The sequence below is a fragment of the Bradyrhizobium sp. USDA 4510 genome (genome assembly GCF_054059095.1).
In genome coordinates, this window is record NZ_JBSSBT010000001.1 from 392,744 (window position 1) to 623,429 (window position 230,686).

The 230,686-nt window shown below is 59.5% G+C and carries 164 protein-coding genes, 34 pseudogenes and 1 riboswitch (2 of these 199 cut by a window edge); of the genes and pseudogenes, 126 read left to right on the forward strand and 72 right to left on the reverse strand.

The genetic code is table 11. The features are described from left to right. The 8 genes and pseudogenes from nifE to ACVMDN_RS01870 all read left to right on the forward strand — a co-directional run. Positions 1-494: the final stretch of a nitrogenase iron-molybdenum cofactor biosynthesis protein NifE gene (nifE, locus tag ACVMDN_RS01835; protein WP_069277637.1), read on the forward strand. Its footprint begins 1,153 nt before the window's first position; the window shows 494 of its 1,647 coding nt (coding positions 1,154-1,647); its start codon lies beyond the left edge, outside the window; its stop codon occupies positions 492-494. 9 nt (positions 495-503) lie between these two features. Beyond that, the gene (gene nifN / locus ACVMDN_RS01840) at positions 504-1,913 is read left to right on the forward strand and encodes a nitrogenase iron-molybdenum cofactor biosynthesis protein NifN (RefSeq protein ID WP_069277618.1); all 1,410 of its coding nucleotides are present in this window, start codon (positions 504-506) and stop codon (positions 1,911-1,913) included. Continuing rightward, positions 1,910-2,305, forward strand: coding sequence for a nitrogen fixation protein NifX (gene nifX, locus ACVMDN_RS01845; protein ID WP_057018197.1), 396 nt, complete (start codon positions 1,910-1,912; stop codon positions 2,303-2,305). The genes nifN and nifX overlap by 4 nt, the downstream gene beginning before the upstream one ends. Positions 2,306-2,311: 6 nt before the next feature. Further along, positions 2,312-2,783 (forward strand): annotated as a pseudogene (locus ACVMDN_RS01850) (NifX-associated nitrogen fixation protein). Between the two features lie 8 nt (positions 2,784-2,791). Beyond that, entirely contained in the window at positions 2,792-2,992 is a 201-nt protein-coding gene (locus ACVMDN_RS01855; RefSeq protein ID WP_069277620.1) for a CCE_0567 family metalloprotein, read from the forward strand. 13 nt (positions 2,993-3,005) lie between these two features. Beyond that, on the forward strand, positions 3,006-3,305 hold the full coding sequence (gene fdxB / locus ACVMDN_RS01860) for a ferredoxin III, nif-specific (RefSeq protein ID WP_069277621.1): 300 nt from the start codon (positions 3,006-3,008) through the stop codon (positions 3,303-3,305). Positions 3,306-3,934: 629 nt separating this feature from the next. Then, on the forward strand, positions 3,935-4,774 hold the full coding sequence (locus tag ACVMDN_RS01865; protein ID WP_245313879.1) for a host specificity protein: 840 nt from the start codon (positions 3,935-3,937) through the stop codon (positions 4,772-4,774). Between the two features lie 664 nt (positions 4,775-5,438). After that, positions 5,439-5,833, forward strand: a pseudogene (locus ACVMDN_RS01870) (Rieske (2Fe-2S) protein). 7 nt (positions 5,834-5,840) lie between these two features. On the opposite strand, the gene ACVMDN_RS01875 reads toward ACVMDN_RS01870, so the two are convergent. Continuing rightward, positions 5,841-6,431: a hypothetical protein gene (locus ACVMDN_RS01875; RefSeq protein WP_456813717.1), complete on the reverse strand. Its 591-nt coding sequence runs from the start codon at positions 6,429-6,431 to the stop codon at positions 5,841-5,843. A 272-nt stretch (positions 6,432-6,703) separates the two neighbouring features. On the opposite strand from ACVMDN_RS01875, the gene ACVMDN_RS01880 reads away from it, so the two are divergent. The 15 genes from ACVMDN_RS01880 to ACVMDN_RS01950 all read left to right on the forward strand — a co-directional run bounded on the left by ACVMDN_RS01880 (position 6,704) and on the right by ACVMDN_RS01950 (position 16,987). Beyond that, the gene (locus ACVMDN_RS01880) at positions 6,704-7,024 is read left to right on the forward strand and encodes a HesB/IscA family protein (protein WP_069277623.1); all 321 of its coding nucleotides are present in this window, start codon (positions 6,704-6,706) and stop codon (positions 7,022-7,024) included. 319 nt (positions 7,025-7,343) lie between these two features. Beyond that, positions 7,344-8,537, forward strand: a complete 1,194-nt coding sequence (gene nifS, locus ACVMDN_RS01885; protein ID WP_069277624.1) for a cysteine desulfurase NifS — start codon at positions 7,344-7,346, stop codon at positions 8,535-8,537. Then, positions 8,534-8,758 carry a putative nitrogen fixation protein NifT gene (gene nifT, locus ACVMDN_RS01890; protein WP_069277625.1) on the forward strand — a complete coding sequence of 75 codons (225 nt, stop codon included), beginning with the start codon at positions 8,534-8,536 and terminating at the stop codon, positions 8,756-8,758. Before nifS ends, nifT begins: the two co-directional genes overlap by 4 nt. Next, the gene (locus ACVMDN_RS01895; protein WP_069277626.1) at positions 8,755-9,618 is read left to right on the forward strand and encodes an SIR2 family NAD-dependent protein deacylase; all 864 of its coding nucleotides are present in this window, start codon (positions 8,755-8,757) and stop codon (positions 9,616-9,618) included. Before nifT ends, ACVMDN_RS01895 begins: the two co-directional genes overlap by 4 nt. A 345-nt stretch (positions 9,619-9,963) precedes the next feature. Then, the gene (gene nifB / locus ACVMDN_RS01900) at positions 9,964-11,523 is read left to right on the forward strand and encodes a nitrogenase cofactor biosynthesis protein NifB (protein WP_069277627.1); all 1,560 of its coding nucleotides are present in this window, start codon (positions 9,964-9,966) and stop codon (positions 11,521-11,523) included. 9 nt (positions 11,524-11,532) lie between these two features. Beyond that, positions 11,533-11,757 (forward strand): 4Fe-4S binding protein, encoded by a 225-nt coding sequence (locus ACVMDN_RS01905; protein WP_081334786.1) that lies wholly within the window; start codon positions 11,533-11,535, stop codon positions 11,755-11,757. Between the two features lie 158 nt (positions 11,758-11,915). Then, entirely contained in the window at positions 11,916-12,299 is a 384-nt protein-coding gene (locus ACVMDN_RS01910) for a hypothetical protein (RefSeq protein ID WP_141713432.1), read from the forward strand. Then, positions 12,292-12,615 (forward strand): nitrogen fixation protein NifZ, encoded by a 324-nt coding sequence (locus ACVMDN_RS01915; protein WP_057018208.1) that lies wholly within the window; start codon positions 12,292-12,294, stop codon positions 12,613-12,615. Before ACVMDN_RS01910 ends, ACVMDN_RS01915 begins: the two co-directional genes overlap by 8 nt. After that, positions 12,608-12,847 (forward strand): nitrogen fixation protein NifZ, encoded by a 240-nt coding sequence (locus tag ACVMDN_RS01920; RefSeq protein WP_057018209.1) that lies wholly within the window; start codon positions 12,608-12,610, stop codon positions 12,845-12,847. The genes ACVMDN_RS01915 and ACVMDN_RS01920 overlap by 8 nt, the downstream gene beginning before the upstream one ends. Before the next feature lie 13 nt (positions 12,848-12,860). Further along, positions 12,861-13,220: a DUF3024 domain-containing protein gene (locus ACVMDN_RS01925; protein WP_057018210.1), complete on the forward strand. Its 360-nt coding sequence runs from the start codon at positions 12,861-12,863 to the stop codon at positions 13,218-13,220. 34 nt (positions 13,221-13,254) lie between these two features. Next, a complete protein-coding gene (locus tag ACVMDN_RS01930) occupies positions 13,255-13,524 on the forward strand; it encodes a hypothetical protein (protein WP_057018211.1) in 270 nt (89 codons plus the stop codon). Between the two features lie 5 nt (positions 13,525-13,529). Next, the gene (locus tag ACVMDN_RS01935) at positions 13,530-14,723 is read left to right on the forward strand and encodes a DegT/DnrJ/EryC1/StrS family aminotransferase (RefSeq protein ID WP_057018302.1); all 1,194 of its coding nucleotides are present in this window, start codon (positions 13,530-13,532) and stop codon (positions 14,721-14,723) included. 259 nt (positions 14,724-14,982) lie between these two features. Continuing rightward, on the forward strand, positions 14,983-15,204 hold the full coding sequence (locus ACVMDN_RS01940) for a hypothetical protein (protein ID WP_057018212.1): 222 nt from the start codon (positions 14,983-14,985) through the stop codon (positions 15,202-15,204). Next, entirely contained in the window at positions 15,201-15,674 is a 474-nt protein-coding gene (locus ACVMDN_RS01945; RefSeq protein WP_245311575.1) for a Rieske (2Fe-2S) protein, read from the forward strand. Before ACVMDN_RS01940 ends, ACVMDN_RS01945 begins: the two co-directional genes overlap by 4 nt. 965 nt (positions 15,675-16,639) lie before the next feature. Further along, the gene (locus ACVMDN_RS01950; RefSeq protein ID WP_057018214.1) at positions 16,640-16,987 is read left to right on the forward strand and encodes a (2Fe-2S) ferredoxin domain-containing protein; all 348 of its coding nucleotides are present in this window, start codon (positions 16,640-16,642) and stop codon (positions 16,985-16,987) included. A gap of 564 nt (positions 16,988-17,551) precedes the next feature. Here the strand turns inward: ACVMDN_RS01950 and ACVMDN_RS01955 are convergent. Then, entirely contained in the window at positions 17,552-18,283 is a 732-nt protein-coding gene (locus tag ACVMDN_RS01955) for an OmpW/AlkL family protein (protein WP_245311576.1), read from the reverse strand. A gap of 473 nt (positions 18,284-18,756) precedes the next feature. After that, positions 18,757-19,170: an ArsC/Spx/MgsR family protein gene (locus ACVMDN_RS01960; protein WP_069277639.1), complete on the reverse strand. Its 414-nt coding sequence runs from the start codon at positions 19,168-19,170 to the stop codon at positions 18,757-18,759. A gap of 842 nt (positions 19,171-20,012) precedes the next feature. Here ACVMDN_RS01960 and nifH point away from each other — a divergent pair. The 7 genes from nifH to ACVMDN_RS01995 all read left to right on the forward strand — a co-directional run bounded on the left by nifH (position 20,013) and on the right by ACVMDN_RS01995 (position 27,546). Beyond that, positions 20,013-20,897: a nitrogenase iron protein gene (nifH, locus tag ACVMDN_RS01965; RefSeq protein ID WP_057018216.1), complete on the forward strand. Its 885-nt coding sequence runs from the start codon at positions 20,013-20,015 to the stop codon at positions 20,895-20,897. A 141-nt stretch (positions 20,898-21,038) separates the two neighbouring features. Continuing rightward, positions 21,039-21,755, forward strand: coding sequence for a nitrogen fixation protein NifQ (locus tag ACVMDN_RS01970; RefSeq protein WP_176731333.1), 717 nt, complete (start codon positions 21,039-21,041; stop codon positions 21,753-21,755). Positions 21,756-22,131: 376 nt separating this feature from the next. Then, positions 22,132-23,319 (forward strand): homocitrate synthase, encoded by a 1,188-nt coding sequence (nifV, locus tag ACVMDN_RS01975; RefSeq protein ID WP_069277629.1) that lies wholly within the window; start codon positions 22,132-22,134, stop codon positions 23,317-23,319. Positions 23,320-23,479: 160 nt separating this feature from the next. After that, entirely contained in the window at positions 23,480-23,821 is a 342-nt protein-coding gene (gene nifW / locus ACVMDN_RS01980) for a nitrogenase stabilizing/protective protein NifW (protein ID WP_069277630.1), read from the forward strand. A 958-nt stretch (positions 23,822-24,779) separates the two neighbouring features. Further along, the gene (locus ACVMDN_RS01985) at positions 24,780-25,889 is read left to right on the forward strand and encodes an electron transfer flavoprotein subunit alpha/FixB family protein (RefSeq protein WP_057018220.1); all 1,110 of its coding nucleotides are present in this window, start codon (positions 24,780-24,782) and stop codon (positions 25,887-25,889) included. A 13-nt stretch (positions 25,890-25,902) separates the two neighbouring features. Next, on the forward strand, positions 25,903-27,210 hold the full coding sequence (locus tag ACVMDN_RS01990; protein WP_456835775.1) for an FAD-dependent oxidoreductase: 1,308 nt from the start codon (positions 25,903-25,905) through the stop codon (positions 27,208-27,210). A 39-nt stretch (positions 27,211-27,249) separates the two neighbouring features. Beyond that, positions 27,250-27,546, forward strand: a complete 297-nt coding sequence (locus tag ACVMDN_RS01995) for a ferredoxin family protein (protein WP_069277631.1) — start codon at positions 27,250-27,252, stop codon at positions 27,544-27,546. Between the two features lie 225 nt (positions 27,547-27,771). On the opposite strand, the gene ACVMDN_RS02000 is transcribed toward ACVMDN_RS01995, so the two are convergent. The 6 genes from ACVMDN_RS02000 to ACVMDN_RS02025 all read right to left on the reverse strand — a co-directional run bounded on the left by ACVMDN_RS02000 (position 27,772) and on the right by ACVMDN_RS02025 (position 33,065). After that, on the reverse strand, positions 27,772-28,320 hold the full coding sequence (locus tag ACVMDN_RS02000; RefSeq protein ID WP_069277632.1) for a carboxymuconolactone decarboxylase family protein: 549 nt from the start codon (positions 28,318-28,320) through the stop codon (positions 27,772-27,774). Positions 28,321-28,326: 6 nt separating this feature from the next. Beyond that, positions 28,327-28,881 carry a peroxiredoxin gene (locus ACVMDN_RS02005; protein ID WP_069277633.1) on the reverse strand — a complete coding sequence of 185 codons (555 nt, stop codon included), beginning with the start codon at positions 28,879-28,881 and terminating at the stop codon, positions 28,327-28,329. A 343-nt stretch (positions 28,882-29,224) separates the two neighbouring features. Next, on the reverse strand, positions 29,225-29,902 hold the full coding sequence (locus ACVMDN_RS02010) for a DUF2478 domain-containing protein (protein WP_069277634.1): 678 nt from the start codon (positions 29,900-29,902) through the stop codon (positions 29,225-29,227). A 10-nt stretch (positions 29,903-29,912) separates the two neighbouring features. Continuing rightward, complete coding sequence (gene modC, locus ACVMDN_RS02015; protein ID WP_245313880.1) at positions 29,913-31,082, reverse strand: molybdenum ABC transporter ATP-binding protein; 1,170 nt, start codon at positions 31,080-31,082, stop codon at positions 29,913-29,915. A gap of 28 nt (positions 31,083-31,110) precedes the next feature. Then, positions 31,111-31,593 carry a type 2 periplasmic-binding domain-containing protein gene (locus ACVMDN_RS02020; protein WP_141713433.1) on the reverse strand — a complete coding sequence of 161 codons (483 nt, stop codon included), beginning with the start codon at positions 31,591-31,593 and terminating at the stop codon, positions 31,111-31,113. A gap of 350 nt (positions 31,594-31,943) precedes the next feature. Next, the gene (locus ACVMDN_RS02025) at positions 31,944-33,065 is read right to left on the reverse strand and encodes an IS630 family transposase (protein WP_069280104.1); all 1,122 of its coding nucleotides are present in this window, start codon (positions 33,063-33,065) and stop codon (positions 31,944-31,946) included. Positions 33,066-33,108: 43 nt separating this feature from the next. Between ACVMDN_RS02025 and ACVMDN_RS02030 the strand changes: the two genes are divergently transcribed. Further along, positions 33,109-33,366, forward strand: coding sequence for a LexA family protein (locus ACVMDN_RS02030; RefSeq protein ID WP_253587780.1), 258 nt, complete (start codon positions 33,109-33,111; stop codon positions 33,364-33,366). A 39-nt stretch (positions 33,367-33,405) separates the two neighbouring features. Here ACVMDN_RS02030 and ACVMDN_RS02035 read toward each other — a convergent pair whose 3' ends face one another. After that, positions 33,406-34,371 (reverse strand): IS481 family transposase, encoded by a 966-nt coding sequence (locus ACVMDN_RS02035; protein WP_456835774.1) that lies wholly within the window; start codon positions 34,369-34,371, stop codon positions 33,406-33,408. 88 nt (positions 34,372-34,459) lie between these two features. Between ACVMDN_RS02035 and ACVMDN_RS02040 the strand changes: the two genes are divergently transcribed. After that, the gene (locus ACVMDN_RS02040) at positions 34,460-35,845 is read left to right on the forward strand and encodes a shikimate kinase (RefSeq protein WP_456835773.1); all 1,386 of its coding nucleotides are present in this window, start codon (positions 34,460-34,462) and stop codon (positions 35,843-35,845) included. Between the two features lie 190 nt (positions 35,846-36,035). Continuing rightward, positions 36,036-36,422 carry a transposase gene (locus ACVMDN_RS02045; protein ID WP_253588048.1) on the forward strand — a complete coding sequence of 129 codons (387 nt, stop codon included), beginning with the start codon at positions 36,036-36,038 and terminating at the stop codon, positions 36,420-36,422. 49 nt (positions 36,423-36,471) lie between these two features. Here ACVMDN_RS02045 and ACVMDN_RS02050 read toward each other — a convergent pair. Further along, a pseudogene (locus ACVMDN_RS02050) lies at positions 36,472-37,073 on the reverse strand (transposase); the annotation flags it as partial. A gap of 225 nt (positions 37,074-37,298) precedes the next feature. Here ACVMDN_RS02050 and ACVMDN_RS02055 point away from each other — a divergent pair. The 3 genes and pseudogenes from ACVMDN_RS02055 to ACVMDN_RS02065 form a co-directional block, all read left to right on the forward strand. Then, positions 37,299-37,430, forward strand: a pseudogene (locus ACVMDN_RS02055) (IS630 family transposase); the annotation flags it as partial. Between the two features lie 221 nt (positions 37,431-37,651). Beyond that, positions 37,652-37,828, forward strand: a complete 177-nt coding sequence (locus ACVMDN_RS02060) for a hypothetical protein (RefSeq protein WP_245314117.1) — start codon at positions 37,652-37,654, stop codon at positions 37,826-37,828. 9 nt (positions 37,829-37,837) lie between these two features. Then, entirely contained in the window at positions 37,838-38,284 is a 447-nt protein-coding gene (locus ACVMDN_RS02065) for an IS110 family transposase (protein ID WP_456813722.1), read from the forward strand. Here ACVMDN_RS02065 and ACVMDN_RS02070 read toward each other — a convergent pair. Continuing rightward, a complete protein-coding gene (locus ACVMDN_RS02070; RefSeq protein ID WP_309144994.1) occupies positions 38,211-38,513 on the reverse strand; it encodes a LexA family protein in 303 nt (100 codons plus the stop codon). The two genes, ACVMDN_RS02065 and ACVMDN_RS02070, sit on opposite strands and share 74 nt — an antisense overlap. On the opposite strand from ACVMDN_RS02070, the gene ACVMDN_RS02075 reads away from it, so the two are divergent. The 4 genes and pseudogenes from ACVMDN_RS02075 (at position 38,512) to tnpB (ending at position 40,986) form a co-directional block, all read left to right on the forward strand. Beyond that, a complete protein-coding gene (locus tag ACVMDN_RS02075; RefSeq protein WP_069280104.1) occupies positions 38,512-39,633 on the forward strand; it encodes an IS630 family transposase in 1,122 nt (373 codons plus the stop codon). The two genes, ACVMDN_RS02070 and ACVMDN_RS02075, sit on opposite strands and share 2 nt — an antisense overlap. A gap of 16 nt (positions 39,634-39,649) precedes the next feature. Next, positions 39,650-40,159, forward strand: a pseudogene (locus ACVMDN_RS02080) (transposase); the annotation flags it as partial. A 334-nt stretch (positions 40,160-40,493) separates the two neighbouring features. Beyond that, positions 40,494-40,787 carry a hypothetical protein gene (locus ACVMDN_RS02085; RefSeq protein WP_245314114.1) on the forward strand — a complete coding sequence of 98 codons (294 nt, stop codon included), beginning with the start codon at positions 40,494-40,496 and terminating at the stop codon, positions 40,785-40,787. A gap of 28 nt (positions 40,788-40,815) precedes the next feature. After that, on the forward strand, positions 40,816-40,986 hold the full coding sequence (gene tnpB / locus ACVMDN_RS02090) for an IS66 family insertion sequence element accessory protein TnpB (RefSeq protein ID WP_375167301.1): 171 nt from the start codon (positions 40,816-40,818) through the stop codon (positions 40,984-40,986). Here the strand turns inward: tnpB and ACVMDN_RS02095 are convergent. Further along, the gene (locus ACVMDN_RS02095; protein ID WP_069280102.1) at positions 40,959-43,046 is read right to left on the reverse strand and encodes a recombinase family protein; all 2,088 of its coding nucleotides are present in this window, start codon (positions 43,044-43,046) and stop codon (positions 40,959-40,961) included. The genes tnpB and ACVMDN_RS02095 overlap by 28 nt on opposite strands. Before the next feature lie 504 nt (positions 43,047-43,550). On the opposite strand from ACVMDN_RS02095, the gene tnpC reads away from it, so the two are divergent. The 5 genes and pseudogenes from tnpC (at position 43,551) to ACVMDN_RS02120 (ending at position 48,795) form a co-directional block, all read left to right on the forward strand. Continuing rightward, complete coding sequence (gene tnpC / locus ACVMDN_RS02100; protein WP_253609788.1) at positions 43,551-45,110, forward strand: IS66 family transposase; 1,560 nt, start codon at positions 43,551-43,553, stop codon at positions 45,108-45,110. Positions 45,111-45,139: 29 nt separating this feature from the next. Further along, positions 45,140-45,730 carry a UPF0149 family protein gene (locus ACVMDN_RS02105; RefSeq protein WP_456813723.1) on the forward strand — a complete coding sequence of 197 codons (591 nt, stop codon included), beginning with the start codon at positions 45,140-45,142 and terminating at the stop codon, positions 45,728-45,730. 34 nt (positions 45,731-45,764) lie between these two features. After that, the gene (locus ACVMDN_RS02110) at positions 45,765-46,031 is read left to right on the forward strand and encodes a hypothetical protein (protein WP_069280605.1); all 267 of its coding nucleotides are present in this window, start codon (positions 45,765-45,767) and stop codon (positions 46,029-46,031) included. Positions 46,032-46,151: 120 nt separating this feature from the next. Next, positions 46,152-46,589, forward strand: a complete 438-nt coding sequence (locus tag ACVMDN_RS02115) for a hypothetical protein (protein WP_141713708.1) — start codon at positions 46,152-46,154, stop codon at positions 46,587-46,589. Positions 46,590-47,447: 858 nt separating this feature from the next. Further along, positions 47,448-48,795 (forward strand): annotated as a pseudogene (locus tag ACVMDN_RS02120) (IS5 family transposase). Between the two features lie 143 nt (positions 48,796-48,938). Here ACVMDN_RS02120 and ACVMDN_RS02125 read toward each other — a convergent pair. Then, positions 48,939-50,213, reverse strand: a complete 1,275-nt coding sequence (locus ACVMDN_RS02125) for an IS256 family transposase (RefSeq protein WP_456813726.1) — start codon at positions 50,211-50,213, stop codon at positions 48,939-48,941. A 461-nt stretch (positions 50,214-50,674) separates the two neighbouring features. After that, the gene (locus ACVMDN_RS02130; RefSeq protein ID WP_069280586.1) at positions 50,675-52,021 is read right to left on the reverse strand and encodes an IS5 family transposase; all 1,347 of its coding nucleotides are present in this window, start codon (positions 52,019-52,021) and stop codon (positions 50,675-50,677) included. Between the two features lie 935 nt (positions 52,022-52,956). Here ACVMDN_RS02130 and ACVMDN_RS02135 point away from each other — a divergent pair. After that, positions 52,957-59,691 carry a shikimate kinase gene (locus ACVMDN_RS02135; RefSeq protein WP_456835771.1) on the forward strand — a complete coding sequence of 2,245 codons (6,735 nt, stop codon included), beginning with the start codon at positions 52,957-52,959 and terminating at the stop codon, positions 59,689-59,691. A gap of 146 nt (positions 59,692-59,837) precedes the next feature. After that, positions 59,838-60,272: pseudogene (locus ACVMDN_RS02140) on the forward strand (transposase); the annotation flags it as partial. Here ACVMDN_RS02140 and ACVMDN_RS02145 read toward each other — a convergent pair. Continuing rightward, a pseudogene (locus ACVMDN_RS02145) lies at positions 60,269-60,683 on the reverse strand (IS66 family transposase); the annotation flags it as partial. The pseudogenes ACVMDN_RS02140 and ACVMDN_RS02145 sit on opposite strands and share 4 nt — an antisense overlap. On the opposite strand from ACVMDN_RS02145, the pseudogene ACVMDN_RS02150 reads away from it, so the two are divergent. Then, positions 60,682-61,281, forward strand: a pseudogene (locus ACVMDN_RS02150) (IS66 family transposase); the annotation flags it as partial. The pseudogenes ACVMDN_RS02145 and ACVMDN_RS02150 sit on opposite strands and share 2 nt — an antisense overlap. Here the strand turns inward: ACVMDN_RS02150 and ACVMDN_RS02155 are convergent. Genes ACVMDN_RS02155 through ACVMDN_RS02170 form a run of 4 tightly spaced genes read right to left on the reverse strand, consistent with a single transcriptional unit; the run spans position 61,172 to position 63,629 of the window. Continuing rightward, on the reverse strand, positions 61,172-61,909 hold the full coding sequence (locus ACVMDN_RS02155; protein ID WP_245314177.1) for a helix-turn-helix domain-containing protein: 738 nt from the start codon (positions 61,907-61,909) through the stop codon (positions 61,172-61,174). The pseudogene ACVMDN_RS02150 and the gene ACVMDN_RS02155 sit on opposite strands and share 110 nt — an antisense overlap. 19 nt (positions 61,910-61,928) lie before the next feature. Then, positions 61,929-63,236 carry a recombinase family protein gene (locus ACVMDN_RS02160; protein ID WP_069280573.1) on the reverse strand — a complete coding sequence of 436 codons (1,308 nt, stop codon included), beginning with the start codon at positions 63,234-63,236 and terminating at the stop codon, positions 61,929-61,931. Continuing rightward, positions 63,229-63,408 carry a hypothetical protein gene (locus ACVMDN_RS02165; protein WP_069280574.1) on the reverse strand — a complete coding sequence of 60 codons (180 nt, stop codon included), beginning with the start codon at positions 63,406-63,408 and terminating at the stop codon, positions 63,229-63,231. Before ACVMDN_RS02165 ends, ACVMDN_RS02160 begins: the two co-directional genes overlap by 8 nt. Then, entirely contained in the window at positions 63,405-63,629 is a 225-nt protein-coding gene (locus ACVMDN_RS02170; protein WP_456835929.1) for a hypothetical protein, read from the reverse strand. The genes ACVMDN_RS02165 and ACVMDN_RS02170 overlap by 4 nt, the downstream gene beginning before the upstream one ends. Positions 63,630-63,685: 56 nt before the next feature. On the opposite strand from ACVMDN_RS02170, the pseudogene ACVMDN_RS02175 reads away from it, so the two are divergent. Beyond that, positions 63,686-63,898: pseudogene (locus tag ACVMDN_RS02175) on the forward strand (transposase domain-containing protein); the annotation flags it as partial. Between the two features lie 9 nt (positions 63,899-63,907). On the opposite strand, the gene ACVMDN_RS02180 reads toward ACVMDN_RS02175, so the two are convergent. Together ACVMDN_RS02180 and ACVMDN_RS02185 are read right to left on the reverse strand one after the other, a co-directional pair. Next, a complete protein-coding gene (locus ACVMDN_RS02180; RefSeq protein WP_420866017.1) occupies positions 63,908-64,750 on the reverse strand; it encodes a cytochrome-c peroxidase in 843 nt (280 codons plus the stop codon). A 62-nt stretch (positions 64,751-64,812) separates the two neighbouring features. Then, positions 64,813-65,755, reverse strand: a protein-coding gene (locus ACVMDN_RS02185) for an IS630 family transposase (protein WP_141343507.1) whose coding sequence is annotated in 2 segments (ribosomal slippage) — positions 64,813-65,415 and positions 65,417-65,755 — 942 coding nt in all. Because the reading frame shifts where the segments join, the coding sequence is not laid out codon by codon here. A 2,823-nt stretch (positions 65,756-68,578) separates the two neighbouring features. On the opposite strand from ACVMDN_RS02185, the gene ACVMDN_RS02190 reads away from it, so the two are divergent. The 5 genes and pseudogenes from ACVMDN_RS02190 to ACVMDN_RS02210 all read left to right on the forward strand — a co-directional run. Then, the gene (locus ACVMDN_RS02190) at positions 68,579-70,240 is read left to right on the forward strand and encodes a hypothetical protein (protein WP_456835770.1); all 1,662 of its coding nucleotides are present in this window, start codon (positions 68,579-68,581) and stop codon (positions 70,238-70,240) included. A 124-nt stretch (positions 70,241-70,364) separates the two neighbouring features. Further along, positions 70,365-70,610, forward strand: coding sequence for a hypothetical protein (locus tag ACVMDN_RS02195; protein ID WP_245314104.1), 246 nt, complete (start codon positions 70,365-70,367; stop codon positions 70,608-70,610). Between the two features lie 368 nt (positions 70,611-70,978). After that, positions 70,979-71,617, forward strand: a complete 639-nt coding sequence (locus ACVMDN_RS02200; RefSeq protein WP_245314102.1) for a hypothetical protein — start codon at positions 70,979-70,981, stop codon at positions 71,615-71,617. Positions 71,618-71,775: 158 nt separating this feature from the next. Then, on the forward strand, positions 71,776-72,432 hold the full coding sequence (locus ACVMDN_RS02205; RefSeq protein ID WP_456835769.1) for an NEL-type E3 ubiquitin ligase domain-containing protein: 657 nt from the start codon (positions 71,776-71,778) through the stop codon (positions 72,430-72,432). 194 nt (positions 72,433-72,626) lie between these two features. Beyond that, positions 72,627-73,363 (forward strand): annotated as a pseudogene (locus ACVMDN_RS02210) (IS5/IS1182 family transposase); the annotation flags it as partial. 109 nt (positions 73,364-73,472) lie between these two features. Here the strand turns inward: ACVMDN_RS02210 and ACVMDN_RS02215 are convergent. Both ACVMDN_RS02215 and ACVMDN_RS02220 read right to left on the reverse strand, forming a co-directional pair. Then, positions 73,473-74,192 carry a hypothetical protein gene (locus tag ACVMDN_RS02215; RefSeq protein WP_069280069.1) on the reverse strand — a complete coding sequence of 240 codons (720 nt, stop codon included), beginning with the start codon at positions 74,190-74,192 and terminating at the stop codon, positions 73,473-73,475. 60 nt (positions 74,193-74,252) lie between these two features. Then, on the reverse strand, positions 74,253-75,002 hold the full coding sequence (locus ACVMDN_RS02220; RefSeq protein ID WP_057018235.1) for a P-loop NTPase family protein: 750 nt from the start codon (positions 75,000-75,002) through the stop codon (positions 74,253-74,255). Positions 75,003-76,089: 1,087 nt separating this feature from the next. Here ACVMDN_RS02220 and ACVMDN_RS02225 point away from each other — a divergent pair. Next, positions 76,090-76,853, forward strand: a protein-coding gene (locus tag ACVMDN_RS02225) for an IS5 family transposase (protein WP_139481326.1) whose coding sequence is annotated in 2 segments (ribosomal slippage) — positions 76,090-76,425 and positions 76,428-76,853 — 762 coding nt in all. Because the reading frame shifts where the segments join, the coding sequence is not laid out codon by codon here. A gap of 1,005 nt (positions 76,854-77,858) precedes the next feature. Here ACVMDN_RS02225 and ACVMDN_RS02230 read toward each other — a convergent pair. The 4 genes and pseudogenes from ACVMDN_RS02230 to ACVMDN_RS02245 form a co-directional block, all read right to left on the reverse strand. After that, positions 77,859-79,199, reverse strand: a pseudogene (locus tag ACVMDN_RS02230) (M16 family metallopeptidase). Positions 79,200-79,255: 56 nt separating this feature from the next. Beyond that, positions 79,256-80,529: pseudogene (locus ACVMDN_RS02235) on the reverse strand (M16 family metallopeptidase). 518 nt (positions 80,530-81,047) lie between these two features. After that, positions 81,048-81,758, reverse strand: a complete 711-nt coding sequence (locus ACVMDN_RS02240; protein WP_456813733.1) for a hypothetical protein — start codon at positions 81,756-81,758, stop codon at positions 81,048-81,050. A 115-nt stretch (positions 81,759-81,873) separates the two neighbouring features. Then, entirely contained in the window at positions 81,874-82,224 is a 351-nt protein-coding gene (locus ACVMDN_RS02245) for a hypothetical protein (RefSeq protein WP_069280068.1), read from the reverse strand. Positions 82,225-82,537: 313 nt separating this feature from the next. Between ACVMDN_RS02245 and ACVMDN_RS02250 the strand changes: the two genes are divergently transcribed. After that, positions 82,538-82,825 (forward strand): hypothetical protein, encoded by a 288-nt coding sequence (locus ACVMDN_RS02250; protein WP_456843592.1) that lies wholly within the window; start codon positions 82,538-82,540, stop codon positions 82,823-82,825. A gap of 794 nt (positions 82,826-83,619) precedes the next feature. On the opposite strand, the gene ACVMDN_RS02255 is transcribed toward ACVMDN_RS02250, so the two are convergent. From ACVMDN_RS02255 to ACVMDN_RS02280, 6 genes are all read right to left on the reverse strand, one after another. After that, entirely contained in the window at positions 83,620-84,210 is a 591-nt protein-coding gene (locus ACVMDN_RS02255) for a tetratricopeptide repeat protein (protein ID WP_456835768.1), read from the reverse strand. A gap of 29 nt (positions 84,211-84,239) precedes the next feature. Next, positions 84,240-86,357, reverse strand: coding sequence for a type III secretion system export apparatus subunit SctV (gene sctV, locus ACVMDN_RS02260; protein ID WP_069280065.1), 2,118 nt, complete (start codon positions 86,355-86,357; stop codon positions 84,240-84,242). A gap of 8 nt (positions 86,358-86,365) precedes the next feature. Then, entirely contained in the window at positions 86,366-86,791 is a 426-nt protein-coding gene (locus ACVMDN_RS02265) for a tetratricopeptide repeat protein (protein WP_069280064.1), read from the reverse strand. A gap of 2 nt (positions 86,792-86,793) precedes the next feature. Next, positions 86,794-87,333, reverse strand: coding sequence for a hypothetical protein (locus tag ACVMDN_RS02270; protein ID WP_069280063.1), 540 nt, complete (start codon positions 87,331-87,333; stop codon positions 86,794-86,796). Between the two features lie 33 nt (positions 87,334-87,366). Beyond that, positions 87,367-88,257 (reverse strand): SctD/MshK family protein, encoded by an 891-nt coding sequence (locus ACVMDN_RS02275; RefSeq protein ID WP_069280062.1) that lies wholly within the window; start codon positions 88,255-88,257, stop codon positions 87,367-87,369. Positions 88,258-88,373: 116 nt separating this feature from the next. Then, complete coding sequence (locus ACVMDN_RS02280; RefSeq protein ID WP_069280658.1) at positions 88,374-88,607, reverse strand: hypothetical protein; 234 nt, start codon at positions 88,605-88,607, stop codon at positions 88,374-88,376. Between the two features lie 256 nt (positions 88,608-88,863). On the opposite strand from ACVMDN_RS02280, the gene ACVMDN_RS02285 reads away from it, so the two are divergent. Then, positions 88,864-89,235: a hypothetical protein gene (locus tag ACVMDN_RS02285; RefSeq protein ID WP_069280061.1), complete on the forward strand. Its 372-nt coding sequence runs from the start codon at positions 88,864-88,866 to the stop codon at positions 89,233-89,235. 638 nt (positions 89,236-89,873) lie between these two features. Here ACVMDN_RS02285 and ACVMDN_RS02290 read toward each other — a convergent pair. Beyond that, complete coding sequence (locus ACVMDN_RS02290; protein WP_081334768.1) at positions 89,874-91,562, reverse strand: HrpF/NolX family T3SS translocon protein; 1,689 nt, start codon at positions 91,560-91,562, stop codon at positions 89,874-89,876. Positions 91,563-92,284: 722 nt separating this feature from the next. Here ACVMDN_RS02290 and ACVMDN_RS02295 point away from each other — a divergent pair. The 4 genes from ACVMDN_RS02295 to ACVMDN_RS02310 all read left to right on the forward strand — a co-directional run bounded on the left by ACVMDN_RS02295 (position 92,285) and on the right by ACVMDN_RS02310 (position 97,364). Further along, positions 92,285-92,497 (forward strand): nodulation protein NolB, encoded by a 213-nt coding sequence (locus ACVMDN_RS02295; RefSeq protein ID WP_141713661.1) that lies wholly within the window; start codon positions 92,285-92,287, stop codon positions 92,495-92,497. Between the two features lie 177 nt (positions 92,498-92,674). Then, entirely contained in the window at positions 92,675-93,631 is a 957-nt protein-coding gene (locus ACVMDN_RS02300; protein ID WP_176731416.1) for a class I SAM-dependent methyltransferase, read from the forward strand. Positions 93,632-94,033: 402 nt separating this feature from the next. Beyond that, positions 94,034-94,248, forward strand: a riboswitch (cobalamin riboswitch). Between the two features lie 162 nt (positions 94,249-94,410). After that, on the forward strand, positions 94,411-96,300 hold the full coding sequence (locus tag ACVMDN_RS02305; protein ID WP_253603960.1) for a ribonucleoside-diphosphate reductase subunit alpha: 1,890 nt from the start codon (positions 94,411-94,413) through the stop codon (positions 96,298-96,300). Then, a complete protein-coding gene (locus ACVMDN_RS02310) occupies positions 96,291-97,364 on the forward strand; it encodes a ribonucleotide-diphosphate reductase subunit beta (RefSeq protein ID WP_176731415.1) in 1,074 nt (357 codons plus the stop codon). Before ACVMDN_RS02305 ends, ACVMDN_RS02310 begins: the two co-directional genes overlap by 10 nt. A gap of 303 nt (positions 97,365-97,667) precedes the next feature. On the opposite strand, the gene ACVMDN_RS02315 is transcribed toward ACVMDN_RS02310, so the two are convergent. Beyond that, complete coding sequence (locus ACVMDN_RS02315) at positions 97,668-97,943, reverse strand: hypothetical protein (RefSeq protein ID WP_069280059.1); 276 nt, start codon at positions 97,941-97,943, stop codon at positions 97,668-97,670. Between the two features lie 872 nt (positions 97,944-98,815). Next, positions 98,816-99,517, reverse strand: coding sequence for a secretin N-terminal domain-containing protein (locus tag ACVMDN_RS02320; protein WP_375167005.1), 702 nt, complete (start codon positions 99,515-99,517; stop codon positions 98,816-98,818). Positions 99,518-99,708: 191 nt separating this feature from the next. Here ACVMDN_RS02320 and ACVMDN_RS02325 point away from each other — a divergent pair, with 191 nt between their 5' ends. From ACVMDN_RS02325 to ACVMDN_RS02375, 11 genes are all read left to right on the forward strand, one after another. After that, positions 99,709-100,212, forward strand: coding sequence for a nodulation protein NolB (locus tag ACVMDN_RS02325; protein WP_245314107.1), 504 nt, complete (start codon positions 99,709-99,711; stop codon positions 100,210-100,212). A gap of 9 nt (positions 100,213-100,221) precedes the next feature. After that, the gene (gene sctJ / locus ACVMDN_RS02330; RefSeq protein WP_069280074.1) at positions 100,222-101,088 is read left to right on the forward strand and encodes a type III secretion system inner membrane ring lipoprotein SctJ; all 867 of its coding nucleotides are present in this window, start codon (positions 100,222-100,224) and stop codon (positions 101,086-101,088) included. 11 nt (positions 101,089-101,099) lie between these two features. Then, entirely contained in the window at positions 101,100-101,732 is a 633-nt protein-coding gene (locus ACVMDN_RS02335) for a nodulation protein NolU (RefSeq protein WP_081334766.1), read from the forward strand. Continuing rightward, positions 101,729-102,352 (forward strand): type III secretion system stator protein SctL, encoded by a 624-nt coding sequence (sctL, locus tag ACVMDN_RS02340; RefSeq protein ID WP_253588029.1) that lies wholly within the window; start codon positions 101,729-101,731, stop codon positions 102,350-102,352. Before ACVMDN_RS02335 ends, sctL begins: the two co-directional genes overlap by 4 nt. Continuing rightward, entirely contained in the window at positions 102,349-103,704 is a 1,356-nt protein-coding gene (gene sctN / locus ACVMDN_RS02345) for a type III secretion system ATPase SctN (protein ID WP_092087175.1), read from the forward strand. Before sctL ends, sctN begins: the two co-directional genes overlap by 4 nt. Continuing rightward, positions 103,680-104,216 carry a hypothetical protein gene (locus ACVMDN_RS02350; RefSeq protein ID WP_253588028.1) on the forward strand — a complete coding sequence of 179 codons (537 nt, stop codon included), beginning with the start codon at positions 103,680-103,682 and terminating at the stop codon, positions 104,214-104,216. Before sctN ends, ACVMDN_RS02350 begins: the two co-directional genes overlap by 25 nt. A gap of 107 nt (positions 104,217-104,323) precedes the next feature. Further along, complete coding sequence (sctQ, locus tag ACVMDN_RS02355) at positions 104,324-105,325, forward strand: type III secretion system cytoplasmic ring protein SctQ (RefSeq protein ID WP_081334767.1); 1,002 nt, start codon at positions 104,324-104,326, stop codon at positions 105,323-105,325. Continuing rightward, positions 105,318-105,983, forward strand: a complete 666-nt coding sequence (sctR, locus tag ACVMDN_RS02360; RefSeq protein WP_028343882.1) for a type III secretion system export apparatus subunit SctR — start codon at positions 105,318-105,320, stop codon at positions 105,981-105,983. Before sctQ ends, sctR begins: the two co-directional genes overlap by 8 nt. Positions 105,984-105,985: 2 nt before the next feature. Next, positions 105,986-106,261, forward strand: a complete 276-nt coding sequence (locus ACVMDN_RS02365; RefSeq protein ID WP_057018251.1) for an EscS/YscS/HrcS family type III secretion system export apparatus protein — start codon at positions 105,986-105,988, stop codon at positions 106,259-106,261. Between the two features lie 10 nt (positions 106,262-106,271). Then, positions 106,272-107,093: a type III secretion system export apparatus subunit SctT gene (gene sctT / locus ACVMDN_RS02370; protein WP_069280054.1), complete on the forward strand. Its 822-nt coding sequence runs from the start codon at positions 106,272-106,274 to the stop codon at positions 107,091-107,093. Further along, positions 107,090-108,127 (forward strand): EscU/YscU/HrcU family type III secretion system export apparatus switch protein, encoded by a 1,038-nt coding sequence (locus ACVMDN_RS02375; protein ID WP_069280053.1) that lies wholly within the window; start codon positions 107,090-107,092, stop codon positions 108,125-108,127. The genes sctT and ACVMDN_RS02375 overlap by 4 nt, the downstream gene beginning before the upstream one ends. Before the next feature lie 138 nt (positions 108,128-108,265). Here ACVMDN_RS02375 and ACVMDN_RS02380 read toward each other — a convergent pair whose 3' ends face one another. From ACVMDN_RS02380 to ACVMDN_RS02400, 5 genes are all read right to left on the reverse strand, one after another. After that, the gene (locus tag ACVMDN_RS02380; protein WP_069280586.1) at positions 108,266-109,612 is read right to left on the reverse strand and encodes an IS5 family transposase; all 1,347 of its coding nucleotides are present in this window, start codon (positions 109,610-109,612) and stop codon (positions 108,266-108,268) included. Between the two features lie 279 nt (positions 109,613-109,891). Further along, positions 109,892-110,557, reverse strand: a complete 666-nt coding sequence (locus ACVMDN_RS02385) for a CpaD family pilus assembly lipoprotein (RefSeq protein ID WP_069280052.1) — start codon at positions 110,555-110,557, stop codon at positions 109,892-109,894. A gap of 10 nt (positions 110,558-110,567) precedes the next feature. Next, entirely contained in the window at positions 110,568-111,980 is a 1,413-nt protein-coding gene (locus ACVMDN_RS02390; protein ID WP_069280072.1) for a type II and III secretion system protein family protein, read from the reverse strand. Between the two features lie 69 nt (positions 111,981-112,049). Further along, positions 112,050-112,739, reverse strand: a complete 690-nt coding sequence (locus tag ACVMDN_RS02395) for a response regulator (RefSeq protein WP_253588027.1) — start codon at positions 112,737-112,739, stop codon at positions 112,050-112,052. A 2,037-nt stretch (positions 112,740-114,776) separates the two neighbouring features. After that, positions 114,777-115,745: a hypothetical protein gene (locus ACVMDN_RS02400; RefSeq protein WP_253588026.1), complete on the reverse strand. Its 969-nt coding sequence runs from the start codon at positions 115,743-115,745 to the stop codon at positions 114,777-114,779. Positions 115,746-116,407: 662 nt separating this feature from the next. Between ACVMDN_RS02400 and ACVMDN_RS02405 the strand changes: the two genes are divergently transcribed. Further along, positions 116,408-116,848 (forward strand): VirK family protein, encoded by a 441-nt coding sequence (locus ACVMDN_RS02405; RefSeq protein WP_253588025.1) that lies wholly within the window; start codon positions 116,408-116,410, stop codon positions 116,846-116,848. 329 nt (positions 116,849-117,177) lie between these two features. Here ACVMDN_RS02405 and ACVMDN_RS02410 read toward each other — a convergent pair whose 3' ends face one another. Next, positions 117,178-118,344: an acyl-CoA dehydrogenase family protein gene (locus tag ACVMDN_RS02410; protein WP_253588024.1), complete on the reverse strand. Its 1,167-nt coding sequence runs from the start codon at positions 118,342-118,344 to the stop codon at positions 117,178-117,180. A gap of 1,127 nt (positions 118,345-119,471) precedes the next feature. After that, the gene (locus tag ACVMDN_RS02415; RefSeq protein ID WP_069280048.1) at positions 119,472-121,778 is read right to left on the reverse strand and encodes a hypothetical protein; all 2,307 of its coding nucleotides are present in this window, start codon (positions 121,776-121,778) and stop codon (positions 119,472-119,474) included. Between the two features lie 303 nt (positions 121,779-122,081). Here ACVMDN_RS02415 and ACVMDN_RS02420 point away from each other — a divergent pair. Then, positions 122,082-123,448, forward strand: a pseudogene (locus ACVMDN_RS02420) (NAD(P)/FAD-dependent oxidoreductase). A 17-nt stretch (positions 123,449-123,465) separates the two neighbouring features. On the opposite strand, the gene ACVMDN_RS02425 reads toward ACVMDN_RS02420, so the two are convergent. Then, positions 123,466-124,350: a radical SAM/SPASM domain-containing protein gene (locus ACVMDN_RS02425; RefSeq protein ID WP_253603952.1), complete on the reverse strand. Its 885-nt coding sequence runs from the start codon at positions 124,348-124,350 to the stop codon at positions 123,466-123,468. 1,004 nt (positions 124,351-125,354) lie between these two features. Here ACVMDN_RS02425 and ACVMDN_RS02430 point away from each other — a divergent pair. The 3 genes from ACVMDN_RS02430 (at position 125,355) to ACVMDN_RS02440 (ending at position 130,147) form a co-directional block, all read left to right on the forward strand. Next, positions 125,355-126,599, forward strand: a complete 1,245-nt coding sequence (locus ACVMDN_RS02430) for a cytochrome P450 (RefSeq protein WP_253588022.1) — start codon at positions 125,355-125,357, stop codon at positions 126,597-126,599. A 272-nt stretch (positions 126,600-126,871) separates the two neighbouring features. Then, positions 126,872-127,213, forward strand: coding sequence for a hypothetical protein (locus ACVMDN_RS02435; RefSeq protein WP_233443032.1), 342 nt, complete (start codon positions 126,872-126,874; stop codon positions 127,211-127,213). A gap of 660 nt (positions 127,214-127,873) precedes the next feature. Further along, the gene (locus ACVMDN_RS02440) at positions 127,874-130,147 is read left to right on the forward strand and encodes a hypothetical protein (RefSeq protein ID WP_456835767.1); all 2,274 of its coding nucleotides are present in this window, start codon (positions 127,874-127,876) and stop codon (positions 130,145-130,147) included. Positions 130,148-130,917: 770 nt separating this feature from the next. Here the strand turns inward: ACVMDN_RS02440 and ACVMDN_RS02445 are convergent. Then, the gene (locus tag ACVMDN_RS02445; RefSeq protein ID WP_456813737.1) at positions 130,918-131,562 is read right to left on the reverse strand and encodes a hypothetical protein; all 645 of its coding nucleotides are present in this window, start codon (positions 131,560-131,562) and stop codon (positions 130,918-130,920) included. Positions 131,563-132,074: 512 nt separating this feature from the next. On the opposite strand from ACVMDN_RS02445, the pseudogene ACVMDN_RS02450 reads away from it, so the two are divergent. After that, positions 132,075-133,043 (forward strand): annotated as a pseudogene (locus tag ACVMDN_RS02450) (IS5 family transposase); the annotation flags it as partial. Positions 133,044-133,200: 157 nt separating this feature from the next. On the opposite strand, the gene nopM reads toward ACVMDN_RS02450, so the two are convergent. After that, complete coding sequence (gene nopM, locus ACVMDN_RS02455) at positions 133,201-134,910, reverse strand: T3SS effector NEL-type E3 ubiquitin ligase NopM (RefSeq protein ID WP_069279837.1); 1,710 nt, start codon at positions 134,908-134,910, stop codon at positions 133,201-133,203. A 636-nt stretch (positions 134,911-135,546) separates the two neighbouring features. Between nopM and ACVMDN_RS02460 the strand changes: the two genes are divergently transcribed. The 3 genes from ACVMDN_RS02460 to ACVMDN_RS02470 all read left to right on the forward strand — a co-directional run bounded on the left by ACVMDN_RS02460 (position 135,547) and on the right by ACVMDN_RS02470 (position 138,755). Next, positions 135,547-137,373 (forward strand): NEL-type E3 ubiquitin ligase domain-containing protein, encoded by a 1,827-nt coding sequence (locus ACVMDN_RS02460; protein ID WP_456835766.1) that lies wholly within the window; start codon positions 135,547-135,549, stop codon positions 137,371-137,373. A gap of 522 nt (positions 137,374-137,895) precedes the next feature. Beyond that, entirely contained in the window at positions 137,896-138,120 is a 225-nt protein-coding gene (locus tag ACVMDN_RS02465; protein WP_141713624.1) for a cyclic nucleotide-binding domain-containing protein, read from the forward strand. Positions 138,121-138,563: 443 nt separating this feature from the next. Further along, complete coding sequence (locus ACVMDN_RS02470; protein ID WP_069279834.1) at positions 138,564-138,755, forward strand: hypothetical protein; 192 nt, start codon at positions 138,564-138,566, stop codon at positions 138,753-138,755. A 10-nt stretch (positions 138,756-138,765) separates the two neighbouring features. Here the strand turns inward: ACVMDN_RS02470 and ACVMDN_RS02475 are convergent. After that, a pseudogene (locus tag ACVMDN_RS02475) lies at positions 138,766-140,034 on the reverse strand (IS256 family transposase). Positions 140,035-140,318: 284 nt separating this feature from the next. Between ACVMDN_RS02475 and ACVMDN_RS02480 the strand changes: the two are divergent. From ACVMDN_RS02480 to ACVMDN_RS02500, 5 genes and pseudogenes are all read left to right on the forward strand, one after another. Beyond that, positions 140,319-143,456 (forward strand): Ulp1 family isopeptidase, encoded by a 3,138-nt coding sequence (locus ACVMDN_RS02480; RefSeq protein WP_456835765.1) that lies wholly within the window; start codon positions 140,319-140,321, stop codon positions 143,454-143,456. Between the two features lie 224 nt (positions 143,457-143,680). Next, positions 143,681-143,905 (forward strand): reverse transcriptase domain-containing protein, encoded by a 225-nt coding sequence (locus ACVMDN_RS02485; protein ID WP_456843593.1) that lies wholly within the window; start codon positions 143,681-143,683, stop codon positions 143,903-143,905. A 246-nt stretch (positions 143,906-144,151) separates the two neighbouring features. After that, positions 144,152-144,319, forward strand: coding sequence for a hypothetical protein (locus ACVMDN_RS02490; protein WP_456843594.1), 168 nt, complete (start codon positions 144,152-144,154; stop codon positions 144,317-144,319). 93 nt (positions 144,320-144,412) lie between these two features. Then, a pseudogene (locus ACVMDN_RS02495) lies at positions 144,413-144,880 on the forward strand (transposase); the annotation flags it as partial. Between the two features lie 396 nt (positions 144,881-145,276). Continuing rightward, on the forward strand, positions 145,277-146,107 hold the full coding sequence (locus tag ACVMDN_RS02500) for a nodulate formation efficiency C protein (RefSeq protein ID WP_069279838.1): 831 nt from the start codon (positions 145,277-145,279) through the stop codon (positions 146,105-146,107). Between the two features lie 594 nt (positions 146,108-146,701). Here ACVMDN_RS02500 and ACVMDN_RS02505 read toward each other — a convergent pair. After that, positions 146,702-147,031 (reverse strand): annotated as a pseudogene (locus ACVMDN_RS02505) (transposase); the annotation flags it as partial. Positions 147,032-147,974: 943 nt separating this feature from the next. On the opposite strand from ACVMDN_RS02505, the gene ACVMDN_RS02510 reads away from it, so the two are divergent. The 5 genes and pseudogenes from ACVMDN_RS02510 to ACVMDN_RS02530 all read left to right on the forward strand — a co-directional run bounded on the left by ACVMDN_RS02510 (position 147,975) and on the right by ACVMDN_RS02530 (position 158,875). Continuing rightward, positions 147,975-148,541 (forward strand): hypothetical protein, encoded by a 567-nt coding sequence (locus ACVMDN_RS02510; RefSeq protein ID WP_141713704.1) that lies wholly within the window; start codon positions 147,975-147,977, stop codon positions 148,539-148,541. After that, complete coding sequence (locus ACVMDN_RS02515) at positions 148,520-155,500, forward strand: shikimate kinase (RefSeq protein WP_456835764.1); 6,981 nt, start codon at positions 148,520-148,522, stop codon at positions 155,498-155,500. The genes ACVMDN_RS02510 and ACVMDN_RS02515 overlap by 22 nt, the downstream gene beginning before the upstream one ends. A gap of 354 nt (positions 155,501-155,854) precedes the next feature. Next, positions 155,855-156,004: a hypothetical protein gene (locus ACVMDN_RS02520; RefSeq protein ID WP_456835763.1), complete on the forward strand. Its 150-nt coding sequence runs from the start codon at positions 155,855-155,857 to the stop codon at positions 156,002-156,004. Between the two features lie 179 nt (positions 156,005-156,183). Next, positions 156,184-157,528, forward strand: a pseudogene (locus tag ACVMDN_RS02525) (IS5 family transposase). A 147-nt stretch (positions 157,529-157,675) separates the two neighbouring features. Continuing rightward, positions 157,676-158,875: pseudogene (locus ACVMDN_RS02530) on the forward strand (IS256 family transposase). A 287-nt stretch (positions 158,876-159,162) separates the two neighbouring features. Here ACVMDN_RS02530 and ACVMDN_RS02535 read toward each other — a convergent pair. Next, positions 159,163-159,579: a hypothetical protein gene (locus ACVMDN_RS02535; RefSeq protein ID WP_253603940.1), complete on the reverse strand. Its 417-nt coding sequence runs from the start codon at positions 159,577-159,579 to the stop codon at positions 159,163-159,165. 59 nt (positions 159,580-159,638) lie between these two features. Between ACVMDN_RS02535 and ACVMDN_RS02540 the strand changes: the two genes are divergently transcribed. Next, a complete protein-coding gene (locus tag ACVMDN_RS02540) occupies positions 159,639-159,794 on the forward strand; it encodes a hypothetical protein (RefSeq protein ID WP_253603942.1) in 156 nt (51 codons plus the stop codon). Positions 159,795-159,974: 180 nt separating this feature from the next. After that, a protein-coding gene (locus ACVMDN_RS02545) for an IS630 family transposase (protein ID WP_141343507.1) occupies positions 159,975-160,917 on the forward strand; the annotation gives its coding sequence in 2 pieces (ribosomal slippage) (positions 159,975-160,313 and positions 160,315-160,917; 942 coding nt in all). On the opposite strand, the gene ACVMDN_RS02550 is transcribed toward ACVMDN_RS02545, so the two are convergent. Together ACVMDN_RS02550 and ACVMDN_RS02555 are read right to left on the reverse strand one after the other, a co-directional pair. Further along, positions 160,887-161,228, reverse strand: coding sequence for a transposase (locus tag ACVMDN_RS02550; RefSeq protein ID WP_253609782.1), 342 nt, complete (start codon positions 161,226-161,228; stop codon positions 160,887-160,889). The two genes, ACVMDN_RS02545 and ACVMDN_RS02550, sit on opposite strands and share 31 nt — an antisense overlap. Further along, on the reverse strand, positions 161,152-161,625 hold the full coding sequence (locus ACVMDN_RS02555) for a transposase family protein (RefSeq protein WP_309145041.1): 474 nt from the start codon (positions 161,623-161,625) through the stop codon (positions 161,152-161,154). The genes ACVMDN_RS02550 and ACVMDN_RS02555 overlap by 77 nt, the downstream gene beginning before the upstream one ends. Positions 161,626-161,775: 150 nt before the next feature. On the opposite strand from ACVMDN_RS02555, the pseudogene ACVMDN_RS02560 reads away from it, so the two are divergent. Beyond that, positions 161,776-162,799: pseudogene (locus ACVMDN_RS02560) on the forward strand (IS110 family RNA-guided transposase); the annotation flags it as partial. Here the strand turns inward: ACVMDN_RS02560 and ACVMDN_RS02565 are convergent. The 5 genes and pseudogenes from ACVMDN_RS02565 to istA all read right to left on the reverse strand — a co-directional run bounded on the left by ACVMDN_RS02565 (position 162,696) and on the right by istA (position 167,070). Continuing rightward, entirely contained in the window at positions 162,696-163,100 is a 405-nt protein-coding gene (locus ACVMDN_RS02565; RefSeq protein WP_456843683.1) for a transposase, read from the reverse strand. The pseudogene ACVMDN_RS02560 and the gene ACVMDN_RS02565 overlap by 104 nt on opposite strands. Positions 163,101-163,408: 308 nt before the next feature. After that, a pseudogene (locus ACVMDN_RS02570) lies at positions 163,409-163,654 on the reverse strand (ATP-binding protein); the annotation flags it as partial. A gap of 277 nt (positions 163,655-163,931) precedes the next feature. Then, positions 163,932-164,935 (reverse strand): annotated as a pseudogene (locus tag ACVMDN_RS02575) (IS110 family RNA-guided transposase). 49 nt (positions 164,936-164,984) lie between these two features. Further along, the gene (locus ACVMDN_RS02580) at positions 164,985-165,515 is read right to left on the reverse strand and encodes an ATP-binding protein (protein WP_456835762.1); all 531 of its coding nucleotides are present in this window, start codon (positions 165,513-165,515) and stop codon (positions 164,985-164,987) included. A 15-nt stretch (positions 165,516-165,530) separates the two neighbouring features. After that, positions 165,531-167,070 (reverse strand): annotated as a pseudogene (gene istA, locus ACVMDN_RS02585) (IS21 family transposase). Positions 167,071-167,377: 307 nt separating this feature from the next. On the opposite strand from istA, the gene ACVMDN_RS02590 reads away from it, so the two are divergent. Further along, complete coding sequence (locus tag ACVMDN_RS02590; protein WP_225649129.1) at positions 167,378-167,551, forward strand: hypothetical protein; 174 nt, start codon at positions 167,378-167,380, stop codon at positions 167,549-167,551. On the opposite strand, the gene ACVMDN_RS02595 is transcribed toward ACVMDN_RS02590, so the two are convergent. From ACVMDN_RS02595 to ACVMDN_RS02610, 4 genes and pseudogenes are all read right to left on the reverse strand, one after another. Beyond that, the gene (locus tag ACVMDN_RS02595; RefSeq protein WP_253603944.1) at positions 167,546-168,742 is read right to left on the reverse strand and encodes an IS91 family transposase; all 1,197 of its coding nucleotides are present in this window, start codon (positions 168,740-168,742) and stop codon (positions 167,546-167,548) included. The two genes, ACVMDN_RS02590 and ACVMDN_RS02595, sit on opposite strands and share 6 nt — an antisense overlap. Continuing rightward, positions 168,743-169,611, reverse strand: a pseudogene (locus ACVMDN_RS02600) (site-specific integrase). 585 nt (positions 169,612-170,196) lie between these two features. Beyond that, a complete protein-coding gene (locus ACVMDN_RS02605; RefSeq protein WP_456835761.1) occupies positions 170,197-176,571 on the reverse strand; it encodes a shikimate kinase in 6,375 nt (2,124 codons plus the stop codon). Positions 176,572-176,831: 260 nt separating this feature from the next. Beyond that, the gene (locus ACVMDN_RS02610; RefSeq protein ID WP_141713294.1) at positions 176,832-177,065 is read right to left on the reverse strand and encodes a hypothetical protein; all 234 of its coding nucleotides are present in this window, start codon (positions 177,063-177,065) and stop codon (positions 176,832-176,834) included. Between the two features lie 1,575 nt (positions 177,066-178,640). On the opposite strand from ACVMDN_RS02610, the pseudogene ACVMDN_RS02615 reads away from it, so the two are divergent. Both ACVMDN_RS02615 and ACVMDN_RS02620 read left to right on the forward strand, forming a co-directional pair. Beyond that, positions 178,641-179,986 (forward strand): annotated as a pseudogene (locus tag ACVMDN_RS02615) (IS5 family transposase). Between the two features lie 8 nt (positions 179,987-179,994). Continuing rightward, a pseudogene (locus ACVMDN_RS02620) lies at positions 179,995-180,641 on the forward strand (peptidase S10); the annotation flags it as partial. Positions 180,642-181,008: 367 nt separating this feature from the next. Here the strand turns inward: ACVMDN_RS02620 and ACVMDN_RS02625 are convergent. Further along, the gene (locus tag ACVMDN_RS02625; RefSeq protein ID WP_141713299.1) at positions 181,009-181,290 is read right to left on the reverse strand and encodes a hypothetical protein; all 282 of its coding nucleotides are present in this window, start codon (positions 181,288-181,290) and stop codon (positions 181,009-181,011) included. A gap of 541 nt (positions 181,291-181,831) precedes the next feature. Here ACVMDN_RS02625 and sfnG point away from each other — a divergent pair. From sfnG to ACVMDN_RS02665, 8 genes are all read left to right on the forward strand, one after another. Continuing rightward, on the forward strand, positions 181,832-182,932 hold the full coding sequence (sfnG, locus tag ACVMDN_RS02630) for a dimethylsulfone monooxygenase SfnG (protein WP_069276313.1): 1,101 nt from the start codon (positions 181,832-181,834) through the stop codon (positions 182,930-182,932). A gap of 88 nt (positions 182,933-183,020) precedes the next feature. Next, positions 183,021-183,866 carry an ABC transporter ATP-binding protein gene (locus tag ACVMDN_RS02635; RefSeq protein WP_375167114.1) on the forward strand — a complete coding sequence of 282 codons (846 nt, stop codon included), beginning with the start codon at positions 183,021-183,023 and terminating at the stop codon, positions 183,864-183,866. Continuing rightward, positions 183,866-184,756: a branched-chain amino acid ABC transporter permease gene (locus ACVMDN_RS02640; protein WP_253603935.1), complete on the forward strand. Its 891-nt coding sequence runs from the start codon at positions 183,866-183,868 to the stop codon at positions 184,754-184,756. Before ACVMDN_RS02635 ends, ACVMDN_RS02640 begins: the two co-directional genes overlap by 1 nt. A 3-nt stretch (positions 184,757-184,759) precedes the next feature. After that, positions 184,760-185,803 (forward strand): branched-chain amino acid ABC transporter permease, encoded by a 1,044-nt coding sequence (locus ACVMDN_RS02645; RefSeq protein ID WP_069276316.1) that lies wholly within the window; start codon positions 184,760-184,762, stop codon positions 185,801-185,803. Between the two features lie 26 nt (positions 185,804-185,829). Then, positions 185,830-187,161 carry an ABC transporter substrate-binding protein gene (locus ACVMDN_RS02650; RefSeq protein WP_253603934.1) on the forward strand — a complete coding sequence of 444 codons (1,332 nt, stop codon included), beginning with the start codon at positions 185,830-185,832 and terminating at the stop codon, positions 187,159-187,161. A 60-nt stretch (positions 187,162-187,221) separates the two neighbouring features. Continuing rightward, entirely contained in the window at positions 187,222-188,010 is a 789-nt protein-coding gene (locus ACVMDN_RS02655; protein WP_069276460.1) for an ABC transporter ATP-binding protein, read from the forward strand. Positions 188,011-188,032: 22 nt separating this feature from the next. After that, complete coding sequence (locus ACVMDN_RS02660; RefSeq protein ID WP_456835760.1) at positions 188,033-189,226, forward strand: acyl-CoA dehydrogenase family protein; 1,194 nt, start codon at positions 188,033-188,035, stop codon at positions 189,224-189,226. Between the two features lie 218 nt (positions 189,227-189,444). Beyond that, positions 189,445-190,266: a prephenate dehydratase gene (locus ACVMDN_RS02665; RefSeq protein ID WP_253587998.1), complete on the forward strand. Its 822-nt coding sequence runs from the start codon at positions 189,445-189,447 to the stop codon at positions 190,264-190,266. A 72-nt stretch (positions 190,267-190,338) separates the two neighbouring features. Here the strand turns inward: ACVMDN_RS02665 and ACVMDN_RS02670 are convergent, their stop codons facing one another. Next, complete coding sequence (locus ACVMDN_RS02670; protein WP_253603930.1) at positions 190,339-190,509, reverse strand: hypothetical protein; 171 nt, start codon at positions 190,507-190,509, stop codon at positions 190,339-190,341. A gap of 642 nt (positions 190,510-191,151) precedes the next feature. Between ACVMDN_RS02670 and ACVMDN_RS02675 the strand changes: the two genes are divergently transcribed. Then, entirely contained in the window at positions 191,152-191,418 is a 267-nt protein-coding gene (locus tag ACVMDN_RS02675; protein ID WP_141713300.1) for a hypothetical protein, read from the forward strand. Positions 191,419-191,524: 106 nt separating this feature from the next. Further along, positions 191,525-192,328: a glycoside hydrolase family 12 protein gene (locus ACVMDN_RS02680; protein WP_069276462.1), complete on the forward strand. Its 804-nt coding sequence runs from the start codon at positions 191,525-191,527 to the stop codon at positions 192,326-192,328. A gap of 704 nt (positions 192,329-193,032) precedes the next feature. On the opposite strand, the pseudogene ACVMDN_RS02685 reads toward ACVMDN_RS02680, so the two are convergent. Next, positions 193,033-193,983 (reverse strand): annotated as a pseudogene (locus tag ACVMDN_RS02685) (glycine betaine ABC transporter substrate-binding protein); the annotation flags it as partial. A 62-nt stretch (positions 193,984-194,045) separates the two neighbouring features. Here ACVMDN_RS02685 and ACVMDN_RS02690 point away from each other — a divergent pair. Beyond that, positions 194,046-195,396 (forward strand): annotated as a pseudogene (locus ACVMDN_RS02690) (IS701 family transposase). Between the two features lie 36 nt (positions 195,397-195,432). Here the strand turns inward: ACVMDN_RS02690 and ACVMDN_RS02695 are convergent. Both ACVMDN_RS02695 and ACVMDN_RS02700 read right to left on the reverse strand, forming a co-directional pair. Continuing rightward, positions 195,433-196,044, reverse strand: a pseudogene (locus ACVMDN_RS02695) (ABC transporter permease); the annotation flags it as partial. Next, positions 196,041-196,841 (reverse strand): ATP-binding cassette domain-containing protein, encoded by an 801-nt coding sequence (locus tag ACVMDN_RS02700; RefSeq protein ID WP_069276320.1) that lies wholly within the window; start codon positions 196,839-196,841, stop codon positions 196,041-196,043. The gene ACVMDN_RS02700 and the pseudogene ACVMDN_RS02695, both read right to left, overlap by 4 nt. Positions 196,842-197,482: 641 nt before the next feature. Here ACVMDN_RS02700 and ACVMDN_RS02705 point away from each other — a divergent pair. Continuing rightward, on the forward strand, positions 197,483-199,483 hold the full coding sequence (locus tag ACVMDN_RS02705) for a UvrD-helicase domain-containing protein (protein ID WP_253603926.1): 2,001 nt from the start codon (positions 197,483-197,485) through the stop codon (positions 199,481-199,483). A gap of 555 nt (positions 199,484-200,038) precedes the next feature. Beyond that, entirely contained in the window at positions 200,039-200,374 is a 336-nt protein-coding gene (locus ACVMDN_RS02710; protein ID WP_141713301.1) for a hypothetical protein, read from the forward strand. A 524-nt stretch (positions 200,375-200,898) separates the two neighbouring features. On the opposite strand, the pseudogene ACVMDN_RS02715 reads toward ACVMDN_RS02710, so the two are convergent. Continuing rightward, a pseudogene (locus ACVMDN_RS02715) lies at positions 200,899-201,079 on the reverse strand (IS3 family transposase); the annotation flags it as partial. A 988-nt stretch (positions 201,080-202,067) separates the two neighbouring features. Here ACVMDN_RS02715 and ACVMDN_RS02720 point away from each other — a divergent pair. Both ACVMDN_RS02720 and ACVMDN_RS02725 read left to right on the forward strand, forming a co-directional pair. Then, positions 202,068-203,807 (forward strand): NEL-type E3 ubiquitin ligase domain-containing protein, encoded by a 1,740-nt coding sequence (locus ACVMDN_RS02720; protein WP_069276325.1) that lies wholly within the window; start codon positions 202,068-202,070, stop codon positions 203,805-203,807. A gap of 231 nt (positions 203,808-204,038) precedes the next feature. Beyond that, positions 204,039-204,702, forward strand: a pseudogene (locus ACVMDN_RS02725) (ISNCY family transposase); the annotation flags it as partial. A gap of 37 nt (positions 204,703-204,739) precedes the next feature. Here the strand turns inward: ACVMDN_RS02725 and ACVMDN_RS02730 are convergent. The 3 genes and pseudogenes from ACVMDN_RS02730 to ACVMDN_RS02740 all read right to left on the reverse strand — a co-directional run. Then, positions 204,740-204,922 (reverse strand): annotated as a pseudogene (locus tag ACVMDN_RS02730) (transposase); the annotation flags it as partial. Positions 204,923-205,859: 937 nt separating this feature from the next. After that, positions 205,860-206,065 (reverse strand): annotated as a pseudogene (locus ACVMDN_RS02735) (IS5/IS1182 family transposase); the annotation flags it as partial. Between the two features lie 360 nt (positions 206,066-206,425). Continuing rightward, positions 206,426-206,860 (reverse strand): SET domain-containing protein, encoded by a 435-nt coding sequence (locus ACVMDN_RS02740; RefSeq protein ID WP_081334933.1) that lies wholly within the window; start codon positions 206,858-206,860, stop codon positions 206,426-206,428. Positions 206,861-210,027: 3,167 nt separating this feature from the next. Here ACVMDN_RS02740 and ACVMDN_RS02745 point away from each other — a divergent pair. From ACVMDN_RS02745 to ACVMDN_RS02780, 8 genes are all read left to right on the forward strand, one after another. Further along, positions 210,028-210,663, forward strand: a complete 636-nt coding sequence (locus ACVMDN_RS02745; RefSeq protein WP_456835759.1) for a hypothetical protein — start codon at positions 210,028-210,030, stop codon at positions 210,661-210,663. Between the two features lie 380 nt (positions 210,664-211,043). Then, a complete protein-coding gene (locus tag ACVMDN_RS02750) occupies positions 211,044-212,432 on the forward strand; it encodes an extracellular solute-binding protein (RefSeq protein ID WP_456843595.1) in 1,389 nt (462 codons plus the stop codon). 80 nt (positions 212,433-212,512) lie between these two features. Next, a complete protein-coding gene (locus tag ACVMDN_RS02755) occupies positions 212,513-214,318 on the forward strand; it encodes an ABC transporter permease (protein ID WP_253603920.1) in 1,806 nt (601 codons plus the stop codon). After that, positions 214,315-215,256 (forward strand): ribokinase, encoded by a 942-nt coding sequence (locus ACVMDN_RS02760; protein ID WP_253603918.1) that lies wholly within the window; start codon positions 214,315-214,317, stop codon positions 215,254-215,256. The genes ACVMDN_RS02755 and ACVMDN_RS02760 overlap by 4 nt, the downstream gene beginning before the upstream one ends. After that, positions 215,253-216,023, forward strand: a complete 771-nt coding sequence (locus ACVMDN_RS02765) for an SDR family NAD(P)-dependent oxidoreductase (protein ID WP_253603916.1) — start codon at positions 215,253-215,255, stop codon at positions 216,021-216,023. Before ACVMDN_RS02760 ends, ACVMDN_RS02765 begins: the two co-directional genes overlap by 4 nt. Further along, entirely contained in the window at positions 216,016-216,840 is an 825-nt protein-coding gene (locus ACVMDN_RS02770) for an HAD-IIA family hydrolase (protein ID WP_456813750.1), read from the forward strand. The genes ACVMDN_RS02765 and ACVMDN_RS02770 overlap by 8 nt, the downstream gene beginning before the upstream one ends. Next, positions 216,840-217,949 carry an ABC transporter ATP-binding protein gene (locus tag ACVMDN_RS02775; RefSeq protein ID WP_456813751.1) on the forward strand — a complete coding sequence of 370 codons (1,110 nt, stop codon included), beginning with the start codon at positions 216,840-216,842 and terminating at the stop codon, positions 217,947-217,949. Before ACVMDN_RS02770 ends, ACVMDN_RS02775 begins: the two co-directional genes overlap by 1 nt. Before the next feature lie 54 nt (positions 217,950-218,003). Continuing rightward, positions 218,004-219,758, forward strand: a complete 1,755-nt coding sequence (locus ACVMDN_RS02780) for a phosphoenolpyruvate hydrolase family protein (protein WP_456835757.1) — start codon at positions 218,004-218,006, stop codon at positions 219,756-219,758. A 155-nt stretch (positions 219,759-219,913) separates the two neighbouring features. Here ACVMDN_RS02780 and nodU read toward each other — a convergent pair whose 3' ends face one another. Beyond that, positions 219,914-221,623 carry a nodulation protein NodU gene (gene nodU / locus ACVMDN_RS02785; RefSeq protein WP_456835756.1) on the reverse strand — a complete coding sequence of 570 codons (1,710 nt, stop codon included), beginning with the start codon at positions 221,621-221,623 and terminating at the stop codon, positions 219,914-219,916. Positions 221,624-222,955: 1,332 nt separating this feature from the next. On the opposite strand from nodU, the gene ACVMDN_RS02790 reads away from it, so the two are divergent. From ACVMDN_RS02790 to ACVMDN_RS02815, 6 genes are all read left to right on the forward strand, one after another. Next, complete coding sequence (locus ACVMDN_RS02790) at positions 222,956-223,333, forward strand: nuclear transport factor 2 family protein (protein WP_069276333.1); 378 nt, start codon at positions 222,956-222,958, stop codon at positions 223,331-223,333. A gap of 384 nt (positions 223,334-223,717) precedes the next feature. Next, positions 223,718-225,232, forward strand: a complete 1,515-nt coding sequence (locus tag ACVMDN_RS02795) for an amidase (protein ID WP_456813753.1) — start codon at positions 223,718-223,720, stop codon at positions 225,230-225,232. Between the two features lie 207 nt (positions 225,233-225,439). Further along, positions 225,440-226,615, forward strand: coding sequence for a sugar ABC transporter substrate-binding protein (locus ACVMDN_RS02800; RefSeq protein WP_456813754.1), 1,176 nt, complete (start codon positions 225,440-225,442; stop codon positions 226,613-226,615). Between the two features lie 66 nt (positions 226,616-226,681). Beyond that, complete coding sequence (locus ACVMDN_RS02805; protein WP_253587986.1) at positions 226,682-227,644, forward strand: ABC transporter permease; 963 nt, start codon at positions 226,682-226,684, stop codon at positions 227,642-227,644. Continuing rightward, positions 227,641-229,182 carry a sugar ABC transporter ATP-binding protein gene (locus ACVMDN_RS02810; protein ID WP_456813755.1) on the forward strand — a complete coding sequence of 514 codons (1,542 nt, stop codon included), beginning with the start codon at positions 227,641-227,643 and terminating at the stop codon, positions 229,180-229,182. Before ACVMDN_RS02805 ends, ACVMDN_RS02810 begins: the two co-directional genes overlap by 4 nt. Continuing rightward, positions 229,163-230,197, forward strand: a complete 1,035-nt coding sequence (locus ACVMDN_RS02815) for an ABC transporter permease (RefSeq protein ID WP_456813756.1) — start codon at positions 229,163-229,165, stop codon at positions 230,195-230,197. Before ACVMDN_RS02810 ends, ACVMDN_RS02815 begins: the two co-directional genes overlap by 20 nt. Before the next feature lie 471 nt (positions 230,198-230,668). On the opposite strand, the gene ACVMDN_RS02820 is transcribed toward ACVMDN_RS02815, so the two are convergent. Further along, positions 230,669-230,686 carry the 3' portion of a hypothetical protein gene (locus ACVMDN_RS02820; RefSeq protein ID WP_456813757.1) on the reverse strand. It continues 300 nt past the right edge of the window, so the window shows 18 of its 318 coding nt (coding positions 301-318); the start codon falls outside the window, past its right edge; the stop codon is at positions 230,669-230,671.

Here is a 230,686-nt window from a genome sequence, read left to right on the forward strand (position 1 = left end):
GCGAAATGTACAAGATGTTGAAGGAGGCCAAGGCGGACATCATGCTTTCGGGCGGCAAATCGCAGTTCGTTGCGTTGAAGGCGGCGATGCCTTGGCTCGATATCAACCAGGAGCGGTGCCACGCCTATATGGGCTATGTCGGAATGGTCAAGCTGGTGGAGGAGATCGATAAGTCGCTCTTCAACCCGATGTGGGAGCAGCTACGTCGACCAGCGCCATGGCAGGCCTTGGCCAAGGCGATGGTGCAGATGCAGCCGCCGGTGGCCGTGGTCGCCGGCGATCCGGCAGTCACGGAGGGGGCGCGGCGCGCGAGGAAGATCTGCTTCTGCAACACAGTCGATCTCGGCACAATTGAGGATGCGATCTACGCTCATGGCTTAAGCAGCGTCGATGCAGTCAGAGGCCACACCAATGCAGTCGGTGGTTGCTGCAAGCAACGCATCGAGGACGTTCTGTCGTCTTCGCCGCCTGCCGGGCTGCAAGCCGCCGAATAGGGACGTGTCATGGCCATTGCCACGGTGCCGACAAAAGCATGCGCGGTTAACCCGCTGAAGATGAGTCAGCCGATCGGCGCCGCTTTTGCCTTCATGGGGCTAAGTGGAGCGATGCCGCTTCTGCACGGCTCACAAGGTTGCACCTCCTTCGGGCTCACCCTCTTTGTGCGGCATTTCAAGGAAGCTGTACCACTGCAGACCACCGCGATGAGCGAGGTCGCGACCGTGCTGGGCGGCTACGAGAATCTCGAGCAGGCGATACTCAATATCTATAACCGGACCAAGCCAAAAATCATCGGAATCTGCTCGACGGGCGTCACCGAGACCAACGGCGACGATGTGGATGCCTACCTCAAGCTGATCCGCGACAAGCATCCGCAGCTCGCGAAATTACCGCTGGTCTATGTCTCCACGCCTGATTTCAAAGGTGCGTTCCAGGACGGCTGGGAGAAGGCTGTGGCGCGCATTGTGGATTTGCTGGTGGAAAGGCCAAACGTCAGCGGCCTGCGCGATCCATCGAGGGTGAATGTTCTTCCAGGATGTCACCTCACGCCCGGTGACCTTGATGAACTCCGCACGATCCTGGAGGATTTTGGGTTGCGGCCGTCGTTCCTGCCTGATCTGGCGGGGTCGCTCGATGGGCATATTCCCGACGAGTTTACGGCAACGACCATCGGCGGCATAGGCGTCGACGAAATCGCGAGCATGGGGCGTGCCGGATGGACCATCGCGGTCGGCGGGCAAATGCGGCGAGCAGCGGAGGTCATGCAGGCCAAAACTGGCGTGCCCATTCGCTTGTTCGAACGGCTGTGCGGTCTCGATCCGAACGACGACTTGATGACTTTCTTGAGCGAGATCAGCGGTCGCCCCGTCCCGTCGAAGTATCGGCGCCAGCGTGGCCAGCTGGCCGATGCAATGCTGGATACGCACTTCCATATCGGCGGTCGCAAACTTGCGATCGCGGCGGAGCCCGACCTGCTGTTCGACCTGTCCAGTATGCTGCACGACATGGGTGCGGAGGTGGCCGTGGCGGTGACGACTACGCAGTCGGCCGTGATCGAGCGGATCAAGACCGAAGAGGTGCTGATTGGCGATCTCGAGGATCTGGAAGAGCTTGCCAAAACCAGGCGTTGCGACCTGTTGATCACGCATTCGCATGGTAGGCAAGCGGCGGCTCGGCTGAAAATTCCGTTCTATCGAGCCGGCTTTCCGATGTTCGATCGGCTTGGCGCAGGACACCAATTATCCATCGGGTATCGTGGTACGCGCGATCTGATCTTCGACATCGCCAATCTCCTGATCGCGGACCGCGAGGAGAATCATCAGCCCACGCCCGATAGCTGGCGGGGTCGGGCCGCACTGCCAGCGGCGGCCGCCAACCGCAGCTCCGAGGGAGCGACTGAGAGGTCGATTGCATGAAGGTCGCGTTCGCCACACAAGACCTAAGACAGGTCGATGCCCATTTTGGTTGGGCAAAGAATATCGCTATCTACGATGTCGCGCCAAGCGGACACGTGTTTCTCAAGGCGGTTGAGTTTGAGGGAGATCTCAAGGAAGACGGCAACGACGATAAGTTGGCGCCGAAGATCGAAGCGATCAAGGATTGCGCAATCCTGTACGTTGCCGCAATCGGCGGTGCCGGCGCCGCGCGGGTGGTCGCCAACAATATCCATCCCATCAAAGTGAACAAGCCAGAGAACATCCTTGTGCTGCTCGAAAAGCTCGAGCACGTCCTGAAGGGCACGCCGCCGCCTTGGCTCCGCAAGGCCTTGGCGAAGGACCAACGCCGCACATTCGAGTTCGACGAATGAGGTGAGATGACCGAGGCCGTAGAAATGGAGCAGCCGCGTGGCGACCTTGATGCGCCGTTCCTCAAGGAACTCGTCAGGATATGGCGCGCTCAGGATGCCAATGGAGCGTGGGAAGCAAAGAGCGATTTCGACCTGCTCGAACCCTATATCTTGGACAAGGAGAAGCGGCGTGCGCTGCCGATCGTCGGCGATCCTGATCCCGATACGCTGTGGCGGCTGGAGCTGTTCTTCAATGCGGTTGCACTCTCGATTGAGAAGGCCACCGGCGTGATGATCCAGCCGATTCTGAAGATGCATCATGAAGGCTTTGGCCGCATGGTGCTGATCGGAGGTCGGCTGGTCGCGGTGAACAAACAGCTGCGCGATGTGCATCGCTTTGGTTTCGATAATCTCGCAATGCTCGCACAGGAGGGAGACAAATATGGCAGGAGCGGGATCGACTTGATCCGTAAATTTTCCGGACGTGGCGAACTATTGAGGGCACTCATGAGCGATCGTGAAACACTGAAGGCAGAACTAAAGAAACTGTCGGCCAAAGCATTACAAGCCAAAATGGATCTGCACGATCTTTCGGAAGAACTTCCCATCAACTGGACGTCGATCAAGGCGGTGGCAGAGAAGGCGCACGATGCCTATGCCGAACTCGAACGCAAGAGATTGGATTTGAAGGCGCTGGAAAATACCTAGAGGGCTTCGACTCATGTCATTTGCAACGCGCGATGGCCGCGACTGGACGCCAGACTATCTGGTCTCGATCGATGGCAAAAAGTGCATCGGCTGTGGCCGCTGTTTCAAAGTGTGCGGTCGGGACGTCATGACGTTGAAAGGAATCAACGAGGAGGGCGAACTTGTCGATCTCGACGATGACAATGACGATGAGATCGAAAAAAAAGTCATGGTTCTGAGTGATCAGGGCACCTGCATCGGCTGCGGCGCCTGCAGTAGGGTTTGTCCGGCCAACTGCCAAACCCACGTTCCGGCCGAAGCTGAAGCTGTCTGACCCGCCGCCGTATCCCTCCCCCGCAGGGCGTTGCGGTCAAAAATACAGCCATCGTTGAACTTCCTGAGCAGTGACCGCAACAAAGATCGGACCGGAACGTGGCTGTAACGCGAACCGTTTTAGGTCGTAACGAATTGCGAAATGCTATTTCCGATGCAGCGGCACGCTTGTTCGGTTGGGGATCAGGAGGAGTGTACGTTTGGTCATGGTATGACCGTGGACAGATCCCCTTCCCTGATCGTCCCCGACCGAGTCTTGCGCTTTATTTGGTCTCTAGCTTTAGTCCCTAGCTCCGAACCGACGTGATCACGGCCAAAGCCTCGGCCGTTGGTGGCTGACAATATCCCTTGCTAGGAACGGTGCTAGCGGTCGGATCAGACCTGCAGGACGCAGAGAGCCAGCTCAGGCGCGACCAGTCTAGCGCAATAGGAGTGCAGTTCCTCAACAGGAGAAAACATATCGTCGAATCGCAATGCGCTGCTGATGGCTTAGCGTTCGCGTGAAAGTTTCGGACTGGCGCCTTGCCTGTGCGTCAGGTTGTGGTCAGCTGGTCTGGATATCCTCACCCGCAGAGCTTGCGCGGCACGAGCTCAACAACATGCAATTTTGCCGATAGGAGAGCGAAGCTGATGTATGGCAGAATCGTTGGTGCGTCCGATCAGTCGGCAAGCGGTAGCCAGGCCGAATGGGAAGAGGCGGGAGATAGCTCCCGCTTTTCGGAGGCGGTGGCGGGTATGGATCCGGGTGAGTCCTCATCAATGACGCGATACACTCTCACTTCCAGTCCTCCGATCATCGAGATTAACCGATCTTCCTTCATGGATGGAGTAAGAAGATATTTGTGTAGCGACATCATGCAAATCGCAAGTAACCCAGAAGAGTACTCGGATTTCGTATCCGAGAAAGCGGAGCGCGCGGCAACGGTTGCTGGAAGCTATGCCAGCACTTACGATGATCCGAACAAACAGGCAAAATTCTACAGCTATCAACTGGGTGACGAAAGTGTCGGGCTTCTAAGGGCAGGTGGCCCCGCCACGATCAAAGGAGAACGTTTTCTGCGGCAGTTTGGGCGTAGCGACGTCACGTCCGTGGTAGATCTCCGCGTTACTCATCCGCTGGTCGAGAATGCTGGGGATATTTTGCTGGAGCATCAGTTGCGAATGGACGGCAAATATCCGCTGGTCTTGTCACGTCCTGCCGTAGAAGGCATGGAACCACGTCTGGCGGAAATGGGTTTTGTCCACTTCGGCCGCAATTACTGGGTGCTTGATCCTCACGAGCATCCCGAGGTGTGGACGAAGAACGAGAACGATCAGTGGCAGCGAACGGACAAGCCTACAAAGTATCTTTCCAATTCTGATGGTAATGATGTCGGCAATTTCGAGACGGTATCCTCCGACGATGATCCTGCGTTCTATTTGGAGCGCGCCATGGAAAGAATGGGTCTGGCGCAAGACGATTCGGAATGACGAGACTGGCTCGAAAATGACTGGTCCTTCCTCATTGCTAGCGCAAAAGTCTTAACCTCCAGAAGGGAGCGCATGCTCGCTCGCGCTCCCTCTCGTCTGGATCTCGGGCTTGCGGTCCTTGCCGGAAGTAGCCTAGCGTTGTGCTTCGCCGAATCGGCAGGACCTAGATACCCCGGCCGGTGGACCGAAAGGCGCGGGCACCCGCGAGCTGCGATCGTAAGTTGTTGCAACATGCTTGGCGGTCGCAACCGTGAAGTGTGAGCCGGAACAACTCGAATACCACCGGCGACGGCTAAGTGTGGTTTCGCGGTTGCAATCCTGCCCCCAATCGCATCAGCGTGTCTTGGCATAAACACCAAAATCCAGACGCTTCACTCATTCAAAAGTATGCCAAGATCACTTGTCGTGGCATTCACGTGCGCAATCTGGCTTATTCGGTGCTGTCGGAAGGCATTGATGTTCTGCGAGCGACAGTGCGTTTGATGGGCCGGCAAGTAGTTCCAGAACGGTGGCGAAGGCTGTGCCGCGTAGTGATGTCGCAGCGCAAAGCCAAATGTTCGCGTGGATTGGCCTTGACCCGTAGAACCGTGTCAACAAGGATCTTGCACTGCATGGTTGATTGCACAGCGACAGTAAAAGACGTCTAACATTAAGCGAGCAGCGAATGCAGCCAGATGCCGTCTACGCGATTTGCGGCTTTAAAGATATTCCAAGCTGCCGAGCCATGGGATTCCATTTTATGGTCATAAATGACGAGGGTAATCGACGGCCGTGGTCCATCGTTGTGATCCGATGGGGAGGAGCGTGCTTGGCTATGTCAATAAATGCCCGCACAACGGCGTCAATCTGGACTGGGAGCGGAACGAATTCCTCGATCCATACGGCGTTCGACTGATGTGCGGCAAGCACGGATCGACCTTCGGGCTCGGCACCGGCCAATGCGTCGAAGGTCCTTGTAAGGGTGGAATGCTCACGCCGATCGCGTTGATAGTCCTGGATGGAGATATCTGCGCCGTCGGCGTGAGTCTTGTCGAAGACGATGCTTCCCGCAACGGATGAAGCTTGTTCAGACGGGCCGGTTTTCGTTGCGGTTTTTCACAGGGGCCATCTTCTTAAGTCCATCTTCGTACGAGATCTCGTCATCGGACAGATCGAGATCCTTTGCCGCATCGAGCAGGTAATCGAGCTTGCCACCTGAATCGAGTTTCCTGATATCATCCTTGTTGACCCCGACCAGGTCCATCATCTCCTTCCAAACCGTGGATTCATCGCACGGCAGGACGTGAAAGATAACGTCACCAAGCTTGACTCGGTATTTCGCGAGCAGGTCTATGTTGTTGCAGAACATGAAGTAGCTGCCGTCTGGGCTTAACGCGCCGTCCAGCACGCCCGCAACGTCGGCCAGATACGCGAATGAATGCAGATAGCCGGCCAGCACCGGAATGACCCGTTCCCCGCTCTGCGCAATCGTCAAAACCTGCTCGATCGAATAGTCCGGCGGCCGTTTCTCGTCCGCGACCTGGGTCTGGAATTTCAGTGCGATGTCGCCGCGAAAGCCGAACCGGCCAGGCTTGATGGTCCCGCCTTTGAATACGGCATTGAGCAGGCGGCCCTCCCTCTCAAGTCTGCCGAGCGCGGTGTTCTCGATTGTAGTCATTAAAATCGTCCTCGATCTAAGCGTTTCACCGACGCCTTGGCCGGTGCGAGACGCACTGCAAATTGCTTGCCGTCCACGCCAGCAGTCTTCGACGTAGCTTGGAAGGAAAAGGCGTAAATGGGCCCAGGCCGCCTCAAGCAGTCTTGTCGGAAATTCGACGCGAGTGCCAAAGCCAACAGGCACGATCCGAAAAGGCAAACATCATCAATCCTCTGCACGCTGGCACATGACTTGCCATAAGCAAGTGGTCCGAAGCAGATGAAGGATAAGCCATGATCAACCTGACGGATAGCGCGGTGAATGCGGTCAAGAGCGCGATTTCATCATCGGCCCAGCCAGCAAGCGGGCTGCGCATTATGGTCGAGGCAGGCGGCTGCAACGGGTTCAAATACATGATGGGTCTTGAAGAGCAACCGAAGCCCGACGACAAAGTGATCGAGTGCGGCGGCCTGAGGGTGTTTGTCGACAACAAGAGCCATGAGCATCTGGTCGGCACAACCATCGATTTCGTGATGGCGCTGGAGAGCCCAGGCTTCACCTTTCATAACCCGAACGCCACTTCGAGCTGCTCGTGCGGAAAATCGTTCAGCTAACAAAAAAGAGACGTCAAGCATGCTGACCGAATCAGAGCAAATGAGGCAATTACCGGCCGCCACGACCGACCGGCCGAGAACTATCCATTCGTGTCGTAATCGAAGATGTCCGACCCATTCTGCAACGAGGCAGCGACAGTCGGCTGAACCGGATCGATCGCGGCAGTGTCGTGGTCAGCCTTGGTGCCTGCGCGTTCTGCAAGCTTTCAAGGGGGCGCTGGAAGACATTTAGGGGTGGCTTGTCAATAGGCTCTGCGAATTCGTCCGCTTATTCCCGGTAGCTGCCGCAGCCAAGGCGTGAGATTAAGCGAGGGATCAAGTGCCGATTTATCTCGACAACAACGCGACGACGCGGACCGATCCGTCCGTTGTGCAAGCCATGTTGCCATTCTTCACCGAACAATTCGGCAATGCGTCATCCAGCCATACGTTTGGCGGCGAGGTCGCAGTCGCGCTGAAGCAGGCGCGCCGTAGCTTGCAGGATCTGTTGGGCAATGCCCACGATCATGAGATCGTTTTTACCTCCGGTGGGACCGAGGCGAATAATGCCGCCATCCTCTCGGCGCTTGCGATCCAAGAGGACCGCGACGAGATCGTCACCACATCGGTTGAGCACTCCGCCATCCTTTCCCTGGTTGAGCAGTTGGCGACGCGAGGCGTCAAGGCGCATATCGTACCGGTGGATTCCCGCGGCCGGCTCGACATCGAGGCGTTTCGCTGCGCGCTCGGGCCTCGTACGGCGGTGGCCTCGATCATGTGGGCCAACAACGAGACCGGTACGATTTTTCCGGTGGAGTTTCTGGCCGGATTGACCCGTGAGGCAGGCGCCCTGTTCCACACAGATGCGGTCCAGACCGTTGGAAAGGTACGTGTCAACCTAAAGGACAGTGCGATCGACATGTTGTCGCTTTCAGCACATAAACTACATGGCCCAAAAGGGATCGGTGCGCTCTATCTGCGCAAAGGAACAAAATTCCGGCCGCTGATCTGGGGCGGATCACAGGAACGTCGGCGCCGCGGCGGAACTGAGAACATTCCCGGCATCGTCGGTCTTGGAAAAGCGGCAGAACTGGCGCTGGAGCGGCTCGAGCCGGAACGAGTTCGCATTGGTGCGTTGCGAGACCGCCTGGAGCAGGGGATTTTGCATAATGGCGAGTGCGTGGTGCTCGGCGATGTCAGCAACCGGCTAACGAACACGGCTAATATCGCTTTCGATGATCTCGATGGCGAGGCAATCGTCCATCATCTCAATCGCGCCGGCATTGCCGTGTCGCTGGGATCAGCTTGCAACTCCGGCTCAATGGAGCCCTCGCATGTTCTGCGCGCCATGCAGGTACCGGAGCGGAGCATGCGCGGCGCGGTGCGCTTCTCTCTGTCGCGTGAAACCTCCTTCGCCGAGGTCGATGAGGTCGTGTGCGTGCTGTCAGAAATCGTGGCTCGATTGCGCGCCAACTTGCGGGAGTCTGCCAGTCTGGCCAACTATGCGCCGCAATCGAGGGAGTTGAACTCTTGAAGATCATGATCCGCCGCTCTCCGGACGCGGGCCTATCGATCTATGTGCCGAAAAAGGATCTCGAAGAACCGATCGTGGAATCCGAGCACGAAACGCTGTGGGGCGGCTGGATCAAAATAGCGAATGGCTGGGTGCTCGACTTGCCGGAGATGGCAAGCGATACACGATTGCCGGTGACAATCAACGCCAAAAAACGGGGCGAGAACGGTGACGATCCGTGAAGGCGACTCCACAGATCGATTTTGTCAATGGGACCGATGCCAAGGCCATTCTCGCGGACGTCGCTGCCGGGCTCAGGGCCGCGCGCGTCGTTCCTTATCTTGGTCCTGGCCTCGTCGAATTGTCCAGACCCGATGTGCCGACGACACCTGAGGCGTTATCTGAGTTCTTCGCCAGCAAGGTTGCGCTGCCGCGGCGGGCAAAGGGCAATGCATGGGCCGCGGCACAGCACATCGAGATCAGCAAACATCGCTCCACCGTGACGGCATTGATGGCGCAGGCCTTCGCTCGGCCGGTCGAGCCGACCGGGTTGCACGATCATCTTGCGTCTCTGTCGCTGCCCATCATAATCGACACATGGTATGATGGGGCGATGCGCGCGGCGCTGGATAAGCGCGATGGATGGGGCGAAGTGCAGGGTATTAGCCGCGTCGGCATTGGTGAGAATCGCTGGTATCGCTTTTATGACTCGGTTGGCCGAGAGGTCCACAGTGTCGTGGCGGACAGCTGGGCGACGGTATTGTACAAGCCGCACGGCGGCGTGCAGCCGGCAAATAACTTCCTGATTGCCGATGCCGACTATGTCGAGGTGCTGACCGAAATCGACATCCAGACACCGATTCCGGACATCATCAAGGAAAGGCGGATCGGACAGAGCTTTCTCTTCATCGGTTGTCGCTTTAACGATCAGCTGTTGCGTAGCTACGCCCGGCAAGTCATCAAGCGATCGGCCAATACCCATTATGCAATCGTCGATCTGGATGCGATCTCACGCAATGAGCTCCGTTTTCTGCGCGAGCAAGGCCTGATGCCGCTTGCGATTGGTCTGCCTCGCGCGGTCGAGATACTGCTCACCCATTAGCGGCGTTGCGAAGCCGGATTCCCCAGCTCGTATTGCCCGTTGTGAAGTGGCCGCATCGCATTAAGGCCAACAGAGATGGCGCCGGGGAGAGCGTGACCTTGGTGCGTGAATGAGCGCAACAGCCGTGGGGCTCTGCGCCAAAAGCACGACGTACTTGTCGCGCTTCCTACATTCGCGCCATTGCTGGTCCTGCATGCCTGGGCGTTGATGCTCCCCCTAACCCTTTGGGGTATAGCTGCAATGTCATCGTCTCCGCGATGGCATGTGAGTTGCTACTGCTCTTCTTGAGGGTCTCTCGGGGGTACTCCAGGGAGGCCGATGATTGCCTGCAGGGAGAACTGGAAAATGAACGCGGTCGTCGGACGCGGGAAATATGCCGAAGCTGCGGTAGGTGCCGGAAAGATGGTGCAGACGGCCGCCGAGCATAAGGGCTGCCGCACCTCGTCCAACATTGGCCAAGCGCGTTGCGGCTCGCGGGCGGGACAAGGCGATCTGCCGACCGAGATCTGGGAAAAAGTGAAGAACCATCCCTGCTACAGCGAAGAGGCGCATCATCACTACGCCCGCATGCACGTCGCTGTGGCGCCAGCCTGCAACATCCAGTGCAATTACTGCAACCGCAAATACGACTGCGCCAACGAATCGCGCCCGGGCGTAGCGAGCGAGAAGCTCACGCCTGAGCAGGCGGTCAAGAAAGTGCTTGCGGTTGCGGCCACCATTCCTCAGATGACCGTGCTTGGCATCGCCGGTCCGGGCGACCCATTGGCCAATCCAGAGAAGACGTTCAAGACGTTCGAACTCGTCGCCAAAGCGGCTCCGGACATTAAGCTGTGTCTTTCAACCAATGGGCTGAGCCTGCCCGATTATGTTGACATCATCGCCAAGTCCAAGATTGACCATGTCACGATCACCATCAACACGATCGATCCCGAAATCGGCGCCAAGATCTATCCATGGATCTTCTTCGACCACAGGCGCTACACCGGCATCGAAGCGGCAAGGATACTTACTAATCGTCAGCTGCAAGGCCTGGAGATGCTCAGCGAACGGGGGATCCTGTGCAAGGTCAACTCTGTGATGATCCCGCATATCAACGATCATCACCTGGTCGAAGTCAACAAGGCGGTGAAGTCGCGAGGCGCCTTCCTTCACAATATCATGCCGCTGATCTCCGCACCCGAGTACGGAACAGTATTTGGCCTCAACGGTCAGCGCGGGCCGACAGCGCTGGAATTGAGGGCGCTGCAGGATGCTTGTGAAGGGGAGATAAACATGATGCGCCACTGCCGTCAGTGCCGGGCCGATGCTGTGGGTCTGCTCGGAGAGGATCGCAGCGCGGAGTTTACCACTGACAAAGTCATGAAGATGGACGTCGAATATGACCTCGACGTGCGCCAGGCTTATCGCGACCGGGTAGAGGATGAGCGTGCCGCCAAAGGCAAGGCCAACAACGAGGAACTCGGGAAATTGGCTGGGGAGACGAGTGAGATCTCGCTTCTGGTGGCAGTCGCAACCAAAGGTTCGGGGATAATCAACGAGCACTTTGGACATGCAAAGGAATTCCAAATCTACGAACTTTCCACTTCCGGCACAAAATTCGTTGGCCACCGCCGTGTAGACGTCTACTGCCAGGGCGGTTATGGGGAGCAGGATAGGCTGTCCACCATCATCCGCGGCATCAATGACTGCCACGCGGTGTTCGTGGCTAAGATCGGCGGCGGCCCGAAAGGCAATCTGATCAAGGCTGGAATCGAGCCGGTCGATCAATACGCGCATGAGTTCATCGAGAAGTCGGCAATTGCCTGGTTCCGGTCCTATCTCGACCAGGTGAAGAGCGGTGAGATCCAGCACGTGAAGCGCGGCGATGCTTCGATTCGACAGGGAGCTCTGAACTCTGCGGCGTGAGGAGGTTGTGTGCCATTCAAGATCATCGCCTCGCAATGCACGAGCTGCTCAGCCTGCGAGCCATTGTGCCCGAACGTTGCAATCTCGGAGAAGGCTGGGATCTTCGTCATTGAGCCGGCAAAATGCACTGAATGCGTTGGCTATTTCGACGAGCCGCAATGTGTTGCTGCCTGTCCGGTCGAGAATACTTGCGTCATCGACACGTCCTGGCCGCGCTACCACGCGCCAGCCTGAAGGGTGAGCTCCATGAACGGATTCCCGCCGCCGCTGGATGATGTGGACGAAACTGTACCCGGGAACGCGGCGCAAGGCCATGCCCTGTTTCTGCGGCGGCGAAACGAGGGCCATCGCAGCCTTGCCAGCCGAGCTGGAACTCCATTTGATGCGACCGAGTGACGCTGATGCTGGCTGACCATACCTACGAGCTTAGTCGCGCCGTGGCGCACCGCGTCGCGCCGCAGCAGCTCGGCCAATTGATGAGCGACGAGGAGCTCGAGTTCCGCCACATCGTGGCACGCGGTGTCTCCAATGAGCGGCCGCTAGCCACAGCGAACGACCTAGACGCCCCGGTGCGGGTCGAGAACATACGGCGCCTGTTGCCGGAGCCGCTAACTGCTCCACAGCGTGCCCCTGGCCCACACGTCTACCATGCAGTGGCGCGCTGCATTGCCGCGGGTAAATCGGCAGATGGAGATAAGGACGAATTGATGCGGGACCTCGCATGCGCCGGTATGGCGGCGTCCCTGCGTGTCCACGAGGGGGTGGTGCATGAATAAAATCGTTCGGGACAGCGACGTCGTCGAGCTCAGTGGGCCGCCGGTCTTCAGTTTTAGCGAAAAGGTCCGCGCCAATCGCACTATCCGCAACGATGGCACATATCGCGGCAAGGAGATCGGCGAGATTTTGGTCAAGAAGGGAGATGTCGGTTACGTCGTGTCGATCGGCACGTTCTTGCAGCAATTCTACATCTACGGCGTCGAGTTCCTCGAAAGCGGCTGCCGCGTTGGCATGAAGCGCAAGGAGCTTGAGTCGGTGGACGCATGCGAGGAGATCGATGATCTGCCATTGCCGGAAGAGACTGTGTATGACTGAGGTTCGCTTTCCGAAGTATCGGCGGGGCCAGCGCGTCAAAGCTGCAGTTGACCTCATCAACGACGGCTCTTTTCCCGATACCGAGCCTGAGGGTCTTGTGCTCGGCGCCGGAGCAACCGGCGAGATCGTAAGGGTCGCTATCCATACGGAGGCGGACGTACCGATCTATACTGTCGATTTTGGCGAGCGGCGGCTCATTGGCTGTCTTGAAGAGGAAATCACCGCGCTTTGAGGGGGCTTTCGCGATGAATGCCGGGCTGATGAGGAAGGTAAAGACCGGGCTGGTCCCTCACCCGAACGAGCTGGATCGCAAGCGGATCGAGCGCGGCTTGAGCTCGCGCAATCGCTATCTCTATGTCTCGCCGAACGTGACGCCGGTGAAGGGCGGCTATCTGGTCGAAAGTCCATGCTGCTCGCGCAATATCGACAAGGATGGCGGCCTCATTGATGTCGCGCTGATTCTTTATGATGCCGTGAGCGGAATCTGGAAAGTGTTTTGCAAGAACCACGCGCAAGGTATCTGGGAGTTTTACAGCCTTTACCATCGCCTGAGTTCAGCAATCGACGAATTGAACGCGGATCCCGAGCGCTTGTTCTGGCAGTGACGAATTGCCGTTGACGAATCATGGAGAAGTCACGATGGCGCTCACTGCGGAGGAACTGATCGAAATCGAGCGACTGCTTGCGGTCGATGACGCCGACACGAGTCCCTTCGTCGAGCTGCGGCGCCGCTTTCCGCAGCTTGCATGCGTTCGCTGCGATGCGTCGGATGTGACGGATCAGCCGTTTCGGCAATTTCCTAGTTTCGATCTGCATTTGCTCGACGGGTCGGATCACTGCGTGCAGATTACAGCCGATCCGAAGCGGGCGACCGCTATCGTGTTAGCGAAGAGGAATACTGTAGGGTGAACGGAATTGAACTGGCAGAGCATCGGCTTGATGGCCCGGACGGGAAGGAGGCAAATACATCCTTCATTCCACTGTCCGATCCCGATATCAGCTTCGCCGAGCTCTCCGCCGTGGAAGCGCTTCTGTGCTCGCCGCAGATCTCCAATGGGCGGATCACCGAGGCGTTCGAGCAGGCGTTTGCCGTCTATCTTGGCCGCAAATATGCGGTAGCAGTATCGAGCGGCACCATCGGGCTGCTGCTGGCGCTCAAGGCACTCGGCGTCGGGCCAGGACAGGAGGTCATTGCCTCGCCGTATTCCTTTCGCGAGACGGTCCATGCGATCGGTCTTGCAGGTGCGCGGGCGGTATTTGCCGACATCGACTATTGGTCGGGAACATTGCTCCCAGAGAAAGCCGAAGAGCGCATCACGGCCAACACGCGGGCGATTGTCGCCGGTAATCCCAACGGCCATCCCGCGCCGTGGTCAGAACTGCGTGTGATCGCGCGGCGCCATCATCTGGCACTTTTGGAGGATTCCACCGAAGCAATTGGATCGCGGTACAAGGGCGAACTGGTCGGCCGGTTTGGCGATCTGGCGGTTTTCGACTTTGCCCAACCCCTGGCCCTAAGCTGCGGCGAAGGCGCAATGGTGGTAACGGACGATATCGACCTTGCGGTTGGCGTGCGGCGCTATCGCGCCCACCGCCTGGACGAGCGCTCTTCCGTGATCGTCGGCGCCACAGCACCGTACCAGGCCGGCATGAGCGATCTCACGGCAGCCTTGGGGCTGGCGCAGCTCCAGCGTCTCGATGAAATCCTGGAGCGTCGTCGCCTGGTGGAGCAGCTCTACAGCGCGCATATGCAATCATTTGAAGGTATTAAGCCGCCTTACGTAGGCCCTCATGTGACCGAGGTTAACTGGTTGCTCTATCTCGTCCATCTGGGAACGCGCTTCACGCGATCCGGCCGCGACGCTATCGTCGAGGATCTGCGCGCCGCCCAAATTGAATCCGTCGCCTATAGCCATCCTCTGCACTTGCAACGCCATTATTTCGACCTCGGCTATCGCCGTGGCGATTTGCTGATTACGGAAAAGATCGCCGATCGCGCCCTGGCACTGCCGTTTCACACTCATCTTTCGAACGACAAGATCGAGTTTATTGTCGAGACCATGAAAGATGCGTCGATCAACGTGGGCGCGGGTGCAGCGATCTACTGAGATGCGGATAATCCGCCACACGGAAGGACGAGCATTTGAATAGCGATGATCGTAGTTGTGCTTCACCGCGCCAGATGAGCAAGGCGAACGACCAAGGGCGGGCCCGTGAGCACGAAGAAGACCTGCTCGAAGGTAGCGAGGCGCGGTCTGAAATCCACGGCTCGAGGCCACGCGCGAAGCTGCTGGAAACCGAGCTATTCACAATTGAGATCCTCAGTCTCGGCTCGGGTCTTTAAAGTCGGCTAAATAGGGAATTGCAATGGACCCGCAACAAGTCATCATTCACGTCCGCTTCGGCCCGAACGGGAGGGTGATCCAAATCAGCGAGCGTCCGGCGAAGCTCACGCCGGACCAGTGGTTTGATGTGCTCAACACCCGTGTCGGCTCGAATTATCGACCGCTCGCTCGTGGCCGCGGCGCCTTCCGGCTGGCCCGGACTACGGTCGAAGCCTTCAAGCAGGAAACTGCGAGGCCCGGATGAGCAAAGGGATGATTGGCAATCCGATGAGTGACCAGATCGCGGTTTTCGCCGTCTGTCCCGCCGATGCCATCGAGCGAAGTGGCGCCAGGGGCTTCAGCTTGTCGCGAGTCGACGACAGCGGCGAGAGCCGCCCGTTTCCAATTATTGTGGTTCGCACGTTCGGCGACGACTATTTAGGGTACGTCAATCGCTGTCCGCATGACAGCTTATGGCTCAACATCGGCTCCGGCGAGTTTTTCTCCTCTGACCGCTCCTTTCTCAGATGCAGCAGGCACGGTGCCAGATTTGAGATCGACACTGGGCTATGCATCGATGGTCCCTGCAATGGACAAGCGCTTGAACCGGTCGCGCTCGCCATCATCGACGGTGACGTCTGCCTGTGCGGCGTCAGGTTACTGGAGGACGATCGGTTGTACGACTCGTTTGAGGACAGCGACGAAACCATGGATATTACGATCCATCCTGATTAACAGGCGTATCACTTGGCCGCTAATCAAGTCGCTTTAACACGCATCGCCGAATAGAGCCATCGGACTCACGAGTACTGTCCCGGACCCGCGTCAATACGTGTGAACTGAGAGTGAAAGCTGGCGGGTCTTGCAGGAGTCCGAACAGCAACCGCGATCTTGGCGGCACCAACGAAGTTTCTGGCGCTAGCTCACCAAACGGAGCGAGCAAGGCCATTGTTGCCGGTGGATAGAATTTTCGAGAAGGAAATGCCCTCGGCGGCTACAAGTTCGCCGAGGGCACCGTCTGGGCTGTATGAAATGGGGAGGCCCAGACTGACAGGACCGTTTGGTCTGGAGGAATGACGATCCTGTGTCCCGAGTTTCCTATGTTCCGATGTTTTTTGGCCGACCGCTGAAGCGGGCGTAGCAATTGCAATGCCAAGCCTCCGTTCATGCGATGGCCTAGCGGTCGCCGCCATCTCGTCAGCCGACGGCGTCGGCCAAGGTCGATGCATTAACGGGGACATGGGCGCGCTGCGTACGAACTGCGAATGGCTGAGGCGGAAGAGTGTCGAACGCGATGCAACCTTTGTCATGCACGAAACAGAGGCGGGCGACATTGTCGCGAGCTCGGCACAATTGTCGGTTGTCTCAGAGCGAAGAATGAGATTGTTGGAGAAACAAGCGCTGCGCATCTGGTGCGGAACTTGCTTTGGGGGAGTTGGATGGTCGCGTAAGTGATGAGGGAAAAGAAGATCACGACGCTGAAATTGATCATGGCGGGTTGTTTCATATGGCAAGCATCTGTCGCTGATCGGTCAGCGATGATCATCAATATGTCGCCCGCTCATTTCGCCTGCCTTCGCAAGCACGAGTGTAACTTGGTTATGGCCGATACGGCGTTCGAATGAAGAGAAGACGTTTTGGGCGGATGCGCCCGGATCTTGTCTCTTCTCAGATGAACCCGTTGATTGCAGGATAGACGCATGAACGCAGAAACCGAATTCGAGCTTCCTCAACTTTATCGGCATCACGTCTTTGCCTGCCACACGCAGCGTCCGCCCGATCATCCGCACGGCAGCTGCGGCGCTTCTGGGGCGCAGGCCCTCTGGGATCGGATGGGTAAGGCAATCGAAGCCCAAGGCCTCACCGATGTCGGTTTCACCGTGGCGGGCTGCCTTGGCTTTTGTAACTCCGGTCCTTTGATGGTCGTCTATCCAGACGGGGTCTGGTATCGCGCTACCACGCCTGAAGACGTTGATGAAATCGTAGACTCCCATCTCAAGCAGGGCAAACGTGTCGACCGCCTCGTGATGGTGCTGAGGCGAAGCTAAAGGCTCCGCTTTAGCGCCGCTTGCCCGGGCGTCGTCTATATGGGCAGCCTATACGCCCAGCCAGCTGGCATCTCGGCATGTCTCACGATGATCGGGCGCCCTAACGCTTCCAGTACGTGCGCCGCGGCGGACTACTGAACCGTCGTTATGGCCCTGGATCTGGATCATCCGGTGAGAGGGAAGCCTCGACCGGAGTCCTGCTCATGATCGGGGCCGATGAGCCCTGAACTCAAGTCTGTTGCAGGCGCGATCGTTCTCACACGGGGGCGTTCGGGCTTGAATTCTCGGCTCCGATAAGCAGGGTGACCGCTTCTACATCCGCCGAGAAGGAAACACGAGTAGGATTTTATTGACCCGCTATTGGCTCGATCTGTTTGTGCTCCGTCATTTACCGCCACGTCCAAAGCTCACAGCGAGAGTAAGCTGCGAATGGCTCCCGGCCTTCGGCGAGACGACGTGTCGTTTTACACATCATCCCGCTCGCCTTTGTAACTGCACTAACAGCGGGGAGACGCGCCAGACGAGGCGGCGCGTCCGAGAGCTCACTGAAGCGAGTTCTTAGCGTCAGAACTTGTAAGTGATGCCGCCGCTGACGAGCCATGGATCAATATTGGCGCGGCCGGTGACAGCAATTGCATTGTTTACAGTCGCCGAATAATTCGGTCGCAACCACAACTTCTTCACGTCGAAGTTGAGGCCCCAATGACGGTCAAGCATATAGTCGAAGCCGAATTGGACCGCGGCGCCAAACTGATTGCTGATGTGCAAATCCGTCACTGCAGGGCCAGTGAGTGACGTATTGGCTGCGGATTGGTTGAAGAATACGGTGTAGTTGATGCCCGCGCCGATGTAGGGCTTGAACGGGCCGAAATCGGTGAAGTGATATTGCAGAGTCAGGGTTGGCGGCAACAGCCAAGCTTTGCCGACATCTAGACCAGTTAGCGTGCCCGTGCCGCTGATGTGATGACGGGTCACGCCGAGAATGAGTTCGGCGGCAACATTGTTTGTGAAGAAATAGGTGATGTCGAGCTCCGGTACCACTTGGTCGCTGATCGATAGTCCGGAAGCGGGCGAGGACAGCGCCGGCGCCCCGGCAACATTGACGGAGCTGCCGGCGGTATCCGGCAAAACGCCAAGCACGCGCAGGCGGATCATCCACGGATTGAAGGGCTCAATCTGAGGCGCTTTGTAGTAGATCGGGGCCCGCGCCAGGTCCGCGGCCCTTACCGGGATGCTGGCCAGCGGGGTCGCGAGCGCAAGCAGCGATGCCGTTGTCAGAATTGTCGTTGTCCTCATCGAATTCTCCATTCCAAAGTTCGCGCGAAGAGTCGCGCGAGACTTCTGTCACACATGGCAGACGGCGAAGGATTTGATGCTGATCAAATGGCGGCGGACGTAGCGCAATTCTGCAGCCACGTTGCATAAGGATCACGGCCGCGAGCGTCGCGTTCTCTGTCTGGATCGTTATTCCCTTCAATGTTCTGTCTGAGCCGAATCTATTCAATAAACCGCGTCTCGGCGTAAAGCGCCGGCAAATTCAGACTGAAGCCATCATGTGCGATAAGCGCGATCGAGCTGCGGCGGTTTCACACAAGCGGGCGATGGAAAGGTCGTATTCAAGCCGAGCAGCCTGGGCGCTGCTGGTTACGAAGAGCCACGCACGCCGGCATTCTCAGCGAAGTACCGTCAGCCATTCTAAAAATGGACGGGAGTGGGAGGATCGTTGTTCGGATTGGTTGGCGGCAATAGTAGTATGATCGATCGTTTCCTCACAACGATGGACAGTGCGTGTCCTGTTGTTCGTGGGAGCACCCCTCAAGATCATCTTGCGTATCCCGACCAAGAAGCGACAGCACGAGTTCATGATCGAAACCGGCGCATCTTGCACCGTCGGCGTTGATCAGCGGTCGTCTGATCAGGAGCGGATCTGCCAGCATCGCCGCGAGCGCACTCGCGGCGTCGATTGTGTCAGGATTAATGTGCCCCGACTTGATACGAGGCGCGGCTCGGTTGAACCAGGATGCGATCGGCATACTGCCGAAGAAGCGTCGCAAGTCCTCCGCAGTCCATGGCTCCTTCAATATATCCTTGGCTATCAGGTCGTGGCCAGCGGCCTTCAGCGCCAGCATCTGACGCGCATTGGCGACGCAGCCGGGCTTCCGATAAAAAAGGATGGTCGCCATGGTGTACCTCATGTGGCTGCGCCGAGCTGAACGGTCGGCGGCAGTTCCGCTACGTCCGAAAGCGCATTTTGACACCGTTGCGCACCATCGCCCGTCAGTGGCGTAAGCACCGTACCGTGCTTGCGCTGGCGTTAGTGCGATCGACGGCCGTGATCTCCCCGGGTGGCTCGCAAACGAGCAAGATCCGAGCCAGCTAGAAATTGAGCCGCCAACCTATCAACGAGCATCGGCCTTTTATGTCTCATAGCGAATCTCGAAACAGGACCCAGTTAGCTTCGATCCGCAGGCGGCCGCGTGCTTCTTGCTGCCGTAAGGTCATGCGTCAATCTGATCAGCTGGATCGCGAGTTCTGCCGCACAATTGATTTCGTCATCCTCGACCCACGAACACCCTCGCCAGGCCACTTGGAGGTTCCGACTTCGACCTGCATTTCACTCTTCGCAAATTGCCGACCACCGACTTGCAAGAAAGGGAGCAAGTCCCGTTCCATTTAAGGGCATTGGACCAGGTCATGCCAAGCTGCGGCTTTTCGGTTGATGGGTGTTGCCGTTGTTCGTTTCCTGACAGGCGCGAAGATCCTGTCCGTCCAAAACGTCTTGGGGCTACTCAACGGACAGTTGGTTTTTTAGAACCTAATCAGAAGCTTAATGAGCCTGGATAGCGTTGGCATGGCAGTTGCTATTCACCGGCAGCAACACTGAGTGAGGGGCTGGGTGCACGCCGACGCGTAAGACGAGCGATGCGCTCCTTCCCTTGAACCCGTGTGCCCCGTTTCTGAAAGAGAAACAAGCTCGCGTGTAGGAAGCACGCAACTTTTGGCAAATCGGTTGATGGAGAACTAAATGTCTTCACTGAGACAAATCGCGTTCTACGGAAAGGGCGGCATCGGCAAGTCTACCACTTCCCAGAACACGTTGGCGGCACTGGCCGAGATGGGCCAGAAAATCCTGATTGTGGGATGCGATCCTAAGGCGGATTCGACCCGCCTGATCCTGCATGCCAAGGCGCAGGACACGATCTTGAGTCTTGCAGCGAGCGCCGGCAGCGTGGAGGATCTCGAACTCGAGGATGTGATGAAGGTCGGCTACAAGGACATCCGCTGCGTGGAGTCCGGTGGTCCTGAGCCGGGTGTCGGCTGCGCCGGCCGCGGTGTCATCACCTCGATCAATTTCCTGGAGGAGAACGGCGCCTACGAGAACATTGACTATGTCTCCTACGATGTGCTCGGCGACGTCGTTTGCGGGGGCTTCGCGATGCCAATCCGCGAGAACAAGGCGCAGGAAATCTATATCGTCATGTCGGGTGAAATGATGGCGATGTATGCCGCAAACAACATCTCCAAGGGCATCCTGAAATACGCCAACTCGGGTGGCGTGCGGCTGGGTGGCCTGGTCTGTAATGAGCGGCAGACCGATAAGGAGCTGGAGCTGGCGGAGGCGCTGGCGAAGAAGTTAGGCACTCAGCTGATCTACTTCGTGCCGCGCGACAATGTGGTGCAGCATGCTGAGCTGCGGCGCATGACGGTGCTCGAGTATGCGCCCGAGTCGCAGCAGGCCGATCACTATCGCAATCTTGCAACCAAAATTCACAACAATGGCGGCAAGGGCATCATTCCCACCCCGATCTCCATGGACGAGCTCGAGGACATGCTGATGGAGCATGGCATAATGAAGGCCGTCGACGAATCCATCATCGGCAAGACCGCCGCCGAACTCGCGGCCTCATAAGGGTCGCGGGTCGCGGCCTGTTGAAGGCGCGCGACGGATGCCGGTCTCCCTCACCCCCCATCCGGGGAGACCGGCACTCTAACAGCACTCGACCAGCCAGAACGGGGCGGGGCAAAAGTGACTGCTTAGCCCAAAAACATCATGCCCGAAACGCACCTCCTTACGTTTATGGCTGCTTGCGCCGTCGATGCGAGCAGCGATGTGCAGCGAGGAATTGAAACCTACCGAGCGCTTATTGGCGTGTCTCCTGAAGATGCCGACATTGTCACCGACAGCAATTTCGATTGCCATGTCCTGGCGTCGATCCTGGCGGCCGCCTCGATGGATGGTGGTGCGCTTCCCGAGAAGGCCGGCCTGTCCGGCCACGAGCTGGCGGCCCTGCTGGGGCTCTATTTTCCGTCGGTTGAGGTCAAGATCTCGGAGCAGCTGCTGGCGTCTAAGTGCGATGAAAATGACGAAATCTCGATGGTGCGCGATCTCTTACTCAAGCAACGCTCGACTGAAGGGCATATCGGCGGCTGGCTGGCCGCGATGATCGCCCGCCGCTCCATAGAGCCAGATCACCTGTGGGAAGATCTCGGGTTGCGCAATCGTGGCGAACTCTCGCGGCTACTAAGCCGCCACTTCGCGCCCCTCGCCGCGCGCAATATCAACAATATGCGCTGGAAGCGCTTCTTCTACCGCTCGCTATGCGAGGATGAAGGCCTCGTCATGTGCACAACGCCCGTGTGCACACAATGTAACGACTTCAATCTCTGCTTCGGCGAAGAAAGCGGCGAGAGTCGGATGGCCGAGCGCCGGCGCGACCTTCTGTTGCAGGCAGCTCGCCCGGAAGTCAGTGGCGACTGGCCTATTTGAGTTGCCACAAGGTTCCTCGATCTCCCGGTCATCTGATAACGCATCGCGGGCTTTGGCGAACTTCGCAGGAGCTGAAGGGCGAGGCTAACGCCATTCGATGCGGACGCGACTATGAGGTCCAAGGCGATGCCGAGCCAGAGGGGATTCGCAACGTTGTCCGCATCCCATAGTGCAATCGCGTCAACATTCGAGCTCAGCGAGGCAAGAGGCAAGGTGAGGCGTCCGCTTCGTGAACCTGTCGCGTTTGCGACAATCCAATTGCGAAGGTCAGCCGAGGAGAAGAGCCCATTATTTTCAACGGGTTGTCAAGGATGGCGGGCTGGCATGCGGGTTGCTGAAGCGCTCTAGGTCGAAAACAATGAGGAGCCCTTTCGTGATGGCCGCCACCACCACAGCCAAACCGCCTTGGTCCGAGCAGGCGGGCGTCAGGCCGACCGTGCTCAACGACACGACATTACGCGACGGCGAGCAGGCGCCTGGTGTTGCGTTCACCACAGAGGAAAAGCTGGCGATCGCGCAGGCTTTGGCGCGGACCGGCGTGACGGAGATCGAGGCGGGAACGCCCGCGATGGGCAACGAGGAGATCGCCGCCATCCGCGCAATCGTCGAAGCGGAGCTTCCGCTGACCACCATAGGCTGGTGCCGGATGCGGCAAGCGGACATCGATGCCGCGATCGAAGCGAAGGTGTCCATGGTCAATATGTCGATCCCGAGTTCCGATGTGCAGATCGCGGCCAAACTTGGCGGTTGTCGCGACCTGGCGCTGGAGCAAGTGAAGCGAGTAGTAGGTTACGCCCGCGAGCAGGGACTTGAGGTCGCCGTCGGCGGCGAGGACTCCTCCCGCGCCGACATCGATTTTCTCATCAGACTGGTAGCAGCCGCAAAAGAGGCCGGAGCACGGAGATTTCGTATTGCCGATACGCTCAGTGTGCTCGACCCGGATACAACCTTCGCGCTGGTTGGAAATTTGCGTGCGACCACGGATCTCGAACTCGAGTTTCATGGTCACGATGATCTTGGTCTCGCAACCGCCAATACGCTCTCCGCCATCAAGGCCGGCGCGAGCCACGCCTCGGTAACCGTTATCGGCCTCGGCGAGCGGGCCGGAAATGCACCGCTCGAGGAGGTCGCGGTCGCACTCAAGCAGCTCTATAGCCGCGAGACTGGCATCATACTGTCGGAGCTCGAGAACGTCGCTGCGGTGGTTGCAGCCGCAGCCGCACGTGCGATTCCTCTGAACAAGGCCATCGTCGGAGAGCATGTGTTTACGCATGAATCGGGCATTCATGTGGATGGCCTTTTGAAGGATCAGCGCACCTACCAGTCGCTTGACCCGGTTCTGCTTGGGCGCCGCAACCGTTTTGTGATCGGCAAGCATTCCGGGCTGTCGGCGATCACCGCGTTGCTCAAAGAATTACAGCTCGTCGCCAGCACCGATCAGGCGAGACAGATCCTGTCGCAAGCACGCAAACATGCCGTCGAGCACAAGCTGCCGGTCGAGCGCGAAACCTTGGTGGCGATCTGGCGTGATGTGTGCGGATGCTTGGCGACCCACCCGGCGTGACCAGCCCCGCCCAGCAACGTCTGGGATACACTCAAGACCAAGCGCGCGAGGAACACTGGCCTGCCTCCGCATGGTTGCACGAGGGGGCATGCACTACGATGACCAGCCTCTGCCGCCTTTTGGCCGACCGTCCACCCGCTGATTCAAAGGGGATTTTTCGATGAGTAACTCGCACCCAACAGCCGGTATCCTGGATCGGCTCAGCAAGGCTTCGTCGGCGGAAGAGTTTTTTTCAGTGCTGGGCGTCGATTACGATCCTATGATCGTCGATGTCGCGCGCCTTCACATCCTAAAGCGCATGGGACAATATTTTGCCAATGAGCAATTCGCAGGTGTCGCAGAGCCGGACATCAGAGCTCGTTGCAAAGCGATGCTGGAGCAGGCCTATGCCGACTTCGTAGCATCGTCGCCAATCGAGCAGCGGGTGTTCAAGGTTTTGAAGGATGCCGTCGCAGACTGTGGCAAGCCGACGGCCTTTGTCCCATTGAGCGAGCTGAAATGATCTTACGCTGACGGCTCCTCGTGCAGGCTTCGTCTCCTTCCATCAACTCTCTCCGCCAGGACTCGCGCGACGCTGTCGTATTCCCGACCCTTGTCCGAACGGATCGTCTCCTGGGGATTAGCAGCCGTTCCAAGTGCCTCATAAGCCATTGAGTTCGCCCGATTTACTTGGTTCTTGCAACTGGTACGACACTTGCTGTTGTCGTGTCGATCCAGTCATCGATGCAATAAATGGTAGCCGTCCGAAATGAGATCTGAAGGAAAACCTTTCACGTTACGCCTACTGCCTACCGAGCTGTACGGCAACATTTCGTGGCTCACGCTCGCGCAGTGCCAAGCGAGCTGGCTTTTGATGCGATTAAAGCCACTATCGAGCCCGCGAGGGCGGCCAACGGGTAAGCCGCCCGTCCACGCTTCAATTGGGAAGCGTATGCACATCTTCGTCAGCATCAGGCGGGTGCCCGCTTGTGCGCAGATCTACATCTACCCCAGCGCCGATAGCAACATGCGCCAGAAAGAGGGGGCGACGGTGGCCCACGCGAGTCACCAGCGCTGGCGGCCGAGCACTCATCGCATGATAGCGCGGGGGCAAGATCACCCGGGTCGTTACTGCCGATGTGGAGCGCTAGACCGAAAGCGAGGTGCAGCTCTTGCGAAGCAAGCGGACCCGCGTACTCAAGCATGGACAGGGTCAACCAGGGTGATCGCAGCGGCCTGGCCGCCTCGCTGGCGCTTGTCGAACGGGGCCCACAGGAAGCCTGTCTCCAGGCCCTCTCGGAAGCTGGCCCGCTCCGTGCGTTCGCCCCGAGCGACGCCTCTCGTTGCGCGGTCGGGCCGCACCGAGCAGGCGGAACCACCGTGCAGCCGGCCATCTGCTGAGCAAAACTGATCTTCAGCCAACCGAACTGGAAACCAATCCTGTGGCGCGGGCGCGCGCACTATTGAGGGGAATTTAAAACATGAGCAATGTCAGCAAAACGGCTGCGCCGGCGGCGGCCGGCCGCGCGGCGGCCAAAAAGGAACTGCCGGAGCACTTTAAGGCCTACAAGCATGTCTGGGTTTTCGTCGAGCAGGAGCGTGGCCAGGTGCATCCGGTCTCCTGGGAACTCATGGGGGCGGGGCGCAGACTTGCCGACAGGCTGAAGGTGAACCTCGCCGCGGTCGTTATTGGTCCGGAGGGGCAGCCGACGCGCAACGCCGCACTTGAATCCTTTTGCTATGGCGCCGATCTGGCCTATCTCGTGAGCGATAATGTTTTGTCGGATTACCGAAATGAATCCTATACCAAAGCGCTAACTGAACTCGTCAACACCTACAAGCCTGAAATCCTGCTGTTGGGCGCAACGACACTCGGTCGCGATCTTGCAGGTTCGGTGGCAACCACCTTGTCGACGGGGCTCACCGCCGACTGCACCGCGCTCGATGTCGACGCAGATGGGTCCCTTGCAGCGACGCGTCCGACCTTTGGCGGCTCGTTGCTGTGCACGATTTATACCTTGAACTACCGTCCGCAGATGGCAACCGTCCGGCCGCGCGTCATGCCGATGCCCGAGCGTGTCGTCCGCGACGCCGCTCGTATCATCATCCATCCGCTCGGTCTTGTCGAAGACGATATTGTCACGAAAGTGCTGACGTTCATTCCCGATCGCGATTCCGAAACATCAAATCTGGCTTATGCCGATGTCGTCGTCGCCGGCGGCTTGGGACTGGGATCGCCCGAGAACTTTCGGTTGGTGCGAGAGCTAGCAACTCTTCTTGGCGCCGAGTACGGTTGCTCGCGTCCTCTGGTGCAAAAAGGATGGGTGACGTCTGACCGGCAGATCGGCCAGACCGGCAAGACCATCCGGCCAAAGCTCTACATTGCCGCCGGCATTTCCGGCGCAATTCAGCACAGGGTCGGCGTGGAGGGGGCGGACCTGATCGTCGCGATCAATACCGACAAGGACGCACCGATCTTCGATTTCGCTCATGTCGCGATCGTCAGTGATGCCATGCAGTTGCTCCCGTCGCTGACGGCCGCATTTCGCGCCAGGCTCTTGCCGAATTCGCGCGCCCGGCTCGCGGTCTAGAGGAGATGATGTGATGATTGAAGAGAAGTTCGATGCGATCGTAGTCGGAGCCGGTATGGCCGGCAACGCAGCGGCGTTGACCATGGCCAAGCACGGCATGAAGGTGCTGCAGCTCGAGCGCGGCGAATATTCCGGATCGAAGAATGTGCAGGGCGCAATCCTCTATGCCGACATGATGGAAAAGCTGATACCCGAGTTTCGCGAGGAGGCGCCGCTCGAACGCCATCTGGTCGAACAGCGGTTCTGGATGATGGACGATCGCTCCCATGTCGGCGTGCACTACCGCTCGGATGACTTCAACGAGGAGCGGCCGAACCGATACACGATCATACGCGCGCAGTTTGACAAATGGTTCTCCTCGAAGGTGCGGGAGGCCGGCGCGACCGTGCTGTGCGAGACGACAGTCACGGAGCTCGTACGGGACGACCATGAGAGGATCGTCGGAGTTCGTACGGATCGCCGCGACGGCGAAATACACGCCGACGTCGTCGTGCTGGCCGAGGGGGTCAATGGTCTCCTCGGCACGCGGGCGGGCCTGCGCCCGCGGCCGACACCCGATAATGTCGCGCTCGCTGTGAAGGAAATGCACTTTTTGCCTCGCGAGACGATCGAGGCGCGTTTCAATCTTAAGGGCGACGAAGGCGTCGTGATCGAGGCTGCCGGTACCATTTCCCGCGGCATGACCGGAATGGGTTTCATCTATGCCAACAAGGAGTGCATCTCGCTCGGCATCGGCTGCCTCGTCGCCGATTTCCAGCGCACCGGCCAGACACCCTACGGCATGCTCGATCATTTCAAGCAGCATCCCTCCGTGGCGCCGCTGATCGCAGGTTCCGAAGTCAAGGAATATGCGGCACATCTCATTCCTGAAGGCGGGTACAAAGCAATCCCGCAGCTCTACGGTGAGGGTTGGGTGGTGGTGGGGGATGCGGCACAGCTCAACAATGCCATTCATCGCGAAGGCTCCAATCTTGCGATGACCTCAGGCCGCATTGCGGCCGAAGCGATCGCCCAGGTCAAATCGCGCCGCGAGCCGATGACCGCAAAAAATCTGTTGCTCTACAACAAGATGCTGGACGAGTCCTTCGTCATCAAAGACCTCAAGAAGTACAAAGACATGCCGACGCTGATGCACACCCATTCGCAAAACTTCTTTCTTACCTATCCGCAGCTTATCTCCAAGGCGCTTCAGAACTTTGTACGCGTCGACGGTACGCCGAAGGTTGAGAAGGAGAAGGTGACCCTGAAATCCTTCGTCAAGGCGCGGTCATGGACAGGTCTGTTCGGGGATGCGTGCCGTTTTGCCAGGGCCTGGCGCTGACCGGCAACAGTGTGAAATCGAACAATGGAAGGCCAAAGAATGAATGTCGAGCCCTCAGTGCGCGTCGAAGACAAGCTGTACTACAACCGCTATCTTGTCGATGTCGGTCGCCCTCACGTCACCGTGCGCCCGCACACCACGCCGTCGCCGCAGCTACTTGCGCTTTTGAAAGCCTGCCCTGCGCGATGCTACGAACTTAACGACAACGGCCAAGTCGAGATAGCCGTCGACGGCTGCATCGAGTGCGGCACCTGCCGCGTCATCGCTGAACCCTCCGGCGACATCAAATGGAGCCATCCGCGCGGCGGGTACGGCGTGCTGTTCAAGTTTGGCTGAGAGTGCAGCGAAAGGCGGCGGTGAGATCGCCATCACAAGGAGGATCTCGCCGCCTTTGTGGCGCATTCTGGCTCGTCTGCACTTAAGATGAAATTCAAACGAGGCAACCGAGGAGATGCCCGCAAGACTCAGATTGAGGATATCATGCTCGCTTGAATGCCGAGGATTGGTCGTGCCGCAATGGAGTGGCGCCGTAAGCGGTGTCGATCCGACCGCACAAAGGAATCAGCCCGTCGGCTTGGACGGGGCGCGCCCGGCGGCCTCGATCGCAACCGCCACTGATTGCACAATCGCAGCAAAGCGCACGGCAGCCTGGATCACTCCGGAACTGACGCCCTCAGTCCGCAGCGTCTTCTCATGAGCGTCGATGCAGGCACCGCAGCCATTTATGGCCGAGACCGCCAGCGACCACAGCTCAAAATCGGATTTATCCACGCCAGGATTGCCGATCACGTTCATGCGCAATCGTGGCGGCATGGTCTTGTATTCCGGGTTGGACGCGAGGTGAACGAATCGGTAGTAGACATTGTTCATCGCCATCACAGAGGCTGCGGATTTCGCTGCGGCGATCGCCGCGGGCGTCATCACGGCAGCTGCTGCCGCTTCGATCGCGGCAATCAAGTCTGCATTGCGAGTGGCAATCGCGCTCGCCAGCAGCAGGCCGTATTGTCGCTGCGGCGACAGCGTATCATCGGCCAGCAAGGACGCCAGGTTAAGCCTGACGTCCTTGGCGAAATCGGGAATAGTCTCATTCAACTGCTCAATCGACGACATGCTGCCTCACGCAACCTTCAGCGTTTCGCCGCCGACTTCGCGGTTGCAGGGACAGAGTTCGTCGGTCTGCAGCGCGTCCAGAACGCGGAGCGTGTCCTTGGGGCTACGCCCGACGTTCAGATTTGTCGCATAGACGTGTTGGATTATGTTGCCGGGGTCGACGATAAAGGTGTAGCGATAGGCAACGCCCTCAGGTGAACGTACGCCGAGGCCGTCGACTAAGGTTCCTTTTGTGTCGGCAAACTGCCAAATCGGCAAGTTGTGCAGGTCTGCATGCGAGCGCCGCCAGGCGAGCTTGCAGAACTCATTATCAGTCGAGCCGCCCAGTACCACAGCGTCGCGATCGGTGAATTCCTTGGATAGCCGGCCGAACTCAGCAATCTCGGTCGGACAGACGAACGTAAAATCTTTGGGGTAGAAAAAGATGATCTTCCATTTTTCTGGGAAGCTCGTTTCGGTCAGCGTCTCGAACGCGCTGTGTCCTTCTTCTTCCTGCGCCTGAAAGCCGGGCTTCACGCCTGTGATTTCGAACGGCGGCAACTGACTTCCAATTCCGAGCATGCTGACCTCACAAGTGTGCTTTGCGTAAGTGGTGTCGTCATTGCTGAAGCAAGCTATATGCCATCCGTTGTCAAGATCGGATTGTCGCGACTAAGATCACCAGCGGCTTGGGTCTGACGGCCCTCACATCCCACCTCCAATCATGCTGTCTGGACGCGATGCTCGATCGTTTGAAAGGTCATGGACGGGTGCGTACGTGACGATTGGGCTGCCGCAGTCCAAGTTAGCAACCGAATTTCGCGACCAGCGATTGAACCGCTGTTCGAAAACGGCTACTTGCCGACCGAAAATGGACTCACGGCGTCCTCGCAGAGCAGCTTACAGTGTGAAACGGCTGCTGATGCTAAGGCTGTTTTCGTGGGCGGCGAAGGAGCCTCATCGGCGATTCCGGAATCGACGCCGGCGATATTCTCGCAGCCGTCATCAAGCTGTCCGGTATCATCGTCCCCAAATAGCTCCAGCTAGGGCTGAAGGCGCGGCGTCGCCCCGGGCGCGTGGAGACAACGCGCCACCATTCCTCTACGGCTTGACGATCGCAAAGTAGCAGCGTGCCAACATCACCGGTAAAAGCTCTCCAGTCGGCAAGACATTTTCTTGGAACAGCTGTCAGGAGCGGCGTACCCCGAGTGATCGCATCAACAAATTCAGCGCGCAGGCCGCAGCCAACCGCTTCCTGTTTTGCGAATTTGCTGATCACGAGGAGATCGACTTTGTCGCGAAGCGCCTGGGAAACGACAACTGCGGCCTCGGCCAATCCGTTTGTATCGAGTTTACAGGACGCCGCCCCGCTGCCGAGTAGCTGGGAAATCGAGATATCTCGCCCTGTGGCAACGTCGATTGCGAGCATTACGTCCGTGCCGTTTGCATTCCTGAAGGGTCGATGGACGATGCCGCCGACGCGTACGTCATGCCGCGCGAGATCCTGGACGAAATCGGCAAGGAGCTCGTCGGCGTCATCTTCTGGCTGGTAGAGAACCGCCGCCACAGCTGTCGGATCGACGTCATCAAGGTTATCGATCATGGCCGTGATCCTATTTCTGTTCGTTTCGCGTGTTAGCGCTTTTCTGTGGAATATCTCCTACTGGTGTCGCAGGCGTTATGAGCAGCCGCTCGGGGGGTGAGACCGGCAAGGCTCGCGCGACCTCGGCGAATACGTTCATTCCGTTACTGAGCCCCAGCTCATCAAACGAGCGGCGAGTGATGCGCGCCAAAAGGGGAACGCCCGCACGGCCGGTTTCGAGCGCCAGGACCAACGTGACCTCAGCTTCGTCGAACGGCAGAGAGGCTTTGATCCGTGCCGGAAAAACATTGAGGATCGAGCTTGCGCGCGGTGGTTCGCGCCTAATGCTGACATCACCGGCCGCGATGCGCAGCCTTAGCTGCGCGCCTGGTCTGAGCGGTGGCCCAGGTATCAACAGACGCGCACCTTTGAGGCGCAGGATGATCAGCCCATAGCGCCCGTCATAGCCGCCGATTACGGTATCGACGCAGACAGCCGATTCGCCTCGAGCAGCAAGCGCTGGATCGCTCTGGACGGCATGCAGCGGCCCGGCCGCGGTCACAATGCCATCTTTCATCGTGACGAGATGGTCGGCAAAGCGCTCGACGTCAGCCATGTCGTGGCAGATATAGATCATAGGCAACGTGAGCTCTTCACGCATGCGCTCGATAAAGGGCAGAACTTCATGCTTGGCGGGTCGGTCGAGCACAATGAGCGGGTCGTCCAGCAGAAGTAGCCGAGGTTGGGACAACAGCGCGCTGCCCAGCGCAAGTCGCTGTCGCTCGGCACCAGAAAGATGTGAAGGCGCACGGTCAAGCAGCGGCGCCAGGTCGAGCAACTCGATGACGCCATCAAGGTCAATCAGTGACGCTTTCGATTTTGGCGCATTGTACAGAAGGGTGCGCTTGACGGACAAATGAGAGAAAAGAATTGGTCGCTGGAATACATATGCGATCGGACGCAGATGAGGCGGCCGAAACGTCGTTTCGTCCTGCCAGATTTCACCATTGACACCGCAAAATCCAGTCGGCATACGCTGCACGCCGGCAATGCAGCGCGCGAGAGTGGTCTTGCCGCACCCTGGCGGACCGAAAATCGCCGTGACGCCCTTGGCCGGCACGCTGAATTGCGCATCCAAAGGGATGCTTGCGGGGGTGCCGTTGAAGGCGACTTCTATATAGCCCGATTTTGCTTCTCTCACGTGCGCGCGCCTATGCTGCATCTTTTCATCAAATCACGACGAGAATGATTGCAAAGGCGATGAACACCATGCCGCCGACAATCGAGTCTGTTTTGCTCCAGCGCGGCGGTTCCGCCCCGAGGAGGCCAAAAGGTGCCGCGGCAGCATTGCAGATCGACGGCGTTACGACGGCTGGCATCCTGAGCATCTCCCTGTCATCGAGAATCGTCCCAATCGAACGCTGCCGCAAGCGCTTACCGATCACACATGCAAGGCGGGCGTCCAATATCGCGGAATCCTCAGCCAGCTTGGCCGGACTCAGTTCGTCCGCCGGCTGGACTCGCGCGCCTTGCGTCGTTTGGCTGTGGACGCGTCGGCTATCCCCAGAGCTTGACACCGCCTCATGGCCGGCGATCCGCTCGAACGGCGCCATGGCGCTGGTGGCCGATGTCAGGTGTGCGCCGAGGCCTGCATTCATGGCTTCTGCGACTTCAGGTGCAAGCAGCATCAAAGCCAGGTCGAATAGAATCAATCGGAAAAGCCTCATTGGGACTCGGAAGATGGTCCGCACGGCCGCTTTTCTCGCGGCGGCTCCTTGCTCCTCACCCAGCAATCTGCGTGCCGGATAACAGCAGGTGCGCGGGGGCTTCGTCCATGATAAAGCTCGCCAGGCCCCCACCCTGCGTGTGGAATCGCCCCATCGTATGGTCGAGTTTCAGACGTCCGCGTCGTGAACCGGCCATGCAGGAGGGACGTGATATAAGCTGAAGATGATACGATACTGTCGGCCCTTGCGGCGAGAATGGGTTGGAGAGACCATGACCGTGACATTCGCCCCTCAAAGCGGACCCGACGGCGCCGGCTAGTGGCTCTGCACAGTGATTATGACTCTTTGGAAGGCGCGGGATAGGCGCGGCCCATTTTGGTGCGGGCCTTGTCTGTTGTGAACATCCATTTGATGCGAGAGCGGGCGGCATTTCGCTTCCGTTCCCAAGCGGCGATTTCGCGGCGCAACCGCTTGGGGGCGTCGATTCTGCGATTGAGGCACTGGCCCCGCAGGACGCCGATCTCGATCTCGACCATGTTGAGCCAGCTTGCGTGCTTGGGCGTGTAGTGGAACTCGAGCCGTCGCAAAATCCGCCTGGCTTCGGCGGGCGGGAAGGCCTGATACAGGGCGCCGGCGGAGTGGGTCGATAAATTATCCTGGACGACCCGGATGATCTCGGCGTCGGGATAATGGATGTCGACGAGGTCGCGCATGCAGGAGGCATAGTCTTCAGCCGCGCGCCGCTCAGTGACTTTGACCTTGCGCCAGGGACGATGCACGTCGAGGAATACGAAGAGATTGACCGTGCCGTTGCGACGGTACTCGTAATCGTAACGTTCGAGCTGGCCGGGCTCGGCCGGAATCGGTTGACGCGCCTCGCCGATGAGCTGCACCGGGCTTTCGTCGAAGCACACCACCGGCCGCTTGGGATCTGGCGCCTCGGCGTAGAGGTCGAGCACGTCCTCCATACGGGCGACGTATTCGCCGTCGATCTGCGGAATGCACCACATGTCCCTGCGCCAGGGCTTGAGGCCATTTTCGGCCAGGCGCCGCCGAACCGTCTCATGCGACAGGCTCTTGTGTTCGGTGAGCTTGACCATCGCACCTGCCAGCAGCTCAAGCGTCCAGCGGGCCCGGCCTTCTGGCGGACTGGCGCAGGCCGTCGCCACCAACAAGGCTTCTTCCTTGACCGTGAGTTTGCGCTCCGCTCCGGGCCGCGGCTCATCGCTCAGCGCCCGCTCCAGATTGCCTTCCACGAAGCGGCGCTTGGTCCGGTACACGGTCGAGCCGCCCACGCCGACGCTCCGCGCGATCTCCTCATCGCTGCCGCCGGTGTCGGCAGCCAGCAAAATCTGCGCGCGCTTGAGCTTACGGGACGCATGCTTGCCGCCGCTGAGCAGCGCCTTGAGTTCCGTGCGCTCGATTTGGCTGAGGTCGACCCGATAGCGTACATTCATGGCATGCCTCCGTGTTCGAGGCACGCACCAACAACTGAATCGGATGGCCGGCGTGAGTCCTTCGGCAAAACCCTTCACGCCCACACAGGGGCAGTACCTGGCCTTCATCCACCTCTACACGCGCCTGCACCGCAGACCCCCGGCCGAAACCGACATGCGGGAATACTTCCGCGTTAGCCCGCCCTCGGTTCACCAGATGGTGCTGACGCTGGAACGGGAGGGCCTCATCAGACGGCAGCCAAGGACCCCTCGCAGTATCGAGGTCCTCGTTGATCCAAAACACCTGCCGGAGCTACTCTGACCGCCAGACGCAACCCGTCAAAATCGCTGTGCAGAGCCACTAGGTGTTCAGTCCCGAGGTCAAGTGGATGGGATCGATCCTGAAGCGGTTTGGTTCGTCGGCCCATGCTTTGCAGATAGCTTCATAGGGCGTGAGACCACGCAGGGTCTTAAGGCGTCTGGCGAAGTTGTAAGCATCAAGGAAGGCAGCGAGGTGATCTTCCAATTGTTCGTGGGTCTCGTAGTGGTATCGCCGGACGGTTGCCTCCTTGAGCGTGCGGTTCATTCTCTCGACCTGACCGTTAGTCCAAGGATGATTGGGCTTGGTCAGGCGATGCTCGATGCCGTGTCCCAGGCAGGCCCGGTCGAAGGGATGGCCGCGCCAGCTTGCAGTGGCGCCATCACGATTCTTAGGCAGGTCGGCGAACTGGATACCGTTGTCGGTCAGTACAGTGTGGATCCGGAAAGGGACGGCCGCCACCAGTTCTTCGAGGAAGGCCCTGGCTGCTGCACCCGTGGCCTTCTTCACCAGCCGGGCGAAGGCGTATTTGGCGGTCCGGTCCACCGCCACGAAGAGATAGAGTTTGCCTTCCTCGGTGCGGACCTCAGCGATATCGATGTGGAAGTAGCCAATGGCGTAGCGCTTGAAGGGGTGCCTGGCGGGCTTGTCGCCGGCGATCTCGGGTAAGCGGCTGATCCCGTGACGTTGCAGGCAGCGGTGCAAGGACGAGCGCGTGAGATGCGGGATCGTCGCGTGCAGCGCATAGAGACAGTCATCCAAAGGCAGGAGCGTGTGCTTGCGGAAGGCGACGACCATCGCCTCTTCCTCGGCAGAAAGCACGGTCGAGCGCACGGTCTTTGGCCCCATCGGCGCATCGTGGACAAAGGTGCGCTTACGCCACTTGGCGACCGTCTTTTGGTTGAGCCCGTGCTGGGCGGCTAGCTCTTTGAGCGGAGCCTTCGATCGCTGTATTGCCGCTCGGATCGCGTGCGTGGTCGTGGCGCTGCCGTGGAGTATCTGGCCCATAGGTCCTCCCGGAATGAAGGACCAGTTTGGCTGATTCCCCCACACTCCGGGACCAGACACCCTGGAGGATCTGAAGGACAATCCCACATTGGCAGCTTCAATCATGGAGGCCTCTATTCATCTTGCTGCGGAGAAAGGGATTCTGCCTGGCTTTGGCCGACAGCCTGCCGAGGCTTCTGCCATCACGTTGACGCTAACTCGCGAGCAGGCTTCAGAGCGCGCCCAAATCGAGGTCGCGCGCGCCGCAGCCGAAGAGAAGGAGATCACTGTAGCAGCACGTCAGGTTGCCAAGGACCTTGAGCTGTTGGGCATCGATGTGAAGATGCCCCATCTCGACCGTCGGTTAAGATCGGAAAGCTCCCTCAGAGACCAACTCATGGAGGTGAATGATGCCCCCGAAGGCGCCTCACTGCTGATCAGCAGCGCCGTGCGCCATGTCTTCGAAGTGCCCGACAAGGATTTTGCACGTGCCTTCACGAAAGGCATTCTGGCGTTTGAGGAGCAAGGCTACGCCGAAATCAGCACAACCAACTGGTTCAGGATGAGCGCTCCGACGTTTGTCGGCATGAAGACTGTGCTCGCCACGCCGGATGGCTACCGATTCGAGGCGGAGTTCCATACGCCGGGCAGCTACAAGGCCAAAATTGCCAATCACGACACGTACAAGGAACTCCAGCGACAGCGCAGAGGCGATGCACCGGATCCCCGTAAGATGGAGCAGCTCACCCAGCGCGTGCGCGAGGTCTGCAAAGAAGTTGCGATCCCGGAGGGTGTCAGAAACATTGCCCACTTTTCGATCGAAGGGGCGCGGACAGCTGGCGTCGGCGCAACCCTCGGGTTGCGATCTGCCCAACAGACCGCGACGCCCGAGCGATCACCGACTGCAAAGGAAGTTGTCGCTGCCCTCGACGGACGGCCGATCGTGCTCGTCGGCATGCCCGGTTCCGGCAAATCCACCATCGGCCCATTTCTTGCGCGTCGACTGGGGCTGCCCTTCATCGACACCGATAAAAAAATCGAGACGACGGCTCGCATGCCGATTGCGGAGATTTTTGCAACCAAAGGGGAGCAGTATTTCAGGGACCTCGAGGCGAGGTCAATCGCACAGTTTCTCGAGCGGGGGCCGGTGGTGCTGGCCACCGGTGGCGGCGCGTTCATGCGTGAGGAGACGCGGCACCGCGTCGCGGAGAAGGGTGTCTCGATCTGGCTCAATACCGACGAAGGTGAGATCAGGAAACGCCTTAGTCGTGACACCGCCCGCCCGCTGTTGCAGACCGAAGACCGGAAGGACAAGATCACGCAGCTGATCAGCGAGCGCTCGCCGTTCTATCAACTTGCCGATCTCACGATCGTCCCCGGTCAAAAACGTGACAACAAGAACGCAGATCAATGTGTGGCCGCGCTGCGTGCCCACCTTTGCGGCGAAGGGGGCGCGGACCGGACACCGGCCAATGTCATGGGAGCGGCACCATGACCTCGCCGCTCACAAGGTTGATTGTCGATATCGCCCCGAGGGATCGAGCCGAACAGTCTCTTCGCCTCGAGCGGGATGATCGGCGTCGTATCCACGGCTCTAGAGCATGTTGTTTTTTCGCAGAATCGGGATTCCCAGCGGGAGCGATTTCTGATTCAAACTCCGTGCTGGAGAACGGCGGCCAGCATGGATGACGCGACCCTATTCAGAAGACCTTCGTGAACGGGCTCTGGCGCGAGCTGATGCAGGAGAGACAGTTCGTTCGATTGCAGAGGCGCTTCAGATCAGCCCGTCCTGTGTAACGAAGTGGAAGAATCTGAAACGGGAGACTGGGGGCGTTTCGCCCGGCAAGATCGGCGGTCACAAGAAGCCGGTTCTGTCCGGTGCCAATGCTGATTGGCTGCGTAAGCGCGTTCTCTCGGGACCATTCACTTTGCGGAAGCTGACACAGGAACTGGCGGCGCGCGGGATCAAGACCGATGTGCGGGCGGTGTGGACGTTTGTGCATGCCGAAGGGCTGAGCTTCAAAAAAAACGATCCTGCCAGTCGAACAAGATCGCCCCGACATCGCCCGTAAGCGGACACGCTGGAAGGCCCATCAAGGCAAGATTGACGCTTCACGCCTGCCGTGTCCGCAGGAACTTGAGCTGCGGCCGGGCGCGTTTGAACTGGTGGGCGTGGGTATAGCGGCCGGTCATGATGGCGGCGCGCTTGGCCAGGCGCAGATAGCTCTGGCGTAGCGGCACACGGTTGCGCTTGGCGAGCCCGACCAGCTTGATGATTGCTCGATGCAGGAGCCGCGCGTCGGTCGGATGCGCAACCGCCTTGGGCTGCACCGTGGTATCGACCACCACGCGCTCCAGGTCCTTCGGGCCGAGGGCGCCTGTCTTGTGCGCCACCGACAGACTTTCCTGGATTAGCGCAACGAGCTGCTCCTCGCCGAGCCGCTGCCGCCAGCGCGTCATCGACGATCGATCGAACGGCAGACGGTGGCGGAAGCTCAGCTCGCCGCAGAAGTATTGGTAATAGGGGTTCTCGATCCAGCGAGCGCACAGCACCTCATCTGACAGGTTGTGCATGTGCTTCAAATGAACAGGCCGGCGACTAGCCGCGTCGGCAAGCCCGGCTGTCCCGACCCTGCTTGGCACACCGAACTGAAGCGCTCATTCAGGATGTTCCAGTCGATCAGCGCTGCCAACCGCACCAGCGGATGACCCATGTCGATGATCTAATCAAGCGCCGGAAGCAACAGGTCTTTCTGGCGATCATCCCGCGGCTTGCTCATCGCATTCCCCAATGTCGACGACGCTGTCAGGGAATCACGAATCACCCAAAAGCAAAATCTAAAACGCAAGAAAGCGAGGTCCAATACCCCGCTTTCCTGCAAAATCGAATACTACATCAAGACCAATTCTGCTTATTTCTCAAGTCAATCCGCATTCTTCACGGACGACTCTTTATCGACGAGACCTGGATCAAGACCAATATGGCGCCACTGCGCGGTTGGGGACCGAGTGGACAGCGGCTCCAAGCATCCGCGCCTTTCGGTCACTGGAAGACCATGACTTTCATCGCAGCGCTGCGGCACGTATAGCGCGACAATCTGGGTGGGAAGCCGGCGACAATCAGGATGAAACTGCGCCGATGGGGACGGACCGAAGGGAGGGCACAAGAGGGAATCGATGCCTTGCCTGGCCTGCACATCACCGACCACCCGATGAGACGGGATGGTTGCCGCCCTCCTCGATGGCATCGATATGTGCCAAAAACGTGTTGTTTGATCACAGCGAATAGGACGGCAAATTGATGGATACGGTGATTGGGGTAGATCTGGCGAAGAATGTCTTCCAGCTCCACGGCGCATCAACAACTGGGCATCTCAAGTTTCGAAAGAAGCTGTCTCGGCCACAGTTCAGGAAGTTCACGGCGGAGCACTTAACGGCAATGGTGGTGATGGAAGCTTGCGGCAGCGCTCACTATTGAGCACGAGAGATGGTTAAGCTCGGCCATGAAGTTAGACTGATCGCGCCGCAATACGTGAAGCCTTTCGTGAAGCGCCAAAAAAACGACGCGGCTGATGCCGAAGCAATAGTAATCGCTGCACAGCGCCCAGAGATGCGCTTCGTCGAGCCGAAATCGGAAGAGCAGCAGGCCAGAGCAATGTTGTTTCGGAGTCGGCAGCGGCTTGTTCGTCAGCGTACTGATTTAGTCAACGCATTACGTGCTGCTGTTTACGAATTTGGTCATACCGTCCCACAAGGCATCGAACAACTTAAACGCATTGCCGCAATCCTCAAGGAGCCGAACGTCGATCTGCCGGTCCTAGTGGCTCTGCACAGTGATTTTGACGGGTTGCGTCTGGCGGTCAGAGTAGCTCCGGCAGGTGTTTTGGATCAACGAGGACCTCGATACTGCGAGGGGTCCTTGGCTGCCGTCTGATGAGGCCCTCCCGTTCCAGCGTCAGCACCATCTGGTGAACCGAGGGCGGGCTAACGCGGAAGTATTCCCGCATGTCGGTTTCGGCCGGGGGTCTGCGGTGCAGGCGCGTGTAGAGGTGGATGAAGGCCAGGTACTGCCCCTGTGTGGGCGTGAAGGGTTTTGCCGAAGGACTCACGCCGGCCATCCGATTCAGTTGTTGGTGCGTGCCTCGAACACGGAGGCATGCCATGAATGTACGCTATCGGGTCGACCTCAGCCAAATCGAGCGCACGGAACTCAAGGCGCTGCTCAGCGGCGGCAAGCATGCGTCCCGTAAGCTCAAGCGCGCGCAGATTTTGCTGGCTGCCGACACCGGCGGCAGCGATGAGGAGATCGCGCGGAGCGTCGGCGTGGGCGGCTCGACCGTGTACCGGACCAAGCGCCGCTTCGTGGAAGGCAATCTGGAGCGGGCGCTGAGCGATGAGCCGCGGCCCGGAGCGGAGCGCAAACTCACGGTCAAGGAAGAAGCCTTGTTGGTGGCGACGGCCTGCGCCAGTCCGCCAGAAGGCCGGGCCCGCTGGACGCTTGAGCTGCTGGCAGGTGCGATGGTCAAGCTCACCGAACACAAGAGCCTGTCGCATGAGACGGTTCGGCGGCGCCTGGCCGAAAATGGCCTCAAGCCCTGGCGCAGGGACATGTGGTGCATTCCGCAGATCGACGGCGAATACGTCGCCCGTATGGAGGACGTGCTCGACCTCTACGCCGAGGCGCCAGATCCCAAGCGGCCGGTGGTGTGCTTCGACGAAAGCCCGGTGCAGCTCATCGGCGAGGCGCGTCAACCGATTCCGGCCGAGCCCGGCCAGCTCGAACGTTACGATTACGAGTACCGTCGCAACGGCACGGTCAATCTCTTCGTATTCCTCGACGTGCATCGTCCCTGGCGCAAGGTCAAAGTCACTGAGCGGCGCGCGGCTGAAGACTATGCCTCCTGCATGCGCGACCTCGTCGACATCCATTATCCCGACGCCGAGATCATCCGGGTCGTCCAGGATAATTTATCGACCCACTCCGCCGGCGCCCTGTATCAGGCCTTCCCGCCCGCCGAAGCCAGGCGGATTTTGCGACGGCTCGAGTTCCACTACACGCCCAAGCACGCAAGCTGGCTCAACATGGTCGAGATCGAGATCGGCGTCCTGCGGGGCCAGTGCCTCAATCGCAGAATCGACGCCCCCAAGCGGTTGCGCCGCGAAATCGCCGCTTGGGAACGGAAGCGAAATGCCGCCCGCTCTCGCATCAAATGGATGTTCACAACAGACAAGGCCCGCACCAAAATGGGCCGCGCCTATCCCGCGCCTTCCAAAGAGTCATAATCACTGTGCAGAGCCACTAGTTCGGGAGGAATGCTGGAGTCTCATTGATCAAATTACCCAGAAGACGGAGCGGATTAATGCCAAGACAGAGCAACTCAAGAAGTTGGCGGCGCGGACTGGAGCGGCGCGCCGGCTGCAAACAATGCCAGGAGTCGGTCCGCTGACCGCGCTGGCGATCGAGGCTTTCGCGCCCGACATGACAACTTTCAAATGTGGTCGAGACTTCGCAGCTTGGCTCGGCTTAGTCCCGCGGCAACATTCCTCCGGAGGAAAGGAAAGGCTTGGGCGCGTTTCGAGAGAGGGACAGGCGGACATTCGCCAATTACTTATCGTGGGGGCTATGTCGCGATTGAACTGGCTGGGGCGCAAGTCGATCCCCAAAGGCTCATGGCTTGCGCAGATTCTCGTCAGGAAGCCACGCATGCTGGTGGCGATCGCCCTGGCGAACAAGATGGCTCGGGCGATTTGGGCCATGCTCATCCGGAAGGAGGACTATCGACATCCGACGCAGGCCGTGACGGCATGATTTCATGCAGCACTGAATAGCCTGGGTTGGTGAGGGGGTGTGAGAAGTCGACGACCCGAATGGGCGTAATGATCGAACAGATCTGGATCAGGAAAACCAGCTAGAGCCAAAGAGCCATTGTGCTCGGAGAGGCACGTCGCGCGGGAACTTGAAACGCGTACGGGTGGCCCGGGTTTAAACCGGTCGCTATCCGAAAGACAATGTCCCTCCCGCGGTCGAAGCACTTCGCAAGCTGGCTGGGCATTGGCCGGATCGAGAACTCGCCGTCTCGCTCAATCGGATGCTGTGCAGAACCAGCGACGGAGAAACCTGGACGACCGTGCGAGTGCGCGACATGCGTGAACGGCTCGGGCTACCGGAATATGACCCTAGCAAAAGCGATGGGAAGTTCATCAGCCTCGCCAAGGCCGCCGAGCGCCTCGGCATATGCCTTGGGTCGGCGCGAACCTTGGCTGAAAAGGGCGTCCTGCCAGGCACACAGATCATGAAGGGAGCACCATGGCTTGTACCAGTCGAAGTCCTCGACACCGAAGCGGTTCGAATAGGAGTGCAGAAAGTGATCGAGCGACGCCCGAAAATTTTTGAAGACTATCAATATGATAGAGTTGTCCGTCTTCCCGGCATCTAACGGAGTGATGCTTTTTGAAACGCAGTGGATGGACAGAGTGAAGCTTCTGGCGTGGGACGGCAGCGGCATGGTGTTGGTAACGAAGTGGTTGCACCAGGGGCGTTTCACCTGGCCGCCGATCCGCGACGGCGTTGTGCATCTCAGTGCGACGCAGCTTGCAATGCTACTCGACTATCCATGTGAATGCCCCTCCTCGTAAGGCTCAGTGATTCGGAGATCTAGATGATCGAGCTCGTGATTGCGGAGTTTTCGAACAGCCTCAACTACGCGCGACGTGTTGGAGAACAGGTGCGCGCCGGAAGGATGACGATCGATCAAAAGGCGCCCCTGCCTGATCTGAACGTACAGCCAGTTCACCGGAATGTTCAATACGCCGGCGAGTTCCTGTGCGCTGAGCAAGTCGGGTGAATGCCGCCATCGCGTGCGTTGCTCGGTAAGCCCCTTGAGGCCGGCCTGGAAGCGAATGCGCTGGACAGTGATCGGCAGCACCCTGTCGGGGCATTTTGGTGACCGGTGTCCTTCGCCCGTCAACATGGCGGCGATCTCGTCGTCGTGCATCTTGGTGCGGGCGAGCTCGAGCACGCGTTCTCGCATCTCAGCGCCCTGCGTGAGATTTTCTACTGAGTTGACACGCATCTTTACCTCGATCTCGGTGACGGCTCCGCCGCGCCACACGATCCTCACCCTGACGACGTCATGCTCGCCACGATCGAGGATTACCTTGTCAATGAGACAGCGCAACAGCGCCTTGCGTTTCGCGTCGGTCGTGCTCGAGTCCGTCCAGATCGCAGGAAGACGGCCGGAGAGGTGGACGACTTTGTCGTTCAGCGTCTTGTAGCCGACGGTGATCTGAGCGATAGCCTGGGGAGACTTCAAACGGGCCAGGGCCTCCTCTGCCGCTCGGGCCTCCTTCAGAGCCGCCTCCCAACGGCGCTCGAGCTCGGCGGCGACGAGCCGGTTGTCAGGATCGACGCGGTTGAACTGACGTTCGGCGAGTGCTGCTTCGTAGCGCCGGCGCTCGAGCTGCTGCTCGGCATTGCTTCGTATTGCTTTGTACGTCTGTTGCTGAGCGCGACGAGCGCACGAAGCGTCGATCTCGGCCGGCGCCAGCGCCGTGAGGAACGCTTGCGCCACGGCGGCGTCGACGCGGGGAGCGCGGATGTATTGGCACGCCGGCAGCCCCTGATGTGAACGCAGGTGATTGCAGACGTACTCGGCGCCCCCCTTGTAGCGAGCGTACATCTTGTGACCGCATCTTCCGCACCATGCGATGCCTTGCAGCAGTAGTTCGCCCTCACGTGGAGCCCCTCTGGTCTTGTTGCGCATGTATTCTGCTCGGTTGTCGCTGATAAGGTCCCTGATCTTCTCGTAGCTTTGCCAAGCGATATAGGCCGGATAGCGGTCCTTGACGATGATCCGCCACTGCCCGATCGGCTTCGGCGCCTTCGTCGGCGATCTTCCGTCCAAGGGTTTGCGCAGTCTTGTCCGTCCGTAGACGAACGCGCCTGCATAGGCAGGATTCTTCAGAATCGCCGCGACCGCGGATGTCGTCGCCCGCGCCCAATGCAGGTCCCCGTGGCGATTGCGGCGCGGCAGCTCCAGACCGCGGTGGTTGAACTCACGCATGACCTTGGCAACGGTACGCAGTTTCAGGAAGGTCTCGAACAGCAACTCAAGCCGTTCCTGCACCTCCAGGTTCGGGTCCTTGACGACGACGCCAGAGGGATCACGGACAAGGCCGATCGGCAAAGTGAGCGCAAGCTCGCCGCGCTCCGCCTTGGCGAGAAGACCAGCCGTCAATCGACTACGTATCGTATGGAGCTCAAGCTCCGATATCGTCCCTTTTAGGCCGAGCAGCAATCGGCCATTCGCGCTGCCCGGATCATAGACGCCATCACGGTCGGCAATGAGGCAGCCGTGCAGCCCGCAGATATCGAGCAGCGGATACCAATCCGAGCAGTTGCGGGCGAGACGCGTGACGTCGATCGACAGGATCAGACCAACCTCATTAAGCCCAACACGTCCGACCAGTTCCTTGAAGCCGCTGCGCTGAGCCGCCGACGCCCCACTGATGCCGAGATCAGCGTCGATGACGTCGATGCCAGCTTCGTGCCAGCCGAGCTCGATCGCGCGTTGGCGAAGCGCGTATTGCAATCGCAGGCTTTCTTGGTTGGTCACAACCTGATGGGTCGTCGACTGCCGGATGTACACGACCGCGCGTCGCGCCAGGTGTATCGGCTTGACGAGCTCGGATTTCATGACTTGCCTCCGCCAGCACTGCGGCGACCTCGTTGACGATTTGGCGCTGCAGTGCCGTTGGCAGCGTGGCCCAAAGGTCTTTCGGATCGATTGGCATCGTGTTCGAGCTGCTCAACCAGAGTGGCCAGATCGTCTAGTGCCTCGACGCTCAGCTTCGTCCGACTCTCCATCGACATCCGTGGTTCGGTTGCCACGACCGGAATCAAAAGGCTGGCACCGTCTCGATATTCGACCTCGTACGAAAGCGGGAAGCCGCCGCCGCGATGGACTGAACGGCGAATGACGCGGAATGTGCGGCCAAACAACGGATGCGTCGGTTCGCACACTGTAACCTCGATGGCAGGTGATTCGTCAGACTCCCCAGAGGGGATATTTCGATGTGCCCTCGCTCGACGGGCTCGAGTGGACGCGTGTGTCGCCCAAGCCTGTGAAGCAGCCGGCCATTGTCGGCTGAGAAGTGAGGATTTCACTGGAGCATGGGTCGCACGGATGTATCGTCTGGTGATGGCGATTCGCCCCGACACTCTCCCGACCGATCCGGCAGCTCTGACCGAGATGGTGCTCGCGCTTGACGCTGAGAACGAGACGCTGCGCGTAGCAATGCAAACATTCAAGGACATGATCTTCGGGAAGCGCTCGGAGCGGCTTGCCGCGCTCGTGGCCGAGCAGCTCGCGCTTGAGCTTGGCGATCTTGAGACCGACGTCACGCCGCCTGCAGCTGCCAACGACGATGCAGCTGCGGCAAAGCCGCCCGGCAAGCCACTGCGGAAGAAGGCGCGCCGCAACATCGGCGCGCTTCCAAAGCACCTGCCGCGCTGTGAGCATGTGCTGGAGCCGGAGGCGACCGCATGCCCGTGTTGCCAGGGCCAGCTTCACAAGATCGGCGAGGACGTCAGCGAGGTGCTGGACATCATCCCGGCGATCCTGCGGGTGCTGCGGACGGTCCGTCCCAAGTACGGCTGCCGCCGCTGCACCGATGGTGTGATCCAGGCGAAGGTGCTGCCGCGCCTGATCGAGAGCGGCATGGCTTCGACCGCACTCGCGAGCCACGTGGTAGTCTCGAAGTTCGCCTGGTATCTGCCGCTGTACCGACAGGTGCAAATTCTGGCCGGCCAGGGTGTCCATCTCGACCGGGCGACGCTTGCCGGCTGGGTGAAGCGTGCGGCCTGGTGGCTCAGGAGCCTCTATGCGCTTCAGCTGCGCACGATCCAGACCGCGCCGCGCCTGTTCTGCGACGAGACGCCGATGCCGGTGCTCGATCCCGGACGACATCACCCGCGCATCTGCCAGTTCTGGGCGCATGCCATGGATGACCGGCCATGGGGCGGTCCCTCGCCGCCGGTGGCCTACGTGTTCGCCGACGGCCGCGGCACGGCGGAGATCGCCAGACAGTTGATGGGCTTTTCCGGCATTCTACAGGTCGACGGTTATGCCGCCTACAAAGCGCTCGCCCGCGATCATGGCGGCGCGATCCAACTCGCCTTTTGTCTCGCCCACGCCCGCCGCAAATTCGTCGAGGTGTATAAGACGACCCAGTCGCCGTTCGCGCGCGAAGTGATCGAGCGCCTGCAGGCGATCTATGCCATCGAAGCAGAGATCCGTGGCAGCAGTGCCGAGCAGCGGCTGGCCACCCGCGGCACCAGGTCCGCTCCATTGATGGAGGCGCTCAGGACGCGCCTGACCGCAATGGTCGGCCAGCTCTTCTCCCAATCGAAGCTGGCGGAGGCCATCAACTACGCACTCAATCACTGGGACGGGTTGACGCTGTTTCTCCGCGACGGCCGTGTCGAAGTTGACAGCAACACAGTCGAGCGTTCCATGCGCCCGATTGCGATGGGAAGACGCAACTCATTGTTCAGCGGCAGCGAAGGCGGCGCCGAGAGCTGGGCGATCCTGGCGTCGCTCGTGAACACGGCAAAACTCCATGAGCTCGACCCGCAGGCCTACCTGACCGATGTGCTGGAGCGCATCGTGTCCGGGCGAACCAAGAGCCATCAGCTGCACGAGCTGCTCGCCTGGAACTGGAAGGCGGCGCGCCGGCACACACCGCAGGCAGCGGCATGAGCCCACGTCGCCATAAGGCAGGATCGTCGATGGCGTCAGCCGCGATGTCGCTTGCGGAGCTCGAGCGATGGCTCCAGGATCGCGTCGATCGCCATCCTGCCGCCACCAGCATTCCCATGCTCGACGGCTATACCGCCGCGATCGTGGCCGGACCGGTGTCAATGAGCCCGCTCGATTGGATCTGCCCGCTGCTCGCGATCGATGCCGACGCTTTCAACCATGGCGGCACGCCGGAGTTCGCCGCGATCTCCGCCGTCGCGCTGCGCCACAACGACATCAGCAACACCCTCTCGACTGCCCCCGATCGGTTCGAGCCGATGCACCGGCGCGACCCCAGCGGCAACATCGATGCGCATCCCTGGTGCCAGGGTTTCTATGCCGCGATGCGGCTCAGACTGTCGGCGTGGGCGCCGTTGCTCGACGTCAACAACGTCAATCACGGCCTGCTGCTGCCCATCCTGCTGCATTGCCGCGACGATCAGGCCCGTCCGCCGCTCGGACCGCCACGAAGCGGTCGCAAAACCGAGGATTTCCTCCGTAACGCCTACCTCGATATCCCAGCCGTCGTCGAGGCGCTGCGCCAGCACTGGATGCCCATCCGCTACGCCCGCGACCGCTAATCATCGCGGACGTGGGAGCTCATACCGGTTACACATGGCCTTGGCGGGCGCCTACATTCTGTTCGATGAGGCCGGCGGCGAATTTGCCTTCGATTGCCTCACTGGCTCCATTCTTGGAGCCTGCCACGGCGATACCGTCGAGTTCGGCTGCCAAGGAAACGACGAAATGGAGCCAGCCGAGGGTGATGGTTGGGCCGAACTAAAGGATGACGGCTCACTCGAAGGGGAGATCTGCCTCCTCAACGGTAACAACATCCCATTCATCGCGCGCCGTTCAAAGACTTCTTCAACATCCTGCTAGATCGCGGAGGAGACCCTAGTCCCAGCGCCGCCGCTTCAGTGGTTGGCCGGTGGGCCGTCAGTTTCTCGAAAGTTTGCAGGAGTAGAGACTTGCTCAGGCGAGCTTGAACCTGAGGCTAACATGGACCCGCAAGACTTTGATTCATTTAATGTAGCAGCTTCGTTGCAGGTGCAGCACGCGGTTTCCGAAGCGCCGCAGACGGACGAGGCCGGACAATTTGAGCAGCACTTGGCCGAGGCAAGCCAAGCCGCTCCTATCGCCAGCAGGGGTCCTGCTTATCCCTATCTGTCTATGGAGGACCGGAACTCTATTGACAGCCTGATTGCTAAATATGCGGCTCAGAAAAGCCCCAAACCTGAAACGGTTGAGATTAATACTCAGGCACTTCGTCGACTGGTGAATGATCTTCGCGCTCGCGGCCAAGAGGCCAAACTGACCGATTACAAGCGCCTGCTCGACCACGCAAATACTTACTTGCCAAAAGATAAAACATATCAAAAGAGCGCTGAGCGTTCTTCGTACGCAACTTCTGACGGAAGACCGGAAGCTTATCGATAGCCTGATCTCTCAATATGCGGCGGAGAACAACTTAAGCCCAGGCACGGTTCAATGCTATTCTCGGGCACTTCTTCGACTGGTTAATGATCTCCGCGGTCGCGGCCAACCGACAGATCTAACGGACCACGAGTTTCTGCTCGATCACGTAAATACTTACTTTCCGAACGACGGACATGTGAACGCAGGGGTGAGGGTCCTTCTTGCGCATGGCTTAAACCGCGACTACTACCCCAATCTTTTTCGAGAAGACCGGGACCTGATCGATAATGCGATTGCTCAATATGTGGCTCAGACAAACCCGGCACCTAAAACGGTTCAGCTTTATACCAGAGCACTTCGTCGGCTGGGGAATGATCTCCGCAGTCGCGGCCAAACGACCGATCTAGCGGACCACAAGCCCCTGCTCGATCACGTAAATACCTACTTTCCAGACGACGCACATGTGAACGCAGGGGTGAGGGTCCTTTTTGCGTATCATGGCTTAGACCCCAACTATCCCAATCTTTCTCCAGAAGACCGGAACCTTATCGATAGTGTGATTGCTCAATATGTGGCTCAGAAAAACCCGCCACGTACAAAGGGTTTGTGTTATACTGTGGCACTTCGTCGGCTAGGCAATGATTTTCGCGCTCACGGCCAAACGACCGATCTAGCGGACCACAGGTCCGTACTCGATCACGTAAATAATTAGTCGTCCGTGAAGATCGGCTAAGCAAATGAGCTAGAATCGCATTTGTCGTTGCGGACTGTTTTGCGATTGCAGGATTTTGAAGCTTCGGGCATCGGAACCTTGCAATTTCATTTTCAGGATTCCGTCGAATCGCCAGTCATGATTCCGTCGGCGCATCGGAGGTGGCGATGCGACCGAAGAAGCACAGGACGACGGGATCGGGCGATCTGTTCCGGGCCAGGCTGGACCAAATCATCAATATGAAGCACGAGCTGGTTCAACTCGCCGGCAAGGTCGATAGGGACTGGATCGACGGCGAGATCGCGCCGCTCTATAGCGAGAACGGTCGGCCGGGCATCGCGACCCGCTTCATGATCGGGCTGCTGTTGCTCAAGCACATTTACGGCCTGTCCGATGAGGGGCTGTGCGAGCGCTGGGTCCACGACCCGTATTTCCAGTACTTCACCGGCGAAGAGTTCTTTCAGCACGCGTTCCCGCACGAGCGCTCGGACCTGAGCCACTGGCGCAAGCGGCTCGGCGACAAGCTGGAACTGTTGCTGGCCGAGAGTTTGCGGGTGGCGCACGAGACCGGCGCGTTACGCAGCCAAGACCTCAAGCGGGTCACGGTCGATACCACCGTGCAGCCGAAGGCCATCACCTTCCCGACCGATGCCAAGCTGCTGCACGCGGCGATCAAGGGGCTCAACCGCCTGGCGAGGAAGCACGGGGTCAAGCTGCGACAATCCTATCTTCGCATTGCCAAGACCGCGGCAATGATGGCTTCCCGCTACGCCCATGCCAAGCAATTCAAGCGGCATCAGCGGCAGTTGCGCATCCTGCGTAGCCGACTGGGCCGGATCATCCGCGACATCCGCCGCAAGATCGAAGGGCAGGAAGCGCTCGAGAACGCGTTCGCACTGCCGCTCAGCCGGGCCACGCAGATCCGTTCGCAGCAGCAGCGCCAGCGCGGCTGGAAGCTGTATTCCTTCCATGCTCCGGAGGGTGGAGTGCATCGGCAAGGGTAAGGCCAGCGCTCCTTACGAGTTCGGGGTGAAGGCCTCCATCGTCACCAACAACCGCCGTGCTCCTGGGGGCCTGTTCGTGCTGCACGCCAAGGCGCTGCCCGATAACCCCTACGACGGTCACACCTTGCGGGACGCCATCGACCGCACCGAGACACTCACCGGCTGTGCGATCGAGCGCGCCTATGTCGACAAGGGATACCGCGGCCACGACGCGCAAGATCCCCGTCGCGTCTTCATCTCCGGCCAGAAGCGCGGCGTCTTCGGTGTCATCAAGCGCGAGCTGCGCCGCCGCTCCGCCATCGAGCCCATCATCGGACACCTGAAGGCCGAAGGTCACCTCGGCCGCCGCTACCTCAAGGGCCGCCCAGGAGACGCCGCCAACGTCGTCCTCTCAGCCATGGGCCACAACTTCCGCCGCATCCTCGCCTGGCTCAGGAAGCTCTTGCGCTTCATCCTGATCGCTCTTTGGCCCGCCTTCGCAACCCCAGTCGCCCTCGACCCCGCTTGTTAACGGACGACTAATGTTCCTGGCTGCTATGCTGACACTCCGGCACGTTTGGGAGGAACTGTCAGGCACCACGGCCTCTGGTGTGAAAGCGGGGGATGTCCCGATCGGTGTTGAACTACGTCGGGCCGACGCTGCCGGAATGAATGTTACGCGGCCCTCGTGACGTGGGCAACGGGCTTGATCGTCATGCGATCGTAGTGAGCTTGAAGGGCCGCACGCAGAACCGACAATTGCTTATGCGCCTTCAATCGTCGAAAGCCCTTGTTGGCCTCGATCATGCCGGCCGCGACCCATCGCAAGGCCATACCGGCATCCCGCCAGCGTTTGACGTTGCGCGTGACGCGGCGAATGGTGCCCATCATGTTCTCGGCGATGTTGGTACAGGCGAGCGATCGACGAAGTTCCTTCGGCAGCTTCAACCGGACGACAGTCAGGATTTCGTCGAGGCCTTCGAGGATGCTGGCCGCGACGCCGGGCCATTGCTGGTCGAGTCGACGCGCGAGATTGCGGATCAATTTTTCAGCCTTGTCGGCGTCATCGAGCTCCCAGGCCTGGCGCAGCACCCGACGGGTGGCCGCATGATGCTGTTTCGGCAGGCGTTCCATGATGTTGCGCGCCTTGTGGATCTGGCAGCGCTGGATCGCAGCGGCCGAACCGAAGGTGCGGCGGATCGCCTTCGACAACGCTTTCGCGCCGTCGGCGATGAACAGTCTTGGCACCGTCGGGGCGAGCCCGCGCGAGACCAGGTTGTCCAGCAGGGCCTGAACCGTTGCGGCATTCTCGGTCGCCCCTTCCACCAGAGCCAGCGGATGCTTGTTGCCTTCGCCGTCAACCCCGATCGCGGCGACCAGCACGAGATCGTCGCCGAGATGCAGCCCGTCGATTTGGACCACCAGAAGGTCGAGCGCGGACAGATCGGTAGCCATGAAGTCGGCCAGCCGCGCCGCCGACAGCGCTACGAACCTCCGCGAGGCCGCCGACTTCGAAACCCCCGATCCGGGCGGTGCCGGCACGTCACCCTCGGGCAGCCGGACAGCGCGGCCGAACCGGCGCGTCGACACATTGATCAGCATCAGGTTCATCGCCCAGCGACCGAGCCAATCCTCCTGCGCCGCCGTTTCCCAGCTCGGGATCGTGACCTCGCGGCCGTCCACGCCCCGGACCCGCGGACGCTCGACCTCGATCTTGCCGCCGTGGAAACCGATTCGTCCCCGCGTTCGGCCCCAACGGTGCGCCCGCCGCGCCGCGTCGCGACCGTGGCGCGGCCCGCAGGCCGCCGTGACATCCGCCTCCATCATCGTGCCGAGCGCCTCGATCCCTGCCGCAAGGCAGAACCGATCGAAGCTCGCTCGCACTTCCGCAAACGCGTCGTCCACAGCCGCGATCGCCGGCCAACTAGCCGGTGTGATATCTCTCGTCATGGCGTTGCTCTCCTTTGTGGAATCAGCACCCCGAGCCTACCGGCTCAAGGTGGGCAACGCCGACCTCTTCAGAAATTCAACAGAACCCGGGACATCCCCGTGAAAGCGTGTTCGGCTTCGAGAAATCACAAACGGCCTGGACTTCGTTTCGGGAAGCGCGCATCTGCGGCATTACCTTTGCCGTGATCCACAATTGCAGCGTGCGTTTGGCTTGCCCCCTCGCCAGCTTTTCGAAAGCCAAGCCTCTTAGCATAGGCTCTCGTCTCTCGATTGATGCGACCTATGACTGAACTGGTGGCAGTAAAAGCCGGGCGGATCTGCAAGAGATTATGTTCTCAAAACAGAAGGAGAGCTGTATTGATTTTAACCAGATCGACGGCGGTGGATCCCCAGGGTCTCCAGCAGCGTTCAACTGGACACAAGAGGATCAGGATCTATTCAGTCGGATCATCAGTCGACCGTTAAGAAGCCGGATTGAGCTGAGCTGGACAGTTGAGCGTGCGCCAGAGCGAGACCAACAACAGGCGCAAAAGTTCTCTGAACCAGGCGAGGATGCGACGGAGGTTGTGTCCGACGGCGGAGAGAACGACGTTGGCGGCATCGCCGGCGCGGCCCTTGAGGTAGCACCGGCCGAGGTGTCCTTCGGCTTTGAGGTGTCCGATGATGGGCTCAATGGCGGAGCGGCGGCGCAGCTCACGCTTGATGGCGCCGAAAACACCGCGCTTCTGGCCGGAGATGAAGACGCGGCGGGGATTTTGCGCGTCGTGGCCGCGGTAGCCCTTGTCGACGTAGGCCCGCTCGATCGCACAGCCGGTGAGTGTCTCGGTGCGGTCCATAACATCCCGCAACGTGTGACCGTCGTAAGGGTTGTCGGGCAGCGACCTGGCATGCAGCACGAACAGGCCACCGGGGGCGCGGCGATTGTTGGTGACGATGGAGGCCTTTACGCCGAACTCATAAGGTGCGGCGGCCTTGCCCTTGCCGATGCACTCCACCTCCGGGGCATGGAAAGAATAAAGCTTGAAACCGCGCTGGCGCTGCTGCTGCGAGCGGATCTGCGAGGCCCGGCCAAGCGGGAGGGCGAACGCCTCCTCCAGCGTCGCCTCGCCCTCGATCTTGCGGCGGATGTCGCGGATGATCCGCCCCAGCCGGCTGCGCAGGATACGCAGCTGCCGCTGATGCCGGTTGAACTGTTTGGCATGAGCGTAACGGCCCGCCATCATCGCCGCGCTTTTGGCCACGCGACAATAGGATTGCCGCAGCTTGACCCCGTGCTTCCTCGCCAGGCGGTTCAGCCCCCGGATCGCTGCATGCAGCAGTTTGGCGTCGGTCGGGAAGCTGATGGCCTTTGGTTGCACTGTGGTGTCGACCGTGACCCGCTTGAGGTCCTGGCTGCGTAACGCACCGGTCTCGTGCGCCACCCGAAGGCTCTCGGCCAACAACTGCTCCAGCTTGTCGCCGAGCCGCTTGCGCCAATGGCTCAGGTCCGAGCGCTCGTGCGGGAAAACGTGCCGGAAAAACTCTTCGCCGGTGAAGAACTGGAAGTACGGATCGTGCACCCAGCGCTCGCACACCCCCTCATCGGACAGCCCGTAAATGTGCTTGAGCAACAGCAGCCCGATCATGAAGCGGGTCTCGATCCCCGGCCTGCCGTTCTCGCTGTAGAGCGGGGCGATCTCGCCGTCGATCCAGTCCCAGTCGATCTTGCCGGCAAGCAGAACGAGCTCGTGCTTCATGTTGATGATCTGGTCCAGCCGTGCCCGGAACAGATCGTTCGATCCCGTCGTCTTGTGCTTCTTCGGCCGCATCATCCCTCCGGTGCACCACAGAAGCACGGTTCACAGCGGAGAGGAATCCACAAAACGAATTTGCAAGGTTTGCGGCCATCAAGCCTCAAATCCCTGCAATCTCAAACGCCGTCAAATCCCAAAAACAGACTCCCGCTCAATCGCTTACAGGCTTGTTCACAGGCGACTCATCAATGAGCCCGGGCCATCCTCGTCCGCCGTGCCCGAGGAGACGGCGTACGATGTTTCATTCGCCGTTCCCGAGAAGTTTGCCCACGGCTCTCAATCCGCTCCCGGCCGAATGGTCGAGAGACTGGGCCGCTTGGGTCTCCTGCCTGACACCGACGATGCCGGCCAGGGTGACAGTTCGAGGCCGAGGCACAAAATCGTGGCCGCCAAAACGGATGTCACCAAGCCGACTATCAGCGGCGAGTCCGCTGTGAGTGGCGCCCGGAACCTAGGCCGGACGATCCTGACCGACCGAATCTACCGATTGACGCCGTCGAAGCCCTGACACGCTCGTCTGCTGAAACAACCTATGGCGCGGACACGGTTGATGCCCGTTCGTCGAAGACCACCAGCCGGTGATGGCCAGCCTAATGGCGTCGCGCATGCGCAAGTCAAACCGCCTATGACCACTCTCATCCGGCTTAACCAATCCAATGAAACTACTCCGATGAATCCCGAGTCGGCTGTACGCTAATCAGATTTCCGTCAGGTCCAGGGCATATCTTCGGCGCTAGAGCGCACAATCGTACAAAACTGACTCGCACGTCAGGTTAGTGGCGAGTGACGTCCTGTCAACGCGGCCAAGGGGCTCCGCTCTGAAGCAAAAGTCGTTGAGGCCGACGCCGCAGGCCTCTATGCCACCGTCGGAATCGGCGCATTCTAGCTCGCATGGGAGATTGATTTTGACGAGAGCCGACTGGAGAGCGAAGGAAGCCCGCGGATCAGAGATGGACTGGTCCGGTCCTGAAGCAGATCTTGGCGGCGGAAACGATCGCTCGAAGTTCAGTTCTGTCTTGCAGGGCTTGCGCTCTGAAAATCAGGACCTGGCTGCGGGCTCGGCCGGAAGGCCGACTTCGGCCAGCGATGCCCAACGCCGTACGTCAACCGAACCTTCCGTGAATACGCATGTCGACGAGCCAGCTTTGCGGTATTTGGCGCATCGCGGCGCGCCAAATTGCGAAGAAAGTTCGTCGCGTTCCGGTGCCGAGAGCCGCTGTGCCGATCAGTCCAGGAGTTCACGAGGTGCCTCTTCCTCGTACAGGCAATCTGTATCGGACCTCGAGGCAGGGCCAAAACGGCGGCGCCTGGATTTTGTCGCCCCGCAGGGCGCGCAAGCTGCGATTTCACAACAGCAATGTAACGCCGCTCTGGACGCCATTTATTTCGCTCGCGACATTGTCGAATTTTCACGTGCAGTGGTGGAAAATGACAAGCGGCTGCAGCGGGAGGACGAGAAGATCCGTGCGGTCTTTGTGCAAAAGGCTGCCGCCCAGTTCAGGAGCCAATTTGTCACCCACTTCGAGGACGATATCCGCCGCGGGGAATCCTGGGGCTACGCCACGGCATGCAACGTTGTGAGCCGCGAGGCCGGCGGTCAGGAAGGCCTCGAAGCTTGCAAAGCGGTGGCATCTCGGGTGTCGCAGCTTTCCAATTCGTTACTGCGCGAACTTAAGCCCGCTGCTCTTTCGCTGTTCGCGGCAGCATTCGGTCGGCATCAGCAGTCGAAGACATGCCGCAATGGAGTCATCAGAATTGCCGAGTTTTGTCGTGATGAACCCAAGGTACTTGGCGCGACGAATAGCCAAAATATCTCGCTGCTGGTGAACGGTTTCAGCAAGTGGACGCGCGAGGCGGAAACTCGTGAAGGCACGGAAGCTATTGCCCGCGTGGTCCGTCGTGCCGGTCACAGCTGCGAGCTCTCTGATTTTGATCAGAAACATTTGGGGATGCTTGTGAACGGGTTCAGCAAATGGCCGGACGCGCGCCTCTGTCGCGAGGGCAGTTTTGCGATCGCGTCTGAGGTCGTTCACCGCGCCGTCCGCGGTGAGTTCGGACTATCCGATTTTGCCACGGAGATACTGGCGAATCTTGTGAACGGCTTGAGCAAGTGGCCGGACGGAACGGAGTCGGGCGAGGCGACTTTGGCGATCGCGAGTGAGGTCCTTCGCCGGGACCGCCATGCCTGGCTCTCTAAATTCACTCGCCAGAATCTGGCTAACTTGGCGAACGGCTTCAGCAAGTGGCGGGACGAGCCGAAGTGTCGCGATGCTACGCTTGCGATTGCACGTGAGGTCATTCGCCGCGTCGAGCTCTTCCATTTCAAACCGCAGGAACTGGCAAATCTGGTCAACGGTTTCGCCAAGTGGCCGGACGGACAGGACCCGCGCGGCGCCACGGTTGCGATCGGGGGTGAGGTCCTTCGCCGCGGCGCCCGGCATTTTGACAACCAGCACCTGGCGATGCTTGTGAACGGCTTCAGTAAATGGCCGGACGCGCGGGATTGTCGTGACGCTACGCTTGCGATCGTGCGCGAGGTCGTTAGCCGGGGTACCCAGTTCTCTGATTTTACTCCGCAGGAGCTGGCGAACCTGGTGAACGGTTTCAGCAAGTGGCCTGACGCGCCGGACTGTGACGACGCCACGCTTGCGATCGCGGGTGAGGTCGTTCGCCGCGACGCGCGCAGTGAGTTCGGACTCTCTGATTTCGACCGTCAGGACCTTGCGATGCTGGTGAACGGCTTCAGCAAATTGCCGGACGCGCAGGACTCCCGCGACGCGACGCTTGCGATCGCGCGTAAGGTCCTTCGTCACGCCAGACTCTCAGAGTTTACGCACCAAAGCCTGTCGAACCTGGTGAACGGCTTCAGCAAATGGCCCGACGCGCGGGACTGTCGCGAGGTCACGTTTGCGATCGCGCGTGAGGTCCTTCGCGCCGAACTCTCTGATTTGGCCCCCCAGGGATTGGCAAACCTGTTGAACGGCTTCAGCAAATGGCCAGAGAGTGAGGATTGTCGCAAAGCCGCGATAGTAATCGCCGGGGAAACCCGTCAGCGTCAGCGCTCTAAGTTCTCTCCGCAGGACGTGGCGCACCTTCTGAACGGCTTCAGCAAGTGGCCTGACGCGATGTGCTGTCAGTCCATCATGGACATCGCGCGCGAATTGGGGGCTGGAGCACAGCGATTTGGTGTGTTCACCACGCCTGAGCTGGCTATGCTCGCCAACGCTCTGTCCCGAACGATCAGGAGGGCGGAGGAGAGTGGGGAGATTACGGATGCCGCTCTGCCGAAGGATCGGTTGCACAAGCTCGCCCACTACCTGCAGTATGATGATGATCGCCTCTTGACGGCTGAGGTTCTGAACATCACGAACATTTTCAAGGCTCTGGGTAAGGCTGGCCTATTCGATGATCTCGGTTTGCTCGCGCCGACAGGCTTGAGTCGGCTCTCTGAATTGCATTCAGCTCCTGGTTTTGCCGCCGAGAATAACCTCGAAACCATGGGTAATCTGAGTGCTGCTCTGCTGCCGCTCGCGCGCAGCCCAGAGAAGCCACTGCGCTGGCACCGCAGGCAGGCCCTCAACGTGCTTAACGATCTTCAGCCCTTGCTCGAGCAAAAGATCAAGGCGCATCTGAACGCGGGGGGTGCGGAGCGGAGCCGTGGGCCCATTGCGAGCCGCCGCCCCGCTTTATCGATCTATCAGACGCTCAAGGCTCGTGCGGTGCTGGAGAGATTGTTCAGGTCACCCTATGTCGAGGGCGACAGGCCCGATTTACGGATCAGGCAGAAAGAGCTGCAGTGCGGCACGAGAGAGATCCTGGCTGGCGCTCGCGACCTGATTCAAGACGATCTGTCCAGCATGAGCTGGAATCTGATTGCGCAGATCGAGGCTGACAGTCCAGTGGATGCGCTGGACTTATTCATGGAGCAGGATGCGGCGGCGATCCAGGCGCAACGTCCTCCGTCGGTGTTCGACGTGCACCAGGTATTGCGAGCCATGGACCACGCCCCGAGGTCTCCGCAAGGTGAGGCGGGACTGATGCAGTTGCCGGTCGTGGACATGCATGGGCGGCCGTTGGCCACGGAGCCGGAGACGCGGTACTCGATTTTCCATCGCCTGACTTCGGGGGCCCTGCCCGTCGTCGCGGTACAATTGCCGGCACCCCCGAGCGCCTTCATGCTGGCGCGTACGGTAAATGTAAACGGTATTCCATACCGGATTGACTTGTTCGGCGGCAGCAAGTTAAAGCCGCCACGATTAACTGTGTCTCAAATTGCGACCCGCGCCCCAGACGAGCAAGCAAAGCTTTCGGGGGGAAAGCTGCTGGCGATTCCCTATGCCGAAACCGGGCCGGGTACAGCATTCGAGCAGCTGTCGCGCGCGTGGGCCCCTTTCAAAGAGGCCTATTATTATACTCAGCGCAGAGGCTTTGCGGCGCCGCCGGCGATCAAAGGTCTATCACCCCACGACTCCGCGCTGGAAGGCGCCTTCAAACTGGCGCTGCTGCCTGACCGCCCTGCCAACGAGGAGCATCCCTTCCAGCTGAGGGGGGCGGCCGGACCCATTGCATTGCGACCGCACGACGGCTGCGGCTTCATCCGGGCCTCGCTGGCCAAGCTTATGCCAGCTGTTTGCCGCGCCGGCGAGCAGGAAGGTCCTGACCGCGTGCAGGCCTTTGCCGAGGGAAGGAGAGCATCCCTGCCAGCGTCGGCCTTGCAACATTATCCGCGCAGCGAGCAAGTAGCGGATGAGGCCCGGCGGAAGGCGATGAGCTGGCTTGAGAGTCGGGTAAAGCAAGAGCTGACGTCGGAGGAGCTGTTTCGCGTCGTAACAGCCGCGAATATCAATGGTCCGGGCGCCGTCGCCGTCCCATCCGCTGATGGCTGTCTGCATGTGCCGAGGCTCAAGAGCGAAACATTGACCGGTGGTGGCGTGCTGATCGGGCGATCGCCCTACGACAAGCCCAACCTCCGCCCGTTCGCCCCCGATCGCGTCAGGTCAGCTGCGGACGGGGACCCGACTGCGGCGTTTCTCGATCAGTGCGTGACCATACAATACAGCTTCAACGTCGCCCAGAAGTCGGGGGAGAAGCTGGCAGTCGATGATCCGACTTTCTTCGCCAAGGGGCTTCTGATCGTGGTGCCGGATGAAATGTGGCCGGCCGACTTCGCCGACCGTGGCTTGGTGATGTCCGCCGAGGACGTCAAGTGCCATTCGAGCTGGATCAAGGGCAAGGACCGCGTAACGGCGGACAGCGCGCTCGATTGTATCGGGATCCTGCAGGCCACTGAGATCTTCGCTCCGGGGTCCCTGGTTGCCATCCCGCCTGATGAACAGAAAAAACTCGACGGCGACTTCGATGGCGATACGGCCATTATCATTGCCGACCGGCCGCAGCTTTACGAGCATGTCAGGCAATTCGACCAAGAGGAGCAAGCTCGCGGCCTCCGCTCGCTCAAGCCGCCAAAATCCCATACCCCGGCGATTGAGGACGGTCGCTATAATTTCGGTCGCGCCAGCCAGATTCTCGCCGCCACGCGGAACGTTCTGGAAACCTATACCGGCCTGCAGCGAGGCTTTCTGGCTCAATCAGATGAAGCCCGGCAGTGGTTTGCCGAACGTGCCATATTCGGCACGTACGAAGGCATTGACCGAGAGCTCAAGCGAGACATTCGCGGCCTGCTGGAGCAGGAACAGGTTAGTGCTCACGACGTCCGGGACAAGCTCGAGAAGGCGCGGCACGACATTGAGCTGGCACACCATCCCGTCGCGCTCGAGGCGGCCGAGTTGCTTCTCACCGAACTCGAGGCGTGGGCGGCTGGTCTCGACGAGCAAGTTCCGCCTCAACTCCTGCCCGAAACAGCCGCCACTGCGAGTGAGAGACAGCTCGCAATGAGCCAAGAGCTTTGCGAGCTGTTTCCGCCGCTTGCCGAGACCTATCCGGCAACGGCTCACCCACGGGACCGCGTCCAGCTTCTGGTCGATCGTTACCCTACGCGCATCGAGCCCCGACCGGATGGTTACATGCCGCACGACCTCGTGCAAAGTGCAAAAAATCTGCTGAGCATCGGCACCAAGGTCGGAACTGACGCCTACAAATCCGACACTGGCGTTTACACCTTTATGATCAAGAGCAGGCACCTTCAGCGCCTGTTGCAACAGATACCCGGGTTAAAATCGGCTCCATACACCAAGAGCTTGGCGGCTATCCTCAACCACGGTCGTTTCGATGTCGATGCGGCCTTGGAGGATCTCAATGACAATCCGACGCTCGCGGCGTCGGTCATGCAAGCCTCGATCAAGCTTGCTGCCGAGCGGGGGATTCTGCGCGAACCCTCGGCTCCAACGCTTGCTGCCGAAGATGTCGCCACCACAATCACGTTGACTCGCGAGGCGGCGGCACAGCGCGCCCAAATGGAGGCGTCCCGCGCTCAAGCCGAAGAGAAGGACATCACGCGGACGGCAATGTCGGTTGCCGAAGCCCTTAAGGGGGCCGGCATCGAGGTGAAGATGCCCCATTTGGCTAAGCGTCTTAGATCGCCAAGCTCAATGACAGACGAGCTCACCGGAATCCAGGCCAGCTCTGAGGCCGGCGTCCAGCTTTTCAACAACGCTGTACGCCACGTCTTCGAATTCTCTGACAGGGATTTTACACGTGCCTTCAAGAAAGCCATTCTAGCGTTCGAGGAGAGCGGGTATAGCGAGGTCAGCACGACTAACTGGTTCAGGACGCGATCGCGGACCTTCGCTGGCATCAAGACAGTGTTCGGCACGCCTGGCGGTTACCGTTTTGAGCTCGAGTTTCACACGGCAGACAGCTACAAGGCCAAGCTCGACAATCATGACACGTACAAGGAGCTGCAGAAGCTCAGACGGCTGCAGCGAGGGAGCGAGGAGCCCCCGGATGAGTCTATAGCCGAGCAACTCCTGGAGCGCGTGCGACGGGCGTGCAACAAGGTTGTCATCCCCGAGGGGGCCACACAGATCCCCCATTGGGAAGCCGAAGCCGGCAACAGCGTTGGCGCTAGCCATGCTCGTGTGTCGAACGTGGCCCGGCCGACACGCGCAGCGCGGTCGCCTCGCGCAACAGAGATTGTTGGCGCCCTCGACAACCGCCCGATCGTGCTCGTTGGTATGATGGGGGCCGGGAAATCCGGTGTGGGACGTGCACTCGCAAAGCAGCTGGGGCTGACGTTCGTCGACTCCGATAAAGAGATCGAGGCGAAGGCTGGCAAGTCCATAACCAAGATTTTCGCGGAGGACGGCGAGGCGCATTTCAGGGATCTCGAGGCGAACGAGATCAGCCGGCTGCTCGATCGGGGGCCGCTGGTGCTCGCAACCGGTGGTGGAGCCTTCATGACCGAAGAAGTCCGGCGTCGTGTCGGCGAGAAAGCGGTCTCGATCTGGCTTAATACCAACGAGGACGTGATCAGGCGCAACCTGCGACACGACACCAACCGTCCGAAAATACAAACCGCAGACCGGGACGAGATGATCACAGACCTGATGGAGCAGCGCAATCCTGTGTATAAGCTCGCCAATCTCACGATTGCCCCACAGGCCCGGCGGGAACTCAAGAGCGCCGATGCTTGTCTTAGCGAACTGCACGGCTATCTCTGCGCCGGTGGCAGGCTAGACGCTGGGCAATCTGGCTCGGTTAAGGAGTCGTCCGTGAAGATCGGCTAAGCAATTGAGCTAGAATCGCATTTGTCGTTGCGGACTGTTTTGCGATTGCAGGATTTTGAAGCTTCGGGCATCGGAACCTTGCAATTTCATTTTCAGGATTCCGTCGAATCGCCAGTCATGATTCCGTCGGCGCATCGGAGGTGGCGATGCGACCGAAGAAGCACAGGACGACGGGATCGGGCGATCTGTTCCGGGCCAGGCTGGACCAAATCATCAATATGAAGCACGAGCTGGTTCAACTCGCCGGCAAGGTCGATTGGGACTGGATCGACGGCGAGATCGCGCCGCTCTATAGCGAGAACGGTCGGCCGGGCATCGCGACCCGCTTCATGATCGGGCTGCTGTTGCTCAAGCACATTTACGGCCTGTCCGATGAGGGGCTGTGCGAGCGCTGGGTCCACGACCCGTATTTCCAATACTTCACCGGCGAAGAGTTCTTTCAGCACGCGTTCCCGCACGAGCGCTCGGACCTGAGCCACTGGCGCAAGCGGCTCGGCGACAAGCTGGAACTGTTGCTGGCCGAGAGTTTGCGGGTGGCGCACGAGACCGGCGCGTTACGCAGCCAAGACCTCAAGCGGGTCGGAATGCCTCCTTCGATGATATGGGCCGGGGCCGGCGCCTGGATCACGCCGTCCGCGTTCTTGAACGCATACTTGGGACGGCGCGTGACGATCACATGGAACTTGACCGGCACCACATCCAGACGCTCCGACACGTCCTCGCCGATCAGCACTTTCTGCTTGCCGGCATGCTCAGCCAGCTCTTCCGGCTCAATGACGATCTCGACCCGTTCCAGATGGGGCGCAAAGCCTTTGCGCCGACGCGGTGCACGCTTGCTATCCGCTTGCGCACGGCCCTTGCTGACCCGGGCCTTGATCGCAGCGATGCCGGTCCTCGATCTCCTCGAAGGCAAAGGCTTGCTGTTCAACGTCGCCATTCGCAGAGTCGAGCTTTTCCGATGGTCGGCCGAACCGCGCGCGGTCGAAGGCCTTGGATGGCTATGCCGCCTATAACAAGCTCGCGCGATCCGATCGCGGCAATGATGGCATCACATTGGCTGGCTGCTGGTCACACTGCAGACGCAAGTTCTACGAGCTGCATGTTGCGGGGAGCTCAGAAGTGGCAACGGCGACGGTCGAGCGGATGGCGAAGCTCTGGCAGATCGAGAAAACCGTGCGCGGTCAAAGCCCCGACGCTCGCGTTGCCGCGCGCCAGCAAGCCTCCGCGGCGATCGTCGCAGATCTCTTCGATCTCTGGCAGCAGACCTTGCGGCGGATCTCCGGCAAATCAAAATTGGCCGAGGCGATCCGCTATGCCGTCTCGCGCCGTGCCATCTTCGAACGCTTCCTGACCGATGGACGTATCGAGCTCGACTCCAACATCGTCGAGCGCGCCATCCGGCCACAAACAATCACGAGAAAGAATAGCCTCTTCGCCGGCAGCGACGTTGGCGCGTCATACTGCTCATCTGGTGATGCCCTTATAAAGGAAGGAGATTCTGTTGCGGATCTCGAGATATCGGACGATGCGATCGTCTGGCATCGGCTTCGCGGCACACAGCGTCTCGCTGCAGGTCGGCGAGCCGGATAATCCAGGGCGCCCCGGCGCACAGCTGCCGGGCCGGAAGGGTGCCACTGCTGACCATCCGATAGGCCGTCGTGCGGCTCACCCTCAGAATGTCGGCGGCCTCATCCAACGTCACTTCGGCGCGCTCGGCTCGTTCACCTTCGCGGTAGACAGGAATGCTGTTGGTGTTCCGGAGACTGCAGACGTGGGATCGTGTCCAACTCGCACCATGTGCAGTCAGCTTGCCGGACCGATTGAGGATCGCAGCGATTGCTGTGTCCGATAATTGCCTCGCCAATACGCGAACGAGATCGAGGACATCGGCTTCGACCGTCCAGCGGGTCTGTCCGATCTTGTTCTTTTTGACCGTCAACTGGGTATGGTCGCCGCCTTGCCAATGAATGATGAGCGCCAATGTATTGCCCACGACATCGACGATGATCTCTTTGACAAACAGCCTGATGATCTTCTTGCGTGTCTCGATGGACGCCCCGGGACTGTTCCACGCCTTGGTCAAATCCTTGCCGAGAGTCATCAGCCTCGCGCGATCCGCGGCGGAAAGCGCTAGAGCATATTGCGTCTGTTTGAGGGTCTCGAGCTGGACCTCCAGGTCGCGCAGTTGAACCAGCTTCTCGTTCCAGCGCCGCTCCAACTCACTGGCAACCAGCTGGTTAATCGACGGCGTCGTACTGTCGCCGTGCCCGAGCGGCTTCGTATTGAGCGTGCTGGATTGCGTTCTCGATGTGTTGGCGCTTGTCGCAATGATGCACGCTCTGGGCTTCCATCGCGGCCAGCGCCGCTTCAATCCCAAGAGGCTGCAGTCGATCGAGCACCTCCTGGGCGACGACGCGATCGACCCGCATGCCGCCAAAGCCGATACAGTTTTCGGCCGCTTTGGTGCCGAAGGCCCCGCGGCAGGCATATCGCTGTGTGTTCCCGCCCTTTCCAGTGTACTGGAGGCGTCGGCTACAGCGCGCGCAACGGAATAAACCCGGCAGCAGAGCCTCGCCGCGCCTTATCGAACCGCGACCCATATAGCTCTTTCCATTGGCGTTGTCGGCAATCAGGTGCTGATTTCTCTCGAACTCCGCCCAGGCGAGATAGCCCTCGTGATGGTCGTGGATCAAAACGTCCCAATCCTTCCAATTGCGCCGGAGTGTGTCGCGCATGATCCGCTTGCGCCCGTCCTTGATCGTCACCCGTGTCCCGCGCCGACCATAGGCGTAAGAGCCAGCGTACACCGGGTTCGTTAGCATGTGGTGCAGGGTGTGATAGACGGGTGCCTTCCATTCGACTGGGCGTTTACCGCGACCTTGCACAATCGCTGGAACGAGGATGTTCTCCTGCCTGAACCAAAGCAGCACCTGCCGGATTGATTGGAGCTCGGCGAATTTGCGGAAGACGAGCAAGATGCCGTCCTGGACGCGCCGATCAGGATCCTTCTCGATACGGCTGTCATCCGTCTTCACGTAGCCAACGGCGACCGTCAAATGAAGTTCGCCCCGCCGTGCCTTTTGGCGCATGGCCTCGACGGACCGCTGTCGGAAGATCGACAACTCCATCTCACTCATGGTGCCCTTCATGCCAAGCAACAGCCGATCATTGGGTGAGCGTGGATCGTAGATAGCTTCCTCGTCGACAATCAGCGTGCCGACCAGGCCGCAGAACTCCAGCAAAGTGTGCCTATCTCTGCCGTTCCGGGCAAGGCGCGATGCCTCGAGCGATACCACGGCGCCAACCCGTTCTTCGCAAATCGCAGACAGCAGCTTCTCGAAGCCCGGTCGAACCGTTCCGCCACCGGATCGGCCGAGATCATCATCGACAAGCTGGACGTCTTCCCATCCAAGCTGCCGCGCGCGTTCGACCAAGCCATACTGGCGTCGTTGGCTCTCGAGATTGTTGACGACCTGATACGCCGTGGATTGTCGGATGTACACGAAAGCGGCACGGGCCAGGTGCGCGGGCGTGATCTTACTCATCGCCTGCTCCCTTTTTGCCGTTGGCCTGAGGCTCGTTGGCCGGCTTCGCCGCCGCTTCCGTTAGCAATACTTGCAGAAGCGCCACCGCCTTCTGGCGTTCGGCGCCACTCATATCGCCGGGCCGGGTTAGGGGAAGGAACATATCCATTTGCGCACGACACTGCTTTCTCATTGTCGAATCCTCCGGGCTTTTTCCTCCGGACGACAGGCTACGAGATGATCAACCAGACCACGCAGTTGAAGGAGTTGGCTGACGGGAAGGCGCGGAACCGTTACGATCTCCATTGAACATGCCGCCGGATCGAACATCCAGCCCGGCACCTGGAAGGAGCCGCCCTGCGGTTGCCGAATCAGGAAATAATGAACACCGTCGTGCTCATGGTCGCCGGTCACCAGGACCGTCCGGCCGACCAGGGTGGTACGGATATGCGATCACGGCTTCGAATGTCAGAAACCCGGCACTAGGCCCCGGCTCGGATGATGGCGCCGAACATTGGGCCGTCGTCGCAACCTTGGTCGAGACCTGCAAGATCAACAATGTCGATCCGCTCGCCTATCTCACTGACGTCCTAACAAGGATCGTCAACGGGCATCCAAACCGCGACATCGACCAGCTACTGCCCTGGGCCTACCGCGCTCAAGCCCTCAAAGCCGTGGCCTGAAAACGACGCTTACGAAGCACGAGTGCCCGCGCTCATTCTCTTTTGGCAGTTGACGAACGCCTGGCTCAGGTAGGTGACAACCCTATTTGTCGATTGACGGCTTTGGCGTTGAGAACGGAAGACATACTCGTCGCTGGGCACCTTGGTGACGGCGAAACGACCCTTGTCGTCCCTCGGCAGCAGGTTTGCGGTTGGCCGTTCCATCACACCGAACGGGAAGTAATTCTGGCCGCCTATGTTGATACCATTGTGGCAGGATGAGCATCCTTTTTCCATGAATAGCTTTAATCCTGCTTTCTGCTGATCACTGAGAGCATACGCATCGCCCTCGAGGTATTGATCGAACGGGGAGGCGGGTGTGATCAAGGCTGCCTCGAAAGCCTCGATAGCCTTGGCAAAATTGTCGAAGGTGATGGGCGTCGCATCGCTCGGGAACGCCTTGCTGAACATGACGATATAGTCGGTCATCGAATTCAATGTGTTGAGAACGCGAGTGGGCGTCGCATTCATTTCAGCACTGGCCTGGACGGGACCTGCGGCCTGCGCCTTGAGGTCAGCCGCGCGCCCGTCCCAGAACTGCGCCACATTGAAGACTGCGTTATACACCGTTGGCGCGCGACGTGAACCTAGCTGCCAGTGATGACCAATCGACCGCGGGCCGGCATCTGCTCCACCGGTTCCAAGGTTGTGACACGTATTGCAGCTAATGACCCCGCTCGCCGATAGCCTCGGATCGAAGAACAGGCTTTTGCCAAGTGTGACTTTTTCGTGGGTGATAGGGTTGTCCTTGACCGCAGGAATGATTGATGGAATCGGCTTGAAAATCTGCCTCGCCGCACTCATCAAATCCATCGGCTCCTGCCCTTGACGACGTCAGAATCCCAGCGGCTAGAGCATTTTCCACATGATGTGGATCATCTGGTGTATCCAGCATGCCTAAAGTAGTTGGCACACATCTGCGGCGCAAACGACTTGACGAGTTTGCCGATGAGTTTGAGCAGGGCTTGGACCGTGCGGGTGGCGCCTTTGCGCAGCGCAGCTTTCAACCGGGAGAAGGCCTGTTCGATCGGATTGAGGTCGGGCGAGTAGGCCGGCAGATAACGCACGCGGGCGCCGACAGCCTCGATCGCCTCGCGGACACCGGCGATCTTGTGAGTGCGCAAGTTGTCCATGAAGACGATGTCGCCCTTGCGCAAGGTCGGCGCCAGGACTTGCTCGACATAAGCCAGGAACGAGGGCCCATCCATTGCACCGTCGATGACATAGGGCGCCGTGAGGCCATCGATGCGCAGCGCGGCGACAAGCGTCAGCGTCTTCCAGTGACCATGGGGCACGCCAGAGACGAGGCGCTCACCGCGAGGAGAGCGCCCATAGTGCCGGACCATCTTCGTCGTGACCGCAGTCTCGTCGATAAAGATGAGGCGCGGTGCACGCAGCTTGGGCTGCTCGGCTTTCAGCGCGGCACGCTCGGCAGCGACGTCAGGTCGATCCTGCTCGGCGGCGTGCAGTGTTTTTTTTGAAGGTGATGCTGTGACGGTCGAAGAAACGCCAGATCGAACCGATGCCGGCCTTTTGCTTTCTCTGAGAGCGCAGACGCGCGCGGATCTCCTCGAGCGTCAGGTCCGGCTCCGCGGCGATCAGCTCGATCAGCCACTGCTTGTGCTGCTCCAACGGCGAGCGGCTGTGCCCGGTGCCGGGCTTGGCCTCAACGTTTCCGGTCTTCCTCCAACGATCCATCCATCGGATCGTAGTCGAAGCGCCGAGATTGAGAATGCGCGCAGCCTCACGTGCGCTTTCGCCGGACTCAACAAGCTCAACCGCACGCACCCTGAGGTCCTTGGAGTATCCCTTCGCCATCGCATGCCCCGCATGTTGTCGCGGGCAACACCGAATCTGATTTGCGTGCCCGTGGGAATCCCCTTTGACTGTTCCGATTCACCTCAACTGGAAACCGCTCTAGAACGCATAACCTCCCGACGATACAAAGCTCTCGTGCGGCTGATTTCCTCATCTAAGCCTCGCTCTTGGCGGCATTTGTGGAAGTCGCGAACAGAGTACGGCGTCCCGGTTGCCAGTTGTCATGGAATGAGTCTCAGCAGTCAAAGACGAATAGCATCCTTTCGGGGTGCTCACCCCGGTCTCATCAGCTGTCGCTGTTCGTAGCAACCGTCATGCCAGTGGAGTTAATGGTGTGGGCCGTTGATTTGGTCTTGAACGATTGCGGAAATATCTGTCGGCTCGAACGTTTTGGAATCAGCCGATCGTCCATAGTCACCACTCTCCGTCCTGCGATCCAAACCTTTGGGCCAAGTCGTATACTGTCGATCCCGCGCCTTTGAGCGGCAGGCTTGCAACCTAGGTCGGACACCGAACAAAGCGAGCTGCCTCGACGCAACCCGTTGCGCGGTCGACGCGACTAAATCATGCGCCCCTGCGAAATCCTTCAACAATGCGTTGCTGTCCCAGCTCAGCCGTTATGGGCCAGCGCCGGATGACGTTGCTTACGCGCGACAGGCGCTAGTATGTAATTGTCGGCAGGCTCGCCTTAGTGTCTTCCATAAGAATATGGATATGCTCATCCTGAAACGTGTTGGAACGTGCCCGACGATTAAAATGCTTGAATCGACCGTAGCGTCAGGTTGTAGGCAGCACAAAGCAAGATCGGGCGCCTTTGCAGAAATGTCATGTTGGGAACTAACGTCGCGAATGTCACAAGAACTAACGCATTACCTAAAGTGGGCTGCGTGCGCTGCAAATGCTGCCAGCCATGTTGGCTTGGCGAGAGAGCTTGGTGCGTGCGATGCACCGATGATTCGTTAGTACCGCAACAATGATGCCAAGTGCGCAGTGGAAGACCGCTCCCGCTGATGCGGCGACTTGCTTTTCCCAGACAGATGATACTCGCGGGGAGGAACAGTGAAGGGTATGCAGCTCAAGAGAGGTTTGTTGAAACAGAAACAACGAGGGGATTGGACTTACCCTGTACCTCGCCATGTAACCGCCCTTTTTTCGATTGCGATCGCAGCTGCGTGGTGCGCGGGATACGCTCGTGCCCGCGAACTAAGATCAGAAGAGATCTTGACGTCTTGCAGACCGGACGTGATGCGCTTCTGTGACCGCTTTACAGGGCGTGGCGATGTGGACGCGGCCATGTTTTGCCTGAGGGATAATTTCAAGCTCCTGCGTGTCGAATGTCGCCGGGTGATGCCAATCGCGGCGCAGAGAAAGGGCGGATCGAAAAAACGAGGGGCCAACAACCTCCCAATCGTCCTGCATCGGGAGTGAAAACGGAGGGCTTCTTGAGCGCGGGAAGCCGCTTGGATTAGGCGCCGATCGTGCTTCCGAAGGAACCGGTTGGTGCCGTTGCGGGCTCCTCAACGAGCGGTTCAATGGATTCGCTAGAACTGATGGGACTGGTTCTCGTTAAGTGCACCCCAGAACTCAAGACCAGAGGAAATGCGGTCGTCATGAGCCTTTCGAAGGCAAAAAGCTGTTCGAGCAGACGCTTCTCAACGGCCTCACTCTCCTCGCGAGGCAGCTCCGCTTTAAGCAGCCTACGACAGCGCCAGATCTCGTTTCGCACCCATCTGATTTCACTTAATCTATCATCAATCGAAGTCATCACAAATGCAGGTTCAGTTGGCATTGGAATTACAACGCGTACGCCTCAGCACTTCGCAGTCGCTGCATCCGCGTTCATGCGATGGACTGCGCCTGAACGTGCGACTTGCCGTCATTGCCCGGCGCATGTGGCGAACGATTCGATGTATTCAAGGCTCCTATCAAGCGATATCACTTTGCGCTAAGTGCGCGACCGGAATTTGCCGCGGATCGTTGCAGTTTTTCTGCGTTACAATCGTGCGAGCTGCGGAATTCCTGCGCTCCGCAGGGGATCAGAGCGGGAGCTCGCGACTGCAAGCATAGCGATGTTGACCTCGAGCGGCGTACGCTATCTCGCAGCTTCATTGCGCTTGCCGTTCCCGCGCTTGTCGGCGGACGATCGTAATCGTCTTCTCAATGGGAAGGGACGCGCGCTCACCGACATCATGGAAATGGCGTGGCGCAAGTATTGTCCCCCATAGAAAAAGACGAGTTCTACCGCGATATCATGCGCGCGAATCGATCGACGAAATGCAAGAGCGAGCTTGGGATCTCAGATGAAGAATCTCAGTTGAAGTCGTTTGAGCTGAATAGGGCTTCCACTGATAGTCATTGCGATCGTGGGTCGTGCAAAGTGCAAGCCAACATTTAATGGCTTGAACCCCACGCTGCGTCAGGTTGTAGGATGTAAAGCCGTAAAGACAAAGGCAGGCTGGGGTGACCGTCGAGTGAGTCAATATCATCCGGCAGGCGAGCTTCCTGTGCCGATTGTCTCACTCGCGGCCAGGGGCGAGTAGGTGCATCGATCGGCTGGGATGATGCCGTGTTCGCCGTTATCAGTTGCGCTGCAACACCGGAGTCGCGATATGCCACGAGGTAATGGAATGATGTGCGTAAAATTGCTGACAGCGGTTGCAACCGCATTTCTCGTTGCGCAGTGAGAGCGCCTTCGGTGAACCGCCCCGCTGTCGCAAGCAGATGCCTAAACTGCATAGGCGGTTACTATCAGCCAGAAGCGAAAACCGGTCGCATTGAGCTCGTGGCCGCACAAGGCGCTGCGGCGAAAGCTCGGAAGATCCCATGTCTGCTCAAGCCAATCTGACCGCGGCGCTAACCGAAATCGATCGTGCTCGCGACATCGTTGAATTCTCAACTGTGGTGGTTGCGCGCGATAAGCAGCTGCGCAAGACGGACCATCCAGTCTTTTTGCAACACGCAGCCCTTGAGTTTCAATCTAGGTTCCTGCCAAATTTCGAGGAAAGCATCCGTGCCGGGAAGTCGTGGGGCTATGCCACGACGTGCAATGCGGTGAGCCGAAAGGCGGGAGGTCAGGCCGGCCGGGACGCTTGCGAGAGAATAGCTTGTCGTCTGTCGCTGCTTGAACATGCGCTGATTGGGAAAATCGGAATAAGGGCGCTTTCCATATTTGCAGCATCATTCGGTCGGCACTCCAACAGAGCGGAATGTCGCAAAGGGGCAATCAGAATAGCTAAGTTCTGTCGCGACGAAAGCAGGCCGCTTCAAGAGTTGAACAACCTAAGCCTGGCGGCGCTGATAAACGGCTTCAGTAAATGGCCGGAAGAAGCAGATTTTCGCCAGGCGGCGGTTGCAATCGCGGGCGATGTCATTCGGCGCTCAGGCCGCCATCACCAGCTCTCTGACTTTACACAGCAAGGATTGGTGAGCCTGGTCAACGGATTCAGCAAATGGCCGGATGAGGCGGCCTCATGCAAGGCGGCAGCCGTGCTTGCACGCGAAATTCTGCGTCGTTCCGGCAGGCTCTGCGAATTTCCTCAGCAGGGATTAGCCATCCTGGTGAACGGCTTCAGCAAGTGGCCGGAAGAGCTGGCCTGTGGTCAAGTCACGATTGCGATCGCAGGCGAAGTCCTTGGACGGGTCACCCAATTTCCTGAGCTTAGCGAGCAAGATCTAGCAAATTTGGTGAATGGCTTCAGTAAATGGCCGGATGAGGCAGTCTCTCGTCAGGCCACAGTCGCGATTGCAAGTGAGCTGCTGCGCCGTGCTGACCAGCTTCCTCATTATAGTCAACAGGGACTGGCGAACCTGGTGAACGGGTTTTGCAAGTGGCCTGACGATGCGACATGTCGTAAGGCGACAGTCGCGATCGCTGGTGAGGTACTTTGGCGTGCAGCCCAACTCCCCGATCTTACTCAGCAGGGGCTGGCGAACCTGGTGAACGGTTTTAGCAAGTGGCCGGAAGAGCCGGCGTTTTGCCGCGCAGTAGTCGCACTCGCTCGTGAGGTTCTGCGCCGTGCCACTCAGCTCTGCGAGTTTTCACAACAGGGACTAGCGAACTTAGTGAACGGCTTCAGCAATTGGCCGGAGGAGCTGCCCTGTGGTCAAGTGACCGTTGTACTCGCGGGCGAAGTCCTTCGCCGCGCCGGGCGGAGGACGGGGCTCTCAGACTTTACCACCCAGGACCTCAGGGGCCTGGTGATCGGTTTCAACAGATGGCCGCAGAAGAGCGCGGCTCGGCAAGCCACGATTGCGATCGTTAATGAGGTCCTTGGCCGCGGTGTTCGGTTCTTTGACTTTACCAAGCCGGAATCGGAGAGTCTGTTGGATGACTTCAGCAGATGGCCGCAAGGCGCTACGGGCCATGAGGCGATAGCGAAGATCATCGGGGAGCTGCAACTCATACAAAGTGAAGCGACCCAGCCTCGTACGGGGGAGAAGTGGGCCAACCAAAAGAGGCAATCGACCAAAGAAATCTCTTCCTAGCCGTGTTCAACGCGCATGATGCGGCGACGTCGCAATACGACAATCTACGCAGAGATGCTCTCGTGATGCCGTCGGCGGCGTCTACAGTTCACAGAACCGAAAAAAAATCAGGAGGATGTAGTTCTTGGTCCAGGCTGAGAAGGATATCGTCGAGCAGATGCTCTCATCATTGACGATCAGCTTGTTGCAGAATCGTGTCGCGCCTTCCTATGAACAGGTGATGCATCATTTCGGCTTGGCCTGCGAGAGAGCGGGGCTGATCGCGACGGAAGAGGTGGCAATCCGGATATTGAAGCGCGTCTCACGTGAGATCAACGAGGCGCATTCGGTGCTCGAGTTTGTCGGTCGCGGCGCGGATCTACTACATTGAGGTCGAGGTCTAAGGAATTCCATCGCATCTGCAGATGCAGCTGTTCAATTGTTCAACCGAAAAGGCCTTCCGGCAAGAGCCAGTGGTCAGCTTTCGTTGGCCGAAGCCTGCGGAAACGTGAGTCGATCTGGCGAGGATCGGTCCTCGCCGCCCGATGTCGGAATAGGTGGGAGTTCGTCATCCAGGAAGACATAGTCGCCCGGCCGAAAAGACCGGCTGGACGTTTGTGCCGATCGCGGGTCGTGACCGCGCTTTGATCGCCGGCTTTGTCATCAGCCGATGAGCACGCCAACCATGGTAAGGCCTGACAGCTTAAAGGTGCGGCTCCGCACGCATTCGCTTCATTTGGACAGGAAGAAACGGCGTCGATGAATACAGAACAACTTGGCTCAGGCTCTCCTTCCGAAACTTCCGATTCGGAAACGTCCGAGCCGGGGTCTCTGGCCACGATGCAGTGGCGCGAAGCCCTGACGGATGCGCTGGCATTCGCCAATGAGGCATCCAGCCGGCAGCATGAGACCTTGGCGGACTGGGCTGCCGAAGACGGGCAGGGGCAACATGAGAATCGTCAACAGGCGGTAAGTCGAACGATGGATTGGCGGCAGACGGGCGACCTCAATGAGGCCCTGGATCTGTCATCGCTGTCCCTGACCTCCTTGTCTGGACCGATCCTGGCCGGGCTGCGTCGCCTGAACGTCGATGACAATCAACTGAACAGCCTTCCCGCGGACCTTCCGGCTGGTCTCCGGCGGCTCTATGCCAGCAATAATCGCTTGACCAACCTACCTGAGCTGCCTGCTGGCCTGCGACGGCTATATGTCATCAGCAACGGGCTGACCAACCTGCCGGCACAGTTACCGCCCGGGTTGCGGCGCCTGAACGTCGATAACAATCAGCTGGCCAGTCTGCCTGATCGCCTTCCGGCGACGCTTGAGGAACTGGACGCTAGCGGCAACCGCCTGAGCAGTCTGCCCGAGCTTCCAGCCGGGCTCCAGCGTCAGCGCTAGCCATAACGAGCTGACCAGTCTGCCCGAAACGGTGCCTCCTGAACTGCTATGGCTCGGCGCCAGCAACAACCAGCTAACCAGCGTACCCGAGACCCTGCCTGACACAGCTAAGTCATGACTCGAGTGTTGATCTGGAGAATAACCCGCTCCCCGATTGGGTGCAGGCCGGCCTGGCGACAGCGATACATGCCGCAGGTTATGCGGGTCCGCAGGTCTTTTTCTCGATCGCCGAAGGAGCTGTGGAAGTCCAGCCGCGGTCTCTGCAAGAGGTTGTCGCGGACTGGCTCGAGGCCGAGCCATCGGTAATGGCCGCCTGGCAGTGCTTCGAACAAGAACGGGGAGTCCCGGAATACGCGCGGTTCCTCGACCGGCTGTCGAGAACAGTGAGCTCTAGCGATCAGGAGTTCCGGCGGAGGACGGTGATTAATGATCTGCGGCAGGCCGCGGAGAACAGCAACTTGCGCGAGCAGTATTTCGACCTGGCCCTTGACGCCAGTGAAACGTGCGAAGATCGGGTCACGTTGACCTGGAACGCGATGCAAAACGCACGCATGATCGAGGACGTCAAGAATGGCGTCTATGATAATGACGGTCGCCTTGCCGATCTGATCGATCTGGGCCGGGTCATGTTCCGCCTGGACGCGCTGGAGAGGATTGCCCGCAAGAAGGTCGAATCGCTGCAAGCCGAACTTCAACTGATCGGCGACGAGGACGCCGAGCGGTTGCTCGGACCCGACATCTCAAATGAGATCGCCAGCGAGATCAAGGGCGGGCTAATGCGCCAGGTGCTTACTGAGCGCGGCCTCCAACTGTGAAGCCGCATTCAATTCCAGGGCCTGCCAGTTCGATTCTTCCTATCGGCGGGTGTCACTACGGCGGGGCAATCTAGGTAGGCGGAGCCAGGCAATCAGGGTCTTCCGCATATTGGTGCCGTATGAGCGATCAGGATTAGACAGGTTGTCCGGAGTTCTCAAGCAGCCAAGAGCGCGCGACGATGCGTGCGGGCGGCGCCAAGCACATTTGTGTGCTGTTGCGCCAGAGCTATCTACGCCTCGCTAAGCGCGCAGCCATCATGATCGACTGCTATACTCACGCTCATCTGCAAGATTGGTGATGATACAATGCTGTAAGCTCGCTTGGGCCCACTGCTTCGGCTTAGTGCAGCGGGGTGCGCAGCCAGGATCAGCATCAGCGCGGTCCAAAGATCTATGCGTTACATGCGCCGGAGGTAGAGCGCAACGGCAAGGGCAAAGCCCGCGCTCCTTACGAGTCGGCTGCAGGGTTAGTATCGCCACCCTTTGACGTCTCCGAAGGGCAGACAGTTCCTCCTCCTTGCCAAGGCATTGCATGGCAATCTCTTCGACGGGCGCACGCTCGGCCTTGTCATTGCCGACATGGAGAAGCTCACCGGCGTGGAGACTCGCCGCATCCACGCGACAAAGTGGCATCATGGTCACAAGCACCCGCATCGGCTCAGGGTCTGGATCTCGGGCCAGGTCCGCCGCGTCACCGCTTCCATTCGTTGCGAGATGAAGCGTCGCGCGGCTATCGAGCCCGTTATCAGCTACGTCAAGGGCGAACATCGCACGGAGCGCAACCATCTCAAAGGTCGCCCTCGACGACCGCATCAACGTCGTCCTTGCCGCCGCCGGCGACAACTTCGGACTGCTCCTCCGATGGCTGGCAGAGCTTTTGCGCGTCATCCGCGCCCTCGTCGAAACCGTCCCGGGTCACAACATCGCTTGAGCCGGGCGCTGCACCGGATCTTCACGGACGACCGCATAATCGAGATGGAATCCTTATCGCAATTGCATTCGATCACGCACCCTATCGACATAGATGGCGAGCGGGAACTTCAAGTTACCCTGGCGCGCCGCAGGCTCTCGATATTCGTCGCCCGAGATCGATAAGGCCCCCGCAGCATCACGCTCGATTCCAAATCGCGAAACATGGTGTAATTTCGTCGGATCCACTGATGCAGCTCGGAGGACCAGTCCTTTTCGTTGCGCAGATATCCGGTAAAAGAAAAGCTAAGTCGGTCTATATATCTCTTTAGAAACAGGGGCAGCGCGGGAATTCGAAGCACCCGCTCTGTGTCCATCGCTTCAGGTAATCCTCCGCACAGCACGAATTCATTGTGGACGGTGACCAGCGACGCCGGAGGAATCTGCCGCCGCAGCATTTCATAGCCACGAAAGGAGATGCGGTCAGCGCCCGCAACGAAGAGGATGATAGGCACGACATGGCAGCGCGCAGTCTCTTTCATAAAGCCGATCTCCTCGCACATCTTGAAAAACTCGTCGAAGGCGTGGAAGCCGAGGTCGATCACCTTGGCTACCCGATCGTGAATGATCAGCGGGTCCATCAGCTGCATCTTGCCATAAGTATCGATCACATCTGCGGTCTCCGTGATGTTAGGAAGGTAATCGAGCAATGACGGCTCCTTCAGATTGACATCGAAGGAGAGCGCCGTGCCATTTTTCAGCAGCAAGTACTCGCTCACAAGGCGAGCGACGAGGGTTTTGCCGACCTGCGGGCTAGGAGAGCAGATGATGTAGATGGGTGTCGCTAACATAGCCAGCAGATCAATCTCGCTTCGTGCTTGGGCTCAACCCGTCGCTCGTCGATAATGCGATTACTTCTCGGCACTCCGGACTGCTGACTTGGCGCCGGCCAATTCCGTCAGGTTGATGCGATCAAATTCGCTCCAGACATTTGCCAACCAGTGCCGTACATAGCCGCGCAGCACGAAGGAGTTGTTCGCCGGCTCATCGTTCCGCCCCTTATTGGCGACGAAGTCTACGAAAGGGACAGAAGCGACTTCGACCTGCTCATAGGCCATCTCGTTGAGCTTCGGTATGGTCAATTCGGTCGCATGCTTGATACGATGAAAATAGGAACTATAGGTCGATTGGTCCCACTGGAAGAACTGAGTGTCGTTGATGAAGTTCTTGACCAGATAGTACTTTGCGCCGCCCATGAAAGTTGCGGTCTCGGCGATCTCGTCCAGCGAAGCGATGGATGATCCCAGGATATGGAATACGGCGAAGGTGATCTGGCCGGACCGGGCCGAATCCAAAAAGCCGATGTCGCGCAAGGAGGCCAACGCTGTGGATAGCAAGCCGGCCCGAGCGTCGATGACAGTGACGGACAGTCCTGAATTTAGGGTATCGAAGATCTTCATCTGGTCCGCAGTCGTCGTCATATCGACGATCTCGGTGATTGCGGGATAGAAGCGCTTCAGCGTTCCCCGCGGCGATTCCGTGTCGAATGCGCGTGTTTGCACGTTATTGACATTGAAGTAGTCAAGGAGCGTCCGTGACACGGTCGTCTTGCCAACTCCTCCTTTGTCTGCGCCCACCACAATCACAACTGGCTTCACCATGGAATTCTCCTGAGACACTCGCTATCGCCGCGCGAAGTGCGCAAACGGCGAGTCTCTGTTTTGGGTGTGAACATGGCAGAAAGAAGGGGCAATAGATTCTTCGATCCGAGAGCGGCGCAACTGATGAAGTTTACCAACGTCAAGCCATCAGAGCGTTTTTGATTGCAGCGGCGATGCAGTCGAGAACAGCAGCTAATCACCCGTGATCGTGCTTCACGTGAGGTTTGTGAGGAGCTGAAAGAGCAATTAGTCGAAGAGTCGCCTCTGCGCAGGTGATGGCCATCGCGATCACCATCAACTGCACAGTTCCAGCTCTTTGACCAGCATGACATGACTTGAAGCTCACGTAACATCAGATTGTAGACTTGGTGGAAGCAGGATCGAGGCAGTGCGGCGCGGCTGCGTAGACGCGTTCGGCCCGTCGGGTCGCAGGCTGTGATGACCTGGTCGATCATCAAACATTTAACTTGACAATCATTACTGTCGTCTTCGGCAGGTGACGTGGCTAGTCAGTTCGAGGATGACAATGAAAGTATCGAGCCATCGGTCTATTGAAAGACACGCGGCAGGTTTGAGCGCTGGAGTGGAAGCGTAGCCACTTTAGCACCCAGCGAGCCGAAGTTGCTCCCGTGAAGAAGGCGGCGGCCGACCGCTGCGTGCGGCCGCGTCCGAGATGCTTGTTGGGGTCACAGCGGCCCACGTGACGCCTGCGCGTAAAGTGAGGATCGCCAATGGAAGACTGCCATCAGGCTCGCCTCCAAAGCACCTGGAGAACGTCGGTCGGACATCGCTTCCCGACGTCAAATAGGTCAACAGAGCCGAGGCTCCGGGCCGCGCGCTCAGCTTGGCAATGCGGACGTGGTTGGCGTAATTGGCACGAATTCGAGCTGGAGCCGAATGCGCGTGCGATTTTTGGCAGTCTTTCAGCGCTCGGATTCGCTACACCGCGCTTGATCTCGGCGACCTGACGCGTCGTATGTGTGAAGAGCGTCGCGAACTTGGGTTGCGTTGGCCCTAGGTGGTGTGGACTCTAAGGATTCCCTTTTAGGCGCAAATCAGATTCAAGGCTGCTTTTGGGGAGGCCGCCTTGGGTGTGATGGACCGCTTGGTATTGAGCGACGCGACATGGGAGCGGATGGCGCCGTTGATCATCGGCCGGCCTGACCAGAAGGGTTCGACCGGACGGGACAACCGGATGTTTGTGGAGGGCGTACTTTGGATCGTGCGCACTGGCTCTCCCTGGCGTGATCTTCCGGAGGTGTTTGGAGACTGGAACAGCGTGTTTCGGCGCTTCAGTCGATGGAGCATCAAGGGGGTCTGGTGGCGCATATTCGAAGCGATGTCCGGTGATCCGGACTTCGAGTATCTGATCGTCGACTCCACCATCGTCCGGGCGCACCAGCACGCCGCTGGGGCGAAAAAAGGGGGTCTGAAGATCAGGCGATCGGTCGCTCGCGCGGTGGCCTGAGCACCAAGATACATATGGCCGTTCGCGGCCTGGGATGTCCCGTACGGTTCAAGCTCACCGCAGGTCAGAAGAGCGACGTACCGCAAGCCGCCGAATTGATCGAGGGATTACCTGCCCAGGTCGTCATGGCGGATACGGCTTATGACGCCGATCACTTGCGCCAGGCGATCGCTGCCAAAGGCGCGCTCGCCGTCATCCCCAACAACCCGTCACGTGCGCTCAAATATCCGCTGGACAAGCATCTCTATGCCCAGCGTCATCTCGTCGAATGCTGCTTCTCAAAACTCAAGCAGTTCCGCCGCGTCGCAACCCGCTTCGAAAAGACCGCCCGAAATTACCTGGCCGTCGTTACTCTCGCAGCCATCGTCTTATGGATGCGATAAATGTCCACACCACCTAGAGCATGCCGCACAACGATGGATGTGAAGGCAATTCGGAAGAAGGTCGGACTAACGCAGGAGGAATTTGCCCCGCGCTGCTCTGTAAGATTGGCCAGACTGCGAGATCTGGGAGCAAAGGCGATATGCTCCTGATCAGACCGCGCGCGCCTATCTGACGATTGTCCATCGTGATCCGGTCGCCGTGGAGCGCTGGCGCAAGAGTGTGAAGCTGCTTGAGTGGCTTAAGGGGCGCCCGCCTCGCGCACGCCCGACGTGAGGAGGCTTTCACGGCGTACACTCTACGACCTGCACCGGCTGATCTGTGCATCTGATGTCGAAATTGCGCTGACCGGATCGGCCCTTATTAATACCGACAGCACCGTTTATCGACCGATCACTCTGACCGTTTGGCCATGGCCTCTTCGATTTGGTCGGCAAGCTGCAAAACGGGCGCCGAGATGCTCGTACAGATCGCGCTTCTTCTCGTCAGTCGCACTTTTTGCTACCGCATATCCGGCTTCGGCATGAAGCTTCTTCACACTCGCCTCCACGTCCTCCATGGGGCCACCGACCCTTTAGTTTACCCTCTAGAGGTTGCGCTGTAGGGCAGGTGTCGATCCGCTGGCGCCACGGTACATAACGCTATTCCTCGACGGTAACACCAGCTGAGCACAACTGTAAGACGCCTAAAGGCGGATACTTATCGCGGCAGATCGAGTAAGGAGGGGAAACAGGAAGCGTCGACTTCATAGCTCCTGCGTCTTCGTCCCGGAGCCTCCAAAAGATGCGATTTCTAGCGCTGTGAGGACTTCCGGGTGCCGGGGATCGCTGCTTGAGCGAGAAGTGAAAGATTGGTAACAAGGCAATCGGTGAGCGCTCATTTGTGCTGCTCAGCCGTGAGTCCGAGAGTTGAGCCCGATCCCCCGCGGTTGCCAAGTGCCAGTTCTCGACCGGAAGGAGAATAAATGGAGAGTGAGCCTCGTGGCTACGAGCCGGGTTACCTACAAGCTAATTGGGTTTTTTCGGTAAGGTGGGTGATGGCGTGGCGCTTAGCTGCTCGGTGTGTGGCGGCGGCGTCGCGACCGATGGGACAGGGGACGACTGGGCTTCGCCAAGGCGGGCGCGGCCGACGATAATGGTGAGCAGGCCCTGGCCCCACAGTCGCTGCGTCGACGACGGCGTTGTGCTTTTCGAAATAGTTGATCGGTAGCTTGTCAAGCTGATGCTGCAGCAGCGTGCGCGCAAGTTTTGATGATGAGTTGAGCGCCAGCATTTGCGAGCCCTTCAGGTAACACTTTGCGTCATCGAGTTCCTGCTGGGTCGGCCCTACCTCGGCGATGTGGCGGGCTTGCTTCTCGATCTGTTCGACCGTCTCGCCGGCGCGATCGGCTCGGGTCGCGCATTTGCCGACGAACATGGCCGAATGAGTCCTCCAGACCAGGTGCTCACGTACGAAATAGGCTAGCTCGCGCTTCTCGCGGACTTCGCGGAACAGCCGCGACCTCAGACCTGCACCGCCGAGGATGTGGTTGACGACATAGGCGGCCATGAAATCGGGCTCGCCGCGGCGAACGCCGGACCGCCGAAAGCCATGACTGTCTGCGGCACATCGAACGGAATGAATGCGCGCTGCGGCGGCTTTGCCACGACCACGTCGGGTACCGGCGTCGAGTCCGCCTTGGCCGGCAAGCCGCCAAAGGTCTTGTCGAGAAGCTTGCAGAGTACCTCTGGATCGACGTTGCCGACCACCGCGATCTTGAGCGTGTCTCTTGCGATCACGCGTCGGACATGGCTCTTGAGATCCGCGACTTCGATCTTCGGCACGCTTTCGACCGAGCCTGCGGTTGGGCGGGCATAAGGATGATCGTTGAAGGCGACCTCTAGGAGCTTGCGACCGGCGAGTGATGATGGATCGGTCGAGTAATGCCGAAGGCGCGCAAGTACGCCGGCGCGGATTCGTTCGACATCGGCGGGGTCGAAGCGGGGCGAGGTTAGCGCCATCCTTAGAAGGTCGAAGGCCTCGTCCCCGTTGTCCTCGAGGGTGCGCAAGCCACCGCAGAAGTGATCTTGGGTCGATCCAAAGCTTAGCTCGATGGCGCGGCGGTCGAGTCGCTCATGAAAGGCCTTGAAGTTGAGATCGCCGGAACCTTCGTTGAGCAGGCCAGCAACCATGTGGCCAACCCCGGGTTTGTCGGTGGGATCTTGAGTCGCGCCGCCCCCGAAAGCGAATTCCATCGCGATCAACGGGACGGTGGAATCTCGGACGAACCAGACTTCTATACCGCAAGACGAGACCAAACGCTGGATCGTGGTCGTGATGGCGGCAAGCGAAGGTGGCGAGGTGAGCATCGCGATTGAGAGCGACGCGCCGCCGAGGAGAACCTCACGTCGTGTGCAAGAATAGGTCACTGCAGCTTCTCCCCGTGCTGTGGCGCTGACTCTTTGATGAGATAACCGGTCACCGAGCGTCTCTTGTCGAGCCATTTGCGCGCGGCCTCCTGCACCTGCTGGGCGCCGACGGCGCGGATGCCGTCCGGCCAGCCTCGGATATCGTCGATGCTCCGTCCCGTCGTCAGGCCGCGGCCATACCAGCTCGCGACCATTTCGTGATTGTCTTGGGCGTAGATTGCTTGCGCAATCAGCCAGGTCTTGACCCGCTCGAGATCTTCGGGAGTCGCCGGATGATGCGCAATGTCGGCGATCACCTCGTCGGCGGCGCGCTCAATCCGGGCGAACTCGACGCCAGGTTTTGGTGTGACGGAAATCCCGAATTGCGAGGGGTCGAATGCGGTAGCGTGGTAGCCCGCCGATGTACTGACCGCGAGCTGCTTATCGATTACCAGCGCGCGATAGAGATATGAGTTGACGCCACTGCCCATCAGTTTCACCAGCACCTCGAGCGCTGCGCTCTCCCCGGCGGCCGCGGTGCGAGCCGACGGTACGAGATAGCAGCGGTGCAAGGCTGGCTGCTCGACGCGGGGATCGGCCAGCGTCACGGCGCGCAGCGCGGCCGGGGTCGGCTCCTGCGGTCGCAGGCGTTGAGCGGGGATCGACGGCTACGGGGGGATGTCGCCAAAATTCTTCTCCACCATCGCGTGGATCTCAGTGGCTTCGACGTCGCCCGCGATGATCGGGATGGCGTTGTTCGGTGCGTAGAAACGCTTATAGAACGCGAGCGCATCCTCGCGCTGGAGCTTTTCGATCTCCTGCCGCCAACCGATCACAGGACGGCCGTAGGGATGGTTGAGGTAAAGCGCCGCCATCATCTGCTCGGCGAGCCGCGCACCCGGATCGTTTGCGACCCGCATATTGAATTCCTCAAGCACGACGTTGCGCTCGGACAGCACGTTCTCATCTTTTAGCATGAGACCAGTCATGCGGTCAGCTTCAAGTTCCATTATCTTTGCCGAGGTGCTCGCGCGGCACATGCTGGAAATAGCTGGTATAGTCGGTTCCGGTGAACGCATTTTTGGTTGCCGCCGACGCGCAACACGGTCTGGGAAAACTCATCCGCCGGATGTTTGGAGGTGCCCTTGAACATTAGGTGTTCGAGGAAATGCGCCAGCCCCGATTTGCCCGGCGGCTCATCGGCGGCCTCGACCTTATACCAGATCATCTGAGTCACAACGGGTATCCGATGATCCGGAATCACCACCACCTGCAGGCCGTTATGAAGCACAAAGCTAGCCGGTCGATCTGACGTGACCGTGTTCTGGGCGAAGACGCTCTCCTCCTCGGGAAAGTATAGGTTACCATCCGTGCTATCATCTGTTCTGTGTTCGATCGCCAGGGCGGTGCGCGTCATCGAACCGATCGCGTCAGTGGTGATACCTCCCGCCGTGGTGGTGACCGAACGCCCGTTCTACATGGCATCGCCTTCCATTCAATAGAGATTCACGTGCTGTGGCGGACAGACCGACAAAGCGGGAAGCTGCACACTGTTTGGCAAGCAATAGAGCAAAGGCCGGGCCAATTGCCCGATGGCCCGCGCAAGGCCGAACGACGCGCCAACCGGACGCAAAACAAACCCGGCCCGGTTGTTCTGGCCAAACATCAAGCGCCGGCATGTCGTGGGCACGACGTTGCGCACGAAAGCCCACAACGGTTGGCGCCAATTAGCAACTTACAGGGAAGGACGGATTGAGCTGCGATGATGCCGAATAAACGTTCGCGAGGGCTCGCTGGTAGAATCTCGCTCTACACCGCAAATGGCTTGGCAATATTTCTCATGGTTGCGAGCCGAGAATTTGCGATGAGCTCCTTGGAGTACACTGTGCCGAAGTAGTCCAGGACGAAGGTGCCAGAATAGCGTAGATTTGCGCTCGCGCGGATTAGGTTATCGAGAATTGGGCCGACTTGCCCAATGCGGTCGCGATAGCGCGCGCGGATGACGTTAACAGCGTTCATCGAGTGAACCGCCTCGTCGGCAATGATCTCCCGCAGCCAATGATGAAATTTAGTGTTCCCAAGGCCGTCATAAAACGGCTTTTCTGCTGCGTAGGCGCGGCAAGTGCACATCTCGTCAAATGCGATCATAACCATGAGGGAGAATTCGTCCGTTAGGTGCTCAGTGATCGGACCAAAATCATGCGGTCGAGCGTCCAATCTCTCTCGAAGATCCCTCTCGGCTCCATGAGCGACAAGTTCAATGATGCGGATGAAGCCATCGGTGTGGCGCTCTTCATCGATCGCCCAGGCGTCGAGAAATGCCGCAGCTTCATCGGTAGCGATGAGGTTTCGGTCGGCTAGTTCTTGTTTCAGATATCGGGCGTCATACTCCGTATACAGATCAGGCCACAATTTATCCCAGCGTGCGCGTATGGCCGATGGTTCGGCGGTGAACATCGCAGGCGTAAGAGCGTTGAACAATTCTTTTGGATTCCAGTTCCGTCGAACCGGCGTGATCATCCGAGTCCCCTCGTCGCGAGCGCTCTGGCGGACAAGTCGTCTGCTTGACCTCCCGAACCCAAGAACCATATTAGCTACATACAGGCACGTCGTCGCCTCCTAGTTTTGGTAGGGGCTATTCCGGGCATACACTTCCCGGCGTACCAGTGTCCCCTTTAAACAGCCAGTACAAGCTCATCGCAGTGCGAAGCAAGCCGATACGCTCATGATGACCGCTGATTGGCTCGAACGCCGTCTCCGCGAAGCCCACTGAACCGTTCGCATTGATCAATACGCATAGCATCGCTAGGCCACCATCGGCCGGCTGCTCGGGCGCGCTATATCTTGAATCGCTACCAGTTTTCTGTCGCGCAGCTTCGAGCAATGGGGCACGCGCCCAAGCAGCGTATTGTGCTAGGATGCTGGTCAGCGGTTGAATAGATCCGAACATCGGAACGATGAGCAATTGCTCCCCGTCGATCGTCATCGCTGTTCGGCACGAGAGCTGCCATTCGCCCTCCACTGCTGTCGCTCTGCCGTGTCCGATTTGATACTTTCATGTCTCGACGGCGACGCCGCAGTAGCAGGGCGTCCGGAGCGCTATATCAAGCACGTGTCTTTCCTGTTCGTGGACGGCAGCCTCTCAGGGATCTTTTATGGCACGTCGTTTGCTCGTCGAGCAAAGGGACCAGATTGGCCCCGCAATTGTAGGCGAGAGCACAGACGTGCCAATTGGTGACCACGAATGACAGGCGGGGGTTCTGCTCAGGCGTCGTCGTCCATATACAACGACAAAGGAGATGATGATGACGAAAGAGAATGGAATAAACAATGACATCGGCATTGCAGCCGGCGCGTTTCAGGACTTCACCAAGCGAGTCATCGGAACGCAAAACGAGCTTTTGAAAAAGTACTCAGAGGCCTATTGGCACTGGCAGGAGCGCCTTCAAACCGAATCGACACAATTGACGGAGTTCTTCAAGGAAGTCTCCTCCACGACTTCGGCGCCCGACCAGATCGGCGTTTCTTCAGGCCTGGGTGAAAGGCGCCAAGCAGCGGGTCACGGAGGATTTTATCTATTCAATTGAAACCGCGAAAGCTCTCACTAATGTCGGACTGCAGGCTTGACTGGTTCCCGGCCATCGCAAGGTAGCGGCCTCGTAAACACCTGGAAGATAGGGTGACGGCTGAACCGCTATGGTGTGCCTGGCGATTCGTGTACCTATCGACCACATATTGTCTCTTCCTGAGTCTTAGCGGCGGCTTACAGTCAGCCTAGTGTCGACAAGCCGCCGCACAGGCATCAAGCGCTGGCCGCGCCATCGTGATCGGGCCACGGCGTGCCTGCCGTCGCTCTGCGGTTGTGGGCGAGCGTCGGTCTCCGTCTTCCCTTCTAGCGCAAGCGACAGCACGAGATTGTTTCGCAACATCGCAACAGCCGTTCCTGGGGTGCGCGAAGTCCCGCGCACCATTCGGCTATGCCATTTCAAGACCGAACGAAGAGATGCAAATGGATTCGTTGCGCACGCTTGATTGCAGATCGTCTCACGACCGTGCACGCGAAGGAGGAGGACGCGCGGCGAGTTCCAACTTGCTGGCAAGTCTCGCCGATGCAATCCCTTGATCCGAGACAATGACATGGCTGTCTTCGTGCACAAGAATCGCCCTTCAGCGCGCTGTCTCATTTTCATCGGCCTCGGAAACACTTGAGCACTGTTGCATGATGGGTCACTGATGCGATTATGGGGCATGATTGCCATTCCACCAAAGACATCACTTTCCATGAAGGCCGTCCTCGCGCGGCGCGGCGAATAGTCGGTTCACCGTAAGCAGGCGGTGGGGGCAGGCATCAAGCATTCATGGTCCGCTCTTGCTCGCTGGACTATCTCGATCGGGCCAACGCCTGTCGGCCGTCGGTCTGCGATTGGGGGCTGACGCTCTCTGGCTCTGTCTTGCTGTCAAGTGCGAGCGATAGCGCGAGATTGTTGCGCAACATCGGATTTGCCGGGTCGGCCGCGAGAGCTTGGCGGTATAGCGCCTGGGCCTCCTGGTGGCGGCTTTGGTGATCGAGGACGACGGCTTTGGCGTTCAGTGCGCGCAGGTCGCCGGGTGACGCCAACAAGACGGTATCAAGCACCTCAATCGCCTCGCCCGGGCATTTACGAGCCAGCAGTTCCCGCGTCAGAGGAATCGCGGCATCGGCGTTGTCTGGTCTTTGCTTCAGCGCATCGCACAAATGCCGCTCGCCAGCGTCTCGAACGAGGGCGTGAGCGATTCGCTCTCGCATGGCGGGATTGATCTTCGCAACGCCGACCAACTCTGCTGTAGGCGTCTGCTGCGATGAAAGACCCGGGTGGTCCAGGTTAGCGCAGCCTGCGAGCAGCGAAACGGCGAGAACTGGGAGAAAGGCTGAGCTCGCGTGCGGACGAAAGCTACGCCGGCACCGCAGAATGTCGATTTCATACGACTTCATAAGTTATCTCACGCCCACAGCTGTACTCGTCAGCCGGCCGCACGGAGAGGATCGCGATGCTCTCCTATGGGGGTCCTGTCCTTGCCAGCGGAAAGTTTGACGGAGCCAATCGGCTGGACCGTGAAGTCCGCGGCAAGATCCTGATACGAGAGAACGGGCAGATCGATTCCGTTACGGGTGAGGAAGCCGCGGACGAAGCGCCGGATATCCATCGAGCCAAGAATGACTGGCTGGCTCTGACTCCGCGCGAGGCTCGCATGGATCTGATGGAATTGTGAAAGCAGCATCTCGCTTTGCCGATCTTCCAAAACAAGATAGGGGCCGACAGCGGTTTCGCGCACGGCACCACGCACGATATCCTCGGTTTCGCGCTCGACGATAAAGGCAGCGACAACACGATGGGCGTTGGCATAGCGATGACAAATCTGGCGCTTCAGACCGGAGCGGACATATTCGGTCAGCAGCACGGCATTCTGCTCCCGTTCGCTCCATTCTGCGAGCGCCTCCAGGACTAGGCGAGTGTTGCGGATCGGGATGCCCTCGTCCAGCAAGCGGCGCAGAACGTCCGCGATGCGGGGGATCGGCGTCGTGCGCAGCACCTCCTTCACGAGATCAGCATATTCTTGCTCCATCCGTCCGAGCAGCTGACGGGTTTCTTGAATGCCCACCAGGCGTTGAGCATAGCGCCTCAACGTCGACTGGACCCGCAAGGCGATCACATCGCTTGCACGGTGATGCCCTATTCCGGCTGCTTTGAGAGCAGGAGCATGAGCTTGTTCGATCCAGATCCGGTTCGTGTCTGGGTCCTGCCGAAAGGGGATTCCGCTCAATTCAATGTTTACCGCGTCGTCGTTGAGCAAGAGTTGTGTCGGCTTAAGGCTGTCCGCTTCGACGGGCACTCCCTCGACATCCACCCTGAATTGCGAATCCGCCAACTGCTGGTCGACTTGGGTTGGAATGCGCGGAATCGCGATGCCAAGATCAGATGAGACCAGTGCCGAAACCCGTGCGATGCCCTGCTCAAGGTCTGCTTTGTCGATCGCTTGTGTCAGGTTCGGCGCCAGCAAGAGCGTGATCGGAAGTGCTTCCGCAGGCACGGGTTGCTTCTGACCCTGTGCGGAAGTGGGAGCCGCACCGGTCGAACTGGCGCCTGTCTTGATGTCCGCTTTGCCATCCTGCATACCAACCTTGAGAAAGCTCGCCGCACAGAAGAGTGCGGCCAAAATGACGAAGGGTGGCAAAGGGAAGCCCGGAACAAGCCCCATCACAACGAGGACGCAGGCGGCCAGCCGTAGCGCTTGTGTGCTGGCAGTAAGCTGGTTGACGATATCGGCGCCAAGATTAAGCCTAGAGGGACCGTTGACGCGAGTGACGATGGTCGCCGCTGTAATTGAGAGTAGCAGGGCCGGAATCTGCGAAATGAGTGCATCGCCTATAGTCAGGATGGTGTATTGATGCATCGCCTCCTCAAGGGACATGCCCTTAGAAAGCGAACCGATCGTGATGCCGCCCAGCATGTTGATGCAGATGACGATGAGGCCGGCGATAGCGTCGCCCTTCACAAATTTCATAGCGCCGTCCATGGCGCCGTGAAGTTGGCTTTCTCGCTCCAGCGCGCTGCGCCGGCTGCGGGCTTCGTGCTGATCGATGTGGCCGTTGCGCAGCTCCGCGTCGATAGCCATCTGCTTGCCGGGCAGGGCGTCGAGCGTGAAGCGCGCCGATACCTCTGCGACGCGTTCGGCCCCCTTAGCGAGAACCATGAACTGTACCATGGTCACGATGAGGAATATGACAATTCCGACGGCGATGTTGCCCGATATGACGAAATCGCCAAACGTATGGATGATGCTGCCGGCATCGCCTTCGGCGAGTATCAGCCGCGTCGTTGCAACGGTAAGTGCTAGACGAAAGACTGTGGAGATAAGGATGACGCCCGGCAGCGACGAAAAGTCGAGCGGCGTATTGAGATAGAGGGCGACCATCAGCAGCAATATGGCAAAGCCGAGATTGAAGCCGATCAGCATATCGAGCACCACGATTGGCATCGGCATGATCATCATTCCGATCGCCAGAAGCAGCATCAACGCGACCATCAAATCCGGGTGAGACGGTGCGCGGGCGACGAGATTTCGTAGGTTCCTGGCCATGCAAAGCCTTATCGTTTGACCGGAGCCGTGCTGCCCCGCAATGAAACATAGCGCTTGAAGGTGGCCTGCGCCTCGACTATGCGGCCAGCCTGACGCAGAGCATGGCTGCGTAGCAGGAGCAATGGCGGGCGCGACGATGGCTGATCATCAAGCACGTCCAGCCTGTCCAATACCGATAGCGCTTCCTCGCCGAGGCGCTCTGAGATGAGAGCATAGGCGAGGATACGAAGCAGCTCGACGTCTTGAGAATGTTCGTGAACCACGGGCCGTAAAAGAGCCAGGCTGTGTGCGCTCTGCCCGCACGCAAGGTGGACATAGGTAAGCGCGCAGAGCAAATCGCGCTCGGGCCCAGAGATCGGCACCACCCCATCGGTTTTGAAAACATTTGAGGACTGGGTAGGTGTGAAGTGTTGCACTCCGCGCGGATCTGGCATTGCTAACCTTGGATCAAGCCGTTGTGATTCTGCCGGAGCAGGATTAACCGCCGTAGTTCCAGCCGCAGAAGCGCGGCCCCTTCGCGTGCCACCGAGCCCTCTGGCGCGGCTGACAGCGCATCGGCCAGGCGCTCGAGGAGAAGGCCGTGTTGCTCTGGACGCACAACATGCGAATGACGCAGGCGGGGCGTGACGAAGGAGAGCAGGCTATCCGCGAGATTGGGGCCGTTCAGCCATGCAAGTTCCGAATTCGTTCCGATCTTATCTGCGTGCTCGGTGGCATCGGTGGGATTGATCCGCGAGATTGGATCGATTGACTTGAGTTCGAGCGCGTTATCGATCGTATTGGCAGCCAACCGCTCCTGCGCCGCGCGGTCCTGGACAACTGACGTGTGAGCGTTACCGCCTTTTCCATGGACCTTGTCGATGCCGATGCCACTGGCCTGAGGTGTGGCCGGGGCGACGGCAGGTGCATGATGCTCGTTGTTGATTCCCTGAAAGGCGGTGCCAAGCTCTACGGACCGCTGCGGCAGCCTAGTCATGAAACGTTCCTTCGTTGCCCGAGGGCTAAAACTTTAATAAGATAGAGCAGCAAGCTGGCCATTGCGTGTCAGCAGCACACGTCCGTCCTCGATCTCCTTTACGGTCCATCCATTGCTCAAGATCGCGCCCACGAAATACTTTTGACCAGAAATGACCAGGTAAGGGTCGTTTCCGCGCCAAACCGCCTGGACGGCAATCGCGGGGGGCGTCTTCTCATCCTTGATGGCGACCGCGCTGACGAGCGTATAACCACCATTGCTGTCGACATCGAATCGCTGCTGGACTTCCCGCCATTTAGCGAGCGAGGCAGGCGTAATGGTGCCATCGGCCGTCACAACGCCCGGCCCAGAACCGACTTTGATACCGAGCAGGCCCGCTGCATCAACTTCCCCTTGCAGCCGTCGAGCAGCTGCGTCGGCGGCCGGAGCATCAGGGGCGGCGAGCGCGACTTTGGGGCCAATGTCCGCGGCGGAGGACGAAGTGCTCGGTACTGCGGCGCCGTCGGACTGGAGAAGGCCCGTTGAGACAGTGCTAACTGCGGCAGAGCTGATAAGGACCAAGGCGAGCACGGTAATCGGTACATGCCGGCGACCGGTAGAGCCGGCTTGTTGAGAGCCATCGATCGACAAGCGAATGGACATCGCGCCCATACGGATGACGGCAGGAAGAGGGAGAACAACGATCTCATTTGGCGAAATAGAGTCGCGGCCCTCGATCGCGACGTCTGCGGCAAGGGCCTCGATCTCGATCGAGCTGACATGCCAGCTGACGCGAAGATGGTGCGGTTCGAGGCCTTGCTCGACGAAGACCAAATCAGCATCGAGGCTGCTGCCAATCAAGCACGAGCCGCCCCCCGCCTTGCCGGTCAGCCCGGAATAAGACCCCGACAACACTTCGAAAAGCGGGGAAGCTGGTTCATTCACGGTCGCCTCCTGAATGAAGAACGAGACCGTACGGCAAGCCGTACGGTCTGTTGCGACTTCACAGATTATGCGGCCCGCAAAAGCGGGAAGGACATAACGGCGTCCCGCTTCATCCGTTACTGCACCCGCTCGTCGGCCACCTTCTTGACGGTCGAGAGCTCTGTCGTGACGACGCGAAGTTCCACATCCCTTTCAGCAGCCTTCGTGCTGGTGGCAGTCAGTGCGGCGAGTTGCCTGTTGAATGCCGCTTCTCCGGCAACTTCAGCTGCGGTGGAACCCGCGGCTGCAGCAGCAGTACCAGCTGCGCCACCTGCAGTCGAGGAATGGGACGCACCAACCTTATCAGCCATATTGTCTCTCCTGTTTGTTCGAACATTGCCGCGACTTGCGGCTCTCATTTTCCTGACACCGCAACATGCGAGGTCAGGAATCCTCCTCTGTCTCGGCCATGGTATCGTCGAACTTGCCCATTGCACTACTTGCAAGTTGGAAAACGACGGAGCCGAGAGCGACGTTGAACGCTTGCTGCATAGCGGCGGCTTGCGAGCCAGCGTCTGGACTAGACGTGCCGCCATCTACGGGAGCTCCTGCACCAGTCGATCGACCATGATCATCGTGCTCACCAGGGCTCCGGGATCCCTTTTTGGCGCCGCCAGCCGCATGGAGGTCGGTATCAAGGTGCCCAGCGCCGCTTGTGCTGGAAATACGCATCGGGTGTCTCCTACTTCAAACTTCGTTCGTGCGGTGGAAGGAGTCTCCATCATGTTTACTATGCAAGCGTTAGCTTTCGACAAGCTGACGAGCCGCAGAAAATACAGTGAGCTCATTGACGCTGCTTCTGCTCAGGTGGCCTCATATGTCGGCACTAGGCCGGCGAAAGCTGCAGATCAGAGAGTTGGTACAAGAACCTCGCTGATGTGGCACTTGATCAGGCAGCCCGCTGATCATTCAAGCGCAGCTTTGGTGAGCGGAATGTAAGCGCCAGGACGGATAAAATGGGCTTGATCATTGATGTAGCCCAATCTGAGGGGAGGAATACTCGCAACTCGTTCGGCAATTTATTTGCCTCGAGCGACTCAGCGACTTGTCTCCATCCCCGCTCCAGGGCGGCAGGTTAAAGGTGCTTATACGCGTCAGAAACGAAGCGCGATCCTCCAGTTCCGCTCGTGGCAAACCCATAAAAATCGGTCCACTTTATCGGACACGATCGGGAGGCGTCGGAGACAAGGACCTTGAGCCTCACGAATCACTCATGTGGTCTCGATCCGACGGCGTAAACTGGTGAGGTTTGCAGCTCCGCCCGGTTGGTGGCGGCGTAAAGTTGACAGCTCGCGACGGGTGGCGCCATCAGTACGGCGAGATCCATCAGTACGGCGAGATCCATCAGTACGGCGAGATCTTCGCGTTGGCATACGCGATGTGAGAATGTCGGTCGGGCGCTCGAGTACAGCCGACAAATGCGCCGGTTTAGCTATCGCCAAATACGCTCGTCGGTGTAAGCATCGAATGTCGGCGGAGCTTGCGGAAGCTGCACCGCGCGGACGACTGTGCGCGCGGTGGCCTCGCAAGCTAGCCTTTCGTTCCAGCTTCACCCTGTGTCGATAGCGCCGCTACGACTAGGCGTAGGCACCTGCAGCTTGCGTGCGCTCGGATTCAATCCGTGCCTTGAGGTTATCCAGATAGTTCTCCGCGTAGGACTGAGCCATCGACACCGGCAGGTTGATGCCGGCCGTCGCCGCTTCTTGAATTGCCTGCTTCACCAAGCCTTCCCGTATCGCTATCTTGACCTCGGGGCCGGCGATGCAGCCCACGGCCTGCGCCGCGAGACTGAGCCCGGCTTCCGCCAGCGCCTGTTTTATGTTGCCACCGGTGATCGCGGTGTGCAGAAGATTTGCAGCTTGCGCCTCGGCCTCCATCACCATTGAAGCAAGATCGGCCAGCTCACCCAGCCCTGGAATAAAGCCGAGTACACCAACGGCCGTCGCTGTCCAGTCGAGCAGCTTCGAGCCGACCTTCAGCACGTCATCAAGTGCATGCATGAGGGCGCCACCGTTCTTCTTGGGAGACTTGATGTCGGGCTGGTCTGCCACGCCATCCATCATGTCCGCGGTAGCCTCCTGTTCGGCAGGCGTTTGAGCGGCATGCGTCTTCAACTGCGGAGCAGCGCGGTTCGCACCAGACATGTTATTGAAGAACTGCTTGAAATCATTTCCGCTGATGTTTCCGGAATCAACCGTGTGGCCGCCGCCGAAGTCGAAAAACTTGTGGTGGGTTTTGTAGCCGGTAATCGCGTTGTTCATCAACCCAAACAGCACAGGATCCGAGAGCAGCTGGGAGGCCGCTTTTCGTACCTCGGGAGAAAGATTCTTGTCGTCCACCATACTCGCGAGCTTTTCCCGGGTCAGAACGCCATTTCCAAAGAAAGCGTCCTGGTTGTTGTTAATCGTGTCTAGTGTGCTCAGCTCGGGTCGGCTGAGACTCATCGATGATGAAGCGACCTGCAAAAAGTCCTCTTTGTGGACCTTATCGATCGAGCCGCCGTATAACTGCTTCCATTGATCCGGGTGGTCGAGAAAATATTGAGCCGCCGCGAGGACCTGTGGGGGGCATTTGCCAATGTCGGCGTTGCCGTCCACGATGTGTCTGAAATCCGCAAGGCTCAAGTTCTTGGGCAGGTTATCGGAATAGCGGTAGAGCTCGCGCATGGCATCGGTCAGGGTCATGACCGATGGCTCACCATTTCCGGTCCCGTCGGATGGTATGTAGTTCTGCTCGTAGGTCCGCGCCCGCTGCTCTTGGAACGCGGCAACTTGGGGGTGGTGATCGGAAAAGCCGCAGAGATCGCCCACCTTGATCTTGCCGCCACAGCGGCCGTCGCCTTGCGAACCGATCGCATAAAAGAGCTCCGGGTCCTGTTGCAGCGCTTCGATCGCCGCCTTTAGATCCGGCGGTGTCGAGGGATCGTTGGCCAAATCTCCCAGGGACTTCCAATCAAGCGGACATTTGTCCTTGTGGCGGTTCAGGACAGAGACAATCTGCAGTTCCGCATTAGTCAGCGTGCCACCATTCCAGGTGATCCTTGAGCTTTGTACGGGTGCCTCCGCAATGATTGGGCTGCTCGCAGCACAGGACGGCTGTGGGTCATCCTGATATGCATCCAGTGCCGCCCTAATCTCTGGTGGAAGAATACTCCGCGTCTCCCGCGTGAGTTCCTCTGTCAGTTGCTGGGCTGCGTCTGTCGGCACCGGCTCCTGCGGTGCGGAATGATCGCTAGTCGCGTCCTTCGACGCGAGGCTGACCAACATCGCCTGAAAGCTGGAAAAGTCCTGCGCCGAAGAGGGCGGGGCGGGCATTCCGGGTAAAGCCACAGTTGAATTGGCGGTTGGCGATAGGTCGACTGACATTATACGTTCTCCGATTTAAGGGTGCACCACAAGACGGTCACCTAGTTGCGGCCCGAGATCGCGACGAACAAGGAGTGTTGAGCGGCAGAGTTCAACAGGTCCTACCACTTGCATCCTGTTGCTCGGTGCGCCTCCAGCGCTCAGTTCCGCGACCATCCATGGGGACACCGCCGTCTTCACGCCGTATGCTAGGACGGACAAGCTTTCGAGAAGCTGACGGCGCTCAGACGATTTCGACACGATTGATGACATGGCCTTGCCAGTAAGGCCGGACGGATTTTCAATGCCGGTGTCAGCTTTGTATGGTTGCGTTGACTTGGCCTGGTGCAATTCCCGTCTGCCGATCCGCAGCATTCGTTGATTTGGTCTAACGATCTCGCAAGATCTCCGGAGCATCTCAAGATGGGGCACTGGTTTCGCGCTCGATGATCATCAGGTGACGAAGGCTCGTCAGCTTTCGGTCAGCTTGCGTTTCTAGGGTGCTGGCCCATTCGCGCTCACGAAGGTGCCAATCTCATCACGTGACAAAACGGTTCTTCTCATGTTGCCTGCCGTTGCCTCGATCTCTCTCAACCCGGCTGAATGGTTCTCCAGCGGCTGTTTATCGGTGCGGGACCAGTTTCATGATAGTCTTGCGCAGGCAGCTTCGAAGCAAGGTGCAGCTTCGTGGGCCTGCCGCCTGGCATCCGGCAGGTAAACCGGAAGGTAGGGATCATTTCGATTCGGCCTTGACGAACCTGTGGGATGTTGGCGATCGCGTCATTCAGGTTTCGCTCATCTCCAAGGGCGCCGGCGCCGTCAGCTTATCTCTGAATAAGCTTCTATCGGTGGGCTGAGCGGGCTGATGGTTTCTTCGCACAACAGCAGGATCGCTCGCGCCGCGACGCGCAGAGGGGGTGATGCGCTTGTTCACTTGCCACTTCTGCTACCGCATCGGCGGATGTAAGGGCCTACACCCTATATAACCAAAGTGCAGGCGGGTACGAAGGCAACAGCCGTCGAGCTGCTTGCAAATGAGAGGAGACATTGCGTTGCGGATAGATTTCTCGCGCATCAATCGGTCTAAAGCTGCATTCCACGATATTTATGCTTCGGATGATCCGAGGGCATATTTCTCGGTCCTCGGAGACCTGGATTATATGATACCGGACGTGGCTGAGCCGGTTGTGCGCCAAATACTGGCAGCGAAAGCTTCGGCCACCGGCCTCAAGCCCGTCGTGCTCGATGTTGGTTGTTCGTACGGTATCAATGCAGCGGTGCATCGCTTTCCGCTGACCTTCGCGGGCTTGCGTCACCGCTACGCCCGGCGTGAGATGAGAGCGATCAGCTCTGAGACATTGGTGAGTCTCGATCGCAGTTTCTATGCAGCCTGGCCTGATGTCGGGTTGGCACGCTTTATCGGCCTCGATGTGTCGGCAGCGGCGGTCAGCTATGCGAAGAATGTTGGCCTTTTAGAGCAGGGCATTGTCGCTGACCTTGAAAAGGAGGCGCTATCGATGGACAGCGCGCGCATTCTCCGCTCCGTGGATGTTATCATGTCGACCGGATGCATCGGCTACGTTACCGAGAAGACGTTCGGCGAGATTCTCGATGCGGCAGAGAAGCAACCATGGATCATCTCCTTCGTGCTACGAATGTTCCCATTTGAATCGCTCGCCGCGACGTTCGCAAACCGTGGTCTTGTGACAGAACGTCTTGCCGGCGCAACGTTTATCCAGCGTCGCTTTCGCGATGCTGAAGAATTTGAGAGCTGTTTGGCCAGCTTGGCGGCCCTTGGCGTGGATGCCACCGGCCTCGAATCGGAAGGGCTGTTTCACGCCGATCTGATCTTGTCTCGCCCCGAGGCGGATGCGCGCGCCATGCCTTTGGAAGACATTGTCACTGTCGCCAGCGGCAGGGGACGGCCGATCGGACCCCGTTACGTTCATGTTGAAAGTAAGGAGGGCTTGCAGGTCGCGCTGGAGCCGTGACAGGCGTGGGACCACTGTGCAGCGCGATTCGGTTCGGGGCTGGATGCAAGGCCATTCCGGTCGACGGCGCGCCAGAGCCGATGTTGTTCGCCCGCGAGTGGATAACGAATTCGTCCAGATGCCATTGGTCGCGGCGAGCAGGAGCGCTGCGAATCAAATCAAGCGTCTGGCCGAATTGCTCCTCTACTGACGCGCCGTTTCTTAGATTCCATCAATGCGACGTGCGAGCCAGGAATTCCCTCGACCTTTGCGCAGGCTTGACGGAAACCGGTAATGCAGCCCAACGGCATATCCAATCACCTGCAGCAGAAGCCGACAGCGGCGACAAAGTCGTCCGGGCTTCGGTATGTTTTTGCGTTTCAATCTGGATCTCCCCAGTTGACGAATCCCGGCGAGTAGTGCCTATGTCTAGCCAGTCACGGTCTTCTGGCCCCAACATTTTGTAGGTCGGAAGCTAAGAGGGAACCCGGTGCGCCGAACGGCTACTCCGGGGCTGCCCCCGCAACTGTAAGCGGCGAGCGGTTGTCATCATGGTCACTGGCGCAGCACAGCGCCGGGAAGGCCGACAGCCGCGGCGACCCGCGAGCCAGGAGACCTGCCGCGACTGAACGAAAGTCCTCGGGCGGGGTGCCCCGTTGGGTCGCTTGCAGCCGGAGACGTTTGACCGGTTTCCTCGCAAGTCATCCGCGCAGTCCCCCCCGCCTAACATCGCGGGGTTGCCGATGTCGCCGTCTTACGATTTCGATCAGCATGGTCATCTCATTGAGGAGCCGGCGCGCGTGAGGTCGCAGCCATTGCAGGCAGAGCCCAGCGCGCCTGAGTTGTGTCTTGTGCCGCCGCCGTCGCCGGCCCCGCTGCCGTACCCCCTTGCGCCATCGCCAAAGCCGGCCGATCTCAAGCTCGATCGGACGCGCGACGACCTGTTGACGCCGTTCGGCAAGCTGACGCTGAGCGACCGTTATCTGCTCGCCGGCGAAATGATCCAGGACATGTTCGCGCGGGTGTCTTGCGCCTTCGCGGATGATGTTGCGCATGCCCAACGTCTCTACGATGCGATGTCTCGGCTGTGGTTCATGCCAGCCACACCGGTGCTCTCCAACGGCGGCACGACGCGCGGCCTGCCGATTTCCTGCTTCCTTAACTCGGTGTCGGACTCGCTCGAAGGCATCGTGGGCACCTGGAACGAGAACGTATGGCTTGCCTCTAACGGTGGCGGCATCGGCACCTACTGGGGCAATGTTCGCTCGATCGGCGAGCAGGTGAAGGGCGGCGTTACCTCAGGCATCATCCCGTTCATCCACGTCATGGACGGCCTGACGTTGGCGATCAGCCAGGGCTCGTTACGGCGCGGCTCGGCTGCGGTCTATCTCGATATCCACCATCCCGAGATCGAGGAGTTCCTCGAGATCCGCAAGGCGTCCGGCGACTTCAACCGCAAGAGTCTCAACCTGCATCACGGCATCAACGTCACCGATGAGTTCATGCGTGCCGTAGGCGCCGGCACTGCGTTCGCTCTGCGCAGTCCGAAGACCAAGGAGGTTATCCGCGAAATCGACGCCCGCCAGCTGTGGCAACGCATCCTGGAGAACCGGCTGCAGACGGGGGAGCCTTATCTCTTGTTCATCGATACAGTGAACCGCGCGCTCCCCAAGCACCAGCGCGAGCTCGGCCTCAAGGTCTCAACGTCCAACCTGTGCAGCGAAATTACCCTGCCGACCGGCATCGATCATCGCGACGAGGAGCGTACCGCCGTGTGCTGCCTGTCGTCGCTCAACCTCGAGACCTGGGACCAGTGGAACGAGGAGCCTGGCTTCATCGAGGACGTCATGCGCTTCCTCGACAACGTGCTGACCCACTTCATCACGGTGGCGCCGGGCGTCATGAAGCGTGCCCGCTACGCCGCCTTGCGTGAGCGTTCCGTCGGCCTTGGCGTCATGGGCTTCCACTCGTTCCTGCAGGCCAAGAGCATTCCGATGGAAAGCGTCGTGGCCAAGTCGTTCAATCTGAACATGTTCCGGAAAATCCGTCGCGATGCTGATGCGGCATCCGTGACGCTCGCGCGCGAGCGGGGGCCGTGCCCGGATGCCCTGGAACGAGGCGTGATGGCCCGCTTCAGCCATAAGATCGCGATCGCGCCGACCGCCTCGATAAGCATTATCTGCGGCGGCACCAGCGCTTGTGTAGAACCCATCCCGGCCAACATCTACACCCATAAGACCTTGTCCGGCGCCATCTCGGTGCGTAATCGGCATCTCGCCAAGCTGCTGGCCGCCAAGGGCGCCAATACTTCGGCGATCTGGCAGTCCATCATCGCCGCCGAGGGTTCGGTCGCCCATCTCGACATCCTCTCGGAAATCGAGAAAGCGGTCTTTCGCACCGCCTTCGAGATCGACCAGCGCTGGATCGTCGAACTTGCCGCCGACCGCGCCGCGTTCGTCTGCCAGAGCCAGTCGGTCAACCTCTATCTGCCGGCTGACGTCGATAAATGGGATCTTCACATGCTGCACTGGACGGCATGGAAGCGGGGGGTGAAGAGCCTCTACTACTGCCGTTCAAAATCTATTTCGCGCGCGGCGTTCGCCGGCGCCATCGCCGATGGCGACAAGGCTGCGCCCCCGCAACCATCGCAGCAGCGCACCGACTATGAGGAGTGCCTCGCATGTCAGTGATCGATCTCTCGTCCGTCGATCCGCGTACGCTGATCGGCAAGCAGCGCGTCGGCCTCCTCGACTCGACCGGCAGCTACGACGTTGATCGCTACGCCTGGGCTTACGAGTTCTGGAAGCGCCAGCAGCAGACCCATTGGATGGGGGAGGAGGTGCCGCTCGGCGCAGACCTCAAGGACTGGGCGTCGGACCGCGTCACCGACAACGAACGTGCGCTGCTCACCCAGATCTTCCGTTTCTTCACTCAATCGGACATCGAGGTCGGCGACAACTATCTTAAGCGCTACATCCCGATTTTCCAGCCGCTCACCGTCCAGATGATGATTGCAGCTTTCACCAACATGGAGACGGTCCACATCGATGCCTATGCGCTACTGCTCAAAACGCTCGGTATGCCCAAAACCGAGTTCGAGGCATTCCGCGGCTATGCCGAGATGCGCGCGAAGGCCGACTACATGCACGAGTTCGGCGTCGGCACCGTGGCCGATGTCGCCCGGACGTTGGCGATGTTCGGCGCCTTCACCGAAGGCATGGCGTTGTTCGCGAGCTTCGCGATGCTGCTCAACTTTCCGCGCCACAACAAGATGAACGGTATGGGACAGATCGTAAGCTGGTCAGTGCGCGACGAGAGCCTGCATTGTGAGGGCATCATAAAGCTGTTTCACGAATGGCACCGCGAAACTGGCGCGGTGACGCGCTCCGTCCGTGACGATATCATCGACGTCGCCAAGACCATGGTGAAGCTGGAGGAGAACTTCGTCGACCTCGCCTTTGGCCTCGGCGAGATCGAGGGTATGAATCCCGAGCAGATCCATGCCTACGTCCGCTACGTCGCCGACTGGCGACTGACCCAGCTGCGGATTGCCCCGGTATTCGGCTTCTTCGAGGCTAAGGAGGGCGGGTTCATCCGGCTCAAGGCACATCCGCTGCCATGGCTCGTGGAGATTCTCAACGGTGTCGAGCACGCCAATTTCTTCGAGCAGCGCGCCACGGAATACTCCAAGGCGGCGAGCCGCGGCAGCTGGGATGGCGAAGACGGGGTGTGGGCAGCTTTCGGCCGGACGTAGTCATGCTGGAGCTAATCATCAAGGGCGATTGTGCATGTGACGATCGCGTTGATGATCAAGGCTGCCGACTTCGTGGCGTCGGCACAGCGGGACGGAGAGACTAAAACGACAGGAGGACGGCTGCGATCGTTCATCTCGAGCGTGCAGCTATTCTGACTTGACCGATTCTGTAATGATCAAGTGGGCTTAAACCAGGTGAATGGCAATATTTGCCGGCTGCGGGCCCGTACCAACTGCTGCTGCCGTCGCAATTTTTAATCTATCCGCTTCCAGGACGTGGCCCAGCCAAGGTACGGCCCGTCCCTAGCGGATACGCGGATCTTCCTCAGAGTCGGAGTCCAAAGATCTATTTTCAGCCGGCTCTTCAGGCCAAAGGGTTTGGTCCAGCGACGGTGTAAGACGAATGAAGCCCTCTTCTCTCCATTCGGCTGTGTGAGGCACGCCGAGAAAGGTAAAAACCTTTGTGGGGTGGTCCTTGCTCGGCTTCACTCCGCTGCGCTCAAGCATATCGATCTGAGCGGCTGTGGCCGTTTGGCCAGTGAAAACCCAGTAATCCTTGGCGAGACGTCCGTTCAGCATCCGGAGCTCGGAAAGTTCTGGTGGTGCAGTTTCGGACGGACCAGCCTGAGAGGGGCCCGCTTGCAATGGCCGAGCGTGGGTGGGACCGGCGTGCGATGGCCCGGCATGGGACGGTCCCTCCAGCAGTGGTCCAGCGTACGATGGCCCAGCGTGTGAAGGGCCGGCCACATTCTGCCATATCAGATCCTGATCGACACCAGGATGTGCCTCGATCGCCTGAGCGATCGTCTGCTGGGGGAGATATTGCGGGCTTTCCGGTTCTGGCGCGACGTGCTCCGCGCTTGGCGTAAACGGATCATTTTCCCGATCCAAGTCCGGCCAGGGATGCGCTAAATCCAGGTACGGAGAATAGGGGTGACCAGCATCCAAGTACGGTGAATAAGGATGACCTGCGTCCAAATATGGCGAATAGGCGCCTCCCTGCAGGACCGGCGGGGCTGCGTGCTGTGGCAGAGCACCAGCTTGCGCGCCACTGAGCCGCTGCTCAAAGCCGGTCGCGTCCATAGACGGTTCTGGTAAGTCGGGCTCTGGCCTCGTATTCGCTGGACCGATTGCATTGAAATCCATCCTGTTACTCCTTTTCGATGATGGAGCGGATCGAGCGAGACATGCCCTGCGGCTCTGACGCAGCCGGTTCGAAGGCTCTCATCGATATTTGAGGCCCCGAGCTTCCGTCAAAGATGGCGCTTGCCAGCTTCCGCTCGCGTCAAGGGTGGCTGGTTGCCCACATCCGTTGCGGTCGGTAGGAGGCCCCGCCGTCCAGCGTCCGCACGCCCATGGGAGCATTAGCTTTCGAAAAGCTGACGATCAGAAGGACTTGAGCCGATGCAGATTGGATCGACTTCGGCTCAAGCTGCCTCGCATCAATTAGGTCATTTCTGGCCTGTGTCAGCTCCACGCACGGTGCCGTCCTGACGCGGCGCGTCGGACGCATAATGCCCTTCCGGGCGCCCATCTCGAATAACCACGCTGGAGGAGCCACGAAACAACATCAAAACGGAATCCCGCGGCGGCCTTTCGGCGATGGCGGGATTGCGCCGCGCCTGCTCCTCCGCCACAAGACCCTTCAGCGTCTGGTCCACCAGCGCGATGAAGCGTGGCGGACCCGAAGCCAGGACAAGACCATCCCCCGGCGCCGGCTTCACGATATAGCGCTCATCGGAGATGTTGAGCGCCTCGAGCGCGGTCTTGAACGCATCGAAGCTGATCGGGTTCAACACAATCAGCCGGCTCTGCGCCTCGTGGGCTGCGGATATGTAAAGCACGAGGCCGTCGTAGTACCATTGAAGATTGTACAGGTTGGTCAGACGCTCGAGGAAGTCGCGCGGCGGCAGGTCCGGCATTCGCCCGCGAATCCGGCCCTTCACTTCAGTGCTGACATTGACCCTGATATTGAGATTGTTGCCGAACTCCTGCAGCGCGGCAGCAAGGTCCTGATCGAGAACCGTATAGCTATAAGGAGTCGAAGGCAGCGACAGGGGCGCGCCAAACGCGCTCACCATTGCAAGACAAATGAGAGCTCCGGCATAGAGACTGCTCTTCAAACTTTGCGCCATCGTGGATCGAACGAGCATTCCCGAAGGCCTTCCACCTGAGAATTAAACCTGAAATTTCGTTCCAGCTTGGAAGCCAAACGTGATCATTAGATGGCGTAATAACCTCCATCTTCGTCAGGTTTTCGTCAGCTCACCAATCTACAGATTTTGATCTGTTCATCCGTCGAGAACGCTTGGTCTCACCAGCGAGCACAATGACTCCTTATATGATGTTAGGCGCAACGCCGATCTCTCCCAATTCAGCCGACTGCCTTTCCAATGCCTGTTCGCCGGCAGCTCCCGTCGAGCAGGCACACTTTGAGCAGTCTCTTGCGCAAGCGGTCTCAAGTCAGGGGCCTGCCTCACCAGTCGCGGACAGAGCTGCAGTCGTTTCGCCGGTACTGGAGGTGCAGCGCACGAACACGCTGGCGGTGCCGCCGGGCGATCGCGTTCTTCAAACTCTTTCCACCATGTACCACAGCCATGCCGTTGCTCCCGCGGTCGGTGGCGCGTCTTCTGCTGCGAGTGCCGTACAAGCCGGCCCCGCCGCGCGGCCGCTGTTGCCGCCGGTCGACATCAGCGCGCACGCGGCGGTTAAACCGGTGGCTGCGGATTTCGATTCGATGATGGTAAATCTACGGGATGTCTACCGGGACGTCGTTCAGGTTTCCCTCGTCTCCAAGAGCACCAGCGCCGTGAGCTCCTCGTTGAACAAGCTGCTATCGGCGGGCTGAGTGGAGCTGATGCCTGGTGTGATGCACAGTGGGGGTTGCGGCCGCCGTCAATGGTGGCGGCGGCTTCGCATTTGCCTTGCTCTGCCGCTTCTTGTTCCGTTGATCGGCTGCAAGGCTGATCTCTACAGCAAGATTCAGGAGCGTGAGGCCAATGAGATGCTTGCGCTTCTGCTTGGCAAGGGTGTCGATGCTGTTCGCGTTGTCGCCAAGGATGGAACCAGCACGATCCAGGTCGAGGAAAGGCAGCTTGCATATTCGATTGACCTGCTCAATGTTGAGGGGCTGCCGCGTCAATCTTTCAAGAATCTCGGCGAGGTATTCAAGGGATCGGGCCTCGTTGCCTCCCCGATCGAGGAGCGCGCCCGTTACGTTTATGCCCTCAGCGAAGAATTGTCGCGCACCATTAGCGACATCGATGGCGTCCTTTCGGCGCGGGTGCACGTGGTTCTGCCGAAGAACGATCTTCTGCGGCAAGACGCCACCCCATCGTCGGCGTCGGTTTTCATCCGACATGGTTCGAACGCCAAGCTCTCGGCGCTGTTGCCTCAGATCAAGATGCTCGTCGCCAACAGCATCGAAGGGCTGTCTTACGACAAGGTGGCTGTGGTCTTTGTGCCGGTTGAGCGAGCGCCGCTTGAGCAGCCGGCGCAGTCGGCAGCCGCTTCGTCTCAATCAACAAGGCCGGCTTCAACGCCGTGGCTTGCGCTTGGGGTCGGGGGCGCAAGCGCCGCATTCGTCATTGCATCTTATCTGTTGCTTGGCGCGCGTCTTCGTCAGTTCGGTCAATCATCGCGCAAACTTACCATGTTCGGCAGGCGTTCGAATGTGACCGCTGTCCAGGCTGCTGGCAAAAAGATCACCTCCGATGCGACATAACCAGGACGCTCATGTCGTCATCGATATCACCCACCGAACCCAATCGTTCGATCACGCTGGCTTCAGAACGGCTGCGCGAGCTTATTGCCTCGATCCATCCGAGCCGTTTTGCCGCGTGTCTCGATCCGCTGCTGTCGCCCGCCACATTACTCCGACTGCAGCAGAGTTCCAGGTTGCAGCCAAGGCTGGCCGAGCTGCTGCTCGGCAGCGACGTGGATGTGAGCGGAGCTGGCTGGAACGACGACCTTCTGCTCGGGCATGATCCGCGTCGGGCTGCGCTGCTCGCCGGCGGTATCTGGCATGCTCATTCCGTCCTGAAGCTGGTTTCAAAGCGCGATCTTTCGATCTTGGTCGAGATGATCGGTGCCGAAGCGCATGCCTTCGCCATCCGGCATTTACCCAGTGCGGTTGCAACAGCACTCATTGCCGATCCGGAACACCTGTCGCGACAGATTGAACGCGATGGACATGCCTGTCTGGGCGCCTGGCTCGACCGGGCTCCAGCGATTGAGCGTATCCGCGTGCTTCTACGCTTGCCTCGTGGGACGGCCGCGGACAATCCGGCGGCTGAGCACCATCGTGCTTCAGGCCCGCTGCTTTCCTTGGTTGTGGCCCATTTGGGGACGGAGGCTGCCACGGTATGACAGTCGACTTCCCAGCATTGCCTGTGGCCCCACAGATCCGTCCGCTTGGGCCCCTGATCCCGGCAGCCGAGCTCGAGATCTGGCATGACGCCGTGCACGCGCGGGCCACTGCTGAGCGGCATCTGCAGCGTGTTCGCGGCTGGGGACGCAAAGCTTTTGAGCGGGAACGGGCGCGCGGCCATGCGGAGGGGGTAAAAACGGGCGCAGAGGAAATCGCACGCCTGATTGCGCAGGCTGCTTGCGAACTCGCGCAGCGAAAGGCCGTTCTGGAACAAGAATTGCCCGAGCTGGTCATCGAGATCGTGCGAGATTTGCTCGGCGCCTTTGATCCGGGCGAGATGCTGGTGCGCAGCGTTCGTCACGCGATTGAGCAAAAGTACAAGAACACGGAAGTCTGCCTTCACGTGTCCCCCCTGAAAGCCGATCTGCTTGCCAATGAATTCGCAGCCTACAACGGACAGGAGGGCCGGCCCAAGGTCAGGATCGAGCCGGATCCGGCGCTCACGGCGGACCAATGTGTCTTGTGGAGCGAGTTTGGCAATGTCGATCTCGGACTTGCCGCGCAGCTCCGTGCGCTTCGTGTGGGGTTTGGCTTGCCGTTGCAGGAAGGTGGACCGTGACCGCGCAACGATCGACCCATGGTGCTGCGGCTGAAGAAGAGGCTGTCCACGCCGCACTGTCTTCCCTGAGATCTTCCGCCAAGCATATCGACACGCGTGCCGTCCGCGGCCGGATCACGAAGGCTATCGGTACGCTGCTCCATGCCGTCTTGCCGGAAGCCCGGGTTGGGGAGCTATGCCTGCTGCAGGACCCCCGCAGCGGGTGGTCGCTCGAGGCGGAGGTGATCGGCTTGTTGCCGGACGGGGTGTTGCTCACACCGATCGGTGACATGGTCGGCTTGTCCAACCGTGCCGAGGTCGTCACGACTGGGCGAATGCAGGAAGTTCCGGTCGGCCCCGATTTGCTCGGCCGCGTGATCGACAGTTTCGGTCGTCCACTCGATGGTAAGGGGCCAATAAAGGCTGGCGAAGTGCGCCCGCTGCGCGGCAAGGCGCCCAACCCCATGAAACGGCGAGGTATCGAGCAGCCTTTCCCACTCGGCGTTCGTGTCCTGGATGGGCTTCTGACATGTGGTGAAGGCCAGCGGATCGGAATCTATGGGGACGCCGGTTGCGGCAAGTCGACGCTGATGTCGCAAATCGTCAAAGGCGCAGCCGCCGACGTCACGATTGTCGCGCTGATCGGCGAACGTGGCAGAGAGGTACGTGAATTCATCGAACGTCATCTTGGCGAGGCACTCCGCCGTTCGGTCGTCGTCGTGGAAACCTCCGACCGTTCGGCGATGGAGCGGGCACAATGCGCCCATATGGCGACGGCGCTGGCCGAATACTTTCGTGATCAGGGGCTGCGCGTCGTTCTGATGATGGATTCCTTGACGCGCTTTAGTCGTGCGATGCGCGAGATCGGCCTTGCCGCGGGAGAGCCTCCGACCCGGCGCGGATTTCCGCCCTCCGTCTTTGCTCTGCTGCCGGGTCTGTTGGAGCGGGCCGGCATGGGCGAGCAGGGCTCCATCACGGCCTTTTATACCGTGCTAGTCGAAGGTGACGGCACGGGCGATCCAATCGCCGAAGAATCGCGCGGCATTCTCGACGGACACATCATTCTTTCGCGTGCGCTGGCTTCGCGGGAGCATTTTCCGGCCATCGACGTGCTGTCGAGCCGAAGCCGCGTCATGGATGCGGTCGTGTCTGTGCCGCATCGCAAGGCGGCATCCTTCTTTCGTGATCTGCTCTCGCGCTACGCCGAGGCCGAGTTTTTGATCAAGGTCGGCGAATATAAGCAAGGCGCTGATCCGCTGACCGACCGGGCGATCGCCTCGATTGAGGAGTTGCGGACGTTCCTGCGTCAAGGCCAGGACGAGGCGTGCAAATTTGAGGAGACGATCGCATGGATGTCACGTTTGACCGCCTGAACACCGCTCATGCGTCGAAATTGCGGGCGGTGAAGGACATGAGGGAGCGAAGCGCCCTTCGTGAACTGTCCGACATGGAAGCCAAGCGCCGCATCGCAGGTGAAGCCGTCGAACAGGCTTCCGAGCAGCTTGCCAATACCGAAAGACACCGCGCAAGGGTCGAAGCCGAGCTTTATCGGGAGATGTTATCGGCCGATGCGATATCGGTCAGCGAGCTCGAGCGCCGCCATCATCTTATCATTGGGCGGCTCACAGAGGATATCGCGGCGGCGCAGCTACTTCTTGACAAGGCGCACACCGCTCAGGATCAGGCCGAGGCGGCGGTCCGTGAGGCGCGGACGCTATGGGCCAAACGTTCCGCTGCGTGCCACAAATGGCAAGAGATCGAGCGTAATGTTGAGCGCATCACCAATGCTCATGTTGAAGCCGCGGCGGAAATCGAAGCCGATGATGAGGTGTTGCTTCGCTACCGCAGAGGCGCCCCTTTCCAAGCGGGAGGCGAGCCGAGCTGATGGCCAATTCTCCTTTGCCGGTGTGCTGCGATGGGCAGGCGCCGCCTGCGACACAGAGGCTGGGTGGGCCCGTACCATTCAGGCCACAGCTGACCCTATCTCGTGCTGTGGTCTCTTGGCTCAATGAGATCGCAGCTTTCCGCGGACCTCTGCAAAGCCGTTTCGGCGATAAGCCGCTATCGCTGCGCATGGTCAGGCTTGTCTGGCAGGTCGAGCCACCTGAGACATCGATGCTTGACTGCGTCTTTGACGCAGGCGGCGAAACGCTCGTCCTGTCCTTGCCCAGGTCGTTTGCCGAAGCGCTGATTGCGACGGTGCAGAATGGCCTGACCTTACCTTCCGAGCCAACGCGTTCGCTGGTCCTTGAACTCGCGCTAGACCCGTTGCTCTCTTCTCTGGAGCAGCTGACGCAGCGGCATTTGCAGCTTCTCCGCACCGATGAAGCGGCGAAATCAGGTCCATTCCTTGAGTTCGATGTCGCCTATGGGCCGCTCACGAGCAAGGTTCGCCTGCTCCTATTCTCGTCTCTTGACGGTCTGGTTCCGCCAGCTTTCGGCGTCCTAGGTGAATTGCTTGGCCGATTGCCGCGACAGACGCCTAAGCTTCGCCCTGAACTCCCTGTGATCGTTGCAGGCGAGGTTGGCTCGCTCCGCATTACAATCGGCCTTGTTCGTCAAGCCCAGCAAGGCGATGCGCTGCTGCCGGACGCAATTTACCTTGCTCGTGGCCAGATCATCCTCACTGCCGGCACTTTGTGGGCCCCTGCGGAGGTTGCCGGCGACCGACTGGTCCTGCGGGGACCATTCCGCTCGCAATCTCACCCCTCGAAAAGTGGACACATGACGACACAATCCCAAGCCCAGCAGCCTCCCTCCGAGGCCGATATCGACAGCCTCGAGATCACACTCGTATTCGAATGCGGCCGCTGGCCGATGCCGATTGGAACCTTGCGGAGCATCAACGAAGGCCATGTGTTCGAACTCGGCCGGTCGCTTGACGGCCCAGTTGATATCCTTGCCAACGGGCAGCGCATCGGCCGTGGCGATATCGTGCGGGTCGGCGACGAACTTGCCGTCAGATTACGTGGCAGGTTGGCGGTCAATGACTGAGATTCAACCCAGCATCCTCGCGCTTCTGGCGATCACGGTCGGTCTTGGCCTGCTCGCCTTCGCCGTCGTGACGACGACCGCCTTCATAAAGGTCTCCGTTGTGCTTTTCCTGGTGCGCAACGCGCTCGGGACTCAATCGATACCGCCCAATATCGTCCTGTATGGGGCGGCACTGATCCTGACCGTCTTCATCAGCGCGCCGGTGTTTGAGCAGACCTACAACCGCCTGACGGATCCGCAACTCCGCTACCAAACATTTGATGACTGGGTAACAGCCGCCAAGGAGGGGCAGGAGCCGCTGCGCGCGCATTTGAAGAAGTTCACCAATGAAGAGCAGCGCCGGTTTTTCCTGTCATCGACCGAACATGTCTGGTCGGAGGAGATGCGCGGCAGCGCCACGGCTGATGATTTTGTGATTCTTGTGCCGTCGTTCTTGATCTCGGAGCTCAAGCGCGGCTTCGAAATCGGCTTTCTTCTTTATCTTCCCTTTATCACCATCGACCTGATCGTCACGACGATTTTGATGGCCATGGGCATGTCGATGGTGTCGCCGACAGTGATATCTGTTCCCTTCAAGCTCTTTTTGTTCGTTACCATTGATGGCTGGTCACGTCTCATGCACGGGCTGGTTTTGAGCTACACGACGCCGGGAGGTTGATAATGAACGAAGCCAGCATCCTCAAGTACCTGAGCGAATCGCTCGTGCTTTTCATGATCTGGGTTCTGCCGCCGCTCCTGGCAGCCCTGATCTCGGGATTGATCATCGGCCTCATCCAGGCGGCAACCCAGCTCCAAGATCAAACCTTACCCCTGACGGTGAAGCTTCTCGTCGTCGTCGCCGTACTCGCCGGGTTCTCTCCGGTCCTCAGCGCTCCGCTCATCGAGCAGGCCGAACGCATTTTCAGCGAGTTTCCTGCACTCACCGCAAGATACTAGCAGGGCTTGGATGGCCGGCCTGTCACCCACAGATGCGCATGCCCTCGTCGAGGGCGGAATCGAACTTATCGCAGCAACCGGCCTGAGCGCGGCCCGCGCCTTGGGCATCATGCTTGTGCTTCCCGTCTTCACCCGGCCGCGCATCAGTGGCCTGATCCGCGGAAGTCTGACGATCGCGATCGGGCTACCGTGTCTGGCGCAGATCAAGCTGGGACTGGAGGCGCTAGATCCGAACACGCGTATGGTCAGCGTAACCATGCTCGGTTTGAAGGAGGTGTTCGTCGGCCTTCTGCTCGGTATCCTGCTCAGCATTCCCCTATGGAGCATCCAGGCAGTCGGCGACATCATCGATACGCAACGAGGAATCTCCAGCCAGGTCGCAGCAGAAGATCCTGCGACGCACAGCCAAGCGTCGGGGACCGGGCTTTTTCTCGGCGTCACTGCGGTCACGATCTTCGTTCTGGTCGGCGGCCTGCAGACCATGGTGAGCAGCCTTTATGGCAGCTATCTGATCTGGCCCGTGCATCAGTTCCTGCCTGCGGTGACGGCACTGGGAGCAATGGAATGCCTCGCTCTTCTCGATCATATCATGCTGACGACGCTATTGGTCGCCGGGCCGGTGCTGGCCCTGCTGCTGCTGATCGACGTGTCGGTCATGATGCTCGGCCGCTTTGCATCGCAACTCAAGCTGAACGATCTTTCGCCCACGATCAAGAATGTTGCCTTCGGTGTCATCATGGTCAGCTATACCGTCTACCTCCTCGAATACGCAGGAGCTGAAATCCTCACGCCGAACAACGTGCTCGAGTCCTTCAAGAAGCTCTTGAAATGAGCGGCACGAGCGAGGAGAAGAAGCTTCCCCCGACCCCCAAGAAGCTGCGCGATGCGCGCAAGAAAGGGCAGAGCGCGCGCAGCTCCGATCTGGTGAGCGGGGTCAGCGCGTGCGCCGGCTTTTCCTGTCTGTGGTGGAGAGCGGGTGCGATCGAAGACAAGTGGCATGAAACGGTCCAGCTGATCGACAAACTGCAGGAGCAGCCCTTCACGAGCGCGGTTCCGCAGGCGCTCAACGGGTTGCTGGAACTTTCGATGGCAACGGTCGGGCCTTTGCTCGCGGCTGCCGTCGCAGCAGCCCTTCTGGCCAATGTCGTGGCCAATGGCGGTTTCATGTTTGCGTTGGAGCCGCTCAAACCGAAGCTTGAGAAACTGGATCCGATCAAAGGCTTGACGCGGCTTGCATCCAAACGTTCGGCCGTCGAGCTTGGCAAGACGCTGGTTAAGGTGGTGCTCCTCGGGACGTGCTTTTTCCTTACCGTGACCGCAAGCTGGAAGGCACTGGTGTATTTGCCGGTCTGTGGCATGGGCTGCCTCGGAATAGTCTTCACAGAGGTCAAGCTGCTGGCCGGGATTGCTGCCGGGGCGTTCCTCGTCGGCGGGTTGGCCGACCTTCTGATCCAGCGCTGGTTGTTCATGCAGGAGCTGCGCATGACCGAAACCGAGGCTAAGCGCGAGAACAAGGAGCAGCAAGGCAATCCGCAGGTGAAGAGTGAACGCAGGCGTCTGCGCCAAGTGTCGGCGAACGAGGCTCCGCTTGGCGTCAATCGCGCCAACTTGATACTAAGGGGGTCCGCAGCCTTGATTGGGCTGCGCTATGTTCGCGGCGAAACCGGCGTGCCGGTTCTGGTCTGTCGGGGTGAGGGCGAAGCTGCTTCCAAGTTGCTAGGCGAGGCGCGCGCGCTGCGCCTCAAGATAGTGGATGACGACGTCCTGACACATCAGCTGCTCGGCAAAGCAAGACTCGGCAACCCGGTTCCGTCGCAATATTTCGAGTCGGTCGCAAAAGCCCTTTACGCTGCCGGGCTGGTCTAGAGCGGTTTCCAGCGAGGTGGACGCCGGTTCGCGCGAAGGAAATGCGTCAAACAAGAATCTACAGCTCCGTTCCGATTCAATCGGAACGGAAAAGTCTCTAGACTAGACGGCTTTCGAGCGAAGTTGTGTAGTCGACCGTTAAGAAGCCGGATTGAGCTGAGCTGGACAGTTGAGCGTGCGCCAGAGCGAGACCAACAACAGGCGCAAAAGTTCTCTGAACCAGGCGAGGATGCGACGGAGGTTGTGTCCGACGGCGGAGAGAACGACGTTGGCGGCATCGCCGGCGCGGCCCTTGAGGTAGCACCGGCCGAGGTGTCCTTCGGCTTTGAGGTGTCCGATGATGGGCTCAATGGCGGAGCGGCGGCGCAGCTCACGCTTGATGGCGCCGAAAACACCGCGCTTCTGGCCGGAGATGAAGACGCGGCGGGGATTTTGCGCGTCGTGGCCGCGGTAGCCCTTGTCGACGTAGGCCCGCTCGATCGCACAGCCGGTGAGTGTCTCGGTGCGGTCCATAACATCCCGCAACGTGTGACCGTCGTAAGGGTTGTCGGGCAGCGACCTGGCATGCAGCACGAACAGGCCACCGGGGGCGCGGCGATTGTTGGTGACGATGGAGGCCTTTACGCCGAACTCATAAGGTGCGGCGGCCTTGCCCTTGCCGATGCACTCCACCTCCGGGGCATGGAAAGAATAAAGCTTGAAACCGCGCTGGCGCTGCTGCTGCGAGCGGATCTGCGAGGCCCGGCCAAGCGGGAGGGCGAACGCCTCCTCCAGCGTCGCCTCGCCCTCGATCTTGCGGCGGATGTCGCGGATGATCCGCCCCAGCCGGCTGCGCAGGATACGCAGCTGCCGCTGATGCCGGTTGAACTGTTTGGCATGAGCGTAACGGCCCGCCATCATCGCCGCGCTTTTGGCCACGCGACAATAGGATTGCCGCAGCTTGACCCCGTGCTTCCTCGCCAGGCGGTTCAGCCCCCGGATCGCTGCATGCAGCAGTTTGGCGTCGGTCGGGAAGCTGATGGCCTTTGGTTGCACTGTGGTGTCGACCGTGACCCGCTTGAGGTCCTGGCTGCGTAACGCACCGGTCTCGTGCGCCACCCGAAGGCTCTCGGCCAACAACTGCTCCAGCTTGTCGCCGAGCCGCTTGCGCCAATGGCTCAGGTCCGAGCGCTCGTGCGGGAAAACGTGCCGGAAAAACTCTTCGCCGGTGAAGAACTGGAAGTACGGATCGTGCACCCAGCGCTCGCACACCCCCTCATCGGACAGCCCGTAAATGTGCTTGAGCAACAGCAGCCCGATCATGAAGCGGGTCTCGATCCCCGGCCTGCCGTTCTCGCTGTAGAGCGGGGCGATCTCGCCGTCGATCCAGTCCCAGTCGATCTTGCCGGCAAGCAGAACGAGCTCGTGCTTCATGTTGATGATCTGGTCCAGCCGTGCCCGGAACAGATCGTTCGATCCCGTCGTCTTGTGCTTCTTCGGCCGCATCATCCCTCCGGTGCACCACAGAAGCACGGTTCACAGCGGAGAGGAATCCACAAAACGAATTTGCAAGGTTTGCGGCCATCAAGCCTCAAATTCCTGCAATCTCAAACGCCGTCAAATCCCAAAAACAGACTCCCGCTCAATCGCTTACAGGCTTGTTCACAGGCGACTGTGTACCGGTTCGCGGAAGAAAGCGCGCCAGAACAAAAATCCGACCTGCGATTCAATCGGCACGGGAAATCGCTAGATCATTTTGATCAGGCGGCGGCGATGCAACGCCCATCACCGAGGAGGCTGTACGTCCCTCGTTGCCGCCGCGGGAGCTTCCGACGCGGCCCCATTGCTCTGTCCACCTTCTCCGTTGCTCTTGTTGCCCGGGCCAAACGTGCCATAGCTGGCAACCGGAATGGCGGCGCGATCGCCATTACTCGTCATGACCGAGCGATTGTCCAGTAAGTCGAGCGGATCGTTGACCATGACTGCCAGATTGCTTCTGGTCGAGCAGCCAAGCGTCGGGTCGAACGAATTATCGTTGACCGCAGGCCCGACGATGGAAAGCGACGGACAGACAGGAGGCTGGGCTTCAAATGTGATCGCCTCGATCCTTACCCCGAAACGGGAGGGCAGATCGAGAGGTGAGGCGGACAGGCGAATATTATAGGGGGCAACGCCCATGGCACGGGCCTCGTGGGCCACCTGTGCAATGAGCCGGGGCGTGCCGGTGACATCGACATGGAGTGCGTCCCGCCGGCCGCCACTTGCACTCGCAATGAAACTCCGCAGCCGGTGCCTTTCGGAGCCACGAAGGCTCTGTAGGAACAAAACACTGTTCTTCTGCTCCACTTGGATCGCCTGTTCAGCCGGCCCGGGACGGATCGAAGCACTGTTTGCGCATCCGCTCAATGTTGCCGCAACAACGATCAAATGGCACAAATGTCGCAACGTCATTTGACGATCCTCATTCGATGATAAATCCAGCGCTGCCGGTCAATCCTGGTGCGCTCGTGCGGGGCGCATCGCGGTCTTTTGGCGGCCGCGCCAGCGTGTTCGTCAAGATGCGGCCCGTGTCTGAGGGCGGTGCTATGCGGTCGGTCGGTGCACTCATCCGGGTCGGGTTCGATCCGGGCCGGACGATGTAAGGCGTGACAATAATAACCAGCTCGGTCTCGCGCTTTTGAAACGATGAGGAGCGAAACAGCGCGCCAAGGATCGGCACGTCGCCGAGCCAGGGAAACTCGCCAATGTCGTTGTTGAAGTTGCGCCTGATCAGTCCGCCGATGGCAAAGCTCTGACCGCTGGCGAGTTCGACCACGGTGCTAGCTCGTCGCGTCGAAAGCGCAGGGACTTCCATGCCATTGATCTTGACTTGGCCTTCGCTCGACAGTTCGCTGACTTCGGGCTTCACACGGACATTGATCTGATTATTGTTGAGCACTGTCGGGACGAATTCGAGGCTCACGCCGAACTGGCGGAATTGGACCGACACCTGCCGATTATCCTGCATCACAGGAATGGGGAATTCGCCGCCGGCCAGGAAACTCGCAGACTCGCCGGACATCGCCGTCAGATTCGGCTCAGCCAGGATCGAGGCGAGGTGCTCGCTGGCGAGCGCGTCGAGAACAGCGCTCAGATTGGTATTGCCCGCGCTGAATCCGATACCGATCGTGCCGCCGCCGTTCGCCGCGGCGGATCCGCCATCCTTGCCGCTGATAAGGAAAGCGCCGTTTGGGCTGGAGGCCGTGAAGTGGATATTGAGATCCTTGACGGCACTGCGGGACACTTCTGCGACCCGTACGCTGAGATTCACCTGCAGCGAGCCGGCCACCTGGATCTTGTTGACGACGAGCGCACCCGCCCCGAGAAACTGCTCGGTGACCTTCTTGGCTATCTCGACGACCTCGGCATTGGGCGCGGTACCGCTTAAGATCGCTCCGCGCGGGGTATAGCTAACCTGGATCGGATAGTCGCCGACCTCAGCTTTCAGCGCGGCGCGCAGATCCTCGATCGGCTGTGTGACGACAACGCGCAGCTCGGCGAGAGCTTCTCCGTTCTCATTGAGGGCGAACAGGCTGGTGCGTCCTGATTTCTTGCCAAACACGAAGATTGTCGTATTTGACGGCGCCTGATAATCCGCAATCGTCGGGTCGGCAACAAAGATGCTCGCCGCCGCAGCGGTCAGATGGATCGTCTTGCCCTGTGAGGAAATCAGGTTCAGCGTGCCGGAGGTGCTGCCGGGCGCGCTATGCGGCGGTTCTGCTTTGCCATCCCGCTTGGCTTGGGCTGCCGCAGCAAGCGGAAATAGCAGAGCAAGTCCGCACAGGACGTAGCAGAGGCGATGCAAAACGGCAGAGCGCGTCGCCCCAGCTACCATCGACGGCTCATCAGCGCGCGCAGCATTGTTATCGAAATTCAAGGGGTTATTGCTTTCAAGTTGAATCGGCTAAGCAGCCGACGCTGCGCCAATGAGTTCAAGGGTGTAACCGACGCCGCGCGCCGTCTTGATCCTGAGCGTCGCACCCGACTGGCTCAAATGCGTACGCAAGCGATAGATGCCGACTTCCAGCGCATTGGTCGAGACCTCGTCGTCGAACGCATAAAGGCTATCCTCCAGAGATGCGCGTGGCACGGTACGACCGGCACGGTTGAGCAAATGTTCGAGAATGCACACTTCGCGGCGGGCAATCCTCAGTATCCGACCGCCGACCGCGACTTGCCTCGCGATCGGATCGAAATGCAGATTGCCGAATGTCACGACCGGCGCCGTCATTTGCGTTGACCGCCGCAGAATGGCTCGCATGCGCGCGATGAGTTCTTCGGTCGACACGGGTTTGGGGAGGAAGTCGTCCGCACCCGCGTTAAAGATCGCAATCCGCCGCCCGAGGTCGTTGAGGCTGCTCATCATGATGGCCGGCATTGAATAACCCTCGCGCCGGAGCTGCTTCAGCCAGTCCAAGCCGTCTCCATCGGGCAAAACCAATTCGAGCAAAAGAATGTGGTAGTTCGCGCAATCCAGCGCGGCCGACGCCTCGTCCAGTGTGCGTGTCACGTCAACGGCAAACCCGCAATCGGGAAGTGCGTCCTTCACAGCACGGGCAAAGTCCGCATGATGATCAACCAGGAGAATTCGCATTTCATCGCCTCTCGTCCATCCGCGCCAAGACTTTAGGCGCGTCACGGTTGACCAAGAGGTTCGATGAAGCTGACCGGCGCCCGCTTCGACATGAGCGGCAATGTCCGGCGGCGAGGAAGCAGAGCATGGTGACGGGCTATCAATCCCGGTGAATTCCTTGTCACCGGGTTGGAAAGCGCGATGGACCGCCAGGGGCTGCATGCGCCGTCGTCGATGCCGAGCAGACCCCTTGGACCGGGAAGACTTTCGAAATCATTCACGAGGGCGAAAGCCGTCGCAGCAGTTTGACGCATCTGCGCGTCAATCGCGTCCGTGTTTGCACCTACTGCACAGCAGCCTTCGATCTTTATAGCGCTGGACCTCGCAATCGACATCGACACCCAAGCGCAGGAGCGAGCGGATGGAGTCGTGGTTGAATAGTCTAGTGAAATCGGCATTGGGAACTCCCCACTTTTCCCCAGTCCCGCGGTCAGTACTTGCTGTGCTGTCGAACCATGGTGTCGCGACAAGGCAAGCTGTTCCGCGTGAAGACAGTTTCACGCTACGCGTCCGGGCGATGTCTCCAGAGCTGCGTTGCGCGACGAATGAACGATGATGCGCCTCCGGGCTACTGAAAAAGCCTTTCCCAAGCCGGTGATAGACGCGCAGGACGCCGACGCTCCCAACTCTCGGTCGGGTCCGATGGGCGATCCCCTCGAAAGTAGCGAACGAGAGACGGAGGGGACTGCCGCATTTCTGGGCGATGGCCCATCTGGCTGATATTGCTATGCCAGTTGCATCGCTTCACTTGCGATGATCGACTGCAAAGTAATCCAAGCGGAAATTTGAGGCTGCGTGGTGCGCGGTCAGGCCAAGGCAAATGGAATCCGAGTTCTACTCGGCCGCTAAATGCTGCTCGGGCCGCAACAGGGGTGGCGCCGGCTTCTCTGTCCTGCACATAGACGTTACGGAGAACACGTCGTCCACAGCAGTGATCGACCCACGTGATGGGGCGGAGCGGAGCGTCGTAAAGTTTGAAAGACATTCGCAATTCTTGCTACCTGTCAGGAAGTTTTCGCGCGCGGGTTCGGTGTCGCGAAGCTGTCGGAAATCCTACAATCTGACGTCAGGTGAGGATCAAGTGTCTTTAATTACGAGTACCCTCCATCTTGTGCGCGTCTTGACTCGGTCGCGACACAGTTTGAACACTGTCATAGCCTCGTGGGTCGCTGTCGCTCTTGTGTTCTCGAAGGTTGTGAGCATTTCGCCTCTCCAAATTCTGCGAGGTGCAGCTTCAGCTGTTGCGATAGCGTGAGCTAGTTGTTCCCGCTGCGCGTTAGGGCAAGCCATAGCGCGCGCGAGCATGAGATTGCCCTGGTTGCCTCAAACGTGGCGATTGGCAGGCGGACTATGGCCGGCCGAGGTGGACTGATCTGACGCATAGCGCTTAACGTCGCGGGTGCAGACGCGCGGTTGCCAAATCGAATTGACTGGCAAAGGATTGAAGAGAGGGTCGACTGTCACACCACGTTCCTGAATGCTGCTCCAAAACTGCGGCCGACTATGGGGGCTTCGGGCGGGATCGGAAAAATCAATTGTTTTGATGGAACGCATTCAAGCGGCGGATAGGCGCGGCGCTCGCCGCCGCTTGCCTTCCATAGGTGATGCAGCTTTTAGCGCGCTGGCCATGCGGTCGCGTCCACCGATATTCCGGCTGAACGCGCCTCCTGCGTCACGCCAAGCCAGCCACTGGGTAGAGGCGCGGCTTTCACCGGCTCACGCCGCGAGCTCAGTGAGAAATGTGATCCCGGCGAGTTGGATCGATGTCAGCCGTGAGTACCGCCAGAGAATTAGTTGTAAGAGCGAGTTGAATGGGCTCCAGGCGTCGAGTTCGCTCGCAGCAGGACGGGGCCGATTGAACCGCTTGATAGCTCGATGCGCGGGCTGCCCAAGTTATTGTTCGTAAAGCCTGTCAGCGTTCTCCAACTCGTCCTTAAGCGGAGTGCCTTTGTGATTGAACATAAGCACACCGCTGCAGCGCGGAGCTCAGCAAATGCATTAATCAGCGCCATCGCGCTTGTACGGATTTGCCTCGCTGTCCGTCCGGTAATCGTCGAGGTTGCCGCCTAGAAACAATCGTTCGGTCTCTCGGGTTGGTGTTCTGCCCAGCGAGCACATCAGATCCACGTCCGCATCGATGTTGTCCTGGTCCTCAACGTTCATTCCAAGCCCGATACTGCTCAGCACGTCGTCGGGCGTCCAGACCGCGGACTTCGGGACGGTGTAGGTGTGCAGCGTGTTCGCATTGTTGGCGATCGCTCTCGCCCAGTGGTCGCGCGAAACAACCAGTTTTGAGGGATCCTCAACCAGCGACACAAAAGGAGATGCTGCTGTCTTGCCGCGCATATGCCATCCGGCCTGACGCGCCCGGTCCATAGTATATCGCTCCAGAGGATCTCCAACAGAAGAATGATCCCGAGCCGTGTTACGGATATGCGAGATTGCTCTCGTGTTTTCTTCCGTGCGCGGCTTGCAATCGTTGTCCTGAGTCTGAAAGCGCCGCAGTGTGACATATGACGACCCTGCTACGTCGTCGAATACGAGGTTCCGATCGACGGGAACTGCGGTCGCCGGCGACCAACGTGCTGATTGATGCGTGGCGAGGTCGATCTCGTTTCTGAGCGCTTCAAGCGTGGCGCCTGTCAGCGTCGCGGCAAGTTGAGCGCGCGCGCTGACAAATGATGTGGCTGGATAGGGGCCGGTTTCCGGGGGGCTCTCGCTCGGCGCGGTCGAGGACGTAGCAGTCGTATTATTTGCCGCCAAGGAGGCAGGGTAGACCGAGTTCAATTCATCTGGATCCAAATCATCTAGCTGCTGCTCAAAGCTTGCCTGATCGTCTGAGCTGTGTGCCGGTGTGCTGGTTTGTGCGCTTAGCTCGTCTGGCTGCCGGCCCGTCCGATGTGGCTGCCGCAGCACGTCCTGAAGCTCAAAGGGAGCGTCTGCAGCATTCCGTGGATCAATATTCATTTCTCTCTCCCCTCGAGTGCCGGCTATTAGTGTAGACTGTTGCAGGTGCAGCTTTCGAGAAGCTGACGGACCAGGCGGTGAGCCAGTGTCGGTTTGACGGTCACCGGCTGAATTCAGTTCAGTGAGGCGAGCGCTGAGCCAGGTGGAAGCGACGCTAATCGACGGATCACAAATCAGCGCTGCTTTGTGCGGTTTGCCATTTGTGACGAGGTCGAAATTGGGCCTTGAAGAGCTTTTTCATTCGCGACGCCAGATTCGCTTCCTTGTTGTCTGTCGTCTGAGTGGCAGGGAGCCCCAGGTATCAACGTGGACAAGCCGGCAGATGTGGCTGGTCCAAATGCTCGTTGGAAATCGTCCGTTACGCGCGTGGAACCGCATCGTCGCGATCGTTCGTCTCCATTGGATCAGCGTGACCGCTTGCCGTTTGTGGTTTCCGAGCGGCTGCTACTTGATCAAATCGTTCCAGCGATGTCGCACTTTAACAAACCTGACCTACGAGGTTGTGAGGTAGGGATAGCCGCCTCAACCACTTGCGCCTGGTTGCGACAGGTTGTTTTTCTCGCAGGCGCGCGTGCGCTTGATGTCTGGTTTCCACCAAACAGTTTGCGAGCACGGCATCTTGCCACGTGTGATCTGTGGTACTTATCGAGGGAGAAAAGCATATGAAGTCTATTGGCAAAGGGCTGGCGATCCTGCTGTCTTTGCTTTCGGCCATGAGTGTGAGCACGATGGCGAGAGCCGATGAGCCCTCGCCGAAATACACTGAGGTGCTCAATGCCCTGCAGGCCGGCAAGAACGTGAAGCTCATCCTGGACATGAGCCGCTGTGCTGCCGCGGAGGGTGGCAAGCCAGCTTCGGCGACACAGGCCGGCCTGGTCATCAATGCATTCAGGGTGACCCCGCAGAACGGCATCAGCTTCGCCAATGCGCACCAAACGGTGGACAGCTCCGGACATGCGGTGACCGAATACATTCGTCATAGCCTCAGCCGCGAAGGTAAGCTCACGGTGCGGGCCTCAAAGCTTGTCGTCGGGACCACCGAACTCGTGAACCAGGGCGAATTCATCTGTGAACTGCCGGATGGCGCAAAGTTCATCTGGTAAACGAAAGAACACAGGGACGGGGATGCGCTTGGAGACCTCGATCCTTTAACCGTGCAGGCATCTTCGCAAGCCACGACACGAATAATATCGATCATGAGAGACGGCCAGATTGTTTCTGGCCGTCTTTTCCGCAACGCTCATCGAGTTGCTCGAGCTTGTTGTAGTCGCTCAAGATACCGAGCGAATACCCGCCACGACAGCGGGGTCCCGGTCCTGAAGATAGCGAGATCGGAGCGAGCGGAGAAACGCTGTTCCGGCGTTGGCCGTTTGATGGCTCGTGGCCTTTTCTTCGCAGCTATTCGTGCGAAAATGCTCCCGGATGAACCACGTCAAGGAAAACCTGGCTGCACTGCACCTCCGAGCAGGAGTTGGCCCGCACGCTGAAATGTCCCCTCGTTCAAAGCCGCATGCTGAGCAACCACGAAGCTGTCGCACATCGCGCGCGCCAGATTGCTCGTCGTGTACAGCGAGTCAGTGCCGGCGAGACGGCTCGCGATCTTACAGACCTCGGCGCTTTGGAGCGCGGCGTTAGTCGCGGCGAGCCGCATCAGCGTCGCCGTATTCGGATTTACCGCGCCGTTGAGCGCCTCGTTCCACAGCTCCTCGGTAGCATCATAGAAGAAGGACCGCGCGGAACGCAGCATAGCCTCGGCTCTGGCCGCTTCCAGTTGGATGTAGCCCCGCTCTCCCATCACAGGCGCTCCGGTGATCGAGGCGCGGTTCCTGCTCATAGCGATCACCTCGTTCAGTGCGGAGCGCGCAATACCGACGCCAACGATCGCATGCGCCTGGGCGGCGAACGTCACTGATGGATAACGGTAGATTGGCCGGTCGATTGTCGGCGAGCCGCCGCGGATCAGGGTCCATTCCTCCGGCACGACGACATCTTCGATAACTAAGTCATGGCTGCCGGTTCCCTGCAGCCCAATGACGTCCCAATTGGGGCGGATAGTTACCTTTTCGGCCGGCACTACGGCTACACGCGGAAGATCGCCGATAGGGTCGTCTTCCACCCTGATGCCGACGCCAATCAAAGCCGCCCCGGGCGAGCCGCTGGCAAATGGCCACACGCCGTTCACGACAAATCCGCCGGCACTGCGTCTGGCGGACTGTAGCGGAAAAAGCGCAGCCGCGTACACCACATCGGGTCCATTCGCGTAGACTTTGGCGAGCGTTTCATCCGGAAGAGCAGCGAGATTGCAAGCCCCATCACCGAAGCTGGCGACCCAACCGGCCGAGCCATCTGCCTCGGAAATGCGCTCGATCAGCTGACAAAACGCGGCCGGCGTTTGCTCCTCGCCGCCGAAACGCTTGGCGACCATAGCTCGATAGACGCCAACTCGTTTAAAGCCATCGATTATGTCGCCTGGAATTTGTTGCGCGACCGCGAACGTGTTTCGACGGCTTCGGATCTCGGCGAGCAACGAGGAGAGGTTATCCCTGCTGACAGGCTCGACGTCGGCTTCTGACGGGATCATCTCTGGAGAAGCGTTCATAAATTCTCCTTGGTGCCTATACGGATGCTACTGCGCGCCATTGACGAAGAGTGGATACACTGGCGCATCGCAATGCGGCGGATTCGTCTTGAGGGCGCAATCATTGCACCATATGAGAATCGCAGTGCGAGATTGCACTTCTGCAGGTGACCGCAGCGCATGATCTGTCTGGTCCTCTCGAATCAGGAGCCGTCACCTTCGTGGCCAGGCTCACGGCCGATCAAGCCCGCGAACTCCTGCTGGCGGCCCAGCCGAGTGGCACGCATCTGCCATCTCCTCAGCAATCGGCGTGCCAATGAGATATCATCCGGCACCTTTGCTGAAGACGCGGAGACTACGTGATATGCGCTGAGCTTCCCGGCTCGATGTCCGACTTCTGGCATAGAACGTCGTCAAACGAACACGACAGGCGCAGCAGGACGAAAATTGGCTTCGACGGCGGCCCGTTCAAGATTCGACCGCTCGGAGGCCCAAGTGATCGGACATGACAAGCTGTCATTGCTTTTCGATTAAAATTCCGCAGCGGTATAGGCCAAAGCGATCGTCGATGGTATCTGTCCCGGATCACTAGCGACTGGGGGCTAAAATCTCTTTGGCTGTCCATGGCCAATTAACTAACCAACTGATTTCGTCGACATGGGTCAACGTCGGCTCAACACCCGGACGCATCTGACCCGTTATACCTGCATGCCGCAGGCCAATTGCCTGTGAGTCGTTTAACAATCGTTATCTGCCGGTCCTCTACCCTAAACCCGGGAATCGACATGTTAGGTCTATGCGCAGCGCCCGTTCTTCGCTGTGCTCGATCTCGAAAAATTGCGCGTTGCGGGGTCACCGGCAAGCAGGAGATCTCGATCTCTCCTTGCCGTGGAGGTACTGCGACAGGGAGACGTGTTGTTCGAGATCGAGCTCCTCATAAATGTTATAGCGCCGGGGGGCGCATTTCAGGTTCGACAGATGTGGACCCGGCCTCCAATCGAGACCTTTAATGCGAGCAACCGCCAAGCTGTTCCTGCAAAGACATTCAACCTAGCGTCAGAACCGTGAAAGTTAGCTGCCGAATGCGATGCACAAGGCGATTGAAATCGTTCAGCTTGAGCAGCTGTCCGAGGCGTCGAGCACCTCGTTCAGCCAAATTGTGGCCGATGAAAGAGAAGAACGCGGCCTCTGGGTAGGCTTTCGGCCGTGTAGGGCTGACCGTGGATTAAAAATCGTGTCATTGGGACATACTCGCTCGGCAGAAGACCCAGATTTTGGAGCGTGTCGATTACGGCAGGCGAAGCCTCTTGGGGGCCGTGCCTCCAATCGCGGGGGAACAACTCTCCGATTTCAGGCACTTGCCGTAGCGGCTGATGGCCCGACGCCTGCGCCGCAGACGGCGTTGGAGGGTTTGCCGCCGCCTTTCGCAATTCGAGCGACGCGGGCGGATCGAACCCGGGTAAAAGGGCGCCGTACGTATGCGCGACACCGGTCGGTGCCAAAAGCGCAGTGTCACCCGGTAAAGCGAACTTGGGGTGATGAATGAGTTGAACGTCGTCAGGTCCTTTCGGTCCCAACACAGCCGTGTAGCGCTCGCCGCTAATCTCATAGTTCATGATCGGATGTTCCGCATTAGGCAAGAAGTCCCACTTGCCCAGCGTAGATAGCATCATGTCGGGCGCCAGCTGGGTGCCATGGGAAAAGTCCTTGGGCACTGCGAATGAAACGTCGAAGGTGTCACCGGCAGCGGGAGACCGAAGATGGATAAGCTGAACATCATTGCGCCCTCCCGGTCCTAACACGGCCGTATAGCGCTCACCGGCAATGTCGTAGGTCTTTACCCGCTCTGCCGCGTCGGGCAACAGACCCCAGTGGCCAAGTTTGGTGAGCATCATATCCGGCGCGGACTGATTGCCGTGGGAGAAGTTGTCTGGAACGGCCCAGGAAGTATCAAAGCTTTCGCTGCCTGGGGGAGACCTCGTGGCGAGGGCAGCGCCGCCTTGGTCCATCATCCCTGCAAGGTACTCTTCAGAGGCAGGATTCTGCGGCCGCGAGCTCGGCTGTGAGGGGAGGACATCGGAAAACTCCTTCCCACGGACACTTTGCATCGGTGGGTGGTCAGGCGAGCCTACTTCCCGCCAAAACTCCGGTACAACAAGACGGTCCGCGGTCATGGAGCCCTCCCGATCCGCGGCATCGAAAAGATCTTCCTGGGCGAAGCTTTGCATAGGCGAGGCGACGACTGAACTTGGCGGCGGCCACAGTTCAGGGGCATCGAAAGTTGTGCCTGCCGGCGCGTCCTCTCGATTCACGGCATGGAAAAGCTCATTCTCGTCGACACTTTGCGGGTTAGAGTGGCCGGCGGAGCTCATTGTCGGCCAAAACGCCGATGCATCGTAGGGCATGGCTGGCAGCAGGCTCTCGCGAGCTGCGGCATCGAAAAGCTCTTCCTGAGCGAAACTTTGCACGGGCGAGGAAGCGGCATCGCGCGTTCCCTGCCAAAGCAGCGATGCATCGAAGCTGGAAGGCGTAAGCTCCCCGCTCCGCTCCGCGGCATCGAAAAGCATGTCCTGGGCTACACTTTGGATGGGAGAATAAGTGGCTAAACCCATTTCATGCCAATCCTGCGGAGCATTGAAACCGTCAGCCGCCAATGCGCTCCGATCCGCAGCGTTCCCAAAAGGTTGCCCCTCGAGAACCTGCAGCGGTGAATGGGCGGCTGGCTGTGTCGGCAGGCGCGAGCTGGCTGCCTGTCCTCCCAAATTGTTCGGCCCGATGATCGCGCGATAATTGCGGAGCCCGTTCAAGGCGCAGACAAATCTATCGTCACCCCGAAACAATGCGTTGGCATGACCGAGCAGCGCTTCGTCGCTGAGCTTAGCCATTGACAGGGGGCGCAGTGCTGCCGCTAGCTTCCGGAGACTGCTAGCATAATTTCCGGCCGTTTTCGCGTCGATTGCTCGACCGAAGCCTGCCTCAGCGGCCTCCCTGATGAGCCGTTCATCTTCCTTGGAAGGACGGTAATGTGTTGCGGTAGCGATGGCGTCAGGATCGCGGTAGCGGCTGACCATAAACAATGCTGGAGCGATGATTTTGTCCGTTGGCAGCAGCTTCTTGGCGTAAGCGAGCAACGTATCGTCATTGAGCTCAGCAATCGATTTACCTGACTGCTTCAGCAACTCGGCCAATTTGCGAAGTCGGCGATCATAAATGCTCACGGTGGTAGAACCCGGCGGTGGCCCTCGCTCGAGAGCAGCGCTGGACGCTGCCTGGATCAGGCGATCGTCTTCGTCAGAGACATTATAAAGCTCTCGGTGTGGATATATAGGGCCAGCCTGACCCGCTTCTCCCAAGTGCTGCTCAAATTCGGCTTGCTGCCGTTGCGGTTGCTCCACCGTTGCTTCGGACGCAGCGGGTCCGGTATCGGCTGGGTTGATATTGTTGAATCGGTCCATGCTCTCGTCTGCTGGTGTCGCCCTCGTGTTCTCTCGCTAGTACCCTCAGCTTTCCAAAACCTGACGTGGGCTCGCCAAATGTAGGAATCAATGGGAGTCTGCAAATGCCTTCTCCGAGGTGCTGCTGCGTGGTCGTGCCCTCAAGATAAAGTTGGCGACAAAGAGGGGAGGAGCACGGCAATTGGCCAACGCACTTGCCTCCTAGAAGAGCAAGTGCACAATGTTGGAGTTGATTTCTATTGCCGCCAGCCACGATGTGTAGGTCGAGATCATTCATGATGATGGACAGAACGAGTTCGTCGGATGCACGGCAATCCCAAATCGCACGGCTTGTGGGAACTGACGGCACCCGCGCCGCCGAATACGGGTCCTCTTGTAGGCGATGCGAGAGCTGATGTCGCCGTGATCGGCGGTGGATACACCGGTCTCTCTGCAGCCATTCACCTCGCGAAGGCTGGCGCGCGCGCCGTCGTGCTGGAGGCATACGAAATTGGGTTCGGTGGTTCTGGGCGCAACGTTGGGCTCGTCAATGCGGGCATGGGGGTCATGCCCGACACGACTCTCGGGTACGCTTGGCCCTTCCGTTTGGCGAACGGCTCATCGAATTGCTAGGTGGAGCACCGCAAGAGGTTTTTGAACTGATCGAGAGAGATGTGGTCGACTGCGAAGTTGAGCGCGCGGGGACCCTGCATTGCGCGGTCGGCCATAGGGGCTTGCAGGAAATCCAGATACGTGCCGAGCAGTGGCAAAAGCGCGGTGCTCCGGTCGTCGTGCTTAACGCGGAGGAGACCCGCAGAAAGATTGGCGGAGGCAACTATACTGGCGCGATGCTAGACAAGCGCGCCGGTACAATACAGCCGCTGGCCTATGCGCGGGGTTTGGCGCGCCTTGCGCTTGCAGCGGGCGCGAGGATATTCACTCGGACTGAGATTCTCACAGTCAGCGACATGGGTTTGTGCTGGAGGTCGGCACGGCAATGGGATCCGTACGTGCTGAGTGGGTGGTGGGTGGTCGTCGCCACCGACGCTTACGGAAACAGACCTCGGTCGCAGGTCCGTCTTCCTTACCTCAATTTGGCCACGCGGCCGTTGTCAGATCGTCTCAGGACCTCAATCTTGCCCGAACGGCAGGGAGCATGGGACACCAGCGCGGTCCTTTCCTCGTTTCGCTTCGATCGGTCGGGCCGTCTGGTGTTCGGCAGCGTTGGCGCTTTACAGGATATCGGTGCCTTGGTTCACCGAGCCTGGGCGATCAGATCGCTTCGCAGGCTGTTTCCGCAGCTCGATGAGCTTGAGTTCGAAACCGGTTGGTTCGGGATGATCGGCATGACTTCGACCACCTGCCGCGCTTTCACAAGCTCGACCGTAACCTCGTCTCCTTCGACGGCTATAACGGACGCGGGATTGCACCCGGCACCGTCTTCGGCCGTGTGTTGGCGTCCTACGTCCTCGGCCACCTTGCAGAAAAGGATCTACCACTTCCAGCGGCGCCTGTTGAACATCGGCGGTTTCGTGCCGCCCGTGAGGCCCTCTACAGAGCAGGCTCCCAACTGGTTCACCTCGCTGGAGCGCGTCTCTGATCCACCTAGTGGCAGTTGTATATCCGATCAAGGCGAGTTTCCTCGTTGGTATGGCCATTTCCGGCATGTAGCGATCTACGTGAATTCTTGACATCCGCAGCCGCGCCGTCAAGCTTGTTGGTCGGCGTCCATACGCCGTCCTGACGTCTGCGAATTGGCAAACTCGCACCTCCTGCAGAGCAGAAAACCAGCCATTCCGTTCATGCGATCGACGACTTCGCGAAAGATTGTTCCTTCAAAGAGATGTTCGTACTCGTCGCGCAAAAGATTGCCCAAGACATGACGCCGCTCGAAATCCATGCAGCACAGAGTAACATCGCCGTTTGGAAGAAGGATATTGCGATATTGTTGTTTGCCAAGACATGTCAAGGCTCCGATGACCGGCCGTCGTGGTTTGATGATATCCGGATCGAGACGTCCTCGCGTGCTGCTCAGTGGCCGCAAGCGCTCAAGCTTTTTAGCGGGAATGATGTCGGCGAGAGCGGGATGGATTGTGCCCAGCACGACGAATCGAATTGAGGGAATGTCCGCCTCGAGAAGTTGGCCCATGACGTTGAGATAGGACTTTCCAACGAGGCGTCTGTTCATATAACTGCCGTCATCAGGAACATGGACGACGAAAGCCCTAAATTGGAGCATTTGCAAGCGCCGGACGTCACTCCCGTTCATCCCGACAAGGGTCGTGAAAATTCGGATGTCATGGCCGCGTGTGTAAGCATGCTCAACCATGCTGGTGCACGACGGATGCAGCCAAGGCTCCGAGTAGCCGGCAAAACTGATGTCGGTAGCCGTGGGCACGCGTGTCAAACATCGCTCGAAATCGTGCAGGCCAAGATGCTTCGCTAGAGACACAGGTCTTTGACGATCGGCGAACTTGTCCTGGGAGCAATATGAACATCTGACGATGCATCCTGCGGTCGTGGTTATCTCCAACACCCTGCGACCAGGATTGACGGCGCGTAAGCTTTGTAACACCATGGGATATGCCATCATTCTGTCTGGTCCTTTCAGGTGCCGGAGAATTGGAGAAAGAGCGCAGCATTTGGTGCGCAGCGGCTTGCCTTGCTTCTCACGGATTGCAAATCCAGGATAGGTCGTTTGGCGAAACGACCTAGATCAAGATCCTGCCTCAACGCTAACAACGCGCTGAGTTCGATAATGCTCAACCAAGGTGGGGCTGATCTGGCGCGTCAACTCCTCCTCTCCGCCACGACCGCCACTTGGTACCGTTGGCCGTCATTGGCATCATAGTTGCTGGACTCGGTAACCTCGGTGGGGACGCTTACGCAATCCTGGCGAAGCGGAACGAGCATCTGGCCCGCCCGCCCCATCGGGACTTCGTATTTCCTCTTGACGGGCGGCGCGGACCCGAGGCCCTCTTTTTTATGTCAGGCGGAGCGATAGCCCTCCCGAATGGCCCCGACGATGTGAACGTGATGGCGCGGACGATCAATCATCGCAGCCCTCGACGGCAGTCGTCCGCGAGAGCTCCCCGTCCCGCCCAAATGCAAGTTGCTGGTCAGGATGATGGATGAAGCAGCCTTGTTGCATACCGATGAACAAACTAGCTGTTCCCGGGCGGTAACCGTTTTCGTGGGCAGGATCAGCGCGGGCGGTGGTCACCGCACGATCCAGCGCCAAGCAAGTAATTGAGTGCGGCCGTTAGGAGCTGAAGACTTCGCATTTTGGCCTCTTAAAGAAGGGGGGAGCTGCGGTCGCATTGCGTCCTGTTTGATAGCTTGAGCAGCCACTAGCTGGAGCATTAGGCACCGCTTACGTAGCGCGGATGGTTCTCATCGCCCCACTGGAGCGGACGGAGTTAGGAAGTCAATACGATACTTACCTGCCGGAAATGGTAGGGGTGACTGTCCGGTTTTTGCGATACTCTGCTGGAGCAGCGACCCGCTCGCAACCGGCACGCCACGGCAGCTCGAAACTATCGATCGCGATCTGTGGATCCCTCATCTCTTGAGAGAGCAAAATCTGCGGAGACGATCATGAAAACGCAATTGGCGGACTTTCGAGCCGACGACGACGCCTCCAATGTTCCGCTGAGCAAGCTGGATGTGAGCGAAGCCAAGCGCTTTCAAGACGATAGCATATGGGATTACTTCGAGCGGCTGCGAACGGAAGATCCCGTCCACTACTGCCAAGAAAGCTTCTATGGTCCATATTGGTCGCTAACGAAATACCGCGATATCGTAGAGGTAGATACCAATCACAAGATATTCTCGTCGGAGCGGGGTGTTACCATCGCCGACGTGCCTGATAAGCACTGGACGCAAAGTTTCATCAAGATGGGTCCTCCTAAGCATCGCGAGCAGCGTGATACTGTAAGTCCGATCGTCGCGCCGGAAAACCTGACGAAGCTCGAAAGCTTGATCCGCCGTCGCGTCAGAACGATTCTGGACGGCTTGCCACGTAATGATGACTTCAATTGGGTGGATCGGGTCTCCATCGAGTTGACGACGCAGATGCTTGCTACGCTATTCGACTTTCCATTTGAGGATCGGCGGCTCTTGACCTATTGGTCGGATGTGGCTGTTGCAATTCCGAAAATCGGCCAGCCCATCGATAGCTGGGACAAGCGAAGTGCGATCTTGTCTGAGTGCTTGGCGTGTTTCGCGCGGCTTTGGAACGAGCGCATCAATGCCGAGCCGCGTCTCGACCTGATTTCAATGATGGCGCACTCGCCTGCAACTCGACACATGGAGCCGAGCGAATTTCTTGGCAATCTAATTCTTCTGATCGTGGGTGGGAATGATACAACGCGCAATTCGATTACCGGCGGTCTTCTGTTCATGAACCAGCATCCCTCCGAGCTACAAAAGCTACGCGATAATCCCAAGCTGGTCTCAAGCGCCGTGTCCGAGATTATTCGGTATCAAACGCCCATCGCACATATGCGCCGCAACGCCACGGCCGATATCATCGTAGGTGGGAAACATATCAGGAAGGGCGACAAGGTCGTCATGTGGTATATTTCCGGTAACCGGGACGAAGGGGTCATCGAGAATGCCGATAGCTTCGTCATCGACCGCAAGAACGTGCGGCAACATCTTTCGTTCGGATTCGGGATCCATCGCTGCGTTGGGCGACATCTTGCAGAGCTGCAGTTGAAAATCCTCTGGGAAGAAATCTTGAAGGCGCGGCTGGAGATCAAGGTTGTCGGCGAACCCGAGCGAATTGCGTCCAACTTTGTCCACGGGTATTCCGCTCTTCCTGCGCAGATTGCAGCTTAGGTCGTGATGCTCCGGCTAGCAGCCGCTCAGCTGCGCGGTCTCGTCTCCCTGTTTGACCACTCTCCGCCGCGCAGGACCGAAAGCGGTGATCCGCGCGAGGCGTCTCGGGAGCCGGGCGGCTTGCGGCAAACGTTGAGCGCCTGCGACAAGCGACGAATGGAGGTGCTCGAGGGCGTCGGGTTTTCCTGCTGTCTGAGGCAGGCCAGAGACCGATCCCAGATTGGAAACAACCTTTGACAGCAATTTCGATGTGTCAAGCGATGAGCTCAACATTGAAGATTGTAGCGGTGGGCGCGATTTTCTTTGGAGAAGCGCTTTCGATCATTGCAGAGTTGGTTGCCTCAAAGCAGTTCGGAAAGGACGGCGGCGATTTGACAACTCTCCTGCCGATGTTCCTGCTGATAGCGTTCGGCGGCATCCTTCTCGTCTTCGGATATGCACTGGGTTACATGTATCTTGAGAATATCTGGGTCATCATCGCGACATCGGTGGGAGCAATTTTAGTGGTGGAACCGATTCTCACGCTTCTGCTGTTTCGAGACGTGCCGACGGTAGGTTCGCTGATCGGATTGGCGCTCGGCGTGCTTGGCACGCTCGCCGCGTTATTTTTATGAGCATATTCCAAGTACGCCTAGATGGGTAGCATCTCGGCGGTTCTATCCTGAAAAAGACTTGCACAACGTCAATTCGAACACGAGAAGAAGAGGTTGTTATGACGCACCGTTCCACATCGAGCCACATCTACGTATCGTTGGGTCGGTAAACTCTTCTCGTTGGATCCGTAAACTCTTCGGTCGAACAACGGCATCTCTTTCCCGGTTAGCAAGAGGTTCGCTGCTGCCAGAAGTCTGAAAATCGACATCCTTCCGGTACTTACTTTGCCGCAGTCCTCCAGTCCGTTCCACGGTTCGGCATGCTAGACAGCCTTCGGTATTCGGCAAAGGCACTGGCAGGGCTATGCCCTAGACAAGCCGCCGCCATCGCCGAGTCCTTGAGGGATCGGCGTCACTGCCATCACGCGCAGCCTGGCAGCGCGCATTTCTATTGGTCACGGCGAGGCAGCGCCGAATGCGGACACGCGTTACAACCGAGCCTCCCGCGCCTCATGGGTCATCCCTATTGCTGCCTCCAGCGCCACAACAGCTTCCATGAAATTGGAACTCGGGCGGCCGGGGGGTTCTTTGTGCATCCGCAGAGCATCCTTCGTCAGCCAACCGTCAGCCAGGCGGTCTATCCAGGGAGGCTGCGCATTGTTGACCGTATGGGAGATGGACATGACGGGCATTGGCCGACCTGGCGAACCGTATGTTGGGGCGACAGGAGCCAACAGCACGTCGGGATCCAGTAGTACGCCTTCGGCGCCCAATTTTGTCCCTGCGTTTGTCCCTGCGGAAGGCAACCGGGTTTTCGACTCCGTCGTGGAGCGGATGCGCTTAGCGCCTGAAGATAGAATGGCGACGCTCGCGAGCCTGCCCTCAGGTTCGGGTGTGGCAGTCCCCATTTCCTCAAGCGGTGAGGGGATCAACGCAGCGAAACGAAATATGGACGGCCTGCTTGAGGAACTTGATGCTTGCCACAGTGCTGCCATGGGCGCTCAGAGCTCGTCTGAGGCGCAAGAGCTGATCGATCAGGTTGTCAAAGCGGGCGCAGCAGTTCTGGACTACTACGCGAGCCTGCCCCCAGATGTGGCGCGCGGCATTCTTTCCGACGATCAGGCTCGCCGAGTTCGTGACCAGACGCTGGATGCGGGGAACCAATGCAACGCGCTGGCCGCGCCGACTATCTACGCCTTGGAGCAGAGTAGGAAGAATGCAGGAAAGATACTCGAGCGGATGCGCCAATCCAATGCTCCGCCGGACCACCTGATCCGAGCGGCTTCTAGTGCGGCGAAACACTATTTGGCCTGCACGGAGTGGTGGGGAAAAAAGGCATTGCGCTCCGAACGGATGCAGTCCGTCTGCGGAGCCACTGCCAACTTGCCAAGTGCAACGGCCCAAATACGACAGGCCGAGCAGGCGACACTACGGCTGCACACCGGCTGGGCACTGTATACGAAGTGCGTGCATCTGCAGTCGCAGGTCGCTCTCGCGCGGGTCATGATTGAGTCGCAGGCGAGCACGCTCGACCCGGCCGTCAGGCAAATCCTCTTGGGTGAGAACGGTCGGGCACGTCTACTCGGAACCTTCATGGAGGATGTCATTCCGGCATTCCTCTCAACGGGCGACGCTGTTCTGAACAGCAAAGGGCAAGCCCTCGATGCAGCGCACTGCGCTGTTCTGGAAGGCGTCATGGAGCGCCTATCGGAATTTGCGTCGGCATTGCCGAACATGGTTGCCGAGCTAAGGAATAAGGGAGCAAGTCCCGAGCTTCCGTTGGAACTGTTGGATCAGATCGTGGAAGGAGCGTGGGTCACTGCCCATGAGGTTATGCGCCTTCTGGCAGTGCAGCCGAAGACACCAGCCATCATTGCACCGCCAACGGAGGCTGGCCTTGCGATACCGGCCGACGCTGCCGGCAGGGCCCCGGCGGCCGAAGACAGTCCAGCGCGCAGGAAAGGGAAGGGAAAGCGCAGGCAGGCCGGAGGTGCGGGGAGTTCGGCAGCCGGGCGGCGGCCCGAGCCGCAGCCGGCTATGCCCGACGCCGACACGGCGCGAGCCGCCAAGGTTATTGTGCTCTCGGATCTGGGCACGAAGAAACTCGCGAGTGCGGAGGAGGCGCATGCGAGGACGTCATCGTCGGCGAGTGGACACTTGGCGATATGGCAGGCTCCGCCATCGAAGGAGGCACTGACACGCCTGCTCGAGCGGTTGGACGAACTCTTGCAATTCGATCTGGGCAGTCAGCAAAGAGCCATTTCGCAAGCGCGCCACATGAAGCCGGAAGATGCCGACCACGTCGTGGACACCGTGGTCGAGCGGCTGCAGAGCCAATCTGCGGAGATAGAGGCGTGTGTAGCCGCGCTCGACGAACCTCGCCGACGCGGCCTACTCACGCCTGTGCAACTGCCGGAAGTGCACGACAAAATAGTCCGCCTCAAGGCGATGTTGTCGGAGGTTCAGGGGCAGATACATGCTTTGAAGGCACGAAAGGCGTCGATCGAGATCGATTGCATGAAGACCTACGCGTTCCCCTCGCAGAAATACCTCGAACGGTTGCTGGCGGCCGAAGAGGTGGCTCCCTTGGAGCCACCGCGCGCGTTGAAGGGCGAGCCAGGAAAGTTGTTCGAGATCAAGCTGCAGCCTGCGCCACTGGTCAATGGTGCGGTGCCACATCCGATGTGGGTGCACATCCATACGAAGCGGCCGGTCCATGCATGGCAGTTGGCGACATTGGATGACGCCGAGTTCGTCGCTTGCCACGTGAAATCCAACGAACAGCGCGGCTACAATCGCCTCTGGCAGAACGCTCGAGCTGCAACAGGCCACGATGACGTCGTGATTCACCGCGGCAAGCTCACGCCTGCGTTCTGCAAATCCTTGTTAGGTGCCGCTTTTAGCGGGTACCCAGGCTATCCTTTTACCGAGACGGAGCACGGGATACGCAGGTGACTCGACACGAGACCAGTCAAGGCGTCTCGGCAGAGTGCCGCTTGTGGTGACGGCATCGGTCTTCTTCGCATCCGAATCCTAGTGTTCGAATGAACCGCACCTTGGGCCCGCGGGCACCAACTCCTGGGAGAATCGAGGCGCGGGAAGAGACACGCGCTCTATCTACACAATCGCAGGCAATCCGTTTTCGATGCCGCACGAGCAAGCCCCCACTACGAAGCGATTCGACCGAGAGCGAAGACCAGCGCGCGGGTGACAAGCGGCCTCATGGCACGGTGTGCTTTAGTTGGAGGGACAAATGTGTCCGGTGCCGACAGCGATCCGTTCGAATGTGATCACGAACGGCGGCAAAGACCTGTCATATCCTTGCGAACTGGTGGGCAAACCTTCGGCGGGATTTTAGGGCGCTTTTGCATGATTCGCCCCCAGGAAGACAATTATCCTGGGCGGGTTTGACGAATCGAATTGGCGATGCACAGTGCGGTTGCCTATCCATGCTGCTCTTGGATGAGGCTACGATGGCCCCAGCATCCCGGCTTCCACGGCCCCCAGAAGGTGCTGGGGCTTTTCGTTGTTCCTTGAGCGCGTTGGGCGCGCCCGATCTCGATCCGCGCCGGGTGCTGGGTCCATGTCCGGACGATCTGTCGTTTGGTGGCGCACCGGCCCGGCGGCATCAATGTTCCCACGAGCGCTCGGCTGAATATCCTCGGGCACATCTGGCTCGATAACGCCATCCTGTAGGCAGACGTCTATGACGGGTGCAGCCAGCTTTATATGGCGGCTTCCCTCTGATCGATGCGGAAGGTCAGTAGGCCGCCACCGTTCCGGCCAGGGCCGAGTCGCATCTGGTCGAGGGTCGGGTGGCTCAGCATCACGGTCATCACTTCCTTCATTGACAGTAGTCCGCCACGGATGCTGGCGCGGCAAAGGCATGGCTTCGACGGGCGCGTCGCGGGCTCGCGCGGTCGAGCCCTGCCTTGACGACGGCGCTCACGGAGGCGCAGTTGAATCGCATTGAGCGCGCTCTCGTAGGCTGCTTCCAGCCGATTGCGCTCGTAGCGTCGCGCCAGAGCGATAATGCCCGTGGCGAAATAAAAATACTGTTCGGAATACGGGCGCTCGCGCATCAACCGCTCGACCCGCATGGCGAGGCAGACGCATTCCGCGCTGCCATCTTGATCAAGCTGGCCGGCGTCATATTGACGTGAGGCCGATGGGATTGGGGTGTGCTCGTTCAACGTAACATGGCGACTGCGCTCGCCGCGCCTGGCTGGCGACGTGGTGATTCTGCAAGATGTCGACCGCGCGATGGCAGGCCGGATGTCCACCTGACGACTGATCAGCCGGCGCGGCGCCAAGTAAAAGGTCTTGTCGACTTTGACACGATAAGCGGGTGCACGTTTGCCGTTTTCCATTCGGCATATTCGAATAAGGATTTCGTCGGGAGTGGCGCCAATGGCGCGCGCTCGATCTCTTCGAACATCTCCCGGCGGGATTTCCCGCCACGGCGCATCGGCCGGCTGGTTAGCGCCTAAAGCAATTCACCAATCGCGCTATTGAGACAGCCTCGCCCAGCCCTCGCTGCGAGAACATCGGCAATCCAGGTCCTTGGGTTGACGCAAGTGCGGCTAGCCAGTCATGGCGGGCAGGCTCGCCTGCTACGTATGGTCCCTAGCTCAGTTCTACCGTGCTCAGGCCTGAGCAATCTAGCGTCCTCGGGTCTGGCCACATCGCGCCACGTCCGGCAGCCCATAGCTCGACCTTCCAACGCTTGCGAGCACTTCAAGTCTCTTATGCTGCCACTGCGCGCCTTCGATTGCGCGGCGGCGATCAGGGTGAGACTTCTCTCATCCTGGTTGTCGCGCTATATTCGATCCCCATTTGTGCCGGCTCGATCCTTGCTCATCACTCGTGAGCGAGCCCGACGTTGCTCGTCGAAAGTCTGTCGGTGGCGCACAAGACAGGCGCCCTCGGCCCGAAGGACCTGGAGCGCGTGGTGGTCGATACCACGGTGCAGCCCAAGGCGGTTGCGCATCCGACCGACGCGCGGCTCCTGCATCGAGCAATCATCAAGCTGGTCGGGCTCGCCAAGCGCAACCGTGTGCCGCTACGCCAGAGCTATCTGCGCCTGGCCAAGCGCGCCGCCATCATGACCGGCCGCTATACCCACGCCCACCAGTTCAAACGCGCCCGGCGGCAGCTCAAGTTCCTGCGGACACGGCTTGGCCGGATCATCCGCGACATCCGCCGCAAGATTGATGGCGATACGGTGCTGGAAGCTCGCTTCGGCCCGTTGCTCGGTTTAGCGCAGCAGGTGCGCAGCCAGGATCAGCATCAGCGCGGTCCGAAGGTCTATGCGTTACATGCTCCGGAGGTTGAGTGCATCGGCAAGGGTAAAGCCCGCGCGCCCTACGAGTTCGGCTGCAAGGTCAGCATCGCCACCCCTGTGACGTCTCCGAAGGGCGGCCAGTTCGTGCTCCATGCCAAGGCGCTGCATGGCAATCCCTTCGATGGGCACACGCTCGGTCCCGTAATCGCCGACATGGAGAAGCTCACCGGGGTGGAGGCTCGCGGTATCCACGTCGACAAAGGATATCGCGGTCACAACCACCCGCATCGGTTCAGGGTCTGGATCTCGGGTCAGGTCCGCCGCGTCACAGCTTCCATCCGTCGCGAGATGAAGCGTCGCGCGGCTGTCGAGCCCGTCATCGGCCACGTCAAGGCCGAGCACCGCATGGACAGAAATTATCTCAAGGGACGCCTCGGCGACCGCATCAACGCTGTTCTCGCCGCTGCCGGCTATAACTTCGGCCTGCTGCTGCGATGGCTCGCAGAGCTCTTGCGTGTCATCATCCGAGCCTTCTTCGAGACCCTCCCGGCTCGAAACACCGCTTGAGCCGGGCGCCGGCGCCAGTTCTTCACGAACGACTATTTGATCCGCTGACCAATCTCGATCGGTGATGGTCAGCGGCAGTTCGAAGATGATGTCAGTTGACACAACCGATCAGAGCTGCAGAGCAATGAAGATATCTGCGCGGCGGCTCTGAGAAGTCTTATTGTTCGATCCCGCGGTCTGCGAGCAGCCGGTGCATGACTTCGCCTTTGATCTCGCCAGCGATTTGGTTTCGGATTTGAGCTCCGAGCACCCGCTCGGCATCTGGGTCGCCTAGCAGACCGTGCTCGCCCAAGCGCTGATCCAGGCGGCTTTGAAACTCCTCACTCATGGCTTCGACGAGCCGATCTTGCATTGCTTCATATTCGTCCGGAGCGATGCGCCTCAGCACCGTCTCCCAGGGTTGCCAGCGGGTTGCCATGTAGTCGGTGAATTGGTTCGCTTCCTGCTCCCGAACCAGGTCCAGCGCCCGCGCCGCATCATCCGGGGTCACGTGAGAGACCGACAGGAAACGCATCTCAGGGGCGACGTGACTGAGCTCCAGCGGCTCGCGCAGGAGGTATTGATAGGCAAGGCAGACTTCGACATCGTCTACGTTCGGGTCGACGCTGAGGAGCGCTTTAACCCTGTCGCGCGCGATCCCGTCCAGCGCCTCGAGCCGAAAAGCAACGCGGGCGCGCTGGATCAGCTCGCTAAGCCGATCATCATACGACCCATTCTCGACCTCAGCATTGAGGCGCGCGGTCCGCATACCGTTCCAGTGCAGGGTAATACGATCCTCGCAGCTCGCGTTGGCCTCGGAAGCCTGTGTGAAAAACTGCTCGCGCAGTCTCGGATCGGCCGCCGCCTGCCGCAGATCGTCAGCCACTGCCTGCCGAAACTCGTCGCTGCCCTGGTTTACGGTCCCTCGTAGCCTCTCCAGGAAGCGGGCGTAGTTCTGAGCGCCCGGCTCATCCGCAAAGTGCTGCCATTCGGCAAGCGCTGCGAGGTCGTTCCCGAGCCAGTGCGCCGCAGCCTCGTGCAGAGACCGTTGTTCAAGATGCGGTGCCGCCAGGTGAGCGCGGACCTCATCCGGGAGCGGGTTGTCGGCAAACGCAAGCTCCAAATTCGGGTAGTTTAAACTCGATAGGAGATTCTCAGGCAGGCCGGTCAGCCGGTTGCCGCTCAGATTGAGCGATTGAAGCCAGCCGGGAAGGGGTTCAGGGAAGCTGGTCAACTGATTGCTGCTGACATCGATTTCGATAAGCCCCGATGGGAGGACGGGAAGCTCGGTCAGCTGATTGCCGCTAACCGCGAGCGAGGTCAGGCCGGTCGGGAGCGCGTCGGGCAGGCTGACGAGTCGGTTATTGTTTGCGCTTAGGATCCCGAGCCCCGGCGGGAGATCTGCCGGCAGACTGGTCAACCTGTTATCGTTCGCTTCCAGGCGATAGAGGCTCGCCGGGAGCACGTCCGGCAAACTGGTCAACCGGTTATGGCTAACAAGAAGTTCGTTGAGACCCGGGGGCAGCCGAGCGGGCAGGCTGCCCAGCTCGTTGTGCATGGCGCGCAGTTCCCTCAGCCGGGGCGGCAGGGCGTCGGGCAAAGCGGTCAGGGAGAGGGATGACAGATCTACCAAATGCGATCCAATGTTCTCCGCAGCCCTAATTCGTGAGCGCCCCTGTCGCCGATTCTCGGCTTCGCCATGGCCCTCTTCGGCGGCCCAGTTTTCCAGGATGCGCGCACGCGAAGAGGCGGGGGTCCGATATCCTGTCAAGGCTTCGACCCAATCTGCCAAGGCTCGGTTGAAGCCGCCGAGGTAGCTTTCCTGCTCCCCATCTTCAAAAGTGTCGAGGGAGGAGTTTGCACTTCGCTGTGCCTGTCCTGTGTTCATCAACTTTCTTCACTGTTGAAATCAAATAGTACGCCCGGCGCTTCTCAAGACCGCGAAGCAGGCCGTTGCGCAGCGCAACGATCGTTCGAGCGAACGCAGACGCTCCGGGGCTACCGACTCCTGGCCAAGCCGGTAAGCCTCACACGAGGCCCTCCGAGGCAATTGGATCGATCCTATTGCCAGGCTTGCTGCCACTTCGTGACCAGATAAGTCCTGAAGACCGTCATCGTGGAAGCTTTCTGAGCTTAGCAGGCTTACCTGTCGATCAGCTGACGAGCGTTGCTCCAGGTTGGCCAGCTCGCTCAACCTTTGTTGCCAAAGTAGGTCACACCAACGGCTGAGCGGATCAACCTCTTCAGATGAGTCGGTGCCGACTGCTTGTTACTTGGGGAGAGACGTCGCACGTTTTGGAAGATCGCAGCGCTTGCTGCTGATTGCAAGAACGCACGGGTACGAATGGATCGTATCCTCAGCCAGGATCCACACCCAGTTTCAGGTCACGACAGCAGTGTCGTTTCCGACGCGTGGTTGCAGTTTTTGCCGATCGGACCTGTCAGCTTATGGAAAGCTAGATGTCTTAAGCCCTCCTACCTGTCGTCATGGACTGAGTATGCTCGGTCTCGCAAGGGGGTGGGGATGGATTCTTTTCAAGAGCGACAGATACAGCGGGGTAGTGCCAGCCTTTCCGCGTCTTCCGGCCAAACCGACCGGGAAAATGAGGCATCGGCGCAGTGGGACGGAGTTGTGTCAGGCTATGCAGAAAGCCCGGCGGATTCAGCTCATGCGAACGGAGAAATAGACCAGACGCTTGAGAATTGGGCTGCTGAACAGCACGTGGGTCCGCTGGAGGATCGGGAAGAGGCGCTAAGGCGAGTGAATGCTCGGGATGAGGTCGCGAGACTGGATCTCGAATCATTGTCTCTTACCAGTCTGCCTCGACTTCCGACCGAAATCGTCGTGCTCGAGGTCCCCTTCAATCGGCTGACCAGTCTGCCCGATGGTCTGCCTGCTTCGCTCCAGCGTCTCGACATCAGGGGCAATCAGCTGACTAGTCTGTCGGCTCTTCCGGCCGAGCTCAGAGGGCTTGATGCAAGGTCAAATCGACTGAGGAGCCTGCCCGAGGTCCTGCCTACAGCGCTCCAGTTCCTCGACGTCAGCCACAATCAGTTACCGAGCCTGCCTGAGACTCTCCCTGCTTCGCTCCAGTTTCTCTATGCCAGCCACAATCGATTGACGGGTCTGCCGGAGGATCTGCCTGCTACGCTCCAGTTTCTCGACGTCTGCCAAAACCGCTTGACGGGTTTGCCGGAATCTCTCCCTGCCATGCTCCGGTTTCTCGACGTCAGCGAAAACCAGTTGGCGAGTCTGCCTGAGGACCTGCTGACGCAGTTGGGCGCAGGTGCCAGGATAGAGCTGGGTGAAAATCCCCTGCCCGAGCAGGTGCTGACGAACCTGGACACAACCCTCCGCGCCGAAGGGTATACCGGTCCGACCGTCTACCTTTCGCGCGATGACGAAAGTGATTTGTCCGGGACAGACGATGGACAGGCCGATGATCTCGCTGAAACAGTCGCAGCCTGGCTCAGGAGCGATCCGAAGCAGGGCGATCGAGAGGTACTGGCCACTTGGCAGAGCTTTGCAGAAGAGCCGGGCGCCCAAGAATACGCGTTTTTCCTCGAAAAGCTGTTCGACTCGGTCAATTCTGGCAATGAACAATTCCAGCAGTCGGTCGCTGACGATCTGCGCTTGGCGGCCACCAACCCGCAATTGCGCGCGCAGTACTTTCAACTGGCTCTCGACGCCAACCAAAGCTGCGAGGATCGGAGAACTTTGACTTGGAACGGCATGCAAACCGCGCGGCTCATCGCAGACGTCGAGAACGGGGCCTACGACGATACGGCCCGACTTCCCGATCTCGTCGATCTTGGGCGCATCATGTTCCGTCTGGACGCGCTTGAGCGGATTGCGCGCGAAAAGACTCACTCGCTTCAGTCCGCCTACAACGTGGAAGACATCGACGCCGTTGAGGTCTATCTTGCTTATCAGAACAAGCTGCGCGACCGGCTAGGACTGCAACACGTCGCGCCCGCTATGCGCTATTTTGAAGTCTCCGGCGTCACCGATGCCGACGTTGACAGTGCGGAGACCTCCGTCCTGACCAAGGAGGCGGCGGAATTCGCCGGCTATTTGGCGACGGACTGGCAACCTTGGGACGGCCTGGTGCGGCGAATCGCTCCTGAAGAATATGCCATGATGCAGGGCCAGCTCATTGATGCAATGGGGGAAGAGTTCGACAACCGGCTGGAGCAACAACTCGCCGACAAAGGCTTGGCCGGGAGTGCATCTGATCTCGTCGAGGATGCCAAGCGAGAATTGGGTGCTGAGATTCGCAAGGAAATCGCCCGCGAGATCAAGGGCGCTCTAAGAGACAAGGTGCTCAATGATCACGGCGTGAAGCTCTGAGGCCGCCTTTGCTACAGCGAGAAGCTAAAGGAAACTTAAGCTGATTGAGCGCGTGGTTGACCGTCGATAAAGATTTCCGCCGCTTTGCCAAACACTTAGTTTGCGAAAACTTCCTCGGCGCTCTGATTTGCAGCAACTGCAATCTCACGTTCACTTGGGTGCGGAGGCTGGGTCAGACAGAGGAGCGCGATGTAACACGCATGTTCATAAATCTTCGTAGACGTCTGGCTCGCCCCGAGAGCGATCATCCTTTTTACAACGCAGCAAATGTCGCGATGGGATCCTGGCCGATATCCTGAGTGGCGGTTGTCTGGCTTTAGCCGCGCGGTGCTTTTCTCTGCCGCGGTCCAGACTACGCGACCGGCATCAGCATACATGTGCGCAATCCCCGCGCCAACGAAACCACGCCGAATGCCAGAAATAGGCCGTCAGTAAGCCGGCAGCGGATGACAGGGATGTTAGCGATCGCATCATTCCCAGCGGAGGAAGCGGCTCGTATCAAGCCGCCACCGTGCGAGCCGTATGCTGGCCGCAACTGCGGCACCGCAAGGTGCGCTATGTGGAGAAGGGTCGGCTTTTGATGGCCTGCCTCGCTTTTCCACCGCAGTGGCCGTCGAGCCAACGGAAGCGCTTGAGTTCGACACGACCCGCATCGAATCCTGGTTGCGTGCCGATCCTGAATTGGCCTTGGCGATGTTGCGGCTGACCAGCCTCAAGCAGCCGTTGCTTGTAGCGCCTGACCAATGAGCGTTCTCTCGGAGAACATGTACAAGCCCGCCATCGCCAAACTAATTTTTCACTGACCCTCGTCAGCGAGAAGCTGGTCGCAGAACAGAGGAGCATAAGCAATCCTAGCCATAACCAGCAGGCTTGGATTCCGCGTTCAGCTTTTCATCGCGCGGACGTAGGTAAGATCCAGCTCGGCCTGGAACGGCAGTTGCTCTTGAGTAACGTGCTTTTTGCGCCCGAGACGGCCGTCGTTTCTGCCGTCGCCCAATCGCCTCAGCGGGCATATAGTCACTAGACTGTATGCCCGCCCTCCGCGGGCACTCTCGCTGACAAATTCGTTCAACAAATCTCGGAAACCCGAGCTCGAAAAATCTCTCGAAGTTTTATATTTTCGCCTCGAACATCGCCTGAAGCATCGCTTGCGATACTAATTTTGAGCATCGCCAATCTAGGAGGTGCTCATGAAATCGTCAGTAGCGTCGTCGGGACTGTCCGCCCAGAAGGTCGTTGCCCAGATTCGCAAAGTGAGGAAAGCAGCGGAAAAGGCGTCAGAGAACAACGGGCGGTTCGCCGCGCACAAGTATTTGCGGGCTGTTTTACGCGCCTACAGCTATTTTGAGACCACCAATCGAGCTATGACGGATTTTGGATGACGCGGTCCGATCAGGCGGCGCGGACTTCAGCGGTCGGAATGAATTCGATTCGGTCCGCAAACTTTACCCCGGATATCACCTTCGGCAACTGATTTGTGCCCTTCAACCGTCGCCAAGTTTTAGATGCGGCGCCGACGAGCTTGAAGACCATCAACTTTGCTGTGTGTGGCGATAACGCTCCCTTCGTTCGCACAGTCCGGTGCCTGACCGTCGCAAAGACGCTCTCGATTGGATTCGACGTGCGCAGATGCGACCAGTGCTCGGCAGGGAAGTCATAAAACGCCAACATGGCCGAGCGATCCTTGATCAGGCATTCAACGGCGGGCTTGTATTTGACGCCGTACTTCTCGACAAAGATATCAATCGCTGTTTCAGCGGCCGCCCGGTTCGGCGCCGGGTAGATGTCACGCAGATCACTCTTTATTGCCGGCTGCACGGACTTGGCGACCTTGTCGAGCACGTTGTTCACCTTGTGCAGCCAACATCGCTGATGTTGCGTGCCGGGGAAGATTTCATCGAGCGCCCGCCAGAAGCCGAGAGCGCCGTCGCCGACAGCAAGCTGAGGCCCGATCTGCAAGCCGCGCTTGCGCAGATCGGGCAGCAATTCTCGCCAACTTTGTGCGCTCTCGCGTACCCCGACCTGGAAGCCGATGAGTTCCTTCTTTCCTTCAGGCGTGGCGCCTATCAACACCAGGATGCATTCGGCATGGTCCTCCATGCGAGCCTGCAGATAGACGCCATCCGCCCAGATATAGACGTACCGCCGCGCCGACAGGTCGCGCTTTTGCCAACGTTCGTATTCGGCCTGCCAGTCCTTCTTCAGGCCAGCGATGACCGGCGGCGACAAGTTCGGCGCGTCCTTGCCGAGCAAGGCCGAAAGCGCCTCCTGGAAGTCGCTGGTCGAGATTCCCCGCAAATAGAGCACGGGGATCAACGCGTCCAAGCTCTTCGCCCGGCGGGCCCAGAGCGGCAGGATCGTCGAATGAAACCGGATCCTGTCGCCTGGCCCGCTTGCTGCACGGTCGCGGGCCTTCGGACGGGCGATCACGACAGGGCCGATGCCGTGGCAATTTCGCGCGCCGGCCCATATCCATGCCGCACCACGCGCGCCCGACCATCCGGCAGCGCCAGATGCTTCGTCGTTTCCAGGAATGTAGTGAACTCAATCTCGACAGCCCGGGGCGATCAGTTCGCGAGCTCCGGCACGCAGAATATCCGTCAGTGGATCAGCGATCTGATCGGGCTGACGCAGAGGAAATACATTGGTAGTCTCGTTCACGGCGTATCGCTCCTTTGGAGGTTGCTGGCAGGCTTCATCACCCGCCTCGATACGCCGCCTTTCTCAGGTCGTCATCACCCAGTTTCCGTCATAGCTCCCACTCGACCATCGGCTATCTCAGCCTGGTTGAGTTCGAGCGCAAGGTGGGATTAGGCTTAAGTCGGTGTCCATCAAACCGGCAGCAGCTCAATGCTCAATTTTGCGGAGTCTCTGACTCGTCAGCTTTCTGAAAACTTAACTGACTAAGAAACCTGCTTAGATGATTCTGTGGATGCGAAGGTAACGTGGACCGCCCGAACTATGAAAGCAGCGCAACAGCTTCGTTGCAGGTGCAGCACGACTTGTTGCAGGAGCAGCAAGCGCGCCAAACCGGGCAAAGCGCCTTTGAGCAGCAACTGCACGAGGCACGCCAGGCTGACACCGCGAGACCCGACCGGCCTCTCCCTCCCAGTGTGTCTAGCGACAGTCAGCAGTCCCCGGACCCGTCGATGGGTGCGCTCGCCCGGAGCAAGCTTCCGCCAAGCGAGAAGGGTCTCATCAATAGACATGGCACAGCTGAGTTGAGGCAAACGAACAGGCCGAGGTCCCCAATCAATTCGCAAGGCGTTGCCTTTGAGCAGCAGCCGAGCGAGGTCGCAAGCTCACTTGAAGCTGGTGGAGCAATGCCTGCTGAGGCTGCCCCGCGGGCGCCTCAGGTAACTCAGGTTTCAATAGCGGGCAAGAAAAGGAAGCAGCCTCTTTATTCCAAGGATGCTGTTGTTATTGTAGAATTTAGCCAGGCGCTCACCCAGGGCAAGCTCGCTGAATCATTTGTCCAGAGAATCGTAGGTCCTCTTCTTAGCTTTGGCCGCTGGCTGTGCGCAAATAACAAGACGGGCGTTATTGCTCGGCTAGACAACAATTCACTGACCACTGATGGCGATCTCTTCCAATACAGCGGAAATAATAATGATCTGATGTTGGCCCTAGACCATCTCCGGACCTGGCGGTCGACGGGGCACGTCCCCCATCCAGCTCCCGTGCGCAAGCGCCAAAAAGCATCCGCCGTCTATCCCCATGTGTCTGAGCGCGACCAAGGGCTTATCAGAGAGGTGGCTCAGGGCGTTATTGCAAGTCGGAAGCTGAAAGGCGAGGTGGCTAACGGGTACGCGCGCAATCTTACCAGGTTGGCAAATGATCTCGGGGAGCGCGGCCTATCTCTGGACAGTAGTAGTGATGCAGACTTGCTTGCCCATGTAAAAAAACTCTTCAAGAGCAATAAATTTATGCGGGCCGCGGTGGGGGCTCTTAGGGACCATCGTGCCCCGAGGGCTCCGGGCGCTTCATCTGTTGGCGGGCGCCCATCGCTTCCTCCTGCCGATGGTGACGAAGTGCTCATTAAGGGAGCCATAAGCCACGCCCTTGAGAGCGACAGGTTGAGTTCGACGACCGCCCGACTTTATGATTGGGCGCTTCGCAAATTCTCTCGAGAGTTAGATCTCTACGGTGACACGCTTTCCGCACTCAGTAACGCGGCCCTACGTATCTGCGCTGACAGAATGTTTCGCGACGAAAAGTGGAAGATGGCCTTGGACGGTGGGCTGAAAGCCCTTGGAGAGTATCGTCAGACGAAGGGTGCTGAACCCTCAGGGGAAGGTGCTTCGGGGCAGGCGGCTCTCGGCAGAGCGCCGGTGAGGGGCGCCGAGTTTGCAGTAATGGACGTTGATCCCGAAGAGCTTTGGCAGCTGTTGGACGTTGAGGGCGACGAGTGGCCGGTTATGGCTGACGATTCTGCGCTTCTGCGACCGGATCAACAGCTTCCGGAAGAGACTCGCGAATTGCGGGATGATCAATCCGGCCCCTCGTCGGCTCTCGGGTCAAATGTGCGCGACAATAATGCGCTGGATCATCTCGCAGCGTTCTTGGCTGACCCGAGCCGGCACCGCGACCCCCTAGGGGCTCCGCAGGAGCTGATGAGTGCGCCTCAGAGTGACGTCCTGCAAAGTGAAGGGGTTCTCATCGATGATGAGCACGGCACAGCCGAACTGAGACCAGCGAAGAGGCCAAGGAATCTGGATAGGGCGCAAGCAGTCGCAATTCAGGAAATGCTGATCGAAAACGGCAATTCGGGGGAGGGCGTGCTGATGCAGGCCCCCCTCGGCCGCGTGGTCGCATGGCAATGGGACGCGGCCGCGCAGCACAGTGGACCGCAGGGAGGTCTCAGTTCGCCGGTGGTCTTTCCCGCGGAATATTACGATCAGGATCTGCTTTGGCGAGCGATGGACGAAACCGCCCCATCGCCGTCTCGCGGCTCAATCATGAGCCCTCCCCAAGCAAGGGATTCCGGAGAGTCCGACCATCCCTTGAACTGGCAACCCAACCGCAAGGCCGCGATAACCGGGAGCAATCTCTCGCCGACTCGGGACATGGGCCCGATTGAGGGAACGGTTCATCTCAATTCCTTCGAGCTACCGGGCGGCCTCGTCCCGACGTCTTACTTACGGTCGCTATTTGCCGGATCAGCACTGGATCATCACGATGACAGTCGACAGCCTAGTCTGCCGCATGGGCTTTCACCGCCGGTGCCTGCCTTTTCGGACGATGAAGCTATGGTATGGTTGAGGGAGGAGTTCTCGCGGCGGCAGATACAAGAATCTGCCTCACCGTCAATCTGCAGGGCTCCGTCCGATCTCTACGGCGGACTTGAACCGTTGGTTGATCTGACTACGTTCACGCTGTCAGAATTGGGCGACGATGCTAATTCTGTGCCGGCGTTTCCGAGCACATCCGCCGATGATCAGATCGTAGCGCTGAATGCGGCAGCCTTGCCTCGCGAGCTGGTGCTGGGGGACGAGCAATGGCTGGGCGACGAGCATATCCTGAGGGATTACCAGCTTCAGGAGCAGGAGTTGCACAGGGCCCCTCAGGATTTCCCCGCCCTGGATATCGCCACTCGGACGCGGTTGGTGTCTCCCACTTTGGTCCATAATTTGCTGCGCTCTTCCGACGATACCGTCGTTGAACGGGCATTTCAGCGCATTGTCTATGATGACAAGGGTAATGATACAGCCGACTTCCTGTTCCTGCCCGTAAGCGATGCCGATCCTTCGGATCCTTATAGCCAAGGGAATCATTGGTCGCTGCTGTTCCTTGATCGCCGTGACCGGAGCTCGCCTATTGCTTATCACTACGACTCCCGCAGAGGATTCAACGAGACGTCTGCCACCCATCTGGCCGGTAGACTGGGTCTTCTAGACAACGTAGTGCAAGCTGGCATCGCCCAACAGCAGAACGGCTATGATTGCGGCGTCTTTGTCGTGGACGGTACGCGAGCTCTCGTTAGTGGGTTGGTTGCAGGGCAGCGAGGGGTGCAGAATCTTAACAACCTCAGTGTCAGTAGGCTGGCACTGCAAGCTCGCCTACGGGCTGTTATTGGAGCCTAGCTCGCTGCTGAGTGAAGACCTTTGATAATCAGTGAAATGCAGCACAAGCTCGCGACATGATGTTGCTATGGCCATGGGCCAAGCTTTGAACAGAGAGCCGTATGCGCTGAAAGGTGCACGTACGGTTCGGGGAGGAGAAGCGCGCTCGAACATCGAGTCGGTGATCCGCGCCTGATCAGCTTGATCCGGCGCTGGTTGAAAGCGGCATCCTGGAAGACGGAGCGGTGCACCCGAGCGAACAAGGAACGCCACAAGGCGGATCGATCAGTGTGCTTTTGAGCAACCTCTACCTTCATTACGTTCTCGACCTCTGGTTCGAACGCGTGGTGAAGGGTCGGTTGCGGGGCGAAGCCCGACTGGTGCGCTATATCGACGACTTTGTGATCTGCTTCCAATATCGATCGGACGCCACCCGCGTACAGGAGGCCTTGCGTCTTCGGTTGGGTTGAAGTTCGGCCTCACTCTAGAGCCGACCAAGACCAAGTTGGTCGAGTTTGGTCGGTTCGCGCAAAGACATGCAGAAACCGCCCGGAATCTTAATCTACTTTCTGGGCTGACGCTCTATTGCACGCGAAACCAAAAAGGCAACTTCAAGGTTGGGATGCGCACCGAGAAATCTAGGCTAAAGCGCAGCCTTATGTCTCTGCAGGAGCTGATGCGGCAAATACGGCATTACAAGATCAGTGACCAGGCCGATGCTCGTCCTGCGCGGCCACTATGGCTATTACGGCGTCGCCGGAAATCTCCGGAGCCTCGTAAAAGTCTATCGGGCCGTGGAGCGTTACTGGCGCGGAATGCTGCGCAGCCTTTGCAGCTGGGCAGGCCGACGCCTCACTGAAATGCAGCACAAGCTCGCGACATGATGTTGCTATGGCCATGGGCCAAGCTTTGAACAGAGAGCCGTATGCGCTGAAAGGTGCACGTACGGTTCGGGGAGGAGAAGCGCGCTCGCGCTTCTTACTCCACTCCCGATGGCGCGCGGCTTCCTCTATCTCGCGGTGGCGCTCGACTGGTTCAGCCGCCGGGTGCTGTCGTGGCGCGTCTCGATCACGATGGAAGCCGCATTCTGCGTCGAGACGCTGGAGGACGCTCTCGCTCGCCACGGCAAGCCGGACATCTTCAACACCGACCAGGGCTCGCAGTTCACGGGCGCCGCGTTCACCGGCGTGCTCGCCAGTCATCGCATCGCGATCAGCATGGACGGCCGGGGCGCATGGCGCGACAACGTGTTCGTCGAGCGGCTGTGGCGCAGCATCAAATACGAAGAGGTCTATCTGCGCGCCTACGATACCGTGTCCGACGCCCGCGCCTCGATCGGCCGATACCTCGTCTTTTACAATGGCCGGCGTCCCCACTCGAGCCTTGACGGCGGCACCCCGGATCAAGCTTACTTCAACCCGCTGCCGTTCCGCGCGGCAGCCTAACTCTGGCACAAGCTCCACTTATCGACGCGGAATTGCTGTTCAGACAACCGCAGCCAGCTCACTGCACGACCAGGCTGCTTTTCTGAGAGCTCTTGCCGACTCGAAAACCCCGTCTGAGCTACTGAAGTGCCACCTGGATTTTGCGGAGCAATCTTGGTCGAAATCGTTCAGCGAAGGCTCAAAGATATTGGATCGTTTGAAACACGTCCATCGGCCTGCGGTAAGTTAAACAATCGGCCACGCGTGAAATAGGGCCGACGGCGCGCTTTTCCCTCCGGATTCCAATCCCGAACTGAATCCCGACCCGGTCTCGTAGGAATTGTCGCCATGCTCCATAAGTCGCCGCCGACCCCGAACAACAACGGATATAGGAACCACCTGCTCGGGGAAGCGAAAATGATCGATCGGCGCGTGCTTTGGTTTTGCCTCGGTCTTGGCCTCTGTGTCGGCCTTGGCGTATGGTTCATTTTGCCGGGTGGGCTGGCCGGTAAGAGCGATGGTGTTCGTACGAGCGACAATCCGCTTATCGACAAGGTCAAATCAACCTGGCGAGCGCAGGATGGTGAGAGAGCGGAGCAAATCTTTTCCAAGGTCTCGAAGGTAGCACACTTCATCCCCCTGGGATGGGAGGTTGGTCAAAAGAGCCACTCGGGCGAGCGAGTTATCTTTTCGTGGGCTAAACATCGGGCCCATCAAGCAAAGGAAGAGTACACGGTCACGTGGGAGGTGGCGCCCGATGGCGCAACGAAAATTGTGGCATCTTATGCAAAGCCGATGGAACTAGGCTGGCAGGCGTTCGCGCTCTCGCTCATTGCGGACGAAGTCACAAACGACGAAAGTGGCGTGAACCGTCGCTTTCTGCATAATCCCGCCAACTTCAACTTCGTAACCACCGCGCAGGGCAAATTGGGCGATCTCCTGCGGCGTGGCCGCTGCACTATCGGCGAGCCGATTGGAGTGCATTACTCGCCGACAATAGATGAGCAGCAAGCCACGAAGGGCGGGCTGTGGCGGGTCGAACTTTCGGTCGACTGCAATGTTCCCGGACCTAGTTCTTTTACCCGTGACGGAGTCATCATTTTGGAGAAGCGCGAAGGGCAAGATTGGGAGGCACAATCGTTCTTTGCAACGCTTATCGCCACGTATGCACCCGGCTCTTGGTTTGAGCTTGCCGACCCGAAAGATCAGGAGGCGTTCGAGGCGGGCAAGAAAGTGTTGTCAAAATGACGTTCGCTGTCGATGCCTCGAGCGTCGACGATGATAAAGCCGCATGGCTGTTCAAAGTGTCCGCGCTTCGTGGTGCACGTCGCGATCTCGGTAACCGAGCGCAAGTGGAGTTTGTCGGACGGTTGGGCGAGGCAAGATTGCAGACCAACACGGTGGCCGCGCCTTGACGTTCCGGCCTGTTGTGACCAATACCTCAATTGATCAGCCGCTAACGTTTGTGTACAGCGGAGCATTGACGAGTATTGGGCCATAGTAGGACGCATCGATTATCCAGTCACGCTAGGCGATCGTCTCGCCGAACCGCGATCACTCCGTCTCCGCAACCCCGACCCGGCTCCGAGGGAGCAATCGCCACCAGCGTGCCACGGGAGAGAAAGAATGGCAGCTTGAAAACAGCCCGCAGCTAAAGGGCCGATTGACATCCATCCATCTTTTCGACCTTTCGCCATCACTGACGCGGACGTTGGTCGATGAGGGCTCACTTGCTCGGCCGCCTAGTGCGATCGCTCAACAGCCTCAACACATCCGCGCGATACAGATCGGAGGGGCTTGAATCGGACCTCGCGTCAAGTTGTACCTATTGTACTATGTTCTGCTTTCCCGGCCGATCGCCTCGCGCGCCAACATCAGGAGTGCGTGGTTGATCGATTGCCACAATCCGCTGTCGCGCCATTGGTAGAAATAGTACTGCACCGTGGTCATTGGTGGGAACAGAGTGGGCGGCAGCATGCGCCACGGCAACCCGCCGCGCAACAGATAGAGCACCGCCTCGACGATGTCACGATAGCTCCATTTCGGGCGCCGCCCGCGCTTGGCCCGCACAGGAAGCAACCTCTCCAGCACGCCCCATTCCGCATCCGTCCAGCCGCTTGGCAAACGCAGCTCCTCTCGGGCAAACTGTGCCCGGGTGATATCAGTCCACATTCTCGATCCCTTTGATGCTTCGCAACACCAATGGAATCAGAACTCGCTGATATCACTCAACTTATTTTTCGGTCGGACACTAAGGGTCATCCAATTGACGAAATCATGCGCTCAGCCGTTGCTAATCCGGCGCCCATTCAGCCAGCTCTGTCAGCCAAGACGAGGACAAGTGGTCGAGCCGGCACGTGGCTATCGCGCTCGTGAGGGCAGCCTGCACAGTTTCTGCTACATTGGAGAAGGATTATGAGGCGCATTGACGAGCGCGGCACATCGCCCATTTCGGAATTTGGTGCCGATGAAGGTCAAGGCGCTGACGGTTCTAGCGCTAGATCGGCTTGTGCCCCCGGCGAAGAGGGCCGATCATTCAGTTCCGTTGTGGAGCAGACGCGCTCTGAGCCTCAGGATTCAGATGCTTCATACTCGCGCAGCGCGCAGCGCGCCAGCGGTGCAGGCCGATTTGCCGCTCCTCCCGCCAGCGCACATCGACTCTTTGGGGCTGCGCTGCATGGCGTAATCGGTGGGAGCCGTCGTCGTTTCGGCTCCTTGCCGGGATCCGGCTCGTCGCGATCTGATGAGGAAGTGCGTCGCGACGATCCAGAGGCGGAAGGCTCGCTAGGACGCTCTCTCCCATCGCACGGCGGAGACGGACCAGAAGTGGGACACGTCCACGATGTGCCCACGCAGAGTGTCCTAGGCCCAGGCCCGCAGCGACCTTATGGAATTTACAGTGGGAGACCAGGTCGAAACGCGGGCGCCTCGCATCCGCGTGGCGAAGAGTTCTGGCGCGACGATAGAGAGGCTCAAAGCTCGTACGTGGGTAGACGCCCGCCGGATACGCCGTCCGTGTCTGAGCGAGGTAGCAGACCAGGAAGATGGCGCGTCGCCGACGCGCCTGCGCAGCCAATCGAGCGTGAAGGTGCGGAACGAAGCGATCGTACCTATAATGGCGCAGCAAATCAGGAAACACGCCTGGCGCACTCTGATGGCAATCAGTGGCGTGCCGACCGAACGGCTGAGCGCTCGCAGAGAGGTGGGCTCCCGCCAGATACACCATCCGCCTCCGAGCGGGGTGACAGGCCAGGAAGCTCGCGCATCGGCGGTGTCGCTGCGCAGCCAATTCAGCCTGGAAGCTCGGAGCGAGCCCATCGAACTTATCGTGGCGCAGCCAATCTGGAAGTTGCCCCGTCGTCTTCGGATGGCGACCGTCGGCGCGCCGATCGCGCCGGCGGGCTGGCGCCGCATGGCCAATCCATCTCTGACCGAAGTGGCGGACCAGGAAGGCAGCGCATTGACGATGTCGCCGCGCAGAGGGTCCAAGGTGCGAGCTCCGAACGACCGTATGGATCCTATCTTGACGGAGTACCTGGGGGAGCAAGCTGGCGTTCAAGCGGCGACCACTGGCGAGGCGATCAAGCCGCTACCAGCTCGCAGACAGATGCGCTCTCTCGACATAGGCAATCCGTGCCTGACCTGGGTGCTGGACCAAAAATGCAGCGTATCGAAGATATAGGCGCCGAGAGCGTCCGGGCTGCAAGCTTGGCGCGTCCTTATAGACGTGCGGATGAACTTAATGCAGCTCTGAGGGACCTTGATCACGTTCGCGACATCCGTGCGTTCTCAACTGCAGTGGTGCAGCATGACAAGAGGCTGCGAAAGGCGGACCGGGAGGACCATGAAAGGTTTCTGGAAAAGGCCGCCGTTGATTTCAAGACTGAATTCGTTTCGCGCCTGGAGGAAAACATCCGCGCCGGGCGATCATGGGGGTACGCCACAACATGCAACGTGGTGAGCCGAGAAGCCGGTGGTCGTGCAGGTGTGGAAGCTTGCAGGGCCTTGGCAGCTCGGCTGTCGCAGCTGGAAGATGCGTTAATAACGAAAGTCGACCCTAATGCGCTTTCGCTCTTCGCATTATCGTTTGGTCGGAACCTCCGGGCGGCGGAATGCCGCAATGGGGTGATCAGAATCGCCCAGTTTTGTCTCGACCAAGAAGGCCGACTACTTCAGAAGCTGAACAGTCAAAATCTGTCACTGCTGCTGAACGGCATCAGCAAGTTGCCGGATCAGGAGGATATCCGCAAAGCCGTCCTCGCAATCGCCCGCGAGGTCTGTGACGGCGGCCGCCAGCTCGCTCGTTTTCATGAGCAGGACCTGGCGAACCTGGTGAACGGTTTCAGCAAGTGGCCGGGCCAGGACGATGCCGGCCGGGCCGTCCTCGCAATCGCCCGTGAGGTCTGTGACGACGGTCGCCAGCTCGCTCGTTTTAATGAGCAGGACCTGGCGAACCTGGTGAACGGTTTCAGCAAGTGGCCGGGCCAGGACGATGCCGGCCGGGCCGTCCTCGCAATCGCCCGTGAGGTCTGTGACGACGGCCGCCGGCTCGCTCGTTTTCATGAGCAGGAGCTGGCGAACCTGGTGAACGGTTTCAGCAAGTGGCCGGGCCAGGACGATGCCGGCCGGGCCGTCCTCGCAATCGCCCGTGAGGTCTGTGACGAAGGCCGCCAGCTCGCTCGTTTTCATGAGCAGCAGCTGGCGAACCTGGTGAACGGTTTCAGCAAGTGGCCGGGCCAGGACGATGCCGGCCGGGCCGTCCTCGCAATCGCCCGTGAGGTCTGTGACGACGGCCGCCAGCTCGCTCGTTTTAATGAGCAGCAGCTGGCGAACCTGGTGAACGGTTTCAGCAAGTGGCCGGGCCAGGACGATGCCGGCCGGGCCGTCCTCGCAGTCGCCCGTGAGGTCTGTGACGACGGTCGCCAGCTCGCTCGTTTTCATGAGCAGCAGCTGGCGAACCTGGTGAACGGTTTCAGCAAGTGGCCGGGCCAGGACGATGCCGGCCGGGCCGTCCTCGCAATCGCCCGTGAGGTCTGTGACGACGGTCGCCAGCTCGCTCGTTTTCATGAGCAGGAGCTGGCGTACCTGGTGAACGGTTTCAGCAAGTGGCCGGGCCAGGACGATGCCGGCCGGGCCGTCCTCGCAATCGCCCGTGAGGTCTGTGACGACGGCCGCCAGCTCGCTCGTTTTAATGAGCAGGAGCTGGCGAACCTGGTGAACGGTTTCAGCAAGTGGCCGGGCCAGGACGATGCCGGCCGGGCCGTCCTCGCAATCGCCCGTGAGGTCTGTGACGACGGCCGCCGGCTCGCTCGTTTTAATGAGCAGGACCTGGCGAACCTGGTGAACGGTTTCAGCAAGTGGCCGGGCCAGGACGATGCCGGCCGGGCCGTCCTCGCAATCGCCCGTGAGGTCTGTGACGACGGCCGCCGGCTCGCTCGTTTTCATGAGCAGGAGCTGGCGAACCTGGTGAACGGTTTCAGCAAGTGGCCGGGCCAGGACGATGCCGGCCGGGCCGTCCTCGCAATCGCCCGTGAGGTCTGTGACGACGGTCGCCGGCTCGCTCGTTTTCATGAGCAGCAGCTGGCGAACCTGGTGAACGGTTTCAGCAAGTGGCCGGGCCAGGACGATGCCGGCCGGGCCGTCCTCGCAATCGCCCGTGAGGTCTGTGACGACGGCCGCCAGCTCGCTCGTTTTCATGAGCAGCAGCTGGCGAACCTGGTGAACGGTTTCAGCAAGTGGCCGGGCCAGGACGATGCCGGCCGGGCCGTCCTCGCAATCGCCCGTGAGGTCTGTGACGACGGCCGCCAGCTCGCTCGTTTTCATGAGCAGCAGCTGGCGAACCTGGTGAACGGTTTCAGCAAGTGGCCGGGCCAGGACGATGCCGGCCGGGCCGTCCTCGCAATCGCCCGTGAGGTCTGTGACGACGGCCGCCGGCTCGCTCGTTTTAATGAGCAGGAGCTGGCGAACCTGGTGAACGGTTTCAGCAAGTGGCCGGAAGACGAGGACATTTGCCATTCCGCAGCCGTGATCGCGGGTGAGGTCGGTCGCCGCGCGCTCTCCGATTTCACGCCGCAGCAGATGGCATATCTGATGAATGGCTTCAGCAAGTGGCCGGACGACCCGGCGTGTCACCGGGCGGTAGTGGACATCGCGCGCGGACTAGGCCGGGGCGGTCAACGCTTCGGTGCCTTCACGACGCCCGAGTTCAACATGATCGCCAATGCCCTGGGGCGAGGTATCACGAGAGGGGAAGACGCGGGAGAGATCACAGAGACCGCTCTGCTGAAGGATCGCTTGCATCAGCTGGCCCATCACCTGCACTATGACAATGATCGGCTGGAGCAAGGCGACGTTCTGACTATCGCCACCATTTTCAAGGCCTTGGCGAAGGCTCGACTATTCGAAGATCTTGGCTCGCTCGCCTCGACCGGGTTGGATCGGCTCAACGAATTGCATCGTGCCCCTGGTTTTGCCGCTGAGAATAACCTCGAAACCATGGGCAATCTCTGTGCCGCGCTGGTGCCGCTGGCGCGCAGCCCGCACCTGCGCTGGCACCGCAGAGTGGCTCTCCACTTGCTGAACGATCTCCAGCCGGTCGTGGAGCAAAAGATCGAGGCGCACTTCAATACAAGCGCGGCAGAGCGCATCCGTGGGCCGCGCGCGAGTCGCAATCCTGCCCTCTCGATCTATCAGATGCTCAAGGCTCGTGCAGTCCTGGCGAACATGTTCAAGCGACCGGTTATCGAGGGCAAGAAGGCCGATTTGCGGAAGAGGCAGCAAGAGCTGCGGCACGGTACCAAAGAGATCCTGGCCGGCACGCGCGACCTCATCCAGGGCGATCTTTCCAACATGAGCTGGAACCTGATCGCACAGATCGAGGCGGAGAGCCCGGTCGATGCGCTCGACACATTCGTCGAGCAAAACGCGGCAACGATCCGGGACAAATATCCTGCGTCCACATTCGATGTCCACGAGGTATTGCGAGCCATGGATCACGAGCCGAGGCCCCCACAGGGCGAAGCGGGTCTGATGCGGTTGCCGGTGGTGGACATGCAAGGACGGCCACTGGCCACAGAGTCCGAGACACGATACTCGGTTTTTCATCGGCTGACCTCAGGCGCGATCGAGGTGGTCGCCGTCCAGCTGCCGGCAAAGCCGAGCGCCCTCATGCTGGCGCGCACGCTCACCTACAAGGGGGTGCCGTACCGCATGGACCTGTTCGGCGGCAGCAAGTTGAAAGCACCAAGACCGACCGTGCTCGAAATCGCCGCCCATACTCCAGGCGGACCGGCAGCACCGTCTTCGGGGGGAAAACTGCTCGCCATTCCCTATGCCGAAACCGCGCCGGGGACGTCATTCGAGAAGCTGTTGCGGGCCTGGGCCCCGTTCAAGGAAGCCTATTGGTACACTCAGCGCAGGGGGTTTGCGGCGCCACCCGCAATCAAGGATCTGGGCCCTCACGATTACGCGCTGGAGGGCGCCTTCAAGCTGTTGCTGACGCCAGACCGCCCTACCAACGAGGAGCATCCGTTCAAATTGACTGGACCGGAAGGCCCGATTGCTTTGCGACCGCATGATGGCTGTGGCTTTATCAAGGCCTCGCTCGCCGAACGTATGCTCGCTATTCGCCGGGCCGGCCCCCAGGAAGGCCCCGATCGAATGCCGGCCTATGGTGAGGGAAGGAGATCGTCCGTTCCTGCCTCGGCGTTGCAACATTATCCGCGCAGTGAGCAGGTGGCCGACGAGGCTCGCGAAAAGGCCAAGAGCTGGCTGGACAGCAGAGGAGGGGAAAGCCTGATAGGCGAGCAGCTGTTTCGCATGGTGACGGCAGGCCACATCGATGCTCCCGGTGGCGTTGCCGTCCCGTCCAGTGATGATTACCTCCATGTGCCGAAGTGCAAGAGTGAGACGTTAACGGGAACGGGGGGCGTGCTGATCGGGCGATCTCCCTATGACAAGCCTAACCTGCGCCCACTCGCCGCCGAGCGAGTCAGGTCGGCAGCTGACGGGGATCCGACTGCGGCATTCCTCGATAGATGCGTGGCCATGCAATACAGTTTCAGTGTCGCCCAGAAGTCGCAGGAGGAGCTGGCGGCCGACGACCCGAGCTTCTTTGCCAAAGGCATTCTGATCGTGGTGCCGGATGGGATGTGGCCGGCCAACTACGCGGACCGCGGGCTGGTGATGTCGGCCGAAGACGTCAAGTGCCATTCGAGCTGGACCGAGCGCAAAGACCGTGCAAACGTAGACACGCCGGTCGACTGTGTGGGTATCCTGCAGGCGACCGAAGTGTTCGCTCCGGGGTCGTTGGTCGCCGTCTCGACCGGCGAGCAGAAAAAGCTCGACGGCGACTTCGACGGGGATACCGTCGTTATCATCGGCGATCGGCCGCAGCTGTATGAGCATGTTCGCCAGTTCGATGAGAAGGAACAAGCTCGCGGAGTTCGCTCGCTCAAGCCGCCGAAGTCGTATACCCCGGCGATCGAGGGCAACAATTACCAATTCAGTCGTGCCAGCCAGATCCTCGCGGCGACGCGGAACGCGTTGGAAATTTATAGCGGCCTGCAGCGGAGCTTTCTGGCGCAATCCCATCAAGCACGGCGTTGGTTTGCTGAGCGCGCGGTTTTTGGAACTTACGAGGGGTTTCATCACGAACTTCAGCGCGACATCCGTCAATTGCTGACCAAGGAGCAGGTGAGCGCCCAGGATGTCGAGCACATGCTCGATAGAGCGAGGCCCGAGATCAAGCTTGCAGACCATGCAGTCGCCCACGAAATTGCCGAGTTGCTCGTCAACGACCTCGAGGCGTGGGCAGCGAGCACAGCTGAGCAGATGCTGCCCGAAACATCCGAAAGCGTGAGCGACACCAAACTGACTGTGAGCCCAGCGCTTGCGGAGCTTTTCCCAAGCCTGGCGGAGACTTATCCGGCAGCCGCTCACCCACGCGACCGCATCCAGTCCTTGCTCGACCACTATCCTCCGCGCATCACTCCGCGGCCGGATGGCTACATTGCCGATGACCTCGTGCAAAGCGCGAGCAATCTTCTGAGCCTCGGGATCAAGGTCGGAACGGACGCCTTCAAGTCCGACACGAGTGTCCAGCTCTTCATGAAGAAAAGCGAATGGCTCCAGGGGCTCTTGCAGCAGACGCCAGGCCTGAAGTCCGTGCCCTATGTCAAGAGCATGGCGGCGACCCTCAACCACGGACGGTTCAATGTCGACACGACCCTGGAGGATCTGAAGGACAATCCCACATTGGCAGCTTCAATCATGGAGGCCTCTATTCATCTTGCTGCGGAGAAAGGGATTCTGCCTGGCTTTGGCCGACAGCCTGCCGAGGCTTCTGCCATCACGTTGACGCTAACTCGCGAGCAGGCTTCAGAGCGCGCCCAAATCGAGGTCGCGCGCGCCGCAGCCGAAGAGAAGGAGATCACTGTAGCAGCACGTCAGGTTGCCAAGGACCTTGAGCTGTTGGGCATCGATGTGAAGATGCCCCATCTCGACCGTCGGTTAAGATCGGAAAGCTCCCTCAGAGACCAACTCATGGAGGTGAATGATGCCCCCGAAGGCGCCTCACTGCTGATCAGCAGCGCCGTGCGCCATGTCTTCGAAGTGCCCGACAAGGATTTTGCACGTGCCTTCACGAAAGGCATTCTGGCGTTTGAGGAGCAAGGCTACGCCGAAATCAGCACAACCAACTGGTTCAGGATGAGCGCTCCGACGTTTGTCGGCATGAAGACTGTGCTCGCCACGCCGGATGGCTACCGATTCGAGGCGGAGTTCCATACGCCGGGCAGCTACAAGGCCAAAATTTCCAATCACGACACGTACAAGGAACTCCAGCGACGGCGCAGAGGCGATGCACCGGATCCCCGTAAGATGGAGCAGCTCACCCAGCGCGTGCGCGAGGTCTGCAAAGAAGTTGCGATACCGGAGGGTGTCAGAAACATTCCCCACTTTTCGATCGAAGGGGCGCGGACAGCTGGCGTCGGCGCAACCCTCGGGTTGCGATCTGCCCAACAGACCGCGACGCCCGAGCGATCACCGACTGCAAAGGAAGTTGTCGCTGCCCTCGACGGCCGGCCGATCGTGCTCGTCGGCATGCCCGGTTCCGGCAAATCCACTATCGGCCCATTTCTTGCGCGTCGACTGGGGCTGCCCTTCATCGACACCGATAAAAAAATCGAGACGACGGCTCGCATGCCGATTGCGGAGATTTTTGCAACCAAAGGGGAGCAGTATTTCAGGGACCTCGAGGCGAGGTCAATCGCACAGTTTCTCGAGCGGGGGCCGGTGGTGCTGGCCACCGGTGGCGGCGCGTTCATGCGTGAGGAGACGCGGCACCGCGTCGCGGAGAAGGGTGTCTCGATCTGGCTCAACACCGACGAAGGTGAGATCAGGAAACGCCTTAGTCGTGACACCGCCCGCCCGCTGTTGCAGACCGAAGACCGGAAGGACAAGATCACGCAGCTGATCAGCGAGCGCTCGCCGTTCTATCAACTTGCCGATCTCACGATCGTCCCCGGTCAAAAACGTGACAACAAGAACGCAGATCAATGTGTGGCCGCGCTGCGTGCCCACCTTTGCGGCGAAGGGGGCGCGGACCGGACACCGGCCAATGTCATGGGAGCGGCACCATGACCTCGCCGCTCACAAGGTTGATTGTCGATATCGCCCCGAGGGATCGGGCCGAACAGTCTCTTCGCCTCGAGCGGGATGATCGGCGTCGTATCCGTCGACAGCGGAAAGGTAGCGGCTTCCGGTGGCGCCCGCACCTCGGGAACTCGAACGCGGCGTAGGCTGTGAATGCTGATCGAAAAATGCCCCCCATCGGCGTCGTCGGGCCCCTTCAGGCCATTGATTTCATTGAATTGAAACGATGGGATCCCCACGCCGATCATGGTTGAGACCCCACGCCGCAACACAGTCCTCGGCCGAAACTGGCCGAGGTTCATAGTAGACCGTGCTGCGGGCGAGGTTCAGGACCTTCTCGGTTTGCCGCGTCCCAAGATCGCCTACAATCTTTCGGACTATACCAAGCAGGGTATCGCGGCTGCGTTCCTGCTGAAGAACGTGATCTTCAGGAAACTGGGTGCTGAGGACTTCACCAAGACTCTTCCCGGTCGTCGGTCGTGTCCCACATAGTGGTGTATGTAGTCGTCCGTGAAGATCGGCTAAGCAATTGAGCTAGAATCGCATTTGTCGTTGCGGACTGTTTTGCGATTGCAGGATTTTGAAGCTTCGGGCATCGGAACCTTGCAATTTCATTTTCAGGATTCCGTCGAATCGCCAGTCATGATTCCGTCGGCGCATCGGAGGTGGCGATGCGACCGAAGAAGCACAGGACGACGGGATCGGGCGATCTGTTCCGGGCCAGGCTGGACCAAATCATCAATATGAAGCACGAGCTGGTTCAACTCGCCGGCAAGGTCGATAGGGACTGGATCGACGGCGAGATCGCGCCGCTCTATAGCGAGAACGGTCGGCCGGGCATCGCGACCCGCTTCATGATCGGGCTGCTGTTGCTCAAGCACATTTACGGCCTGTCCGATGAGGGGCTGTGCGAGCGCTGGGTCCACGACCCGTATTTCCAGTACTTCACCGGCGAAGAGTTCTTTCAGCACGCGTTCCCGCACGAGCGCTCGGACCTGAGCCACTGGCGCAAGCGGCTCGGCGACAAGCTGGAACTGTTGCTGGCCGAGAGTTTGCGGGTGGCGCACGAGACCGGCGCGTTACGCAGCCAAGACCTCAAGCGGGTCACGGTCGATACCACCGTGCAGCCGAAGGCCATCACCTTCCCGACCGATGCCAAGCTGCTGCACGCGGCGATCAAGGGCTCAACCGCCTGGCGAGGAAGCACGGGGTCAAGCTGCGACAATCCTATCTTCGCATTGCCAAGACCGCGGCAATGATGGCTTCCCGCTACGCCCATGCCAAGCAATTCAAGCGGCATCAGCGGCAGTTGCGCATCCTGCGTAGCCGACTGGGCCGGATCATCCGCGACATCCGCCGCAAGATCGAAGGGCAGGAAGCGCTCGAGAACGCGTTCGCACTGCCGCTCAGCCGGGCCACGCAGATCCGTTCGCAGCAGCAGCGCCAGCGCGGCTGGAAGCTGTATTCCTTCCATGCTCTGGAGGTGGAGTGCATCGGCAAGGGTAAGGCCAGCGCTCCTTACGAGTTCGGGGTGAAGGCCTCCATCGTCACCAACAACCGCCGTGCTCCTGGGGGCCTGTTCGTGCTGCACGCCAAGGCGCTGCCCGATAACCCCTACGACGGTCACACCTTGCGGGACGCCATCGACCGCACCGAGACACTCACCGGCTGTGCGATCGAGCGCGCCTATGTCGACAAGGGATACCGCGGCCACGACGCGCAAGATCCCGTCGCGTCTTCATCTCCGGCCAGAAGCGCGGCGTCTTCGGTGTCATCAAGCGCGAGCTGCGCCGCCGCTCCGCCATCGAGCCCATCATCGGACACCTGAAGGCCGAAGGTCACCTCGGCCGCTGCTACCTCAAGGGCCGCCCAGGAGACGCCGCCAACGTCGTCCTCTCAGCCATGGGCCACAACTTCCGCCGCATCCTCGCCTGGCTCAGGAAGCTCTTGCGCTTCATCCTGATCGCTCTTTGGCCCGCCTTCGCAACCCCAGTCGCCCTCGACCCCGCTTGTTAACGGACGACTATGTAGCTGGTTAGCAAAGCCGCTCGCGACGCGCGCTCCCCAATAGCGCCGTAGCGAGCGAGCGGCTTTGCGGGTGGTCACCGATGATTCGTCGGTAAGGTTTGGGTTGCGACACCAACCTGATTCGAGGAACCACCGATGACCGACGACATGATGAACCTGCGTGCACTCGTGGAGAAGACCCCTGATGCCGATCTTTTGCGCGATATGATCGGCTTTGCCGCCCACCGGCTGATGGAGCTCGAGGTCGAGGGACTGACGGGGGCAGCCTACGGGGAGAAGAGCCAGGAGCGGCTGGCCCAACGCAATGGCTACCGCGACCGGACCTGGGAGACCCGCGCCGGCACGGTCGAGCTGCGCATCCCCAAGCTTCGCAAAGGATCCTACTTCCCGGGCTTCCTCGAACCGCGGCGGATGGCGGAGAAGGCCCTCACGGCAGTGGTGCAGGAGGCCTATGTGCAGGGCGTCTCCACCCGCTCGGTCGACGACCTGGTGCAGGCCATGGGCATGAGCGGCATCTCAAAGAGCCAAGTGTCGCGGCTGTGTACCGAGATCGACGACAAGGTGAAGGCCTTTCTAAACCGGCCGATCGAGGGCGACTGGCCCTACCTGTGGATCGACGCCACCTATGTGAAGGTGCGCCAGAACGGGCGCATCGTATCGGTCGCGGTGATCATCGCGGTCGGGGTCAACAGCGACGGCCAGCGCGAGGTTCTCGGCATGGACATCGGTCCGTCCGAGGCCGAGACGTTCTGGACCGCATTCCTGCGCAAGCTCGCCCGGCGCGGCCTGCGCGGCGTCAAGCTGGTCGTCTCCGACGCCCATGAGGGGATCAAGGCCACTGTCGGAAAGGTTCTCAACGCCAGCTGGCAGCGCTGCCGCGTGCACTTCATGCGCAACGCGCTGGCGCACGCCGGCAAGAGCGGGCGACGCGTCGTCTCCGCCTTCATTGCCACCGCTTTTGCCCAGGACGATGCTGAGGCGGCGCGGGCGCAGTGGCGGCGCATTGCCGACCAACTGCGTCCCAAATTGCCGAAACTCGCGGTCTTCCTGGATGAGGCCGAGACCGACGTGCTGGCCTATATGAGCTTCCCTGCTGCGCATCGGGCCAAGCTGCACTCGACCAATCCGCTCGAGCGCGTCAATGGCGAGATCAAGCAGCGAACCGAAGTGGTCGGCATCTTCCCAAATGAGGACGCCATCACACGCTTGGTCGGCGCAATCCTGCTCGAGCAGAACGACGAGTAGGCCGTCCAGCGCGGTCGCTACATGACGCTGGAAACCATCACGCCTTTGGGCGATGATCCCGCCGTCAGCTTCCCGGCAATCGCCAGCTGACCGATCCGGCCCCTGCCGGCGAACGCGGTCCAACCGCAATCAGCTACACCACGCCCCGGGGCACGATCCGGTGCGCGGCGGCGATCAAGGTGAGACTCCGCTCTCATCCTGATTGGGTTCTTCCGCACATTTGGTGCATCGAGAGCAACGGAAGGTCGGTCGATTTCAGGCGGCCAGAAGCACGCGTCGACGCAGTAACGGGTAACTTGCGCGACCATACATCTGTCGTTTGATGGCTTTGATCCTGCTGATCTGGCCTTCGACAGGACTGGTTGTCCAGGACGTGGTTATTGCTGCGCGGACGGCGTCGACGTCGCGCGCATGCCGTTGGCGAAGCTCTTGAGCTCGCTGTTGGCTGCTTGCGCGATCCACTCATCGAGCTCGGCGATGTCGCCGCCGCCGAGAAGGGACACAAATCGCTTCGCCAGCTCGGCTGCCGTGGCGAGTTCCGGCGCTTGCGCAAACAGGTGTCCGAGAAACAGCTTGGCTTCAGCATCGATCTGATCCAGATTCTGGCTCAAATACCAAGCACAGCGACGACGTGTAGGAGCTTTCCAGGTCGGGGGCGGTTGTGCTGCTCCTTCAAGGGCTTCACGTTCACGCCTGTTCGCGGCCCATCGCGCTATCGTCACCCGACTTCCGATATAACCCTGCTGCTGAAGCTCCCGCCAAAGCTGTGACCCACCCGGCTGCCTGAGGCTCATCGCGCTTCAAGCCATGCCTCGAAGGGCGCGAGAAGATGCGAGGGTCTATGAGGACGCGAATGCTCTGGCTCGCCGCCGGCGGCGAGCCAGCGCTGGACAGTGCGCCTGTCGATACCGAGCAGTTTGCCGATGCCGGATGTCGGACAACCTTGCGCGCGGAGGCGACAAATTTCATCCCAACGTTCGCGTCGCGCAGCTCGTCTATCCGCTCGTAATTGTGCAAGGCCCGGCGCTGGCGCGGACACGCCGGTGATCGGAGTTTTTGCGGCGGCCATGATTTGCACCGCTGCGGCTAGAGCGGTTTCCAGTTGAGGTGAATCGGAACAGTCAAAGGGGATTCCCACGGGCACGCAAATCAGATTCGGTGTTGCCCGCGACAACATGCGGGGCATGCGATGGCGAAGGGATACTCCAAGGACCTCAGGGTGCGTGCGGTTGAGCTTGTTGAGTCCGGCGAAAGCGCACGTGAGGCTGCGCGCATTCTCAATCTCGGCGCTTCGACTACGATCCGATGGATGGATCGTTGGAGGAAGACCGGAAACGTTGAGGCCAAGCCCGGCACCGGGCACAGCCGCTCGCCGTTGGAGCAGCACAAGCAGTGGCTGATCGAGCTGATCGCCGCGGAGCCGGACCTGACGCTCGAGGAGATCCGCGCGCGTCTGCGCTCTCAGAGAAAGCAAAAGGCCGGCATCGGTTCGATCTGGCGTTTCTTCGACCGTCACAGCATCACCTTCAAAAAAAACACTGCACGCCGCCGAGCAGGATCGACCTGACGTCGCTGCCGAGCGTGCCGCGCTGAAAGCCGAGCAGCCCAAGCTGCGTGCACCGCGCCTCATCTTTATCGACGAGACTGCGGTCACGACGAAGATGGTCCGGCACTATGGGCGCTCTCCTCGCGGTGAGCGCCTCGTCTCTGGCGTGCCCCATGGTCACTGGAAGACGCTGACGCTTGTCGCCGCGCTGCGCATCGATGGCCTCACGGCGCCCTATGTCATCGACGGTGCAATGGATGGGCCCTCGTTCCTGGCTTATGTCGAGCAAGTCCTGGCGCCGACCTTGCGCAAGGGCGACATCGTCTTCATGGACAACTTGCGCACTCACAAGATCGCCGGTGTCCGCGAGGCGATCGAGGCTGTCGGCGCCCGCGTGCGTTATCTGCCGGCCTACTCGCCCGACCTCAATCCAATCGAACAGGCCTTCTCCCGGTTGAAAGCTGCGCTGCGCAAAGGCGCCACCCGCACGGTCCAAGCCCTGCTCAAACTCATCGGCAAACTCGTCAAGTCGTTTGCGCCGCAGATGTGTGCCAACTACTTTAGGCATGCTGGATACACCAGATGATCCACATCATGTGGAAAATGCTCTAGATTGTGACGATGGCGACCGACCGCATGACGCAAGGCGTCCCCTAAGCTATTAAGTAAGTGCCATCGGTCCGCGACCTGAACTGCGTTGGGCGCACCACAGCGTGCGCCGTCAGCATAAAGACCCGCACGATCGCGGGCCGAAATCTTGATCCCCGGCCAGCTCTTCAGCCAGCGAGCAACACTGTCGGCGTTGCGATCCGGAAGCAGATCAAGCACGCAATTGCGCTCCAGATCGCAGATAATCGTTCCATATCCTTGGCCACGACGCCAAGCCCAATCGTCGATGCCGACGACAGTCGGAGCAGCAAAATCCGGTAAAGGGGGCCGAGTGAACCATCCGCAGCAAGGTATCGCCGCTAACCGGCATGGCGAGTTTGTGCGACAGGCGCGAGCCGGGCTCTCCGCCCACAGCAAAGCCGATCGCCAATTGGCTCTCGCCGAGACGGATTGTTCGTCTCGCTCTCGGCCGTACTGTCGTCGGTAGTCGCTCGGTAAATATTCGGCGCAGGCATCCGGGGTTCGCGCATCGAAACCGTCGCGCCTGAAGACGGATTTCGACCACCTGACCCTGCCATGGCAGATCGGCTAACAGTCGCGTGTAGTGGCTGTGGACCTGACGAGTTTGGTAGCTGCAACAGGGACAGAGCACGACCGCTGCCTTCGGTCGAGTCACGAGTACCACCCTGTCAGTTTGGGGAAGTATCTGGACAATCAAAAGCTCGGGGGAAATCAGCGAGCGGAAGGCTTGGAGCAAGGCGAATCACGGCGTCGACTGCGATTCCAACCTTATCCCCTTATTCGCACTGTCCGTGAATCCCACACCCTGCACCAAATGTGCGGAAGAACCCCTGATTGTCGCGCTATAATCCGGGTAGATCTGGCGAAGAATGTCTTCCAGCTCCACGGCGCATCAACAACTGGGCATCTCAAGTTTCGAAAGAAGCTGTCTCGGCCACAGTTCAGGAAGTTCATGGCGGAGCACTTAACGGCAATGGTGGTGATGGAAGCTTGCGGCAGCGCTCACTATTGGGCACGAGAGATGGTTAAGCTCGGCCATGAAGTTAGACTGATCGCGCCGCAATACGTGAAGCCTTTCGTGAAGCGCCAAAAAAACGACGCGGCTGATGCCGAAGCAATAGTAATCGCTGCACAGCGCCCAGAGATGCGCTTCGTCGAGCCGAAATCGGAAGAGCAGCAGGCCAGAGCAATGTTGTTTCGGAGTCGGCAGCGGCTTGTTCGTCAGCATACTGATTGAGTCAACGCATTACGTGCTGCTGTTTACGAATTTGGTCATACCGTCCCATAAGGCATCGAACAACTTAAACGCATTGCCGCAATCCTCAAGGAGCCGAACGTCGATCTGCCGGAACTAGTTCGGGAGGAATGCTGGAGTCTCATTGATCAAATTACCCAGAAGACGGAATGCCAAGACAGAGCAACTCAAGAAGTTGGCGGCGCGGACTCGAGCGGCGCGCCGGCTGCAAACAATGCCAGGAGTCGGTCCGCTGACCGCGCTGGCGATCGAGGCTTTCGCGCCCGACATGACAACTTTCAAATGTGGTCGAGACTTCGCAGCTTGGCTCGGCTTAGTCCCGCGGCAACATTCCTCCGGAGGAAAGGAAAGGCTTGGGCGCGTTTCGAGAGAGGGACAGGCGGACATTCGCCAATTACTTATCGTGGGGGCTATGTCGCGAGCGAACTGGCTGGGGCGCAAGTCGATCCCCAAAGGCTCATGGCTTGCGCAGATTCTCGTCAGGAAGCCACGCATGCTGGTGGCGATCGCCCTGGCGAACAAGAGTCGCCAGTTCCACCCCCGGGCTCGCCCCGGATGCGCGCCCCGTTCACCTCGATCTCGACCACTCCACAGACCTTGGCCGGCGGCGTGGCAATCTCCACGGGCTTCGTCTGTACCGGCGAAATACACTCGGACTTGCCAACCCTCCCGCCATCGCTCTCGGCGCCAATTTGGATAGGCACGAAATTCTGGGCTTTGCCGGCCAGCGCCGCCGCTACCTGGCGTCGCCACACCGTGAGCAGTCCGCGAGAAACGCCATCGCGCCGCGCCACCTCGGAGATGTTCGCCCCCTCCTCAAAGCTCTCTGCCGCGATCCGGGCCTTCTTCTCGCTCGTCCGTCCGTCGCCGCCGGCGATCCCCAGTGATCACTCAACGCGGCGATAAGAGTCACCTTCCTGCCTGGCATGCGCATTCCAGGGATGGTGATCAGGTGTTCTAGGCGATGGTGATCACGGATTCCAGTGATCGTGATCAGGTTCGGAGACGAACACGGCTGACGGGTTTATGCGTGCTGGAAATGGCCTCCTGGTCAAGGCTGGCGGGCTGGCTTGGAGATCGTTCCGACGGTCCATGGGAGGGGCCGTGCGCGGCGCGGAGTGCCCCCACGAGCGACGGAGCGACGCGCACGGGAGGGGCTTGTGGACCGGCGGAGCGATCGTGCGCGAGGTACTCACGGCTTTTTCTTTTCGCCAGCCTGACGCCGCAGACTGTCGCCTTTGAGCTCGAGGCGGTGCGCATAGTGAATGATGCGGTCCAATATCGCATCGCCCAGGGTGGGATCGGCAATGACGTCGTGCCATTGCGACCCGGGGACCTGACTTGTGATCAACAAGGATCCCTTGTCGTAGCGATCGTCGACGATCTCAAGCAGATCACGGCGCTGGTCGGCGGTGAGCGGTTCGGGTCCCCAGTCGTCATATGTGGACGGCCTCTGATGGCAAGCACAATTTGGCACTTCGAACGACTTGGACGGCTGCGATCGTATGTCCGGCCTTTAGCGTGGATCATATCTCCGCGGGCCCTGATGAAGTCCGACAACCAAGGGGTCACATCAAGGATGCGAGCTTTGGAGCTCACACGACTGGTCGGGGTTTTCCTGGTTTTCGGTGGCGACCGTTGTCTTTCGTCATGCCTTTCTTGCACTTACCAAGCTTAGAACTCTTTGATTTGGACGCGGCTGGCGAAACTGACGCTCAGGATTTCGCGAACATCTCGGTGCGAAAGCATTCTCCGGTTCTCATCATTGCCCAGATGATCCGAGCCAGCTTGTTGGCAAGGGCAACGGTCACAAGCCGCGCCGGCTTTTTCGCCAACAGCCCGACAATCCAGTCGCGCAAGCCGCCGCGGCTTTTTCCACAACGTTTAGAAGCGATGTTGCTCCGAGAACCAGTAGCTTCCTTATATATCGATTACCCGCCTTGGTGATGCTTCCGAGAGTCGGTTTACCCCCACTCGAAATTTGCCGTGGCGTCAGCCCCAGCCAGGCAGCAAAATCCCGCCCCGAATTGAATACGCTTGGGTCCGGTACACTGGCTGCAATTACCGAGACAACAAGCTTGCCAATGCCGGGAATTTCGCCGAGCGAACGGCTCGTCTCGCTTCGCGCGTGGGCCTTGGCGATCTCCCTCTCTAGATCATCGAGCGCGCTTCCGAGCGCATCAATTTGCTGACCGAGAACCTTTGCAGCCATGACAGCGGCGTCCGGAAGAGTCGTGTCGCCTTCTGCAAGGCCTAAAAGCTCGTTGACGCGGCCGGTGCCCTTGGCGACGACAAGTCCGAATTCGGCTAGGTGGCCGCGTAGAGCGTTTACGCTCATCGTTCGCTGTTTGACGAGCAGCTCGCGCGCCTTGTGCAGCATCAGGGTCGCTTGCTGATCAGCGCTCTTGACCGGCACAAAACGCATTGCAGGTCGCGAGACTGCTTCAGAGGTGGCCTCCGCATCCACGGCATCGTTCTTACCTCGCTTGGCTGGCGGCATCAGTGACACATCATGCCCCATGGCCTTCAATTCGCGCGCCCAATAGTGCGCTGAGCCGCAAGCTTGCATGCCAACGCGGCAGGGCTCGATCTTCGAGAAAAACTCGCGCATTGTCCGGCGCGTCAGCTTGCGCTTTACGGCTGGTGCATCCTCGCTAGATAGCGCGTGAACCTGAAAATAGTTTTTGGCGAGATCAACGCCTATTCTGATAAATTTCATAGCGGACGGTCTTCCTTCTTTGTGGCGCTCTGGCGACCACGCCTTGGCACTATGATGCCGTTGAGGTGAGGCCGTCCACACCATCAAGGATGAGGAGATTGACGCGCTCGAGCGCGGTGATCAGGCGCGCCAGACGGCCTTCGCCGCGCGCCTGGGGCGAGATCGGCGAACAGGCGGGATGCCCGCTTGTAGAGCACGGAGAAGCCGTTGCGGCAGGCCTTGTTGCCGAGCGCACACGCAAGCCAGGACTTGCCGGTGCCGGTTGGGCCGACGATGACCAGATGGTTGGCATCACGGATCCATTGGCAGGTGGCGAGGGTTTGGAAGAGCGAACAAGGCCGCGGGCGGTGCGATAGTCGACGTTCTCGATGGCGGCGGCTTGACGGAGTTTAGCACTGGTCAAGCGGCGCGTGAGGCGGCGGTTGTCACGGGCGGTGACCTCGCGATCGACGAGGAGGCCGAGCCAATCGGCGTGCGGCATTCCGGCCGCCTCGGGATTGTTCTGCAGTTCGGCGAGGGTATCGGCCATGGCGGCGAGGCCGAGGGCGCGCAAGCGATCGACGGTGGGGTGAATGAGCATGCTGGTCTCTCCTGATCAATTGTAGTAACTGCGGCCACGAATGTTGGCGTGGAAGAGGATGGGCGCCTCCTCGGCGGGCGGAGCGGTTCTGTCGGTGCCGTTCTTGCGGATGGCAGCGACCGATTTGTACGAACGGGCGTTGAGCAGAAGGGCACGGGCACAGGCGGCGTCGACGCGCTCCTGGCCATAGCGCTTGACCAGTCCGAGAATGCCGATGGCTGAGCGGAAGCCCTGTTCCGGATGCGGCCGCGACCGCAGGATGACATCAATGAGAGTGTCGTCGTCGGGACCGACCTTAGCGGCTTCCGAACGAATACGCTCATGGGTCCAGTCCCGATAGCGGCGATGCGAGCTCGGCATATGCTCGGAAATCGTGGTCGGGCGATGCGGCAAGGTGCTGCGCAGATGCGAGGCCACGCGCTTGCCACGGAGGAAGACCTCGACGGTTTTTTGGGTGATGCGAACCTCGAGCTCCCGATGCACGAGGTTGTGAGGAACGCTGTAGTAATGCTTGGTGATCTCGACGTGATAATCGAGGTTGACCCGGCAGCGCTTCCACTCGGCATACTGGTACGGTTCATCCGGCAAGGCAGTAAGCGCCGGACGATCAAGCTCCTCGAACAGCTCGCGCCGACTTCGCCCCCAGCTCCGGAGAGGTCGACGGTTCAGTTCGATAAGGAGGCTATGGATTGTCTCGTTAAGGGCGGCGAGCGAGAAGAAGCGGCGGTTGCGCAGACGCGCCAGAATCCATCGCCCGACGATTTGGACCCCGACCTCGACCTTGGCTCTGTCGCGCGGCCGATATGGCCGCGCCGGAACGATGGCGGTGCGGTAATGGCGGGCGAGATCGGCATAGGTCCGGTTGACCATCGGCTCGTGAAAGCAGGCCCTGATGATGCCAGCCTTGAGATTGTCGCTCACCGTCTGTCGCGCCACGCCGCCGAAATAGGCAAAGGCCACGAACGTGGGAGGCGATCCAGTCCGGCAGGCTCTGGCTGAGGCTGGCCTCGGCGTAGGTGTAGTTCGAGGCGCCGAGCACGGCGACGAAGATCTGCGTGCTGCGCACCTCGCCGGTGAGCCCGTCAACCACCTCCATGGTGTGTCCGGAATAGTCGACGAACAGCTTCTCGCCAGCGACATGGACCTGGCGCAGGGTCGGCTTGAGGCGGCCGGCCCATTCCTTGTAACGCTCGCAGAACCACGAATAGCTGAAGCTGTCGGCACTTGCGTCGCAATACTCCTCCCACAACAGCATCAGCGTAACGTTCGGGCGCCGCAGCTCGCGATGCACGAGTGCCCAATCCGGCTGCGGACGCTCGTCGCTGGGCCGATCGGATGGTGGCGGATACAGGCGGTTCTCGAGCCGGACATCGTCATCCAGCTCCGGAGGCAACGGCCAGGCCAGGCCGGCGCGGCGGGTTCGGTTGAGGTACTTGCTGACCGTGCCCGGGGCCAAGCCAAGGCTGCGGGCAATGGCGCGTTGCGACATGCCGACGCTGTAATGCAGGCGTAGAACTTCACGAATGTGGCGCATGGACAGTCTCTCGGTCGGCATCTCGATCCTCTGCGGTTTAGGCAAAAGACCAAGCTACCCGGGTTACAGACTGTCAGCGGTATGCGCCTCCTGGTTGCCCCGATCATGATCGCTGGAAATAGCGATCACGATCGGCTGGAAATGGTGATCACGATGCTCTGGAATCTCTAGGGTTGAGCTGGGTCGCGCTTGAGGATGCGCGACCCAGGCACGAGCGCGACGCAGCTCAAGCCGGGTTGAACGAAGCCGCGGGCCGGGAGGTCAAGCGGTTATGGGGATTGAGGGCGCCGCAGACGTGCGCGATCCGCGATCAGTTGGGGATGGGTAAATGGACAGATTGGTGCGCAGCCGAGTCGGCTCGGCCGGCTCGGTGTGCAATAAGAGCGGAATCGTGCTTGCAACGGCAATTGCAGCATGGCTGGGCGAGCACCGACCCGCTGTCGGCCAGAGCGGTGGTAGCAGTGATATCGGCGAAAACTATCGTGCGCGATTGGGTTCATGAGGTGTCCGGCGTCCGATTACCCCGACGAGGTCCGGGAAGGATCTCGATAACGACCATGCGGCTTCCGCAACAGGGACATGGCGGTCGTTCGGATGTGTCTGCGACTGCGCACGCAGGCTGCTGCTCGGGCGCCTGATCAGCAATCGAAGGTGGCGTTGCCGCAAGCAAGCGACGGATCAGCATGAGCTTGGCACGGCGATGCCCGTTAGCGAGAAATCCATAGTGGCGGATGCGCTGGAAACCATCGGGCAGGACGTGCAACAAGAACCGCCGTATGAACTCGTCGGCCGCGAGCGTCATCGACTTCATCCGTGCTCCGTCGCGATAGTCGCGCCAAGAGAAGGTGGCGCCGTCATTATCGACTGCGAGAAGCCGGTGATTGGAGATGGCAACGCGGTGCGTGTAGCGAGCCAAATAGGCGAGAACCTGCTTGGGGCCGGCGAAAGGTCGCTTGGCGTAGACCAGCCATTTGATGCGGCGCAGCGACGTAAGGACTGTATCGAACGCTGAATGATCGCTGAGGTGCTTCAGATTGCCGAAGAAACGCAGCTTGTCGGCACGATAAGCAGCCCTCAGCTTCTCCAGGAACAGCCGGCGGTAGAGACGCGACAGCACGCGCACCGGCAGAAAGAAGCCCGGTCGGCAGGCGATCCAGCGATCGCCGTGCGCCGACAGCCCGCCGCCCGGCACGATGCAGTGGACGTGCGGGTGATGGGTCAGCGTCTGGCCCCAGGTGTGCAGCACCATGATCGCACCGATCTCAGCGCCGAGGTACCGCTTGTCGGCCGCAATCGTCTTCAAAGTCTCAGCCGCTGCCTCGAACAGCATCGCGTAGACGGTCGCCTTGTTGTGATAGGCGATCGCCGCCACCGGCGCCGGCAGCGTGAACACCACATGGAAGTACTCGACCGGCAACAGGTCGGCAGCGCGGGCGCTGAGCCACTCGCGGGCTGCCGTACTCTGGCACTTCGGGCAATGACGGTCGCGGCAGCTATTGTAGGAGATCCGCTGGTGCCGGCAGTCGACACAGCACTCGACGTGACCACCGAGCGCGGCAGTCCGGCACGCTTCGATGGCGCCCATCACGCGCAGCTGGGATCGGCTGAGGTGCCCGGCGTGGGCGACGCGGAACGCGTGGCCGTGCTGGCGGAAGATGTCCGCCACCTCGAACGCCGGACGTGCGCCGGGCACCTACTCGGGCCGAGATCTCAATCGTGCGTCGAGATCGTCGAGCGGACTTCTGGCCCGTGCGATCAGATTGGTTGCGACTTGCGTGTAGCGCTCCGTCGATGACAGTCGCGCATGGCCAAGAAGGACTTGGATGAGCCGGATATCAGTCCCGCGCTCGTAAAGGTGAGTAGCAAAGCTGTGCCGCAGAACATGTGCCGTCACCCGCTTATCGAGGCCGGCATGTTGCCGAGCTCTGCGGCAAGCCTCTTGCAGCGTGGCGACGCTCACCGGATCGTCCGGATTGCGCCCCGGAAACAGCCAATGGCGCGGTTTGGCCAGACACCAGTAGGATCGCAGGATGCTGAGCAGCCGCGGCGACAGCATCACGTAACGATCCTTGCCGCCCTTGCCGGCGGTGATCAGGATCAGCATGCGCTTGCTGTCGATCGCGCTGGGCTTCAGGCGGCTGACCTCGCCGACCCGTAGCCCGGCAGCGTAGGCCGTCACCAGCGCAACGCGGTCGCGCAGGGCCGGTACAGCCTCCAGGAAACGGGCGACTTCCTCCGCACTCAGCACCAGCGGTGCTTGATCGGCTCGCGGGCCGAAATAATGTTCTCAATCGCCTCCTTGCGCCCGAGCGTCACCGCATAGAAAAAGCGCAACGCGCACGTCACTTGGTTGATGTGAGTCCACGACCGCTTCAACCCGATCAGGTGCAGTTGGTACGCGCGCACCTGCTCAAGGCCGAGCTTGTCAGGTGATCGGCCGAAGTGTCGGCTAAAGTTCGCAACCGCGTACACATAGGATTGCTGCGTCGACGGTGATAAGTTGCGCAGCGTCATATCCTCGATCATGCGGCGGCGCAGCGGGCTCGAACTCATCGTGGCCATGAGGCACTCCTGGATTAAGAGGAACGGACTTGCGGCCCAATCCTCTCAAACAGATGCCTCTCAGATAAATGGCCTCGCCCTCCCGCGCAGCGGGTTCGTTCAATGGGTGATCACGATGGCCTGGAATCGGTGATCACGATCCGCTGGAACACGCACCTGGCATCAAGCATGGCATTTGCCATCGCGCCACCTCCACCGATCAGCTCTTGCCAGCCGGTATCGCAGACAAGCTTCGTCACTGCGAGGTGAGGCCCTCATGCCGGTTACCATTAAAAGGGTTCATTCCGCGCTCCGATTGAGCCATCTGAACGGCTCTCGGGACTTCCCCCCTCTTATGTTAACAGGTCGATTTTGCGACAAGCTGACGAGACCCAGGTAGCCTGTCCCGCGTTCAGCAGGAGCACCTCTGCCGCGGCGAGAATGGCCTGCTTGGCTCGGCGCGAGCGACGACCTTCTTGGCGACCGCGTTGGTGGCCGAACTAGAATCCCTTTTGCCGCTTGATGAATCCGTTTCATCAGGGTCACGAAGCCATGCGGATTTAAAAGGTGCGATCGCTGCGACAATCAACCTGGTGAGCGGCGAGATCACGGTGCCGCGCTCATGATATTGGACGGTATCCGCTCCGCGCTTGCCTCGCCGCAAAGATGGGCATGCAGCGCGACCAAGCATTGATCCGCGCTCCTGTTATTACGCTTTCCCGGGACGATGGTGAGATCGGCAAGTTGATAGAACGGTTCGCGATCGCGGATCAATTGCGTGATCTTGTCCTCCCGGTCCTCGGTCTGCAACAGCGGGCGGGTGATGTCACGAGCAAGGCGCTTCCTGATCTCACCCGCGTCGGTATTGAGCCAGATCGAGACCCCTTTCTTGGCGACGCGGTGCCGCGTCTCCTCACGCATGAACGCGCCGCCACCGGTGGCGAGCACCGTGGGTCCCCGCTCGAGACACTCCGCGATCAAACTCGCCTCGAAGTCTCTGAAGTACTGCTCCCCTTTGGTCGCAAAAATCTCCGTGATCGACATGCGAGTCATCGCCTCAATCTTTTTGTCGGTGTCGATGAAAGGCAGCCCTAGTCTTCGCGCAAGATGTGGGCCGATAGTGGATTTGCCGGAGCTGGGCATGCCGACGAGCACGATCGGCCGGCCGTCGAGGGCAGCGACAACTTCCTTTGCAGTCGGTGATCGCTCGGGCGTCGCGGTCTGTTGGGCAGATCGCAACCCGAGGGTTGCGCCGACGCCAGCTGTCCGCGCCCCTTCGATCGAAAAGTGGGGAATGTTTCTGACACCCTCCGGTATCGCAACTTCTTTGCAGACCTCGCGCACGCGCTGGGTGAGCTGCTCCATCTTACGGGGATCCGGTGCATCGCCTCTGCGCCGTCGCTGGAGTTCCTTGTACGTGTCGTGATTGGCAATTTTGGCCTTGTAGCTGCCCGGCGTATGGAACTCCGCCTCGAATCGGTAGCCATCCGGCGTGGCGAGCACAGTCTTCATGCCGACAAACGTCGGAGCGCTCATCCTGAACCAGTTGGTTGTGCTGATTTCGGCGTAGCCTTGCTCCTCAAACGCCAGAATGCCTTTCGTGAAGGCACGTGCAAAATCCTTGTCGGGCACTTCGAAGACATGGCGCACGGCGCTGCTGATCAGCAGTGAGGCGCCTTCGGGGGCATCATTCACCTCCATGAGTTGGTCTCTGAGGGAGCTTTCCGATCTTAACCGACGGTCGAGATGGGGCATCTTCACATCGATGCCCAACAGCTCAAGGTCCTTGGCAACCTGACGTGCTGCTACAGTGATCTCCTTCTCTTCGGCTGCGGCGCGCGCGACCTCGATTTGGGCGCGCTCTGAAGCCTGCTCGCGAGTTAGCGTCAACGTGATGGCAGAAGCCTCGGCAGGCTGTCGGCCAAAGCCAGGCAGAATCCCTTTCTCCGCAGCAAGATGAATAGAGGCCTCCATGATTGAAGCTGCCAATGTGGGATTGTCCTTCAGATCCTCCAGGGTCGTGTCGACATTGAACCGTCCGTGGTTGAGGGTCGCCGCCATGCTCTTGACATAGGGCACGGACTTCAGGCCTGGCGTCTGCTGCAGGAGCCCCTGGAGCCATTCGCTTTTCTTCATGAAGAGCTGGACACTCGTGTCGGACTTGAAGGCGTCCGTTCCGACCTTGATCCCGAGGCTCAGAAGATTGCTCGCGCTTTGCACGAGGTCATCGGCAATGTACCCATCCGGCCGCGGAGTGATGCGCGGAGGATAGTGGTCGAGCAAGGACTGGATGCGGTCGCGTGGGTGAGCGGCTGCCGGATAAGTCTCCGCCAGGCTTGGGAAAAGCTCCGCAAGCGCTGGGCTCACAGTCAGTTTGGTGTCGCTCACGCTTTCGGATGTTTCGGGCAGCATCTGCTCAGCTGTGCTCGCTGCCCACGCCTCGAGGTCGTTGACGAGCAACTCGGCAATTTCGTGGGCGACTGCATGGTCTGCAAGCTTGATCTCGGGCCTCGCTCTATCGAGCATGTGCTCGACATCCTGGGCGCTCACCTGCTCCTTGGTCAGCAATTGACGGATGTCGCGCTGAAGTTCGTGATGAAACCCCTCGTAAGTTCCAAAAACCGCGCGCTCAGCAAACCAACGCCGTGCTTGATGGGATTGCGCCAGAAAGCTCCGCTGCAGGCCGCTATAAATTTCCAACGCGTTCCGCGTCGCCGCGAGGATCTGGCTGGCACGACTGAATTGGTAATTGTTGCCCTCGATCGCCGGGGTATACGACTTCGGCGGCTTGAGCGAGCGAACTCCGCGAGCTTGTTCCTTCTCATCGAACTGGCGAACATGCTCATACAGCTGCGGCCGATCGCCGATGATAACGACGGTATCCCCGTCGAAGTCGCCGTCGAGCTTTTTCTGCTCGCCGGTCGGGACGGCGACCAACGACCCCGGAGCGAACACTTCGGTCGCCTGCAGGATACCCACACAGTCGACCGGCGTGTCTACGTTTGCACGGTCTTTGCGCTCGGTCCAGCTCGAATGGCACTTGACGTCTTCGGCCGACATCACCAGCCCGCGGTCCGCGTAGTTGGCCGGCCACATCCCATCCGGCACCACGATCAGAATGCCTTTGGCAAAGAAGCTCGGGTCGTCGGCCGCCAGCTCCTCCTGCGACTTCTGGGCGACACTGAAACTGTATTGCATGGCCACGCATCTATCGAGGAATGCCGCAGTCGGATCCCCGTCAGCTGCCGACCTGACTCGCTCGGCGGCGAGTGGGCGCAGGTTAGGCTTGTCATAGGGAGATCGCCCGATCAGCACGCCCCCCGTTCCCGTTAACGTCTCACTCTTGCACTTCGGCACATGGAGGTAATCATCACTGGACGGGACGGCAACGCCACCGGGAGCATCGATGTGGCCTGCCGTCACCATGCGAAACAGCTGCTCGCCTATCAGGCTTTCCCCTCCTCTGCTGTCCAGCCAGCTCTTGGCCTTTTCGCGAGCCTCGTCGGCCACCTGCTCACTGCGCGGATAATGTTGCAACGCCGAGGCAGGAACGGACGATCTCCTTCCCTCACCATAGGCCGGCATTCGATCGGGGCCTTCCTGGGGGCCGGCCCGGCGAATAGCGAGCATACGTTCGGCGAGCGAGGCCTTGATAAAGCCACAGCCATCATGCGGTCGCAAAGCAATCGGGCCTTCCGGTCCAGTCAATTTGAACGGATGCTCCTCGTTGGTAGGGCGGTCTGGCGTCAGCAACAGCTTGAAGGCGCCCTCCAGCGCGTAATCGTGAGGGCCCAGATCCTTGATTGCGGGTGGCGCCGCAAACCCCCTGCGCTGAGTGTACCAATAGGCTTCCTTGAACGGGGCCCAGGCCCGCAACAGCTTCTCGAATGACGTCCCCGGCGCGGTTTCGGCATAGGGAATGGCGAGCAGTTTTCCCCCCGAAGACGGTGCTGCCGGTCCGCCTGGAGTATGGGCGGCGATTTCGAGCACGGTCGGTCTTGGTGCTTTCAACTTGCTGCCGCCGAACAGGTCCATGCGGTACGGCACCCCCTTGTAGGTGAGCGTGCGCGCCAGCATGAGGGCGCTCGGCTTTGCCGGCAGCTGGACGGCGACCACCTCGATCGCGCCTGAGGTCAGCCGATGAAAAACCGAGTATCGTGTCTCGGACTCTGTGGCCAGTGGCCGTCCTTGCATGTCCACCACCGGCAACCGCATCAGACCCGCTTCGCCCTGTGGGGGCCTCGGCTCGTGATCCATGGCTCGCAATACCTCGTGGACATCGAATGTGGACGCAGGATATTTGTCCCGGATCGTTGCCGCGTTTTGCTCGACGAATGTGTCGAGCGCATCGACCGGGCTCTCCGCCTCGATCTGTGCGATCAGGTTCCAGCTCATGTTGGAAAGATCGCCCTGGATGAGGTCGCGCGTGCCGGCCAGGATCTCTTTGGTACCGTGCCGCAGCTCTTGCTGCCTCTTCCGCAAATCGGCCTTCTTGCCCTCGATAACCGGTCGCTTGAACATGTTCGCCAGGACTGCACGAGCCTTGAGCATCTGATAGATCGAGAGGGCAGGATTGCGACTCGCGCGCGGCCCACGGATGCGCTCTGCCGCGCTTGTATTGAAGTGCGCCTCGATCTTTTGCTCCACGACCGGCTGGAGATCGTTCAGCAAGTGGAGAGCCACTCTGCGGTGCCAGCGCAGGTGCGGGCTGCGCGCCAGCGGCACCAGCGCGGCACAGAGATTGCCCATGGTTTCGAGGTTATTCTCAGCGGCAAAACCAGGGGCACGATGCAATTCGTTGAGCCGATCCAACCCGGTCGAGGCGAGCGAGCCCAGATCCTCGAACAGCCGAGCCTTCGCCAAGGCCTTGAAAATGCTGGCGATGGTCCGAACATCGCTCTGCTCCAGCCGATCATTGTCGTAGTGAAGGTGATGGGCCAGCTGATGCAAGCGATCCTTCAGCAGAGCGGTCTCTGTGATCTCGCCCGCCTCCTCTCCTCTCACGATACTTCGCCCCAGGGCATTGGCGATCATGCCGAACTGAGGCGTCGTGAAGGTACCGAAGCGTTGGCCTGCGCGGCCTAGTCCGCGTGCGACATCCACCAGCGCCCGGTGACACGCTGCGTCGTCGGGCCACTTGCTGAAGCCATTTATCAGATGTGCCATTTGCTGCGGCGTGAAATCGGAGAGCGCGCGGCGACCGACCTCACCCGCGATCACGGCCGCGGCTTGGCAAGTGTCCGGGTCTTCCGACCACTTGCTGAATCCGTTCACCAGATTCGCCAGCGCCTGCTGAGTAAAATGGGAGAGTTGATCGCCACGGCGACGGACCTCGCGAGCGATTGCGACCGTCGCTTGGCCCGTGAATGCTTCTTCGGGCCATTTGCTGAAACCGTTCGCCAGGTTCGCCAGCGCCTGCGGGTCAAAACGCAAGAGCTGGGACGGCACCTGACCTGCGATTGCGACGGCAGCCTCGCGACAGCCCACCGCGTCCGGCCATTTGCTGAAGCCGTTCACCAGCTTCGCCAGCTCCTGCGGGTTAAAACGCAAGAGCTGGGACGGCACCTGACCTGCGATTGCGACGGCAGCCTCGCGACAGCCCGCCGCGTCCGGCCATTTGCTGAAACCGTTCACCAGGTTCGCCAGGTGCTGCGGGGCAAAACGCAAGAGCTGGGATGGCACCTGACCCGCGATTGCGACGGCAGCCTCGCGACACTCCACCGCGTCCGGCCATTTGCTGAAACCGTTCACTAGGTTCGTCAGGTGCTGCGGGACAAAACGCAAGAGCTTGGCCGGCACCCTACCTGCGATTGCGACGGCAGCCTCGCGACAGCCCACCACGTCCGGCCATTTGCTGAAACCGTTCACCAGATTCGCCAGCGCCTGCGGATCAAAACGCAAGAGCTGGGACGGCACCTGACCTGCGATTGCGACGGCAGCCTCGCGACAGCCCGCGGCGTCCGGCCATTTGCTGAAACCGTTCACCAGGTTCGCCAGCGCCTGCGGGTCAAAACGCAAGAGCTGGGACGGCACCTGACCTGCGATTGCGACGGCAGCCTCGCGACAGCCCGCCGCGTTCGGCCATTTGCTGAAACCGTTCACCAGATTCGCCAGCGCCTGCGGATCAAAACGCAAGAGCTGGGACGGCACCTGACCTGCGATTGCGACGGCAGCCTCGCGACAGCCCGCGGCGTCCGGCCATTTGCTGAAACTGTTCACCAGGTTCGCCAGCGCCTGCGGGGCAAAACGCGAGAGCTGCGACGGCACCTCACCGGCGATTGCGACGGCAGCCTCGCGACAGCCCGCCGCGTCCGGCCATTTGCTGAAACCGTTCACCAGGTTCGCAAGGTGCTGCAGGTCAAAACGCAAGAGCTTGGCCGGCACCTCACCGGCAATTGCGACGGCAGCCTCGCGACACTCCACCGCGTCCGGCCATTTGCTGAAACCGTTCACCAGATTCGCCAGGTGCTGCGGTTCAAAACGCAAGAGCTTAGACGGCACCTCACCGGCGATTGCGACGGCAGCGTGGCGACAGCTCGCCGCGTCCGGCCATTTGCTGAAACCGTTCACGAGGTTCGCCAGTTCCTGCGGGGCAAAACGCAAGAGCTTTGACGGCACCTCACCGGCGATTGCGACGGCCGCCTCGCGACAGCCCACCGCGTCCGGCCATTTGCTGAAGCCGTTCACCAGGTTCGAAAGCGCCTGCGGAGCAAAACGCGCGAGCTGGGACGGCACCTCACCGGCGATTGCGACGGCAGCCTCGCGACAGTCCGATGCGCCCGGCCATTTGCTGAAACCGTTCACCAGGTTCGAAAGCGCCTGCGGGTCAAAACGCGAGAGCTGGGACGGCACCTCACCGGCGATGGCGACGGCAGCCTCGCGACAGCTCGCCGCCGAGGAATGTCGGCCGAACGATAATGCGAACAGAGAAAGAGCGATGGGATCAATTTGCTTCATAAGCGCCTTGTCGAGGCGCGACATCCGAACCGCTAAGGCCTGGCAAGCTCTTGTGCCGGCCTCCCCTCCAGCTTCCCGGCTCACCACATTGCATGTCGTGGCGTACCCCCACGAGAACCGGATATTTTCCTCCAACTGCGGCACAAATCGAGCATCGAAACGGGCAGCTGCGGTTTGCAGAAAGTCTGATAGATCCTGCCTTCCCAGCTGCTTGCTGTAACGTACAACTGCGCGTGAGAAAACGCTGATGTCGCGAGCGCTGGCGATTTCCCTCAAGGCGGCATTTAGTTCATCCGAACGTCTAGAATGCCTTTCCGGTATTCCAACTTGGACGTTCTGCAGGGCAGCATTGTCGACATGCGACCTTCCGGTTCGGCCGCTTCGGTCAGAGATGGATTGGCCATACGGCGCCAGCCTGCCTGTTTGCGGGCGGTCAGTGGTCCGATCGGCGCGTTGCCGGTCACCATCCGAAGCCGATGGAGTAATTTCCAGATTGGCTGCGCCACGATAAGTTCCACGGGCTCGCTCCGAGCTCCCAGGCTGGAATGGTTGCGCAGGCGCATCGGCGACGTACCACCTTCCTGGTCTGCCACTTCCCTCAGACACGGACTGCGTATCCAGTGGGGGTCTGCTCGCGTGCGAGCTTTCAGCCTCTCGATCGTCGCGCCAGAGCTCCTCGCCACTTTGACGCGAGAAACCCTCATCTCGCCTTGGTCTCCCATGGTACGTTCCATAAGGCCGTTGCAGGCCCGGGGTTTGGACATTCTGGATGCGTCCCCCTTCTGGTCCACCCCCCCCGTGCGACGGGAGAGGGCGTCCTAGCGAGCTTTCCGCCTCTGGATCGTCATGCCGCAGTTCCCCATCAGTTCGCGACGAGCCGGATTCCGGCAAGGAGCGCAAACGACGACGACTTCCACCGATTGCGCCCTGCAGCGCGGCCCCAAGGAGCCGATGTGCGCCGGCGGAGGGAGCGGCAAATCGGCCTGCACCGCTGTCGCGCTGCATGCTGCGAGAATCCGAAGGACCTGAATCCTCAAGCTCGGAACGCATCCGATCCACAATGGAACTGAACGATCGCCCCTCTTCACCAGGAACACAAGCCGGTCCAGCGCTCGAACCGTCAGCGCCTCGACCTTCAGCGGCACCAAATTCCGAAATGGGCGACTTGTCGTCCTCGTCAATGCGTCTCATTATCTTTATCCAATGTACCTGGATGCCCTGCCCTGACGAGTGCGACAGCCACTTGTCGGCTCGACCGCTATCCTCGTGGTCTGATGACTACCGAATGGGTTCGCCGAATCAGCGACCGCCAAACACGCGAAGCTCTTTGAATTGCATGCTCCCCTTTAGGCACAAGAGACTTCGAGCTCGCGGTGAACGCAAGCGGAGCCAAGTACGTCCCTTTTCGCTGCCCATTTGCTGACCGATCGCCGCGATTCCTGCGCCCTTCGATTGCCCATCGGCAACGCGACAGGCGTATTGAAGACTGACAATGATGTGCCCATTCCGATCACCTAGAGGCTGGCTCGCGATCAGTATCGTGTATGGTGCAGTCGAGCGACGGACAGCAAGCGCAACTCCGATTAGGGCCCGCAAACCGAAAGTAGAACATAGTACAAAAGAAAACGGTTGCTTCATTCGTCAGTGCTTTCGCGGGCACGTCTGCGCGGACTGTACAACTTGACGCAGGGTCCGATTCAAGCTCTGCGCTCTATGTCGCGTGAGTGGCACTCCTGAACTTTCGTCGCTCTTCCGTCATAGGCTTTGCGGCGACGCGCACCCGAGCCAAGCTCGACTCTGGAGGCCTCCCAATCCTTGGCGAGACGTTGGCATGGCTCAACCGCTGCCGACGTCTCGCCAAGGATTGGGAGGCTTCCGTCAACGAGCTATGCGGGAAGCTGGGTGATGACGGACTGAGATAGGCGGTCGTCCGTGAAGATCGGCTAAGCAATTGAGCTAGAATCGCATTTGTCGTTGCGGACTGTTTTGCGATTGCAGGATTTTGAAGCTTCGGGCATCGGAACCTTGCAATTTCATTTTCAGGATTCCGTCGAATCGCCAGTCATGATTCCGTCGGCGCATCGGAGGTGGCGATGCGACCGAAGAAGCACAGGACGACGGGATCGGGCGATCTGTTCCGGGCCAGGCTGGACCAAATCATCAATATGAAGCACGAGCTGGTTCAACTCGCCGGCAAGGTCGATTGGGACTGGATCGACGGCGAGATCGCGCCGCTCTATAGCGAGAACGGTCGGCCGGGCATCGCGACCCGCTTCATGATCGGGCTGCTGTTGCTCAAGCACATTTACGGCCTGTCCGATGAGGGGCTGTGCGAGCGCTGGGTCCACGACCCGTATTTCCAATACTTCACCGGCGAAGAGTTCTTTCAGCACGCGTTCCCGCACGAGCGCTCGGACCTGAGCCACTGGCGCAAGCGGCTCGGCGACAAGCTGGAACTGTTGCTGGCCGAGAGTTTGCGGGTGGCGCACGAGACCGGCGCGTTACGCAGCCAAGACCTCAAGCGGGTCACGGTCGATACCACCGTGCAGCCGAAGGCCATCACCTTCCCGACCGATGCCAAGCTGCTGCACGCGGCGATCAAGGGGCTCAACCGCCTGGCGAGGAAGCACGGGGTCAAGCTGCGACAATCCTATCTTCGCATTGCCAAGACCGCGGCAATGATGGCTTCCCGCTACGCCCATGCCAAGCAATTCAAGCGGCATCAGCGGCAGTTGCGCATCCTGCGTAGCCGACTGGGCCGGATCATCCGCGACATCCGCCGCAAGATCGAAGGGCAGGAAGCGCTCGAGAACGCGTTCGCACTGCCGCTCAGCCGGGCCACGCAGATCCGTTCGCAGCAGCAGCGCCAGCGCGGCTGGAAGCTGTATTCCTTCCATGCTCTGGAGGTGGAGTGCATCGGCAAGGGTAAGGCCAGCGCTCCTTACGAGTTCGGGGTGAAGGCCTCCATCGTCACCAACAACCGCCGTGCTCCTGGGGGCCTGTTCGTGCTGCACGCCAAGGCGCTGCCCGATAACCCCTACGACGGTCACACCTTGCGGGACGCCATCGACCGCACCGAGACACTCACCGGCTGTGCGATCGAGCGCGCCTATGTCGACAAGGGATACCGCGGCCACGACGCGCAAGATCCCCGTCGCGTCTTCATCTCCGGCCAGAAGCGCGGCGTCTTCGGTGTCATCAAGCGCGAGCTGCGCCGCCGCTCCGCCATCGAGCCCATCATCGGACACCTGAAGGCCGAAGGTCACCTCGGCCGCTGCTACCTCAAGGGCCGCCAGGAGACGCCGCCAACGTCGTCCTCTCAGCCATGGGCCACAACTTCCGCCGCATCCTCGCCTGGCTCAGGAAGCTCTTGCGCTTCATCCTGATCGCTCTTTGGCCCGCCTTCGCAACCCCAGTCGCCCTCGACCCCGCTTGTTAACGGACGACTATGTACGCGGCGAGTTTCTGGTCGATCTCATCAAAGGCCAGGCGGATAAGGAAGCGACTACGCGTCTGGCTGACAAGGTCGCGGCGCTGACTGGTATCGACCAAGCGGTCAGTCGTAGGCTCGCCGGTCGCTTCGAAGTCGCCGAGTTCCGCCGCGAGTTCGACCGTAAGAACCGCAAGTTGATCGGCCGGTATGATGCATCTGTGCGTGGCCTCGATCCATATCCGGAGTCCGATTTCCAACTTTCCGGCGATCCCTCTGGCGATACGCTGGTGGCGCCTCTGACCAGCGCCACTGTCGATCTCCTCACACGCAAACTAAGCTGGCGGCCGGACGGCTCCTATGAACTGGGCAACCCCAAGGTCATGGAGGCTTGGGATTTCGGCCGCAGCCCTCCGGAGTCAGTTTCGGAGCTGCGGCAAATCCTGGCAACGGACCGGAACATGAAATTGCTAGTCTAGTCGCGCACGGGCTGTTTGACCTCGCCACGCCGTATTTCGGATCACAAATCGTGCTCGATCAATTGCCGCCATCTGCCTCCACTCCGCGCATCAAACTTGTGGTCTTTCCGGGCGGCCACATGTTCTATTCACGAGACGCCTCGCGGCAAGCTTTTCGCGCGGAAGTCGAAGTGATGATGAAGTAACGCCGCCGACGGACTCGGTAACAAGCAACCTGGCGTTCGCGCAAACATCCACGATTTCTCAAAATGCGGATGGAATCCTAGCCCCGCTCCGATCATCAGACGCCTTCGTCTTCAATCAGGTATGGCTCGAGGCCAGTTTCGTGTGTGAACCAGGTATCTCTCAATGGCTTCCAACATGACCCCGTGTTGTGGAACGTAATCGCAGCGTTCCAAGCACAATGCGGCGCCCGATACCGATGGGAGCAGCTCGTCAGGCGCATGAAAAAAAGTCAACGACTTGGTGTGTCGATTGAGCCCTGGCGACCTCATCTAGAGGGCCGGAAAGATCGTGCGTGATGGTCGGTACACTGGAACTACCAGTGGCTGGTCACAGTGATTTTGACGGCTTGATATCGAGCCAGCTTAGGATCGGCAATTTTTCTGGCGGCAAAAGGAGCGGCTCGTTCAGATCATGGGAACCGCAGCGCCCAGCGAGCTGTGCAAATGTTAACGACGTGCAGGACATCGTCCCCGGCGCGATGATGAAGTAGGCGCCGCTCCCTGTATCACCTTTCGACCTCGGGAACGCGATCGTTCCCGAGGTGTTGCGTTCAGCGATCGTCGACGATGCATTTCGACCAGAAAAGATCGCTCCGAGAAAATGTCTCAAGCGTTATCTGCTTTTACGTAGCTGCGCCGGGCGCGCAAACGTTTGGTAAGGAGAAGGCAGTTCTCCTGCACTCATTTTGTTCTCGAATCTCGAGCGGTCGAATCTTACTTGCGCATCATCGTCGACGTGATTTCAGCCGCGCAGGAACAAACCACGCATTTCGTTTTGAAGAAGAGAATACCGCTTTCCCGGACTGGGCAAAAAAGAGTTTGGCTTGGACTCGCTCGCCCGCAATTTCTCTGAGACACTTGATCGTCAGCCGATGGTGCTTGCGAGGGGAAATTCTAATGATTTGCACCGACGTCTTCGACGAAATCAACGCCTGCGCATTGCGAACGTCGTGTCGCACGATCTGCTGTTGACGCACTGGTCGTGCGTCGCGGATCGGAATTGCTGACCGCTCCGACCTTTCAAAAACATCCGAACTGACAAATTGTCAGTCGGTCATTTACCAACCCGCTGTCCCGCGCAGCGTGAATGCATCCTGCTGCCACCTCCCGTGGCGCGCGTCGTCACATCCCAACCGAATGAGGACATTCGAATGACCGCCAGCAATGATCCGATCAAGTTCGCCTATTGGGTGCCCAACGTCTCGGGCGGCTTGGTCATCAGCAAGATCGAGCAGCGAACCGGCTGGGACATCGACTACAACCGCCGCCTGGCGCAGATCGCAGAGCAGAGCGGCTTCGACTATGCGCTGAGCCAGATCCGCTTCACCGCCGGCTACGGCGCCGAGTTCCAGCACGAGCCGGTCGCCTTCAGCCACGCTTTGCTCGCCGCAACCACTAAGCTGAAGGTGATCGCGGCGCTGCTGCCCGGACCGTGGAATCCGGCGGTCGCAGCCAAGCAGATCGCGACCATCAGCCAGCTCACCGAGGGCCGCGTTGCCGTCAACATCGTCAGCGGCTGGTTCCGCGGCGAGTTCACCGCGATCGGCGAGCCCTGGCTCGATCACGACGAGCGCTACCGCCGTTCCGAGGAATTCATCCGCGCGCTGCGCGGAATCTGGACCCAGGACAATTTCACGTTCCGTGGCGATTTCTACCGCTTCTCCGACTACACGCTGAAGCCGAAACCTGCGCATCCATTGCCCGAGATTTTCCAGGGCGGCAGCTCGCGCGCCGCGCGCGACATGGCCGCGCGGGTGTCGGACTGGTACTTCACCAACGGCAATTCGGTGGCGGAGATCAAGAAGCAGGTCGACGACATCAGGGCGAAGGCGCGCGCCAACAATCACTCGGTCAAGATCGGCGTCAATGCCTTTGCCATCGGGCGCGATAGCGAGGTCGAGGCCCGCGCCGTGCTCGACGAGATCATCGTCAAGGCCGATCCGGAGGCGGTCAATGCGTTCGGACATGAGGTGAAGAATGCCGGCAAGGCTTCGCCGGAGGGCCAGGGCAATTGGGCGCAATCCAGCTTCGAGGATCTCGTCCAGTACAATGACGGCTTCAAGACCAATCTGATCGGCACGCCGGAACAGATCGCCGAGCGCATCGTCGCGCTCAAGGAGGTCGGCGTCGATCTCGTGCTGCTCGGCTTCCTGCACTTCCAGGAGGAGGTCGAATATTTCGGCCGCCGGGTCATTCCGCTGGTCCGTGCGCTGGAGGCGAAAACCGCCGCGCACGCCCAGGCCGCCGAATGATAGGGAGCCTTTCGACGTGACGGCGATGGCAACGAATGCTGACGTCCTTGCGCTGGAGGCGGCTCCAGCGCAAGGCAAGCCGCGTGCAATGTGGGCGGTCGATGCGCCCGAACGGGGGCTCGCGCCGGCCGCCGATCGCGCGGTACGGCCGGTCCTGGCATTGAGCGACATCGCGCTGACATTCGGCGGCGTCGCGGCGCTGCGCGACGTCGACCTTGCGGTCGCGCCGGGCGAGATCCGCGCGGTGATCGGGCCCAATGGCGCCGGCAAGAGCTCGTTGCTCAACGTTATTAGCGGGCTCTATCGGCCCGACCGCGGGCAGGTGTGGCTTGGCGAGCGTGCGTTCGTTCAGGTGCCGACGGCGCGATTGGCTGCGCACGGCGTCGCGCGCACGTTCCAGAACCTTGCGATCTTCAAGGGGCTGTCGGTTTTCGACAATGTCCTGATGGGGCTCGCGCATCGCGTCCGCGCAGGTTTCCTGCGCCAGATCATCGGCTCGCCGCTGGCGCGCCGGATCGAGGCGGAGAACCGCGCCGCCGCCGAGGATGTTATTGGCTTCCTGCACCTCGGCGACGTTCGTGAGCGCGCCGCCGGAACCTTGCCCTATGGCTTGCAGAAGCGCGTCGAACTCGCGCGGGCGCTGGTCGCGCGACCGACGCTGCTGCTGCTGGACGAGCCGTTCGCGGGCGTCACGTTGAGTGAGAAGCGCGAGCTGTCCGAGCACGTGCGCAATGCGCGCGACAGCTACGGCGCCACCATCATGCTGATCGAGCATGACATCGGCGTCGTGATGGGCCTCTCTGATCGCATCGCGGTCCTCGACAACGGCCGCAAGATCGCCGATGGCACGCCCGACGAGGTGAGGACCGACAAGGCCGTGATCGACGCCTATCTCGGCGTCGCGCATCAGGACGTCACGGAGCTCGCCGTCTGATGTTCGACTATCAGTTTTTGATCGAGGTGCTGGTTGGCGGCCTGCTGTCGGGGGTGATGTACTCGCTGGTCGCGATCGGCTTCGTGCTGATCTACAAGACCTCGGGCGTGCTCAATTTCGCACAAGGCGCGATGCTGCTGTTCGCGGCGCTGACCTTCGTCAGCCTGATCGAGCGCGGCATATCGTTTCCGGTCGCGTTCCTGATCACGCTCGCGATCATGGTCGTGCTGGGCGTAAGCGTCGAGCGAACCGTGCTGCGGCCGCTCGTCAACCAGCCGCCGATTACGCTGTTCATGGCAACGCTCGGGCTTTCCTATGTGATCGAGGGCGCGGCGCAGCTGTTGTGGGGCACGCAGGTTCACGGCCTCGACATCGGGATCAGTGACGTGCCGCTCGACATCGCCGGGGTCTTCATCAGCCGGTTCGATCTGTTCGCCGCGGCGGCCGCGGGCAGCCTGGTGGCGCTGTTCGCGCTGTTCTTCCGCTATACCCGAACCGGGCTCTCGTTTCGCGCCGTTGCCGACGATCCGTTCGCGGCACTTGCCGCCGGCCTGCGGCTGCCACGGGTCTGGGCCAGTGTGTGGACCGCTTCCGGCATCGTCGCGCTGGTCGCCGGACTGTTATGGGGCGCGCGTCTCGGCGTGCAGTTCTCGCTGTCGCTGGTTGTGTTGAAGGCATTGCCGGTGCTGGTGCTGGGCGGCTTCGATTCGATCGCTGGTGCGATCATCGGCGGTCTTCTGATCGGCGCCATCGAGAAGCTCGCCGAAGTCTATGTCGGGCCGCTGTTCGGCGGCGGCATCGAAGCCTGGGCCGCCTATGTCGTGGCGCTGGTGCTGCTCCTAGTGCGGCCGTCGGGGCTGTTCGGGCAGAAGCTGGTGGAAAGGGTCTAGGAGATGAGCGCAGCAGCACCGGCGGGATCGCTCGCGCCTGGCGTCGAGACCATTGCGATCGCCGCCGCGGCGGGGATCGCCTTTGGCGTCATTCCGGTCGCTGGCTCGGATTACCTGTTGGATGCGGTGCTGACGCCGTTCCTTGCGCTGGCGCTTGCCGCGGTCGGGCTCAACGTGCTCACCGGCTATGCTGGGCAGGTGTCGCTGGGCTCCGCCGCATTCCTCGCGGTAGGCGCCTATGCGACCTACAACCTTCACCTCCGGCTGCCGCAGCTGCCGCTGATCGTTGACCTTGTGCTCGCCGGCCTCGTCGCGGCCGCGATCGGAATCGTGTTCGGATTGCCGAGCCTGCGCCTGCGCGGCTTCTACCTCGCGGTCTCGACCTTGGCCGCGCAGTTCTTCGTGCAATGGACGCTCACCAAGTTCGGCTGGTTTTCCAACGACAGTCCGTCCGGCGTGATCGATGCCCCGGTACTGAGCGTGGCCGGTTTCGCCTTCACCAGCCCGGCCGGGCGCTATGTGTTCTCGCTGAGCGTCGTCGTGGCGGCGACGTTCCTGACCCTGCGGCTGCTGCGCGCGCAGAGCGGCCGCAACTTCATCGCGGTGCGCGATCACGAGCTCGCGGCCAGGGTGATCGGCGTGCCGCTGCTGCGCACCAAGCTCCTGGCCTTCGCCGTCTCCTCGTTCCTGATCGGCATCGCCGGGGTGTTGTGGGCCTTTGCCTATCTGCGAACGGTCGAGCCGGCCGGCTTCAATCTCGACCGCTCCTTCCAGATCCTGTTCATCATCATCATCGGCGGGCTGGCCTCGCTGCGCGGCGCGTTTCTCGGCGCCGCGTTTATCGTGGTGTTTCCGTTGATCCTGTCACGCGCCGGCGCGGCCTTGCTCGGCGGCGTATTCGATTCGGGCGTGCTGGAGATGAGCCAGCGCATCGTTCTCGGCGGGCTCATCATCGCCTTCCTGATTGTCGAACCGCGCGGCCTGGTCGCGCTGTGGGACCGGCTTTGGAGCGCCGTCACGCGGCCGGCCGCCATTCGCAACACATGACGTTTCGCGCCACTGGAGAGTTGAAGATGATCAAATCGAGATATCTGAAAGTTGCCTTTGCCGCAGCGGTCGCCTCCGTGTTGGCCGCAACACAGGCGGCGCGCGCCGACGAACAGTTCTTTCCGCTGCAAAGCTACCGGGTCGGCCCCTATGCGGCCGGCGGCACCGGCTTCTTCGGCGGCTTCATCGACTATCTCAATCTGATCAACATCCGCGACGGCGGCGTCAATGGCGTCAAGTTGACCTGGGACGAGGGCGAGACCCAGTACGAGGTCGAGCGCGGCGTCGAGGTCTATGAACGGCTGAAGGGGCGGCCCGGCGTTGCCGCCTGGAATCCGCTCTCGGTCGGGATCGCCTACGCCATGATCGACCGCATCACCAAGGACAAGGTGCCGCTCATCACCATCAATCATGGCCGCACCGATTCGACCGACGGCCGCGTGTTCCCCTATGTGTTTCCGCTGCTGCTCAATCCCTACAGCGAAACCTCGGGAATCGTGAACTACATCGCGAGCCGCGAGGGCGGAGTGGAGAAGCTGAAGGACAAGAAGATCGTCGTGCTCTATCACGGCTCGCCCTACGGCAAGGAGACCATCCCGATCTACAAGCTCTTGGCCGACAAGTACCAGTTCAGCCTAGAGCAGATCGAGGTGCCGCATCCCGGCAACGAGCAGCAGTCGCAATGGCTGTCGATCCGCCGCGCAAAGCCCGATTACGTGGTGCTGCGCGGCTGGGGCGTGATGAATCCAGTGGCGCTGAAGACCGCGCTGAAGGTTGGCTTCCCCGCCGACCACATCATCGGCAACGTCTGGTCCAATTCCGAGGAGGACGTGATCCCGGCCGGCGACGCCGCCAAGGGCTATATCGCGATCACCACGCAGGCCTCCGGCGAGCAGTATCCGGTGCTGCAGGAGGTGATCAAGACGGTCTATGGCGCCGGCAAGGGCAATCTCGACGACAAGAAGCGGATCGGCAGCGTCTACCACAACCTCGGCATCGTGAACGGCATCCTCAATGTCGAGGCGATCCGGATTGCGCAGGCGAAGTTCGGCAAGCGCACCTTGACCGGAGACGAGGTGCGATGGGGCTTCGAGCATCTCCAGCTCGATCCGGCGCGGGTCGAAGCGCTCGGCGCCAAGGATCTGTTCCATTCGATCAACGTCACCTGGGACAATCACGAAGGCGACGGCCGCGTCACCTTCCAGCAGTGGGATGGCGGCAAATGGAAGGTCGTCTCCGGTTGGATCGCACCGGACTGGGCCTTCCTGCGCCCGATCATTGAGAAGTCGGCGGCCGCCTATGCCAAGGAGCACGGCATCAAAGTGCGGACCTCCGGTGGCGAAGCCGTCAGCAATTGAGCCGCGCGCGATGCGGGAGCGATCCGGCCTCCCGCATCCGCCAACGCCATGGATCACGTGATGAGTGAAACCCTGCTCTCGGTCGAAGGCCTGGCCGCGACTTACAACCACGCGATCGCGGCGGTCAGCGACGTCTCGCTTGCCGTGCGGCGCGGTGAGATCGTCGCTGTGCTCGGCGCCAACGGCGCAGGCAAGTCGACCACATTGCAGGCCATCTCGGCGCTGCTCGCTGCCCGCCGCGGCCAGATCAGCGCCGGGCGGATCGTGTTCGATGGCCGCGATGTCGCAGGCACGTCGGCGGCGACGCTGGTGCGCGCCGGGCTCGTGCCGGTGCTCGAGGGGCGGCATTGCTTTGCCTCGCTGACGGTGGAGGAAAACCTCATCACCGGCGCGATAGGGCGCGATGCGCGGCGGGCGGAAATCGCCGCGGATATCGAGCGCGCCTATCAGCTGTTTCCGCGCCTCAAGCAGCATCGCCGCGCGCTGGCCGGACTGACCTCGGGCGGCGAGCAGCAGATGACGGCGATCGGCCGGGCTCTGATGTCGCGTCCGCGGCTGCTGGTGCTCGACGAACCGTCGATGGGCCTCGCGCCGCTGGTCGTCGAAGGAATCTTTCGCGCGCTCCAGCAGCTGAACGGCGAGCAGGGACTGTCGATCCTGATCGCTGAGCAGAACTCGACGGTGGCGCTGCGCTTTGCCGACCACGCGGTCGTGCTCGAAAACGGGCGCAGCGTGCTGGCCGGTCGCGCGGCCGAACTGCGCCAGCGCGCCGACATCAAGACCCATTATCTCGGCGGATCGTCGCGGGACGATCAGGGCCAGAGGCGGCCACGCGAGGCTGTCGCATGATTGCAACCCGGAGAGACTGACCATGGCCAACGACAATCTCGCACGCAAGATCGACGACGACGTTTATGCCAGGCTCGATGCCGCCATCGACGCGACAGTGACGGTGAATGCGGACCGCAACGACCGCGAAAGTCGCTTTCCGCGCGAGAATCTTCGTGCTCTGGCGGAGGCCGGCTGGACCGGCGTGCTGAACGAGCCGCAATTCGGCGGACTCGGCCTCAGCCATCTGGATTTCGCTGAAGCCGCGTACCGGATCGGACAGGCCGATGCCTCCACCGGGCTCATCTACGTCATGCATGTCGGCGCGGCCCAGACCATCAACCTGTTCGGCAACGCCGACCAGAAGGAGCGCTGGCTGAAGGCGAACAATGGCGGCCTGCTCGGCACCTATTCGACCAGCGAACGCGCCACCGGCGGTCACTGGTGGTACAATCTGTCCGAAGCCTCGCGCGACGGCGACGATTATCGTGTCAATGCCGAAAAGTCGTTCACGACAAGCTCGGGCCATGCCGACTATTACCTGGTGCAGACGCGCACGCCTGGCGCCAAGGACCAGGCCGATATCATCTTCTTCATTGTCGACGGCAAGGCCGAGGGCATCGAGTCCCGGCCCTGGGATGCGCTCGGTGTGCGGGCCAATCATTCCGGGGCGATCCGCTACAGCAACGTGCATGTGCCGCAGCGCGACCGGCTCGGCGCCGAAGGACAGGGCAAGGAGATCATCTATGACGGCGTCTCTCCGGTCTATCTGATCGGGCTCGGTGCGGTCTGGGAAGGCGTCGCACGCGGCGCGTTGAACGCGGCGATCGCACACAGCACGACCTTCGTGCACAAGGACCGGAACAAGAGCCTGTCCGACTATCAGGCGATTCGCCAGGAGCTCGGCGCGGCCAAGGTGCTGGTCGAGACGCTACGGCCGTGGCGCAACGAGCTCGCGGGCAAGCTCGATGCGCTCTGGCGCGGCAAGCCGCAAAGCGAAATCCTGATCCCGCTGACCGAGTTCAAGGTGCACGCCGCCGAGGTCGCCAACAAGGTCGCGGCGACGGCGCTGACGGTGACGGGCGGGTATGGCTATCACCGCGGCCCGATCGAGCGCGCCTATCGCGATGCCCGCGCGGCGATCGCGATGGGGCCGTCCAATGTCATCGCGCGCGACTGGATCGGAAAGGCGGTGGTCGGCCTGCCGCTGGAACTGTTCTACGAGGGCGGAGAATAGAGGTTGGCCGCGAGGCTGCCCCACAGGTGGTCGAAGCTACCTGGTGGCGCAAAAAGAACGTGCGGAAAACTCTGTCGCCGCGCCTACCAGACCGTAGGGGCTGTCGCATAGCCTAGTACGTGATATCCAGCTAGGTGGGTCATGACCATGTTGTCGCGGATCGCACAGTTGTTCTTAAGCACACTCCGCTCGTTGCGGCAGCGAGTGGGGCACTGCATGTGCTCACCTTGACAGCTGCGACGGCGGGTAAAACTTGCTACCTTGGGCCAGCCGGATCATGGACACACCAAGCTTGCCTTGAGCTGTTCGGTCCGTCTGACCTAGCCCCTATGTCCCAAGAGGAATTGCTCTCAGCATACCAAAGTGGGAAGATCGACCGCGCCTGCCTGCCCGTTACCACGTCCCTGGTGGGAGCTACCCCGTATCTGGATCCGATCCTGGACCTGCCGAATGTAAGGATCGTGGCCGAATATCCCAAAATGCTCGGTTATAGCCTTCTTGTTCGTCATGGAACGCGTCTGGAGGATATTAGAGAGGTCTTCGGGCATCCGGTTGCCCTTGACGAGGTTAAGCCTTGGTTAGATCACCGGCTGCCGCAGGTTCGACGTACCGCGGTGGCGAGTAGTGGCGCCGCGGCGCAAGCCGTTGCCAACAGCGAAGCCTTGGACAGGGCTTCTATTGGCCCCAGAGTTGGCGCGGCGATTTATGGGCTGGGTTCGCTGGTGGCTGGGATTGAAGAAGGCCCGCACAATGTGACGCGCTGGTGGGTGCTAGGCAGGGATATGCCTCCGCCAACCGAGAACGACAAGACGTCGTTGCTCGCGACTGTAAGTGATGCGGATTTTGCCTCCTTGCTTGCTTCCTTTGCTGGTGCCCGAGTCCAAATCCTGACGATTTACGAGCGACCGGCCAAAGCGGGCCTTGACAGCCATCGATATTTGATTGAGGTCGCGGGGCATGCGCAGACGGATAGCCTTGCCGGATTGCTTCGAAAGCGCCCGGACATTCGCGTGTTCGGGTCATATCCGCGCCGGTACTGATAGCTTCTACTTGGCGTGATCCGAGCCCTTTCGGAACTCTTCGTAGCTCTACGAAGGAGATCGTGGAGCCGCTCATGGGGAAAGCGCCTGCAACTGCCGCGTGACAATCATAAGCTGGCAGAATTTGTCGACAATGCGTTGCAGAACTACCTTGAGAATGAGGGTAGGCTGCAAGCTCTCGCGCCGCCAGCGGGCCCGCTCGTAGTAGGGAGCGAGATCGAAACGACGGGTGGCGAACCGCATCAAAATCCGAGACAATGCAGGAGAGATCGGAGAAAGTACGAGCGAGCGTTCCGCTCTGCTGCGATCCCCGCTGATAGCTCGGGGCTCTCCGAATTCGGATCGGGCAGGAAGAGCCCGGCCTCCTGGTTCTCGCCTCGTTGGTATGTCCGCACGAGCGCTCTTTGCAACTGGTCGAGCGGACGGTCTGGTTTGATATCGACCGCATTGTCAGGGATGACATCACTGAGCTCGTCGGGAGGAGCGCCCCGCCGCGCCTGACGAGTCACTTTACAAAGGTGAGGCTCGAAGGACTCCAGCGGCCGCTGATCCGACGTACCGCTGGGAAGATCAAGGGGCACCTGACAGACATCTTCCGCCTCCTCCCGCGGCGGGGCTGATGCAGCTCATCGTGAACGGACGGCGCCGTACTTCCGCACTCCGGATGCGACCCAGTCATGTGGCGCAAGAGCATCTAGTTCGCACTTTTCCGCCGCTCGCGCTTGATCCAGGGAAGCGCAGACGAAGGCTAGGCGCCGATGAAGGCCAAATAGTGCTCGACAATCTCATTCATTCGGCCGGAGTGCTCAACAGGCCTTTCCCGCCGCCGACGCGCGACGGACACTGCGCCGGTTGGAGTCACCTCAATACGCCGGCTGTCTGAATATGGTTGAGATCGAGATCGGCATTCTCGTCGCCAATGCCTCGATGGACGTCGACAATTTCCCCGACCTGGTCACCGCGCCGGAGAACGGCGCCATGCCGATCGCGATCGCGTCAAGTGGTTGTACACAACCGAGAAGCTCGCGCAAAATGGCGCTCGACTGTCCGAGGCCCTCAACCAAATCAAACCATCTTCAACGAATCAAAAACCTCTGTGTCGGGGTACTGGTCAGCTTCTCGAAAGCCAACCTTCCTAGCATTCGAACCTGATCTCTAGATGCCGATGCCGCCTATAACTGAACTGATCACGAACCGGGGATACCCGCTGGGTGGTTCGGCGAGGGATTTTGCTACTCATAAGAGCAAGGAGAGCATTATGAATTCCAATCGGATCAACGATGCGGGCTCGCCAGGATCCCAAACTGGTTATGTTTTCAGACAGGAGGATCATAATCTATTTAGGCAAGCCGTGAATGAAGCCAAGTCACTGTCTGCCGCGCCTGTACCGGCGAAGGCTCCGATTTGGAGTTCGAGCGCTCCATACGGGAACTTCTCACGCGATGGCTACTCTTGGAACAACGACGTGTGGGGCAAGGGTGCTGGGCCTCAGACGATTTCGGTGCGTGCAGTCAACCAGTGGAGTGTGTGGTCGAACCAGCCTAATACTGCTGGCATCAAGAGCTATCCGCACGAGGCTTTCAATATCGGGAAACCGCTCAGTTCAATCAACGCTCTGAGCTCGAACTTCAATCAGGATGTTCCGACAAGCGGTGCCTGGGACGTTGCCTACGATATATGGGACAGCTCAAACCAGCATGAGATAATGCTCTGGACGAATTACACTGGAAATCCGGACGGCAGCGGTAACGTCAAACCAATTTCTTACCATTATCGTCAGGATCGTTCCGGGGCAGCGATCCCGGTCTACACCAATGTCGACGTGGGCGGAGCGACTTGGAACGTGTTTGAAGGCTTTAACGGTCACAAGGTCATCTCACTCCTGCGCACTTCGAAGACCAATAGTGGAACAGTGGACATCAAGAGCATCCTGGAGTGGATCAAGTCGAAGGGCTACTTCGGCGATATAAACGTCGGCAGCGTTCAATACGGCGTCGAGGTCACCTCATCCCCAGGGGGAATGAACTTCAATTTCAACAACTGGAGCGTGACCTCAAAGTAAGGATCCGCGTCAGTGAGGTGATGTGAGAGACTTCGGCGGCACGGGGCCGACGCATTATGCAGACCTCAACGGTCACGGTCCATACCACCGTGCAGCCGAAGTCCACAAGTTCCCAAGACGCCACGCTTGACGCTCCGCGACAATCAGATCCAACAAAGCTCTCGCACCCAACAACCTTTGGGCAATCATCGATATCCCGGCTATGCCGCCCGCTATCCTGATCGCTGCGTTCTTCGCGCCAGATCTGCGTGCAATCTTGCTTAGTTCGAACATAGCCAACTGCTCCGCAACAGATCCCGTTAATGCTTAGCCATCCACTTGACGCGAGCGAGATGGGTTATCATAGGCATGGGGAGCACGCTCCGGCTCAGGTTTAGGATCGATGCGCAACACGATCTCGGCGGCTTCTCTCCAGTCGGCGCCTTCCCCGTCTGCGTCTAGGAGACGCTAATAGATGACGACGTGTTCTTGGTCGTTGGGAGCCAGGATCGAATCAGTTGGCGCCGCATCGTTGACATTCGGATCTGAACGACGGATTTTACTGGCAATCTCCAAAAGAAGTAGATCGGTTCAATGACAATCCTCGGCTGTTTCGAGCCTTGAGGAGACCCCGAGCCCCAGTTGGCCGCGCGTGCGTGAGCGGCCGATGCGTATTGGACAACCGAGCCGCGTTCATGCGTTCCTAGCCAGCTATGGGCCGGCGTCTACTGCCCACTGATCCTCTGCCAAAGCCAGAGCGCCACCGCGGTGGGCGAGGAGTTCGCATTGCTGCCACTGGCGCGCAAATTGGCTTCGCGCATCGTCGCAATGTCGATCCGGTCAAGCAGTGGCTTCAGCGCGTCCTGCAACGCGGTATTATGAGCGCGCCGTGGTGCAAGTAGCAGGACCGCATCATAGGGCGGGACCGCGTGCTTGGGATCGGCCAGCGTCACCAGGTCGTATTCCTTGATCCGCCCCTCGCTGCTATAGCCCGCGATGACATCAACGTTGCCGCTCGCCACTGCCGCATACATGAAATCAGGCTGCATCTGTCGTTGCGTACGGAATGAGAGTCCGTAGGCCTTGTGCAGGGCAGTCCATTCCGGGCGCGAGAAGAACTCGTAGTCGCCCGCAATCGACAGCGTCGGCGCGTGCGCAGCCAGGTCGGTGATCGAATGAATGCCGAGTGCTTCGGCGCGCTGCCGCGGCATCACCAGGGCGTAGGCGTTTTCGAAACCGAGCGCGCCGAGCAGGGTGATGTCCTGCTTTGCCAGGAGTTTCTTCAGCTCGGCGAGCAATGCTTCACGCGGCAGCATCTCGCTGCGGTGAAACTGGTTGACCCACAGGGTGCCGGAATAATCCACATAGACGTCGATGTCGTTGGCCGCGAGCGCCTGAAAAATCACGTTGGAACCGAGACCTTCGCGCGTCGAGGCCTGCAATCCCGCGGCCTGCAGACGCTGCTCGATGAGCGCGGAGAGCACATATTGCTCGGCAAAGGTTTTGGCGCCGATGATGTAGGTCGACGGGGCGCGCGAGACCGAAGGGATCAATGTGGCCGCGACCAGTGCGGCGATCCCGACGCTGCCGAGCGCAGTGCGGAAGCGCTTGCGCTCGCCCAATCCGCGTTCGATCAGCGTTAAAAGTTGATCGACCGCTAACGCCAGCAGAGCTGAGCACTACTTTGGCAGATTGTTGATTTTGCCGCGTTTTATAGGATTCCCGAATCAATTTTTCAATGATTCATGGGTGGTCGGCTCTTGGAGGGCTGACCATGCCCGGATGGGAAGACGAACTCGAACGCTGGCTGATGCCGTTCTTGGACCGGCTGGGTCATAAGACCCGGCAGCGGATGTGTCCTCTGTATGTTGCGGGATTGATCGGTCCGGGCGATCGCAAGAGCGTTCAGCCGATGGCGGAACGCCTTGCCGCGAGCAACTACGACCAGTTGCACCATTTCATTGCGGACGGTGTCTGGGACGCGACGCCGCTGGAGACAGAGCTGCTCAACCAGGCGGACCGACTTGTCGGCGGCAGGGATGCGGTGCTGGTTATTGATGACACCTCACTTCCCAAGAAGGGTGAGCGCTCGGTCGGTGTTGCGGCTCAATACGCGTCGGCTCTCGGTAAAACGGCAAATTGCCAAACGCTGGTGTCTTTGACGCTTGCTCGCGGCGAAGTGCCCGTGATGGTCGCGTTACGTCTCTTTCTGCCTGACAGTTGGACAAGCGACATATCTCGTTTGAAGCGCGCTCGCGTGCCAGTCGAACATCGAACGGCACGGTCCAAGCCCGAGATTGCTCTAGCCGAGATTGACCGCGCGATGGCAGCCAACGTGCGCTTTGGATGTGTGCTGGCGGATGCAGGATACGGCCTCAGCGCACCGTTTCGACAAGGGCTAACAGAGCGCGGGCTGACCTGGGCTGTCGGCATCCCTCGGCACCAGAAAGTGTATCCGGTCGATGTGAAGCTCATTTGGCCGATTACCAAGGTCCGCGGAAAACCACGAAAGCACCACGTGCCCGATATCTTATCGATTGCCGCAGAACAAATGCTCGCCAGCGCCAAATGGAAAACCGTGAGTTGGCGTAGCGGGACGAAAGGTCGGCTGAAAGCCCAATTTGCTGCTCTCCGTGTCCGGACCGCCGACGGCCCTCCGCAGCGGATATGGGATAAAGGTCAGCAGCATCTCCCAGGCGACGAAGCCTGGCTCATTGGCGAGCAACGTGCGTCCGGGGAGAAGAAATACTATCTGGCCAATCTTCCGGCGGCGACGGATCTGCGCACGCTGGCCGCCACCATCAAGGCACGGTGGATTTGTGAGCAGGCGCATCAGCAGTTGAAGGAGGAACTTGGACTTGATCACTTCGAAGGGCGATCATGGCAAGGTCTTCATCGCCACGCCTTGATGACAATGATTGCCTACGCCTTCCTGCAACATCGTCGCCTCGCATACGCGGGGCGGAAAAAAAAGGAATCAACGGGCCTCCGCCTCAGCCAACCATGCCAGCCGTACGTCACGCCATCGTCGATCTCATCCTTCGGCCGCCGTCTCAGCAGTGCCCATATTGCCGAAAGCAAATCCGTGAAAAACAGCGGCGAAAACACAATCTGCCAAAGTAGTGTGAGGCGACGCAGCCAAATAGCACGAGCACCCAGTTTTGGGTCTGCAAGCCGGCGAAAATGTAATTGCCGAGGCTGGTCTGCCCGATCGGCGTGGACAATGTCGCCGTCCCGATCACCCATACCGCCGAGGTGCGGATGCCGGCCATGATCACCGGCAGCGCCAACGGTAATTCCACCGTGAACAACGATTGCCGCGGCGTCATGCCCACCCCTTGCGCCGCCTCAAGCAACGCGGGATCGACGCCGTTCAGGCCGGTGATGGTGTTGCGCAGCACCGGCAGCATGGAATAGAGCGCCAGTGCCAGCATGGAGGGCAGAAATCCGAATGCGGAAAAGTCGAAGCCGAACCAGCGAAGCGTCAACGACGCAATGGCGAGCAGAAGTGGGTAGAACAGCGCCAGCAGGGCCAGTCCGGGCACGGTCTGGACGATGCTGGCGAGGCCCAGCAGGATGCCGCGGATCACGGCATGATTGCGCGCGAGGATCGCGAGCGGGAGGCTGATCACGAGCCCGAGCGCTAGCGCTGCCAGGCTGACCTGAACGTGGCTGCCAAGATAGTCCGGCAGATGCGCCGCCGCGTCGTGCCAGCGCGGGTCGGACAGGAAGCTCATTCCGTGCTTGCTCCCGGGAGCAGGGCGTTCAGCCGCTCGGCCTGCCGCCTGGGTGTGCTCAACAGCTCCGCCACGTAGGGATCCTTGTTGTTTGCCAGCTCGGCTGGCTGGCCTTGCGCCACAACCCGTCCGGCCCGCATCACCGCGATGCGATCGGCAAGCAACAACGCCTCCGTCATGTCATGGGTGACCATTACCGTAGTCAAACCGAGCCTGCGATGCAGGGCGCGGTACTCCTCGCCCATGGTGTAGCGGGTCAGCGGATCGAGCGCGCCAAAGGGTTCGTCCATCAGCACGATACGGGGACGGGCGGCGAGCGCCCGCGCCACGCCTACACGCTGCTGCTGGCCGCCCGACAATTCATGCGGAAAGCGATCGCGATGGAGGAAGCGATCGAGCTGTACCAGGTCGAGGAGCTGATCGACCTGCACGGCGATCTCGGTGGCGGGCCAGCCGAGCAGTCTCGGTGTGACGGCGATGTTGTCGGCGACGCGCATATGCGGAAAAAGCCCGCTGCTCTGGAACACGAAGCCCATGCGCCGGCGCAAACCCACCGGGTCGACGTTGCGCACGTCCTCGCCCTCCACGATGACGCGGCCGCCGTCGGCATCGAGCAGGCGGTTGGCGAGCCGCAACAAGGTGGACTTGCCGGAGCCGGAGGTGCCAACGATCGCCAGGAATTCGCCCGCGGCAATATCGAGCGAGACATCGTCGACCGCGTTGACGCGCTCGGCGTCACGACCGCTGGCAAAACTCTTCCCCACATGGGCATAGGTAATCAGCGGTGCGAGTGTCATGGTTGTGCTGGACCAGTGCGCGAGTGTTCCGGATCCGAACTTCGCTTCATTCAGCGGTGGCGCACGTTAGCGAACTTCGAATTCGAAGGACACTAGCAAGTCCATGCGGCCCCACGGCGACACGCGGCAAGACGGTTGGTGGTTTGAGATGTCGAAATTGGTAATGGCGTTACAGTCGTTCCGTACGAAATGTACCGTCGTGACTTCATTCGGGATTGGCTAGCCGGAGGGGCCGTGCCCGTTCGTCCGGGTCGAACAAAGTCTGTTCGCGCAGCGATCGCGAACAATGTGGCGGGGCAAAGGTCTCCAAGGAATGTAGAGGGTTATCTTAATTCTAACCCGACCGACCGCTCCGTAGCAGCTGCCACATGTCTTGCACACTTGGCACGAGCGAGATGGGTTTCGTACGCGCGGCGGGCACGCTACGGTCGCTCGATGACGGGCATGAAGAATTCGGCGGGCCTATCGCGCAGACACTAATTGCAAATTGTAACAGTTGCGCCGCCGAGCACCGACACAGCGAGCGAATTATCTCACTATCAGCTAGCGTGCTGTCTCAGCTACAGATTGGAGCGTTTCGTACAGAGATATTCCTGTCACTAGCTCTGACTTTTGGATGCCGAGCATAGGGGGGCGCCGACGTGAGTGCCTACATCGCCGCACGGTCGGCGGTGGACGCCGGCTCGCAGATCAAGATCACCGTCAGCTTCCGGTCCGTCGAGCCGATCGTCGATTTTGTCAACGCTCGGTTCGAGCAGCCCCTGTCCGCCACTGGGCAGCCCGGATTCTCCAAATTGTCGCCGATCCATTCCGCGATCGGCGAGAAGCCAGGTGTGTGCGCGCTGGACGTTGTAGTTGAAGGCGAAAAGCCCAAGGCCGCCGCGATCCGCGACGCCGAAGCGATCGCGGTAGCCGACCTGTGCGACCGGTTGGTCGGTAATCTGCAGGTCCGCGACCAGCAGACCGGCGAGACAAGACCGTGCCGTTTTGGCGACATCGGCCTATTGGCGCCCGTCGGCACCGAGCTCTGGCGTTTCGAGGAGGCGTTGGAGGATCTCGCAATTCCGGTCTCGACCCAGGCCGGCAAGGGCTTTTTCCGGCCACAGGAGATCCAGGATCTCATTGGGCTGACCCGCACTCTCGCCGACCCGCGCGACACGCTGGCATTCGGGTCGCTGCTGCGTGGACCGCTGGTCGGCCTCACCGAAACCGAACTGCTCGACATCTCAGAAGCACTGCCGTCGGATCCCAACCGGCAAGGCCTGCCGATGCTGACAATCCGGACCGATCCAGAAAGCGTGGGCCACGCGCTCGCCCGAGATGTCCTGATCAAGCTGTCGTCGTTGCGCAAGCGAGCGCGTACCACGATACCATACGCGCTCCTCGCCGATGCGATCGCGGCGTTCCACGTCCGTGCGCAGATCCGGCAGCGGTTCAAGGCCGGCGCCGAGCGGGCGGTCGCCAACGTCGATCTCTTCCTCGACATGGCGCGGGCCTACGATGTTCGCGGCCTGCGGGCGTTCGCGAGCGACATGCGCGCAAACTGGGAGGAAGCGGTGCGTCAGGTCGAAGGCCGGCCCGACGCAGAGCAGGAAGCGGTCTCGCTGATCACGGTCCACGCGGCTAAAGGTCTCGAATGGCCGGTCGTCATCCCGATCAACATGACCGGCACGCCCAACGCCGAAACCGGCTTGGTTCAGGATCGCTCGAAGAACCTGTTCTCGACCCCGATCCTCGGTATCTGCCCGGCGGACCATGCCGACATCGAGGCTCGCGCCGACGAAGAGCAGCGGCGCGAGCGCGTACGTCTCTGGTACGTGGCGGCGACTCGGGCACGCGATCTGTTGATCCTGCCCAGGCACTCCACCACCCTGTCGGACAAGTGCTGGGCAAAACTTGTCGATTTGGGCATTGCCGATCTTCCGGCGATCAACCCAAGGGACGTCGGGACCGCGAAGGTGAGGGGCGTCATGTACCGGGAGAACGGCCAAATCCGCGAGACCTTCGCCGCCGAGGCGACCGCCATATTTGACGCGTGCAAGGCCATAATCTGGCATCGCCCGAGCCGGAGAGAACTTGACCAGGTGGACGAAGCGGAAACGAAGATTGAAAGCGAGGAGACTCCCGAAGCCGCGACCTTGGAGCCGGCCGCCGTTCTCGGCAGTTCGACGCGCGGTACCATCCTCCACAAGCTGATCGAGGAGGTACTGACCGGAGAAGCCGGCGACGCCCAGACCGAGCTCGAAGCGCGAGCCGCCGAACTGATCTGCCAGATGGGGCAAGAGCCGGCGACTGACGCGGAGGTCGGCATCAGCGCCGTTGAACTGGCCGCTACGGTGCGGCGGACGCTCGCCCTTCCTGACGTCGCCAAGCTGCGGCCGCGTCTCGTCCCCGAGCTCCCATTGTTCGGAAGCGACAGCAGCAACGGCGAGGAGGTACTGCTCTCCGGACAGGCCGATGCGGTCGCGTTCGATGACGCCGGAGCCATCGATGCGGTCGTCGATTGGAAAAGCGACGTGGCGCCGGACGCGTCGAGCATCGGCCACTACAGGCAACAGATCGTCGACTATCGGAAGCAGACCAAGGCCAAGCGGGCTCTTCTGGTCTTCATGACTACCGGGCAGGTCGTTGAGGTCGCTTGATCAGGCCAACGAAATTGAACCGCGGCTGCTATTCACCGGGCCGTGGGACCGATCGTCGTCAGGCGCGGCGATGCCCTCGGCCTCCTCGCACTCACCAACGTGTTCGCCGAGACGTTGCACTGGTTTTCCAATCGTGTCCGTGACGCGCGATGGGTCACGATCCTGGCACGGTGTCTTGTGCCATCCCAGCAAGTTATCCTCACGGACCGAACAGGCCAGATGGTACGCTTGGCTCCGGCCGCTCAAGCTCAAGTGGCGCAGCAGAACCCTCTTTCGCGAGATCCGCGACATGATTGTTGCGGTTGACGCGATTTGCCATCTTCTCAGTCGGCTCCGCGAAGCGGGACTTTAGACGCCACGTTGGTCGAGCGAGGCGTGGCGCTCCCATGGTCTGCACCTCGATAGTGGACGCCTGCGGAACTGGTCTGCATCAAGGCTAGTAAAGTCATGTCCTGACGGCCCACACACCGGCGGCTGGCCCGTCAAACATCAGTGCCTCGGCGGCATCACCTGACCAGCGCACTACCGCGAACCAAGCTGGAGCAGGACCATGCGATGTCGATGACGGAAGCCTTCACGCCGGCGCGGTTCCAACAAGATGATTCCTGTCTTACTTCAATCCGGCTAACACCAGACACCATCGGTCACGAGCGGCGACCGCTTGATGCCCCTGCCGCTCAACTTCAAGGGCGCCACGACTCCCGATCGCTAATTGATGGCATATCCGTCAACCTCAAGCTTGGCCGGCCCGCTCACATTCCTGATGAACTCGGTGCAGCAGTGCTCGAGATGTGTCGCAATGCGTTCGGCATTGTGACGGAAGCTGTACGGGCTTTGGAGAGAAGTGTGACTATCCTTATCAAGAGAGAACTGGTCGATCGTCACTCGTGAGAACCGGTCGAGGGTCATCGCGGTTCGTACGACAGCCATGATCTGTCCTCTGCTGAGATGGTATATCCATAGCGGAGCGCTACCTACGCCGTTTCGGCGGTTTTCCTGATTGCTACGCCGCAGATCCGTACGTGGATAGAGGCGGCGCTTGCTACGAGAACGGAGACAAAGGCGCTTCTGTGGTTGAGCAACAAGGCGAAACGCGATGCCTTCACGATGCTTTGCATCGATCCTATGCACCTGCGGTCCGCGTGCGGGGTCTTCTCCACCGATACAATCTTGCCATCTTGGATGAAGGAAAAGGGGCCGGTAGTTAGAGAAGGCACCGGGCTAAGCGCCGCACGCCTATATGAGCGCACATTGCACGGCGCTCACCATACCGAGAACCCAGGATCTCCTGGATAAATTGTTCTCCTCCATGCCGGAGGCAAACGGATGTCTTCTAGGCTGTGTGTTCGCGACGGTGCTTCGATTATGAACCGTTGTGGCGCTTCATGAGCCTCACATGACCTGCCCCTGAATTTTCATCCAGCGGCAGTTAGAGTCTCGGGGGGGTACGCCTTGCGGCGCGGTGGAAACAACGGGCGATCGGCGGAGCTGGTCGGGGTTGCGCAGCCGAGCGCCCGCTGCGGTGAGAGAGGCGGCTTAGGCCGCGGGCGTGAGGTATTGCAGCGAGGAATGGGGGCGTTCGCCATTGTAGTCTGCGCGGCGGCGATCAGGGGGAGACTTCCTACCCAGATTGCCGCGCTACAGGTAACCGATTGGGCACTGACCATTGCAGCAAAAGGGGGAACCGCTGCCGTTGCAAGAGCGCTCGCTGTCGCTAACACAGTCTCTTTCATTCGATAATCGCTTCCCTAAGGTTTGCCCCCAAGCTTCATCGAGCGTCTTGCCGAGTACGCTGCAAGTGACAAAATTGAGTCTCTCGATCAGATCGATCTGCGGAATTGATGGGTCGGACGTCGCTCGGTGGGTTGTCGTCCGATTCACGTCTTTCATTGCTCGAGCATAGCGTTTTCTTGAAACTGATCTGGACGTCCGAACCGGCTTTTTATGGGGCACGTCCGAAGGCAGCCACATCACATTCGGACCGATGTTCATGAGCGATGAAGACGACGCGGAAATCTCTTACCTTTGGTCGGTTGCATTATAGGCCTCAAACCAGCTTCGACGGATTCCACCGCCGTGGCGTGGCTCCCGAGCACGACTGCATTCCCGGTCAGAAGCTCCATCACCGCATATGCTTGTTGGTCCAAGCCCATTCCTAGCGCGTTACCGAACGAATCAGCGGGAGACCGAAAGAGGAACGCGGAGATGACGGTCTCTCGGCTGAACTGAACCGCAAGGGCTCATTTTTTTTAAGCGGCAAGACTAGTCAGCTTTTAGACAGCTCAGCCGTCCTAGAACGAGAATATCCATCCAGACAAGAAGGCTTGACCTCATCCGCCCAATTCGGCTTGGAGAAGGAGCCGGATTTACCCAAGATACTAAGTCGTGTGAGAACCAGATGCCTGAAAATATCTTTGGCCATCATCGCTGCGTCAGAGCAGCCAGCGTTTTCGGCTCTGACAGCTTGAGTGGGCTCCATCATGGCCCGCTTGGCTTCTCGATGGATCACCATGATGAGAGTTAACCTTTGGGGAGGGCGCTCAAGCGCATTTCCTTGATAATGTCATGCGGGAGACGACAATAAATGGATAGAGATTTGTCACAGCTCGACGGTGGTGGCTCTTTCGCGATTTCTGACTCCGAAACGTCCCAGTCCGAAGCCTCAGAACCCGGCTCTCCCCTCGCGGCGCATTGGGACGACGCTCTCACGGAGGCGCTGCCCTCCGCGGCGAACCAAGCCCGGTCGCAGAACCACGCCAATCAAGCGATACCTTGGCCGCCGCAGGGTTGGGATGAGACGATGGGCCTGACCTTTCGCTCCCTGATCAGGCTTCCTGCCCTGCCGATGACCCTTCAAGAACTAAGAGCGGGGAGCAACTTTCTAACCAGCCTGCCCGAGCTTCCAGCCGGACTGCAGAGGCTATGGGTTGGGCGTAACCAATTGACCAGTCTGCCTCAGCTTCCGGCAACGCTTGAAGAACTCAACGTTACATACAACCAGCTGACCAGCTTGCCCAGCCTTCCAGCCGGACTGCGCTTGATGTTGCTTGGACGCAATCAACTGACCAGTCTGCCCACCCTTCCGACGGAGCTCCGGGATCTTTCCGCTCCAAACAATCAGCTGACCAGCCTACCCGCTCTTCCAGCCAATCTTGAGACCCTCAACGTCAGCAATAATCAGCTAACCGAAATGCCTGAGCCTCTTCCCTCGCGTATGGAAATTCTAGATGCGGACGACAATCAGCTGGTCCGGCTGCCGGAACTGCCGGCTGGCCTCGAAAGACTTGATGTCAGCCACAATCAGCTGACGGAGGTACCGGCGAGCCTGCTGCAGCTAAGGAGCAACGCACTGGTCGATTTAAGAGACAATCCACTGCAAGAGCCAGTCCAAAGTGATCTAGCGAGAGCAACTACTGCTGCGGGCTATGCCGGTCCTCGAATCCGTTTCGCGCAGAGCGCGGTCCTGCCAGAAATTCTCCAAAACTGGCTGAGAGAAGACCCAACCACCCTGGCGACATGGCGAGGCTTCGCCGGTGAGCCCGGCGCTCAAGACTACGCTCGATTCCTCGTGCGGCTTGCCGGAACGGTGAACAACCAAAGTGACGAATTTCGGCAGGCCGTCGGCGAGGATCTGCGGCAGGCGGCAGCGAGGCCGCGACTGCGCGAGCTGTTTTTCCAGCTGGCCTCTGATGCGTGCGCAAGCTGTGAGGATCGGGTCACTTTGACATGGAACGGGATGCAGAGCGCGCGGCTCAATGCCGACATCGAGGATGGCCTGTACGACGATCGGCTCCCCGAGTTGCTCCAGCATGCCCGCGTCATGTTCCGTATGGAGGCGCTGGACGGGATAGCGCGCCAGACGGTCAATGAGCTAAATCTCACCCTCCCGGCCGACGAAGTCGAGGTCTATCTGGCCTACCAGAACCAGTTGCGCGAGCCACTGGAACTGCATCACGTAGCCGCCGACATGCGCTTTTTAACCGTCGCTCATGTCAGCAGCGACCACCTTGAGAGAGCGATAGTAACGGTCCGGGAACAGGAAGAGACAGGCTTTGCGGATTATCTCGCTACCCGTTGGCAGCCTTGGGAATCAGTGTTGAGGCGCATTGCGCCCGAAGATCATGCAGCGATGGAGCAGCGGCTCGTCGACGCGATGGACGACGAGTTTCAAACTCGGCTAAATCAACGGCTCCTCGAAGCAGGGCTGATGGGCGACGCCGATGCCGAGCGGACGCTTGGACCTGACATCGTCAACGAGATCGCTCGCGAGATCAAGGGTGAGGTAATGCACCGGGTACTTAGGGCGAATGGCATCGAGCTATAATACACGGTCAAACCCAGGATTGCTGTCGAGAGCTCGGGCGATGACTTAATGACAGCCTTCGCCAAGCCAGTCGGCCTAAGAAGGCCGCTCTCGGCGAGTCCCCAGGTGAATTAGAAAAGAGACGCCTCAGTTTGACGACCGTAACAATGGTTGCGCATTGTCTCGCCCTAATTGTTACCGGATGCTGAGCCGTTGCCTCACGTAAATTGCTCCCTTGGAGCGGGGGCGACGATGGGGTGGCTAAGCATGGCAACGCGGAAGGAACTGACGGCGGCAGGAGGCGCGCGCTATCGGCGTTCGGATCGCGCGAAGAAGACGCGGATATTAGACGATTTCGTCGACATCACCGGATTCCATCGCAAGCATGCGATGCGACTACTTCGAGGTCAGGAAGACGCGCGCCCAAGCCGAAGGGCGCGACGTCGAATGTATAATGAGGTAGAACACAACGCGCTCGTGCTCCTTTGGGAGGCGTCGGACCGGATCTGCGGGAAGCGGCTGAAGGCGTTAATGCCTGGGTTGATTGAGGCGATGGAACGGTGTGGCCACCTCGACCTTGCCCCCGAGATCCGCGACAAACTTTTGGCAATGAGCGCTGCGACGATCGACCGCGCATTGGTGCGGGTCCGAGAAGGATTAGGTCGCAAGCGATCGGCGGCACGCGACGCACTCGTTGCGTCGCAGTGTTCCAATAAGGACGTCGGCAGATTGGAATGATCCGGCGCCCGGATTCGTCGAGGCCGACCTTGTCGCGCATAGCGGTCCATCTGCGCGCGGCAGCTTCATCCAGACCCTCGTGCTCACCGACATTGCTACCGGCTGGACGGAGTGCGCTCCTCTGATCGTGCGCGAACAGACGCTGTTGAGCACGGTGCTGACGGATGCGCGGCGGCGATCAGGGTGAGACTCTCATCCTGATCGTCGCGCTATACCTCCTCCAGCGACTTCAGCCGCTTGGCTTCGGAAGCTTCCATGCCGCCGAACTTGGCCTTCCAATTTTAGATCGTCGCCTCCGAGACCCCATGTTTGCGAGCCAGATCGGCTGTCGTCGCTCCGGCCTCATGCTCCTTCAACACTGCGATAATCTGCTCTTCCGTGAACCTTGCTCGCTTCATCTGTCCGTCCTTGCTCAGGCCGGACTCTAACTCCATCTGGAGGAAATACTCAGGGGCAGGTCACACAGGCAACAACTTCGGCGGTCCGTTTGAGATAGGGGCTGTCGCGTCAATTCGCATGGCTTCGAATGCGATGTTGCCGATCTCTTTGCCCGACCGTTTCAAGTGTCATCCGGCGCATTTTGGGGTTACATCACCAGTCGAGGAACCGAGGTAATATCTATGGGGCTGTACCTTGCCCGCGAGCTCTGCCCGGATGTGTCCCAAAGAATGGGCACTCAGGAAAAAGCGGCAACTATTTGCGTTTGCTTGATCCACGTTGATTGACGGAGCACGCGACGTGATTCGATGATGCGAACACTGGGCAGACGATTTCATGGAGGATATAATTGTAAGGCCCGATGGCGCCCGATACAGACAACGGCGGCTCGGCGACAGGAATGAGAACGGCCCAGTCAGTGCTCTCGCCGGGGCCGTTTTGTTGGCCGAGTGCAGGCCCCACAACTGAGGCGGCCTTACTCTCTGTTGTCTCCATCTGCGCTGATCTCTACGGGCGCGCCGGATCTATCATAGAGGGATTGCCGCAGCTCTGCTAGCCGCGCGTGGCTGAGCAGCGAAGGGCTTTCATTGTGTGCGCAATGCGTGACTATACAAGCTGAAAGCACGAACAGCGGATCGATAAGCGGCCAACTATACTACAGCGCTTAATTTTCGGCCCTGCCACGTGGCTATGTTAATCGATGCGGTCAGGTGTCGGGTCCGACGCCCCGGTCAATTGAGCGGCCCCAGCCTGGGGGCCGCCAACCCGAACGATACGGATTTTCCTCCAGCAGTCGGGGGCGCCTGGACCGGCTGGGGCCCTCAGCCGATGCACTGCCAAGCTGATTGTTCCTCGCCCGTCTGGCGCGCCAAAAGGGAAAAACCAGCAGCTCAATCAGTCGACATTGCGCCCGGCCTCTCGTTCCAGCCGCAGGCTCGACTGCACCCGGTTTAGATAGCCGTAAATGTAAAGCTTGAGGAGCACCGAGGGATGGTACGACGGCCAACCGCCGCCGGATCCGCAATCTCAAAGCCTATCTCAGCCAAACCGAGCGCATCGACAAATACGTCGATCACGCGAACCGGGCTGCTCTCGTCAATCAAGTCATCGAGGCATTCGGGGCAGCAGCGTCCGCTCCCACTGCCTCTTCATGAGCGCCTCACCAAGACTAACGGGGTAATCGTAACAGCAGCCCAGTGTTTCGATGCCAGGACGAGTTGCGGACACTAGCGAGTAAAAAAGCGAGTCAGTAACGAAGCCTTAGGTTGGCACAGCAGATGTAGTGAACTCCACGTAGGGGGGCTGCCAACGTCATCGAAAGCGCGTTCGTGCGCGCCAAGGGACGTCGAACAAGACCGCGCTCACGATGATCTTCAACTCGCGTCGTCTCGGTGGGGCAACCGCTGCCGAAACTCTCCCCCGTGTAAATTCGCCGGCGGAATCAACGTCGCCTGACCGCAAACTCAATCCGAGGCCGCCTGGCGCCTTCCGGCACCAAGATTCGGCGCTAGCTCTTTAACCCACGATAGGTCGCACCTTGGATCGAAAGACAAGTAATCGCAAGTCAGTTCTTCACCCGGTTGTATGTCACGGGCTGCGAAGATTCGACAATGATCGTCTTGATATGTGTTTGGCTGACTGCTGTGATTTATGAAACGGGCATTGTCAGCATTGTACTCTACAACACCATCATCCACATCGCGGTCTCTTGGATAGGCATGCTTGTCAAGTAAAGCTTGAAATGTTGGAGGTAAGGCTTCGTACTGTTCAGGCGTCACGGCAATGTCAACGATTGGATTATGAATCCAAACCAATGTACCTTTAGGTAAAAGAGTAGCAGAGAAAAGTCCGATGCCGCCAAAGTGGTCTGGCTTCAAAATGGTTTCAACAATCAACACTGAAATATCTCCAAAAGTGACTAACACCCAGCAAGCTAACTGACCTAAGTCCCGCAAATCTCCTGTAAGAATTGGTAGGGTCGTTTAATCGCGCCTCCGCCACAATTTCGATTTTTCTTCGATCTCTGCATTCGTTTCGGCGCTGTAACTGTCGGATCAGCATCTCGGCGAACTGGGCGAGCGTCAGCGGCGTAGTTGGGAGGATCTATGCACTGCTCTCAGAGGTTTCTGCGACTATCTCCCTCAAAAGAATAAGAAGGACATTGCTGGCCGGCTTTCCACGGAGGCGCTGGATGTCAAGAGCTACAACCAGGACACTGGTGTGGGCGGCAACGTCGGCGCAGCACTGGCTCAGCTGCGGAAGTCGTCGGTCGGCGCTAAAGCGATGGCGATCGCGCCCGGTATCCTGACCATTGCTGATCCCGAAGATACGGCACTGATAGACTCGGGGCGGATCGATGACGCCGCAGACCGGCGTTGGCCAGAGGAACTGCGGAAGGCTACGACCAGGATGTGCATCTGGGCTGACGGACCACCAGACCCGTCGTCATCAGTTGCCACCAGTTCAGTCGACCGGGGTTTCAATGGGACGCAGGAAGCAGCCTCTTTACTCCGAGGATGCTTCCCTTGTTTCGGGGCTTGAGGAGGGCCTTACGAAGGGCAATGCCGCCAAACGTGCCGTCAAGAACACCGTAGGTTTTTCTTCGCAGCTTTGGCGGCCGGCTCTCCAATAACAAGGAGGTGATGGCCGTTCGGCTGAACGATGAGTCGCTGAGCGACGATGCGTGCAAGTTGATCGGGACGGGTAGCGATCATCTGCACCGCCCACAAGGTCGCCAAGCTCGCAAGACTCGCTGGAGCAAGCTATCGTCCATTAGCAAGCCCGATACCAGAGCTATCTGGACGGGCTCCTAGCGTCGGGGGTGTACGTCGGCGTCTCCATTCGTGGTTGATGGATGAGCCGAACGTCATTGGGCCCTCCAGGCCCCACGATGGCGATGTAGCGCTCGCCGCGAATGTCGTATTGTTTTACCGGCTGCGCCGCGTCTGGCAAGAGACCCCAGCGGCCGAGCTTCGAGAGCATCGTGTCCGGGGCGGGTTGGGTGCCGTGCGAAAAATCCTCGGGAACGGCGAATGATGCAGCATAAATCTCGCGGACCGCCGGGGATGTCCTCTCAGCCCTGGCGGACGCCGAGGCGGCTTGATCCATCGACCGTCCAAGCAGCGCTGGCGAGGCCCGATTCGCCGGCCGTGCACTGGGCTGCGGAACGCTTTCCGGCCGAGAGCCGAGACGAATGCCAGCGCCTGGCGAATTGAGTGGGGTGCTTCGCCTCATCTCCGCCGCGGGCACGAACAGCGCAGTGTAGCGGTCATTGTGAACCACGAAACGGGTGGGTCGGCTGTCCTGGCTCGGCGGGACGCTGCTACCGTCAAGGGCAGCCGGCGTGTGCTGGTCGCCGTGCCGCGAGTTAAAGGAACGAACGGCCTCTCCTAAATCCAAGTCTTGGTGATGGCGTGCGGTTGGCTCGCGAGACGACGATGGGCCGGCGTCTTCCATCATCGCCCACAGCATATCCTGATCGTAACCTTCCGCAGGAAGGACGAACGTCGAACCGACCGCTGGCCCGAAAGGCGACGGTGCGCCGGCGTCCTCCATCAGCACAGGAGCGACTGAATTGCCGGACTCGCTCAGCTGGCGCCCAATGGCATCCCCTTCCGGCTGACCTAGCGTCCTCTGCCTCTTCGCAGGCCTCAACTGCCCCGCGTAATCCTCACCCATGAGGACCTCGTGCCTTTTAAGGGGGGGAGCTCCTGGTCAGTTCGTTAGGAGCCGGCTGGTAGCTATCGCTCCAGCTGAAGTGATGCACGGCTTCTCCGGGATCCGGTGCCTGGTGATCGCGCGCGGTTGGCATGAGAGACGATGCTCGGATGGCTTCGCCCATCATCCCTCCCAGCGGATCCTGATCGTGATGTTCTGCAGTCAGCTCCTTCGGCCAACTTAAAGCTTCCCGCGGCGCGTTGTGCTGCGCAGCGGCGTCCCCGAGGCGTCTGGTAACTGCGTCTTCGGGATGAGGACCGCGGGCCCTATGGTGCCCAAGTTCCAACGCCTCGGTGAGTCTACGGTCTTCGTCAGACAGATGAGGATAGTAGTGATCTGGAATAGGAACCCTTGCGACGGCACTGGTATCGAGCTGCGGCACCTCATCCAAGTACGGCTCAAACTCCGCTTGCTGCTGTTGTAGCTCCGCGGCGTTGTGAGCAGCGCGATTTTGGTTGAATGAGTTGATACTGTTAAATGGGTCCATGTCCCCTCGAGTCCGTTCGCAATCGCGCGCAGATAGTGTCGCTCTCTGATTATGCTCTACTAGGATCAGCTGTCGACAAGCTGACGCGCTTAGAGACTTAAGAGAGCCAAATTGGCCAGCCCGACTGCCACACTCACCCGAGGGACGCGACCCGCTGCGGGCACACTACCAGCGGCTGTTCAACTATCAGTGGAGCTATACAGCCGCAACGTTATCTCATAAGCTCATCAAGCGCGCCGAAGACGCGGGATTACCTGGCGGTCCGCAGTTTCGTGGGACGCTCTTTCGCAGCGTCGGTAGCCGAGGCGGGAAGCCCCCGAAAAGTTGGCCGTCGGTCGCATTCCTTTCCTCACTTGTCGGCTTCTGGAAAGCCGCACCTGCCAAGATCAAACTGAATGTCCCATGCGCGAGGGGAACAGATGAACATCGATCCACCAAACGCATTAGGACCCTTGACCCAGAAGCAGCGGACGCAGCAACAGCCGGGCGGCCCTTCAAGCGCACAAACCAGCTCACCAGCACATCCGTCGCCGGATCAAGCGGACTTTGAGCAGCAGCTGAGCGAACTGCGGTCACACCGAACATCGGATTCAGCCGCCGCTTCGATCGATTGCCGGGTTGGATCACCCTCGACCCTGACGAGGGGCAATCGAAGAGCGTGCGCCATCCAGGAAAGCGAGCGGTGCCCGGCCGAATCCTTCGTCAGGGGGGCGCGCTGAACTTGCCGCATCGCTAGCCGGAGCGAGCGTTAAGGCGCTGAAGAACGAGATCAAACTCGCTGCGCAGCGAGCCGCACAGTGGCCACGAACCACCGGATCTTATGCCGGCAGCGTCGAAGTCGACCGCATTTTCGACGATGTGGTGGCATCATCGTATCTGCCGCTGCATCGTTTTCAGAACGAGGACATCGATTGTGAGCCTATTCTAGACGAGGAGGTGAGTGCCATCGCGCATGTGCGTTCCCTAGCGGGTTTGCGTGCTCAGGCTAGCCCGCATGTTTATAAGGCTGCTATCTGCTCGGACGACGAAAGGGAGGACGAAATTGATATGGCGCGTCTCGCGGCGTGGCACACGAAAGGCGTTACAGAGAGTGCTTTTGTGTCATTGTCCCAGACCCCCTCGCGACTGCTCCTTTCAAAGGACCACAGCGAGAATGGCGCGAACGCAATTGCAAGGAACGCGAAGAAGCTGCACACTTATACGGTACCAAGCGTCACCGCCTGGCCGATCAGAAAGATCAACGATATTCTAGAGCGTGGGCATGCTCCCGGAGATGAGGAGCTGCGAGATTGGTTAGGGGGAATACCGCGCGAGGAGACCGAGGTCTTGTTTCTGGGCGGCAATCTAGCTGATTATTGGACAGCCAGCGTGGATAATCCGAACATTGCTAGCACACCGCAAGATCGTATGCCGATCAAGAAAGCAAGGATCACCTTCGATACGCCCGAGATGATGACGGGCTCTCGAGCTCATTGCTCATCCGATTCCGGCCACTGACCCTCTCAGTCCTGACGAGCTATCGACTGCGGTCGGATCGCACGCGACCGGCGCCCCTGCTTTCAGATATTTGAAAGTCAGCGTGCCGAGCGCTTGCGCATCCGGTCCGAAGGCCGGGACCCTCGTCGGGTCGATAGCCCAAGTCAACGAAAGCGATCATGCTTCGCCGATAAGGACCTGTTTCACGGAACCGACCGTGATGCTGTCTTACCCACCAGGTGCGTCGTAGGCACCAAGCGTGAATTTGCGTCTTACCCAATGTTACCCAACGCTGGTTTGAAAACCAGCTCAAGGCAGAAAAATGACGGATTAGCATCCCTTCACCGCGCCCCCGGACGACGGGGGCGCGTGGGTTTACGGGCCAAAGAGCCTAGGAGGGAATGATGACAAGGAAGCTCGCCGCTTTTCGCGGTTATTGGATGAGCCTTGCCCGAAGCGTTCTCATCTGCTGCACGGTTTTGGCTGAAACGGGCATGATATTCACCCAAGCCAGGGCGGACGAGATCAACTGGCGCCAGTTTGAAGGCGCGTCGATTGTCTGGGCCTATGACATTCATCCGTATGCCGACGCGGTCGCAGCCCAGTTGCCGGAGTTCGAGAAGCTCACGGGCATCAAAGTGACGCCCGAGCTTTATCCGGACGATGCCTACTGGAATAAGTTGACAATCCAGCTCAGCACCAAGTCAACGAGCTGGGACGTGGTGGGGACGGGCATCCAACCAGCATGGGATCTTGCGCCGGGTCAATTGCTTGAGCCGCTCGACAATTATCTGAACGATCCGAGACTTACGGCGGCGGGGTACGACTATCAGGATTTCTTTCCTGCACTTCGAGATGCGCTGACCTGGAAGGTCAAAGAGGGGCAGATCGAGCCGGGAAGTGGACAGGTCTGGGCCATTGCGCATGGCTTTGAGAACATCCAGCTGCTCTACCGCAAGGACATCCTCGACAAGTACGACGTTAAAGTCCCAACGACTCCTCCGGAGATGTCCGCGGCCTGCGAAAAACTGAAGGGCGCGGATCCCGCGATCACACCCCTTGGCGTGCGCGGCGTGCGATTTTGGAGCAGCATCCACACGGCCGCGATCTCGATCGTCAGGTCCTATGGGGTGCATGATTTCGTCCTCAAGGATGGCAAGACGGACACTGGCCTCGACTCGGCGGAGTCGATCGCGTTCCACAAGGACTATGTGGACATGATCAAGAAGTGCGCGGCTCCGTCGTTTGCGAACGACAATTGGTACCAGGTGGTCGATGGCATCAGTTCGGGACGCACGGCGATAGCGATCGATCTCAATATGTTCGGCTTTTGGAATGACGTGGCCGGCAAACCTGGCTCGGGGAAGATCGCATTCGCGCCTCCGCTGCGCGCTCCTAACAGCAAGAATTTCGAATCCAACATCTGGATCTGGTCTCTTGCGATGAATGCCGCTTCAAAGAAGAAGGGGGCAGCCTGGCTGTTCATCCAATGGGCAACGTCAAAGCAGGTCGAACTGAACGGAGCCGTCGCTGCCAAGCTCGTCAACTCTCCGCGTGCCTCTACCTGGAGTGACAAGGCTTGGCTCGAATATGCGGCAAAGCCTGAGTTCAATAACTTCGTGGACACGTTCAAGACCGTGCAGGATAGAGCAAAACTCGCATTTACACCTCGTGTTGGCTTTGCAGAAGCAATGAACGCTTGGGCCGTCGCTATGCAAAAAATGGTCAACGGAGCTGACGTGAAGGCCACGCTGGCTGATCTCGCTTCCGAGATCCGCTCGTCCATGTGAAACGCGCTGGCGGCGAGCAACATCGCCGCCCTGCATTTTAAAGATGAACTGAGATGGACATCCGAGGATCCCGCGGGCTCGTGACGCTGCAGTCTTCGACCAGTCAACTTGCATCGCCAAAACGCAAGGCGGTCAGCGTGCAAGATCCGCGCTTTGATTGGTGGAGCGTTGCCGCAATCACCCCCGCTATCATCGTACTTCTTGGCTTTCTTATCTTGTTTTTCTATGGCGTGTTTCAGTCGCTGACCGATCTCAAATTCGGCCGGCCTTTGGTTCACTTCATCGGCCTCAACAACTTCGCGGCATTGATCAAGACAGGAGATTTTTGGAATAGCGTTCGTGCCACTCTTGTTTACGCCGGATCGGCGGTGCTTGCGCAAGCCGTATTGGGTCTGGCGCTTGCCAAGCTGTTTGCAACTGACGTCTTCCTGGCGCGCGTGATGCGGCCCGTCATTCTCCTGCCGCTCGTCCTGCCTCCGATGAGCGTAGCGCTCATGTGGACGACAATGATGGACCCGCAAAATGGAATCATGAACTACCTGCTCTCCCTGGCAGGCATAGGCAGATTTACATGGATTTCAGATCCAAACAGCGCGATGTTCTCACTCGTCCTTATTGACGTTTGGACCTATACGCCATTCTTCGCCCTAATCATCTTCGCCGGTCTTCAGGGCATCAATGAAGAGGTCAAGGAGGCCGCGCGTGTAAATGGCGCGAAGGGCTGGGCAACCTTCCGGCACATCGAGTTGCCGCTGATTGCGACATACATCCTGATCGCCGCCGTGTTTCGGCTGATCGAATCCCTCAATCAGTTCGACATCATTTTTGGGACAACGCAAGGTGGCCCTGGAAATAGCACCTCCGTACTTTCGGTGCGAGCTTACGTTACCGCGTTCCAGAATCTCGCCTTTGGGCGTGGTGCCGCACTTATGGTCGTCAATTGGATGATCGTGTTAATCGCAACGTTTGCCAATGGTGAAGCTATGGCGCCTCGTTCGGCAGCGCGTAAGCTGAGGATGCAACCCATGCGATTGAAGCGCTCCACCTCCGTCAATGTGCTTCTGAACCTGCTCGTCGGCATTTGCGCATTGATCTTGGCCTTTCCACTTGTCTGGATCGCCATGATGTCGCTGAAGCAGCAGGCTGAAGTGATGACTTGGCCGCCAACCTTCCTGTTCGTGCCTACGCTGGAGAATTTCCGTGTCCTGTTTGATGTCAGCCAGGCCGGAGCGACCAGCTATGGCACCATCAAAGTCGACTTCCTAACGCCGGTCACGAACAGCGTCGTCATTGCGCTGGGCTCCGTAATCATCGCGCTGCTCATTGGAGTGCCAGCCGGCTACGTCCTAGCCAGGCGAGACATACCTTTCAAGGAAGACATTGCCTTCTTCATTTTGGGCTTCCGCTTTGCCCCCGTCCTTTTGGTCGTCATCCCGCTCTTCAGCGTCTTTCAGACGATTGGATTGTATGACACCTATATCGGGATGATCTGGGTCTACCAAGTCGTTACATTGCCGATGATTGTTTGGCTGAGCCGGTCCTATATCGAAGACATCCCGAAAGACATCGAGGAGGCAGCTGCCATGGATGGCGCCAAACCGGTCCGAGTGGTGCTGCACATCGTGCTACCGCTTTTGAAGCCCGGCCTGATCGGGGCCTCGTTGCTCATCTTCCTGCTTGCTTGGCACAACTTCGCCTTAGGTCTGATCCTCACTTCGACCAAGGCGCCGGTAACGGTCGCTCTTCTCAAGCTGCTCAATCCAGGCGTGCAATTCTACCCGGTCATGGCCGCAGGGCTGGTCGTGACGATGATCATTCCCGTCATTCTGATCGTAATCGGTCAGCGTCACCTTGAACGCGGCCTAACCTTCGGTGCCGTAAAATGAGCGTCCGGCCATTAATGTTCTTCGGAACGACGAATCTCGATCTGTGCTTCAATGTCGAGCGGCTTCCAACACGGGGTGAAAGCCTGATGGGTACGGTGAGACGTCACCCTGGAGGAAAGGGCGCGAACCAAGCCGTCGCGGCCGCCCGCCTCGGCCTAAAACCACACTTCTACACGCATCTCGGTGATGATGATGCCGGTCAGTCGCTTTTAAAATCGCTCATGGAAGCCGGCGTTTGCACTGATGCAATTACGATCTGTACAGGCGAAGTCTCGGGCTTGGCCGTGGTTATGGTCGCTGACGACGGCTCCAACATGATCGTCATAGACCCAGGCGCCAATTCGAAGGTGGCGCCGGACATGATCGAGAGCGCAATCAAATTCATAGAGCGCGATACAATCGTCGTCGCAGAAATGGGGATGCCGATCCCCGCGCTCAATCGGCTGTTCGAGATGAAGCTTAAGAAGGGCTTCGAGCTTATTTTCAACCCAGCCCCGGTGAGGCCAGGTCTGCCACCGGCCGCCTGGAGAAACGTTGACTTCGTCACGCCGAACCAGACGGAAGCTTTCGAGCTGACGGGCATCAAGGTGTGCGACTTCGATAGCGCCGCGCGCGCGGCGGGGAAGCTGCTTGACCTCGGGCCCGGTGCCGCGCTGATCACGCTCGGGGCGCAGGGAGCATATTACGCTGATGCCACGCGCTCCTTTGCTCTTCGGGCGTTCCCCGTCAAGGTCGTCGATACCACGGCCGCAGGCGATGCCTTCAACGGGGCATTCGCAGCGTCGCTCGCTCAGCGGCTGCCTCTAGAGGAAGCAGTGAGAAGGGCGCTAGCGGTGGCTGCCTTATGTGTAACACGGCGCGGTGCTCAAAGCTCAATGCCGACTGCCCAGGCAGTTGACGAGTTTTTACAGTCTCAAACGATCTTGGAGTTGGAATGACCGTACAGTTCTCAGTTGCAGACCGAACGGTGCTCGTCACCGGGGCAGGTGGCGGTATTGGTTCTGCCATTGCGAATGCATTTCGCCAGGGAGGCGCGAACGTCGTCGCCACCGATGCCAATCTAGAGAACCTCAGAGATACTCTGCCAAGACTGCCCTATGGCAATGGCATACTGCCCATGGCTATGGACGTCGCGCGCGAGGAAGACGTCGGTAGGGTCCTCGAAGAAATCGCCAGGCACTTTGGCCGGCTGGACGTGCTGGTCAATAATGCAGGCATAAAATCTGCCCAGCCGCTGCTCAGCGGCAGCGCTGAAAAAATTGAACGTACGATCCAGATCAACTCGATCGCCGTCCTGCGCTGTTCGAAATTGGTCGTTGAGCGCTTCATGAAAAGCAAAGGCGGACGCATTGTCAATGTGGGCTCCTCGCTGTCATCGCAAGGTGCAGTTTTCAACTACCAGGCCGGCGGGGGTGACTATTGCCTTTCAAAGGCAATCGTTCACGACATGACCAAACTACTTGCCTATGAATGCGCGCCCCTCAGCATCAACGTGAATGCGATCGCGCCTGGCATCATTGATACTCCCATGCACGGTCGCCCGCGGGAGGAGACCGAAGCTCGCCATGGTGGCCGGATCCCATTAGGACGGGTTGGAGTGCCTGAGGATATCGCAGGGCTAGCCGTCTTCCTCGCGAGTCCTGCGGCTTCCTACATGACAGGACAGATCGTTCACGTGAATGGCGGGATGCTGATGAATGGCTAGCCCAAGCTCTCATCTTGACTGGCCGTCAGTCGCTGGGATCATTTCGGATCTCGATGGCGTCCTCTATCGCGGAGATGCCGCAATTGTCGATGCCATAGAAGCATTTACGCGTTGGCGGGAGGCCGGAATGCCGTTCTGTTTCGTGACAAACAATTCGACCCTCACGCCGGAGGACGTCGCCCGCAAATTGCAAGCGTTTGGCCTTGCAATCGTGCCGAACGAAGTGGTTACCAGCGCGATCGCGGCCGCAGAACTCGCGCGCGCGAAGTACCCGGACGCAAGCCGCGTATATGTCATCGGCGCGACCTCGCTTGTGAATGCGGTCGCCGCGGTAGGTCTGGACGTGACTGACCAAGAGCCGGAGATCGTGGTGATGGGTCTCGATCGCAACATCACACATGAGAAGATGCGGATTGCTATTGAAGCGATCTTGAACGGAGCCGCCCTCATCGGGACCAACCCCGATCTCCTCTTGCCAACCGCCAATGGATTCGAACCGGGAGCAGGAGCAATAATTACGGCTGTGGCTACTGCTGCCCAGGTCAAACCCCTGATCGTTGGTAAGCCAGAGTCGCACATGATAGAAGCGGCGCTTTCCCGCCTAGGGACGGTACGCAGCGCCACGCTGATGATCGGTGACCAGGTTGCGACAGATATTCAGGCCGGTAAGCGAGCTGGTCTTCCAACCGTGCTGGTCACGACCGGCGTTCCGCCCCGAGAGAATCCTTCCCTGGCACGACCAGATTTCATCGTATCGAGCCTGGCGGAGATTGAGATCCCGGCCCTGGTTGGAAGCCCGCAACAGAGGAGAGCGTGATGGCCGACGTTCGTCTAGAAGGTGTCAGCAAGGCCTACGGGACTATCCAGGTACTACGGAATATCGACCTGGCAATCGACCATGGCCAATTCGTCGTCTTCGTTGGGCCATCTGGGTCGGGTAAGTCGACGCTGCTGCGCATGATCGGAGGGCTGGAGCGAATTAGCGATGGACGGCTGCTGATCGATAACGAGGTCGTCAACGACGTTGATGCGGCTGATCGTAACCTTGGCATGGTGTTTCAGAGCTACGCTCTCTATCCGCATATGACTGTCCGCGAGAATCTCGCCTTTCCTCTACGCATGGCGAAACTTAGTAAAGCCGACATTGATGCCAGGGTTGCCCAGGCTGCATCGCTGTTGCAAATGGATCACGTCCTGGGTCGTAAACCTCGACAACTGTCCGGCGGGCAGCGGCAGCGCGTGGCAATTGGCCGCGCCATTGTGCGTGAGCCAAAGGTGTTTTTATTCGATGAGCCGTTGTCGAACCTGGATACGGAATTGCGCGTCCAAATGCGGGTTCAGATTGCCAAGCTTCACAAGCAGCTTGGCAACACGATGATTTATGTGACGCACGACCAAATCGAAGCCATGACCATGGCTGACAAGATCGTCGTGCTCAAGGAGGGCGTTGTCGAGCAGGTGGGGAGCCCACATGATCTCTACCACAATCCGGCGTCCCGGTTTGTCGCGGGATTCATCGGCTCGCCCAAAATGAATTTCCTAGGCGGCAAGGTCGAAGCAGCGCATGAGTCGGGCATGGAGGTTCGATTGGATGCGGGTGCGCTGGTCTGTGTCCCCGTGGAGGCGGACAAATCGCTGATCGGCAAGCCGATCACGCTTGGCATACGGCCCGATGATTTCTCCTCATCGTCCGCAGAGAAGGATATCGCGATCGACCTCGATCTCGATTTCGTCGAGCATCTCGGCAGCGTCACTTACGTTTATGGCAACGCCGGAAAGGAGGCAGTCGTGGCAAAAGCGGCAAAGCCTGATCCGCTCAAAAACTCCGGAAAAGTTCGTCTTGCGGCTTCCCCGGCCGACTGCCATCTGTTCAAGACGAACGGAAAAGCTCTGCGGCGGTTGCATGCGCCCGCAAATTGGAGCTAATTTTAGTTAGTCGCCAAAAGCGAACGCGGTCTATAGCCACGGGTTGCGGTCGAGGTGAAGGGAGGCGGTATCAGGCAGTTCTTCCGGAATTCCCGTTCGTTTGTGCTGGGGGCGGGGATCGGATCGGGCATGGCTGCGAGAGCGGCCGAGCGAGCAGGGGCAGATTTCGTGCTTGCGCTCAATGCCGGCCGATTTCGCGCGATGGGCGGCTCTTCACCCGCCTCAATCCTTCCAATCCGCAATAGCAATGAATTCGTCGCCGGCTTCGGTCGGACCGAGATCCTGCCCAGCACGAAATTGCCAGTATTCTTCGGCGCTTGTACCTTTGATCCGCAGCTCGATATCGATCGCTGGCTCGACCGGATCAGTAGATGGGGTTTTTCGGGGGTTACTAACTTCCCTTCGGTCATCCACATTGATGACTACAGGAGGTCGTTGCTTGAGAAATCCGGCCTAGGTTACGCTCGCGAAATTGAGCTGCTGGTGAAGGCGGCAAAACGTGGCCTGATGACGATCGCCTATACGCGAACTCAATCCGAAGCAAGGCGCATGGTAGAGGCTGGTATCCAGGCCATCTGCATCAACTTCAATCTCAATCGTGGGGTTGAAAGCGCATCTGACCCATCGATCAGCTTGTCGGAGCTTGCCGCGCGCACGAGCGCAGTCGCGCGTGTGGCTCAATCCGTCGACCGAAACGTGATCTGCCTCCTCGGCGGCGGCCCGATAACGAAGCCTGACGAACTCTTGGATATCTGCGGCGAAACAGGTGTCAAGGGCTTCATCGGTGGCTCCTCCCTCGATCGCGTCCCGCTGGAGATGTCTGTCCTTGAGGTCACCTCCGGCTTCAAGACTCTTCACTTATTGCGGGAGAAGGTCGATCTTCTTGAGCGCCAACTCCAGTTGAGCGGCTTCAGGCACGGCGTCATCGCACAGTCCTCAATCATGAAACGCGTTCTAGAGAATACAAAGCGCCTGGCGTCCCATCCCAATCCTGTGCTCGTTTGGGGCGAGGCCGGCTCGGGCAAGCGGAGGATAGCGAGCCTCGTCCATGCCTTCAGCGACCGCAAGCACGCGAGGGCAACGCTGTTTCAATGCCGACCCGGTTCGCCCATCGATACGGTCGGCGCGCTTTTTGGGGCCGAGCGCGATCAGAGCAGGAGACGCCAACTGTCGCTGCTGGAAAGTGCAAGCGATACGACCGTGTTGCTGCTGCATCTCGATCAGCTTTCGCGTGACGGGCAGGAACGGCTTGCCGATTACCTCGAGACTGGTAGTTTCTCGCCCTTGAACGGCGCATCGATTGTGCGCTCCAGTGCTCGAATTATCGCAACTGCGACGGTCGCCCGCGGGGCGGGCCTTCAAACGGTGCTATGTCCCCGGCTGCTCGGGTTGTTTTCGGGGCTCGACATCAAGCTACCTGCCTTGCCAGACCGACTGGAGGACCTCCCTCAGCTGGTTCAACATTTCACAGTCGAGGCGAAGGGGGATTCGAATGCCCAAACGCTGGCAATCGAAAATTCTGCATTTTTGGCGCTCGCTGGCCATAATTGGCCCGGCAATTTAAGGGAATTGCGTCAGATCGTGAACCAACTCGTGACGCTCGCAGATGCGCATATCAGCGCGGGCGTCCTCAGGCCGCTGTTGAACGCGTCGGCACCAGCTAAGCCGAAAAATGCATTCTCCGAGCGGGAATGGATCATAGAAGGCTTGAAACGAAACAGACTTCATCGCGGAAAAACAGCTAGTTCTCTAGGGCTTTCAAGAAAAACTCTATACAACAAAATCAAAAAGCTGCGGATCTTAGAGTAGCAATCCCAGTGTTCACGTTGCTGAAGCGAGCCGCTCGAAGCGGCCGCATCCAAAAGCGTCAACATTGGTTTGACGATCCGTGCTGGCCACGGCTTACCAGCTCCATTTGCTCAGTGAATTTGGCGTGAAACGCGCCGTCAGTCGCCAATTGCTCGCTACGGAGCTTTCGTCCACAGCATGCCATCGCACCACACGTGTTCCACGCGCCCCCATTCACAGGCCGCTGCGACATGCGGGAAGAACCCACGTCCGTGTTGGTTGGCGCTCGTATTGCAAAGCAGCGGAATGCCTGTGAGCGATTCGTATTCGACGAGAAGCTCGGCAATTTTGTGCTGAGAGGTCCTGCTAATCGTCTGCAATCTTGCAGATCCGTCGAGATGTATAACCGCGGGAATTTTGTCCCGCCATTCTGCTCGCGTCTGGTGATCGAAAAGCATGTAAGGGTCCGGCGTCCCGGGAGTGAAAATCTCCGGCGCACGATCTTCCAGGCATATCGGCGCCACTGGCCGGAAGCGTTCTCGATGTTTGATGTCGTTGAGATAATCCTTCATTCGCGGCGATGTGGCGGCTGCCAAAATACTTCTGCTGCCCAATGCCCGAGGTCCAAGTTCGGCGCGGCCGGAAAGAAAAACAACGGGCTTGTTGCTGGCGAGAATAGTCGCGAGTTCATGCATGCCACAGGGCACCGCGTCCCATTCGGGCGGCACATCGCTACCATGCAGTACCGGACCACTGTAGACCGACCACTCCAGCGGTACGAATCCTTTGTCCGCCATTGCAGAGCAAGCGGTTCCGATTGCAGAGCCACTGTCGTTCGGAAAGGGTGGCACCCAGACAGCGTCGAACAGGCCTGCCGCACGTAGCGCACTGTTCCACTTGATATTGAGCCCGCAGCCGCCGGCTATGCACAAATTGCGAGTCGAAAAATACGAGTGCCGCTGCAAAGCAATTGCCATTTCGCGCACAAGCAGACGCTCGAGGAAGCAATGAAACGATGCGAGCACATCTTCGGGTGCCTTGGCCTCCAACCGGCGCTCGCTAGCATCGAAGAAACCATGCACAGCCGCAAGCTTAGATTCCATACTTTTGATGTCGGTACGATAAGTGGCAAGCTTCGTGTCAGCCGCAAAGCGCTGTTGATAGAGCTCCTGAAAGACCGCGACGATGGCTTCTTCAACAGACCCGAGGGCGATATAAGCCATCAGCTTGCCTGCAAGACCCAAGTTGAGCTTGCCGGCACCGCCAGGGTCCATCTTGCCGGGGTCGCCTAGGTCCCAGTTGGCGCGGTTCGCCTGCTTATACGGCCCAAAGTGAAGGCCCGCTGCGGCATAGACGTGCCCAATCACTGGGAACAGGCACTCGATGAACCGTGCCCCCTGTCGTCCTACATGATAGAGACGTGGAAAGGTGCCGCCATCCCACAAGAGGCAGAAAGCTCCCTGTCCAGCTTTGGCAAAGGGGCTGGTGCAGTACGCGGCGGCGAGGTGGCTCGTGACGTGCGGATAGCTTCTATAAGGGAAATCCCTGCCGTCGAGCCTGAGGCCAAAACCGTCCTGCGAGGTCAGAAGGCCCTCTGCATGGCGTTCAATATACGATGCCCCTTTGAGAGTAATAGGAACGCTACCACTGAGGATCCGGAACTTGGAGGCCACCGTCCCAACCCAGCCGTCGATGACGAACTGATCAACCTCCCGCGGGTCGAGACCGTGTTCCGCCAAAGCCCGCACGATTGCATCGAGATTCTCGATCGTTTGATACCGCGGATTGTTGCTCCGCTTCTCCTGCTCGATACAAAAGATAAGCCGGCCGTCCTCAATAAGGGCTATCGCTCCGTCATGCGTCAGCTTGATACCGCAGATGCGCATAATGCCTCCGTGTTTAATGCGGGAAATTCGATTATTCGAAGATCAAATCGGACCGCGAGGGCATGCGGGCAAGCAGTCGCCGCGGATCGAATCATTCACACGCCGCTCACGCTCGATCTCGATCAGCACGTCATCCAGCACGTGACGGTGTCGGTATCGGCGGCGTGCTCCAACCGGAGATCCGATCATTAGATGCCCCGCGTAGCGCAGTGCATGATTTGCGCCAATGCGAAGGAAAGCCGTCGCGGTTTCCGGGCCGAGCCTCGCATTCACGACCGAGCAGTGCATCGGGATCGAGAAAGAATCTCAATGCTTCAATCCAATCTCGACCGTCGTGAAGGAGGGAGTCTTGCAGAGGAAAGTGTAAGCTGTAGCAGGAGCGCGGCCCACTTCATTCTTCTTGTCAGCTCCAATTTGACTTGCTTCGCCAGGTCGGTTGCGTCTTTGCAACATTGTCTGTTCTCGCATGGCTCGTCATAGGACGGTACGACTTCTTAGTTTCAAAGAGCGTGCCAATCGCCAGTGCTGCTTTTCTGCGCCTATTCTCATCGGGCGGCTGTCGCGAACAGAACGGAATGACCTGATCCCGACAGTGCGTTGCAGATGCTCCCTCTCGATTGCTTTCGATGAGGCTTGCGCAACGCCAAAGCCGCTTTCCGGCAGAATGAGATGGCTGCGCGATCTCTCTGCGCCATCTGCATTAGATCATTGCGCCAGCGGTGGAGACGCGCGGACTAGACGTCGGCTGTTTGGCTGCCTCTGCGGCCATCCGCACTTCTTCGACCGGGCGCGACATTCAGGGCACCAGCTTTTGCGTGGATTGGTTGACAGACGCTGGAGAGCAGGCAATTACCGTAAGAAACCACGGCCGCTCGGGGATGCATTGAGGTGTTGCGGGCAGCGCGGCGCGTAGGTTCAACGGGCGCGAATACCTTGCGATTGGGCCCCGTCGTTGCGCTGACGACCCTGCTTCGACACTCAGTCGAGTTAGACGAAGTGGGCCTTTCTGCGCCTGGAGCCCACAAAGCGCCCGAGGGATGTATTGCCCTTCGGCATTTCGATAGTTTCGGCCGAGACAATCGCACCCAGAATAAACCAGCTGTTTGGCTGCAGTCGCGTATTCAAGCTGCCGATCCATTGTTGGTGGACAACGTACGCGATACCGTCAGCCTTTACTTACTCCCGCCAAACCGGCTCCTTGTCCTCAGCATGGACAAAGAAAAGTGAGACTTAGCCGCTTTATCGCAAGCAGCCGGTCTTGCCGATAATAGCGGCGTAGCGGAAGGTGCATTCCCAGCTCCATCAACTTATCAGCCAGTCTCGAGATTTGTAGTGAACAACGAAGCCTTGTTGCCGGACATCCGTGAGTTCCTAGGGCTCTGGGAACGAACTTTCAACACGCACGCACCGGATCGTCTGGTTGCGCTATACACAGATGACGCGATGCTTCACGGTACATCGAGCGCTAAGCTCTATATCGGCGCCAAGGAGATAGGCACTTACTTTCACGGCAGCGCTACCGTGAAAATGGACGTATGGCATTCCGTGGTGTTGGCGCACAACGTTTCCTTGGTGGTGGGAAGTTATGTCTTTTCACAGCTGTGGAAAGGTCACCAGGTAACCACGCCGGCTCGATTCACTTTCGTACTACGCCGCCAGGACGGCGAGTGGAAAATCGTTCATCACCACTCATCCGCTACTCCAGCCTGAAGGCTGAACCAAGCTAATACGCGCGGATAAGCAAGCTCGTCAGCTCTTCATCCCATATGCGGGCCGACAGCGGGCTACTTGCCGCCTATGGCTCTTCTTTTTGATTGGTGCGTGCACGCCGGCAAGGGGGCACTAGCTGCTTCCGCCGAGCGGTCGCCACATGCAATTATTAGTTTTCAGCATGCGGCGTGCCCGAAAAGAAGCGCTGCAGATGGCGTGAGTGCGAAAATTTCTGCTCTCGGCGGCCTCTTACTTGGCGGAATTACCCAAATTTACCCACTGTGAACGATCCGCTTCAGGTTCGACCAACCTGCAGACGAGTAGCCTTGCCGAATTGAACCCATCGCAGAGTGGGTCTGCCGTCGGATAGTACAGGAGCGCCCAGTGTCAGTTGTCCCGCCCACACCCGCCCAGTTGCGTGATGTCGCCTCACAATGCGGCCTTTCACTTACCGACCAGGACATCGTCTCCTTCCGCGGCCTGATCAACCGATCCCTCGAAGCTTACAGATACATCGAAGCCGTTCCGGACGAGTTGCCTCCGGTGAAATATGCACGCATCCCGGGCTATCAACCCAAAGCCGAGGAAAATCTGCACAACGCGTGGTACCGCAAGGCGAGAATCGAAGGAGCGCCGAGCGGAAAACTCAAGGGCAAGACCGTCGCTCTAAAAGATAACGTCATGTTGGCCGGGGTTCCAATGATGAACGGTTCGGCGACGCTCGAAGGGTTCGTACCAGATATCGACGCAACCATTGTCACCCGCATGCTTGATGCGGGTGCCGAAATTGCAGGTAAAGTGCATTGCGAATGCTTTTGCACATCCGGTGGTAGCCATACCGGTGCGCTCGGACCGGTGCACAATCCTCATAGAATGGGCTACTCTGCCGGCGGCTCGTCTTCGGGCTCGGCTGTTGTTGTGGCGCTTGGCGAAGTCGATATGGCGATCGGCGGCGACCAGGGCGGCTCAATACGCATGCCGTCCTCGTTTTGCGGTATCTACGGGATGAAGCCTACTTGGGGTCTTGTCCCCTATACCGGCATCATGCCTAACGAGCTGACGCTCGACCACACGGGCCCGATGACCGCAACGGTCGCAGACAATGCGTTGCTCTTGGAGGTAATCGCCGGAGACGATGGTTACGATCCGCGCATCAAAGCACCGAAAGTCGAAGAGTACACGAAAGCGCTTGGTCAAAGCGTCAGCGGATTGAAGATCGGCGTTCTGAAGGAGGGCTTCGAACAGCCCGGGGCGGAAGCTGGCGTCAATGGAGCGGTTCGTGAAGCGGCCAAACGGTTCAAGGATCTTGGGGCCTCCGTTGAAACGGTCTCGGTACCGATGCACCTCCAAGGAGCCGCAATCTGGACGCCGATCGGTACCGAGGGCGCCACACAAACCATGATGTTCGGTGACGGCTTTGGTACCAGCCGATCCGACCTCTTTTCACTGTCGCTCATGGACTTTCATCGAGGGTGGCGCCAGAAGGCGAACTCCCTGTCCGAGCAGGCCAAGTTGTTCTTGTTGCTCGGCACCTACGTAAACAACACGTACGGGCCGCGATTCTACGGCAAGGCCGTCAACGTGTCTCGCCGCTTAAGTGCAGCTTACGACAAGGCCCTTAAGGACTACGATCTGCTTCTTCTACCGACGACGCCGATGAAGGCGACGCAACTCCCTCCACATGACGTTAGCCGAGAGGATTATATCACTCGTGCGACGGAGATGTTCACCAACACGGCTCCGTTCAACATCACGCACCATCCGGCTATGTCGCTGCCATGCGGAATCGTGGATGGCCTGCCGGTGGGCCTGATGCTCGTCGGTCGCCACTTCGAGGAAGCAACCATCTATAGGGCGGCGCATGCGTTCGAGCGGATCGGAGACTGGAAGAAGATGTGACTAGAGCATGATGCCGGCAGCAACGGACCACCACAGCGTCCGCGTTGCGTTATGAAACTCTTCGCTTAGCCGGGATGACTGTTCTGACGCACAGGCAAACACGTCGTTTGTTCCGAATTATTCCATTGTGAAGACGTGCGCGCCTGCCGACCAACGTGAACGAAAGACAAATCATCTACAACAAACAAGTGCGAGGAGGGTCAATCAATGCGAAGACTGTCGACTTACCTTTTTGCTACCGCCGCATTCCTGGGCATTGCGGGTGGTGCGAGCGCTGAGGATGTCCTGTCTGAAGTTTCCACATTAGAAAACGAATATTTCAACAACTGGTCGCAAGGTGCCGAACAAGCCGCAAAATCCCTAGGTCTAAATTATCGCATCCTTTCGGGCAAAGGCGATGCCGCAAAGCAGATCGAAATCTATGAGGCCCAGTTCGGTGCGGGTGTCAGGATCACGTTCGGCGAGAACCTCATTGCGGCGAACATAAAGCCCATCGTTGAGATGGCGAAGAAGGTCGGTGCGGTGCATGTTGCTGTTTGGGAGTCGTTGCCCGGCTTCCATCCTTTGGATGCGGGGGCCGACAACTATGCTTTTGCAACCTTCTTCTCGCCGGATGATGTCGAAAATAGCTATAGAATTGCCAAACTGCTTTTTGACAAGATCGGCGGAAAAGGCAACGTCGCGCACATTACCGGTTTTCCTGGGGTAGATGCAGATATTTCCAGGACCGCGGGCTTCGATAAAGCGCTGGCCGAATATCCCAATATCAAGCTCGTCGCGCGCCAACCAGGAAAATGGAATCAGGTTGACTCTCGCAAGGTCATGGAAGACCTGTTGGTGGCTCACTCCAAGATTGATGCTGTCTTCGGGCAAAATGACTCGATTGCACTGGGCGCGATGCAAGCCGTCGAAGATGCTGGTATGCGCATTCCGATCGTCGGCCTCGATGGCAATCGAGAAACCCTCAAGCTAGTGAAGGAAGGCCGCATTCTTGCGACAATGGGCTTTACGCCACAGTGGCAAGCCGGTTTTGCCCTCGTGCGGGCATACGATGTCGCAAAGGGATTTAAGCCCAGCCCGTGTGAACGCATGATGTACACGGGAGCCACGCTGATCAGCGCTCAGAATGTGGACAAGTATCAAGCGTTTCTCGCCGGCGAGAAGCTTCCGTTTGATTGGAAGAAAATGTCGCGGGTTCTTCATCCCAGCGACTGGGATGCTCAAAACTATGTGTGGCCGATCGACGTGAAGACGTACTGGGGAGCGCGCACGCCGGCCGGATACAAATTTCCGAAGGCTTATCAAGACGCCGTTGATTCCGGTTGCGTGGATCAGCTCAAGGCCGAGTATAACGGCCACTATAAGCAGCGAATTCCCGAGTGATCGCTCCGGATGCCCCTCTCCGTGGAGAGGGGCATCGTGTTTACCTCACGCTGACGGATCGCAAAAATGCTAGAAGCGTCGCTGGTTGGGCGTAGAGATGGTGAGCTATGGCGGCGCGCCATAACAGTCGTCGTCGTTACAATCGCGATTATATCTTTTGGTTTGGCGGCTCCATCGTTCTTTACCATCGCAAATATCAGGGCAATCGAACTATCGAGTTCCGTCCTCTTGATCGCATCCATCGGGGCGACCTTCGTGATCCTGATGGGCTCTATCGACTTATCGATCGGAGCGGTTGCCAGCTTTTGCGGCATGCTGGTCGCTCGGCTCGCACCAGACCTGGGTTTATGGTCGGTTCCCATCGCGTGTTTGGTCGGCTTGGTGTTTGGCGCGATCAATGGGCTGGTTTACGTCTATCTCAGAATTCCCTCAATTCTGGTGACGCTTGGAACAGCAACAACGATTTCAGGAGCGGTGCTTTTCATCTCAGATGGCCGGTCCTTATCGGTATCGCACGCGGCCCTAATCGATATGGCCCAGGGCGCACTGGCCAATCTGGTCCCCAATGCGGTACTGGTTTCGGCGGTGATCTACGGTGTTGCCATTCTCGTAGTTGATCGCACGCGTTTCGGACGGATGACGCTCGCAATCGGAAGCGACGAGCAAGTAGCCGCGCTCATCGGAGTTAAGGTCAATACGATCAAAATCCAGGCGTTTGCATTGTCCGGCCTTCTTGCAGGAGTTGCCGGTGTCTTGCTGGCCGCTCGTCTGGGGTCCGCAACAGTCACAATGGGCAGTTATATGACTCTCGACACGATCACCGCAGTGGTCGTTGGCGGAACAGCGATAACGGGCGGGTTTGGCAACGTGCGCCTGACGATAATCGGGGTTCTTTTCATAACGATCCTTTCAGACGGCATGAACATTCTTGCCGTGCCTCCCTATCTACAAACAATCATTCAAGGGACCGTCATTCTGTTCGCTGTTCTCCTGAACACCAATCGTGCGAGCGCGGAGGATGTGAAATGAGCGGCGTGCCGACGCCCATCTACACGATGCGCAACGGGTCGAAGCGCTTCAATGGCATTTGCGTCGTTGAAGGGATCGATCTCGATGTGTTTTCGAACGAAATAGTTGGAATTGCCGGTGAAAACGGAGCGGGCAAATCAACGACCCTCAAAATGATTGCCGGCATCCATACACCGAACGCGGGAAGTATGAGACGTTTCGGCAAGAGCTTCAAGCCGACAAGCTATACTGAGGCCGTCGAGGCCGGTATTTCGATGGTCTTTCAGGAGCAGGCCCTTATTCCAAGCCTGGCTGTCTACGAGAATATATTTCTGTCTTTAGAAGCCAACTTTGTCAATCGGATAGGGATTGTCGACAGACGAGCGATGATCGCCGTAAGCGAAAGACATCTCAAAGACCTCGGTCTTGACTACATCGATCCGCGCCGTCGCACAGGCGACTACGCGTTTCACGATCGGCAGATGATCGAGATTGCCAAGGCGTTCGTTTTGGCCGAACATTTCCATATTGATCATCCAATCATCCTACTCGACGAACCGACAGCGGCAATCGGCGAGCGACAGATCAAAATTCTCTTTGAGTCGATTCGACGGTACCGTCGTCGCGCTTCATTTGTACTTATTACTCACCGTCTCGCGGAATACGTAGAGCTTTGCGACCGCATCTACGTGTTCAAGGACGGGCGGAACGTTGGCGAGTTCGCAGGAGAACAGATCTCCGAACAAAGCCTTCATCGAGCAATGGTGGGCCGAACGCGAGACGACGAATACTTCATGAAGAAGCGCCAGCTGAAACTCGAGGGGGCACCCATCGCGGTCTCAGTCAAAGGTCTAAGCGGCCACAACGTCCAGAATGTCAGCTTTGAGGTTGGCAAAGGTGAGATCCTTGGAATTGGTGGCCTTGTCGGATGCGGCAAGGAGGCTGTAGCCAAAGCCGTCGTCGGATTTGAACCCTTTCCCCCAAACGGCACCATCGAGGTGGGCGGCGAAGCGTTGCCGCTTCGGGGACGTGGAAAAGCGGCGATGGCGCGCGGCATGGGTTTTGTCCCCAAAGAACGCAAGACCGAAGGCATCGTGCCTTACATGTCGGTTCAAGCAAATATGTCTTTGGCCTCGCTTCCGCTCGTCTCACGCCTATCTGGTTTCATTTCTCGCTCCCGAGAACGGCTTCTCGCTGAAAAGTACATCAATCGCTTGCGCGTTAGATGCAAAGGGCCGGCACAGCTTTGCCAGTTCCTTTCCGGGGGGAATCAGCAGAAGGTGGTGATAGCTAAATGGCTGGCTCGAAAGGTTCAGGTGCTAGTCCTCGACAATCCCACGCGCGGCGTCGATGTCGGCGCTAAACAAGAGATCTACGGCGTCCTGAGGGACTTGGCTGAGGAGGGTGTAGCTATTCTTCTCGTCACAGACGATTTGCCTGAGCTTATTGGAATGTCAAACCGCATCCTCGTGATGCGAGAGGGAGAAGTTCAGTTCTTGTGCAATGCGCCTGCCGATAACAAGCCAACGGAGCAGGAACTTGTCCAACACATGGTATGAGCCGCAGACGACTGGGGCGAAATCGAGATCAGGTGTAGAAGCAAAGGTGCAGATTGCCCAGTTTTACAACCGTCACCGTCCCATCATAAATGCGGTAGGGCCATTGTTGCTGCTGATGGCGATGGTCGCGGTATTCGCTTTGATCAATCCGCGCTTTCTGAGTTGGATAAATCTTTTCAATCTCATGCGGCAATCCTCGATCCTGCTGATCGTCTCGACGGGCATCACATTTGTAATTCTCATGGGAGCGCTCGACCTTTCGGTTGGAGCCATCGTGACGCTTGTGGCAATTTCGTCTGCGGTTCTGATCCGTGACTTTAATATAGGTGCAGCTGGAATAGCCGTCGCTGCCGCATGCATTGGAGCTCTGTGCGGCCTCGTCAATGCTGCGCTCGTCCTTCGACTACGGCTGCCCTCTTTCGTTGCCACACTAGGCACGATGACGGTTCTTGGCGGCGTGTCCACGTGGATCAGCGGTGGTGGCAATGTGTTCTTTCAAAGCCCCAACCTGACGTGGATTGCTTCCGGTTCTATGATCGGCCGTATTCCGAATTCTGGAGTTTTAGCACTTCTCATTTTTGTGGTCGCGTCCGTTGTCGGTGCGAGAAGCCACTTCGGAAGAGCCCTTTTTGCGATCGGCGGTGGTGGCCTAACTGCTCGACTTTCGGGGATCGACGTCCTTCGCACCAAAGCCGTCGCTTTTGTTGTCTGCGGAACGCTTTGCGGAGTTGCGGGTCTGCTCCTTGTTGCGCGGACATCAACGGGAACGTCGCGCATGGGGGACGATCTGCTGCTCCAGGCGATCGCCGCGGTCGTGATGGGCGGTACTGCGCTATCTGGAGGCTCGGGGGGAGTGCATCGAACGCTGACCGGTGTTCTGGTGATCGCCGTCCTGCAAAATGGCCTCAATATCGCAGGCGTGCATACATACCTGCAAATCATGGTGACGGGGCTCATCGTAGTTCTATCCGTTACAATAACTCTCGATCGATCCAGGCTAGCCTCCATTAAGTAGCGGCGCGTTGTAGTCGCGATACGGACCGGCAATTGCCTCCGTCTGGCTCGCGCCATCGAAACGGACATTATGCCGAAAAAAGGATCGGCGGCCGGATCACTCGAGCGCTTGGCGGAATGGTGCGGTCGGTCGACATCGGCAGTCAGGCTGCTGATGCCGTTAGAAGCAAATGGCGACGCGAGAGCTCCGTTTCTGGATGTATCAGTCGATATGCCAATCCAACTTGTTACTGGCCCGTCATCAGAAAAGTCCGGTCGGTGAGAGGCAGCCCGCGTACACGTGCACTGCCGCGAGGCGGGTCCGGGCCTGGCTTCGGAAGCGAGCTATGCGGTTGCGCAAAGTGATGACGAGTGTCGGTCGCTCTGACAGCCGCGCGCGCCGATAGTGCCGGCGAGTATCTGTTAAGTGAACCGTGCCCGCGACATTCCGCAAACATCGGGTTTCTAGAGCCGTAGGTAGGTAACTGTCGCGTCAGACTTGGAAGACTGT

Coding starts and splice junctions, on each gene's coding strand:
- ACVMDN_RS02720 (WP_069276325.1), top strand. CDS start 202,068: ATGGATAGAGATTTGTCACAGCTCGACGGTGGTGGCTCTTTCGCGATT.
- ACVMDN_RS02710 (WP_141713301.1), top strand. CDS start 200,039: ATGTCGATGACGGAAGCCTTCACGCCGGCGCGGTTCCAACAAGATGAT.
- ACVMDN_RS01920 (WP_057018209.1), top strand. CDS start 12,608: ATGACTGAGGTTCGCTTTCCGAAGTATCGGCGGGGCCAGCGCGTCAAA.
- sfnG (WP_069276313.1), top strand. CDS start 181,832: ATGACCGCCAGCAATGATCCGATCAAGTTCGCCTATTGGGTGCCCAAC.
- ACVMDN_RS01915 (WP_057018208.1), top strand. CDS start 12,292: ATGAATAAAATCGTTCGGGACAGCGACGTCGTCGAGCTCAGTGGGCCG.
- ACVMDN_RS01950 (WP_057018214.1), top strand. CDS start 16,640: ATGAACGCAGAAACCGAATTCGAGCTTCCTCAACTTTATCGGCATCAC.
- ACVMDN_RS02350 (WP_253588028.1), top strand. CDS start 103,680: ATGGATGTCACGTTTGACCGCCTGAACACCGCTCATGCGTCGAAATTG.
- ACVMDN_RS02430 (WP_253588022.1), top strand. CDS start 125,355: ATGAAAACGCAATTGGCGGACTTTCGAGCCGACGACGACGCCTCCAAT.
- ACVMDN_RS02800 (WP_456813754.1), top strand. CDS start 225,440: ATGCGAAGACTGTCGACTTACCTTTTTGCTACCGCCGCATTCCTGGGC.
- ACVMDN_RS02035 (WP_456835774.1), bottom strand. CDS start 34,371: ATGGGCCAGATACTCCACGGCAGCGCCACGACCACGCACGCGATCCGA.
- ACVMDN_RS02375 (WP_069280053.1), top strand. CDS start 107,090: ATGAGCGGCACGAGCGAGGAGAAGAAGCTTCCCCCGACCCCCAAGAAG.
- ACVMDN_RS02000 (WP_069277632.1), bottom strand. CDS start 28,320: ATGTCGTCGATTGAGCAGTTGAATGAGACTATTCCCGATTTCGCCAAG.
- ACVMDN_RS02765 (WP_253603916.1), top strand. CDS start 215,253: ATGACCGTACAGTTCTCAGTTGCAGACCGAACGGTGCTCGTCACCGGG.
- ACVMDN_RS02410 (WP_253588024.1), bottom strand. CDS start 118,344: ATGAACGCTTCTCCAGAGATGATCCCGTCAGAAGCCGACGTCGAGCCT.
- ACVMDN_RS02075 (WP_069280104.1), top strand. CDS start 38,512: ATGAATGTACGCTATCGGGTCGACCTCAGCCAAATCGAGCGCACGGAA.
- ACVMDN_RS02060 (WP_245314117.1), top strand. CDS start 37,652: ATGGATACGGTGATTGGGGTAGATCTGGCGAAGAATGTCTTCCAGCTC.
- ACVMDN_RS02135 (WP_456835771.1), top strand. CDS start 52,957: ATGGACTGGTCCGGTCCTGAAGCAGATCTTGGCGGCGGAAACGATCGC.
- nifW (WP_069277630.1), top strand. CDS start 23,480: ATGAGTAACTCGCACCCAACAGCCGGTATCCTGGATCGGCTCAGCAAG.
- ACVMDN_RS02500 (WP_069279838.1), top strand. CDS start 145,277: ATGATCGATCGGCGCGTGCTTTGGTTTTGCCTCGGTCTTGGCCTCTGT.
- ACVMDN_RS02110 (WP_069280605.1), top strand. CDS start 45,765: ATGGCCTTGGCGGGCGCCTACATTCTGTTCGATGAGGCCGGCGGCGAA.
- ACVMDN_RS02290 (WP_081334768.1), bottom strand. CDS start 91,562: ATGTTGGTCAGCCTCGCGTCGAAGGACGCGACTAGCGATCATTCCGCA.
- ACVMDN_RS02400 (WP_253588026.1), bottom strand. CDS start 115,745: ATGAATATTGATCCACGGAATGCTGCAGACGCTCCCTTTGAGCTTCAG.
- ACVMDN_RS02240 (WP_456813733.1), bottom strand. CDS start 81,758: ATGATCACGCCGGTTCGACGGAACTGGAATCCAAAAGAATTGTTCAAC.
- ACVMDN_RS02215 (WP_069280069.1), bottom strand. CDS start 74,192: ATGTTAGCGACACCCATCTACATCATCTGCTCTCCTAGCCCGCAGGTC.
- ACVMDN_RS02030 (WP_253587780.1), top strand. CDS start 33,109: ATGGCCGGCGTGAGTCCTTCGGCAAAACCCTTCACGCCCACACAGGGG.
- ACVMDN_RS01970 (WP_176731333.1), top strand. CDS start 21,039: ATGCCCGAAACGCACCTCCTTACGTTTATGGCTGCTTGCGCCGTCGAT.
- ACVMDN_RS02425 (WP_253603952.1), bottom strand. CDS start 124,350: ATGATGGCATATCCCATGGTGTTACAAAGCTTACGCGCCGTCAATCCT.
- ACVMDN_RS02105 (WP_456813723.1), top strand. CDS start 45,140: ATGGCGTCAGCCGCGATGTCGCTTGCGGAGCTCGAGCGATGGCTCCAG.
- nifV (WP_069277629.1), top strand. CDS start 22,132: ATGGCCGCCACCACCACAGCCAAACCGCCTTGGTCCGAGCAGGCGGGC.
- tnpB (WP_375167301.1), top strand. CDS start 40,816: ATGGACAGAGTGAAGCTTCTGGCGTGGGACGGCAGCGGCATGGTGTTG.
- ACVMDN_RS02200 (WP_245314102.1), top strand. CDS start 70,979: ATGAATACAGAACAACTTGGCTCAGGCTCTCCTTCCGAAACTTCCGAT.
- tnpC (WP_253609788.1), top strand. CDS start 43,551: ATGGCGATTCGCCCCGACACTCTCCCGACCGATCCGGCAGCTCTGACC.
- ACVMDN_RS02580 (WP_456835762.1), bottom strand. CDS start 165,515: ATGCTCATTCACCCCACCGTCGATCGCTTGCGCGCCCTCGGCCTCGCC.
- ACVMDN_RS02320 (WP_375167005.1), bottom strand. CDS start 99,517: ATGCTCGTTCGATCCACGATGGCGCAAAGTTTGAAGAGCAGTCTCTAT.
- ACVMDN_RS01865 (WP_245313879.1), top strand. CDS start 3,935: ATGTATGGCAGAATCGTTGGTGCGTCCGATCAGTCGGCAAGCGGTAGC.
- ACVMDN_RS02385 (WP_069280052.1), bottom strand. CDS start 110,557: ATGACGTTGCGACATTTGTGCCATTTGATCGTTGTTGCGGCAACATTG.
- ACVMDN_RS02445 (WP_456813737.1), bottom strand. CDS start 131,562: ATGGAAAACGGCAAACGTGCACCCGCTTATCGTGTCAAAGTCGACAAG.
- ACVMDN_RS02250 (WP_456843592.1), top strand. CDS start 82,538: ATGATGATGACGAAAGAGAATGGAATAAACAATGACATCGGCATTGCA.
- ACVMDN_RS02535 (WP_253603940.1), bottom strand. CDS start 159,579: ATGAGCCTCAGGCAGCCGGGTGGGTCACAGCTTTGGCGGGAGCTTCAG.
- ACVMDN_RS02775 (WP_456813751.1), top strand. CDS start 216,840: ATGGCCGACGTTCGTCTAGAAGGTGTCAGCAAGGCCTACGGGACTATC.
- ACVMDN_RS02025 (WP_069280104.1), bottom strand. CDS start 33,065: ATGAATGTACGCTATCGGGTCGACCTCAGCCAAATCGAGCGCACGGAA.
- ACVMDN_RS02295 (WP_141713661.1), top strand. CDS start 92,285: ATGATAGTCTTGCGCAGGCAGCTTCGAAGCAAGGTGCAGCTTCGTGGG.
- ACVMDN_RS02245 (WP_069280068.1), bottom strand. CDS start 82,224: ATGACGATCGACGGGGAGCAATTGCTCATCGTTCCGATGTTCGGATCT.
- ACVMDN_RS01940 (WP_057018212.1), top strand. CDS start 14,983: ATGGACCCGCAACAAGTCATCATTCACGTCCGCTTCGGCCCGAACGGG.
- ACVMDN_RS02325 (WP_245314107.1), top strand. CDS start 99,709: ATGTTAGGCGCAACGCCGATCTCTCCCAATTCAGCCGACTGCCTTTCC.
- ACVMDN_RS02285 (WP_069280061.1), top strand. CDS start 88,864: ATGATCATCGTGCTCACCAGGGCTCCGGGATCCCTTTTTGGCGCCGCC.
- ACVMDN_RS02365 (WP_057018251.1), top strand. CDS start 105,986: ATGAACGAAGCCAGCATCCTCAAGTACCTGAGCGAATCGCTCGTGCTT.
- ACVMDN_RS02335 (WP_081334766.1), top strand. CDS start 101,100: ATGTCGTCATCGATATCACCCACCGAACCCAATCGTTCGATCACGCTG.
- sctJ (WP_069280074.1), top strand. CDS start 100,222: ATGCCTGGTGTGATGCACAGTGGGGGTTGCGGCCGCCGTCAATGGTGG.
- ACVMDN_RS01990 (WP_456835775.1), top strand. CDS start 25,903: ATGATTGAAGAGAAGTTCGATGCGATCGTAGTCGGAGCCGGTATGGCC.
- ACVMDN_RS02635 (WP_375167114.1), top strand. CDS start 183,021: ATGTGGGCGGTCGATGCGCCCGAACGGGGGCTCGCGCCGGCCGCCGAT.
- ACVMDN_RS02190 (WP_456835770.1), top strand. CDS start 68,579: ATGTCTGCTCAAGCCAATCTGACCGCGGCGCTAACCGAAATCGATCGT.
- ACVMDN_RS02770 (WP_456813750.1), top strand. CDS start 216,016: ATGGCTAGCCCAAGCTCTCATCTTGACTGGCCGTCAGTCGCTGGGATC.
- ACVMDN_RS02415 (WP_069280048.1), bottom strand. CDS start 121,778: ATGGACCGATTCAACAATATCAACCCAGCCGATACCGGACCCGCTGCG.
- sctR (WP_028343882.1), top strand. CDS start 105,318: ATGACTGAGATTCAACCCAGCATCCTCGCGCTTCTGGCGATCACGGTC.
- ACVMDN_RS02390 (WP_069280072.1), bottom strand. CDS start 111,980: ATGGTAGCTGGGGCGACGCGCTCTGCCGTTTTGCATCGCCTCTGCTAC.
- ACVMDN_RS01985 (WP_057018220.1), top strand. CDS start 24,780: ATGAGCAATGTCAGCAAAACGGCTGCGCCGGCGGCGGCCGGCCGCGCG.
- ACVMDN_RS02265 (WP_069280064.1), bottom strand. CDS start 86,791: ATGCCAGATCCGCGCGGAGTGCAACACTTCACACCTACCCAGTCCTCA.
- ACVMDN_RS02640 (WP_253603935.1), top strand. CDS start 183,866: ATGTTCGACTATCAGTTTTTGATCGAGGTGCTGGTTGGCGGCCTGCTG.
- ACVMDN_RS02540 (WP_253603942.1), top strand. CDS start 159,639: ATGCTCTGGCTCGCCGCCGGCGGCGAGCCAGCGCTGGACAGTGCGCCT.
- ACVMDN_RS02465 (WP_141713624.1), top strand. CDS start 137,896: ATGCTGGCCGCAACTGCGGCACCGCAAGGTGCGCTATGTGGAGAAGGG.
- ACVMDN_RS02470 (WP_069279834.1), top strand. CDS start 138,564: ATGAAATCGTCAGTAGCGTCGTCGGGACTGTCCGCCCAGAAGGTCGTT.
- ACVMDN_RS02510 (WP_141713704.1), top strand. CDS start 147,975: ATGGCGCAGCAAATCAGGAAACACGCCTGGCGCACTCTGATGGCAATC.
- ACVMDN_RS01880 (WP_069277623.1), top strand. CDS start 6,704: ATGATCAACCTGACGGATAGCGCGGTGAATGCGGTCAAGAGCGCGATT.
- ACVMDN_RS02440 (WP_456835767.1), top strand. CDS start 127,874: ATGACGGGCATTGGCCGACCTGGCGAACCGTATGTTGGGGCGACAGGA.
- ACVMDN_RS02315 (WP_069280059.1), bottom strand. CDS start 97,943: ATGCTGAACGGACGTCTCGCCAAGGATTACTGGGTTTTCACTGGCCAA.
- nifH (WP_057018216.1), top strand. CDS start 20,013: ATGTCTTCACTGAGACAAATCGCGTTCTACGGAAAGGGCGGCATCGGC.
- ACVMDN_RS02045 (WP_253588048.1), top strand. CDS start 36,036: ATGACGCGACCCTATTCAGAAGACCTTCGTGAACGGGCTCTGGCGCGA.
- ACVMDN_RS01930 (WP_057018211.1), top strand. CDS start 13,255: ATGGCGCTCACTGCGGAGGAACTGATCGAAATCGAGCGACTGCTTGCG.
- ACVMDN_RS02180 (WP_420866017.1), bottom strand. CDS start 64,750: ATGGATTTGATGAGTGCGGCGAGGCAGATTTTCAAGCCGATTCCATCA.
- ACVMDN_RS02645 (WP_069276316.1), top strand. CDS start 184,760: ATGAGCGCAGCAGCACCGGCGGGATCGCTCGCGCCTGGCGTCGAGACC.
- ACVMDN_RS02680 (WP_069276462.1), top strand. CDS start 191,525: ATGAATTCCAATCGGATCAACGATGCGGGCTCGCCAGGATCCCAAACT.
- ACVMDN_RS01955 (WP_245311576.1), bottom strand. CDS start 18,283: ATGAGGACAACGACAATTCTGACAACGGCATCGCTGCTTGCGCTCGCG.
- ACVMDN_RS01995 (WP_069277631.1), top strand. CDS start 27,250: ATGAATGTCGAGCCCTCAGTGCGCGTCGAAGACAAGCTGTACTACAAC.
- sctL (WP_253588029.1), top strand. CDS start 101,729: ATGACAGTCGACTTCCCAGCATTGCCTGTGGCCCCACAGATCCGTCCG.
- nopM (WP_069279837.1), bottom strand. CDS start 134,910: ATGAACACAGGACAGGCACAGCGAAGTGCAAACTCCTCCCTCGACACT.
- ACVMDN_RS02125 (WP_456813726.1), bottom strand. CDS start 50,213: ATGACGAGAGATATCACACCGGCTAGTTGGCCGGCGATCGCGGCTGTG.
- ACVMDN_RS02065 (WP_456813722.1), top strand. CDS start 37,838: ATGGTTAAGCTCGGCCATGAAGTTAGACTGATCGCGCCGCAATACGTG.
- ACVMDN_RS01945 (WP_245311575.1), top strand. CDS start 15,201: ATGAGCAAAGGGATGATTGGCAATCCGATGAGTGACCAGATCGCGGTT.
- ACVMDN_RS02670 (WP_253603930.1), bottom strand. CDS start 190,509: ATGCGGTTCGCCACCCGTCGTTTCGATCTCGCTCCCTACTACGAGCGG.
- ACVMDN_RS02805 (WP_253587986.1), top strand. CDS start 226,682: ATGCTAGAAGCGTCGCTGGTTGGGCGTAGAGATGGTGAGCTATGGCGG.
- ACVMDN_RS02115 (WP_141713708.1), top strand. CDS start 46,152: ATGGACCCGCAAGACTTTGATTCATTTAATGTAGCAGCTTCGTTGCAG.
- ACVMDN_RS02750 (WP_456843595.1), top strand. CDS start 211,044: ATGATGACAAGGAAGCTCGCCGCTTTTCGCGGTTATTGGATGAGCCTT.
- ACVMDN_RS02650 (WP_253603934.1), top strand. CDS start 185,830: ATGATCAAATCGAGATATCTGAAAGTTGCCTTTGCCGCAGCGGTCGCC.
- ACVMDN_RS02165 (WP_069280574.1), bottom strand. CDS start 63,408: ATGAGAAAGCAGTGTCGTGCGCAAATGGATATGTTCCTTCCCCTAACC.
- ACVMDN_RS02220 (WP_057018235.1), bottom strand. CDS start 75,002: ATGGTGAAGCCAGTTGTGATTGTGGTGGGCGCAGACAAAGGAGGAGTT.
- ACVMDN_RS02070 (WP_309144994.1), bottom strand. CDS start 38,513: ATGGCATGCCTCCGTGTTCGAGGCACGCACCAACAACTGAATCGGATG.
- ACVMDN_RS02010 (WP_069277634.1), bottom strand. CDS start 29,902: ATGATCGATAACCTTGATGACGTCGATCCGACAGCTGTGGCGGCGGTT.
- ACVMDN_RS02810 (WP_456813755.1), top strand. CDS start 227,641: ATGAGCGGCGTGCCGACGCCCATCTACACGATGCGCAACGGGTCGAAG.
- nifX (WP_057018197.1), top strand. CDS start 1,910: ATGAAGGTCGCGTTCGCCACACAAGACCTAAGACAGGTCGATGCCCAT.
- ACVMDN_RS02380 (WP_069280586.1), bottom strand. CDS start 109,612: ATGCGGCCGAAGAAGCACAAGACGACGGGATCGAACGATCTGTTCCGG.
- ACVMDN_RS02160 (WP_069280573.1), bottom strand. CDS start 63,236: ATGAGTAAGATCACGCCCGCGCACCTGGCCCGTGCCGCTTTCGTGTAC.
- sctT (WP_069280054.1), top strand. CDS start 106,272: ATGGCCGGCCTGTCACCCACAGATGCGCATGCCCTCGTCGAGGGCGGA.
- ACVMDN_RS02660 (WP_456835760.1), top strand. CDS start 188,033: ATGGCCAACGACAATCTCGCACGCAAGATCGACGACGACGTTTATGCC.
- ACVMDN_RS02005 (WP_069277633.1), bottom strand. CDS start 28,881: ATGCTCGGAATTGGAAGTCAGTTGCCGCCGTTCGAAATCACAGGCGTG.
- ACVMDN_RS02515 (WP_456835764.1), top strand. CDS start 148,520: ATGCAGCGTATCGAAGATATAGGCGCCGAGAGCGTCCGGGCTGCAAGC.
- ACVMDN_RS02395 (WP_253588027.1), bottom strand. CDS start 112,739: ATGCGAATTCTCCTGGTTGATCATCATGCGGACTTTGCCCGTGCTGTG.
- ACVMDN_RS02675 (WP_141713300.1), top strand. CDS start 191,152: ATGGTTGAGATCGAGATCGGCATTCTCGTCGCCAATGCCTCGATGGAC.
- ACVMDN_RS02405 (WP_253588025.1), top strand. CDS start 116,408: ATGAAGTCTATTGGCAAAGGGCTGGCGATCCTGCTGTCTTTGCTTTCG.
- ACVMDN_RS01925 (WP_057018210.1), top strand. CDS start 12,861: ATGAATGCCGGGCTGATGAGGAAGGTAAAGACCGGGCTGGTCCCTCAC.
- ACVMDN_RS02590 (WP_225649129.1), top strand. CDS start 167,378: ATGGACAGATTGGTGCGCAGCCGAGTCGGCTCGGCCGGCTCGGTGTGC.
- fdxB (WP_069277621.1), top strand. CDS start 3,006: ATGTCATTTGCAACGCGCGATGGCCGCGACTGGACGCCAGACTATCTG.
- ACVMDN_RS02130 (WP_069280586.1), bottom strand. CDS start 52,021: ATGCGGCCGAAGAAGCACAAGACGACGGGATCGAACGATCTGTTCCGG.
- ACVMDN_RS02270 (WP_069280063.1), bottom strand. CDS start 87,333: ATGACTAGGCTGCCGCAGCGGTCCGTAGAGCTTGGCACCGCCTTTCAG.
- ACVMDN_RS02490 (WP_456843594.1), top strand. CDS start 144,152: ATGCTCGTCCTGCGCGGCCACTATGGCTATTACGGCGTCGCCGGAAAT.
- ACVMDN_RS02280 (WP_069280658.1), bottom strand. CDS start 88,607: ATGGCTGATAAGGTTGGTGCGTCCCATTCCTCGACTGCAGGTGGCGCA.
- ACVMDN_RS01855 (WP_069277620.1), top strand. CDS start 2,792: ATGAGCGATCGTGAAACACTGAAGGCAGAACTAAAGAAACTGTCGGCC.
- ACVMDN_RS02085 (WP_245314114.1), top strand. CDS start 40,494: ATGCGTGAACGGCTCGGGCTACCGGAATATGACCCTAGCAAAAGCGAT.
- ACVMDN_RS02760 (WP_253603918.1), top strand. CDS start 214,315: ATGAGCGTCCGGCCATTAATGTTCTTCGGAACGACGAATCTCGATCTG.
- ACVMDN_RS02300 (WP_176731416.1), top strand. CDS start 92,675: ATGAGAGGAGACATTGCGTTGCGGATAGATTTCTCGCGCATCAATCGG.
- ACVMDN_RS02655 (WP_069276460.1), top strand. CDS start 187,222: ATGAGTGAAACCCTGCTCTCGGTCGAAGGCCTGGCCGCGACTTACAAC.
- nifN (WP_069277618.1), top strand. CDS start 504: ATGGCCATTGCCACGGTGCCGACAAAAGCATGCGCGGTTAACCCGCTG.
- nodU (WP_456835756.1), bottom strand. CDS start 221,623: ATGCGCATCTGCGGTATCAAGCTGACGCATGACGGAGCGATAGCCCTT.
- ACVMDN_RS02605 (WP_456835761.1), bottom strand. CDS start 176,571: ATGTCGCGCCTCGACAAGGCGCTTATGAAGCAAATTGATCCCATCGCT.
- sctV (WP_069280065.1), bottom strand. CDS start 86,357: ATGGCCAGGAACCTACGAAATCTCGTCGCCCGCGCACCGTCTCACCCG.
- ACVMDN_RS02460 (WP_456835766.1), top strand. CDS start 135,547: ATGGATTCTTTTCAAGAGCGACAGATACAGCGGGGTAGTGCCAGCCTT.
- ACVMDN_RS02700 (WP_069276320.1), bottom strand. CDS start 196,841: ATGACACTCGCACCGCTGATTACCTATGCCCATGTGGGGAAGAGTTTT.
- ACVMDN_RS01960 (WP_069277639.1), bottom strand. CDS start 19,170: ATGGCGACCATCCTTTTTTATCGGAAGCCCGGCTGCGTCGCCAATGCG.
- nifB (WP_069277627.1), top strand. CDS start 9,964: ATGAACGCGGTCGTCGGACGCGGGAAATATGCCGAAGCTGCGGTAGGT.
- ACVMDN_RS02255 (WP_456835768.1), bottom strand. CDS start 84,210: ATGAAGTCGTATGAAATCGACATTCTGCGGTGCCGGCGTAGCTTTCGT.
- ACVMDN_RS01875 (WP_456813717.1), bottom strand. CDS start 6,431: ATGACTACAATCGAGAACACCGCGCTCGGCAGACTTGAGAGGGAGGGC.
- ACVMDN_RS02310 (WP_176731415.1), top strand. CDS start 96,291: ATGTCAGTGATCGATCTCTCGTCCGTCGATCCGCGTACGCTGATCGGC.
- ACVMDN_RS02095 (WP_069280102.1), bottom strand. CDS start 43,046: ATGAAATCCGAGCTCGTCAAGCCGATACACCTGGCGCGACGCGCGGTC.